Genomic DNA, 230,686 nt, shown 5'->3' on the forward strand with positions numbered 1-230,686 from the left:
TAGATGGTCTCTCGATGCCGCGGAGCGATATAAATGATGCTACTTTCTTGCGCAACATCAAGGTAATCATTGGTGCGTAAATTGCCAGAGTGATAGGCATGTTGTCGCAAAACCTGAATGCGGTCTAATACCCTGTCTTCATTCACTAACATGTTGTCACCAACTTGCTCCATCCAGTCGATATCTTCTGCCATGGTATGCAAAATATCGGTAAAAGGCGCAATGGCTTTTACACTGGGATCCCAGCTGATAGGGGTGATGACCTGCTCAACTTGTTGCGCAGTAAGGTGCGTGTTACTTTGCCGCCAGCGGTCGGCGGCAATCACATCAAGGGGATACGTGGTAGCAATAAGAATATGCGTTAACAGTGCATCAGGGTATAGCGCAATAGGCGCCAATAGGCTATCTAGTTGTGCATCTGAATAGTCGGCAACCTCTACTTGGGTTTGACTTTGGCTGGAGGCAGACGCAAAGGTAGGCACTAGAACTGCACCACTACCCAGTAGCAAGAGTATTGATAAGGTGACGTTTTTCATACATTCTCCTCACTCTAACCAAGCTGCTTGTGATTAAGCATAGTGGTAGAGATATAAAAGTATGTATACGTTATAAACCTTGGGATATTAACCTAAGCTGAACCAAACTGAACAGGGCTCAGTTTGGTTAAACGAATAGGCAGCGAAAGATAGTTAAGCGGGTAATAGCTTACTTAAATGCGTGGGGGTCGAAGGCGTGCCCTAGCTTTTCAGTTTTTGTTTTGATATAGCCTTTGTTGTCTTCGGTGATGCCATGGTCAATGGGCTTACGTGCGACAACATCAATACCTAACCCTTTAAGAGCAGCCAATTTTTTGGGGTTATTGGTCATCAGTTCAACGCGACTTACTTTCAAGGTGTCGAGCATCACTTTACAAATATCGTAGCTGCGTAAGTCAGCATCAAAGCCCAAATGTTCGTTGGCTTCAACGGTATCCATGCCGCTATCTTGTAGATTATAGGCGCGAATTTTATTCAGTAAGCCAATTCCACGACCTTCTTGGCGCAAATATAAAAGCACGCCACAACCATTATCAACAATATTTTGCATGGCTTTCTCAAGCTGAAAACCACAGTCGCAGCGGGTGCTAAAAAGCGAGTCGCCAGTTAGGCATTCAGAATGAATACGAATAGGCACCACGTCGTTGTCTTTCCAGTCGCCGTAAGATAAAGCCACATGCTCCTGCCCACTGGCTTCAACGAAACCATGGATCTTGAAATTGCCCATGCGGGTAGGCAATTTAGCGGAACTGACATATTCGTATTTTGGCTGTTTGCTGCTCATGTTACTTCTACACCCATCTTCATAAGCGTTATTTGGGGGTGCTTTTTTCCTTTACAAGGGCTAAAGACACACACCTCCCATTAAATTTTGGAGAGGCATGTTACATTATATCAATTTGATTGGGTAGCCTAAGGCGCTTTCAATATAGTCTAGTTTATAACGGGGTAAATGTATTGAGAGGTTTAGGGGCAGACACACTGAAGCCCTGGGCGAAATCAATGCCTATTCTTCCAAGCTGCGCCATGGTGGCATCAGACTCTACAAACTCCGCCACCGTCGTCATGCCCATGGCTTTCGCCACTTCTTTAATTGACGCGACCATGGCCACATCGACAGGATCGTTGAGCATATCCTTTATAAAGGCACCGTCAATTTTAACAATATCCACCGGCAGGCTTTTTAAGTAGTTATATGAAGAGAAGCCACTACCAAAGTCATCAAGGGCGAACGAACATCCCAACTCTTTAAAAGACTGCATGAAACGCAAGGTGTCTTCCATTTTGATAATTGCAACAGATTCGATGACTTCAAAGCAAATTTTGTCATAGGGAATGGCATATTTGTCGAAAGCATTTAAAACAAATAACTTAAAGTCTCTGTCGGCAAGTGAGTGACAATTTAAATTAATGCTGCAGCGTTTTAAGTTAGCTAGATGTTCAGGGTTTGCATGCAAGTACTCAAAGGTATTGGAGATAACCCACTTATCAATCTTTACGTTCATTTCAAACCGCTCTGCGGTAGGGAGAAACGCATTGGGTTCAATGACTGTGCCATCGCGATCTTTTAAACGCAGTAATACTTCATAGTAAAAGCCGTCGTTTGCGCTGGTTAATGGACGCATAAGTTGGTAGTACAATAAGAAACGGTCTTCATCATGGGCGTGGTTAATGGTGGTAACCCAATCTAATTCTTTTTGGTAGCGCTGCATGCTTTTATCGTTTTTATGATAAAGATGTATTTGGTTGCGACCTTGTTCCTTTGCAAAATAGCAGGCGGCGTCTGCCATGCTTAAATATTGCTCACCGGTGGTGTCTGAATTATCGCAGACAACCATGCCAATGCTTACCCCAAGATGAAATATGCGCTTGTCCCACATAAATCGGAATTCTTGCGCGACGTTTAATAAACTCTCTGCTATTTCATGGGCTTGTTCAGGTGATGCCTTCTCAATAATAACGCCAAACTCATCTCCCCCTAAGCGAGCAAGCATCGCGCTTTCCGGTAAGGCTTTTTCTAGCAGTTGGGCAATATCTTTAATTAATGTGTCACCTGCTTTGTGACCGCAGGTGTCATTCACCACCTTAAAGCGGTCTAAATCGAGGTAAAGAATGGCTATCTCGTCAGTGCTTTTGGCCGCTAATTTGGCTTTCAGCGTATTTTCAAATTGACGTCGGTTAAATACACCGGTTAATGAGTCGTGAGTAGCCAGATATTGCAAGCTTAAATCAGACTGTTTTTTCTCGGTGACATCAATAATAGAGCCATAGAGAAAATTGCCTTCTTCAGCGGCGCGTATTTGGCAAGAAATGGAAAACCAAAATTCGCTGCCATCGGCCTTAACCCCTTTAATTTCACGCCCCATGACAATACCACTTTCTAGCAATTCGCCTACCAGCACATCTCGGTCTTCAGTATTGGCGTAAAACTGCTTGGTATTTTTTATGGTTTCTAGCATTTGCGTTTCGTCTTCAAAACCAAAGAGGGCGCACATGGCGGGGTTAACGGTTTTGATGTCACCTTCTAACGTTGAGGTATACAAGCCTTCTGCAGAATTGCGAAACAAATCGTAAAAACGATTTAAACTTGTAATGGTGGCTTCTCGCTCTAACAGCTTTTGAACATTAAAGCTGCGCTCTTTTAGCTCTACGCTAAACCCTAAACAGAGCAAGCCGATAGACAATAACGCAAGAATAAAAAAGACCAAGGGAGTGGTATAAATGAGCGTTCCCAGCAGGGTTTTTACAAATATGGCGTACAACACAGTAAAGAACAGCCACGCCATGCAAAAAATATAGCTAAGCGCTTGATTTCGCCTGTCCTTGAAGATCATCGCCAAAAGCACATGATACACCCCAATTATGGGGCACATTGCCATCAATATTAGTGAGGCGTTATAGGGGGTGCTGACCAGCGCCCAAATGGTCATTGCTAGGGGGAGTGAAAACGAGACAATGCGCAAAAAGAACGGGACTCGCACAAATAAGTTGTGGGTTACCTTCGCCAAGTTTAGGAATGTTGCGCCCAGTAAAATAGCGAATAGCGGTTCGCTGGCGTTGGTGAGCGCAGGCCAAGTAGCCAACCCTCCTTGCGCCACAAAAAAGAGCGCGAACAAAATGGCGTTATTCGTGGCTAACCAAAACCGCGCGGGTGTTCGCTGAAACAAATAAGAGAGTAAAAAATACCCCACCATAATGCCTAAAATGCCCAGTAATACACCGAGCATGACCATCATGTTTCTATCGTATTGCTGCAAGCTTTGCTTATGCCAAAGGGAAATAGGAAATTGCCTAAGCCCTTCATCTTTGACACCAATTAATAGCCTAGAGTGTTCTTGCGCGTTAAGTGAAAACGCCAACCTAATCGCAGGCAGGGGCTTATTCAGTGAATAGTCCCCTTTTCCAGCTTGATAACGATAGGACTTAATAATACGCGCATTATCGTCTAGCAAGTATATCTGTAAGTCATCAATATTTAGCCTGTCTATATTCAACACCAGTGGCACAGTGCTAAACCCGGTATTGCGTAATTCAGCAGATAACCACAAGCGGCTATTTTCAAGGGTTAACGGCAGGGTGGTAGAAAGCGCTTGGGTAGAATGAAGCACATCAAGATACGAGGCTGATTGGTGTGCCACAAAGGAGGTGCTGCTATGATTAATAACAGCAATATCGAAGCGCTCGTCGATATGAAGTTCACTGGCATGAACACGCCAAGCAGCCACACTTATTACCAAAAGAGATAATAAGAGAAACACGTTGAAAAATGCCAAAATTCCTTTTTTTATGAATGGCATAACAGCGTTCGAGGCTCCAAATAATATTAATTGCATATCGCTATACTAGCTTAACTTTAGCCCATTGTAGAAAAAACTTCTGTACCACTAGGCGTTTTCTGTTTTTAACCTATCTATGAGGTAACGATGCAGTTGCTGTGGGCTTTGACTTGCTCCTAAAGGCTCAAGCCAAATAGCTTCGCACAGCCACTCGATACACAGCAGGCAGCTGACTACTTCGTTAGACAGTGCTATTTGATACCTGTCGGCGCCCCAATCTGGCTCACCTAGGTTTAGCGCAAAACGCGCACCAAACTGTGCCACCCATTGTTGAGTTTTAAGGGGTGTTTGTGGCAAGGGCAGTGCGAGGGTTACGCCGTGTTCTGTTAATTGAATGGCGTGGGTAAGGTTGGCTGCATGTAGCGGCATGAATGTGAAACCTCGTCGGAGCTAGGGGGTAATGGGTCATTGTGAGTAAATTACATGGCAAATTTGTCGTGAAGTAAACTACCCCAAGCGAATTTGTGTATATAGTAGAAGGCGGAATAATAACACCTACAAAAAACAGCTTAGGGAGAGGTATGCTCACTTTACATCATTTAAATAATTCGCGCTCACAACGTATATTATGGCTACTGGAAGAACTTGGGGTAAGTTACCAGCTTGAACATTATCAACGAGACAGCACAACCAATTTGGCTCCAGACTCGCTTAGAGCGGTGCATCCCCTTGGCCGTTCACCTGTGCTAAGTACGCCCGACGGCGCCATTGCCGAATCGGGTGCCATTGTTGAGTACCTCGTACGTCATTATGCGTCAGAGAGCTTTTGTTCACCGACTGAAGGCGAGGCACTGCAGCAGTATCTGTTCTGGTTGCATTTTGCCGAAGGCTCATTAATGCCGCCACTGGTGGCCAATCTGGTGTTGGAAAAAGCCAGGCAAAAAGGCGCAAAACCGTTTTTCATTAAACCAATTACGAACAAGCTGGTGGATGGAATTTTAAATGCCTATTACGGGCCAAATTTGGCACAAAGCTTACGCTATGTAGAGTCGTATCTTGCCAGTCACACATGGTTTGCTGGGGACGAGCCCACGGGGGCAGATGTGCAAATGATATTCCCGCTTGAATCACTCGTGGCCAGTGGAAAGGCAAAAGATTTCGCCGCCATACAAGGTTATGTGAAGCGAGTTCATGCCCGTCCCGCTTACCAACAAGCCTTAGCAAAAGGCGGTGAATACGCCTACGCCTAGTTTTCGGCGCGCTTGTTGCAATTCTCTCGCACTAGGCTTCGCGATTAACGTAGTCGCCAATAAGCTGCATAAAGGCGTCGCCATAGCGGGTGAGTTTAGTTTGCCCAACACCACTGACATCTAGCATGGTGTCTTTGGTGGTGGGAAGCTTAGAGGCCATGTCCACTAACGTGGCATCACTAAACACCACGTAAGGGGGGACTTCATTTTCTTCCGCCAGTACTTTGCGCAAATGCTTGAGCCTCATAAAGAGGGTGCGATCATAATTACTCGGCGCTTGTTTGGCTTTTTTATCAGGCTTGAATTCTAACCTTGGCGTAGCAAGCTGAATGGCAATTTCGCCCTTCAATACAGGCCGAGCTGCTTCGGTTAACCGTAGTGCCGCGTTGGCGGTAATATCCACCCGGATAAGGCCTTTGTGAATAAGTTGATTAATGATGTTATGCCAATAACTGTCGGACTTGTCTTTGCCTATACCATACGTGGAGAGCTGATGATGTCCCGCCTCTTGCAGACGTTTAAGCTGCTTTCCTCGCAATACATCAATAACATACTGAGTAGCCGCTTGCTGTTGTAAGCGCAGTACACAGGACAACACTTTTTGACTTATCACAGTGCCATCTATCATTTTAGGTGGGTCAAGACAGATATCGCAGTTGCCACAGGCGCTATCACTGAATTGTGAAAAATAGTTCAGCAGTACTTGGCGGCGACAGGTTTGTGCTTCAGAAAAGGCTTCCATGGCAGCAAATTTTTGCAACTCAATTTGGTTTCTGTCTTCCAGTTCACCTTGGCTTATCCACTGCTTGACCCGCGCAGCGTCTTTCTCATCAAATAAGAGTAAGGCTTCCGATTCGAGGCCGTCACGCCCCGCGCGACCGGTTTCTTGATAATAGCTTTCTATACTTCGGGGAACATCATGATGCACGACGTAGCGCACGTTGGATTTGTTGATGCCCATGCCAAAGGCAACAGTTGCCACCACAATATCAATTTTGTCGGTAAGGAATTGACGCTGAACAAACTCTCGTTCATCGGTATCTAGCCCAGCATGATAGGCAGCGCACCGGAAGCCCTGACGAAATAGCTTTGCATGTAAATCGTCAACTTTCGCCCGGCTATTACAGTAGATAATTCCACTGCCATCTTGTTGTTTTACATAAGCAACGACTTGCTCGAACGCCTTATATTTCGACATGACGCGATAGCGGATATTGGGCCTGTCAAAGCTGCCCTTGTACACCAAAGGCGCGTCTAACTGAAGTTGGGTTAGAATATCTTGTTGTGTGGCTGCATCAGCAGTGGCTGTTAAGCCAATAACAGGAATATCTTTAAACCGTGACTTTATCTGCCCAAGCGCGCGATAGTCTTGTCTGAAATCGTGCCCCCAGTGCGACACACAATGTGCTTCATCTATCGCAAACAGAGAAATATCAGCGTGTTTTAAGGTTTGCTGGAAACCAAACTGAAGTAAACGTTCTGGCGATACGTAGAGCAAATCTAATTTGCCGTTAATGAGTTTATCTGCAATGTCCGATTGGGTGTCGGTCGATAGCGTTGAATTTAGGTATGCGGCGCTTACCCCAAGCGCGAGTAGTTGTTCCACCTGATCTTGCATTAATGAAATTAACGGTGACACCACGATGGTAGTGCCCTGCATCACTAACGCTGGAATTTGGTAACACAACGACTTACCACCGCCAGTGGGTAGCAATACTAAGGCATCCCCCCCGTTACAAACGTGGTGGATAACATCACCCTGTCCCTCGCGAAAAGCGTCATAACCAAACACGTCTTTTAGCACGGTTTCAGGCGTAGCGGCGGGAGGTAACGGTGAGTCTTGTGTGGTGTTGGGGATTGCAGTTGTCATAACGGGGGATTTTACGCCTTTTTCATCCAATCTTCACGGGAGAAACGTAAAAACTGGACTAAAATTCAGGATTAAAATATTCAAGTATCAATAGATAAAACAATTGGCTTGTGTGTATTGGGCTAATCTCGCTTGAGAGACGACATTAAGAAGAGGCGATTTATATGTCTGAGACACACACCCAATTAAACCCTTTGCGAGAGAAAATGATTACGCATGTAATCAGTTTGTTCCGTGATACAATGCCATTTAACCAATTGTTGGGTTTAGACTTTATCCCACGAGGTCAGGGCGTAGAGTTACATCTAGCATGGCGTGAAGCATTAACTGGAAACCCCTTGCAAAAAATCCTTCACGGCGGTGTGACAGCAAGTTTATTAGATACCGTAGGCGGCATTACTGCCATTATTGAAACTATTCATCAAACGCAAGATAGCGAGTTACTCAGCTTGCAAAAGCGGCTCGCAACAATGGGTACGGTAGATATGCGCGTGGACTACTTACGACCCGGAAGAGGCACGCATTTTATTGCCACGGCGGCGGTTATTCGAAAAGGGAGTAAATTAGCCGTGTGCAGAATGGAGCTACACAACGAAGCGGGTGATCATATCGCATTTGGTACGGGCACTTATATGTTGGGGTAGTCATCTAAATTTTTTGGAGGTGCAGTGTGGCAGAACCCTTGCCAGATTTGATTGAAGAATTTGTCACCGACAGCATGGGCGACGACCCAGCGGTTATTTTAACTGCACTAAGTAGCCAAGACACGGTTTATATTGCCTCACTTCTAGAGTCATTGCCGGTTGAGCGACGCCTCATTATTTGGGAAGGCGTGCCACGGGATAAAAAGCTTTCCGTGCTGGTGGAGATGCGTAGTGACCCCCGAGAAATTCTGATTGATGCCACGGCGCATCACGAATGGGCCTCTATTTTCTCCGACATTGACGCCGAAGACTTGCTTGAGCTTCTCGACTCATTACCCACAAAGCTGGTGGATTTAGCCTACCAAACGCTAGATAGCCAAGAAAGAAAGTACTTTCGCGAAGCTACTCAGTTCCCTGATTCGCAAGTGGGTCACTGGGTAAACCACGAACTACTGGTATTGCCAGCGAATGCAAAAGTGCGAGAGGGGTTAAGGCTTTTGCGTCGTGAATTGCCGCAACACTGTGACAGCATCTATTTGGTCAATCGCTCGGGCCAGTTTTCTGCGTTGGTCAAAGTGAACAAGCTGTTTGCAGCACAAGAACATACATCACTCGTTCAGTTAGCAGAAGAAAGCGCTGCAATATTAGATGCTACAGAAGAGGTTTCTACCGCGTCTTTGCAAGTACAGCGCTCCGGTTTGTCTGCCCTTCCTGTTGTGGATGAGAACAGCAAGCTTATAGGGCGCTTGGATATTACCTCTGCCAGTGAATTGATTAATGAGTTTTATGAGCGCCAAGTGATGGCCTCGGCAGGTATGGATGAAGATGAAGATTTATTCTCGCCGGTGGCAAAAAGTGCTCGTAATCGTGCGCTTTGGTTGGGTATTAATTTGCTAACAGCATTTTTAGCTTCTTGGTTTATCGGCCTTTTCGAAGCCACGCTGCAACAGGTTGTGGCGTTAGCGGTGTTGATGCCAGTGGTGGCCAGCATGGGTGGTATTGCAGGTAGCCAAACCCTTACGCTGATTGTGCGAGGGCTGGCCTTAGGGCAAGTTACCAGTGCCAATATACGCGCGCTTATGGTGAAAGAGTTAAAAGTGGGTGGAGTAAACGGCGTTATTTGGGCCCTTGTTATTGGGGTGGTGGCGTATTTTTGGTTTACCGATGTCTTGCTTGGTGTTGTGATTTGTCTAGCCATTTTATTCAATATAGTGGCGGCGGCACTGGCGGGGGTATTTGTGCCTGTGATTTTGGATAAGCTGAAAATAGACCCCGCCTTGTCAGGTTCAGTTATATTAACCACAGTCACAGACATCGTTGGCTTCGTGGCATTTCTCGGCTTAGGTTCACTCTTTTTACTGTAAGTGTCTTATTGCTGCTTTTATGGTGTCTTCGTTTTATTACTCGCTGGAGTTAGGCTTGTCTCAATCTGTTACTGCTACCTCTGCCGCTAAAGTCGGTGTTTTGTGTGCCATTGCTGCGTATTCTATGTGGGGTGTGGCGCCCTTGTATTTTAAACAGCTAGCGATGATCCCTGCGGCTGAAATATTGATGCACAGGGTAATTTGGTCGGCGTTACTGTTGTTCGTTTTAATTTTTGGATTAAAGCAATGGCCAAAGGTCTTTGCGGCCGTTAAAAATCGCAAAGTCATGCAGGTATTATTTGTAGCAGGCTTATTATTAGGGGCAAATTGGTTGCTGTTTATCTGGGCTATTAATAACGACCATATCCTGGATGCCAGCTTAGGTTACTACATTAATCCCTTATTAAATGTGTTCTTGGGCCGCGTATTTTTAGGAGAACGCCTTAGGCGCTATCAAAAGCTGGCAGTAGGGCTTGCGGTTATTGGCGTTGCAGTACTGGTATTTTCCTATGGGTATTTGCCTTGGATTGCACTTGTGCTGGCGTTCAGTTTTAGTATTTATGGCTTATTACGAAAAAAGGTAGCGGTAGATTCATTACCCGGTTTGTTTATTGAAACGTTAATGCTCTCGCCTTTTGCCCTCATTTATTGGCTTATGTTTGGCTCTGCATACAGTGACTTATTGAGTAATAGCATGTCATTAAATGTATTACTGCTAGCCGCGGGTGTGGTTACCACGGCGCCCCTATTATGCTTTACGGCCGCGGCGCGCCGTATCATGTATTCAACACTGGGCTTTTTTCAATACATAGGACCTACGCTTATGTTTGTTCTAGCGGTAAGCTTGTATGAGGAACCTTTGGAAGAGTCGAGGCTAGTGACATTCGGCTTTGTCTGGTTGGCGTTAGCGGTGTTCAGTGTGGACTCTTTGATGGCTTATTCTCAGCAAAGAAAGGCCAGAAAATCCCTAGAAAGGTCAACCGGCTAACGGTGTGGTGTTATAGCTTATTTGATTTCTGCCGTTATTTTTCGCGCAATACAGTTGTCTGTCGGCGGCACTAAGAAGCTCTTCAATACTTTGTGTGGTATGATCAGCAATACCGATGCTACAGGTAACATTAACCGTAGCGTCGGTAACCAAAATGGCCTGCTTTTCTAATGTAACGCGAAAAGCATCGAGTTGATCTTTGGCGTAACGACCATCATGGTAAGGGAAGTACACACAAAATTCTTCGCCGCCAAAGCGCGCAACGATGTGTTCGCTAAAGGCATCTTCTAATAGCCGCCCCACTGTCTTTAATACACTGTCTCCTGCATCATGACCATAAGTGTCGTTGATACGCTTAAAGTGATCTAAGTCGATAAGCGCAAGGGCGTGACTATTAGACAATGTTTGATGTTTGACGGTGACTGTGTAAAAAAAGTGCCGCCTGTTCGGTAGCCCAGTGAGGTAATCTGTGTTCGCCGCCCGTCGAATGGCTTCTACGCTTTCAATGTATTCCACATTTTGCATCACACGACACAAAAACTCTTCATGACAAAAAGGCAGACGTAAAAAATCGTTCGCGCCACTTTTTATAAAATGCGCCGACATGAGCATTCCCTGTCCTCCGGCAATCCCCATAATTGCCAGTTGCTCTTTTGAAAACGCCTTGCGTAGGCTGGAAACAAAATACGTGCCCGACATATCGGGTAATTGATTATCTGTAATCACAAGACGAATATGTTGATGTTGCGACAACAAGCGCATGGCGTCATGGGCAGTGAGGCAATCATATACTACAAAGTTATGACGAATAAGTAGTGAGATCATGTGCTTACGTTGCACACGATGGGTGCTGACAACGATGACGCCGGTAGATTTGTTTTTTTCTAACCGTGCCAGCAAACGGTTAAGATAGTCGTAGTTTTGCGCATTTTCTTTGGGAATGTAGTCTACAACATCTTTGGACAGCACCTTGTCGCGGGTACAGGCGTCGAGGTTTTCAGTGGTCACGATAGTCGGAATGTAAGCTTCAATGGTGAAATCTATGGCTTCACCTTGCTTGGCATCGGGCAGCACATAAGCCACAACAGCGCACAAAAATTGCTCTGGCACCCTATTGGCAAAGCGTACTTTCGCTTCGGTTAGTGAACTTGCACCCACCGGAATGAGGCCAGCCTTGCGAACAAGTTTTGAAACGATGTCTACGTTGGTGTGATTATTCTCTATCACCAGCACATGTTGCTGCATATCACTCTACTTAATCGTAGGCTGCCTTGCCAAAGGGTTACGCTTGCTCCAACTTAGCGTATGCTAGCACCAACCATTTGGTACCAAATTCATCAAAATTTACTTGTACGCGTGCGTGCTCGCCGCTGCCTTCGTAATTTAATACAATACCTTCGCCAAACTTCCTATGCACAACCCGCTGACCCAGTTGAAACCCGGTATCTTCAAAGGAGGCATGTGACGTTGCTTGGCTAAATCGACTGTGAACGGGCCGCGAAATAGTGGTGCGTAAGCGAACTTCTTCTACACAGTCTGCAGGTATTTCCTTAATAAAGCGAGACGCCGTATGATATTTATCTTGGCCATACAAGCGGCGACTTTCTGCATAGGTAATATATAACTTTTGCATAGCCCGTGTCATGCCCACATAACAGAGGCGACGCTCTTCTTCCATTCTGCCGGGTTCGTCGTTGGTCATTTGGCTGGGAAACATCCCTTCTTCTACACCGGCCATGAAAACAAGAGGAAACTCTAAGCCCTTTGCAGTATGTATCGTCATCATTTGGACTGCGTCTTGATCTTTATCGGCTTGTTGTTCGCCGGCTTCAAGTGACGCGTGGGCGAGAAAGGCGGAAAGGGGCGTCATTTCTTCCGCTTCTTCGGGCACAATAAACTGCTTACACGCCGTGACTAATTCTTCTAAGTTTTCTAATCTGGCTTGCGCTTTCTCGCCTCGCTCCGCTTGGTACATGGCATACAAGCCAGATTGACGTATAGCAACATCAGCTTGCTCTTCGAGAGGCGCTTCAGTGGTGGCCTGTTCTAGCTCGCTTATTAAGAGCGCAAAGCTTTGCATGGCATTTAACGCCCGCCCTTTTAACGCTTTTTCATTGATCAGCAATTGGCTGGCTTGCCACATAGAGCAGTTGTGCGCACGAGCCGTTTCTCGCACTTGAGACAAGGTTTTTTCGCCAATACCACGACTTGGTGTATTCACAACACGCTCAAAGGCCGCGTCATCATGCGGGTGGTTGATCATACGTAAATAACCAAGCGCGTCTTTAATTTCTTGGCGTTCGAAGAATCGTAATCCCCCATAAATACGGTAAGCGATGCCTTCGTGCAAGAGGGCTTCTTCGAGTACCCGCGACTGGGCGTTGTTACGGTATAAAATAGCGGTATCTTTTAATGCATTGCCTTGATGTAGCCAGTCTTTAATTTTAGAGACAATAAAGCGCGCTTCATCTAATTCATTAAAGCCGGCGTATACCGAGATAAGCTCGCCTTGACCGTCTTCAGTCCAAAGCTCTTTGCCCAACCGGCCGGTATTGTTATCAATGACTGTGTTAGCCGCTTTTAAGATATTGCCGGTGGAGCGGTAATTTTGCTCAAGACGAACCGTGGTTGGGTTGTCGAAATCTTTAAGGAAATGCTGAATATTGTCTACGTTAGCACCACGCCAGCCATAGATAGACTGGTCATCATCCCCCACAATCATAATATTGTTGGTGTCGCCGCTGCACAACATGCGAAGCCATGCATATTGAATGTTATTGGTATCTTGAAATTCGTCTACTAAGACTGCACGAAAACGGCGCTGATAGTGGGCTAAAACGTCTGGGTTCTTGGCCCAGAGCTCGTGCGCTCTTAATAATAATTCGGCAAAGTCGACAAGGCCTGAGCGGTCACAAGCATCTTGATATGCGGCGTATATTTCGCGCATCTTCTTTTGAATGTGATCGCCATGGGTTTCAATATGTTGCGGACGTAAACCTTCGTCTTTATTGCCGTTGATGTACCATTGCACTTGGCGAGGCGCCCAGTGTTTTTCGTCTAAATTCATGGCTTTTAAAATACGTTTAATAAGCCGATATTGATCGTCAGAATCAAGAATCTGGAAGTTTTCCGGCAAGCCTGCTTCTGCGTGGTGGGCACGAAGCAGCCGGTGGGCAAGGCCATGGAATGTGCCAATCCACATGTTGTGTAAGCTTCTACCCATTAACGATTCAATACGACCACGCATTTCTCTGGCCGCTTTATTGGTGAAGGTTACGGCTAATATGGAGAAGGGCGTGATGTTTTCGACTTCCATTAACCAGGCTATACGATGCACCAAAACACGGGTTTTACCACTACCGGCGCCTGCCAGTACAAGGGCATTTGATAAGGGCGCAGCTACCGCTTCACGTTGTTTGTCGTTGAGCTCGTCAAGCAGTCTGGATACATCCATAGTGTGATTTACCTAATTCGTTGCAATGAATAACCGCGGTATTATGCCAGCTGACTGTTAATTTATACAGTCCAGTTTTTCAACTCTCCCTTTTTCAATGCATAGTGAAAAGGCGCGGATGGCACTCGTTAGTTGTGTGTGGAATAACCTATAGCAAAGTTATTCGACAAATTGATCGAATAATACGCTTGCTGGGTAACACTTGTGTACAGCTAGCCAGTAAACTCAGGTAAAATAACGATGAATACGGGTTACGTGTTTGCGTACCGCGGTATTAGGTTAGACACTTCTTATAGGAAACGCCAATGAATGCCATGTCTGCGCCCATCGATTTTTGGACGTCGCTGAAACAAGAAGCACATAAAGTTGCAGAGAGTGAGCCGTTACTATCGAGCTATGTGCATGCCAGTGTGTTGGCACATCATAATTTTGAGTCGTCTCTGAGCTTTATTTTATCTAATAAAATGGCCGATGACGTTATGCCTGCTTTGGCCATTCGAGAGGTGTTTGACGAAGCTTATTTGCTTGAACCCGGTATCAGCGAAGCGGCCATTGCTGACATTCAAGCCATTAAGGCGCGAGATGCCGCAGTGGGTGATTACCTAACTCCTCTACTGCATTTCAAGGGTTTTCATGCGGTGCAAGTGCATCGAATGGCACACTATTTATGGCTGCATGGACGACACCAGCTTGCCTTATTTTTGCAAAGCCGTAACTCGTCGAGTTTTGGTGTAGACATTCACCCAGCCGCCCGTATCGGTAAAGGTGTTATGTTTGACCACGCCACCGGTATTGTAGTGGGTGAAACTGCAGTCATAGAAGACAATGTTTCTATTTTACAAAGTGTCACCCTTGGTGGTACCGGCAACGAATCTGGCGACCGCCATCCAAAAATTCGTCAGGGTGTCTTAGTGGGGGCAGGGGCCAAAATTCTTGGTAATATTGAAGTGGGTGAAGGTGCGAAAGTTGGCGCAGGTAGCGTGGTACTTAATCATGTGCCTCCCCATGTTACCGTTGTAGGTGTGCCAGCTAAGGTAGTGGGCAGGCCAGTATGCAAAAATCCTTGCGAGTCTATGCGGCAAAACGTGCTAGAAGACAACGTTTAAGTATTTTACCTGTGCGGCTTGACCAGTAAGTTAGGGCAAGCCTCGCGGCTAAAACGCCAGTAGTTCAGACAAATTGTCCAACACGACATGGGGCAGCACTGACACTTTCTCTAGCTGTAACGCCATGGGGCGATTACAGGCATACCAAGCCGATTGAAAGCCAGCGTTAATTGATGCATACACATCTTTTTGTAAATTATCTCCCACATGCAGAATATGCTGAGGCGCAATGCCTAGTTTGTCTGCCGCTTGTTCAAACATGACTGGTGAAGGTTTCATAGGGCGAGATAGATTGGCGTGATAAATGTCGTCAAAATAAGCGTCTATGCCTATCGCCTTAGCATTGACGTTGCCATTGGTAATAGCAACGAGAGGCATACGTTCACTTAAGGTTTTTAATGTTGTATGTATTTCTTCCGCTAACGTGAACTGGCTACGCGCGTTGTAAAAGCAGTGAAAACAGGCCATAACTGCGTCGTCTAATTTGCCTTCATCCCATGTTTGTTCCTGAGCATCGTCTGTTAACGCTTGTCGTAACACGGTGAGGCGAAGCTGCCCCATATCTGAGGCTAATTCCGGTCGCGTGGCAATAGCGCTGTTCTTAAGATGAAGCCATTGCTGTGCGGTTAGTGCTGCCGCGCGTGGGTGGTGGGTTCGAATATGTTGCTGAAGTGCCCGTTCCGCGCGTTGAATAATGGGCTCATTATTGTAAAGGGTGTCATCGAGATCAAAGGTCATGGCCTTTACGGCGTGAAGAGATCGAAAAAACTGCATAAATTACGCTGCCTTCATTATTTTTTATGTGCTCTAGGGTGCGCGGCATCATACACTTTGGCGAGGTGTTGAAAATCGAGGTGTGTATACACTTGGGTTGTTGATAAATTGGCGTGACCCAACAACTCTTGTACTGCTCGTAAATCGCCGCTAGATTCCAATACGTGTGTGGCGAAGGAATGGCGCAGTTTGTGCGGGCTGACGGTTTGTGAAAGATGTTGTTGTTGGGCGAGATGATTTAGCCGGTTTGCCACCTGTCGATTTGATATGCGGGTTTTACGTTTACTTACGAAGACAGCATTTTCATAGGGTGTTGTGTATGCAGGTCGAACTTTTAGCCACGCGTTTAACGCCCGTTGTGCTTGACGACCCAAAGGAAGAATGCGCTGTTTACTGCCTTTTCCCATTACCCTAATGGTGCCATCTTTTTGATAATCACTTAGGTTTAGACCCGTGAGTTCACTTAACCGCAAGCCACAGCCGTATAGCAACTCGAACATAGCCGCATCGCGACACGCAATGCCTTCATCGCCGCTACTTTGTGCGTCATTGCTTAACAGTTGCTGCATTTCATCAACGCTGAGTTGTTTGGGCAATGGCTTGCCTTGTTTGGGCGCTGAAACTCCTTCCACAGGGTTACTGAACAGTTGTTTTTGCTCTATAAGGTATTGGCAAAAGGTACGCAGTGCAGACAAACGAAGGGCAATACTGCGCGGCTTATGCCCAGCCAACTTGGCATTAGCCATGACACGTTTTACATCTACAGGGGTAATGCTAGACCACTCCTGAAGATGAAGTGTCTTTGCGATGTCTTGGAGTTGGCGCTGATAATTACTGAGTGTGTGAGCTGATAGGCCACGTTCCACTTGTAAGTGTAAAATAAATTTATCAAGCCAGTGTTGGCAGTTGGGACTAAGCAATGTTTCCGTTTCCACGAAAACTAATACCCCATCATCTCAGGTAAGATAATGTTTAGCACTTGCTGAAGTTGTTGCAATAACAAGGTGTCCATGTCTGGAGTAAAATGGCTGGCATCGCTACTGCTTATCCCTAAGATGCCCAAATCTTCTTGGTCACCAAGCAGAATAAGGGCAACAGATTCGGCACTGCTTTCCGCAAATAATAATTGGCGCTCATGTTGCGATAAGCGACCGAAAAAGAACGACGACGATTTAAATCGCTTCTCAGTAAACAGCCGCTTTTGTAATTCAGGAATAGCGTGAGGGCCTTTAAAACTCTTAATAACCGCTGAGGACAATTGCAACCGCTCTTGCAATACATCTTCCAGCGTAAACTGCACCTCGGCAACGCTTTCGCAGCGTAGAAGCTGAACGTTGAGGTCGGTGTAAACGCGATAAATCTTTTCGTTTTGCTTGGCAATGCTAACTAACTGCGACAGCTTAAGGTTGAGTTGGCGTACTTTCTTTCGAAGCTGTTCGCTTTGAATTTCGACTAAAGAAATACTGCCTTTCTGCGCATGGGGAATTTTAATTTTTTCGAGTAACTCAGGATAGCGTATAAAAAAATCAGGGTTTTGTGCTAAGAAGGTGTACACATCTTGCGGCGATAACGTACTGTCACCAGAAAATACCTCCACCAATGCAGAAGCGCTCGTTTGCCCTGAAATTTCACTCATAGGTTTATTTGTCCGTCGTAGACGTGTTCAGCTGGGCCTGTCATTTTTAGCACACTATCTGGGCCAGGCCAGCGGATCCTCAGTGTTCCTCCGGGTAAGTCTACCCGAACATCCTTACTTAATTTACCTTGTATTTGACCAATTGCAACTGCTGCGCACGCACCGCTTCCACATGCGAGTGTTTCACCGGAGCCCCGCTCAAATACACGTAGCCGAATATGCGACTCATTAATGATTTGCATAAAGCCAACATTCACCCTTTCAGGGAAGCGTTCATGGCTTTCAACCAATGGCCCAATATCCAGCACGTCGGCAGTATCTACGTTCTCAACTTCAATGACGCAGTGAGGGTTGCCCATGGACACCGCACCACAAAATAAGGTTTTATCATCAAGACGCAAGATATAGGTGTTTTCTTGTTTATTCGCTTTCAGTGGAATATTAGCGGGTACAAAGTCTGGTTTGCCCATATTAACGGTAACTTGCCCGTCTTTTTCTAGGTACAACACCATTTTTCCCGCTTTCGTACTCACCACAATTTTGTTGCGATTAATTAAGCCTTTTTGTTTAACAAATCGGGCAAAGCAACGTGCGCCGTTACCGCACTGTTCCACCTCAGAGCCATCTGCGTTAAAGATACGATAATGGAAATCTTGTTCAGGATCGTAGGGAGGTTCAACCATGAGAAGTTGATCAAACCCGATACCAAAATTTCGATTTGCTAACTGCTGAATTTTCTCTTTTGAGAAAAAGACGTTCTGGGTGACGTTATCAATCACCATAAAGTCATTACCCAGACCGTGCATTTTTGAAAACTGAACCTGCATTAACCGCGCATCTTTATTTTAAATTTGACCCTAGTTTACGTAAGTTTATGCTCACCTTTCCAGAGATCTTTTTGAATTTCTCGTTCTCGCACAACAATTGACTCGTCACCATCCACCATTATTTCAGCTGGGCGGCAGCGGCTGTTGTAGTTTGATGCCATCACAAAACCATAGGCACCCGCGCTTCTTACGGCTAGTAAGTCACCTGGGGCAATGGCCAGTTCGCGGTCTTTACCAATGAAATCACCGGTTTCGCATACCGGCCCTACCACGTCATAAAGACAAGGCGTAGAGGAGGTTTGTTGATTTACAGGAATAATATTTTGCCATGCTGAGTAAAGGGCTGGGCGCAGTAAATCGTTCATGGCAGCATCAACAATGGCGAAACTTTTCTCTTCCCCTTGCTTGATAAACTCAACTTCGGTAACCAAGATACCAGCGTTGGCGGCAATGGCTCGGCCTGGTTCTAAAATGAGCTTGAGCTGTTCACGGCCCGTCATTTTTTCAGCCATGGCAGCTGCGTATTCTTTTGGATGTGGAGGAGCTTCATCATTGTAGGTAACCCCTAATCCACCCCCTACATCGAGGTGGGAAATGACAATGCCTTTTTCAGCTAATTCATCAATGAGAATAAGCAAACGCTCTAGTGCATCAACAAAGGGGCCAATTTCCGTAAGCTGAGAACCAATGTGGCAGTCCATACCCACTACATTGAGATGAGGGAGTGAAGCGGCTAACTCGTAGGTTTGAATGGCGCGTTCACGGGCAATACCAAACTTATTGGCTTTCAGCCCAGTAGAAATATAAGGGTGGGTTTTGGCATCAACATCTGGATTAATACGCAAAGAAATGGGAGCGGTTTTGCCCAGTTTGCCAGCGACTTCATTAATACGATGTAATTCAGGTTCAGACTCTACGTTAAAGCACATGATGCCTTGATTTAGCGCGTAAGCAATTTCATCGGCCTTCTTACCTACCCCTGAAAATACAACTTTGCTGGCATCTCCGCCTGCTTCAATCACCCGTGCGAGTTCACCGCCAGAGACAATGTCGAAGCCAGAGCCTAGTTTTGCCAAGGCACTTAAAACACCAAGGTTTGAGTTGGCTTTCACTGCGTAGCAAATAAGGTGAGGGTGTTCGCCTATAGCGTCGTTAAACGCATGCCAATGGCGCTCTAATGTTGCACGCGAGTAGACGTATAAAGGGGTGCCATGAGATTTAACGATGTCACTGACGGCAACATCTTCGGCAAAAAGTTGGTTGTTTTTATAAGCAAAAAAATCCATTAATTAGATTCTCCCGAGGTGGAGGTGGGGGAGCGTGGCAAGGTGCTTGAAGGCACTGCATTATTCGACTCATCGTCAGGTGCATTTTGCTCAGGCGCTTGAGGAATATATAGCGCCCCTTTGTAACCACAGCCTGTTAATGCCATGGTGATAAAAACTAGTACAACCCACTTTTTAAGCACGAAATTTCCCGCAAAAGCTACATCAAATGCCGCTATCATCGCATTGCGGGATTAAAATGCAAGAGCCAATAAGCGTTCTTGGGTTTTATCGCCATAATGCACGTTTTGCCAAAGTTCGTTGCATAAAGTTTGTGTGTCTTTCCAATCCCCTTTTTTGAGCCAATCGATAAGAACGTCAGGATTGTCTGGAAAGGCAATGGCTTCGATGTCTGGTGCTTCTAGCCATTCTTCAACAATATCAGTATCTAATTGAAATAAGGTTTGGCAAAGGTCGAGTTTATTCAACGTCAGCACGTTTGATAATTGCTCAAATTGCCCATGTAGTGGCTTGATAAGTAACTTTTTACCTAGTTGCAATGCTTCGCTTGAAAGTTCGAAGCCCCCGTTTGCGATGACACCACTACAATGCTGCAATGCCCGCTGAAAATGCTGCTTAGACGTGGGATTCCATTGGATATGTCCTGCTTCTTTGATTTCACTGATATTGGGGTGAAAACACTGAAAAACTTGATCGCTAATAGGCTCTAACATTTGTTGTATATCAGCCACATCCTCAAAGGGCAAATACACAAGAATATGACCTTTTCCGGGCATAGAAGCGGGTTTGTCTGCCACAAATGGCGGAATAATGGGTTGATTAAAATGATACCAGTGCACACCCAACTGAATGTCGGTAGGGGCGAAGTTTTTCATGAGAACTTTGTCAATAAGGGTATCACCAGATTTTGGTACATCGTAGGCAAACGCCGCTTGGTGACTAATTGATATGGAGGGAATATTTTGACGTTTAGCCGCCCATGCTGTTACCGGCTCAAAGTCGTTAACTAATAAGTCGTAACCTGAGGCATCAAAATGCCTCACATCTTTGATGAACTGGCTGACGTTCGCTTGGCGTAATGTCGCCCAGCGATCCACGCGCCCTCGTTTTGTAACAAAGCTTAGCCCTGTAAGCGTTTGGTACTGTCCAAACACATCCATATCAAAGTATTTATCGGGCGCGCGGCCGGTAAAAACAAAATCAACGTCAATATCTGAACGCTGCGAAAGGGCAGCCGCCATAATTCGTGCTCGTGCAATATGCCCGTTGCCGGTACCTTGCACGCCATACAATAATTTCATGTTACCCCAGAATGGAAATACTCAACGACGCAATAGTGATACCAAGTAAGGTTCCCGCTACGACATCAGAAGGATAGTGAACACCAAGCAGTACTCTTGATAGCCCTATCAGTAAGGCCCAGCAATAGGCCAATACGGCAAAGGGCGGATAATAGTGCGCCACTATACTGGCCATAAGCCATGCGGCTGCCGTGTGTCCTGACGGCAAAGAGAACTTATCTGAGGGAGTGACATGTGCTGTTAAATTCATTAGAAAATCACAGGGGCGTGGTCGCTTGAACATTTTCTTAAGCAGCACATAGATAGGAAGTTCCAACGCATATGCCATCAGCGCGGTATAGAGGAATAGCTCGCCATGCTCGGGTTCAAAGGCCCAAAGTAGCATGCCGATCACAAAATAAAGGTATCCGTCGCCGGTTTTGGATAACCAGATAATGCTGCGACAGTCTCTTTTCACCGTTAGCCGGTAAATGAAATAAAAAAGATCTGTATCGTATTTGGTCAAGGATTTTAAGTTCATCACCTTGCACCCCATTGCGATTAATTAATGCACAGATTAAAAATTAACTGTGACCAATCGGTGACAAAAAAAAGAAACCTTTATTACATACTGCGTGATAAGGGAAGCTGTATTGGACACCCACAGGTTTCATGCGTGGGACACACACATCATCACGGAAATCATGGACAGTCACAACATTCAAACGTCGTAGTGGACAGCCACCAATACAATAATGCTAGCAATTTATGTGCTAATTATCCGATTACGGCACTAAATTAAAGGGAAGGTGAGGTCGATGTGAAAAATACCTTCGAATTTTATCAAGATGCGTAATCTAACGTTTTCAAGCGTTAAATTAATGCTATGCTAAACCCATCAAGTTATTCACTTCACTTAATTAAAGTAAGGCAGAGCAATGGATTACAACACTTCTGAATTATGCGATTTATTTGCCGATAGTGTCGATGTTGTCGACCCCATATTTGTAAGCTATGGCGGCCGCTACTCTTTCGGTGGTGAAGTAACCACGATTAAGTGCTTTGAAGACAGAGGGTTAATTGATAGGGTGCTGGCCCAGCCTGGAGCAGGAAAAGTATTACTGATTGACGGAGGAGGCTCGGTTCGTCGCGCGCTTATTGATGCAACGTCTGCGCAAATTGCCATAGATAACGACTGGGAAGGGATAGTGTGTTACGGCAGTGTGCGTGAAGTTGATACCTTAGCTGATTTAGACATTGGTGTTTTCGCAGTAGCGGCCATTCCGGTTAATGCTGAAAGTGAAAGTATTGGTGATGTTGATGTACCCGTGAACTTTGGCGGGGTAACTTTTTTACCAGAAGATCACCTGTACGCCGATAGTACTGGTGTCATTTTATCGCCAGAACCGCTTGATTTAGAATGAAATAGTATCCTGATATGAAGAAAGGAGGCCAAGGCCTCCTTTTTTATGATGCGTTATTGTGTTCGCTATCAAATATATGATTTAAATACATGGCAATACGAATCCCCGCCATTTGCAAACGTTCGGTGGCAATAGGCAAATGATTGTAAAGATAATCGTAGGATAGTTCGGCCCCCTCTTCAGGGTATATGGTGTCGCGAATTTCAATGCTTTCTTGAATCCATACGAATGGGTCGACAGACGCCCACTGACGAATATTTTGTGGTGTAATTTGACGATTCAGTTGCTCTGTCCACTCTGTATAAGACATTTTGCGCTGATCTAGCATTTCGGAGTCCCAAACGCGGTGCAAGTTGGAATCGTGCCAGAAGAATTGCAATTTTTCATCGTTGCCGCCTCTGTCAGTACCATTCCCCGCATGTAAAGGTTGGTGCAAATCACCAATAATGTGCACGATAAAACGCAATGCCAAACGCTTTTCCTCTGCGGTAGAGGCATCATTCAAAAGCACACTTTTAAAATGTGAGAGCGCTGTAACCGCATCGCCTTCATCTGGGGCACCTACGTTAACGTAGTTTTGACCCTCAGGTACGGTGACATAATGCCATGGAGAAGCCGTTTTGCGCCAAAACGTACTTGGGTCTGAACGCATTTCATCGGCATACGTTGACGCTTGAGCTAAAGAACCACGAGGGAGCAGGTCTTTTAGGGCGGCTTGAGAGAGCGGGCTTAAATATTTTTCCGCAATAGCGCCTGTCACACGGTGACCGGTTTGACCCCAGCCCAGTGCGGGTGAACTTGAAAGTAGAGTGGTAGACACGAAAAGCGTCACAGCGAAAAAAGTTCTTTCGAACGTTGACATAAATGTTCCTATTGATGGTGTTTAGATTGGTAGCCCCAGCGTGCAACGAGGGATTGCTCAATACCGAGGTGGTCGAGAATTCTTGCCACAACAAAGTCGACCAAATCATCTATGGTCTTTGGGTTGTGGTAAAACCCGGGTGCCGCAGGCATTATTGTGGCACCCATTTGTGACAGTTTTAACATATTTTCCAGATGGATAGAGGACAGTGGCATTTCTCTTGGCACCAAAATAAGTTGCCCGCGTTCTTTTAACACTACATCTGCGGCACGCTCAATAAGATTGTCACTGGCACCGATGGCAATGGATGAAAGGGTACCTGTTGAGCATGGACACACAACCATTTTGCGTGGTGCTGCTGAGCCAGAGGCCACTGGCGAAAACCATTCCTCTTTTCCAAAAACCTGAATCTGCCCTTCTTTTGCACCGCATTGCTCACTAAAAAACGCAGCAGCATCGCTGGGGCGCGAGGGGATTTTTACGTTTTCTTCTGTGGCAAACACCACTTTGGCTGCAGACGATATCAGTACAAATACCTCATAGTCGGCTTTTACCAAAGATTGCAACAAGGTGAGTGCATAGGGTGCACCGGAGGCGCCTGTTATCGCAAGTGTCACTTGCTTATCGTGCTTCATTGTTATGCCTTTTGTTCCCGCGCGCTCAAGGCGCTTAAAATTTGACTGTGAATGCCACCAAATCCGCCATTGCTCATGACCAGAATATGGTCACCATCTTGCGCGGTATCCACGAGCGCTTGCACAATATTTTCGATGTTATTGAAGCAATGTGTGGGTGTCTCGCTATGGGCGACCGCTAACGATAAAGACCAATCCATATCGCTAGGTTCAAATAGGAAAACCTCATCAGCTTGGTGCCATGCGCCAGCAAGCGTATCTTTATGGACACCCATCTTCATTGTATTGGAGCGAGGTTCTAATACGGCCAAAATACGTGCGTGTCCCACTTTTTTTCGCAAGCCATCTAATGTGGTCGCAATGGCGGTAGGGTGGTGAGCAAAATCGTCGTATACGGTAATTCCGTCCACATTCCCTTTAATTTCCATTCTGCGTTTTACGTTTTTAAAATGGGACAGCGCGTCAATGGCATCAGGCAAGGTGACCCCCGCATGATGTGCACTTGCAATCGCCATGAGTGCATTATCTACATTATGTTGACCTAATAGCGACCATTTCACTGAACCAACCTGACACCCATTATGTACAACGTAAAACTCACTTCCGTCTTGGTTAATCAGCTCTGCAGCCCACTCTTTACCCAGTGCTTGTCTTGATGACCAGCACCCCTTTTTCAAGGTGTCTTCTATTGATGGGGTATGATTAGGAGTAAGAATTAGGCCGTTTTCTGGCACCATTCTCACTAAGTGATGAAACTGAGTTTGAATAGCAGAAAGGTCGGCAAAAATGTCAGCATGGTCAAATTCTAAATTATTAATTACTAACGTTTTGGGGCGATAGTGCACAAATTTAGAGCGTTTGTCGAAAAACGCACTGTCGTATTCATCTGCCTCAATGACAAAAAATGGACAGTCTCCAACCCGAGCAGATACGCCAAAGTTTTCTGGCACCCCCCCGATTAAATAGCCGGGCTTCAAACCAGCGTGCTCGAGGATCCACGCTACCATGCTGCTGGTGGTGGTTTTGCCATGTGTGCCTGCAATACCGATTACCCATCTGTCTTTTAATAAATTGTCTAATAACCACTGCGGGCCACTTGTGTAGGGTAGATTGCGGTTAAGGACGTACTCTACGGCAGGGTTACCTCGTGACATAGCATTCCCAATAACCACAATATCTGGAGCTGGCGAAAATTGCGCTTCATCGTAGCCCTCGGTAAGCATGATACCCAGCGCTTCCAATTGTGTGCTCATGGGAGGGTAAACATTAGCATCAGACCCTGTTACCTTGTGGCCAAGGGATTTTGCTATAGCAGCAATACCGCCCATAAAGCTGCCACAAATGCCTAAAATATGTACATGCATCGCGCATTCTCATTCATTTTCATGTTATTAGGTGTACTCTATCAGAACCCGAAAGCGAATAGATAATTCAATTTACCGGTTCCCCCTTGGTAAAGTATTAAACTGGTATGCTGTGTAAATGGCGTTGATTTAGCGTGTTCTAATTCAGTAAGAACATGGTTACAATCGGTTTAGCATTGATTTTACTGTACTGTAATTATGAATGTGCCCTTAACAGGCGGGTTTTAGCTTGTTGGTGTTACGAGAGAAAAGCCAGAATGGAAAACTGCGCACCTCGTATCATTACACCCTACACACGAAAAAAAGGCTTACATTTAATGAAACGTTTAAATTCCCAATTGCAAAAAGACGGTGCACCCCTTGAGTTGATTCTGCTCATTCGTACCTTATTAGCTGGTTGTAAAGAGATATCTTTCCGCGTAAGCCAGGGCGCACTGGCTGGCGTGCTTGGCTCTACACTATCTGAAAATGTACAGGGCGAAACACAAAAGAAGCTCGACGTAATCTCAAACCATATTTTAAAAGATACACTTCGAGAATCTGGGTATGTAAAAGCCATTTCATCAGAAGAAGAGGACGATGTAGTACCTTGTAATCCAGAAGGTAAATACCTCGTTAGTTTCGACCCTTTAGATGGCTCATCGAATACCGAAATTAACAGCTTAATCGGTACTATATTTTCAATTACCCATGCACCGCAATGGATGGAGCCTGAAGACCCATCAGCGTTTTTACAGCCGGGAACGCAAATAGTTGCAGCAGGGTATGTGCTTTATGGCCCATCAACAATGTTGGCGCTAACTACAGGCAGAGGCACACATATTTACACCTTGGATAAAACTCACGGTGGCTTTTTATTAACTCACCCTAATATTCAAGTGCCCGAGCAAACGACTGAGTTTTCAATTAATGCCTCTAATCAACGCCATTGGGAACCATCAATGCAAGCGTATATTGCCGACCTGCTAGCGGGCAAAGACGGGCCAAGGGGCAAAAACTTCAATATGCGTTGGGTCGCCGCGATGGTAGGAGATATTCATCGTTTATTGTGTCGCGGCGGTATCTTCATGTACCCCTTCGACAACCGCGACCCATCCAAACCGGGTAAATTACGCTTGCTGTATGAAGCAAACCCAATGGCCTTTCTCATGGAGCAGGCCGGCGGTAAAGCGGAAACGGGAGAGGGCCGTATTCTAGAGGTTATGCCTGAAGAAATTCATCAACGTGTGCCTTGCATTATTGGCTCTAAAGATGAAGTAGAAACGTGCTTGAGCTACGCAACAAAGAGCGAGTAAACCTTAAAAAGCGGTAAAATTAGGGCTGATCAGTAAGACAAGCGTCTTAAATCGTTTTTATTTTGCCGCTGTCACCGTATACTTACGGGCAAAATTTCTAATCTATTATTGTAAGGACAATAGAATGAGCTTAAGTGCTGTTTCTGCTGGCAAGAACTTGCCTGATGAAGTGAATGTAATCATTGAGATCCCAGCTCACGCTGATCCAGTGAAATACGAAGTAGATAAAGACACGGGCGCGATGTTTGTAGACCGCTTTATGGCCACGTGCATGCACTACCCAACTAACTACGGTTATGTGAACAACACATTGTCAGAAGATGGTGATCCGGTTGACGTGCTTGTTATGACGCCATTCCCTCTACTAGCTGGCTCTGTGATTAAGTGCCGCCCTGTAGGCGTACTGAACATGACGGATGAGTCTGGTAAAGACGCAAAAATACTTGCAGTACCGGTGGATAAGCTTTCTACAATTTACCGTGATGTCCATGAAATTGCAGATGTACCTCCACTACTTCTTAAGCAAATCGAGCACTTCTTTGAGCACTATAAAGATTTAGAGCCTGGAAAGTGGGTTAAAATTGATGGCTGGGAAGATGCGGCCGCTGCAAAAGCTGAAATTGTCTCAAGTGTTGAGCGATTCGAAGCAGAATAATTCACGCTGACTGTAAAAAGTGTTAAAAAGGGCTGGTAATAACCAGCCCTTTTTTATTTTAAACGAGAGAGTTATGCGAAACCTTAGGGTAAAATTTATTGTTGTGCTTAGCACCCTATTGCTGGCCTTAGCGTGCAAAGGAGCGGCGGCTGAAACTGTATTAGAAGTATATTGGGAAGACTTGGTCCCCGAAGGCTTCAATGAGTTAGCGCCACCTTCTGTCCAACACAACGGGGAAATGAGCCAACTGCAACCAGATGCGCCAGTGGTCGATGCTTATGATGGTAAGCGAGTGAAAATCCCAGGCTTCGTCGTGCCACTTGAGGGGACTGAGACACTCACTACCGAGTTTTTACTAGTGCCTTACTTTGGTGCCTGCATACATGTACCACCCCCGCCTTCGAATCAAATTGTTTACGTAAAATTTGAAAAGGGTATACCTATCGATAATATTTATGACGCTATTTGGGTGACAGGCACACTATCAACGGATGGTTGGCAAGGTGATATTGCCTCTGTCGGCTATCGTCTATCGGGTGAATCGATACAAATGTTTTAAATATCTTAACGAGATTGTGCATGGGGAGTCCCCCCATGCAAGGCATTAATGTGCTCTAACAGTATTATTTGGTATCTTTGAAATGCACCATTAATGCTTGTTTAATATCGGGAGAGATAGGGGCTGAACGTTGATTTGCATAATCAAAATGCACCATGGTTGTTACGCCCTTAGCGCATAACTTTTCGTCTTGCCATAATTCTTGAAACACATCGAATGAACTCGTACCCAGGCGACTAATAAAGGTCTTTACGGTAACGGGCTTACCGTAAAAAATTTGCCCTAAAAAATCGACTTTATAACTTGCAAGTATTAACGGCCAGTTCTTTAAATCGAGGGAGGGGGTGAATATACGGAAAATAGGTTCTCTTGCGGCTTCAAACCACGCGACTAAAGCGGTATTACTGACATGTTGCAAGGCGTCTGTTTCACAAAAACGAACGTCAAAAGACGTCAGCAATGGTGTTTCATCATTCATAATAGTGTTTTACATTGTGGCTGCATTTTTCCTCACTCTAGCATTAACCAAAGTCGAATTCAGCATACTTGCTTTTAGGCGCTCGCGGAAACCGCCATAAAACAAAACTTATGGACACTCACTAATTATTGACATCCACAGACCTGAATTTGGACAGCCAATTGAAGGCGTGTTGAAAAGTGAGTGTCTTTGTTTCGCATAATTGAAGGCGTGTTGAAAAGTGAGTGTCTTTGTTTCGCATAGTTTCGTTTTTTTACTTATTTCGGGATTCCTGTCCCAAGATACAGTTTTAACCTACTGTTTTTTGCTGCAACATAATTGTCATGCCCTTTTTCTTGGATTTCACGTATGCCAAGGCCTCGTAAGTCGTTAATTTGCTTGGATAGTACGCCGTATTATCACTGCGTATCACGCTGTGTTCGTAGGGCGTATTTGTGTGGCGTGGACGAGTTGACGGGTAAAAATTATAACCATCGACGGCAAGTTATTGAAAATAGGGCTTTAAAACTGGCTAGTATTTTTGCAATCGACATATGTGCCTTTGCAGTAATGAGCAATCATACACATTTAGTCCTGCACGTTGATAAAACCAAGGCATGTGCGATGAGCAGCGATGAAGTGTTAAAACGATGGCATATGCTTCACAAAGGCACAGTGCTCACCCGTAGATACATGGATAAAAAGCAGCGGAATTCACTTTCTGAGCCTGAGTTATTAAGTGTAATCGCGTCTATAAAGGTTTATCGGCAACGCCTTTACGATATCAGCTGGTTTATGCGCTTGTTGAATGAATACATTGCCAGAATGGCAAATAAAGAAGACGCGTGTACAGGGCGCTTTTGGGAGGGCCGCTTTAAATCTCAAGCTTTACTTGATGAGGGAGCATTGCTTGCCTGCATGGCCTATGTAGACTTGAATCCCGTTCGCGCGGGGAAAGCGGACACTCCCGAGCATTCCCCCCACACTAGTGTAAAGCGAAGAGTTAGGGCTGCAAAAAATAACACGCAACCCAAAAAGCTCATGCCCTTTGTCAACAATAGTACTCATGTTCGAAAGGGACTGCCTTTTGACTTGAAAGATTACTTACTCTTGGTTGACGAAACAGGTCGCCAATTACGTGCAGATAAACCTGGCGCTATTCCCTTAGATTGTGAGCCAATTCTCACTCGGGTAGGTTTAGCGCAAGCTAAATGGTCATTAATGGTAACCAATATTGAAACACAGTTTTCGACTTGTATCAGCCTAGCGCACGCCGAACGCAAACTCGTAATTTAAGAAAATATTGCAGCAAAGATGATTTTTCCAACAGCATGAGTGCTGTTGGGAATGTTTTTCTTTGGGTGTGCTAGTTTTTTCATTTACAATCCACAAAAAGCGCTAATTTATGAACGGTTATGACTGCGATTGGGATTGATTACGGCACATCAAATTCTGAAGTTGTGTATTTTGATGGTGCTACCCATCAGCATATAAAACTTGACCCACAAGACAAGAAGGGCAACAAAATACGCTCTTCAGTATTCATCTATTTCGATGATGAACTCCCCCCGCCGCCTGACGCTATGGTTGAAGCAAAAGTGGCTCAGCTCAAACGTGCGCTGAACGAAAAAATTGATAAGGCGAAGCAAGGGTATTATTCGGCGAGCGATCCTAAAGAGCAGTCATTATACAGCGATAGAATAGACTCCCTGCGGGCCGAATTTCACAACAAGCCTTCATTGCAGCGCAAAGCCATTCAACAACTAATGCATGCCATGTCGTTAGACGAAATTCCACTATTGCGGTTAGTAGAATATGGTAAGTTTGCGTTTGGTGAAGAAGGCTTTCGTCGCTTTTTAAAAACGCCCAATAAAGGTCGTCTTATCTATTCACCAAAAAACTTTCTAGGGGCGTCGCTAGACGGCGATCAAAAACACGCTTTTATTGGCATTATTGCGAAGCAACTTGCCTATTTTAAACGTTGTGCAGAAGAGCAGCTTAATCGCCATGTTTCTACAGCAGTGATAGGTAGACCCGTTAAGTTTCATGGTACACGGGGAGAAGAAGGCAACGCTCAGGCCATTCAGATAATGACAGAAGCAGCTAGGTTAGCAGGTTTTTCGGGAGTTAATTTTCTCGATGAGCCAATAGCTGCTGCGTACAAAATAGAGCGTACACTTCCAAAAGACACGACTACGCTTATTGTAGATATTGGCGGCGGTACAACAGATATTTGTTGTATTAAATTATCTCCCAAGCGAACAAATCAGCTAGATCGTAGCCAAGACTTATTGTCTGTTACTGGCCGTAGACTAGGTGGAATGGATTGCGACAAGGGCTTACTGCTAAAAGCGGTAGCCCCTGATATGGGCATGGGGCTTAAAATGATAAACGGCTTACCTGTTCCCCCGACGTATTTTTCTGATATGTGCGCGGTTGATAACATACCGGCGCTTACACGATTCTTCTCAGACGACTATGGGCTGGATATTTCACAGACCATGTCTGTTACAAGAGAGACTGCTCAGCTTGAGCGTCTCTTGACTGTTCAAGAAGAAAAACTATCTGCTCGCGTAGTCAACTCTGTGCGTATGGCGAAGGAATTGCTATCGTCAAAGTCAACGATCACCCTGCCATTACACTACATAGAAGAAGGTTTTGATGTCAATATTAGCCAGGAGATGCTGAAAATAGCGCTAAAACCTTGGTTAGACAAAGTTAAAAAACTTGTGGTTGAGTGTTTAGATAAAAGCCCTGAAAAGCCAGAGATGGTTATGATTACAGGTGGGATGAGCTTGTCACCAATTGTTGTGGATGCGTTATACGAAGCATTATTAACGGGCCTGCCTAGGCTAGAGAATGACGCCTTTAACTCTGTTTGTGAAGGGTTAGCGATACAAGCTGCAAAGCACGAATTTGACAGCCACACTGGCTAATAGTACCTGCAGATAAAAAGACACCCACTGTAAAAGTGTGGGTGTCCATGTTTCGGGGGGCTATGTGTCGTTGTATTAGCTTGGTGCTAGCGCTGTTTCTCAAGCATTGGTTTTAGGAATCGACCGGTATGAGAGACCTCTTGTTCAGCTACGTGCTCAGGCGTGCCCTCTGCGATTATTTGGCCACCACCTGAACCACCTTCAGGGCCCAAGTCTACAATCCAGTCTGCAGTTTTTATTACATCCAGGTTGTGCTCAATAACCACCACAGTATTGCCATGGTCACGTAGTCTATGCAATACCGCAAGTAACTGTTTAATATCGTGAAAGTGTAGGCCAGTGGTGGGCTCATCTAGAATGTATAAAGTTTGCCCAGTATCTCGCTTTGACAGCTCTTTTGCTAATTTAACCCGCTGTGCTTCGCCGCCTGATAGGGTGGTAGCAGCCTGCCCTAAACGTATATAAGACAATCCTACATCAATGAGTGTCTGCAACTTACGTGAAATTGCCGGGATAGCGTCAAAAAAGTTACGCGCATCTTCAACCGTCATTTCTAACACTTCATGGATGTTTTTGTCTTTATATTTAACTTCAAGCGTTTCTCTGTTATAGCGTTTCCCTTTACATACATCGCAAGGTACATAAACATCTGGAAGAAAGTGCATCTCTACCTTTATGACCCCATCGCCCTGACACGCTTCACATCGTCCGCCTTTAACATTAAAGCTGAACCGGCCCGGTTTGTAGCCACGAGAGCGAGCTTCTTGCGTTCCGGCAAACATTTCCCTAATTGGGGTAAATATACCCGCATAGGTGGCAGGGTTTGAACGTGGAGTTCGCCCAATAGGGCTTTGGTCAATATCCACAACCTTATCGAGGTTTTCCAAACCATGCATAGATTTATGAGGGGCAGGCTCGGAGGCTGTCGCTTTGTTCAATTCTCGTTGTGCTATCTTGTAAAACGTGTCGTTAATAAGGGTAGATTTACCCGATCCAGACACGCCTGTGACGCAGGTCATCACCCCAGTAGGAATTTTCAAGTCTACCGACTTAAGGTTATTCCCCGTTGCGCCCTCTAACGTTAACCATTGGTCATTCTTAACCGCGTTTCGCGCTGTAGGTATTTCTATTTTTTCTCTACCAGAAAGGTACTTTCCAGTAAGTGATTGTTCACTTTTTAAAATGTCATCCAACTGACCTTCTGCGATAATTTGGCCACCATGCACACCTGCACCCGGGCCAATATCCACCACGTAGTCTGCTTCTCGAATGGCGTCTTCATCGTGCTCTACTACTAACACGGTGTTACCGAGGTCACGTAAATGCGTTAGGGTTTTAAGCAGGCGTTCGTTGTCTCTTTGATGCAACCCGATAGAAGGTTCATCCAACACATACATAACACCCACTAATCCCGCGCCTATTTGACTGGCAAGGCGAATACGCTGTGCTTCACCCCCTGAAAGGGTGTCGGCACTTCGTGACATCGACAAATAATTAAGACCAACGTTAACCAAAAAACGTAAGCGGTCGAGGATTTCTTTTAATATCTTCTCTGCAATTTGTGCTTTTTGACCGGCTAAATCTAAGTTCTCGAAGAATTCATAAGCACCCGCAATCGACATCTCTGCGATGGCCGGTAGCGTTGTATCCTGAATAAACACATTTCGGGCTTCCACCCTCAAGCGGGTTCCATTGCAGCTACTGCAATGTTGCTGACTTAAATATTTAGCTAATTCCTCACGCACCGAATTCGATTCAGTCTCTCGGTAGCGGCGTTCCATGTTTGGAATAATGCCTTCAAACGGATGCTTACGCTCCATAATGTCACCACGTTCATTGATGTACTTGAACGTAAGTGATTTACCTTTAGAACCGTAAAGCACAATTTCTTTGTGTTTATCATCTAAGGATTCAAACGGTACGGATAAGTCGAAGCTGTAGTGATCAGCTACCGCTTGTAGCATTTGAAAATAATAGTAGCTACGTTTATCCCAGCCGCGTATGGCACCGCCGGCTAGGCTTAATTCTGCGTTCCCGACTACCCGTGCTGGATCGAAGAACTGGCGAGTGCCTAGGCCATCACATGTTGGACACGCACCAGCGGGGTTATTAAAAGAAAACAGGCGGGGTTCGAGTTCGCTTAAGCTGTAACCGCAATGCGGGCAGGCGAAATTGGCAGAAAAAATGATTTCTTCTGCGTCTTTGTCGTCCATATCAGCCACAACGGCGTTTCCGTTAGCCAGACTTAAGGCGGTTTCAAACGACTCTGAAAGCCTTAGGGCCATGTCTTCACGCACCTTAAAGCGGTCTACAACCACTTCAATCGTGTGTTTTTTATGAAGGTCGAGTTCTGGTGGATCTGAAAGGTCGCACACTTCGCCATCAATTCGACAACGAATAAAACCTTGTGCCGACAGGTTTTGTAGCGTTTTAACGTGCTCGCCTTTGCGCTCTTTAACAATAGGCGCGAGAAGCATGAGCTTACTGCCTTCGGGCATCGCCAACACTTTATCAACCATTTGGCTGACGGTTTGTGCGTCCAACGGTACATCGTGGTCGGGGCATCGTGGTGTACCCACTCGTGCAAACATCAACCTTAAGTAATCGTATATCTCTGTGATAGTGCCTACCGTCGAGCGGGGGTTATGTGATGTCGATTTTTGCTCAATGGATATAGCAGGTGAAAGCCCCTCAATGTGGTCGACATCGGGTTTTTCCATCATGGAAAGGAATTGACGCGCATAGGCAGACAACGATTCTACATATCGTCGTTGGCCTTCCGCATAAAGGGTATCGAAAGCAAGGGATGATTTCCCCGAGCCAGAAAGTCCGGTTATCACCACCAGTTTGTCTCTTGGCAGTGTTAAATCGATGTTTTTTAAATTGTGGGTGCGGGCACCGCGAATTTCGATTTTATCCATTGAAGCCTAAGTGAGAGAAAAAAGAATCAGTATGCCATAGGTGTCAAGCAAAGTGATATGGCAACGTACCTTGAAATTATACTCGCTGAGTATTGAAGGGATCACCTTAAGATTAGATTAATCGGTTTTTAGAAACGTGGGAAGGCGCTTATATTATGCTACACTTCGCGCCCATCATGAATTAGAGGACTTTAACGGTTTGAACGCTCTGGAATTGCGCGCCTCACTGGCGCTTGCCTTGGTGTACGTTTTACGTATGTTGGGTTTGTTTATGGTGATGCCTGTATTGGCCGTTGCAGCCATGGACTATCCTGATTATTCCCCGTTAATGGTGGGCCTTGCTGTTGGTGGTTATGGCCTCACGCAAGCCGCGTTACAAATTCCCATGGGTATGATGTCTGATAAATGGGGTAGAAAACCGGTTATTTTGTTGGGCTTAGCAGTGTTTGCTTTGGGCAGCTTTATTGCCTCCCAAGCTGATACTATGGCGTGGATGATAGTGGGTCGCATACTGCAAGGCGCCGGTGCAATTGCCGGAGCCATTATGGCATTGGCCACTGATGTTAGTCGAGAGAGCCAGCGGGCCAAAGTGCTCGCTATTATCGGGATTGCCATCGGATTTTCTTTTTACCTTGCGGTTATCATTGGGCCTCTTATTGCTAAAAGTTGGGGGCTAGCCGGTATTTTTTCGGTGACTGGGGTGCTCGCTGTACTTTGTATGCCTCTCGTTAAATGGGTTGTTCCCAATGGCGTTAAGGTGAGCAGCGGTGATACCCTCCCGCAAAAAGGTCAACTTGCCGAGCTCGTCTTCTCTTCTCAACTATGGCGTTTAAATGTAAGCGTTATGGTGTTGCACATGCTAATAACACTACTTTTCGTACAGCTGCCCGTGACACTTTTGCATTTTGACATGACTTTGGACAGTCACTGGACACTGTATTTACCCGTACTGGGCGTGTCTGTCCTGGGGCTCATCATTATGATGGGGATGGCACGAGGAAGAACGCCTAAATCATATCTTTTTGTGGGTGTCTCACTGATGGGCGCTGCGTTCTTAGGACTCGCACTCAAAGACAATAGTTGGTGGGTTACGTCGGCTGCTGTGGTGTTGTTTTTTACCGGCTTTAACTATTTAGAAGCAAACTTTCCCGCTTTAGTTTCAAGTATTGCCCCTGCCGGACAAAAGGGCACTGCAATGGGGATTTACGCCAGCTTCCAGTTTTTCGGCGCGTTTTTAGGTGGTATGCTTTCAGGTATTGTCACCAATATTTTCTCACCAGAAGCGGCTTATCTAGTGGGGGCCATAAGTACCCTCATTTGGGTCGTGGTGTTGGGTGGGTTAAAAGAAGTGAGCCGAGTAAAGCGTATCACCATGAGTTTGGACAATACTGTGGCACCTAATCACCATTTATCCGCAAAGCTAATGCAGGTGTCAGGAGTATTAGAAGTGACGTTAAACAGTAATAGTAATGCGGCATATTTAAAAGTGAATCGAGACTTCAATGCGGTAGAAGCGCGTAAAGTGTTGGAAAGTGGCTAAGCGCTATACTCCCAAAACAAGATAACGTAAAAAAGAGTATTGGCTGAGCAAGGAGGAGACACCAATGATAGATTTATCACGCTACCAAGGTATCATTTTTGATATGGATGGTACCTTAGTGGATTCTATGGGCGTTCACGTTGAAGCTTGGCAAGTAACTTGTCGTGAGTTTGGTTACCCATTTGATAGAGAATACCATCATAGCCTTGGTGGTGTCCCTACTGCTGAAACGGCTGTTTTATTAAATAAAAGGTACGGCTGTGAGCATGACCCATATGCCGTCGCGGCATTTAAAAAGAAGGTATTCGATGAGCTTGAAGACCTTCCAGCGCTTATTGAAGACACCCTCATTATTTTCCAACGATACATAGGCAGTAAGCCTATTTCAGTAGGGACTGGCTCTGACAGAGCACATGCCACCTGGTTGTTATCTCAGCACAATTTACTTAACCCATTACACGCGTTGGTGACATCTGATGATGTCGCTAAAGGGAAGCCTCACCCGGATACCTTTTTGCTAGCAGCTAAAAAAATGGGTATTGCGCCGGAAAACTGTGTTGTATTTGAAGATACAGAAATGGGTAGGCAGGCCGCAGTGAATGCCGGTATGGCCTGTATTATGGTCATCAACGGCCAAGTGCAAACTGGACTGTAATATATTGCTAAACGCATAAGTGAAGTAAGCCGGTCTTAACTCTTTGACTTGCTTGACTTATCGCTTTCTTTACCGCAAGAGAATAGACGCGATTTTTGCTCTCCTTTTCATCAGATCTCTCAGTTTCAGCCAGTATGAAGCTTTGCCCTCGATACACTTGAGATGATGAGAACTCGGTATCAACATTGGTTTTATGCGCAACGTTTAACACAACGGTGGCTGATATCTTGTCATTGAGGGTTTTTAAAAAGGCGCGTTCAAGTGAGACGTTAACGCTAACCTTGTTATCTGTATCTGATAAAACGTTCATTTCGGTCAAACTTTCGCTCAGCCATTGGAAAACAGGGTCCGATAGACTTTCATTATTTGTTTCATGTAAGACAAGCGTTTTGCTGGTTCGGTTGTCTGTTAATGACGATAGTGTTAAAGCGCAACGCTTTGCATTGGCTAACGTTTTTTGGTGGGCCTTTTTATTAGCTTCAGGAATGAGTGTGGTTTCTAAATCTTGGGTAGATTCACACGCATATAACGTAAAGGTGGCCAGTAAAAGCAGCTGAAATTTTAATGGTACTTTCATTTTCATTGATAATAAATTCCAATCTATGTGTGTGGTTAACGGTGTATCTTAATCGCCAATCATTCTGAGTATATCGCTAGCTAATAGGTTTAAGAATGGAACATGTGTGTCAACTTGTTTCAAACGGCATGACTGAGACACACATGTAAAAAGATGAGTAACATGGACATTCACTTTTAAAGTGGGTGTCCATGTTGCTCAGTGTGTGTCTAAATAAAAGTGGGTGTCCAATAAAGAGGGGATTGATGAGCTGAGCTTGTTTCGCACCCATGAGTTTGCTTTAATGAACGCTTATTCATCAAGGATTGAATGTGAAAATGACGAGAGGATTGATAGTTTTCTTTATTGCTATTGGGTTAAGTGCGTGCGCAATAAATGTAACGCCAAGTGCTTTCTTCTACCAAGACAACCAAAACAAACCATTAAATACCACCAAACTTCATGCAGCCATTCAGCAGGACAAAACATCTGCAGGTATCACCCGAGTTGAAATAACCAATGCGCAGGGCCTTGTGTTAAGAGGCGTCGCGGCGTCATACCCAAAACCGAAAGTAAATATTATTTTCTACCCCGATAACCGAATGCCGCTAAGCGAAAACAACAGCATTTTACATCGCCTAGGTACACTACCAGCTAATATCTTATGGATGGATTACCAAGGTGTTGGTGCCAGTGAAAAGTCGGGTAAACTTAGTATTAATGCGATTAAAGACGATGCATTGACCATTTTTGATTATGCAGAAGGTATTTTTGATGAAGCGTTGCCCACCATAGTACACGGGCGAGGCGTGGGAAGTTATTTTGCAAGCTACGTGGCTGCCAATAAGCCTATCGACGGTTTAGTACTTGATGGTGCATTTAACAATATCTCTGATCTCATTGCCAACATGGTTCCTTCGTTTTCAAATTCAATCACTTCAATGAAGCTGCATCCTGAAGTTCACTTGATGCAGATAGCACCGATTTTACGGCATTACGAAGGGCCATTGTGGATGCTTGTAGGCGCAGACGACAGTGTTACCCCGCCAGCGATTAGTCAGTCACTAATGAATAATGCTGCGAGTACTCAAAAACGTCTTTATATTATTCCCAAGGCTACGCACAATGCCACACTGAAAAGCGACCGTGCTATGGCAGACTATCGCGTTTTTATCGCAAGTTTGTCAGATATTTAGCAGTGTGGGCTAACGATTTGTCCTGTGGATAAAGTGTGGATCAACTTGTTATTAACTCACAAATTGCCGTAGGGTGGGGTCTGATCGAGATCCCACCAATGAAGCTGGTCGGATCACGTTAGCGCAATAATATCAAGGGTTGTGGCGTATTTATTCAAGATCACTGCGTAGATTGATCGTCATCTGAGTAAGGATCACGCAAACTGGTCTCTTGGGGATAAAGATTTTTCTTTACCGATCACTATCAAAGCGTTGTCAATACCACGCATCCATGAAATTTTTTATATGGAAGTGGCGTTAAACGCGGGTCAATGAGTCACGTTTAACAATGGTAGGGGTATATTTAAAGGTTAAGCCTTCCTCTGGCTGAATCCCACTTGCATATTTAAGGGCAAGCTCAGCGGCCTTTGCTGCCATCATTTCAATAGGATAGCGCAGCGTCGTCAATTTAGGTCGGCAGTATTTCGCAAGTAACACATCATCGTACCCAACTACCGAAACGTCGTCTGGTACGCTTATACCGTGATCTTGTAGCATTGTCATTGCGCCTGACGCCATTGCATCGTTATAGGCCAACACAGAGGTAAATTTAGCCCCAGTCGCCAATAAGTTCTGCATAGCAAGTTCGCCGCCTTCTTGGTCTGGAGACGCGTATTCAATCATGCTTTCAGGCAAATCGATGCCAGCGGCTTTCATTGCTTCTCGTATACCCTGTAATCTGTGATTAGGGTCGTCAATCCTGTATTGGCTGCTAATTACGGCCAAGCTTTTGTGGCCTTGGCCGATAGCGTACTCTGCCATCAATCGCCCACCCGTCACGTTATCAAGCCACACGCATCGATTAGCAATTTCGGGGATATAGCGGTTAATCAGTACAAACCCGGGAATTTGTTTGGCAAAGTCAATAAGAGTTTGGTCATCAAGGGCTTTGCTATGAACCACCATCGCTTCTACTCTGTGCTCAAGTAAAATTTCTATGGCGCGGCGTTCGGTGTCTTGTTCAATGGAGCCAGCACTAAGCAGTATTTGAACATTATTCTTACGAGTAACGGTTTCTACGCCGTGGGCTAACATGGCAAAGAAGGGGTCGTGCAATTCGGCTAATACCACACCTAAAGAAGCACTACGTTTGGTTACCAGCGCCCGGGCATTTGCATTGGGACGGTAACCCATTTCTTCCATTATACGTTTTACCCGTTTGCGAGTTTCCTTCCCAACCTTGGGGCCATCGTTAATGACGCGAGATACGGTTGCTAGGGATACACCAGCTGCTTGTGCAATATCTTTTATTGTAGCCATGAGAACAAATATGCAGTCTTTTTAATTAGTTAAATAAGGGCAAATCGACACTAGTGCCTAAAATAAAGGCATAGAATTGCCGATGATAATGGGTGTCTCTGTATTCGTTTTAGGGGTACAGCGTACAGGAATTTTACAAAAAATCATAAACATGTTGTTTTATTAGGTGATGTAAATTTTCAAGAAAACGTATACCCTCCTTAACATCTATTGAGCAGACACTGCTAATGCAGTGCCAATCATCAATTGTGAAAGGTTAATATATTGTTATGAAAGTTCAAAGCACTGAGTTTGGTGTTTACCAAGGAAAGGTGGTTAATGCCTTTACGCTGATTAACGACAATGGCATGAAAGTCACGCTACTTAGTTTAGGTGGGATTATTCATGATATTCAAGTGCCTGACCGAGCAGGGCAGCTACATGCTTGTGTTCAATCACTTCCCGATTTACACGCCTATATTGACGACCCTAGTTACAATGGGGCTATTGTGGGTCGGTTTGCAAACCGCATAGGTAATGCAACTTTTACCCTTGATAACGCAGTGTACAAGTTGGATAAGAATGGCGGCGAACATAATCTGCATGGCGGCATTGCTGGCTTTCATAAAAAGGTATGGCAGTCGAAAGTCTGCAAATCTGACAGTGAGGTCTCTGTCCATTTTTCACTTAGTAGTGAAGACGGTGAAGGGGGATTCCCTGGAAACGTTGAGGTTACAGCGGTGTATACACTTGGCAATGACAACGCCTTAATGCTGGAGCTTCATGCCACCACCGATAAAGCTACCCCGCTAAGCTTAACCCAACATGCCTATTTTACTCTCAGTAAGCAGGCCACAGTGGGCACTACAGAAGTTCAAATACATAGCCAAAAAATAACCGATGTGGATAGCACTCTATTACCCACGGGGCGCTATGTGGATGTCGCCAATACCCCGTTTGATTTTAGTCAGCAAAAGGCCATTGAGACGCAAAGCAATAAGTCTCATCCACTCTATGAGCTGGTGGGTGGCTACGACCACAACTACGTGCTTTTACCCAGTGTAGAGGGGCAGCCTCAGGCGAAAGTGGCGAGCTCAGACACGGGGATTTGTATGTCGCTCTATACTGATTTGCCCGGTTTGCAGTTTTACACGGGAAGCTTGCAATCAACTTCTCAATTAGGCGCACTCTGTTTAGAGCCGCAGTATTTTCCTGACTCGCCGAATCGCCCAGAGTTTCCTGATTGTATTGCGACCCCCGAGGCTCCTTACAAGGCGTACATTCGCTACACATTCGAGCACATTTAACGAGAGACAAATAGGTAAGTGGCAATAAACGTAAACAAAACGTGTAATTTATTTAACAAATAGTTTTCTTTCTCGTTTGAAATTAAACTAGGCTTCGTTTACTATTTAGGGTAAACGTTTAACCCGTAATTCAGACAGGTGGTCAGGCATCGCATTTTGGCATGTCTGGCCTTCTAATATGGTGAGAGTATTTATGGCAACCCCGTTCGACCCCACAAACGATCCCCATCGTCGTTATAACCCGCTACTTGGCGAGTGGGTGTTGGTATCGCCACATCGCGCAAAACGTCCTTGGCAGGGGCAATCTGAAGAGCCTTCAAACGAGCAAAAACCAAGTTACGATCCTAACTGTTATTTATGTGCAGGTAATACCCGTATTAATGGTGAAATTAACCCTGACTATACGGGTACTTTCGTATTTGAGAACGACTTTGCAGCACTGAAAAAAGACACGGAAGACGCCAGTGAATCAGAGGGGCTTTTTCAATTTCAAACAGAGCAGGGATGTAGCCGAGTTATTTGTTTTTCGCCGGATCACAGTAAAACATTGCCTGAACTGACCAACGACCAGCGTATGCAAGTTGTTGATTGCTGGAAGAAGCAAACCGCGGACTTAGGTCAACAATACCAATGGGTCCAGGTGTTTGAAAATAAAGGCGCTATGATGGGGTGTTCAAACCCTCACCCCCATGGGCAGGTATGGGCGCAGCAGCATTTGCCATCCGACCCAGCGAAAAAGTTAACCCAATTGGGCGAGTATTACAGCACGTACTCTCGTCCGTTATTGCTCGACTATGCTCGCCAGGAAGTAGAAAAACAAGAACGTGTGGTTTGTCAAAATAACCATTGGGTTGTGGTTGTACCTTATTGGGCGGCTTGGCCATTCGAAACCTTGTTGTTACCTCTGTTTGATGTGCAGTCGTTAGATAGCATTAGTGACCAACAAACCGAGTCGCTAGCAGAAATTATTGGCGAAATTACTACTCGCTACGACAATTTATTTGAAACTTCCTTCCCGTATTCAATGGGATGGCACAGTGCGCCTTTTGACAATCAGGCACACCCTGAGTGGACGCTTCATGCGCATTTCTTTCCGCCACTTCTTCGCTCCGCAAGTGTTAGAAAGTTCATGGTGGGTTACGAAATGATGGCTGAAGCACAACGGGATTTAACCCCTGAGCAGGCAGCCGACCGTTTAAAGGCATTGCCCGTTCAGCACTATAAGAAACGTGAGAATAACAATGGATAAGCAATTGCTGTCTGCAGAATTTGAACAACATTTTGCCCACGCACCAGCCCTCGTTGCCCATGCTCCTGGGCGCGTAAACCTCATTGGCGAGCATACAGATTATAATCAGGGTTTCGTCTTTCCCGCCGCCATCAATTTCGGCACCTGGGTGGCAGCGTCAGCCCGCGATGACAATAAGATTGTGGTGACAGCGAGGGACTATAGCAATGCAACTAACGCCTTTGCCATCGACAATATTGAATATGATGAAGAGCAGGGATGGGCAAACTATGTACGTGGTGTCGTTAAGGTTCTGCACGAAGACGTTGCCGGGCTTAAAGGGGCAAACCTCTTTGTGACTGGTAACGTGCCACAAGGGGCAGGCCTAAGTTCTTCAGCTTCCTTTGAGGTTGCTATTATTAAAGCCTTGAGTGCGTTGTATGAATTACCCGTAGATGGCGTGAAAGCCGCCCTCCTGGGGCAAAAAGCGGAAAATACCTTCGTTGGCTGTTCGTGCGGTATCATGGATCAGCTGATTTCAGCGATGGGTAAAGAAGGTAATGCGATGTTGTTGGATTGCCAGTCGCTAAACATTGCTCATTCGCCTTTACCCGCATCTCACCAAATTGTCATCATTAATTCCAATGTGAAACGTGGTTTGGTGGACAGTGAATATAATTTGCGACGTGAACAATGCGAACAAGGCGCATCTTTATTAGGTGTATCTTCATTGCGTGAAGCATCTATCGACATGCTTGAAAAAGCGAAGCCTCATATGCCTGACGTGGTGTATCGCAGAGCCAAGCACATCATTACCGAGAATGCGCGTACCCTAAGTGCCAGTACCGCTTTGAAAAATGGCGATATCGTCACTGTTAGTGAGGCAATGGCAGCGTCTCATGCGTCAATGCGAGATGACTTTGAAATTACCGTTCCGCCCATTGACTACCTCGTTAAAATTATTCATTCACTTATCGGCAACACTGGTGGTGTACGAATGACGGGGGGCGGTTTTGGCGGTTGTGTTGTCGCGCTAGTACCCACAGACCGTGTCAACGATGTTAAGCAATGTGTCGCAGATAACTATTTTAATGAAACCGGATATCATGCCGACATTTACGTGTGTACTGCTACGCAAGGAGCCTTTGCGTAATTTAACATTTTCTTTTTTCTTTTCCCTAATAACACCGTTATTTTTATAGCGGAGTGTCCCTTACGCCGCATTGCATACGTATGCGGCGTTTTTTTATCTAAAAATCACCTCCCTCGGTGAAAAAAGTTAAATAAATGTGATATTAATGGCGAACTTTCCTCTTTTATGAGGCAGTCGTGTAGCGGCAACACATAACAACGATAGAGCGTGCGATTTTAATTGGGCGCTATTACTCGTCGCATCTAATTTTACTGTGGGAAGAGATATGAAGTTAGCATCAATAGATATTACGGTTTTCGTGATATATGTGGTTGCACTTGTGGGGATTGCGTGGTGGGTGTCACGTGAAAAACAAGGGCATAACAAAGACACCAATGATTACTTTTTAGCAGGTTCTAGTTTGCCTTGGTGGGCCATTGGAGCATCATTAATTGCCGCCAATATTTCTGCCGAACAAATTATTGGCATGTCGGGTTCTGGGTATCAAATAGGGCTGGCTATCGCTTCTTATGAATGGATGGCAGCCATAACACTTATTATTGTAGGGAAATACTTTCTCCCCATTTTCCTGAAACACAAAATTTACACCATGCCGCAATTTCTAGAGCAGCGATATGATCACCGCGTGCGCAAGGTTATGGCTATTTTTTGGTTAGGTGTGTATGTCTTCGTAAATTTAACGGCTGTGCTTTGGTTAGGTGCATTGGCTATTAATACCATTGCCGGTGTAGATATGATTTACGGCATGATGTTTTTAGGCATATTTTCACTGGCCTATTCACTGTATGGTGGTTTAAAAGCTGTCGCCATGACTGACATCATTCAAGTGGTCTTATTGGTGGCGGGGGGGTTATTTCTGTCCTATACGGCGCTCAACCTTATTAGCGATGGCAAGGGTGCTATACAAGGCTTTATTCATTTAACGGAAGCCTTACCAGAAAAATTCGATATGATCCTTGCCAAAGACAATCCTCATTATATGGATTTACCTGGTTTGTCAGTACTTATCGGCGGCATGTGGATCATGAATTTATCGTACTGGGGCTTTAACCAATACATTATTCAGCGCACATTAGCCGCAAAAAGTGTGCAAGAGGCACAAAAAGGTATTGTGTTTGCAGCATTCTTAAAGCTACTAATGCCGCTTATTGTGGTGCTACCGGGCATTGCCGCTGTCCTTATCGTGCCGGATTTAGGCAAAGCTGATCAAGCCTACCCAAGCCTTATGACGCTAATGCCTGTAGGGTTGAAAGGCGTTATTTTTGCCGCGTTAGTCGCCGCCATTGTTTCGTCATTAGCCTCAATGACAAACAGTGTATCCACCATTTTTACTATGGACTTATATAAAGATAAGCGGCCTGACGAATCACAACAGCATTATGTCACGGTAGGGCGTATCGTGAGCTTCGTTGCACTTGCTATTGCGATGGTTGTGGCTAAGCCATTGCTTGGAAATTTTGATCAAGCTTTTCAATATATACAAGAGTTTACGGGCTTCTTTACACCCGGAATCTGTGCACTATTCGTGTTGGGTATGTTTTGGAAGAAAACCACAGCGAATGGCGGGTTATCAGCAGCATTGGGCTCGTTCATTTTAAGTTTGGTCTTTTGGCAGTTTTGGCCTGCTCTACCCTTTATCGATCGCGTCGGTATCGTCTTTCTTCTTTGTACAGCACTGGTCATTGTGGTGTCTCTAGTGGAGAAAAAAGGCGAGAGTGATAGTGCAGTGCAGCTGCATGATGTTGAATTTAAAACGACCTCAAGTTTTAACGTTGCGTCTGCAGCTGTAATTATCCTAACAGCCGCATTTTATATTGCTTGGTGGTAAGCAAAAACTAGGCTGAAGGTCAGCTGATACTTACGTTAAATGTTGTTAGCTTTATGGGTAAAGTTAAGGTACGCGAAAAACTCTCTTTTTCGCGTACAAAATACGATATACTAATCGGCTATTATCGATGAACTTTAGTGCTTGTTGCTGTCATAGCTTTTAGAAGCTGACGGCTGCAAGCCAACAATTACGTTACAGGAGACATCAATGGCAACGAAAGGCGTTAATAAGGTTATTCTTGTCGGAAACCTTGGCAATGATCCTGAAGTAAGATACATGCCAAACGGAAACGCCGTTGCGAACTTAAGCCTTGCCACCAGTGAAAGCTGGAAGGACCAACAGGGTCAGGTTCAAGAACGCACTGAGTGGCACCGTCTTACCATGTACCGTCGCTTAGCAGAAATTGCCGGAGAGTACCTGAAAAAGGGCTCGCAAATTTACGTTGAAGGTAAACTTCAAACCCGTAAATGGCAAGATCAACAAGGGCAAGATCGCTATACTACAGAAATTATTGTCGACCAAATGCAAATGCTTGGCGGCCGTGGTGGAGAAGCTGGCGGCGGCAGCGGTGGTTATCAGCGTCAGCAGAGCAGTCAAGGTGGTGGTTACAACCAAAACCAAGGCGGTGGATATAATCAGCCTGCTCCACAAGGCGCTCCGCAAGGTGGTCAACAAGGCGGATATAATCAAGCTCCACAAGGTGGCGGTCAGTCGCAGCCTAAAACACCGCCAATGGCAGAGCCAGACTTTGATTTTGACGATGACATTCCGTTCTAGACAAAGACAAAACACCAAATGTTGAAAAATAATCTTAAAAGCCGCTTTTTAGCGGCTTTTTTATTGTCTTTTTATAGCTAAGTCATCGCTAAGTCTGTTATCAAGAAGAGCGATGAATACGTTTTCCCTGTAAATGTTAAATTTAACGCGCTTTCTGTTCGTTTAATTACTTAAGCTTATTTATTAAAATTCATTTAAATAATGGGCTTGTGCTTGTATGTTGTGGGATGCAGGGTAATATAAAAGCATCTAATAATTCACAAAGTATTAGCATTAAAATGAAAACGTTATCCCTGCTACTTGTTGCCACCACAATAGTCAGTGGCGCCACCTTTGCTGCCCAAACTCTATATAAAGATTATCCCGCAGATGTTATGCCTGAACTGAGTGAATCCGGTGAATTCCCAGTTGGCGTTACCACAATGGAAGTGACCTACCCTGAGGCCGCGATGACCATGGAAGGTAAAATGGAAACCCGGGGACTTACGTTAGAAGTCTGGTATCCCGCGCAGAAAGCTACCGAGAACACGTTGTATTCTGATGAAACACGCAGTGGCCAAGTATTTGAAATTCAGGCTGATGCTTCTCGTGATGTTGCAATAGCGGAGTCTGAGAGTAAGTTCCCTATTGTGGTTGTGTCTCATGGTTACACAGGATACCGCACATTAATGTACTACTTAGGTGAGCACCTTGCTTCCCATGGGTATGTTGTGGCGGCCATCGACCACACTGACTCTACTAATAAAGATGTTAATTTTGCAGAAAACCCTTATTCAGGTTTTCCTAGCACCTTACTCAACCGTTCAAGAGACCAAGTGTTTACCTTAAATGCTGTTACCGATAGTGAATTCTTCAACGCTAGCGTGGATGCGACTAAAGCCGGCGTGATCGGCTATTCAATGGGGGGCTTTGGCGCTGTAAGTACCGTTGGGGGGTGCTATGCTTTTAACGACGAGGCGGCGGCTACTTTTACGGGTACTAAAGATCCTGCGGTTATCGCGTTAGTCAAACAAGCGTTAAATACCTGCGCGGGTGGAAAGGCTAGCAGTGACGATACATTAAGTGCCTGGAAGGCCGCATTAGCCCTTGCACCGTGGGGCGGTCAGCACCAAATATTTGACGTGGATTCCCTTAATAATATAAACGTACCTGTTTTATACGTAGCAGGGGACAACGATGATATTTCAGGCTACGACGGAATTCGTTGGTTGTTCGAAAATACGGGAAGCAAAGACAGCAAGCTACTCACCATTAAAAACGCACGTCATAATGTGGCTCCCCATCCGGCACCTAAGGAAGCATTTGGCAACGAATTTGATATTGGTTCTTACCTCGAGCCCGCTTGGGATACACAAAAGCTAAATGCTATTAACGAGCACTTTGCGTTGGCATTAATGAATTGTCATGTAAAGGATATGGCTGAGTTTTGTGATTACCTCAATGTAAAGGGCAGTAGCGACCAAGTACTTGTTGAAGGGAAAAAGCCTGCTCCTTGGAAAGGCTTCGACGACCGTTGGGCACTTGGGCTCATCGTTGAAGGTAAATAGAACACATGTGCTAATGGCGACATAAAGCAAACCATAGGAAGGGCGTTAAGCGCCCTTTTTCATTTTTATTCATCGACCTTCCTTCCTATTTCCTCATTCCTTTGTCGCGTGTTCCGACGTGTTTGCGCAACGCTAGCATTTTGTTACAGAAAGCATTTTAATTTATAGACGGGCTAACGTAGATTAGAAAAAGCGCGAATGTGCAACCTATGAAGATGTCTCACGCCATGGTGTGAACAGTTGCTCGACTATACTTAATCAAAGGATGTGATATGAACCTAAAGAAGTTAGCGATACCGCTTTTGTGTGTCACTACATTGTCTGCTTCATCTATGACTGTGGTTGCTTCGACCGCCGAGACTAACCAGCAAAGCCAGCAAACGGTAGATTTCGAATGGCTTTTTCAGCAAGGTGCTTTCGAAAAAATTATTGAGGCACTTAGCGAAATAAAAAATAAAACACCCGAACAACACAACATGCTTGTTTCTGCACTTATGAACACGGATTTAGATGATGCAGAAGAGGCATCAGAGCGCTTTATAAGAGCCTACTCTAATGACTATAGGGCGTATCATACCCATGCAAGCGTCATGGGGGCGCAAGCTTCAAGCAGTATTTTTTCTGCTTTAGGTTATGCAAAAAAAGCCAAGCAGAGCCTAGAACAAGCGGTTGAAATAGCCCCCGATGAAATTGCTGTTTATCAAGCACTAATGCAATTACATCTTATGGCGCCTTCTATCGCCGGTGGCGACATTGATGAGGCAAAAAAACTCGCGCAACATATTGCAACACTGGACGACATTGAAGGGCAATTTGCTTTAGCAAAAGTGTACTTAGAAGATGACCAAGAAGGTGAAGCGAAAACACTCTACGCCCCTTTATTGGAAAGGGACGATACGCAAATACGCGCCCGTTTTGAACTTGGGAATTACTACTTAACTGACGAGCAGTTTCAGGCGTCCTATGACATTCTGCTCCCCCTTTCTGCTATGCAGGTGCCTGTCGTTGATAAAGCGGATAACGAGCAGTGGGATAAGTACGAAGAAAGCATGAGCCGGCTGCTGTATGGCAAATACCGACTAGGCCAAGTTGCGGTTAAAAGTGGTCAATATACGCAAGAGGGTATTCAGGCCCTTAAACGTTATCTGCAAGAGTATGACGATACCACCATCGACACCCAAAGCCTTCCCACACCGAGTTGGGCTAAGTTACGTTTAGCTGAATTACTGCTTAACGCCAACGCGCTAAGTGAGGCCGAAGACCTCATAAAGCAAATTGGCGAAGATGACGACAAGAACTTTTCGAAAATTCTTAAACAACTCAAAAAAGAGTTAAAAAAACGAGCGGCGGTGTAATACCGCACAGCTCGCTTACTCGCATTTTCCTTAGGCAGCGCTTAGAAAGCCATAGCGTTTAGAAAACTACAGGGCTTTAACAGTATAAATCAGGGCTGTCTGTGGGAAGAGTACCGGCAGCTGCATACCGTATTGCATCAATACTTCGCCAGAGAATACGTGCCCTTCGGTTTGTTGCAAAATAGACGGTGTGTATTCTTTTAGCTTCTCAGGCCATACACGCTCAATGGTGTATTGCTTATTAGCATCGAGACCTGCGAAGTAGAAACGGTTCGGCGTAGTGCGTACGGTTTCTGTAACACTATTATAAGCAAAAATGCCTTCCTGTTTGTCTTTAGACACATAACCAAATTTCACATTCATGCCGTCATCGTCCATGCGGAATAGGTCGCCGCCGTGGGTAATATGACGATATTTCTTATAAAGCGAAATGGCATCGGTTAACACTTTTTGTTCGTGCTCTGTTAGTTCACGTGGGTCCATTTCTATACCCATATGCCCAAACAACGCTACTGCTGAACGAATTTCAATAGGTAGGTTTCGCCCGGTAATGTGACAGTCACGTGGGCCCACATGCGCGCCCATCACTTCAGATGGGAAGAAATAAGAACAACCCCGCTGAATGTAAAGGCGATCGAGTGCGTCGTTTGAATCAGACGTCCAGAATCGGTCTGTGTGAGGTAATATCCCTAGATCTACGCGACCACCACCAGAGCAGCAACTTTCAATTTCAACACCAGAATGCGCGGCTTTTACACGGTCAATCAGGCCATACAGCGCAGCCATTTGACCATGCATTGCGGGTTTCCCTTGTAGGTTGCCCGGGTGGTTTACGTCGCGGTTCATGTCCCATTTGATGTAGCTGATTTTTGGGTACGCTTTTAGTACGTCGGTAATAACCTTATACAGGTATTCCACGACCTCAGGGTTGGTTAAATCTAAAACGTATTGATTTCGGAAGGGAACATGGGGGTTGTTCTCAGTTTGTAGCGCCCATTCAGGATGCGCGCGATACAAGTCGCTATCAGGGTTAACCATTTCTGGCTCAAACCAAATGCCGAATTCCATGCCAAGGCCAGTAACATGGTCGATTAGCCCATCTAAGCCTTGAGGATAAATGGTTTCGTCAACAAACCAATCACCTAAGCCTGCTTTGTCGTGTCGACGGCCTTTGAACCAACCATCGTCCAACACAAAGCGCTCAATGCCTAGCGGCGCTACTTTATTAGCAAGTGCCTTTAATGTGTCTTCGTCATGGTCAAAGTAGATGCCTTCCCAGGTATTGTAGTGCACAGGACGGGGTTTAGACTCTGCGCTATGGCTCAGTACTTTGCTGCGAATAAAGTTGTGGAATTGCTGAGATAGAGACGAGAAGCCTTGGTCCCCGTAGCCTACATATAATACCGGAGAGGTATAACTGTCTCCCGATTGCAATACCACTTCACCTGGAAACAGGAGTTCACCAAACTGCACGTAGCTTCTTCCATCAGCCATCAACTCTGCGCGCAATTTGTGGTTGGCTGACGCGCCTAGGTGAAAACCAAAACATTCACCTAGAAGTTCACCTGTATGTTGTGGGAATGCAATTAAACCGGGAAAGGTGTCGTGGGAGGTTTTACCTCGACGGTTTTCTCGTACATAGCTTCCGAAGAATAAGTCATGATCTTTGGTTTGGAATTCAGCAGACCAACGACCTTCGAAAGTTTTAATTTTACTAACCGTAGTGGGAAGTGGAAGGCTTGCTGCATTCAGGTAGTTGAGGTTTAGCGCGCTGCTGCCAGTGTTTTCAACACGAGATACATATTTAACCACACTGGTATCTGTATCGAGTTCCGCCGTTGTAATAAGGCGCATACCGCGGTGCGCATCTTCAGCAATGAAGGACACCGATTGACCGTCTTGGTTTATGTTCACCAAACTAAAGCCTGCTGACCATTGATCTGCATCGCCAGATATTTCTAGCCCGGGCTGACCGGTCCACCCTTCACCATGGGTAGGAACCAGCGTGACGGGCGGCTCGATAACGGGGGCGCATTTTGCTTCTTGGCGAGTATTTAAAACGCTAAGCATTTCTGGCGTGGTGGCCTCACTTAGGGTCGCCCCATAATAAATCACCTTTGGCATTCTGCCTGTGCAATCGAAGGTAAGTGAAACCTGTGAATTCTTTAAACTAACAAACTGGGGTAATGAAGACATATGCTCCTCGCGTTAATTGCGCCGCCTATAAGTGTGGCGGTCATGTATAACATAGATAATACGGTTAATTAAGATTTGCGCTAGTTCGCTTACATGCTTTGGGTTAAACGTTTACATTTTTGAGATTAGTCACTGCTTAAATTTAATCTTTCGCCAGTTTTAAACTCACTTTCACTGCGCTGTTCTCGTGGTGTTGGCTCAGTTGTACTAGGCGATTGTATTGCCTTAACGACAGCATCATTGCGTGAATGGCAATCAGCACGCCTTGTTCGTGTAATTCCATGACGGTATCTTTTTCCAATTCGGCTAGACGGGTTTCATCTATGGTAAGCAGGTCATTTGAGACGACTTCTTGCCCATCTTGTAAGGTGAGTGTGGTTGAAAGGGGCGTGAGTAAATTCAGATTTGCGATTATCTCTATAAACGCCTTCGCCTGTTGTTGGCCAGATACTAAGTTTGACAGAATACTTTGATAGTGTTTCAGCAAGCTGGTTGGCTGACCATCGGAAGAAAATAGGCGGGTGGAAGGCGTCGCTTGCTGGCTCACTCTCTCATCGGCGTCATTGATGAGTACCCTTAATGATTGGTTGTCTAGGGCGTAATTAAAAGGATGCGATTGAATACTTAAAGGAATCGCATGGCCTAGCCACTGCGCTTTCCCACAAAATAAATTATCAAAAGGCGCCATGCCCACCACAGCAGCTAAAGTGTACTCTGGCTTTGTGTCATTCACGATGACAATAGGCATGCAGCCGCTTAAACTGGCTATTTCGTTAAAGCCTATAGTAACCAAGTTAAATGCACGGGCATGAGAAAAACCAGGGTCCTGTGTAATGCCCGTATCTTTATGCTGTTGCGTATCTAGAGTGACGTAAGAAGGTCGTGTCATAACTGCTCACTAAGATTGGAAAAAGCTTTCAACTAACCCTCGATGGGAAGGAAGACGCTCTTTTAGTTGGCCAATGAGTGTTTGGTTTAATTGCCCTTGTTTCGTGGCAAAGTTGTGGTGCTTTAGCGAGCGTTCTGTGGTGCTCATATCCCAATTGAAATCGGTTTTAGGCCCCATACCATACAATATGTAGCGGTAACTCTGTGCACTAAACGCTTCGTTTGCTTGAGGAAAATCACTGTCGAGTATAGGCCGATAGCGCCATTCTTCAAGCAAGTCTGCCAATCGTTCGGGAATACTTCCTCGCTGTTTATTGTCTTGCCAAAATGCTTCGGGCCGGTTGCTCAAAACGTAATGGAGTTTTAAAAATTCGATGGTGCGTTCCCACAAATAAGTCAACCGGCTATTAAAACGCTGGCTGACCTTCGACATTATTGTCGTATTGGCCGGTAGCTGCTCGGCCAGTAGCATTGCACTTTGCTCAATTAGCATTAGTGACGAGGCTTCAAGGGGTTCTAAAAATCCGCTAGACAGGCCAATGGCTACACAGTTGTTGTGCCAAAACGTTTCTCGATAGCCTGTTTTGAATTGAATTTCCCTAAATGCATCCGGGGTAGCCATAGAAGGGGCTACTTGAGACAAATAGCGAGAGAGCGTGTCCGCTGCGCGATCTACATCTTGGTGCTCTCGAGAAAATACATAACCTGTGCCCCGCCGGTGTTGTAAGCCAATATCCCAAATCCAGCCTGCTTCTTGCGCCGTTGAAAGAGTATGACACGGGATAGGGGCGGTCTCGTTTTCAAAAGGGGCCTGACACACTAAAGCGCTGTTGGCAAATAGGTGATGGCTGGCGTCTTTTAGTTTAACGCCTAATGCTTTGTTAATGAGCAGCCCAGAAAAACCAGAGCAATCAACAAATAGGTCACCCTCTATCTTTCCCGATTGCTGGGTCTGTAAACTTACAATTCCCGCTTCAGGTGAATCTGCTTGGGTATTAACCTGTGTCACTTTATCAACAAGGTGGGTCACACCCAGTCGATTTACACAATGGCGTCGTAGTAACGAAATAAACTGCCCAGCATCTAGATGATACCCATAGTTGGCAGTAAAACTTTGTTTACCATTTGCCGTTAACTTAGGCGCAAGCCCTGCGTCACACAATGCGGGCTGAAAACATACATCTTGCGCATAGTGGCTGTGTGTTTGTGCCGTGGTTAACCAGTACGGGGTGATATCTAACGTAGCAGAACCTTGCGGTGCGCTAAAAGGGTGATAATAACTGTTGTCTTGATTGCGCCCGTTATCGCTATACCAATTCACAAACTTACTGGCCTGCTTAAACGTGGCGCTGGCTTGGGTAACGAGTTCAGCCTCTGAAATACCTATGGTCGCCAGCGTGCGGCGCATAGTAGGCCAAGTGCCTTCCCCCACCCCAATAGGCGGAACAGCATCAGATTCAATAACGGTAACGGATAAGCGTTGCCCGTTATTGTCCGCACCACTGTGAGTAGCGGCAAGCAGACCGGCAGTTAACCAACCCGCTGTGCCACCACCCACAATGACAATGCGATTAACCTCACTCATTATGTATTAGCCTATGTCAAAACCTGTGAATGCCCGCTTATTGGGCGGCGGAGTCTTCATCAATAAGTCGACCTCGCCATTGCGCACTTTGTTTGAAGACGACCTTGTTCAATATAAGTGCAAGCGCTATACAGCAAACAAGGGTGACTAGCATTAAATGAATATAGTGCAGGCCAAATGGTGCGTGTACAAAGCTAAAGTAAGCGTAAAGGAGCACACCGAAAATCACCGAGGCAATCCCCGCATTTGCATTCACGTTGTTAAACAGCAGCCCAACGATAAAGATAGACAATATAGGCATGCTTAATAAACCGAACAACTGTTGCAGTAGGTTAATGATGCTCTCTGCTTGCGCATAAACTGGCACCATAAGTAACGACACCACAGTAAGAAGAGCGGTAACGATGCCGCTCAATCTGGCAACGTTAGGCTTTTTGTCAACGTATGCTTCATGAATATCACACACATAAAGGGCCGTCGCTGAGTTTAAGTTACTGTTATAGGTTGTTAGTACAGCGGCGGCTAAGGCCGCGGCGAACACGCCAGATAACCAGTCTGGCAGTACATCGCCCACTAGCGTACCGTAAGCCGCATCGTTGATATCACCATACAGTTTAAAAGAGATAATTCCCGGCACCACAATAATGGTAGGGACGATGATAAAACGGATAATGGCTGCGGCGTAAACCCCTTTTTGAGCCTCTTTTAAGTTAGGTGCTGCCATAGCACGCTGTGTAATAACTTGGTTAGTACTCCAGTAAAAGGTTTGGATGAAAATCATACCGGTCAACAGCGTGTGCCATGGAAGGGGGGAGTCGTTATCGCCAATTAACGTAAGACGTTCAGCTGGTATGCCTGAAAAGTCAAAATCAATGGCAAACAGTGCAAGTACCACAACAACAATGGCCATGGTCAGCAATAAAATGCCGGAATAGGTATCTGACACGGCTACCGCACGTAAGCCACCGAATATGGCGTAAAATGCGCCAATAAGGGCAAATGCGGTGGCGACGTACATAAGAGGGATATCAACATTAAACATGTTGATCATGAACAGCGAACCTGAATAGATAACCGCTGGCATAAAAATGAAGCTGCTCCCTAGGAAGAAAAGCAAGCCAATTAAGGCGCGGATGTGCTTATTGTTATAGCGCATCTCTAGTAATTCTGTGGTGGTAGTACACTGATAATGGTAATACACGGGTAAAAACACCCGAGCCAAGATGATAAGACCTGCCACCGCGGCAAATTCCCACCATGCGAGTAATGCCATCTGATTACCATTCATGCCCACGAGTTGGTCGGTACTTAAGTTCGTTAATGTAATGGAGCCAGCAACAAATATCCAAGTAAGCCCACCGCCCGCGAGAAAATATTCTTTGTTTTCGCTCGCTTTACTATGGCCATGGCCACGACATTTCAGGTAGGTAAGCAAGCCGATGAGTGCGGTAATGAAAATAAAAACTAAAAGTTGGGTTAAGCTGCCAGACACGTAAAACTCCTCAGCAGTAAAAGACAAAAAGGGGGCAAGAGAGCCCCCTTTACTTTCTTCGTTTAATTAGAAGCTAGCACGCACACCTACAGCGTAACGTGAGCCATCAGCAACTTGCTGAACAAAATGTTCAGATAGACGGCCGCGACGGGTAAGCTCTTCATCAGTGATGTTAATACCTTCAAAGAACGCGGTGAAGGTTTCATTTACGTCGTAGCTTACACTCATGTCTACTTGGGTGTAAGTTTCCGTGAAGCGAGGTTCTGTGCCACCTAGCGAACTTACCGCTTCTTGCATAAAGGTTTCACGGTTGTTAAGCGCTACACGGGCTTGGAAAGCATCTTTTTCGTAGAACACCGTAATGTTCTGCGAGTTACCTAAGCCAGGTAGGCTAAACTCTGAATCTGAATCCACAATGGTGGCGTTGGCTTGAATACCAAAACCGTTTTCAAGTGTATGTAACCAAGCTAGCTCTAAACCATCAACCTCAAGGGTTTCACCATTACGTGGGCGAAGTACGCTAAATACATATTCACCGCTGTCGAGGAACAATGACTCATCAGCCGTATCCGACGAGATGAAATCTTCTACTTCCTTGTTGAACGCCGCGGCAGAGAAGTAGCTAGTGTCATCGTAGTACCATTCTAATGATACATCCCAGCTCGTTGCTTTATAAGGTTCAAGTTCCGTATTACCGGCTTGAGCTTGCAAGTTGCCTGGACGGGACACCGTCACGTTAAACACAGGTACTAAGTCGTCCATCATTGGGCGAGTCAGTGTTTGTGAGTACGCATAACGCAAGTACACATCGTCAGTCAGTTGTAGTTTAACGTTTACATTAGGCAGTAACGACGAATAGCTATTCGTTTCGTTAACCGGCTCACCTACTAATGTTTCATATACCACGTTCAAATCAGACGGATCGTTTGGAATTGGCTCAAGATCTTTCACCACTTGGCTGGTTCCGTCCACTGAGGTATCGGTTTGGCTGTAACGGAAGCCAAAGTTGATATCTAGCGGCATTTCAGACACTTCGGTAGAGAAATAGAATTGTGCATACGCACTAAGAATTTCTTCACTCACCACATAAGAATCATTGCTCGGCTGAGGATCGGCGATGTTAGTTGCATCTATAGCTTGGCGGACAGTTTCAAATTCTAGCCCTGTTGCATCAGCAATTTGCTGTACCGCTTCATCAGAGGTAGCGTAATCGAAAAAGGCTTCTGGGTCGTAAGTTAACCACTGATTTGGTACGCCACTGAAATAGTTTTCAGCAGTAAATACAGACAGTAACTCATCGGGGAAATCAAAGGTGTAACCACAGTAAATCTCACATCCAGAAGCAAATCGGCGTGTATTTGTTTTCTCGCGATCTTGGTAATAAATACCGAAGTCAGCTTTATAAAAAGCGTTGTCTGAATCAGGCACCCACGTGAAATCTGCGCGGTACTCTGAAATGGTATCTTCAGTGTCAAACCCATTTCTTTCGTTGTAGTGCATGCGACCTAACGATGGGTCTTGAAGGGCTGCGTCGCCGCCAGCAACCGTTAAGGTAGGTGTGGTACCTGAATAATCAACACTGTACTCGTTGTTATAACCGATAACCGTGAAGAAGTTGTCACCACCACTATTGTCTTCTGCTGTCGAGGTTGATACATCAATGGTGGCCGTTAAGTTATCATTAACTAGCCACTCGAAATTGGCACCAAACGCTTGAATTTCAACGTCACGGCCGTAACGACGACGGATAAAGTCAGTGGCGCCACCCACGCCGTCAACCACGGTACTTGTCACGCCAGTTAAGCTACCGTTGTCATTGAAAGTCATATCATCAAGGTTACTATCAGAGAACCAGTGCCCCACACTATGAGCATCCGAATCCACTTCAAACTTTGAATAGAGACCGTCTAGGGTTAGGGTCATGTCGTCATTCGGCGCATATTGAACAACCAAGTTACCCGACGTTCTTTCACGGTCCACAAGGTCAACAATTTGGTCGAAGTTTTGCGGAACATACACGCCGTTGTACTGGGCATTGTCCGCGTAATCTGGGTTATCTAACTGAGAACGATCAGTAATGCTCACTTCAGGACGCCAGTAACGAGTTTCTAGCATGTTCGTTTGTAGCTTACGTTGCTGGAACGACGCAGCGGCTAGCACACCTAACTTGCCGTCTAAGAAGGTATTCGTTACCAACCCTGATAGTTGCGGGGTGGTTTCTTCAGAAATATCTTCGTACATACCTTTAACGCTAGCTACAGCTTTAAAGCCGTCAAAGGCAAATGGGCGAGCGGTAGTCACTTCAACCGTAGAGCCGATACCGCCTTCTTGCATAGAAGCCAATGGGCTTTTATATACTTTCGCGCCGCTAATTAATTCTGCGGGTAATGTGTCGAAGCTAAATGCGCGACCTTGGTTTTCAGTCGCAATTTGGCGACCGTTAACGAGTACCGTGTTAAAATCGGGGCCGAATCCACGGACAGTGATATATTGACCCTCACCACCTGAACGGTCAATGGCAACACCTGTAATACGTTGAAGTGACTCTGCAACGTTTTGATCAGGGAACTTACCTAAGTCTTCAGCAGTAATACCATCATAAACCACATCGGATGCTTTTTTATCTAGCATCGAAGCTTTAAGTGAGCTGGTAAAACCTTTTACTTCGATGACTTCAACTTGGTCATCGGCAGTATTTGCTTCTTGAGCAAATGCCACAGGTGCGTGTAGAGCAGAGGCGATAGCCACTCCTAAAAGTGAGCGTCTCGCGATGGGGCCTAACTGTGATGTGTTAATTTTATGTGTCACTGTGTTTTCTCCGTGAGTAGGCTACGTTTTAACGTACTTTGCGTCAAAATTACGTTCTAAGTATGTGCGGATCAAGCCTTATTAACATTACTTTTACACATTTATTGCAGAATTTTTTAATTTATTATTCGTATCTATATGAAAATTAAGCAATTTACGTTTTAAGGTAAAAGGTGAAACGTTTACCTTAATTTTGATACTAACATAAAATTACATTGTAATGACAATGTTATAAAAAATATTTTCTTATAAAAAAAGCGTAGTCGATAACTACGCTTTATTAACAAATATGCTTAATTTAGCGGTTAACTGCAACGAATCCGCGCTACAGCGGCTTTCCAACCGTCGTAGGCAACATCTCTTTGCGCTTTGGAGAGGCGAGGGGTGAAAACGCTATCACTACGCCAACATCGGGTAAGATCGTCCACCGAATTAAAGATACCGGCTTGCAGGCCAGCTAAGAAGGCGGCACCTAACGCGGTGGTTTCGGTAATCTCCGGGCGTTCGACTTCGGCCCCTAGAATGTCAGATAAAAAGCCCATCACCCAATCGTTACGTGACATACCACCATCTACCCGAATTGTGGTGGGCCTTGCGCCATCGCTTTCCATGGCTTTTTGGAGATCTTTTGTTTGATAACAAACAGACTGAAGGCCAGCGGCAACAATTTCACTGATGCCTGTGTCGCGGGTTAACCCTAAAATGGCACCACGGGCGTCAGGATCCCAATAAGGGGCACCAAGGCCTGTGAACGCAGGCACTAAAAACACCCCATTATCTTGCCTGGCACGTTGAGCCAGTGCTTCTGATTCTGCGGCATCGTCAATCAGTTTGAGTCCATCTCTTAGCCATTGCACTGTGGCACCGGCCATAAAGATGCTGCCCTCTAGAGCGTAGGTGGTTTTCCCATTGAGTCGATAGCCGACGGTGGTAAGCAAGCGATTTTTCGACTGCAGCGGTTTATCACCGGTGTTTAAGATCATAAAGCAACCTGTGCCGTAGGTGCTTTTTGCCATGCCTTTTCCAAAACATGCCTGCCCGACTAAAGCCGATTGCTGATCGCCAGCCACGCCCTGTATTGGTATCGCTTTACCGAGTAAGGTTTCATCTACCGTACCGAAATCGGCGGCACAGTCCATAACGTCCGGCAACATAGCTTTGGGAATATTAAAAGCCGCAAGCAGTTTATCGTCCCAGCATTGCTGGTTTATATTAAACAACATGGTGCGAGAGGCATTAGTGGCATCGGTTTTATGAGCTTGACCATTGGTAAGACGCCATATTAAGAAGGTGTCAACGGTGCCGAATAAAAGCTCGCCGTTGTCGGCTTGTGCTCTCGCGCCTTCTACATTATCCAGTATCCAGGCAATTTTGGTGGCAGAAAAATAAGGGTCAAGTAACAAGCCTGTCGACTCAGTAATATGCTCGACCAAGCTTTCATCTTCGCTAAGTTGTCGGCATTGCTCTGCTGTTCGTCTGTCTTGCCATACAATGGCGGGGTAAATGGGCTTGCCGGTGGACTTATTCCAAACTAACGTGGTTTCTCTTTGATTCGTTATCCCTATAGAAGCAATATCTGCCGGTGACAAGGCACATTTGTCAAATACGGTGTTTAATGTGGTTTTCACGCTTTCCCATATTTCTTCAGGATCATGTTCTACCCATCCATCTTTCGGGTATTTTTGCGAAAACTCTTGTTGCGCAATAGCAACAATAGCGCCCTTAGGCGAAAAAATAATACTGCGTGAGCTGGTTGTGCCTTGGTCAATGGCAAGAATATGTTGTCCCATGAGGTCACTCCAAGAGAAAATTTTCATAGAGTTTGCATCATTTACACCCGTTTAACAATGCTATGTTTTCGAAAACGAACATTTTCATGTTCGATTTTACATGGGAACTTCATAAATAACGCCGTATACTACGCGTAAATTCGAATGAAAAAGTAAAAGGCAAACAGAATGAACCAAACGCAAAGACACGAAAAAATCGTAAATTTAGTGAAGCAGCACGGTTTTATGTCTATTGATGATTTGGTCTCTGCGTGTGATGTCACGCCGCAAACCATTCGAAGAGATTTAAATCAATTGGCTGACAATGGCGTGATAAGTCGGTTTCATGGCGGTGCGGGATTAAACAAAAGCTGGGAAAACACCCCCTATCAGGAACGTAAAACCCAAAATAGCGCGGTAAAAGAACGTATTGCCGAAGCGGTGGCTGCCATGATCCCCGATGGGGCATCTTTGTTCATTAATATTGGTACGACAACAGAACTTATCGCTAAAAAGCTCCTCAATCATAAGAATCTTCATGTTGTGACTAATAATATCCACGTAGCCACCATCCTATCTGCGAAAGAAGACTTCTCAGTCATTATCGCGGCTGGAGAAGTACGCTATAGAGATGGGGGCATTATAGGTGAAGCCACCTGCGACTTTATCAGTCAGTTTAGAATGGACTACGGCATTATAGGTATCAGTGGCATTAGCGCGGATGGCGCACTCCTTGATTTCGACTTTCGTGAGGTGAAAGTTTCACAAGCAATTCTAGAGCACACACAACACGTTATTCTTGCCGCAGACTACAGTAAGTTTGAGCGCCGCGCCATGGTTGAACAAGGTCACATTTCACAAGTTGATTGTCTTGTTTGTGACAAAACTCCCCCGCAAAGTATTAATAAAATCATCAAAGAAAACAATATTACCTTTGTCAAAGCCTAAGCTAATTTTGACACCTTGCTGGTGGCAAATCTTGTTCTTGTGACGATAAAGGCACAGTACATTGTAAAGGGTTAATAAATTTTCATTAATGTTCGCTTGTGTTCGTTTTATGTTGACATATGTTCTTTTTGGCGGTCAAATAGCCAGCATATCCAGTGAGCCACAAGAGCATGAAGATGACACAAGAAAATAACAATCCCCCCCAAGCCGTTGACGTACTCGTTATTGGCGGCGGCGTAAACGGCGTGGGTGTAGCGTTAGACGCAGCTGGGCGAGGGCTAACCGTTGCCTTGTGCGAAAAGGGTGATTTAGGTGGCGCAACCTCATCATCTAGCAGCAAGTTAATTCATGGTGGCTTGCGGTATCTGGAGCATTATGAGTTTCGCCTTGTCAAAGAAGCGTTGGCAGAGCGGGAAGTATTATTGAAAAAAGCCCCTCATATTATGTGGCCGTTACGTTTCAGATTGCCTCATCAAAAACACCTAAGACCCGCTTGGATGATTCGTATTGGCCTGTTCTTGTACGACTCGCTAGCAAAGCGAAATATGCTGCCACGATCGAAGAAGCTTTCTACCACGCCCGATGGCCCCCTAGATGAATCTATCTCAACGTGTTTTGAGTACTCAGACGGCTGGGTCGATGACGCTCGGTTGGTGGTATTAAATGCGTTGGCCGCGCAAGATCAAGGGGCTAAGATTTTCGCCAGAACAGAATGTTTGCATGCGCAAAAGCATGAGAATCATTGGCTAGTCACTTTACGTAACTGTGAAGGGAAAACGTTTACAGTTCAGGCTCGTTCGCTGGTGAATGCAGCGGGGCCGTGGGCGGTTTCATTGTTAGATAGACTTTCTGACATTAAAAATCCTAATGCCATGCGCATGGTAAAAGGCAGTCATTTTATCGTGCCAAGGCTTTATGAGTCAGAAGAAGCTTATATTCTGCAAAATAAAGACGGCAGAATAGTGTTCGTTATTCCCTATGAAGACGATTTTTCATTAGTGGGCACCACGGACGAAAACTACACGGGTGACCCGTCAGCGGCGTCAATTTCTGATGCCGAAACTAAATACCTCATCGACGTGGTGAACACCTATTTTAAAACCAAAATCGGTGAAAAAGACATTGTGCATAGCTACAGCGGTGTCAGGCCTTTGTTAGAAGAAGCAAATGCCTCGGCACAGGAGCTTACCCGAGATTACAAAGTTGAGCTGATTGGCGAAAAGGACGCTCCCATACTACTGAATATTTTCGGTGGCAAAATCACAACCTATCGTAAACTTGCTGAGCACGCGGTAGATAAGCTGTGTACATTGTTTCCCAGAGCAGGGAAAGCATGGACAAAAGAGGTGCCGCTGCCCGGTGGCGCGTTTGAGAACCAGGAAACACTTTGCGCAAACCTTGAAGCACAATACCCGTGGTTACCTGAAGCCGCTAGAGTGCGATATGTTCGTCAGTACGGGCTATTGTGTAGCAAGTTTTTGAAAGGCAAACAAACATTGAGCGATTTGGGTGAAGACTTCGGTGCACATCTTTATCAAGCCGAAGTCGATTACCTAATTCAATACGAATGGGCCTATACCCTCGATGACATTATTTGGCGTAGGACTAAACAAGGGTTAAGGCTAACTGAAGCGCAAAAGCAAAGATTACAGACTTATGTGTCTGAAAAAGTGAGCTCAAACCTAGTGCAAGATACGTTTAAAGTATCAGCATAAATAGTGTGTAAGGAGCAAAACCCTAAACAGGAAAACAAGGATGCACAGTGAAAGAGATAATACTGGTGAGGCATGGAAAGCCCGCCTCGGCCCACAATCAAAAAGTTAATGCTGTTGATTACGCTAAATGGGTTAGAAATTACAATAAATCTGAACTAGACCCGAATAGCCAACCACGTAAAAAAGTGTGCCTGGAAAATAGCTACATAGGCGTGAGTCCGCTGCATCGTGCAAAATGCTCTGCTGCGCATTATGGCGCATCTCACATACATGAAGAGCTTGCTGATTTACGTGAAATGGATATTCCCTATTACCATTTACCTTTCACGCTAAAAGCGTGGCATTGGGTGGTGATTTCACGCGCCTTGTGGTTTCTGGGCAGAAAAGGGCGGTTTGAGCGTTTTACCGACGCCAAACAACGGGTTGAAAGGTTAGCTGTGTACCTAGACACATTGTCGAAGCAAGAACCTCGCATTGTCCTCTTTGGCCACGGTATGGCCCATTATTTTCTACGTAAATCCCTTGTAAAGCAGAAATGGCGTATAACAGAAAAAGACGGGGAATTCTGGGGCGTCACGCGTTTAGAGAAAATGTAACAGCCTAAAAACCCGTCTTGTAAAATCTCTTGAACGGCTTCTTTAAAGCCTTTGAAGGATTTCGCTATAATTTTTTTCATTTAGCAGTAATATGAGGCATGAAAACAAGGATAACAATCATGCGTCGTGCCAAGTCAAAGAAAACGCCCGCCAGTTTCTGGGGCACACTGTTAAAAGTATTGGTTATTGTCATTTTTGCGGCGTCACTTTTGCTGGCAATCAAAACACTGAATACCGCGGATGAAGACACGAGTCATGGGGCCTTTATTCAGTATCAACAGCGCTTTGAAGAGCACGTGACAGCGGCCCACTGGAAATGGCGAGCGGTGCAACCTGCCACAATGATTATGCTGGTGCATTACGATAGTAACGGCCAAGAAACAAACAGAAGCCCAGTAAAAATGAGTGCCAAGGGGTGGCCGGCGGCAGAGCAATCAAGCTTAGGTTGTAAGAAGATTTGGGCTGCATTAGTCGCACTTCCCTTACAGGTTGACGGTTTTAATATTCGTGCCGACTACTTTGCACCTGATGGGAACGATGAGGAAAGGTACTGGTGTCGCTATAGCTTAACGTCTGGCCCATACTTCGACTATTTCCCAGAGCGGGGCGATGTTGTCGCTTCTGAAAAATAAATACAGTAAGTTGAACTTTTAAAAGAGATAATTGTCTTCCTTCGGTTGGGTGATAGAAGACCTTATAAGTGCAACTAAGCACGGATAACTTGCATATGCGAACGGGGAAGCGGCACAAGGTAATTTATTTTGCACTAAGCCGATGCATCACTTGCCCAAATATGCCCCCATTGTTAAAGTGTGCGGATAAATATCGACTTCACGTTAAAGCGTCGTCATCTCACCTTTGCTAACACGCGTTAACACAGTAACAGGAATACACTTTTCATGTTTAAAAAGCTTCGAGGCATGTTCTCTAATGATCTGTCCATCGACCTCGGAACAGCTAACACGCTGATTTACGTCAAAGACCAGGGCATTGTACTAAACGAACCATCTGTTGTGGCTATTCGCCAAGAGCGCGCTGCAGGGCCCAAAAGTGTGGCTGCTGTGGGTGCTGAAGCGAAACGGATGCTGGGTAGAACACCCGGAAATATCCGCGCCATTCGACCAATGAAAGATGGCGTCATCGCTGACTTTTATGTTACAGAGAAAATGCTTCAGCATTTTATTAAACAGGTTCACGATAACAATTTTCTACGTCCAAGCCCTCGCGTGCTTGTGTGCGTGCCATGTGGTTCAACACAGGTAGAACGTCGTGCCATTAAAGAGTCAGCACTGGGTGCTGGCGCGCGCGAAGTGTACTTGATTGACGAACCTATGGCGGCGGCTATTGGTGCTGGGTTGCCTGTTTCAGAAGCTACAGGTTCCATGGTTGTTGATATCGGTGGTGGTACCACTGAAGTGGCTATCATTTCACTTAATGGCGTGGTTTACTCGTCTTCCGTACGTATTGGCGGCGACAAATTTGACGAAGCCATTATTAACTATATTCGTCGTAACTTTGGCTCACTAATTGGTGAAGCTACTGCCGAACGTATCAAGCATGAAATTGGCGCCGCTTATCCCGGTGAAGAAGTGCGTGAAATAGAAGTCCGTGGACGAAACCTTGCGGAAGGTGTACCCCGTGGTTTCACACTCAATTCCAATGAAATTCTTGAGGCGTTGCAAGAGCCGCTAACAGGTATTGTGTCAGCGGTAATGGTGGCACTAGAGCAATCTCCTCCAGAACTTGCGTCTGATATTTCAGAGCGCGGCATGGTGCTCACGGGTGGTGGTGCTTTACTGAAAGATCTCGATAGACTCTTGATGGAAGAAACCGGGATCCCTGTTGTGATTGCCGACGATCCTTTAACTTGTGTAGCACGTGGCGGTGGTAAGGCTTTCGATATGATTGACCTGCACGGTGGCGACCTGTTTAGTTACGAGTAAGCAGGAAAGGCAACCTTCAAGGTTGCCTTATTTGTATCATGGATACTATATTCACACGCGGCCCTTCATTAAATAACCGATTAGCACTGGCACTGGTTTTGTCTGTGCTACTTATTTTCGTGGATCATAAGCTTGATGGCTTTAAATCCAGTCGTGTTTATCTCAATTCCCTCATGAGCCCCATTCAGTACTTAGCCAACTTACCAGGGCTAATGTTGAGCGAGAGTGCTCAGCGCCTTACTTCTCAAGAAGACCTGCTAGAAGAAAACGACCAATTGACCAACCAATTGCTGTTAATGAGTGAAAAGTTACAGCAATACGAGGTGTTGGAGCAAGAAAACAAACAATTGCGTGAGCTTCTATCTGCACCCGTTAGAACCGATGCTCGAAAAATGGTCGCTGAACTCATGGCGGTAGATAAAAACCCCTACAGTCAACAAGTGGTCATCAACAAAGGCGCCATTGATGGGGTGTATTTGTCACAACCGGTGATTGATGACAGAGGCATTATTGGCCAAGTTACGGAAGTGGGTTCTACCAACAGTCGGGTGTTGCTTATCGCTGATGTAACGCACGCTATACCTGTGCGCTCATTAAGAAATAATATTCGCTTTATTGCGACGGGTAGCGGTGTGTTGTCAGAACTGTATTTAGAACACGTCCCGCATAGTGTAGATGTTCAAGAAGGCGATGTGCTGGTGTCGTCAGGGTTAGGCAAAGTTTTTCCTGAAGGCTATCCCGTTGCCCGTGTAACCGCTGTGGTTCGAGACGAAAGCCGACCATTTGCCCGCGTAACCGCTGAGCCTTTAGCCCGCTTGGACCGTCTCAAATACTTACTTTTATTGTGGGCTGATAATCTTACACCTAGCAATGCAGAAGTGAATGAGGAATTCGCCAATGATTCGTAAACGTCATTCTGTCATCGTTAGCAGCTTAATTATCGCCTTAGTGCTGCAAATTGTGCCACTGCCTATACAAGTTGACCTGTACCGCCCAGATTGGGTATTGGTGGTGTTATCTTACTGGTGTATGGCGTTGCCTCACCGAGTGAATGTTGGCATTGCATTTGTGACAGGTATTGCTGTGGACATTCTCGTTGGCACAACCTTGGGTATTCATAGCCTTGGGCTATCTATCTGTGTGTACATTTTAGCGGCCAATTATCAACGGCTTAGAAACTATTCTGTGTGGCAACAAGCCATTGTTATTGGCTTACTGTCGTCTCTTTATCACTTGCTCACGTTTTGGGTGCAACATCTTCTTACTGACATTTACTTTCAAGTCGATTACCTGTGGCCTGTGCTTACATCAATGGTGATATGGCCGTGGGTGTTTTGGTTGTTGCGTAAGACCCGCCGACAATTGTCTATTACCTAGAAGAGGATAACCTGTGAGTGCATCTCTCGTACTTGCTTCTGCGTCGCCAAGACGCACGGCATTGCTCAATCAACTAGGGATAGAACATCAGATTTACCCGGTTGATATTGATGAGTCTGCAAAGCCAGAGGAAACACCTGAAGCTCAGGTCGCGCGCTTGGCTTATGAGAAAGCGAGTACTGCATTAGCCCGACTGGCATCTTCTCAAACGTTAACCCAGTCGACGGTAGTGCTTGCCTCAGATACTTTGATTGCCTTCGCAGGTAAAAGCGTGGGGAAACCCAAGAATTTAGAGGACTCTAGACGCATTTTAAGTATGCTATCTGGCCAACAGCACAGCGTACTGACCGCCATTTGTGTCGCCAATGAATCTCGACAGGTAACACAAACTATCACCACAAAGGTGACATTTGGTGCATTGACGAACGCCCAAATTGACGCATACTGGGAAACAGGAGAACCTGCGGATAAAGCGGGAAGTTATGCCATTCAGGGCATTGGCGGACAATTTGTTATCGCAATAGAAGGCAGCGCAAGTGCTGTAGTGGGCCTGCCTTTGTACGAAACAAAACAGCTACTCAGTGAATTTGGAGTCGTAGAGTGAGTGCAGAGCTACTAATCAATGTTACACCATCAGAATCCCGTGTTGCCCTAATTGAAAACGGCATTTTGCAAGAAATTCACGTTGAGCGGCACACAAAACGAGGCTTGGTAGGCAATATTTACCGCGGTAAAGTAAGTCGTGTTTTGCCTGGTATGCAAGCTGCGTTTGTGGATATAGGCTTGGAAAAAGCCGCCTTTTTGCATGCGTCAGATATTGTTATTCACAACGAAATTGCAGAAGAAGTCTCTGCCAGTCATATCCAAAAGCAGGATATTCGCGAACTCGTGAGAGATGGACAAGACATTGTGGTTCAGGTGGTTAAAGACCCCATTGGCACCAAAGGTGCGCGACTAACCACGGACATTACTATCCCCAGCCGTTATCTCGTCTTTATGCCCAGTGTTACCCATGTAGGCGTATCGCAGCGTATTGAAGAAGAAGCCGAGCGTGAACGGTTAAAAGACTTGGTGCAAGAATTCTGCGATGAAAACGGGGGCTTTATATTACGCACCGCCGCAGAGGGGGTAGGCAAAAACGAATTACAGCAAGACGCCGCCTTTTTACGCCGCCTTTGGGACAAAATTCAGTCACGCATGAAAAAGCGCAAATCGAATGTGCTTTATGAAGATCTTCCTTTGGCCCGAAGGGTGTTAAGAGATTTTGTGGGGACAGAATTAGACCGCATCCGTATAGACTCGAAATTGTCCTTCCAAGAACTGTTTCAGTTTACCAAAGAATATGTGCCAGAAATGAATGGCAAACTGGAGTACTACACCGGCGATCGGCCGATATTCGATTTATACGATGTGGAAAACGAGGCGCAGCGGGCCCTTGAGCGACGGGTCGATTTAAAATCTGGTGGTTATTTGATCATCGATCAAACCGAAGCCATGACCACCATTGATATCAATACAGGTGCGTTCGTTGGCCATCGAAACTTAGAAGAAACAATTTTCAATACCAATACAGAAGCCACGCAAGCCATTGCGCGTCAACTTAGGCTTAGAAACCTAGGCGGTATGATCCTGATAGATTTTATCGATATGATTGAACCCGATCACAAACGCCGTGTCTTACATAGTCTAGAGGTGGCGACGAGCAAGGACAGAGCGAAGATTAATATTCACGGGTTTACGTCGCTAGGGTTGATTGAAATGACCCGTAAGCGAACTCGGGAAAGTATTGAACATATATTGTGCGGTGAGTGCCCGGTTTGTAAAGGGCGGGGCACCGTGAAAACCATTGAAACAATCTGCTTTGAGATTATGCGGGAGATTGTGCGAGTAAACCGTGCCTACGATGCCGACAAATTTGTGGTTTACGCATCCCCTAAAGTGGTTGATGCCCTTATGGGTGAAGAGTCTCACATGTTGGCCGAGTTAGAAGTGTTCGTGTCAAAACAGATAAAAGTTCAAACGGAAACCTTGTACAATCAGGATAAGTACGACGTCGTCATGATGTAACGTTAACGATTTATAAGGCCCAGTGTGACAAAAATTACGTCGATAGCCGCCTATTTAGTTAGAAAGCTTTGGCTGCTACTCGCTATTTTGCTTGTTGTGTTTGCGCTTATTTTAAGCGCCGCACGCTATGCGATTCCGCATGTCGAACATAAGAAGCATTTGATAGAAGATTACATTAACGAACGTTATGGCGTTAGTCTTAGCATAGGCAGCGTACATGCTGTATGGCAAAGTACAGGCCCCAGCATTGTACTTAACTCGGTGTCACTTCAACAAGACGAGGCCTCTCCCGTTGCCTTAGACATTCGACAAATCTACGTCGAACTGGATTTTTGGCAATCGTTAGCGCAGCAACTTATTTCTTCCCCTCGCTTTGAATTACGAGGCCTAAAGCTTCATATTGACGCTGACAGGTTAGGCGGCAAAGGGAAAAATAACTTCCCCGTGGTATCTGCATTAGAAAGCCTTTTTCTTGAACAACTTCAAAGCTTTTCATTAGAGGATGGCATTGTCAGTGTGACGCAAAATCAGGACGTTAACTCCTTTGATGTCGCCCGCTTAACCTGGAATAACCGAGAAAATCGTCACCAAGGCTTAGGAGAAATAAGGGTAGCCGAGTTAGCGTCTAACTCGGCTTCGTTTATTATCGATATTCAGGGTAGTAAAGAAGATTTCGACGGCGTTTTTTATGCCAAAGCGGACGATTTAGACATCTCGCCCTGGGTGAGTGATTTAATCAAAACCAAGCGCCCACTGACGAAAAGCCGTGCAAACTTTGAGATATGGGCAAACCTAGATAGCGACGCGATTCAAAGCATTCAGGTAGAGCTGGATAATAGCTTGTTAGAGTGGGGGGGAGACAATTACTCTCCCTTAGTGACAGGGGTGACTGGCGGCAGCATTCAGGCCCTGCCACATGAAAATGGTTGGAACCTGCGAGTGGATCAGCTTAAGGTGAACTCCAGCGATGAAACCTTAGTGACTGATTTGATTGGGCGTGTGGAACAAGGAGGCGATCTCTTGTTAAACACGGTGAAGCCGGTTCAAATCAACCCTTTCCTTATGCTTGCACCGCTGTTCATGGACGACACCAGTGATGAAGAAATACGCACCCTCGATCCAAAAGGCCAGATAGCGACCTTACAACTTCTCGTGCGTAACCGTGGGCTCGAACTGGCTGCTAAAGTGTTGGATTTGTCATGGTCCCAGTCTAGCCGTGTGCCGGGTTTAAGTGGAATCGACGCGGATATTTATTGGTATAAAAATGCGGGGGCATTCTACTTTGAAAGCAAAGATACCACCCTCTTTACCGATAACCTCATTCAACAGAACCTGGCAATTAACCAATTCAATGCCGATGTTTTTGTCTATAAAGCACAAGTTGACGAGAGTGAACATTGGCTATTAAGTGCCTCTGATATTGTCTTTGATACCGATAAGGTGGTGCTGAACCCTTCATTTAGTGTGGATTTAACTTCAACGATGGTGGAAGCCTACGTCAATGTGTCACCACGAAAACTTGATGGTATAAATGCGCTATTCCCCACCGGCGGGAAAGTGAAAAACACCTTCAAATATCTTGATAGAGCGTTTACCGGAGTTGGCAATGTGACCAACGCACAATTACTTTGGCGTGGGAAGCCGCAGGATTACCCATTCACCGACAATTCGGGCATCTTTCAAGCCTACGTGGATATTACCGCTAGTGAGTTTGCTTTTTCGACAGCGTGGCCATCACTGACAGATTTAGATTTATCGTTGTATTTCGTGAACGATGCATTAGTCATGGAGAGCCCTAAGGGGAAGCTCGGCGGGCTGAATATCAGCGAAATGTCAGCGGCTATTCCCCGTCTACATCCTTCTTCTTCACTGACTATTTACGCCCAAGGGGAAGGCAGTGGTGAGTCGCTAACGTCCATTATGACCCAGTCGAGTCTGTCGGCGTCATTAGGAAAGCTATTAGATAAAGACGTTAAGGTGTCTGGACCTTTAACGGCAAAGCTTAAATTAGATATTCCATTAACTAAGGGTAAGCAGGTGCGTGCCAAAGGCGAAGCCACCTTATCTGACAATGATGTTTATATCACCAGTACAAAGATACGCTTTAAAGAAGCGTCGGGCGCAGTGGCTTTCGATAACGCCAGCATTGATGCCACCAATCTAACTGCCCGTGTGCTTTCGCAGCCGGTTAGTCTTTCGTTTACCGGGCGGCAAAAAGAACACTACGAACTTGATGTTAACATGCAAGGGATGTGGCATGTGCACCCCCTGGTGAAGACGGTAAACGAACGTTTTGTGGATTACCTCGATGGTGAATCGAAGTGGAATCTGGATGTGTCTTTGGCTTTTTCAAAAAGTGACTTTTCCTACCAAGCACAATTAGATGCTGACTTAGCGGCCACCCACAGCTTAATGCCTGCACCTTTTAATACCTCAGAAGGCAGCCCGTTACCTTTATCCATCAATAGTAAAGGCAACTTAAATGCCTCTACTATTGATGCCACCTTGGGCGATCAAATACGCTTTGACGGTGTGCTGCCGCACAAGGAAATGCAGTTTTCTCGTGCGCATCTAGCCCTAGGCAATCCCGAGCCTATCACCGTAGGTACGGGCTTTAGTATTGCCGCGCAGCTACCTGATGCCGATGGCATTAGTTGGTTCAATACGCTGCATACTTTGCTCTCTCCCCAAGACAAAGATAAAGGGCGTACACAAAATTCAAATGCAACGGAAGCCGCGCCCAAACGGGTGTTGTTTCCTTCACCGTCGCGAATTTTTGTGACGGCAGAGACCTTCACGCTGGCTGGGCATAGCTTCGACAATGTGGTGATGACAGCCAAACAACAAAGTAATGATTGGCTAATGAATATTGATGCCAGTGACATGCGCGGCACCCTGCGTATTCATTCCGACGTGATGGAGCAAGGCATCGATATACATGCTGATTATTTGCGGGTCACTAAACCGCCTACTGCTGAAAGCCATGACACTGAAGGCCTTGTCACCACCAATACACCGAAACAGGGGATTGATCCTCTTGATATACCGCCTCTCTATTTTTCATGCCAACGATGTGATGTTTATGGCGTTGACCTAGGCGAAGTGATTCTTGATACCGCTAAAACAGCGCACGGTCTGAGGGTACGTCAATTGGTTACCCGTTCTGATGATGCGCAGCTAAACGCGACAGGAATGTGGGCGCGAGACAGTAACAATACAATTACCACGCAATTGACAGGTAAAATAACGTCTCCAGATGTTGGCGCTATGCTAAAACAATTTGATGTGTCATCTGGTATTAAAGACTCAGGTGCCGACATTGATTTTGATTTGGCGTGGCCTAACTCACCGTTTGACTTTAGTTTGGTTGATGTGAATGGCGATATTGCTTGGTCATTATCCGACGGCTACCTAACGGAGTTGAGCGATAAAGGTTCCCGCATACTGACGTTATTTAGTTTAAATTCCTTAGTTCGAAAGCTAAGCTTAGATTTTAGAGACGTGTTTGCGAAAGGCTTCTTCTATGATGATATGAGTGGCACAGTGCAAATTGCAGACGGGCGCGCCTTTACCCAAGATACAGAAATAGACGGTGGCGCTGGTGAAATTGAAATTAATGGCTACACCGAGCTTGATACAGGAAAGCTAAATTACAATGTGTCTTTTGCGCCTAACGTGACAGGGAATTTACCTTTTTTAGTGTATTTTTTGGCCACGCCGCCTACTGCGCTGGCCGCCCTTGCTCTGGATCAGGTGCTGACATCGGCAAAAGTGATTTCTAATGTCAATTATAAGGTGACAGGCACCATTAGCGAGCCACAATTTGATGAAGTTGAACGCAACAGCAAAGATATCAGTTTGCCGGCAAATAATGTTCCAGCGACTGAACCGTTAGAGGATAGGCCGCTTACAAAAGAGGATGTTCAGCGACTAAAAATGGAGGTTATCGATGGTTAATCTAGTAGCGCTTCAAATGACGTCTACGCCTGACGTAGACGAAAACCTAGATACGGTTGCACAGGCATTAGCACATGCAGATATTGCCAACGACAGTGTGGTTGTTTTGCCGGAATGCTTTGCGTGTTTTGGTACCAAAGATGGTGAGCTACTTAGCGTGGCTGAACCCAAAGATAGCGGTAAAATTCAAAAGCATTTAAGCGCCTTAGCGAAGCAGCATCAGTGCTATATTGTGTCCGGTACCTTTCCCATGCAAACCAATGACGATAGTAAGTTTTCTGCCGCGTGTTTGCTCTTTGGTCCAAACGGTGAAACCCTCGCAGACTATCGCAAAATTCATTTGTTTGATGTGTCGGTGAATGACAATACAGGCAGTTATAAAGAGTCGCGCTTTACACAGCCGGGGGAGCAGGTTGTTGTGGCGCAAACACCTATAGGCAACATTGGCCTTGCGGTATGTTATGATGTGCGCTTTCCAGGCTTGTTTACGGCCATGGGGGATATCGACATTCTCGTGCTGCCAGCGGCATTTACCCAAAAAACCGGTGAAGCGCATTGGCATACCCTGGTTAAAGCTAGGGCAATTGAAAAACAATGCTACGTGGTGGCGGCGAACCAAACCGGCGTTCACCAGAACGGTCGAGAAACCTTTGGTCACAGTTTAATCGTTTCTCCATGGGGAGAAACTTTGGCAGAATTACCCACAGATAAAGGCGTAATTCAGGCCCGCGTGGACACGAGCAGGCGGCAAGCCATTCAACAGAATATGCCGGTTGCCGAACACAATCGATTCAGGAGTCACTTTGTCTAAATCTGTAGAACGCCACTTATTATCTGACGCTGGTCTAGATGTTTCTGCGTTAGAAAAGGCTTTAGCACACATACATCGGCATGACACGGATTATGCCGATTTGTATTTTCAGTCTAGTCAGCACGAAAGCTGGGTACTAGAAGATGGCATTATCAAAGAAGGGAGTTACAACATTGAACGCGGCGTTGGTGTGCGTGCCATCAGTGGTGAGAAAACCGGCTTTGCGTACTCAGACGATATTAGTGAAGATGCCCTCACCAAAGCGTGTGGCGCTGCCAGAAGTATCGCGCCATCCGGTGGGACTCAGCAGGTGTCTTCATTAGGAAAGGGCGAGTTTACCCCAAGATATCAAGCTGATAACCCTATTTTGGCAATGCAAGATGCTGAAAAAATTAGTCTCTTAAAAACCGTAGATGCCTACATTCGCCAGCAAGAGCCGTCTGCTAACCAGGTGGTGGTAAGCTTAAGTGGTGTATACGAGGAAGTGTTAGTGGCGGCTAGCGATGGTACCTTCGCTACCGATATTCGCCCCCTCGTTCGCTTAAATTGTTCTGTATTAATAGAGCAAGGCGAGCGCAGAGAGCGAGGTAGCGCTGGCGCTGGAGGCCGTTATGCTTATTCATTTTTTACCCGTGACGAAGACGGCAAACCGTTTTACGAACAATTAGCCGACGACGCATTGCATATGGCAAGAGTTAATATGCAGTCAGTTGCCTCGCCTGCAGGGGCTATGCCCGTAGTATTAGGTAATGGTTGGCCTGGCGTGCTTTTACATGAAGCTGTAGGCCATGGCCTAGAAGGTGATTTTAATCGCAAAGGTGCCTCTACCTTTAGCGGAAAAATAGGCCAGCGCGTGGCTGCAAAGGGTGTCACTGTGGTTGATGATGGGACGTTAGCTGATCGTCGAGGCTCTTTATCTGTCGATGATGAAGGCACACCTAGTCAGCACAACGTGCTGATTGAGGACGGCATCTTAAAAGGTTATATGCAGGACAAGCACAATGCGCGCTTAATGCGCGTCGCCCCAACAGGGAATGGTCGTCGTGAATCTTACGCGCACCTGCCGATGCCTCGTATGACCAATACCTATATGCTTGAAGGTCAGCATGATCCGAAAGAAATCATCAGCACCATTAAAAAAGGCATTTATGCCCCAAATTTTGCTGGTGGCCAAGTGGACATCACCTCGGGCAAGTTCGTCTTTTCCAGTGCAGAAGCCTATCTGATTGAAGAGGGTAAAATTACTGCACCGGTGAAAGGCGCAACATTAATTGGAAACGGCCCTGAAGTTATGCAGAAGATTTCTATGATTGGAAACGATGTGGCGCTTGATAAAGGCGTAGGGGTCTGCGGAAAAGATGGTCAAAGTGTACCTGTAGGTGTTGGACAACCTACCCTTAAGATTGACGAGCTTACGGTGGGTGGAACCGCGTAGTACGTTAGTGCTAGCGGCAACCCTAAAAAAAGCACCTCGGGTGCTTTTTTTAGGTGGCTATATCAAGACTAGTCTTCGTGAATAACTTCTTTTAGGTATTGGAAAAGCTCACGAAATGCCCGTGGGGGCGCATTTTTTTCTTGCTCTTTTTTCACTTGGCGGTGAAATTGACGCAGCTTTTGACGATCAAGGCTTGGGTACTCTTCAATAAGTGCCTGAATGGCAGAGTCACCTTGTTCAATTACCGCCTCGCGGGCTTTTTCTAGCTTGTGAAACGCGACGTTGCTAGCTTGATGCTGGTGAGCCAGCTTTGCCATCGCTTCTTCTATTGCGGTGGTATCTCGTTGACGCAACAGCTTTCCGATAAACTGTAATTGCCGACGAAAGCCTTCTTTTTTTCTGCTCACGTTGCGGGCAACGTTAACCGCATCTGCCAATTCTTCATCTAGAGGCACAGTGTCTAGGTGTGCAGGTGTTAGATTGACTATACTCTCTCCAAGCTTTTGATGCTCTTTGGCTTGCCGCTTTAACTCGGTTTTACTAATGAAGTTTTCGTCTTCCAATTCATCATTAAATTGGGGATCTTGCTGTGAATTAGGGTTTCTGTCGCTCATTGCCATCTCATAAGTGTTACACTTTAGCTAAATTGTAACTATCACAGTCGGATTTAGACAGCGAAACTTACTATGCAAATTGATCAGCAGTTAGTAGACATTCAAAATGTCGTTGATGATGTACTGAAATTAGCCCTAAAAAAGGGGGCTACACAAGCTGAAGCCAGTATGTCGAAAGTACAAGGTATTGCGGTTTCTTCGCGTATGCAAGAAGTCGAAAATGTTGAATTTACTAATGATGGCGGCTTAGGTATAAGCGTGTACGTGGGTAAATGCAAAGGCAGTGCATCCACGGCAGACCTCAGTAAAGAGGCGCTAACCCTCGCGGTAGAAAAAGCGGTAGATATTGCGCGCTACACCAGTGAAGACCCGTGCACGGGGCTGGCGGATGCTGAACTTATCGCCACAGAATTTCCAGATTTAGACTTATATCACCCACAGGTGTTGGACACTGAGAAAGCCATTAAAACGGCTATCGAAACGGAAGCGGCGGCTATGTCCTATGATAATAGGATCACCAATTCTGATGGGGCTTCATACAATGCAAACTTAGGCATGCGAGTGTACGGAAACACGCATGGCATTAACGCCGGCTATCCAAGTAGTCGCTACAGCTTAAGTTGTATGGTGATTGGTGCTGAAGGTGATGATATGCAGCGTGATTATGCCTATACGGTTAACCGCAAAGCGAATTTACTGAACACTGCCCAAGCTGTGGGTGAAGAGGCGGCTCGCGCCACGGTAGAGCGCCTAGGCGCGCGAAAAATCAATACGGCCAATGTGCCTATTATTTTGCACAAAGATATAGCATCAAGTTTGTTTGGGCATTATGTAGGGGCAATTAGTGGCGGAAGCTTGTATCGTCGGTCTTCTTTCTTACTCGACAGTTTAGGGCAACAAATCTTCCCTGAGTGGCTAAACATTGAAGAACGTCCGTTTATAAAAAATGGCTTAGCCAGTTCTAGTTTCGACAACGAGGGTGTTGCGACTAGGGATATGACGATTGTGGAGGGGGGCAAACTTTCCACTTATTTGTACACCACCTATTCGGCGAGAAAACTTAATACGAAAAGTAATGGCCACGCAGGCGGCATTCACAATTGGATTGTGGGTGACACAGGGCATAGTGACGCCGAGTTATTGAAGGAAATGGGCACAGGTTTATTCGTGACCGAATTGATGGGGCAGGGCGTTAACATTGTTACCGGAGATTATTCCCGCGGCGCTGCTGGCTTCTGGGTAGAAAACGGCGAAATTCAATATCCTGTTCACGAGGTGACTATTGCGGGCAACCTTAGAGATATGTTTGCTGGGGTCACTGCAATTGGGCGTGACAAAGACGTCCGTGGCAGCGTACAAACAGGTTCTATTCTCATTGATAATATGAAGATTGCGGGAAGCTAACCTTGCTGGGTGTGTTGCTCTCTATAATGACTGGGCGGCACACCTTCCGATTTCTTAAAGCGCTTTGAAAAAGTAAAGACATTGCTGTATCCCACATAATTGGCAATGTAAGCGATGGGCCACTGGGTATTTAACAGCAGATTTTTCGCTCTCGCCATACGCAAATAAATCACTTGTTGCATTGGGCTTCTATTGAAATGGCTTAGGCACAATCTATGAAGGTGTGGGGCCGAATAGTGGGCGCGCTCGCTTAGTAATTTCACGTTCCAATTTAGTTGCAGTTGCTTTTCCACATGCTCAAATAAAGCGATTAATCTAGACGGTAAGGGCTGATCCTTTGGCTTCGCTACCGACGATAGATAGTCTTTAATAAGCGGAATGAGGGCATGGCGGTGCTCACTGCTTTTACTCAAATACAATAATTCCATGGCATGATGTAACCCTTCAAGCGGCAAGCGCTCTAGCAGAGGTGCGTCTATCTCATATAAATAATGCCATTGTGCTGTGTCGGCCAGATTCACCCAAATGATGTCCCAGCGTTCACTTTCTATGCTTACCTCAAAACTTTGCCTTGCTGGCAATATGGCTAATTGCCCCGGTGTTACTGTTAAGCCCCCTTTTGGGGTGCGTATTTTCCCCATGCCATTTAACGAATAAAACAAGGTGTGGTTAGGCGGGTTAACGCGCCCTACTTGATAAGGGGCTGATAAATTCGAACAACCGGCAAGCTCAATGTCTAAAGCTTTAATTTCAGGCGTGTTAGTGCTGTCTATAAAGCGCTCTACACAGTGTTGGCCGATATTAACAATGTCATAGAACTCTGTGGCTGACATGAACTTTGATAGTTTTGGATAAATGAAAGAGAGGTTTAAGCATAAAGGATTACGCCGTAATTCGCTATATTTCATTCTATTCTACGTTATTGATGAAAGGATGTTGTAATGCATACTGTGGCTGAGGTGGTTGCTCAACAAGATTGGCAAAACCCCGTGGTATATCAGCGTAATCGAGTAAATGGTCATGCGCCGCTCAATGGCTATACATGCCTTGACGATGCATTGAACAAAAGCGGCGCTCAGAAACGCAAGCTCAATGGTGATTGGCAGTTTAGGTTGTTCAACTCACCTTTCGACGTGCCAGATAATGCCATTGCTGCACACTTACCCACCGAAGAAGAAGCTCGTTGGCAACCTATCTCCGTGCCATCAAATTGGCAGATGCAAGGGTTCGATAAGCCCATTTATTGCAACGTAAAGTATCCTTTTGAGGTTAACCCACCGCAGGTGCCACAAGACAATCCCACAGGGGTTTACCGCACTGAATTTGAAATGACTAAAGCCATGCTTTTGCAACGCAATCATATTGTGTTTGACGGCGTAAATAGCGCGTTTCACTTGTGGTGTAACCAATCATACGTGGGATATTCGCAAGACAGCCGTTTGCCCGCTGAGTTTGACTTATGCCCCTTCTTAAAAGAGGGAAAAAACCAGATTACAGCCATGGTTATCCGTTGGTCTGATGGTAGCTACCTTGAAGATCAGGACATGTGGTGGTTAAGCGGTATTTTCCGTGATGTTTATTTGGCAAGTAAGCCGCAGCATTACATTCAAGACGTATTTGCCACCCCTTCATTAGATGCTTGTTACCGCGATGGTCGCCTCGATATTAGAACCTCCATTGTCGCCCCTAAGGATTTCAAAGTGGCCGTGCAGCTTTTTGATGGCACGACTGCCGTTACTCAGCCGCAGGTGGCAAACACCAATAATCGCCGTATTGATGAAAAAGGCGGATGGGATGATGTGGTTTTCCAATCACTACACCTAAATAGCCCCAAAAAATGGACAGCAGAAACGCCGAATTTGTACAGGCTGGTGGTAAGCCTATTAGACAGAAGCGACAGCCTTGTGGATATGGAAGCCTATGATGTTGGCTTTAGACACATTGAGATGATTAAAGGCCAGCTTTGCGTTAACGGTGAGCCCGTATTAATTCGTGGCGTTAACCGTCATGAACACCATGAAAGTCGAGGGCATGCAGTCAATGAAGCTGACATGCTAGAAGACATCAAGCTGCTTAAACAGAATAACTTCAACGCAGTGCGCACCGCCCATTACCCTAATCATCCTCGGTGGTATGAACTGTGTGATGAATACGGCTTATATGTGGTTGATGAGGCGAATATAGAGACCCACGGCATGTATCCCATGGGGCGATTGTCGAGGGATCCGCTTTGGGCCGGCGCGTATTTAGCCCGTTATACGCAAATGGTTGAAAGAGATAAAAATCACCCTTGTATTATTATTTGGTCACTCGGCAATGAGTGTGGTCATGGCCCCACCCATGATGCCATGTATGGGTGGTCGAAAGCGTTCGACCCCTCAAGGCCGGTTCAATATGAAGGGGGCGGCTCTGATACTACGGCCACAGATATTATTGCGCCTATGTATGCCAGAGTAGACAGCGACGTTCAAGATGATGCGGTGCCCAAATGGGCCATCAAGAAATGGTTGTCGCTCCCCGGAGAACATAGGCCTGTTATTTTGTGTGAATACGCCCATGCCATGGGCAACAGCCTGGGCAGCTTTTCAGATTATTGGGACGCATTTAAAGACTACCCAAGGTTACAAGGCGGTTTTATTTGGGATTGGGTTGACCAAGGGCTAGCGAAATACACAGACAGTGGCGAAAAGTATTGGGCTTACGGCGGTGATTTTGGTGATACCGACAATGATAGACAGTTTTGTATCAACGGGTTGCTATTCCCGGATAGAAGCGCTCACCCAGCCCTCTATGAAGCAAAACACTGCCAACAGCACCTTCAGTTTTCGTTAACGGAAGATAACGGTACATTCGAACTGACAGTGGCCAGCGATTACCTGTTTAGAACCACGGATAATGAAACGTTAGTGTGGCAACTTTTGGAAGACGGTTGTTGCGTTGCACAGGGGAGCTTCGTTATTGAGGTTAAGCCACAGCAGACAGCGAACTATACCATTACACCCGCCTACACGTATAAAGCGGGCGCACAGTATCACCTCAATGTTGATACGCAAACGACTAAAGCCTGCGCGTGGGCAGCCGCAGGTCACGTTATCGATACGGCTCAGTTTAGGCTTAAAAATACTGCGGGGTTAGGGGCAGCACCCCGGCCACTCTGTACCGCTACTAAAGCGAACGACAAGGGGACGTCTGCTGTCGTACCATTAGCGGCAAAGATTGATGAACAAACGCTCACCGTTAATGCACACACTAGTGTGTTTAGTCTTCATCTTGAATCGGGTCAGTTGATTTCATGGTTAGTTGCAGAGGAAGAGCAACTGAGCGCACCGATTGAAGATAACTTTTTTAGGGCGCCACTGGATAACGACATCGGCGTGAGTGAAGTGGATAACCCCGATCCCAATGCGTGGGAATCAAGATGGCGCAGAGTGGGTATAGGAGAATGGCAACGTGTGTGTACGTCGGTTGATGTCAACGAAAGCGCATTAGCGGTTACCGTTCACACACAATTCGATTATTGCCATCAAGGTGAAGTTTTAGCGAAAAGCGTCTGGCGCTATCAATTCTTGCCGTCAGGCGAGCTTGATGTAGACATTCAAGTATCGTTGGCTGATACATTACCCCCTATGCCGAGGATCGGCGTGCAATTTGCGGTACCAAAGCACGAGACTGGCACTGTTGTATGGAAAGGGTTGGGGCCATTTGAAAACTACCCTGACAGACACGTAGCGGCGCGCTATGGGCAATATAAGCAAGATATTAATGCCATGCATACACCTTATATTTTCCCCACCGATAATGGATTAAGGAGTCACAGTGATACCCTTGAATTAAATCAGTGCCAGGTACAAGGAAGATTCCATTTTGCGGTTAGTCCTTACAGCCAAGTGCAACTTGATAAGGCGAAACATACTTGCGACCTAGCAGCGGGAGATTGTACGTATGTGTATGTAGATCACGCGCACATGGGCGTAGGGGGGGATGACTCTTGGAGCCCTAGTACGCATAAACCCTACTTGCTAGAAGATAAGTACTATCGCTATCATCTGCGTTTTTGCCCTGTAGCCTAGTAGGGCTTTATATCACTGGGGTTCATAGCGAATAAAAAGGCCGCTGTTATCACAACAGCGGCCTTTTTGAATTTACACTGGCTTTCGGTTTGTTTGCTTCTGCCCCCGCGACAAGCGTTGTGCAGAAGGCTAGCTTTAATTAGCCGTCTACCGAGCCACAGAAACGGTAGCCTTCACCGTGAATGGTCACAATCAACTCTTCATCTGAAGGGGCAGACTCAAAGTGCTTACGAATTCGACGAATGGTGACGTCAACAGTACGGTCATTCGGGCGTAATTCACGGCCTGTCATTTCCATAATAAGCTGCTCACGGGTAAGAATTTTACCTGGGTTACTTAGGAAAAGGTGTAAGGCACGGAACTCACTGCGAGGTAAGCGGAACTCTTTACCGGTCGGCGAAATAAGAGAACGACTGTCGCCGTCTAGTGTCCAACCGTTGAAGCTTACGCGGCTTGGTAAATCGTCATCCTCTGCAGAGCTTGTGGTACGAGAAAGCAGGTTTCTTGCTCGTATCGTCAGTTCGCGAGGGTTGAAGGGTTTTGTTAGGTAGTCATCGGCACCAATTTCAAGCCCCAAAATACGATCAACATCGTTATCACGACCGGTAAGGAAAATAAGACCTACGTTTTTACGATCTCTCACCTCTCGAGCTAATATAAGCCCGTTCTTACCTGGAAGGTTAATATCCATGATAACTAAGTTAATGGCGTGATTTTCGAAGAAATCATGCATTTGATCACCATTCTCAGCCTCAAATACATTGTATCCTTCTGCTTCGAACAAACTCTTTAGTGTGGTTCGTGTTACCACTTCATCTTCTACAATTAACACATTTGGCGTCTGCATGGTGCTCTACACTCTTTCTCTAAAATCGGTTTTAGCAATTACTGGTTAAATTTTAATATCCACAAGCGCGTTTGCAAGCAAATACTTAATATTCATAATTTTAAGGTATTGGGGTTAGCCAACAAAATTCAAGAAAAGTTCAAAAGTTATACACGTTTTATACACTTTTCGCACTCGCAATTGGAAAAATAATCACAAACTCCACACCTTGACCCTCTTCACTGGTTAACGTAATAGAACCATTTAAAGCTTGGGTTACAAGATTATAGACCAAATGCATGCCTAGACCCGATCCGCCTTGACCCCGTTTAGTGGTAACAAAAGGGTCGAAAATACGCTTTCGAATGTCGTCGGGAATGCCTTTTCCATTGTCGCGATATACTAACTTGAATTTTTCCGGCGTAGCCAATTCGGCGATGATATCAATTTCGCCTTTTTCTATGTTTTCAAATCCATGAATAACCGAGTTCATAATCAGGTTAATCAGAATTTGATTTATCGGGCCAGCTTTCGTTTCAACGCATAAGGTAGGGTCGCAATTTACGTTGATGTTGTGCTTTAATTTTTTTAAACGAGGCTGTAAAGACAATAGTATCTCATTAACTAGCTGTGCAAAGCAAAAAGTTCGGTTACTTTCGCTTGATTGATCCACAGCCACCTGTTTAAAACTGGAAATTAACTCTGCTGCGCGGTTTAGATTGCGATAAATAATGTTGAGGTTTTCATTACTTTCTTCTAAAAAGCGCTTCATCGCACTGGCTTTCAATGTCTTATTTTCGAAATCTTTTTCAATGACCGCTATTCTATCAAGCATCATGGTGGAGGCAGTTACCCCTAAACCTATTGGGGTATTTACCTCATGCGCTACGCCGGCCACCATATCGCCAAGAGACGCCATTTTTTCGTTTTGTACAATTTGACGCTGAAACTGGTGCAGCTTTTCCAAGGTTTGAATTAACTCTTGGTTAGCACTCTTTAATGCCATGGTTCGCTGATTAACCATTTCTTCTAGTGACGCGTTTAACCTGCGGTGTTGTTCTTCCGCTTGACGTTGCTTTTGCATGTACTCTTGAATGCGTACCAGCATAACGTTTACCGAGTCTGATAAAATATCCAACTCACGAATACTAGAGTTTTCAATACGTGCAGAGTAATCACGCTGACGAGAGGTACGCTGTAAAAAGTCGGCCAGTCGTTCAATAGGCGAAGTCACCATCCGCTGAAACCGCACTGCCAATAAAAAGCTGAGTAACAGCAATACACACATTGCAGAGAGGGTCAGTAAAAACGATTCTCCTACTAACTTATTAAAGCTATCTGCCGACATGCGTATGTATATCCACCCTAACACGCCCCCAGTCTTTTGATCGTAAATGCGTTCGGACACTTCGAGAAAGTCATTTTCAGAGATAAATTGAGGCGATGACGCTAAGTCAGCCAGTTGATTTTCTTTACTGGCAATGAGGTATTCACCGGCTTTGTTGTAAGAGGCAAAACTCACGACTTTAGTGTCTAAGGCTTGATAGCTCTCAAGACTTTTATAAATATGGACATTGAGGATTTGGTCGGCGAAGGCTAAGTTGTTGAGTTGTTCTTCGAGGTATATCGCATTGTTTTCAATCAGAGAGTTTGCTGAGCTTTGACCAATAAGTTTAGCCAGTGTAACAATACTTAATTCTATCTCTTGGCGGTAGCTTTTAACCTGGGTATACATTGACAAGCCGGCTGATATTACCAACGACACTGTCGCAATAGACATTACAGCCCATAAAAATAAGCTTCGAATTGAAAGCTTGACTACCCGATCCGTCATTTTTAAGTTTTCTACATCCTCTTTACATCAATAGTGGCGCATAATTGTATAAAAAGAAAGCGAGACTATTGAAAATCCCCACCCAGGTGGGGCGAAGCCAATGTCTACGCTTGAAACATCGCAAGATATAAACGTAAATAGTCTTTTGCGGCCGCTTCCCAGGTGAATCGGGTTCTCATGCCCCTTTCCTGCATGTCTTTAAATTGTGTTGGCCACTCGTAGTAAAACAGCAGGGCGCGACGAATACAGGCTAACAATGCCCGTGGGGTAGGTTCATCGAACACAAAGCCCGTGGCACCGTGACCGGTATCAAGGTCTACAACCGTATCTTTTAACCCGCCCACAGCGCGCACAATAGGCACAGTTCCATAGGCTAAACTGTACATTTGATTCAACCCACAGGGTTCAAACTGAGAGGGCATCAAAAAGAAATCTGCACCCGCTTCCACTAAATGAGCATGCTCTGAACTAAACCCATTAATAAAAGCAAACTGGGTGGGGTGTTGCTGGGCAAATTCGCCTAAGTCCATGCACACTTTAGGATTGCCAGTGCCCACAATCACTATTTGTAGGTTGTGCTGCACAAGATCATCTAAGATAGGAAGAATATAACCAAAGCCTTTTTGTTCAGTAAGGCGGCAAACCATGCCGATTAGCGGCACACCCGCATTTTCTGGTAAACCCGAACGCGTCTGGAGGGTGGTTTTACATACCCGCTTGGGTTGCAAATTATCAACACTGTAATTTTCAGGGAGGTAGGCGTCTGTTGCTGGGTTCCATTGACTATAGTCACAGCCATTTAATATGCCCGATAAATCGGCCTTTCGTTTAACTAAGCGTTCGTGAAGGCCATGGCTGCCTAAGTCGGTGAGCAACTCATCTGCATAGTTTGGGCTAACGGTTGTCACCTTGCTGGCACACTCAATGCCGGTTTGCAGCATATTGATATAGCCGCCATGCACTTGGGAGAAAATATGGGGGTGGTGACGCAAAAATGGAATCTTCTCAAGGGAATGTACTCCCTGAAACGCCGCATTATGAATAGTGAAGACAGTCTTGGTTTGCTCAAAAAAGCCTGAGCGCTCATGATTCAATAAATAGGGAAGCATGGCCGTGTGCCAATCATGGCAATGGATAACGTCAGGGGTAAACGAAAGTGCCTGCAAGGTTTGAAGCACGGCACCACTGAAAAAGCTGAAACGTTCACCATTGTCTTCATAGGCGTCGTAAGCATTCGAGTATAGGCCGTCACGCATGAAGTATTCGGGGTAGTCGACGAAATAGACGGTAATGCCGTGCCACGCTAACGCCCTGACATCAAAATGATACACCTTTCCTTCGGTGAACAGGGTTTGGGTGTCGCAAATGGTATCTAAATGAAAGGTGTCGGCAATAGATTTGTAATAAGGCATGACAATGGCCACATCTTCACCCTCACTATGCAAGGCAAGGGGTAATGCCTTTCCTACATCGGCTAAGCCGCCGGTTTTAACCAATTCTTCTACTTCAGATATTGCAAAAACAATTTTCACGGCGACCTCTCATTTCTTGTTGCTATGAGCTACCTGCACACACATTTTATAGTGTGTATGAATAGATAACAGAAACGGGTAAGAAGGTTTACCCGTTCTCGGTTTAAACATGATTAAGCTACGTTAGCACTTTTTTAGATAAAAGGGCTATGACAAAGCGGCTTGATAGAGCGAAAACTGCGTAGTTTGTGCTGTTGTTAGCACATGTGAAAAGTGTGCAGACAGCAACCCTGGGTAGGGAAGGAATCGATTTGCAACCATTTGCAACGTACCGCGTTGGGTGAGCAACTTAGTGGCATCTTCGATAAACCGCTTGGTGACGGTGTAGTCTGTTTTTACGCCCGTGTGAAATGGCGGGTTGGTCACAATATGCTGCACCCTTGCCTCAATGCCTTGTAATCCATTTGCAGCAAACAAGGTGGCTGATTGTGCATTTTTAGCAAGGGTGAGCGCGGTACAGTAAATGGCCAACGCACTCACATCTGAAAAATGAAAGTTAACGTGGGGGTAGCGCTTTTTGAGATAGCTTCCTATCACGCCAGCACCACAGGCGAAATCTAATACGGTACCGCTTAAATGAGTGTCGTGTTTGTCTAGCAGAAGCGCAGTGCCCTTATCTAATTCACCGTGACTGAATACACCAGGCATAGACACAACAGGCCATTCAATATCCTGTAAACAATACGTGTCTTCTTGTAGCCATGCTTCGGGCTCAAAAGCTAAATGCGCGTGCTCAACTTGGGTAGTAATAAGGCTACAATGTCTGGCGGAATCGACCTTTTGAGTAGCACCAAATTGCTGCATAAGCTTGGCTGCACTTTTGATACCACCCTTATTTTCTCCTACCACATGTATTTGACCGCCTAGGCCCACTAAGCCGGCAGCCATTCGCAGTAACATAGAAAAATGGGATTTCGCCTTAGGTAAAAAAATCAGTGCGTGATTGTGTGTTTTTTCTCCGCGCAGGAAAGGGGTGAATATATGTTCATGGGACCCTATTTTTTGCGATACCTCAAAGCCTTGCTTGGCAATATCTCGGCTATCAAAAGTCAGCGAAGGTACTACGCGTACACTTTCTGAAAAGATATCAAAATATTGATGCATCACCGTTATGTTCAGGTGCTTTAACTGGTCGAGAAAATACGCATCAGAGGGATTGATTATCACCCACTTCCCTTGCTCAAACATGCCGATATTGCGCTCTAATAGCTGGCTTTGAGGAGTAAGAATCATTACTTAGTACGCTCGTATATTAAGTCCCACACACCGTGACCTAACTTTTGGCCTCGTGTTTCAAACTTAGTGATAGGACGATAATCAGGACGCGGGACATAATCCCCCTGCGCTGCGGTATTAGTGTAGCCGTCAATATTATTCATTACATTTGCCATATGCTCTGCATAGGGTTCCCAATCCGTCGCCATATGAAAGCATCCGCCCACGGCCAGTTTACTGCGAACCAACTCTGCAAATTCTGTTTGCACAATGCGGCGTTTGTGGTGACGTTTTTTATGCCAAGGATCAGGGAAGAACAGTTGCAAACGGCTGAGACTGCCATCGGGGATCATATTCTTTAGCACTTCAACGGCATCGTGCTCCATAAGCCTAAGGTTTGTTAGTGATTGCTCACCTGCTTCGGCCAGACATGCTCCCACGCCGGGGCGATGAACCTCTATGCCAAAATAGTTTTTCTCGGGAGAAGCTGCCGCCATCTCCACTAGCGACTTACCCATACCGAAGCCAATTTCTAGTACTACAGGAGCATCCCGGCCGAAAGTGTCGGTGAGATCAATGGGGGTAGCTTGATAATCTACGCCCATGGTAGGCCAGTATGTTTCTATTGCACGGGTTTGGGCCTTGGTAAGTCGCCCTTCGCGCTTGACGAAACTCTTTACCTTACTGATGTATACTCCAGCGGCTTCTGCTTCCGCCTGACTTTTGAATTGCCTCATTTGCAATGCCTTTCTAACCCAAATTTAATGGTGGCGCATTATCCACTTAGTGGCTATTTATGCAACGGTAACGTGAATAATTCCGGTGTTTTTTTAAGCGCTGATGAATGACGTGACGAGTTCCGCCAACTGGGCGGGTTGTTCCAGCGGTAGCATATGGCCACTATTATTAACCGTGTAGCGGGTTGCCGTTGGAATATTATCGGCCATTTTCATCAATTGATTATACATGGCGATACTGTCATCTTTAGCGGCAATAATGCCCGTAGGCAAGGCCAATTGCGCCAATGTGTTAACCATGTTCTCTCGTGGTGTAGTGGCTTGTGTATGCGCTAACAACGTATTCTTTCCTAGGTCTTCGCCCATCCCCTGAACCACACCCACCACGTCTTCGTTTTGTTGTTGAGTAGGATGAACAAACCGAGAAAGGTATTGCGGATTATCCAAGCGAAACGTCCCGTTTTTCAGCAAGGAGACCATTTGTTTTCTGCGCGCAATTTCGTCGGCAGATAAACCATAGCCATCGTAACCAATCAAGGTTAACGACGCCACGTGTTCGGCGTGTAAACTGGCCCATTTGGCGGCAATAAAGCCGCCCATTGAATACCCAACCACGTGGACTTTTTCATCGCTGAGTACTCTGTCTGAGGTAAGTGCAAGCATGTCTTCTAAACTACTGGCCCATTGCAACGGAACAAACCGGCGTTGGTTTATGTTCATGTGTTTCCACATAGGCATAAAAATTCGCTCATCACATAAGGTGCCAGGCAAAAATAAAACGGGGCGGCCAATACTCACACATTATCCTAAAATATCTACTTTGTACGCCATGATACCATAGCGAGCCAGATAAATTTAAACGGCCATTGAGCCAAATCGTGTAAGGCGCTGGTATACTATAACCCTATGATAAAAATGTGCAGTTAACATGACAACATTGGCAACTCCCTCTACTTTCGCATCACGGGTTTTAGCGTGGTTTGATGAACACGGACGTAAACATTTACCCTGGCAGCAAGACATTACAGCGTACAAAGTGTGGGTGTCTGAAATTATGTTGCAGCAAACCCAAGTGAGTACGGTTATTCCTTACTTCGAACGGTTTATGCAGTCGTTTCCTACCGTTTCGCACTTAGCCCACGCTGAGCAGGATGATGTTCTTCATCATTGGACGGGCCTAGGGTATTACGCAAGAGCGAGAAATTTACACAAAGCGGCCAAGCAAATAGTGGAAAAGCATGGTGGGATTTTTCCTACTCGGTTTGACGATGTGGTGGCGCTACCCGGAATAGGGCGTTCTACCGCAGGGGCGGTGTTATCGTTAGCGTGCCACCAAAAGCACGCGATATTAGACGGCAACGTAAAACGGGTATTAGCACGCTACTACGCTATTGATGGATGGCCCGGTAAAAAAAATGTAGAAAACGCCCTGTGGGAAGTGGCAGAAAAAAATACACCAGAGCGTCGCTGTCACCACTATACCCAGGTGATGATGGACTTGGGCGCGATGGTTTGCACACGGAGCAAACCGAAATGTGATAGTTGCCCCCTTCAGTCAGACTGTATTGCTTATGCCCAGGGTAAACAATCCCAGTACCCAGGTAAAAAACCTAAAAAAGCGATACCTGAACGACAAACCCTATTAGTGGTGCCTGTATTCAACACGCAAGTCTTTTTAGAGCAGCGCCCACAAAGTGGCTTATGGGGCGGGTTATATGGCTTCATTGAGGCGCAAGATATAAATAACGCGGAACAAGCATTATTCAAACGCGGTATGCAGGACGTGACATTGACTGCTCATACGGCCTTTCGTCACACCTTCAGCCACTTTCATTTAGATATAACCCCGGTGGTTGCCGTGCTAAACTCACCTCCACAAAAACAGGTGCAAGAGGCGCAAGAAGGGCACTGGTTTGATTTTTTCCAGCCTATTGAGGTTGGTTTGGCCGCGCCGACTAAAAAGATTATTCAGCAGTTAGAACATATGCTTTAGTGCTGTGATTTTTTATGGCCTTTAGGTAGTTAAGAAAGAAGAGCAGGTTAAGGATTTTAAAATGAGCAGAACAGTATTTTGTCAACGCCTTCAAAAAGAGGCGGACGGATTAGATTTTCAACTTTACCCAGGTGACATTGGTAAGCGCATTTACGACAACATTTCAAAAGAAGCATGGGGTGAATGGCAGAAAAAGCAGACCATGCTGATTAACGAGCATAAGCTAAACATGATGGATCCGAATGCAAGGTCGTTTTTAGAAGAAAAAATGACGGCCTATTTGTTTGATGGCATTGAGCCCACCATTGACGGCTACGTGCCGCCTGAAAAGTAGGCAAAAAAGGCTTTTTTGGGTAAACAATGTGCAAACAGTCACAAAAGCGAAAAAAAACCGACAAAAACGGTTGACTTGTTAGCGCGAAATCCGTTTAATACGCACCCACAGCGAGACAGGCAGTAAACGCCAAATCGCAAACGAGTTTCGCCTCGATAGCTCAGTTGGTAGAGCAGCGGATTGAAAAGTGCGAGCACTTCCAATCAGATTTGCCAAAAAAGCTTTTGAAGCAGTAGTTTTAAAGTTAGTAAGCACTTCGATAAAGCTTGCAAAGTTTTGCAAAGTTTTTTATAAAGCTTACATAGCACAGTTTATGTGCCTCGATAGCTCAGTTGGTAGAGCAGCGGATTGAAAATCCGCGTGTCCCTGGTTCGATCCCGGGTCGAGGCACCATTATTAAGAAGCCCTGATCAGAAATGGTCGGGGCTTTTTTGTTTTTTAAAGAGGCTCTAATTGCGCTGTTATAGATTGAATTACAATAGATAGTTGCTAGACTGACTCAAAGCGATTTCAATATAAGGATATAAGATGGCTTCAATTGAAGTAATTGCCGGTATTAGCGTTCCGTATAAACAAGATGAAGAAACCAAGAAATGGAGTGGTACCGTTGGTCATTCATGGACTGTAGACAACTCTTATGTAATTGAGTTTGCAAAAGAGGCCGACCGTAAAATACGACGTCGCTCCAAGAATCATGGAAAAATTACCTACCCGCCTAAGCCTAGATCATTGGCTGATTCTCTACAAGATCATTTAAATGTTACAAAGAAGATAGACTTTAATAATTTTGTTAATAATGTTCAGAAAACAAATAGCATAATATTGAAAACATCTAGAGTTAGAACTCAGTTGGTACTAATTTTTCTAAAGTATAGAAAAGAGCACGAAAATTCGACCAATGATAGTCCTAGTTTTTTCGAAAATTTGTTGGTTGTTCTGCTAAAAGATAAGTCAGCTTTGAGATTTGGTGATGATGGTGAGCCTCTGGGAACTGACATTATTGATTTTGATGATGTAATGCAGGCGGCAATTATCAATATTGATGAATTCCAGCAATCTATAGAAAAAAATGATGACCTAGATGTTTCCTTTATTAATGGAGTTGGTGGTACTACAGATTATTTTATTGAATTTTTTGATGCGGAAGGAGTTATTAAAAATAAAGAAAGTGTATCGAATGTACTTAAAGCTTTGGAAGATTTTGCAATAGATAAAAAGCTTTCTAGGGCGCAGAGAGAGCTTTGCGCATCTAAAGTTAAAGCAAAAATTGACTTTAATGAAAGAAATAAGCTTGCTACTAAGCTCCAGGATATTAGTTCAGTTGTTTATGATGCTTTGAAGGTTGATCCTAAACTCGAAATGAAAAGGGAGTCTTTTGAAGGTTTTATTCAAGAGTATAACTATAAAGTAAACGAAGAATTTACGGTTAGCAAAAAGGAAAGAGATGCTCTTGAATTTATTTCTTTAGAGACTGAAGTTGGTAATTTGAAATTAAAGAAATCTGTTTTTTCATCGAAAGGTAAACAAGGGAATATCATTTTCAATGATAATACGGAAGAGTTGACAATAAAAACAAAAATAAAGGATAAAGCTATTGTTGAAATGCTGAAGAAACTGCAAAATGATTAGCCATGTTAAGAAACTAATTTCCGAAGGAAATTTATATTTTGAGGATGGATATCTTACTTCTAAGGGAATAGATGACTCTCAATTTTTTAATATCTTTCCAATTGAAAATTATAGCTCATCAGAATTTCAATCTTCGTCAAATACTGGAACCTGTAGAGTTGATGAGTTAGGATTTTATTTTGAGAACTACCATGATTTATTCAAAGAGGTAGAAAACTGCCTTGATGAGTTCCCATTTAAAGAAGTTTATATTGCAGGTGTTGGCTTCAAAAATGTAACGAACTTCGTACGTTTTTATGCAGGTTGGTTGGAGTTACTTTTATTAATATCTGATCATCAATATCCAATCGACCATTTCAGCTCTAGCAAAGCTTATATATTTGTCGAGAAAAACGGAAAAAGAACGTCAACCGTATTTACCGTATCTCCTGATCAAATCCCTCATGAAGAACTTGAGATTTTTTTGGATAAAATAAGTAACCCAAATAGGTTACTAAAATCTTGTTTAGCGGATGATGCTCATCAAGGTGAACGTCTTTCTACTATGAAGTCCTCATTAGCCGAGCTACTAGGAGTAGATAGTTGGACGTTTATTGATTTAATGACCTCTGCTGACTCGTTGTTAAGTTTGTTTCATACTAATTATGAGACTTACTTAAGGAGCTTTTCTTTTGACGAATTCATTAAAAATTTAGAAGACGATGTCGGTGAATTTATAAAGAAAGTTGAAGAACAGATTCAAAGCTTTTATGTGCAGGCTCTAGCTGTACCAGGCGCTGTAATTTTAGCTTCAGCTTTGAGGGGGGCTGAAGGTAGTATCAGTCTTGCGCTTGTTTTTAGCGCCGGGTTAGCATTGATATTGGTCTTTATGTCACTGAAAAGTAAAAAGTCCTTTATTGATAGAGTAAAAGAAAATACTCTTACCAAGCTTTCTATTTATAAAGATAGGACTGCGGACATAGATAATAGTTATGTAAAGGAAACAATAGCGGAAAAAGTAACTTCCGCTATTGGTTCAGTTGAACAAACTAGCAGGGATAGTAAGGATGAAATTGATAAAATTAGGGACGTGATTATAGCCTTAATTTTTATATATTGTATTTGCGCTATTGTTTTTGGAAGACTGTAAATATTTCCTCCGTCGCCAACAACTTTTAATAACTTAATCGTAAGTTATTTGAACCGTAAAAGCGTTCAATTCCTGCCAGTAATGCAGAAAGTTACCTTCCCATATTTGGTAAATATCCAGAGCAATTTCAATCGAAAACAGGCCAAGCAGGTTTTGAAAAACACCTGCATCGAAATCAAAGTCGAGGTCTTTGGCAAGCTCAGCATGTACCGTTTTTAGGGGTAAAGAAACCTGCCCTGAACGCTCATAAATTATACTTCAATGACAATATTGAGTGGGCTTGTTCGTTATTAAAGTAAATTGAATAACGGCTTGTATCTCTGCCACCAGCTCGTGAAGCTCTTTCTTTTTGGCGTTTCTCGCGGATCTTCACTTGGTAGTCTTCAATCTCAGGAATGGGTATTACGAACTGAACATCTAGTAAGATTTTACCTTCACTTTCATATGGGTGCATTCGAACACAACGAATAGATAAACCATAATCATTTAGCCACATTACCGTAGTCGTCAATTCGCGTGAGAACTCGGCAGAAGCAAGTACAATTTTTACTTCTTGAGCAAATTCGTCTTCTTCTTTTTCATCCCAACCTAAGAATTCAAGGATTGATGCTTCGGCATCTAGTTCGAGGTCATTGGCTTTGATGTAGTCGGCATAAATATCAACCAAGCGATCAAACGTAAGCGTTGACACCATTGCAGCATATCGAACCGATTGTAGCTCCATATGCCCACCATCTTCAGTGCGTTTCAGCTCAATAACAACGATGTTGGCTTGCTTATCAATTCCTAATAAATCAATACGTCTGCGACTCTCATCCCATTCACCAAACTCTTCAGCAATAACTAAAGTGTCTGGAGAAATAATCTCGATTTGGTGCTTGAGAAGACGCTGTAAATCTTCACGCTCTTTTAATCCAGACTCCGAAAAGGTTGTTCGAGAGATCGTTTTTATTTCGTTGTCTGTCACTTGATAAATGGCCATCTAAGTCCCTTACGCTGCTTGTGTATCATTTACAGACGTACATTTTTGCTTTATCAACTCAAACATTGGCCTAAATACTTCAAATGAATCTGCCTCTAAGTTTGGTATGAATTTTTCAGCAAATTCTACCTTCTTACCAGTAAACTCAAGCCTTTCACCACCACCTGGAAGTTCTGTCTTCGCAAAATACTTACCAAGCAACTCTTCCTTGTAAAACAGCAACTCAATCGACAAATGCGAATCACGCCCTTTTGCCCACAATTCATTTTTACTGTTGCAAACAAGCTTAATGACATCAGGATGGTTTAGAACAGGCAAAAGCATCACGAAATGTTCTTTACATTCAAGCTGCGTGGTTAAACCCGTCATAAAGTCGGCATTAATTAACGTTGTAGTACTTCCTCTAGTCAGCTCATTGTAATCGTCAAAAGCGTCATCAAAATCAAACAGCCCAAAGAAGTAACGCCCTTTATGATTATCTTTTAAATCTTGTCTTTTAAATAAGTTCTTTAGAAACCGCCTGTCAAAAGCATTATTGATACAGAAAAGCCGCGACTCGCCCGGATATAATTTCTCCCAAGCAACATCCAAAATATATTCGTCGGTGATCCCTTCCGTAAATAGCACGGGATTATTGGAGTCTCGTAAAAAGTTCGTGATGTTCATTACAATATCTTTTTCATTCAACGAAATACGATTGCCAGAAAGTTGTTTTAGAGCTACGTCCTTTGCGATGGGATTAACAACTGTTTTTTTCTTTTCTTTTTCAAATGAATTCAGCTCTGATGATTTCGTTGCTGTCAATGTAGCTGCACTATGGCTAGTCATTAAAACATGATTTGTCGCTGCCGCATCAGAGGAAATATCCGCAATCTGATCTAAAAATTCAAACTGCCATTCAGGATGTAAAAAAGAATCAGGCTCGTCTAATAATGTTATACAGTTTTTGTTTTTAAAAATTTCTGCGACGGAGTAAATATAAACAGATTGGAACTGACCATCACTAAAATGTTCGATACTACATTTGGTCTCATCTTGTAAAGTGACCTTAGCGTCTATACTGCTCAACATATCAACTATATTTAGGTTATCCAACAACCTAAATAAAGTGGAAGCGTCAATAGCTGGTCGAGCGTCTAAAGCTTCCTCAATATCATCGGCCTCAACAGCTTCTCTCTTTCCAAATTCTTTTTTGAAGATATCTATCGATATCTCTAACGTGTATACGTCTTCTTCAGAATCGTAGATATTTTGATGGTTAAATTCGCCATCAACACACTGTTCAATCCGTTTAAAAAAGTCCAGGAGGATACCTTTAGAACCCCAATAATGAGTTCCCGGGTCAAAGTGTTCAACCTTAATACTTCTAGCCGAAAAGAAAGACGGACGCTTTAGCTTTAAAGTTACCTTACCTTCACTTTCTTTGATGCCTAATTTAGAAAATATATATGACTTTGATTTAGTTTCTTCAGGAAGTAGAAGGTAAATAGCCAGAAACAATTCTTTATATGAAGGACCTATGCCAATAAAAGCCGGGTTGTCATCACCTGTCGAGCTTTTTAGATTAGATTTGAAGTTTTTTTTGTATTTTTCAATTAATGAACTGACGGTGTTATTTTGCCCTGAATAGTACATCAAAATATTGTCTGGCAAAGGAATTCCTTTAGTTGTTTTTCGCTTTTTACCATTAATACTGAATTCAAAACTGGCATAACTTATTTCAAATAACTCACCATTTATTTCGTATTTAACATTATAGTCAAACGCGATGTCATCCTGCTTTTGCTGTGATTCTAATAAATGTCTGAATATTTCTATTAATGCTTCAAAAAAATTCGACTTTCCCGAACCGTTTGTACCTACGAACAAGCTTAAATCAGTTGCGTTATCTAGGTTGACCTTGAAGTTCTGTAAATTTTTATATTTCTTTATAAAAACTGATTTCAATCTCATTAGTTACTCCTTTAACCGGCGTTAACTTAGCGCAGACCCGACAATGGAACTTGCCAGTTTTACTTTTATATCTCCAGCGTTGTTTAATCCATGCTTTATTCCTTCGCAAAGAGCAATTAGGTCATTAGTTTTTGATATGATTCTGGTTTGTTCAGCCAAAGGAGCTACTGGAACAAGCAATTCTTCCCATTTTGACCTGTTAATAATTGGGGTTGCAGATCCTGATGCCTTGCTAATAACAGACGAATAAAAGCTATCAGTACTTACTGCTATATGTAAATAATGAGGATCAATACGTAAAGGGGATACCGCGTTTATTTGCTGGTTAAATCCTATAGCCTTATTAGCCAAAGTACTCTTGCCTATTGAGCCACCAATACAAACCATAAGTAGATCATTTGCATTAGCTGTAACACTCTGGGTCAAACCTTCTTCAGTAAGTGTTTTATCCTCCTGCAAAAGCTGTCCAGATGGTGATATTTGACCTGGTCCAATAAATGGAATATCACCACCAAAATATTCTGGAACCTTTGTACTAGGTGTCTTGCCCGTTGAGGTAATCCCAATTTCGCCGAGTCTTGCCCACTTCCAACTTTTTGGTAAATCAAAAGGCATTTCTTCATTTGAAATTACTGGCAATGTTTTTTGCTTTTTGATCACCTTATCTTTAATCAATTGCTCTTTTTCTTGTGCTATTTTTTTGAGCAAATCTGACGCAGGCTCGTCGGTTGGGTCTTGTGGTACAAGTTTGCCCATAACTGCGAGCTGTAGGATGGTTTTTTTTAATTGTTCGATGCTGTGTTCGGTGGTGAATAGCAGGTCAAAGTGCTCAGCTATGCGTGTCCAGTTTTGTTGGAAGTCTTGTGCATTTTGGCTGTTTGTCAGAGTTGTTAGTAGCTCTTCCACCAAGACCTGGTGTGCATCAATACTGGCTTCAGTTTGTTGCTCCAGTTGGTCGCACAGGGACATCAACTCACTCACTTTAGCAACAATCCTCGATTGCTCCTCTTCTGGCGCCAGTGGTAACGAAAATGTAGAAAAAAAATCTTTAGGAACACGCTTCTGGCCAGCAGAACCTGTCATCTTCGATTCTCCAACTCTCAAAAATAACGGGGATTTTAAAAACAACAAAAGATATCTTGGATTGATTTCTTTAATTAAAGGCCTAGCAACATGAAGTTCAGTAGTCCCGCTTCCTACGCCATTTTTTAACCCGCTAAAAACGGCTGCCTTACTATTTTCAAAACATGGGGTTATTTTTGCGAGCCCTATGTCTCCATCGGCAAACTGAGTAAAGCCCTTTCTCACTTCAGCCCACTTCTTAAGCTCATGACCATGCGAACCTGAATAACTAGTTGATATGAGGGGCATGGGGATAAACGATACTTCACACTCATCTGCTAGTTCATTCTTAGGTGCTAATTCACATAACTCACCTATTGACGACCAACACCAGTTTGATGGAATGCTATAAGGCTTCGTTGTAGGTTCGAAGCTAACTTTGCTCTTCTGCTTTTTGAGAAGCTTATTTTTAATGAGTTGTGCTCTTTTAGCATTTACCTTTTCAACCAATTGCTTTGACGGCGTATCGCTTGTTTCTTGATGCGTCAATTTGCCTTGTAATGCCAGTTCTACAATAAGGTTTCTCAGGCTCTCTATTCCGACAAACCGAATCTTTTTGCTAGTACCTCTTCCCGTTGCTCTTTTAGCTTGAACTGCACTTGACCAGACTGCGATATTATTAGTGATAAGTTTATTAATCTCCGTCATGAGGCATTGCTCGCCAATGCATCAGATAGGATCGTCCTTAACTGGTCACGCAGCTTTTGGATGTCTTCTTGTTGTTTGTTGTAGTTTGCTAGCAACTCTTCGGGATCATGGGAAATGACTTCTTCCTGGTGTGGGTTCTTTATATCCAAATTAAAGTTTTGGTCTTTAATATCAGAGAATGGGACTTTCCAAGCCAAATGTTGAAATTGCTTAGTTTCTCTGTCTTTCCACCACTCTTTGCAAGTCTTGAACTCTTCTGGCTTCATAGGCTTGGTTTTGTTATACGCTTTTACGCCCTCAGGCAGCTTCTGCTCGAAGTACCAAACGTTTTCAGTTTGTCTACCTTTTTCAAAAAATAAGATGTTAGTTTTGATGCTGGTGTAAGGTGCAAATACTGAGTTAGGTAAGCGCACAATAGTATGGAGGTTACAGTCAGTTAGAAGCTTTTCTTTAATCTTAGTTTTTACGCCTTCACCAAATAATGTGCCGTCTGGCAATACAATGGCCGCTCTACCATTTTCTTTGAGTAAGTGAATAATTAGCTGCAAGAATAAATCTGCCGTTTCACGGGTACGATATGCGGCTGGAAAGTTAAGCTCTATTCCATCTTCTTCCATGCCGCCAAAAGGTGGATTAGCAACGATGACATCAACACGGTCTTTGTTTGTATAGTCACGCAGTGGGCGCGCCAATGTATTGTCATGGGTAATTTGGCTTGGTACTTCTATGCCATGAAGAAGCATGTTGGTGGTGCATAACAAATGTGGAAGCTGCTTTTTCTCCACACCATAGATTTGGCTTTGAACCTGTTTATTAACCGTTTCATCATTAATTTCATTGTTAGCTTTTAGGTGGTCGATGGAACAGGCCAAAAATCCACCTGTACCGCAAGCTGGATCTAAGATTTTTTCACCCAACTGTGGGTTAATCATCTCAACCATAAATTTGGTTACAGCTCGGGGCGTATAGAACTCGCCAGCATTGCCAGAAGACTGTAAGTCTTTGAGGATTTGTTCATACAAATCACCAAACATATGGCGCTCTGTCGACGAATGAAAGTCGATTTCGTCTACTTTATTGACTACCTGACGCAGTAGTGTGCCGTTCTTCATGTAGTTAAAAGCATCGCTAAATGCTTCCTTGGCTACAAACCCTCTTGGATTATTGCTAGGGCTGGCATGCAAGCCCTTTAGTTGTGGAAACAACTTGTTATTCACAAAATCCAATAATCTATCACCTGTGATCCCTTCCTTGTCACTGGCCCAGTTTCGCCAGAGTAGTTCTTCAGGTATGGGGGACTCGTAGTCATCATCCATAAGTTCAAGTTCTTCTTCTTGCGCATCAAATATCTTCAAAAACAGTAACCATGCCATTTGACCGATACGCTGGGCATCACCATCAACCCCTGCGTCTTTTCGCATGATATCTTGGATAGATTTCACAATACTTGTTATTGACATACTTCCCTCTAAATTCGTTTGTGTGCCGCCTTTTATAAAAAGAGTGGCGGCTTCAATTTTTTACTTAGTTATTTGCAGCATCGCCATACAAAAGCTGCTCCAGCTCTTGCACCGCCTTTTGGTATTTGGGTTTTCCGCCAAACTCTCTAATTAACTCCACTGGTCGGCCAAGTTGGTCAAAAGGTGCATGCTTTAATACCGACACTTCTTCAATGGTGCCGATGTCTTTGTCTGCATACTTATCCAATAGTGCATTTAATACTTTTCGGGCTTGCTCTCCGTATTTGGTAAATACATCGCGTTTACGCACATTGTCGGCGCGTTCTTTACGAGTGAGTGGTGGCTGGCCATAAACCACATGGCATATCAGGTCGAAAGCCCCATATTCATTGCCCACTTCTTGCTCAAGTGCTTCCCAAATAACGCCATGATCTTTTAGCTCTTCTATAACGGCCTGCTTTTGTTCAGCACTGTTCCATTTGCGAATAAAGTCATTCAAAGTGGCATATTCTTGTTTGACCGTTTTGACTGTATAGTCCTTTAACGATTCCGTTATCAGCTTGCCGTCAGGACCTATGTATTGAACTCGCTCTGCAAGCACACTTACTTTAATACCCTTTACAACATATTTGACGCGTGGTTCACCTACCCCTTCGGAACCGCCATCACCGCCTGTGTATGGCTCATCATTACATGACGAGCTTGAGTCTTCTTCATCTTCAAACGAGCTATCTAAACCACCAGATTGCTCATCATCTCCGCCTAAGCCTGTCGAGTTGTCCTCAGGAGGGACAGTCGAATCTCCACCGTTAGGCTTAAAGATTACTTCCGCCTCACCATCAAAATCTGGATCAGCAAATCTATCAGTTGCCTTTTTGAAATCCAGAATTGTGAACCATAGTTTGCCGTACTCTTCGTCGATGCGAGTACCACGGCCAATAACCTGCTTAAACTTAGTCATGGATTGAATGCGTTGGTCTAATACAACTAACTTACAGGTTTTGGCATCAACTCCTGTGCTCATTAACTCAGATGTGGTGGCAATAACCGGGTAAGGTGATTCAGGATCGATAAAGTTATCCAACTCAGCTTTACCTTCTGCATCGTCGCCCGTTATCTTCATGACATATTTGCGGTTTTTGGCAACTTGCTCTGGGTTCTCATTCACTAATGCTTGGCGCATGCGGTTTGCATGGTCGATGTCCTGACAAAACACGATGGTTTTTGCCATGGGATCTGTCGCTTTTAAGTGGTCACTAACGATCCTCGCGACTAGCTGGGTGCGCTCTTCGATCACCAATGTGCGATCAAAGTCTTGCTGGTTGTAGATCCTGTCTTCGATCAACTCGCCATTTTTATCGTATTGATTTTTTGTAGGTCGCCAACCTTGTAGGTCTTTGTCGAGGTCAACTCTGACAACCTTGTAAGGCGCAAGAAAACCATCATCGATCCCTTGCTTAAGAGAATATGTATAGACAGGATCGCCAAAGTAAGTGGAGTTAGAAACTTCTTCCGTTTCCTTCGGTGTTGCAGTTAAGCCAACGTGTGAAGCACCGCCGAAGTAATCCAGTATCTCACGCCATGCAGAGTCTTCCGCAGCACTTCCCCTATGGCACTCGTCTATAACAATGAGGTCGAAGAAGTCTGGCGAAAATTGCTTATAGGCTTTTTGATGTTCCTCTGGTCCTGTTATCGCCTGATACAAAGATAGAAATATTTCATAGGAGGTATCGACCTTTTTGCCTGTGATTTTGGTCATTGCACTGCCAAACGGCTTAAAGTCATTCGTCTTGGTTTGGTCAACAAGGATATTCCGGTCTGCCAAGAATAAAATGCGCTTTTTGATGCCAGCCTTCCACAAACGCCAAATGATCTGAAATGCGGTATAGGTTTTCCCTGTTCCTGTTGCCATCACCAATAATGCTCGGTCTCGGCCTTTAGCAATGGCCTCAACAGTTTTATTAATGGCATGCATTTGATAGTAGCGAGGCGACTTTCCACTGCCGTCTTCGAAGTAGTCTTGGGTAACAACAGCAAGCTCTTCCGTTTTATAGCCCTTCCACTGTTGATACTTCTCCCATAATTCATCGTGAGTCGGAAACTCTTCTAATGTTAAATCTTGCTCTGTTTGTTGATACAAGCCGGTCTTATCGTGAAATACAAATCCATCGCCGTTTGAACTGAACACAAACGGCACTTCTAAAATATCAGAGTAACTTAGGCCTTGTTGCATACCAGCCGCCATAGGCAGCGTGTTCTTTTTGGCCTCAATAATCGCCAGCGGCTGGTTTGGTTTATGATAAAGCACAAAATCAGCTCGTTTACCTTTGGTGCGCGCGCCCATTTGCCCCCGAACCACAATACGGCCAGCCGTGAGCGATACCTCTTCGCGAATTTGCTTATGTATATCCCAACCCGACTTTTTGAGGGCAGGTAAAATGAATTTTGTGCAAATATCACGTTCCGTCAGTTTCTTCTTATCCATGATTAAACTCCCTGATATCCCGGTGCAATCGCCAAATTTTTCACGTTGTTTAGCGTAAACCGGTTTTGCAACCAAAGTTGGTACTCTGCACCTTTTAGTGTGCCTCGCTCGGTACAGTCCACATTCCATCGTCTTAACAGATAACCAGCCATCGCCGCTCTTACGTTGATAAGCAGCTGCTCGTTTTGCATACCATAATCCATTTCTATGGCGGTAGGATGCTCAACGTTCTTTGGATGTGGCACGAGTTGAGTTGGATAAGGCGCTGCCATTCAGTATCGGCTTGGGCGTTTTCATCTTCATTAGGCGTGTCTTTTAGTGTTACTTTGCTAATGCGCGTTAACACAAAGTCTCGGAAGCTTTGACTCTTTCGGTCAAAGGCCCGAACGTGCCAGCGTAGGCCGTTGTCGACGATGGAGTGAGGTACAAGCTCTCTGGCATTCGAACCGCTAGAAAGTGACGTGTAGATGACGCTAACCGCTTTGTTATTGAGAATGGCCTGCACCAGACGCGCAACAATAAAGATGTCGGGTACATTCAGACTGGACGGAGCTTCTACTGGGAAATGGATATCACCTATTGCATCAAACCCATCGGAGATATCGTTTGCGAGCTTGGTTAAGGTACGCCTTGCGTCGTGTTCGAAGACAGGCTTGAACTGGGGAGTCTGGAAGTACCGTTTCTCTCGCGAATCGTAAGACAGGTTATCCGGCGCAAGCTCTTTGTAAATACTGAAATCGCGCGAGCCTGCCGACAATCCCACCTGAAAACGATTAATTAAGTCCTGACGATAAATCGCACCTTTGAACAACAGGCAAAAGTCGATATAAGCAAGGCGTTGTTTTTGAGCAAAGCTGATGGAGTCGAGCATCGTCCCTGTGTACTTTTCTATACTTTAGTCCAGTGTGGTTTATTTTGAGACGGTTGTAAAGAAGGTATATCGTTAACCGCTCATAAATCGGCGCTTAAATTCCTTCTTTCTTGCTTCAGGTTCGCCTTCTATTAATCCTGTGTATTTATGTGCAGCATGCGCATCCCATCCAAAAGGCCAGCGTTTAAATAGATGTTGATTACAGGCAGGGCAAACGCGTTGATGTGCAGTACTGGAAACAGTCTGTTTTGTCTTTGTTATAGGTTTAGACTTTGTCGGTTAATTGGCAGCTGCTCTGCTTAACGGCTTAACCTTTGGTATCCATATAGCATCGCCCTTCTCTGGGTCACCAAAACAGATGCGCTCCTGCTCAGGCAAGCTTGCTACCCATGCGGCACTGTAGGCATCCACTCTATCGTGCATTGGTCCAAGGCACATATTATCTGCTTGCGACCAATCGTCGTCGGTTTTAGGCCAACCAGTGTAATGCGACATGGCAGACAGCTGTAACTCAGCCTGATTCCCTTTGCTTTTATGGATATCAGCGACACCTAACTGTTTCACTGTCGCGTGTGGATAGACCTCTATACATTCGGCAACTTTACTCAGTCGCTCGTTCAAGGCGAAACCTAACAGCATAAAGATTTGGTGGGCATGAGGCAGGTTTTGTATCGGCTTACCCGCCTCAAGATGTGCAATACCTTTTGCTTTAATCATCCTAAAATCATCGGCAGAGAGCGTTGTGTAACAACTAATACCTGCTCTATCGAGGGCCTGTTCTGCAAATCTGCGATTAAGATGGTTATCCCGTGGCCGAAGCGGTGAGTCGATACCTATTCGGATTGGGCTTAAATGGAATGCGTCGCATACCGTTTCTATGTAACTGGCTAACGGAAACGGCAATAATCGCCTATTTTCTAGAGTACAAATCACCAGTGGCAGGTATTTACCTTTCGCACAAGCGACATCAATACCGATAAACACGTCCATGTTTGCCTCTCCTATCTGTCAGGAATGAACCTTTTTCTATTAAACGATACTACACGATTGGAATTAATACCCAATCAAGACATTGCCTGAGTTAATATATTTTCGATATTTAACAAGGATGTTCAATTATGCCAAGAAAAAATACATCTTTTGCGGACCTTCTTTTCCAAGCGCCGTGGTGGGTTTCGGTTATAACAGCGGCAATTACCTATTTTTTAATGGGTCACTTACTGCCTTCTCTCGAAACTGATAACCAGCTTATCGACATGATATTTAAGGCACTCGCTATTCCTGCGCCTTATTTTGCAATTTTCATATTATTCATCGCACCTTTTTCGTTTTTTAATGGGCGTCGGAGAGCCAAACAATTAGATGCGCAAAAGAGTATTGAGACCATTAGACAGCTGCATTGGCGCAATTTTGAGGAGCTAGTCGCAGAAGCCTATCGTAGACAAGGGTATCGAGTTACAGAAGGTGGATTTGGTGCTGACGGTGGAATTGACCTAGAGCTTAGGAAAGGCGATGAACGAGTCATTGTTCAATGCAAACAATGGAAAGCGCAAAAAGTTGGTGTCAGTGTGGTACGCGAGATGTTTGGCGTGCTCACTGCCAGCAACGCAGCCAAGGTTGTTGTAATTTGTTCGGGTAAATTCACCCAGCAAGCTATAGATTTTGCCTCTGATAAGCCCGTTGTACTCATTGACGGAGACGAGCTGCTTTCACTTATCCATGATGTGCAAGCGGAGCCAAAAGTAGAGAAGATAAAAAAGACCGCTTGCCCTAGGTGCGGAAGTGAGCTTTTGGAGCGGCAAGCAAAGCGAGGAGCTCATGCAGGCAATACCTTTCTAGGTTGTTCTGCCTTTCCTAAATGTCGTTACACAGAATAAGTATTTTTAAGGAAAAAATAGATGAAAGACTTGGATGTTCATAAAAAAGTAGCGGTACTAATTGATGCTGATAACGCTCAGCTGTCGAAACTTTCTGCCATTTTGGATGAGATATCAGCACACGGCCATGTACTCATCAAGCGTGCCTACGGAGATTGGTCTATTGATGCGTTGAAGAACTGGAAGACGCCTCTTAATGAATTAGCCATACAGCCGATTCAGCAATTTGCTTATACAACGGGTAAAAACGCAACAGATGCGTCCATGATTATTGATGCGATGGATTTACTCTATTCTGAAAAAATAGACGCATTTGCTTTAGTATCCAGTGATAGCGACTTTACTAAGCTAGCGTCACGTTTGAGAGAGTCAGAGAAATTTGTATTTGGCGTAGGTGAGAAGAAAACGCCAGTGTCATTTCGCAACGCCTGTGATGACTTTATATTCACCGAAAACCTAGAGGCTGGTCAGGTTTCTAAATCAGGTAAACCTAAACAGGAGCAAAGTAGCGCTGGTAATGGTGCAGAAGAGCTAATACCAGCAATGCTTAAAGCTTGGGAGTTATATCAGAATGATGATGGTTGGGTGAATGTTAGTCCAGTTGGTAATTTTCTAAAGCGTGCTAAACCTGATTTTGACCCAAGAACTTATGGTGCAGCAAAAGTGACCGATATTGTTTCCAGTCTGCCTACCGTCTTTGAAATGACGAGACAGAAAGGAAAAGGGACGACACAAATTATCTTGTACCGTCCTATCTTCGCGACCACTTAGCCTAATCTAATTCCCAAGGAGGAAGATCAACGTTTTCCATATTCGACTTTAAAGGTTTCTTTTGCTTGGTTTTGCGTTTTGCCTTGAGCACTATTTTGCTGTCGTCCAGAAAGCGTCTGTAGGCGCGTTTTGCTTCTTCGATAGACGCGAAACCTTGGTAACGGCTTCCTGAAAAGCCATTCACTAGGGCTTCAGTTTCTTTCCACGTTTTGTAAACTCCCGACTTTCGGCCTTTAAATACTACGTAAGCGGCATATCTGCTGGTGAAGTTGTAGTTGGAAAAGCATCTCGACATGATTACCTCCTTTGGTTTGTCAGCTTTCCCAATGTGTTTACACTTTTATGTTTTGTAGCTACTCGGATACCGATATCGAGAAGACATCTAATTCCAGCCAGTAATGCAAGAAGTTACCTTCCCATATTTGGTACATATCAGTTGCCTGCTCAATAGGAAACACACCGAACAGGTTTTGAAAAACACCTGCACCTAAATCAAAGTCGAGGTCTTTTACTAGCTCTGCATAGGGGCCGCTTCCTAGATAGGCGAAGTCGGTGACGTAGCAAAAGTGCCATGCGTTATTGCGTTTCTCCAAACGAATCTCTACAGGGTGAAAACCACCATTTTCAGCTGAATAACTAGGATCTCTGAAGTTAATCGTCACGCTTGTTTGTGACACGCTATGCTGCACCAGTAAATCGACGAGTGCTTGTACAAATCGCTTTGAGACAGGCAGAGCGAGTCCTTCATAATGAATATGCATAATAAAAAATCTTCTAATTGGAATCTATGAATGTGAGTGCTGCCTAGCGCGTCTGTACGACGCTTTCAAGCAGCCAAGTAACGTACCTGACTAACAGTTTGCGGTGTCTGCTACGTCGCTTTCAGTAGCGTTATTCGTTATGCTTCTGAAATGCTAGTGCGACTTACTTTTATAAAATAGACAGCACTCGATTCTTGGTTCGCTATCGTTGTTCGCGCAATCAAGCGCTAAGGACGATAATTGATGAGTAGAGCAGGGGGCTAACTACGATTTTGCCAACTTTGCGTTGGCCGGAGTTTTCCCCTTGGTTTCAGTCTTTGGCGGCGATATTAAGAACTCATCAAGCTCTCCTTTTTCTACCGCGCTTAGCAAAATGTCGATGACCTCGGGAAGCTTTTCTTTATCGCCAACATCTATGGCTGGTTTCCCCTTTTGTAACTCGATTGCTCTTATGCCCACTTTAACCTCTAGGAAATAGTGGTTATCGGTATCGTAGTACCAAGGACGAACGGTGGCCTGCCAACGCTTTTTAATTCGCTCTCCTGTTTCTGGATCTTTGACTGTTTTTTCTTTGTATGCCACGAATGGTGTGCCTTCAAGCATACAAGTGGCGAGCTTTTTTTGCTGTTCAAGTCGGTTGATTAGCTTCATACGCTTGTTCAATACCGGTGGCTTTTGCTTGATTTCAGGACGAGCGATAACCTTGAGCGAACTCAATACAGATGTAGTCATAATGTTTACCTTTGAATGTTAAGGGCGAATAAAGCCCATTGAGGTGTGTTTCTGCTTGCGCAGGTTTTCGTCTGCCAACAGGTTGATGGCAAAGTCACGAATTTGAATTTTGGGTTGAAACTTCTTTCGACGAGCCAATAGAGCGAAATCACCGGGTGTAAGGTTGCGCAGTGAAGATAGCCTTTGTGTTTCAACTTCCTTGAGCGTTCTTACTCTAGTGAGCTTTTTGTACAACTCTATTACTTGAGTCGATGTAAGATATTGGCAGTCTAGTTTGAAATCGAACCGACGTAAAACGGCTTTATCAAGCTTGTCGGAAAAGTTAGTAGCAGCGAATAAAGGTTGTGTAAAACACTCTATTTGCGTTAAGAACTCATTAACCAGCTGATGTTCGTGATGAGCAGTGAGCGCTTCGCGTGAGCTTAGTAAGCTATCCACTTCATCAAGCAAGATGACTTGCTCTTCATCATGAGCGCTTTGAAATAGTTCAGCCACCTTTTGCTCACTTTCACCCACCCATTTACTTAAAATATCAGAGCATTTAACACGCAGCAGTTTCCTACCATGTAGCTCTGTCAAATAGTGCGCGAAAGCAGTTTTGCCTGTTCCTGGAGGGCCTGAGATTAATGTCCTCGCTGGCTGGTTGTGCTTAAGTGCAAACGCTATGTCGTTGAGATACTCCTTCGACTGCTTAATGTTTAAGTAGCTCGTATCGAAAGGTAGCTCACTTTTGTACTCAAGTTTATTTTGCCATTGCTCCGTTGCTCTAAGTGACGCTTCGACAACTTGACCGATTACAGCTTCTGCGCGAGCACGTTTAGCGTTTACAGCGTGAGCGACATGTGTTGCGTTAGCAACAATTGCTGGCGTAATGTTCTCTGTTTGACTAATTATTTTTCGTGCTGACGAAGAAACGCTTAAGCCGTGATAGTAAGGTCGCGTTATCTGTTCGATTTCTTTTGGTCTTAACGTAGGAACGTCTAATACGAGCTTGAATCGCCTGATAAAGCTTGGCTCAAGATATTGGATATGATTTGTAATCCAAATACAGGGAATTTCGTTTTGCTCAATGAATCGTTGTAGATGTTCTTTACTGTATTGGCTGTCAGCACAATCGAATAAACTCTCGCATTCATCTACCAGCAACATAGCGTCTGACTTATGCGTCAGCAATGATTGAAGTAACGCTAAATAACGAAGCCTTTCTTTGTTTGGAAAGCGGCTATTGAACTCATCTTCAGAGAAATTGCTAGCAAGTGCAGTAGAACGAATTTCGTAAAGTGTTCTATCGCAGTATTTGGCAAGTGTCCTCGATAACTCTGTTTTACCTGTTCCTGAAGCTCCATAGAGCAAAATGCTTGCTCCAGACTGTCTAGACTTACTAGCAGCAGTGAGATATTGCGACAAAAGCGCAGTATTCACGTGAGGAAAATCATCTAATGTGAAGCTTGCGTCGGGCGAAGGATGCAGCAACGGTGCTATAAGTGTTTCCCTTGAGGTAATTGTTTCACTTAACAGCGTTCGAACAAGTGCTTTTGGCATTGCACCATACTCGAAGGACAAAAAGTCTGTATCAGGCAGAAAACCATAATGATTGAGCTGCGCAGTTGCGTGAGAAAATAGTTCGTCACTGATGCCTGAAATGTCTTTGAGGATTTCGTTTAACGAAAGGTGGCTTGTTTGCATGTGCACCTCAGAAGAAAGCGCTCTAATCCACTTGTTAACCTGTGAGAGCAAGGCGAACTGAATCAGTAACTCGGTTTGCTTAGGCAAGTCCATCACGGTTCTGATATAGCGACAATTAGCTAAAAAGGTTTTCGTTACTTGAGGTTGGGTATCAGTAATAGTGAGGCAAGCTTTGTAGTTGACGTTTTTGCTTCTACCTATGAAAAACGATTGGGCAGATACCTTGCTACCACGCAAATTACTGGCAAGACTTTTACTGAGTATATCGGTATCGACTGAAGGCAGATAGTTGAGCAATCGCTTGCCCCATTCACATGCAAGGTAATTAAGCTCACTCGACTTATTGAGTACTTTATAAGACATGCTAGCGCCCCATTATTGATAGGAAAGTAGAGATGCAGCTTCTTGCATCACTTTTTCATTTCGCTTGTCGTACATGATGGTTGTACTGATATCCTCATGTCCTGCCATTTGGCGCACAGTGTTTATATCTACATTTTGTTCAAGTAATCGTGTAATAAACGTTCGTCGAAGGTCATGCGGCGAGACTCCTTCTACGCCAATTGATGCTAGCGACTTTTTAGTGAGTGAATAGATAGAGCACGATGACAACGCGGTGTTGTGTTTAATATTTCCACCTTTTGCGACTCGAACAAACAAGTGGCCGTTGCTTTTACTTCGAAGTGCTAGCCATTGATTCAGCGCAAGTTGCGTCCATGCTGGCAGATGAACAGTTCGGCTCTTGTTACCTTTTCCTTTTCTGACGATCAGAGTAGTACCTTCGATAAAGTCTTCTACCAAGAGTGCTACTAGTTCACTTCGTCGTAACCCTGTGCCTAAAAGTGTTGAAATTAATGCGTAGTTTCGAATGCCGAGAATAGATGTATCGCGTTGTAACTTTATCAGCAGCTTATTGACCTGCGCAGTTGAGAGAGGCTTTCCATCATGTTTTCCGTGATTCACTTTGCTGATAGCCCGAAGCTGAATTGACTGCATTTCTGGAACGAGCCCAGAGAGTACAGCTATTTTTACGATACTTCTGATCGCTATCATTGCTCTGTTGATAGATCTAGCTGACCAACCCTGAGTGATAAGCTTCGTTTTGATATAGGTAGCTTGTTGAAAGTCGATATGATGATATTTATCTGTTCGCTCTTCATCAGTCCAACCCATCATGTCTGCGATGCTATTTAGTTGTGAAGCAATAGAGCGCTGACTATTAGGCGCAAGTCGACCTAAATACAGCGCATAGGGGCAAGCTGCATTCATAAAATGCTCCGAAGTTGTAGTTAAAAGTATTGAATTTGAATGGAAGTGCTTAGAAAGCGAAAAAGATAATATCAGGCGATATTAGTGATTTATATGGCTGTTTTGTCCCAGTAAAAAATAGTTATTTTGTTGATTTCCCCCAGCGCTTAGTGAGATCTATTTTGTTGAACCGCTCATTGAGACGGATGTGAACAATTTTGGCATCTTTAGATAACAAAACTTCTTCCTTCGTGTACTTGAAGCCTATCCTATTTACAGCGAGGTTTTCTTCACATAACTCTGTACAAGTTATGTAAAAGAAACTGTGTAGTCTATTGAGCAAACTAATAAGATGTGATGTATCCAAGTCCAGCCGACATTTATTAGCAATGTCTAACAGACTTTGCTTTTCCAAAAAGTCATATCCAAACTCACAGTTGCGAGTGCCGTGAAAGTAGAGCACCCCATTTTCTCCAATTTGTGACATATGGAAGTCAGACATTGGTATGAGAAGAAAGCTTTGGCTTCCTAAGTTGTGCTCAAGTAAGTCAAAGAGTAAAAAGCCGAGTCGAATATCGTCAGCATCAAGCCTCGGATTTCGGACCAAATTTTTTAAATACAGGTCGAAAGCTTGCTGCGGCGGTTTCATGCGACTTAATTCAATATTTACATCGCCACTACGACCTAGCCCTGTCGCTTGTTCTAACGCCTCACGTTTAGCGTTGTCTGGCACCAGTCTGATTCGGCTTTCTTCCGTTCCTAATTTCACAATTACTCAACTCCGAACTATTGGAAAGTTTTTTATTTTAGCTTTCTCAGCCTATCAGTTTTTTTTGTCAATAAGAACAATAGCTTAAATAGATAAATTTTCCCTAGTATAAAGATTGACTAGCACACTTTTAAACGTGTCAGAAGAAAATAGAAAAAAGGCACGGTCTGTTATTTTTAAGTGTTTGATATTATTTAACTTTTTTCTTTTTTTTATTGGCTTCTTAATAGGCTTTTTTCACTGAGGACAACACTGCTACACATCCGGAAAATAGGTTTTGATTTTACACACCGTATGGTCATCGAGTTAATTTTTTGGAGCAAAAATGATGAAGAAAGTAACAAATATTTCTACATTAAAAAGAATGGGGTTTAAGAGCATCAAAGACCTTTACGAGCTAATTGAAATAACTGAAATGGATTCAGCAGAATTAATTTACTGCGTGCCTGATGGAAGTACTAGAAATGTCAGGCAAAAGCTAAGAGTAGCTGAGGGCTTAAAATGGTTAAAAGATGAAAATAATGAAGGGAGAAAAGCCTTTGTTAAAAACAATAAGTGGCTGGAACGAAGAAGAGTAATAGGGATTCAAGGCTCATTCAATCTCGATAACATTGAAGAAATACAATTTTTGAGAAAAGTGTCTTATGCCTCTGTCATCAAAAAAGTTGGGTTAACGAAGTACAGCGTTATTTGGTTCGTCTTTCACGAAGATGAGGAGCTGCATGAAAAGTTAACCAATGCCTTAATAGCAGAAAATGAAGGCTGTAAACATGCGAAGGTTATAACCTATTTTCCGATTCAAATTTCGGGCTCGAAGAACTGGGATAGAGGCGAATTTGCGTATGAGCAATGGTATAAGTATCAGCCACTCACGCTAGTAGAATTCGTTCTTAAGAACAGTTTAAACGTGTGGGTGCCGCCAGCTGAATTAAACCTATATGAGGGTAGTAGCGAGGCATTGCCTATTGATGCATTACCTAAATTAATGCAAGAGACTGTAAAAAACTTTAGCAAAGCCTATTGTTGCCCCCCTGAGTTTGCTTTCGTTCCACTTGTAACGATGATTGGTTCAGTCATCGGTCATAAAATTCACGTTAAACCAAGAAAAAATAGTGACTTGGTGATTGCGCCAAATTTCTGGGCTATATCAATAGGAGACTCAGGAGCTGGTAAATTTCCTGTTCATTTGCGGATGCGGGAATTTTTTGGCCCACTCAATGATAAAGCTTCGATGGACTACGAAGATGCCAATAAGCGGTATGGAGCGCAGCAAAAAATAGAGAAAATACGTGAAAGGATAAGTTCACAGCATATCAAACAGCGCATTATTGCTATCGATAAAATCTTAGACCCTATAGAAAAAAGAAAGATGGAGGAATTACTAGCATCTGAAGTAACTGAAAACTCAAGACAGCCTCAAAAACCGTCGTTAGTACGTTATACAACCAACAAGGCAACATATGCCGACTTGCAACGCACACTAGGTGAAAATCACAATGGGATTTTGATGGACCTAGAGGATCTAAAAGGATTTATTCATCAGCTTCGAGGCTCCAAGGGATTTGAATATCGTTCATTCCTATTGGAGTGTAATTCGGGGTTTGGTCAGCATGATATTGATAGGTTAAACACGGGCACTACGTATGCCAGTAACATGCTCTTGTCGATTTTTGCAACCACCAAACCATCTGTTGTTTATCCACATATTCGAAACACTTTAAAGGGAAGTGAGGAAAATGATGGACTGTGGCAGCGCTTTAACATTCTTGTTCATCCGAAAAATACTGACAAAGTTTCATCTGCTTCCGGAGAAGTGGAAGTATCATTAATTTCGAAAGTACAGAGTCTCTTTTGTTCAATCAATCAATGCGATTTCGGCTTCCAGCCAAATCTTGGCCTGAAAGAACGCAGCGTTTGCTTGTCAGAGCAAGCATTGGGTGTTTATAAACAGTGGTACAGAGAGATTACTTCCTTCAAAAGTAAGAAAGACGTCAATGATGTGTACCAAAACTACCTATTAAAATATAAAACGCTAGTGCCTAAACTTGCACTGCTTTTTGAAGTGGTTGAAAGTTTTGACGATGCCAATCAAGTTATCGGCCCTATAAAAAGCGTTTCCGAAACCTCAGCTAAAAAAGCCGTCAGAATTGCAAAATTTTTGGAATCTCATGCTCGCCACGTTTTTGACGTTAGAACAAATGTTGATACCGCTAATGCGATACTGATTTTAAAACGGATAGATCGACTCCCGCCCAAATTCTCGGCTCGTGACATAGCGCAAAAGAATTGGAGTGGGCTAAACACAAACACCGATGAAGTGAACCGAGCCATTATGGTTTTAGAGTCTGTGTTAGTGGTTCGAAAGGCTACAAATTGTAGACAGAAACCATTGTGGGAAGTGAATCCTTATATCACTGAAGCTGGTTCTCAATGATATAAACCTTAGTAGTTGTTAGAGGTGCATTTTTAGTTCAACAAAATGCACACTCAACACCTTCACTTTTAGTTGTTAATCTCTGTAATACCACTGTAACTATCTATTAATACACACTATTAATATAGGGTATAGGCAGACACTTCTACGTATTAAAAGAGTGTTTTTATGGCAGATCGCAAAAATACACAGTCATGGATTCGTAGCACTTTTGATAAGTCTCGCTATGAACTTATTAACGACAAATACAATTCGCAGCTGTTGGCACTGCTTGATTTGGCTAATACCGAACCAAGTTTTAAGCAAATTAATAACGTTACAGCAAAGCTTCAAGACAAAGCATTATGTCGATACCAGGCCATGTTACTGCAAATATATTGTAATGAACCGCAGCGATATCTGAGATTAGATTGCGACCAAATCACACTGACAGTGAGGTGTTCAATAAAGGATATCGATTCACTACTCAAACCTATTGGTGCTAAAAATAAGTCTCGCATTTATAAAGCAGGGACAGCGGCAAAGCCAGCAGACTTCACAGTTTTTCCTACCTCGACCTACGAACTCAATGGTGGAGGCTCTGGGCTTATTTACGGCAAACCATTTTATTCACACGGATTCGAGTTTCGGTTCAACGGTGATAGTTATAAGTCCCTGTTCTTATATTTAGAAGGGAACGAAAAGGAGTCCGGTAAGTATTCTCTACGATTATCGTTTAATCCAAATAAGCTAACACGGGATGAAATAAAGCAGGCGTTAATTCATGTTCAAAAACGTATTGGCGGTGAATACCGGTATACGCAATTATTCAGTAAGGCAAAGGTGACAAGAATCGACTTCGGCATTCTATTACCTGGTGTTTCATCAGCGTTTGTACAAGCGTTCAGAGACAACGCAAAATCTATAAAGTCACATTGTATACCGTTCAATGGACAACAAGTTGTCGAAACTACTTATCTAGGTAGCAAGTCTAACGCTAGTCACTGCATCGTGTATGAAAAACTACTCAAAGAAAGTAAGTGTTATCCAGAAGTTAAAACAGTAATCGATAGTTTAGCTGTCACTACGCGTATTGAGGTGCGTCACCTTTTATATAAAGAGAGGCACGAACTAGATGTAAAACAAATGCCAGAGTTTCCTTCAAGGTTGAAGCAAGTCAGGATTATATCGCCTAGACATTTTCACTTACTGAATAACGAGATGTTACAAGAATTGCTTACTGACAAGCGACAGGAAAGTGTAAAAATTATGCGGAAAAGTATTCGTAGCGAGCTTATAAAAAGCAGAAAAAGATTGAGAGTGCATAAGATTGATCAGAGGTGGTTGGAAGAAGAACAAACAATAGTAGCGAATTCCTTGATGAGTTTAATAATAAACCCAAATAGCTGAACGCTAATTTTCCAAGACTTACTTACTCTTGATTTAGCTTTTAAATACTAATTTATCAATATCGAGTAATCTCCAATATTTACTAGTGAATTGATATTAAGTAACACTGATAAAAAGCATCGCAAAAAGTTAGCTTTTTGACTTGCCTAAGATAGGTAGCGTAGAGCTTATTAACGCTACCTTTACCTACTATAACCTAAAGAACTAAATGATTAGAAATATAGCTACGATACTGCGAAACTCGCTTTTAGCTAATGCTATTCAACCATAGCGTCTAGCTCTGCGTGTGTTGTATACAAGCCTTTATGAGTACCATCCAAAATATCGTTTAACGAATTACGTAAGGCCGTATATTTCGCATCGGTTTCAAACTTTGCAGATGTGAGGTGAGTAAACAAATTGTAAGGCTTATCTTTTTCCGGTGCTTCATTGAGATAGAACCCTTCAAAATCAGGGTTGTGTACCACTGTTTGCACACGGCCATTTACTTCATCTGCTAGAGTCCTAATGTAAGCGATCAATTTAGACCGTCTTTTCCTCATTGAACTACCCCGTAAAATAGTCCCCGTAGAATTTACTCACGGAGACTTAATCGATGGCAACAAAAAGACGTACACGCGAGCAATGGCAGGAATTGGTTGATAAGCAAGCAGCAAGCGAACTGTCGGTCAGTGAATTTTGTGCACAGCATGCGCTAACAGTATCAAACTTCTATCTGTGGCGTAAAAAACTGAGCGATGATAGTCAATCGCTTGCGCCGCAGGATAACTGGCTTGCTTTTGATATGCCCGCGAGTGGGAACCAGAGTGCAGGCTCTACCTGGGAGATTGAATTAGCCTTGCCCGGTGGTGTGGTGCTGCGGATGAACCGGGCCGCCTGATGTTACCCTTATCCAATGGGCGTATTTGGCTGTATACCGGTAATACGGATATGCGCAAACAGTTTGATGGGCTGGCAGCACTGGTGCAGGGCAAGTTGGGCATGCAGGCGCATTGTGGTGACTGGTTTGTGTTTATCAATAAACGCCGCACGCAGCTCAAGGTGTTGTATTACTACCAGGGCGGTTATTGTTTGTGGAGCAAACGGTTAGAAAGAGGTACCTTCGCCAAAGTCACTGATGGCACAGCAAAAACACCATTAAACAGTGCCCAGTTACAGTGTTTGATTGATGGGATTTACTGGCAAAAAGGCAAACAAAACAGACGATTTAATTAACTGATTTTGTTATAATTTACGCCATGAAAACGCCCTCAGACAATCCCTCAAAAGATGCACAAATTGCGGCTTTATCCGATGAAGTTGCACAATTAAAGCATCAACTCGACTGGCTTAAACGCCAGTTGTTCGGGCGTAAGTCTGAAAAGGTGTTAGTGGATAATCCGGCGCAGAGCAGTTTGTTTGACGAGGGAGAGTCGCACGCCTTACCGGCAGACACCAAACCGGTGAAGGCCCATACCCGCTCATCCCAAAAACAACGCCGCGACTCGGATGTGAATGATGACGGCCTGCGCTTTGATGAGACGGTGCCGCAACAGGTGATTGACCTGCCTGCGCCGGAATTACAAGGAACGAATGCCGACCAGTATGAAGTTGTTGATATCAAAGAAACCCGTCGCTTAGCACAACAGCCCGGCAGTTATGTGGTACTGGTGTATCGTCGTCAGGTCGTGCGTCATAAAACCACGCAAACCCTTAAGGATACCCCGGCTCCTACCAATGTACTGGAAGGCTGTTACTGCGATGTCTCACTACTCGCTGGGCTGATGGTGGATAAAGCGGTATATCACTTACCGCTTCACCGCCAACATCAACGCATGCTTGATAGCGGTATCACCCTTAGCCGGGCTACCTTAATCAACTGGATACAACAAGGCATTGAGCTGCTTCGGCCCATCGCCAAGGCCCAGTGGCAGCACATTCTGCAAAGCAAAATCCTGATGATGGATGAAGTGCCCATTAAAGCCGGGCGTACCAAAGGGGCTGGCCGAAAACCGGGGCAAATGAAACAAACCTACTTCTGGCCGATGTACGGTGACAGTGATGAGGTGGCGTTTACCTGGAGTCACAGCCGGGGCATGTTGCACGCCAAAGCACAGTTACAGGACTTTACCGGTACCTTGCTCACAGATGGCTATGCCGCTTACACCAAAACGGTTGAACAATTAAATCAACACGAACGGCAGATTGTGCACGCTGCCTGTTGGGTACACATGCGCAGAGGCTTTGAAAAAGCCCTCGACAGTGAGCCTCACACCGCACAACAGGCATTGGATATTATCGCCACACTCTACCGGCATGAAAAACACATCCGGGATAAGCAATCAGACCTGGCCGATATCCATACCTACCGCCAACAACACAGCGAACCACTCGTGACTGACTTCTTCCGGTGGGTCTACCAACAACGACAGCGCACTGATTTACTACCCAAATCCCCCTTCGCCAAGGCGCTTCATTACACCGCTGAGCGAGAGAGCCAACTCAAGGTGTTCCTGAGTAACCCCGCGTTACCCATGGACACCAATCATCTTGAGCGGGCACTGCGGGTAATCCCCATGGGCAGAAAAAACTATTTGTTCTGTTGGTCCGAACTCGGGGCTGAACAACTGGGCATATTACAAAGCCTGATGGTGACTTGCCGCCTGCAAGGCGTCAATCCCTACCATTATCTGGTGGATGTATTGCAGCGTGTAGCACTGCACCCGGCCAAAGATGTACTCGACCTGACGCCAAGAGTCTGGAAAGAGAAATTCGCGGACAAAAAATTGACGAGCGATTTAGATAAAATGGGGTGATCCGGGTCTATATTGATCGCTTACGTCCTAATCTTCAGGTTTATTGACCACATTGCGTTTGCCTTTCCAACCTTATTCAATTTCGTGTCGAGGTCATGCACAGCGATTGCGTTTGCGTTGAATTGATCAAATATTTTAATAAAGGTTGGAATATTAGCTTTACCTCTACAATTTATAACGCAGTATTGAGCCTCTAAACCACTTTTCTCAATAATATACTGATATGCAAGGTATTCCGTGTCACCTTCAACAAGTATCGAATTTGGGTAGAAGAAAAATTCATTCACTGTAGGGCAGCAACGGTTTAGCATCTTTAAATTGTCTTTTTCGTCATCACTGAATTTTGCTCGATCTGTCTGGAAGTAAAATACGTTTTCTTGGTTGTTTGAAACCTTGATCAGAGTGGTGTGATCTTGAGTCAAGTCGATAAAGATAGGCGAATGGGTAGTGCAAATAATTTGCCAGCCTTCTATGTCAGCCAATGCGTAGATTGCTTTGCGTGCAGCTTTAATTATCGAAGGGTGTAAATTGATTTCGGGCTCGTCTATCAAAAGAATTTTTGGGTTTTCATCGTGAATTTTCTTTGTCCCTTTCTTTAAGAGGCCTTCACTGCATAGAGCGTTAACTGCTGACCATAAGAAAGCTCTTTTGATGCCTGTTCCTTGATGTTCTAATGATGATTGATGGTTACTTGTCTTTATAAAAAACTTACTTCCATCTTTGATAGCATCTTCGACTTTAAACTTACCTACGCCAGTTTCGAAGATTACAGATGAACCAGAAAATAGCTTATTAATTTCGAGTTCAATTTTCGAGCTAAGTTTACCAATGCTACCTGATAACTCTTTATCTACCTCTTTGGCAAGCTTTTCAATTTCGGCTACTATACCCGCAACTTTTGTTCTATCGTCCTTAACCTTTTTAGCTGCATTTTTGGACGCTAGGTCTTTTACTATCTTTTCTAAGGCTTCAACTCCGTCATTTGGATTTAATCTAATAGGGGTAGGTAATCTACTTTGCAATAAAGCGTCCCAGCCACCAGCACCACCTTTTTTCCAATGGTTGGTTATGGAACTAAAACTATATTTAACACCTTTTTCATCAGGGTTTTCCCACCTGATCTGAAACTTTGCACAAGAACCAAAATCTGGGTCGTTCAGTAGGAGCCACTCTCGACCAAAAGTGTCAATATCTTCTTGAGTTAAATCTGTAAAAACACCTGTGATAGATATTGGCTTTTTAGCATCTCTGCAATGAAAGTAGTCGATACTCAGCGGACTACCCAAGGAAACATAAGACTCGTATGCATCAAGAATTGTAGATTTACAGCTATTGTTTGGACCTACCAAAACAACGATGTTGTCTATTAAAATTGTAATTTCGTTACTAATGCCTTTGAAATTCGAAATAAGGATTGCTGAAAGTTTCATAAACGTCCTTGTTGTCTTAAATATTCTGACTACTGTTTTCGAAGACCGTAATTAAAGATTCATCCAAATAGGGACCGATCTCGCTAAAATCGTAAATGCTATTTATGTTCTTATTGCTAATGATCCTTCTGCATTTTAATTTAGTTAAAAATGAATCACTACTAGCAACGGTGAGAATATCTTGTTCAAGATCTCCAGCTAGTTTTTCAACCAATTTAGATTCTAACCTTCGCGAAATACTCTCAAAAGAAGGCAAATTTTCTTCGTTAGTGTTATCGACCCAATCTTTGGTCCTTGTTAGATGATTCTCTATTACCTCGAAAGTTTTTTCAATTTTTATGTTTTTCTGCAATCGGTAAGCAAGTATTGGGTCATGTTTTGAAAGCTCTAAAATAGCGCTGTCAAACTGAGAGGAGAAATCTACTCGCAGTTCTTCCTTCATATCAATGATTAACGAATTAAATGCTTTCTCAAGGGCAATTCGTAGCTCTGCTTCGAATGCTGATTTATCTTTAGGCGAGAATGCTTGGTCATTCAATTTCTCTAAATACAGCTTCAAGTAACCGTCAATCGCGCGATCTGTATTAATTACTGAATTGATAAATACATTGCGTAACTCAAGGAGTAAATAAATTATTGTTCGATTACTTTCTTTTTTTTCTCTCTGAATTTTCCATATATATGTTGCTAAGGCTACTAAAATAGTTGCACTAGCGGTAATAAAGGATCCTAAAATCTTAAGTTCTATCATGTAACTCTCGTGCGATAAACTCATCAACTAAAGATGCTAACAAATGCAAAATTAGTTTTTGTTTATGAAGTAGATTAATAAGTATCAGCAATTTTGTAATACTGTGAAGATAGCGTTTTGCGCAGACTCTCTAAATTCACGACCAATTCTTGGTGTGTATGAAGGGTGGGGGGCTGATATTACAGTTGTTTTAAAATCGCCTTTTTGCAGGCTACCTACTGAAAACTTGAACGTTACTTTACCTCTAACTTCGTGATGCTGTATGTCTGTTAAGTTTGAAGAGTGTAGTAGCCAATTCTTTGATGATGGGCTATTAGAGCTCTTGGGAACAAGAACAACTTTTGGCTTGAAGTACTCGATTATCTGATTGTTCAGCTCGTGAGAAAACTGAATAGCTCTCTCTAAAAGCGCTTTATCGTATTTAGCCAACTGAGAAGTGAAGCTTTTAAAATCCTTACTTCCCCACAGCACTATGTTAGCCATGAGCGTTTTGTGTTCACCAAACCGCTTGTTGAATATCTCTGAGTAGAATTGCCACTTGTTGTTTGGCTTGTTAATAGGATCCCACAATGGGAAATTCGCACCTTCGCTATTTTTGTACGCTTCGCTGAAATTGTCGTTCATGGCTTGTTGCACAAAACCCTCGTAGTGGGAAGGGGAGGAAGGAGACAAAATAGCGTCGAGAGATTCAGGAACATTAGGATTTGAGCCTAACCAAATTACATCAACTGATTCGGCATTGAGCTTACTTAATACTTTTGCTGTCTCGATTTCCCCGAAGATAGAGCCTCTAAACGGTATCGAATAAGAGCCTGTACCTCTCTTGAGCGCTTTATTTTCTTGGTTTTCTACAAAGTCAGAAATACTATTGTTTATTACTTCAAATATATTCAACGTCATGTCCTTATGATTTGCTTGCGTATTCTTTACAAAGCGACTTTTTAACTTTTTCGTAAGCTTTTTATGAACTAAAGATACGGTAATGCTTGTCTAGCTTCCAAGTGCATTGACTCGGTATTAGATTAAATTTATCACATACCAAGGTTTGAAGCTCAACGCTCTGTACCACTTTTCTGTCTGCATATATTTTAAAGAACTTTGAGTTTCCAGAGTAGATTACTCTACCCCTGCTGACTTCTTGATATTCAACAGCAATGAGCTCAGGAAAACACGGAAGGTATATTCTATGCTCTTCCCACTCTACTAAATGGCTAAAGTCACTGTCATAGAGTGAAAGGCTATCAGGCTCTGTACTATTCAAAGGCATTGCTTTAGCAAGTACAGTCGACTTGTAGACCCAAAAAATACCAATATGAGGCAGCTTAGTTTTCATCTTGTATATCTCCAACATGTTGACGTCACCCAACTGTCTTGACAGAGATTTACAACCCTTTAATTATTTTAAATTTGCTGCTGAAGTGAGCGCTATTCGCTTGCATGATATATCGTAGTCAAAAGAGGAAAGCTAACTTCTTATCTCTACTCGAATAGGTAACGTTAATGTGCATTAACATGAACTATTTAACATGAAAGTAACTCTGCTACGGTTCTAGATCAGAAAGAGAATTATCACAATTATTATAGTGCCCCTTCATAGATTTCAGTCATCTGTGGAGCCTCTTCAGATTTTTAGGAAACCTCCCCTAAAGAAGCTTGCTATGCCAGGAATGAGTGGTTGTTAACAAACAAAGTATACTTCAGAATTCATACTCGAAGCGGTATTACTCTGCTAGAAACCTGATATTATTGGTCGTCAGATTGCTTTAGATATTAGTATTTTTCTTAGTCTACCTAACTGCTGAAAACATCATGCTGCGCAATCTAAAGATAAAACACATAAGAGCAGTGATCCCCGTTGTGACGCGGGGATAGCAGATTAAAACATGAACTTGCCAAGGTCAAAAAATGACCGGTATTTTTACGCGAAGCGACAACGTTTTTAGCCAAAAAGTTACAGTAAGGTATCTAGCGATATCGAGTTTCCGATATGCCTTTCTACTAGTCTATTGTACCGTTTATTCGAAAATGGAGCCTTAGATGATTTGGTGAACTCAAAGAAGCGATGCGAACCAACTTCATGCTCATAAGCATAGCATCACGGTTATGGCATGAGCCAGATAATATTTACTTTGTTGTTCATTGATGCGCTCACTGTAAGGAGATCAGATAGCAATTGGAAAAGCTACCTCTTGGGTCAACGGTGATTTTATCTTTCAGTATTGGACTTGCTTTTACACTTGTTGTAGGGGGTATTACAGGTTTTGGTACGAGCGAGACGCAATAATTGTGACAGGCTTATTGAAATTGCATGTTGTATTCTTCTATTCCTTCGGTGTACTTATTTTACATTGCCGGATTATGTATGAGCAGGCTTTGCAGTAGATTTCTGTTTTTCTGACAAGATTTAGCAACTTAATTGAAATACATGGCTTTTTAATACAGAGTTCCTCTTGTGAATCAGAAAGCTGACCATTTAGGCATTGACTACAATCATATTTTAAGAGAACATGAATTGCCAATAGAGGAATCTTGTGTTGAAAACGAATTACCGCATTAGCAAAAATCTAAAAGTGGTCTTAGCCGCTTTTTTGTTGTGCGCACAATTTTTGTTGATTGTGACTGACGCGTTTTCTATTGAACAAGACCACTTGTTTAGCAATGAATTATGTACTGAAAATACATTAATCGAACTGTCCGATGCTTACGATTTAGATACGGGAAGTGATTGTGACCATTGTTGTTCTTGTCATGGCCATTTTACACACATAGCTTTTTACTTTGATATTGAAAGCTCGTTTCTAAAAAAATCTCCCAATTTAGTCTCAGTTTATAGTGAAGCTACACCTAATCGTTTCATTAACCAAATAGAGCGTCCTCCAAGAATTTAATCCCTGTCGTTTTTCGTTTTTTCAACTGACTAGGATTATATATCATGAAAATTTCACAGTTTCCTGTGCGCAAATTTACGCGCGCCGGAATATTGACTAGTGCATTGATGCTATCTCAAGCCAATGCATTGGCAGAACAAGTAACTTTAGATGATGCAGTTCAACTTACTCTCAACCGTCATCCAAGCTTGTTGAAATTCAGACCTCTTACTAGAGCTCTTGAGGGAGATCGCCAACAAGCTTTGCTTTCTCCAGCTTACACCGTAGGTGCTAATCTAGAAAATGTGATGGGCACAAGTTCTACTTCGGGAGTTCAAGCAGCAGAAGCAACCATCTCTCTATCTTCAGTGTATGAACTTGGTGGAAAGAAGAGTGCAAGAACACTGGTTGTGGATGCCAGAGCTGCCCTTTTAGATTCAGAGCAGTATTCAATGTCTCTCTCACTACTTGGTGGGCTCACTCAGCAGTATATTCGCGTTCTGGCACAACAGGAGCGTCTGCAAATAGCTGAGCGAAGTGTGAGCTTAGCTGAAGATGCTCTTACTGTGATCACTAATAGAATAAAAAGTGGTGCAACGAATGATGCTGAATTGTTCAGAGCTAAATCGGCTTTAAATCAAGCGAAATTAGAACTTGCGACAGCAAAGGTGAATAAAGAGATAGCCCTGCAATCTCTCACACTATTCTGGCAGGGCAATTATGAAGATATCACGCTTACTGGTTCTTTAAATTCACCCGCTAAAAATTATTCCTACGAAACACTTTTTAACCAATTCTTATCATCATCGAATGCGGATTTACTAATTAAGTCACTTGACCTGAAGGACGCTGAAATTCAGTTGGCTAAGTCTGATAATACCGCAGACCTATCTTGGTCTGTTGGTGTTAGAAGGAATCAGGGAGCTCAAGATACATCGTTAGTTTTTGGTGCCTCAATTCCACTATTTGCTGAGAAGAGGAATTCGGGTGCAGTCAAATCTGCAATTGCTAGTAAGGAGGCGGAGTTATTAGAGCGAGACACCAAGTATCTCGATGTAAAAGCGATTCTATTTAAAGCAACGAAAAGCATAAATTTTAGTTCACAGGCAGCATTGCACCTGGAAAAAGAAGTAATGCCAGATTTGAAAAGAGCATTGGAGCTGACCAAGGAGGGCTATCAAAAGGGAATTTACACTTATCAAGAATGGTTTGCTTCACGTGATGCACTTCTCCAATCTCAACGGAGTCTCATCAACTATCGCGAAGCCACCCTGCTCAATGAAGCACTTATCGAACAATGGACAGGGCAATCTCTGAAATCATTCACTTTCAATCTCCAGGATTAATTATGCTAAAGCAAATTTTATTTTTATTTCTTATCGGCACTGTGACATCTATCGCGACCGCAAGTGAAGATGTCACCAATTCAAATGACAACCAAAATATATTCCAGAAAGGTAACATCAAAATAGAAGTAAGTATCGATGAAAGCCCCGAGGGCTCTGTAATTATTGCCTCGACTTTTGAAGATGGGAAGCCATTTATCCCTGATTCCTTTTCTATAGAGCTACAGAAGTTAGGTTCAAGCTCAGAAAAATTTGAGTTTCAAACTTCAGAGGGGGTTTTGCGGTCAATAAAAGCTCTGTCTGAACCTCATTCTTTTAGGGCTACTATTTATCTGACTGACAAAAGACGAAAGTATTCCTGGGAGTGGGAAAACTTCGAGGGAAGAACACAGATCTCAAGAGCATTAACTGAAAAGTTTCAATTAGCAACCTCCGAAGTTCAGAGTGGGACCATTGAAAGACATATCGAATTGTTGGGTACTCTTGTAATTCCACCCAAGAACAAGGCTGAAGTTAATGCGCGGTTCTCGGGAGTTGTAGAAACTCTCGCTTCGGATGTTGGTGACAGCGTGAAGGCTGGCGATGTAATTGCAAAAATTCAATCAAATGACAGCTTACAAACCTACATCGTGAAAGCGCCAATTTCGGGTACGGTAGTAAGTCGAAATGTTAATGTTGGGCAGTTGGTTACCAGTGAAACGCTTTATAAAATAGTCGACGCTGAAACGCTTTGGGCAGAATTGAAAGTATTTCCATCCAAGCGGGATACAATAAAGCAGGGCTCTTATATCCACATAAAAAAAGGTTCCCGACAGCAAGATGCAAAGGTCAAATTTCTCATTCCGTCAGGTTCACTTGAACCTTATCAGATCGCAATTGTTGAAATCACTAATACCGAAGGAGAATTCTCCCCCGGCGATATGGTTACAGGTGTAGTTGATGCTCAGAAAGTCGATGTTTCGCTTCGCGTTGAGAATGAAGCTATCCAATCAATGGATGGTAACTCAGTTGTATTTTTAAACGATGGTAACACGTTTCAAGCTGTCCCTGTCGAGCTGGGTATAAAAGATGACAACTTCACTGAAGTAAAGCGTGGCTTAATCGCTGGTCAAATTTACGTATCAAAAAATAGCTTTCTGATAAAAGCGGATCTTGAAAAATCCGGTGCCTCTCACGCTCACTAATCCTGGAGACGATAAATGATTGATAATATTATTCGTCTTTCAGTAGAAAGACGCTTTTTGTTTCTTGTTCTTGCACTAATCTTAATTGGGATCGGCGTTTGGAGCTACCAGCGATTACCTATTGATGCTGTACCAGATATTACAAATGTACAGGTTCAGATTAACACCAAAGCTCCGGGGTACTCACCATTAGAAGCTGAACAACGAATAACATTTCCTGTCGAAACAGCACTATATGGCTTGCCTAACTTATCCTATACACGTTCTATATCGAGGTATGGTCTTTCACAGATTACAGTTATTTTCGAAGAAGGAACGGATATCTTTTTTGCCCGAAATTTAATCGACGAAAGACTTGCTAACCTTAAAAGTGTTTTACCTGATGGCCTTGAGCCAGAAATGGGGCCAATCGCAACAGGGCTTGGCGAAATTTTCGTATATACACTGGAAGGGAAAGATGGAGCAACGTTACCCGATGGCTCGCCGGTCACACCTATGGCTTTAAGAGAGGTACAAGATTGGATCATTCGACCACAGTTAGCCCAGGTTCCGGGAGTAGTAGAAGTAAACACTATTGGAGGTTATGACAAGCAATATCACGTCAATCCCGACCCTGTAAAAATGCTGGAGATGGGAGTCTCGCTTAAAGACATTTCTGAAGCACTATATTTAAACAATGATAATGCTGGAGCAGGCTATATTGAGAAAAATGGCGAGCAACTTCTTGTTCGCTCTCCAGGTCAATTGACAGGGATAAAGGATATCGAAAATGTCGTAGTAGGAAAAAAAGGATCTGTTCCTGTTCTAATAAAAGATATTGGAACTGTAGGCTTGGGTAAGCAGCTGAGGACCGGTGCCGCTACAAGAAATGGTAAAGAGACAGTGATGGGAACGGTCATGATGTTGCTGGGAGAAAACTCAAGGGAAGTTGCAGCTTTAACTGCCAGTAAATTAACTGAAATTCAAAGATCGTTACCAAGCTGGGTAGTTACTGAACCCGCCTATGATCGAACTACACTGGTCGACAAAGCGATAAACACTGTGCAGAAGAACCTGCTGGAAGGAGCATTACTCGTAATTGTCATATTATTTTTACTACTAGGCAATATTCGAGCGGCTCTTATTACGGCTGCGATCATACCTATTGCTATGATGATGACAATCACTGGAATGGTCCAGAGAGGTGTTTCGGCAAATCTGATGAGTTTGGGGGCTTTAGATTTTGGTCTGATTGTCGATGGCGCTGTCATCATTGTTGAAAACTGTATTAGGCGCTTATCTGAAGCGCAACAGCATCACGGCAGACTTCTTCAACTCAAGGAACGTCTAGAAGAAGTGAAAATAGCAACGATTGAAGTAATCAGGCCCAGCTTATTTGGAGTCGGGATCATAACCGCTGTTTATCTGCCTATTTTTACTTTAACAGGCGTAGAGGGAAAGATGTTTCATCCCATGGCAATAACTGTTGTTATCGCTCTTATTGCGGCAATGATTTTGTCACTGACGGTAGTGCCTGCAGCGATCGCAATTTTCATGGGGGGAAAAATCAGTGAAAAGGAGAGTTTTTTAATACGTTGGGTGAAACTGGCTTACGAACCAGCACTTAGGGCTATTCTTAAATTTAAAGCTGCTGCTCTTGGGGCTGCACTAGCGTTTGTTGTCTTCTGCGGATGGTTGGCAACAACACTTGGGTCTGAATTTATTCCTCAACTGGATGAAGGTGATGTCGCTTTACAGGCTTTACGCATAACGGGTACCGGTCTAAACCAATCAATTCAAATGCAAGAATTACTTGAAGGTGCGCTGTTAGAAATTCCAGAGGTAGCGGTAGTCTTTGCGAAAATAGGTACACCAGAAGTCGCTACAGACCCAATGCCTCCTAATGTAGCCGATAGTTTTGTAATACTTAAACCTCGCTCAGAATGGCCTGATCCAGCTAAATCTAAATCGGATCTAGTGGCTGAAATTGAATCAGTCGCCTCAAAGCTTCCCGGTAATAACTATGAATTTACCCAACCAATTCAAATGAGATTTAATGAATTGATTTCCGGCGTAAGGGCTGATGTTGCAGTCAAGGTTTTCGGTGATGACTTAGAGCAATTGTTGGATTCTGCAAATAAGGTTGCTGAGATCGCTGAGTCGATACAAGGTGCCTCAGACACCCGAGTTGAGCAAGTTGCCGGCCTTCCTATGTTGTCCATATTACCAAAACGAGATGCTCTCGCAAGGTACGGTCTTAACGTAGCAGACATTCAAGCACTCGTTTCAACCAGCATAGGGGGTAAGGAATCAGGCATAATCTATGAAGGCGATCGTCGGTTTAAAATTGTAATCAGATTATCTGAAGAGTTGCGTACAAATATTGACAAATTAGAGAGCTTACCTGTTCGTGTCGGCAATAGTTTTGTACCGCTTGAAGAGGTAGCCACTCTCGAGTTAAAGCCGGCGCCTGCACAGATCAGCCGAGAGAATGGAAAGCGCAGAGTTGTCGTAACGACTAACGTACGAGGAACCGACCTAGGAGGATTTGTCGTTGATTTACAAAAAAGACTTAAATCCGATTTAAAAATGAAGGAAGGATATTGGTTAGAGTTTGGTGGTACCTTTGAACAACTGGAATCCGCCAGCAAACGGCTGACTTTAGTCGTTCCGGTTACGCTTGCGTTGATAGTTGGCATACTCATTATGGCGTTTGGGTCTGTTAAAGACGCATTGATAATTTTCACTGGTGTACCACTAGCCTTGACTGGAGGAGTACTGGCACTCTGGATTAGAGATATGCCTCTTTCAATTTCTGCGGGAGTAGGCTTTATCGCTTTGTCCGGGGTCGCGGTTTTGAATGGACTAGTGATGGTCGCATTCATCAGACAACTCTGGCAGGAAAATGGTGATATTTATACTTCAGTAATTCGAGGGGCCATAATCCGGCTTCGACCTGTTTTGATGACTGCGTTAGTGGCCAGCTTAGGCTTTGTTCCCATGGCACTTAATACAGGAACAGGTGCTGAAGTACAAAGACCGCTCGCCACTGTAGTCATTGGGGGAATTATATCATCAACTTTATTGACATTATTTATTTTACCTGCGCTTTATCAGCTCGCACATAACAAACGCAACTCTTAATCAAATTTTACGCCCGGTATGTTCCGGGCGCACCGGAGCCTCTATGACTCATAATCATTCAAATAGCTCAAACAAAATTGGGTGGGCTTTTCTATTAAATTTCAGCTTCACAATTATTGAATTTATTGGCGGCTGGCTAACGAACAGCACTGCTATAATGGCAGATGCTGTTCATGATCTCGGCGATTCAGTTTCTATTGGAAGCGCCTGGTGTCTCAATAAGTTAGGAGAGAGAGAGGCCGATGAAAATTTCACATATGGGTACAAGCGACTCAGCCTGTTAGGGGCATTTATTAACGGAGCCGTACTTATCCTTGGCTCAATCTGGGTATTATCAGAAGCCATTCCTCGAGTATTAGACCCGGTCGTTCCAAATACAGAAGGCATGATATTACTTGCGATTCTAGGTGTCGCTGTAAACGGCTTTGCTGTGTATAAACTCCAGGGAGGAAATACCCTAAACGAGAGAGTGTTGAACTGGCATTTATTGGAGGACGTTTTAGGCTGGGTTGCTGTATTAATTATTGCCATAGTAATGCAATTTGTCGACTGGCCAATTTTAGACCCCCTACTTTCGATTGGCTTTACGCTTTTTATATTGTTTAATGTAATTCGAAACTTATTAGCAACCTTAAAATTATTTTTGCAAGGTGTTCCAGAGAAAAACTTATACAAACAAGTGTTAGATGAACTCCGGAGTGTTGATAGAGTTGAATATATCCATGACTTAAAAATTTGGTCACTTGACGGAGAACACAATGTTATTACTATACGCGTTGGCAGTGCCTTAAAGACAGTTGAAGAATACAAGTTATTGAAGCTTGATATTTATGATAGCTTGGCCATGTTTGACTTCAGTTACAGCACAGTTGAAATAGAGTTTACTGACGAGCATTCTGCAGTTAATGAGGAGGTGAGATGAAATTCCATCACTCATTAACAATGATAGTCGACAGTAATTCAAGTTTTAATTCTAAGCTAAAATTTTATTTGTGACACATTGTCTACAATCATGACTATAGATTTTCATTGAACTTTTTAGTTTGTTCCCCTCATGATTAAATTTTTTGTTAAACTGTAAGGAGAGTGTGATAGATAATAATGCGTAACTAAAGTGGTAAGAGGCAAGATTGAACACGTACCTTCGACATCAACGTTTCCTTCGTGCTCTTACGAGATGTTGAAAATAAAATATAGAGACATTAATGAAATTTATAAGTAACTATAAGATGAGCTTCTTATTTTTTATTAGTGGTATTTTGTGTTTAATCGCTTATAACATAAAAGGCTCGAGTATAGATGAAAATGGTTTTTTGGTTGAATCGTTTGGCTTCATTCCTATATTTTGGCTGTTTGAGCTGATGGCATCGCTGACTTTTGCTTTCACTTTCATTAAACTTAAAAAAATCAGCGAAAGTAAAAGCACGCGAAGAACTTTTTCTAACTGACAATTTTGCTTTGCGATTTGCTATGCAACTCCTGGCTAGTAATTGAAAACTGAACCTAAAGGTTGTTGGGTATTGCCTTTTAGTTATATCAGACTTTAACTTCTTATATTAAAGCTCGCTAATTATTGGCTTTCTATTCTTTTATACACATTGATGAATTTGCATAGTTGGACCCATGTCAGTGCGGTACCTCATCGGTGAGTCAACAGTCTCAAATCAAAAATATCTACACAATGTGTGTCCGTCCGGTAATCCCCACATTCAATTCATAAGTTAGCTCCGGCATGGTGCTCTCTTTGCAAAGGAGAATGACCATGCAGCAACATCAACGAAGAGACGTGCAAGACTGGCTCAATTTATTTGACCAACAAAAACAAAGCGGACTCACTGCGGTGGCGTTTTGTCGCCAGCAACAGATTAATGTTCAAACATACTACACTAGGCGTCGTGATATCAGGCTACAGCGAACAAATAGTAAGTTCGTTCAGGTTAAGCGTGAAGTCACTAAAGTTGAGTCATACACTGAGGAAATGGGTGGCGACCTCCTCCTGAAATTGGGAAACGCAGAACTTACCGTGCCAACCACTACTAACCCTCATTGGGTTGCCGCCGTGATGAAGGTATTGGCCGAATGAAGATGTTCGTTGAGCCTGCCGACATTTATTTATACATGGAAATCGTCGACTTCCGTAAATCAATTAACGGCTTACTTGTCGTGGTTGAGCAGGATATGAATCTCAACCCGTTCCGTGATGCATTGTTCGTCTTCTGCAATAAAAAGCGCGATAAGCTAAAAATACTCTATTGGGATAAAACGGGGTTCGCACTCTGGTACAAACGACTTGAGAAGCATCGGTTTAAATGGCCTGTCGATGAGAATTTACAGCAGATGCATGTGAGTGAGCAGCAGTTGCAATGGTTATTATCCGGCTTTGATGTGATTGGCCATCAGCCCTTAAATTACACTGCATCCGGCTTATAACCTGTGATCATAAGTAGCGATTAACGATCGCAAAATTGTCTTAATAATGTCGGGTAATCAGTATCTTATTGCATGATAATAAGGTCATGAATATTGATATCGAAAACTTACCCGACGACCCCGCGACACTGAAAAAGATGTTGTCGCAGGTTATGTCTCGCTATCTATATCTCGAAGAACAGTTTCGTATTGCCCAGCACAAGCAGTTCGGTAAAAGTACTGAAGGCCACCCTGGGCAAGGTGAGTTGTTTAATGAAGCGGAAGAACTGGTCGTTGAATCTGAAACCGCCGAAGAAACGATGAGCTACACCCGCAAAAAGGCGACACGTAAACCGCTGCCTAAAGACCTGCCTCGTGAAGTTATCGTTCACGATATTAGCGACGAAGAAAAAATCTGTGGCTGTTGTGCGGGCGAATTACATCGCATTGGTGAAGATAAGTCAGAGAAGCTTCAGTTTATCCCCGCTCAGGTAAAAGTGATTGAGCATGTTCGTCCTAAATATGCGTGCCGTACTTGTGAAAAAGACGGCATCAGCAATAAGGTGAAGCAAGCGCCAGTGCCTCACAGTGTTATCCCCAAAGGATATGCAACGCCAAGCTTGTTAAGTCAAATCATTACCAGCAAATATCAGTATGGGCTACCGCTTTATCGACAAGAAGCAATGTTTAAACAGCATGGTATCGAGCTAAGCCGTAAAACCATGGCTGATTGGATAATCCGCTGCGCTGAGTTATTTAAACCGCTTTATGAGCAGCTTCATCAACACCTGTTAAAGCAACCTGTTATCGCGGCGGATGAAACCACGCTAAAAGTGGTTGAGTCTGAAAAAGCGAACAGCTATATGTGGTTGTACGCCAGTGGCGCTGATTCACCTAGCGGTAATATCCCCGATACAGCGACATCCAATATCGTGTTGTACGATTATCACAATAGTCGCGCTGGGCAATGCGCAGTAGACTTCCTTGATGGCTATAACGGCTACCTGCAAGTAGATGGCTATCAAGGCTATGAGCAAACGCAAGCCACACTCATTGGTTGTTGGGCACATGCACGCCGTAAGTTTATGGAAGCCAAAAAAGGTGCAGGAAAGAAAGGCAGTGGCAAAGCAGATTGGGCGCTCAATCACATCCAAAAGCTCTACCGCATAGAAACCCAGCTAAAAGATAAAGCGGTAGAAGTGCGCTACAGCACAAGACAAGAAAAAAGCCTGCCGTTACTCAATCAGTTTTACACATGGCTAACGAAATCAGTCCAGCAAGTACTACCTAAAACCAAATTAGGTGAAGCGATACAATACTGCTTGAACCAATGGGAAAAGCTCGAGCGTTATACACTAGACGGCCAACTAAGTATCGATAATAATCGCGCTGAGCGCGCGATTAAACCGTTCGTCATAGGCAGAAAAAACTGGCTATTTAGTCAAACCGCCACGGGCGCAAACGCCAGCGCAGTGCTCTACAGCATCATCGAAACCGCTAAAGCTAACGACCTCAATGTGTTCGAGTATGTGATGACTTGCCTTGATGAACTCAGCAAGCCCGACGTCGATATCGAGCAACTTCTACCATGGCAATTTGCTAAGCGTTAGGTGGGATTACCGGACGCGCACCACAATGTAGCTAACCACAACAGTGATGAAATTGCGATCGTCACTAAAACAGCCGCTGAGCCTAAATCTTTAGCTAAGCCTGACAGTGGGTGAATCTCTTTTCCAATACGGTCAATAGTTACTTCAATTGCAGTATTTATAATTTCAGCGAACAAAACGAAGAGTATGGAGGAAAGTAAAATCGCCTTTTCCATATAAGGAATTGACCAAAATGCAAGCACTCCCGCCGCTAAGATAAGTAAGATAAGTTCTTGCCGGAACGCTGACTCGTTTTTAACAAGCCATGATATAGCTCGAACTGAGTTTTTCATTGCTAATACAATACGCAACATGCCCTTTGGTTTGGCTTTAGGGTCGAAATGCATTTTTGATGTGGTTTCGTCTATGACTCGCATTTTCGTAAAATATCCTGAGTGGGTTGGTAGGTGCTGCTTTGCACATTAGTAAGACCAAGTAATGTGTCAAAAAGGTTGTCATGCGAATAAGGATGACTGGACAACGACCTTACGCAATCACTGTATTCAGGTTGGCTAAACTTGGAGGCCCAATAAACCATTGGTACATGAGTTTGCTCAACAGGCGCTAAATTATAAGGGAAACCGTGTAAATAAAGCCCTTTTTCTCCCAATGACTCACCATGATCCGATAGATAAAGCATCGACGAATTAGGAATAGTGGAAAGCTGTTCAATAATCTGGCCTAGCACGTAGTCTGTGTATGCAATAGTATTATCGTACGTATTTGTCAGCTCTGCCTCTTCACAATTTTGAATATCACTTCTGGGACAGTCTGGCACGAACTTAGCAAATTTCTCTGGGTATCTCCGGTAATAGGTAGGCCCGTGTGAGCCAATCATATGTAAGACTATAACTCTATGTTCTTTAGATGGTCTTGAAAGAGTTTCTCTTAAAAGGTCAATAAGTACCTCATCATAACAATAATCTCCATCGCACAACTTGGGAACTCTTGACGGGTTGAAGTCTATAGTCTCTACCCTCTTGCATACTCCTTTACAGCTACTGTTATTGTCAATCCATGTGACGTCAACACCTGCACGATGAATGATGTCTAAAACATTGTCCTGACTGTCTGCGATACGCGAATCATAATTTTCTCGTGAAAGTCTTGAGAACATACATGGCACAGAGACTGCGGTAGCAGTGCCGCAAGATGTCACCTTGCTAAAACTGATTGCACCTGCGTTCTGGATATTAGGCGTAGTACGCCTCGAATAGCCGTTGCTTGAAAACTTGTCAGCTCTGGCCGTTTCGCCAACCACAAACACTGTAGTAGACGGATGTATATCAGCATTCCCTTTTATGTAGGGACGCTTGTCTAATACTTTGTAGGGTAAAGGCGGATAGAAGTAAGTGTCCCGAAGGTACTTGTACCCTGAATCATAAAAGGCGTAGGGAATAATATACTTCGTTAGGTCTTTGTTATTTCTGCCGACAGCTGCATAGCTCTTAAAAAGGAACGTGGCTATAATTGCAATACCCAATAAAGCTAATAAGTTCAGCACTAGAAGGTGCTTGATTCGAGCCTTGAGCTTCCTGTCAACGGTAATCTAATTTTGACCCACTTAGCGGTAAAGTAAAATTGACCCACCTTTAGCGTTTAAACTTCATTGTGTTTATTGTTGACTGGGGCTATTCCAGCTGTTTTCTTGCCTCTAAGCCGGTAACTGTTTCCTGCAATTTGAACGATATGAGCATGATGTAATAGTCTATCTAACAAGGCAGCAGTCAGCGTTTGATCGTCAGCGAAGGCCGTTGACCATTGTGAGAACGGTAAGTTACTCGTGACGATTACACTGCCATGCTCGTAACGTTTAGCAATTACATTAAAGAACAGATTGGCTTCTTCTCTACCGAACGGTAAATAGCCTATCTCGTCTATCACTAGTAGCTTGGGGGCGAGTACGCTACGTTTAATATACCCTTCCAGCCTGTCTTGTTTTTTGGCTGTTCCTAGTTGCAACATTAAATCGGCGGCGGTAATAAAACGCACTTTGATGCTTTTTTGAATGGCCTGATAGGCGTAGCTTAGTGCCAAGTGGCTTTTCCCCACACCACTAGGGCCAAGTAATACGATGTTCTCAGCTCGCTCGATAAATGCGAGGCTGGTAAGTTCTTGAAGCTGTTTTTTAGGTGCACCGGTAGCGAACTTGAAGTCGTAATCTGCGAACGACTTAATCGCCGGTAGACCCGCGAACTTAAGCAGTGTTTCCCTCGTTCGTTGCTGTCTTGCTTCTACTTCAACATTCAGCAGTGATTCTAGGAAGTCAGCCAATGAGCTTTCTTTCCCAGCGGCGTTGTCAGCAATGGCAGACCACTCGGTTGCTAAGGTGCATAACTTTAGGCTGTCACAAGCTTGTTGTATTCGTTCCATTTGCAAGTTCATGGCTGCGCCCTCAACAATTGGTCATAAACACTCAGCGGGTGCTGGAAGCTTTCAACGGGGACGGCCCTTCGTGATGGTATGCGTGGTGACTTACCAGACAGAGATTTTAACGGCAAGGTCGCTAATGCCAGTTGCTCTTTAATTAACAAGGCCGCTGGCGTTTGCTTTGTCGTCCCATGTACTCTTTGATTGGCAACATCTTCGAGCCATGGCCCGATTTGTGCGTTGGCCGTATCAACATCTAGGGTAAGTCCGGCTTGTTTCAATGTTGCAGCAAGCGGCGTAATAAAACTGTGCTTTAGGTAACCATTAAACCGCTCCACTTTACCTTTGGTTTTGGCTCGATAGGGACGGCATGCCCTTAACCTGAACCCATAATCAGACGCTAGTTCAAGAAGATGCTTATTGACGTGGTCAACCAAATTCACACAACTCAGTTAAGCCGCTTTTCCTAAGTTAGCCATGTCAGCTTCATATTGGTTTGGACTTTTGTAATCCAGATATGAGTGCATTCTTTGGCTGTTATAAAACATAGTAATATATTGCAGGATATCCTGCTGAGCAGCATGACGGCTCTGGTAATGACGCCATTGCACTCGCTCTTGTTTTAATGTGCCGAAGAAGCTCTCTACAACGGCATTGTCCCAACAATCACCTTTCCTACTCATGCTACCTGTTACCTTGTACTGCGCCAGTAGCTGTCTAAATTGTCGGCTGGCATATTGCGAACCACGATCCGAATGATGTATCAGGCCAGCCTTGGGCTTACGTTGCCATAAAGCCATTGTTAAGGCATCACACACAAGCTGGGCACTCATCCGAGAAGACATACTCCAACCCACGACTTTGCGTGAGAACAGATCGATGACAACGGCCAGATACAGCCAGCCTTCCTGCGTCCAGATATAGGTAATGTCAGAGACATACGCCTGGTCTGGTTTTTGCGCATCAAAGTCGCGTGATAGCACGTTATCAAATACAGGTTGCTGATGGTCGCTGTTGGTCGTTACTTTGTATTTTCTACGTCGTCTGACGCTCACGTCGGCTTCTTTCATCAAGGCTCTCGTTCGCTGTTTTCCAACCGGATAACCGAGCGAATTCAGCGCGCGTTTCATTCGCCTTACGCCATAGGTAAAGTCACTGGCATCTGCTATCTTCTGTACCCATTCAATTAGCTCATCATGTTGAGGGTCTGGTTCGAGTTGCTCGTTTCGTCGCACTGCACTGTAGTAATTACGGCGACTGACTCCCAGAACCTGACACATCAGACTAATCGGCCAGGTCTTCTTATGTTGGGTAATGAAACCGTATTTCACTTGGTTTCTTTGGCAAAGAAGACCGTCGCCTTTTTTAGGATCTCTTTCTCCATTTTCAGGCGTTTATTCTCTGCTCGCAACTGACGAATTTCTTCCTGTTCCGGTGTCAACTTACCGTTGCCTCGAAATGCGTGAGCGCCTTCTGATTCTTGCTCTTTAAGCCAGCGGCCTAACATATTCGCGCTAATACCAAGACTACGAGCAGCCTCAGCAATCTTATAATTTTGTTCTGTAACCAGACTAACAGCGTCCAGTTTGAATTCTTTTGAATAGCTTTTTCGCGTTTTCATATACACTCCAGTTGAGATAATTATCCCTTAACTGGCTGCGTGAATCTATTGGAGCACGTCATATTCCATCGATGGCGACCATCGCCATAGGCATCTCGCTCAATCATCAAGCATTTGGCGTTATCAAACAGGATTTCCTTCGGGACACCACCGAAGTAATGAAGCGCCTCGCGGATCCCGTTTATCCAATCATCCTGCTTCTCATGTGTGCTGAAACACACGTAAGTACCACGGCTATAGCCCATTGTAGCCACAAACGCTTTAAGCTTAGCGTGACCACGCTTAATAGTAGTGAAGTCTACTTGCATCTGTTGTCCTGGTGCCGTTTCGAAGCGCACGATATCTTCTTCTGCTTTGGGCTTAAATTGCCGAATGTAGATTTTTAAAATCCCTTCTTTGCCGTCGTATCCCTGCGTTTGAATCTCGCGTAACAAGACCGTCGCGGGGATCCAATAGGGCTTAGCAGCCTCAATGCGTTCTCGAACGTAGGGTTTAAAAGGGTCTAACTTTGAAGGTCTTTCTGGCCTTGGCCCATAATTAGGTGTGCGGGCGATGTCTCGCAAATAACAACGAACGGTGTTTCGAGCGATACCGAGTTGACGGCTAATAGCTCGGATACTGTGACCTTGTTGATGTAGCACGTGAATATCCACTAGTGACTCCTGATTTAGCATTGCATCTCAACCACCGTTTTTTTCATAACCGGTGGTCATTGTGCCTCAGGTGGGTCAATTTTAAATTGTCGTTAGTGGGTCAGTTTTACATTGCCGGTGACATCCCATTTAATTCCAGGTTAAAAATCGCAAATACAGGGATTAATCCCAATATAGAGAAGAATAAAACAAGTGTCGAATTTAGATAGGAAAAAGCTTCACCAGAATTTGTTTCCATTACATTCTGTATCATGCTCTTATCGAAAATGACACCATAGGCCAAGGTGCCGTAAAGTAGTAGAGAACTTACAACGAAAGCAATTGCAACGGTGGTGCGCGGCAAAAATAGGGCACCAAAAAGACTTAGAAAAATAACATTAAAAAAGGTTAGCAAGAGCGGTACAGAGAGAAAAAATACCCACTCATTCAATGTTACAGGGGCTACAACTTCATAAACAGCAGACAGAAATGGTGCGTTGAATATTGCTGCGATAAATAGTGAAGAAACTAAAATGAACTGAGCTGATGTAGGATTAAAGTTTAGTGTTATTGGGAATTTCACAATAAGGCTCTCGTGTACTTCTTAGCACACAAGTTACCTGTCAAAACTTAAATGACGCTTAAGGAAAACTGTGGAATGAAAATTTTCGCACTATTTTTTCATTTTATGAAGATATGTATTTCTCACGTAACGGGCCTGTCTGGGATATAACTAAAGATCTCAGTCGTCGTTCTCGTAAGCGGACATTTTTCGGTTAATGCCTCGTGCGATAATAGAACCCAGTGGACGCGATGTGCATATCCTACAGACGTTGCCATTTCTTTTTTAAAACAATCATTACGTACGTGTTTTTCATCTACGAGGATATATCTTCCCTTGTCAGTCTTCTCCATCCACTGGTAGGCGGCAGATAATTGCTCATCAGTAGGGGTATGATAGCCAAAGTGGACGATGGGATAAGGCGAGAAGAGAATAAACTGTTCAGAAAAATCAACAAGTGCAATAGTTGCATCATGTTTGCCAATTTCTTTTTCAATATTTCCAAATACGCTTTTAGGGGTTTTTACATCTTCAAGTAAAGTGTAACCCCATGTAGCGTACATGCCCCAAAGAGTACACAAGAAATAAGGCCAGGCTTTCCAGTGCTTCCCTCTAGAAGTAATCACCGTAACCAGACACGTCAGTCCCCCCGTTACTAAAAAAAACATCCACGGAGAAAGCCCGAACTTTTCTTCTAATTTTAGGGCGAATGATGCTTCTACTATGCCGGAAAAACCAAACCCCAATAAGCCTACTGATAGTAAAAATACAACACCCCACAAAAGCCAGGAGAATACTTTTTTATTAACAACTGAATCAAAGTAAGGCGCAGAGATCAGTGCCAGCATCGGCAATGCGGGTAAGATGTACACCCCCCGTTTGCCAGGACTTACGCTGAAGAAAAGCAGGACAAGTACAATCCAACCCAACGGTAAGAGTATGCGGGCATCACCTTTTTTAATTGCGCTATACCAAAATGGGATGAGCCATGGAAGAGCGATGCTAATTGGCAGCCAAAATAATGGAATAACCTCAACGAGGTAATACCAGAATGGCTTTATGTGATGCCAGGAATCAGCATATCGAGTGACCGTTTGCCTAAAAAGAATGTTATCTCTATATAGAGCAAGTGATGGATCGTGGCTATTTTCGACTAATATCAACATAGGTATAAACCATAGTGATATAGCCAGTAACATCACCACTGCACCCATTATCCACGGTAATACGGAGTTTTTAGTTTGCTTCTTAGCTATGTCCCGCTGAGGCCAAACGCGTCGATGTATCAAGTATGGTATCAGCATTAAGACTGGTAAAAATCCGACCCCTTTTGTGATGACGCCAATTCCCATGAAGAAAAAGGCGAGGTAATACCAACGCCATCGCCTTTCAACTAAGAAAAAGCGCAGAAGACCATAGCATCCTATTGTTATCCAGCAGCAGACCATTGCGTCTATTTGTGCAGACTTGGCCTGAAGCAAAAATTGAAAACTCAATAAAAGAAGTGACGTTGCGATCAGCGCTTCTTTTGTGCTCCACAGTCGTTTTGAGATGTCATACACCAAAAAAAGTGTGAGTAGGCTGCATAAAGCAGATGGGAGCAGAAAGGCAATCTTAATTGACCCGAATAGCGCAAAGAAAAAAGCGATAGACCACATAAACACAGGTGGTTTATCAGGATAAAACTCTTCCGCTCTGGCTGGAAAGAACCACTGACCTGTTTCAACCATTTCTTTTGCAACTTGTGCAAAACGAGGTTCGTCAGCAGGCCAGGGATCTCTTAACCCAATCCCGATAAATATCAACACGCTAGCCAGTACAAAAAGCCAGAAAGTATAATTTGGGTGCTTGTTCTTATGTTTAATGGCTAAGCTCGTCTGATTCATTGCTACATTTGCTGCTTTTTGTGAGTGAACGAAGAGTTTTATCGTCATTATGTTGACGACGATAAACCTTAAAAAGATATGCGCTTAGCAAGCTGGAAATCCCGAATAATAGGGCGCTTATGATTATTTTAAGTTCAGAGTTGACTAATACACCCTTACCCATCAATGCAAAAACCGCCATTTGAGGGATGTAGCCAATAGTAGACCCAAGAATAAAAGAGCGTCGTGGAATCTTTGAAACGCCAGCAAAAATGTTTGTGAGTAGATTATTTCCTACTGGCAACAGTCTAATGATAACGGACTTAAGAAAGGGAGAGCGAACTAGAAAATGGTCTAACTTGCGCACCCGCATTTCAAAGTGTTGAATAATAATCGGTCTAGCGAAAGATCGGGACACTGCCATAACTGTTGCACAGCTGAGGATAGCTGCTAATGTTGAATAGATGATACCTGCAGCAAATCCAAAGGCATACCCCCCCATAAATGCGACTAACTGGCGTGGAAGTCCGATAGAAAGTAAAAATACTGAGACGGCTAAAAATTTGGCTATCCCTGTCACTCCATTATTACGGGTATGCTTGTCTATCCATTCCTGATTAAATGCGTCAAATGAGGGAGAGACCGGAATCAAATGACTAAAAAACAGAATGGTAAGTACCAAAATGAAGAAACGAAGGAGACTGGAATTCAATTAGATACTCTCTTCATTTTCTAAGATGACATCATTAAGTTTATTACGTTTCTGAAGCCAATAAACTCCTGCCATATCAGTTAGTCCGACCCCAAGCCGCCCTAACATATTATATTTTGATTTTCCAAATTGCCTGTCTCTGTGATTCACCTCAACAACTTTAATGATCCCACCTTGTCGCCGGATCAGTGCTGGCAGAAAACGATGCATATGATCAAAATAGGGTAAATCGAGGAATGTTTGTTTTGGAAAGACCTTTAACCCACATCCGGTGTCAGGTGTATCATCATTAAGAAGTTTACTTCTTACAGAATTTGCTAGTTTTGACTGAAATCTTTTCCAAGCTGTATCCTTTCTGTTTTTACGGTGACCAGCAATGCAAAAGTGACTCCCTAACGGAAATTGAGAGGCCATAGTCAGGAGGTTTGGTATATCAGAGGGATCATTCTGCCCATCCGCATCAAGTGTTACTACAAGTTCTCCATCAGCATGGCTCACCCCTGTCCAAATAGCTGTACTTTGTCCCACCGAGTGCTTATGCCGTAGTACGTTAACTTTGTCAAAGCCACTCGCTTTCAGGTAAAGCAAATTCTCAAATGTCTTATCCGTACTTCCATCATCAACATAGATGACTTCGAAGTTTGCTACACCTGTTAACGCTCTATAAATTTCCTCAATTAAGGGTTTTAAATTTTCTTCTTCGTTTTTTGCTGGTATTACAACTGAAATTCGCACGTAGCCCTCTGTCAAAGCCCCAAGATCAAGCAAATTCTATTTTCGACAGGAAAACTCTAACAAACGAAACTTAAGATACGCTTATGAAGAGTCATTTAATTGAGGTAATAATGTTCTAATCGCTCAGGAAGGAAGAAAGAGGCTGGTTAAGGAGGGAACGCTATAGGAGTGTGTTTCGACCAGCTATCGTAGTACTTTCGCCACGGCCTTGGCTTGCACTTACAATCACCTTGTCATGTTATTGCAAATATTTTGTCCTGAGGAACGCTTGCGGCCAAATAAGCCACAAAGTCAGTGCTTGAATCGGCATAAGCAGCGAAAAGTTTCCAGCCAGACTCCTTGTAAGGCTTTAGAATATTTAGTTTAAACGTTTTAAAAGCTTTTTCGCTAAGCCATCGAATTAGCTACCTGAATATCTCTATCTGGGAGATGGTAACGGGATAAAAAAGTGGAATGTTGAACTGGAAGTATACATTTCGCGCAGTCAGATAGATAATTTTGAAGCCTTTATCAGCGTATGCTTGAACACGTTCAGACGCATTTTCTCTTTCAGAAAAAATGCAGGCGTTACAGGGGATCAATGTTCCATCGATGTCAAAAATGACAGCTTTGTCACTTTTACCATTGGGGGGAGAAATTTCTGTAGAGGTTATTGAGCACCCACAAAGTAGCAGCGCTGATATAAAATAAGCCTTCATCGTTAGTCACAAGACTGTTATTAATATGAACAAAATATCGAGATAAACTTAAGAGCTATTGAAGTAAATCAATCGATTTATGCTAAAAGAACCACGTATACGTAGGTTAACTATAAGCACCTTTTCAATAGCTTCTTCAGCAAATCCTAAGGTTGAGAAGGTATACTCAAATAACTTTAAAATTGACATTCAAATTATGAGAATACTTCTGATAGAAGACTCTTTATCATTGAGAAACAGTTTGAGCTTAGGCTTGGAAAAATTGGGCTATTCAGTCGATACTGCTGGCACTGGCTCTGAGGGATTGAGTATGGCGTTGCTTGGTAGCTACGAAATAATCATCCTTGATATGATGCTACCTGAGTTGGACGGTATGACTATTCTTAAAACGTTACGAAAAAGACATTTAGAAACAAAGGTTATCATCTTATCTGCGCGATCTGAGTCTGAAGACAAGGTAGCGGGGCTATTGGCAGGTGCTGACGACTACCTTTCTAAGCCGTTCTCGTTTGACGAATTGACTGCTAGACTACTTAGCTTGATGAGGAGAGGTGCGGTAAATTGTCTCAATGACCAAGTTACTATCAACAGTTTGACACTCAATATCCAGTTTAAAACGCTTTCATACAATAATGGCATTATCAACCTGACCCCGAATGAGTACAAAATTGTTGAATGTATTTTTCTCAATAGACACAAGATAGTTACCTCAGAAATGCTGAGTGAATTTATTTCTGGAAGCTATGACCATATCTCAAAAAATGCTATTGAAGCTCACCTTTCCTCAGCAAGGAAAAAAGTAAGAAAAAGCGGCGCGTCTCTACCCATTACAAGTAAACGTGGTTTTGGTTACAGAGTTATAGAAGCTAATGAAATCAATACGTAAAACATTAACACGAAGACTTTCTATTATTATTTCACTGTTAGTCATTGCCGTTTTACTTGCAGCAGATATTGGCGTTGATTCCTGGGTCGAACAAGAATTCAACCAGGCTATGAAGGCAAAGGTAGGTGTGCTTCAGAGCTTGGTAAATGAAGATGTCGAGGGTGTGGAATTCGAATTTGCAGGTGAGTATTTGCCTGAGTTTGAAGGGACATCTTCCCCCGAGTATTTTCAACTTTGGTACAAAGATTCAACGTTTGAAAAATCAGATACTCTGGCGCTTTATACCATCAATGAATTGCCTTTCAGCAGCATTGGCCTGGATGAATATTCTTTCCAGGATATTACTCTGCCCGATGGCCGTACGGGTCGGGTAATTTACACTCGATATATACCTCAGATTGATTCTGAAGACAGAGCTGGATTTTATCGCGTCATGGGCAAGGGTAACGATACTCGCCCGTCAATGGTTATCGCGTACGCAACATCTACAGAATTGTTAAATTTCACGTTGTGGTTTATCGATGGTGCTTTTCTATTTGCATTAATTATCGTGCCGTTAGTTGTTCGATTTACAGTGCGTAACACTGTGGCTTATGCTCTGGCACCCTTGGATGCCTTAAATGCCAAGATAAAAGGACTACGATTTACCACTAGACAAAAACACGAAGCTTTTCAAAATAATGTCGAGGAATTGGAACCCATTACCCAAAGTTTGAATCACTTTTTTGAAGATAATTATTCGCTTTACCTGCGTGAGAAGAGGTTGACTTCGGATATCGCACACGAGCTAAAAACACCAGTCTCTGAATTAATAAATATGACTGAAGTAGCAATTAAGTTTCCAGGAGAAATAAGATTAGAAAAAGATTTTAAGCCACGTGTTTTGCAAATAGGCACAAGAATGAAAAATATTATTTCTGGCCTTATGTTAATCCAAAAATATAGTTTTAAGACCCTAGAGCTAACTGATGAGATAGATATCCACAAATTAGTATCTCAACTTATTCAGATCAAAGAAGCAAGAAATGTTAAGGTAGAGATTAGCTCCAATTTTCAGTTAAGCGTCAAGAGCAATCGCGTTGGAGTAGAATCGATAATAAGTAATCTGATAGATAACGCTATCGAACACGGAAAAACTGATACAGAAATACTTGTGAACTTAGGTGTAAATAGTTCTAGTAATGTTTACCTCAGAGTGACAAATAAGGTGGGGACAGAGGTTAATGAGGATGATCTAAAGCATATGTTTGAACCGCTTTGGCAAAAAGATGCTTCTAGAACATCTGAAGATAACTTTGGGCTAGGTCTTTCTATAGTAAATGCATTGTGCGACGCTGTATGTGCAGAAGTTTCTGTAACCAAAACCACCGAAGAAGACATATCGTTTTTGTTGACTTTTAAAAATGAAACTATTGGTCCGTAATCTTAGGCAGGCTTAAGTTACTGTAACCTTAGCCTTAATAACACTCCTGAAAAGAGAGACTGCGACTTAGCAAGAGAATAAAAATAGGGTAATGAAACTTAACCTAGCTTTCGAATTTGGTATGTGGTGGAGATCAAAAAAGTTTTCGGCCACCTGTTCCTTGTCACGGATAATTGCTGCTGGAACAAGTCAATGCTTCCATTCAACTCATTGGGCGTACAACGATAAAATGACTTTACGATTTTTTTGCAGAGTTCTACCAAGAAACTGTTGAAAAACACTTGCTGACAATAGGTTATCTTAATATAGATTAACGTTACCTGACGTGGTCAACCAAATTCACACAACTCAGTTAAGCCGCTTTTCCTAAGTTAGCCATGTCAGCTTCATATTGGTTTGGACTTTTGTAATCCAGATATGAGTGCATTCTTTGGCTGTTATAAAACATAGTAATATATTGCAGGATATCCTGCTGAGCAGCATGACGGCTCTGGTAATGACGCCATTGCACTCGCTCTTGTTTTAATGTGCCGAAGAAGCTCTCTACAACGGCATTGTCCCAACAATCACCTTTCCTACTCATGCTACCTGTTACCTTGTACTGCGCCAGTAGCTGTCTAAATTGTCGGCTGGCATATTGCGAACCACGATCCGAATGATGTATCAGGCCAGCCTTGGGCTTACGTTGCCATAAAGCCATTGTTAAGGCATCACACACAAGCTGGGCACTCATCCGAGAAGACATACTCCAACCCACGACTTTGCGTGAGAACAGATCGATGACAACGGCCAGATACAGCCAGCCTTCCTGCGTCCAGATATAGGTAATGTCAGAGACATACGCCTGGTCTGGTTTTTGCGCATCAAAGTCGCGTGATAGCACGTTATCAAATACAGGTTGCTGATGGTCGCTGTTGGTCGTTACTTTGTATTTTCTACGTCGTCTGACGCTCACGTCGGCTTCTTTCATCAAGGCTCTCGTTCGCTGTTTTCCAACCGGATAACCGAGCGAATTCAGCGCGCGTTTCATTCGCCTTACGCCATAGGTAAAGTCACTGGCATCTGCTATCTTCTGTACCCATTCAATTAGCTCATCATGTTGAGGGTCTGGTTCGAGTTGCTCGTTTCGTCGCACTGCACTGTAGTAATTACGGCGACTGACTCCCAGAACCTGACACATCAGACTAATCGGCCAGGTCTTCTTATGTTGGGTAATGAAACCGTATTTCACTTGGTTTCTTTGGCAAAGAAGACCGTCGCCTTTTTTAGGATCTCTTTCTCCATTTTCAGGCGTTTATTCTCTGCTCGCAACTGACGAATTTCTTCCTGTTCCGGTGTCAACTTACCGTTGCCTCGAAATGCGTGAGCGCCTTCTGATTCTTGCTCTTTAAGCCAGCGGCCTAACATATTCGCGCTAATACCAAGACTACGAGCAGCCTCAGCAATCTTATAATTTTGTTCTGTAACCAGACTAACAGCGTCCAGTTTGAATTCTTTTGAATAGCTTTTTCGCGTTTTCATATACACTCCAGTTGAGATAATTATCCCTTAACTGGCTGCGTGAATCTATTGGAGCACGTCAACCTGTCTCAATCAATGTTCCGAGATCGATGAAATAATTAGAACCAGCATAAAAGTGTTATTCAATTGATACTAGGGAAGATGCAAATAAGTTCCTAACGTGAGATCATGACTGCATGTTAAGTTACATTCTCTACTGCTCGTGAGCCAACAGTTAATTATTGCCAGTAGTCAGCTAAAGCAAGCGCTGATAGCCCTATAAAGAGGTTTTCCTATCACGGATAGACAACTTATTACCGTGCTCACAATTGATAGAAGTGATTGAACTTTTGTATCCTAAAGCTGATATTAATCGCCTTATTCATATGCAGAAAAATAAGTGAAGCAGAGAGTATCTATAACCGCGGGGCGAGAGTCACTTATCGACCAGCGCTTGAGTGGCGCTTAAGTTGAAATCGCTGAAGTTAGTTTGTGCCTCAACGATTTAAACAGAATATCTGATTTCTCTTTCAAGTTACCGATGAATTTATATTTATCGGGTGTGTTTATTTATATAGCTCCTCAAGCCTCCTCAATTTTTTGTATTTCTGGTTAGCCCCCGTTATAACGTTAATGGAACTGGACAAAAGGGAAGTATTGTGGCGGCTACTTAAAGCGTTCAAGTTCTACCGCAGTATCTGAATTATGGAGTTAGAGACGCGCCCAAAAATTTGCATGGTTGTAGGCAATCTCCCTCATCATGACTATTTCCTAAATTCTGCCGATGAACGGGCTATTCTAATCACAAATCAGCCTCAACTGTTTACCAATTCGCGAAAATCCATTATTCTCCATATTGGTTATGTTTAATGCTTAAGAAATGTTTAAATTCATATCAAAACTAATATTAGTGTTTACAGTGCTATCTGCCCTCGTCGGGCAAGCGATGGCTGTAGATACTATGAGTTTTGAAATGGATATTGATAACAAACATTACAATAGTAATTCTGAATCGAATTGCTCTACGAACATGAGCCATGGTATGAGAGTAGATTCTATAAGTTCCGAAAACGCTAGTATTAAAGATTGTTGCAACACTTCGGAATGCACATGCCCACCAGGTGGTTGTACTCATGCTCCCGTCCTTATAGCTTCCATGATGATTGTTCAACACCCAGTGGTGCCGGACGCTTCATTTGGCTTGTTCTTCCAACAGCCAGTTTCAGTAACTTCCTCACTTTTTCGCCCACCGATATTTGCCTAACACAGGGTCAGTGCGTCCAAATTTCACGCACAATTTGTTTTAGTTCCTGTTTATTATCTAGGTGCTAGCGTACCTATATGTGCCAGCTTTGTCTGGAGGCAAAAATGTTAAAAAAAATCACCTATCAAGCTGCGGTATTACTGCTAATTCTACCTAGCGTTGCCATGGCAAATATCCACCATGGCGCAAACGACGCCTTTGAATTATTGGTCTATAAATCACCATCGTGTGGATGCTGTAAAAAGTGGATAACTCATCTAGAAAGCCAAGGGTTTCAACTACGTACAAAGGACTTTCATAACTTGAGCGACATCAAGAACGAATACGGAATTTCGCCAAATCTTCGCTCTTGCCATACCGCTGTTACAGAAAGTGGCTTTGTATTTGAAGGCCATGTCCCTTCTAAGTTTATAAAACGATTCTTGTTAGAAGAACATCCAAAGGCTATCGGGTTATCTGTTCCAGCTATGCCAGTAGGTTCACCCGGAATGGAAGTAGCAGAGCAGTTTATGCCTTATACCGTTTTCATTATATATCAAGATGGGAGCTACGAACCTTACGCGAAAGTAGAAAGCTACGAAAGTCAATTCGATTGAAGTCAAAGTTAAACAAATAAATGCGCACTTTTGACAATCAAAGCAATTTTAATTTTTAAAAACCAAAGATAGAGGTAATCATGAAAGCACTTGTTAAATCATTTGCAATATTTAGTGTACTGCTAAGCAGCGTGGCATTAGCACATGAGGCTATAGAAATTAAATCTAGCACACCAAGCAAAAATGCAATGCTGATGGAGGCCCCAATGGAACTATCAGTCAGCTTTACCAAGGGAGTTAGATTAATAAAAGTAGTTTTAAAAGATAGTGAAGGTGCAAAAGTTGATTTTGGCTTTGAACCTCCGAAAGAGGTTGCAACGGATTATTCTTGGACCTTACCTAAATTACGTCCAGGTTCATACAATGTTGAGTTCATCATGCTTGGCTCCGATGGGCACAAGATGAAAGATAGTTTTGGATTTATGGTGCACTAAAAAGGGGATTCAGCTGTGGAAATGTATATCTGGAACACTGTAATTGTAGTGACAAAGCTAATGTTTTATTTAGGTTTCGCGGCCACAGCTGGATATACATTTTTCTGGCGAGATATTAACGACAGTAGGACAAGTTATACAACGCCATCTTATAGCGCTGTATGGGTAAAGGTTTGTGTCTTTGTTGCGTTTATTTCTAATGCAGTGTGGTTTATCGCGAACACTGGAGCGATGGTAGAAGAGGGAATTCAAGGCGCACTTGACCCCTTTATGCTTAAGATAATGTTGAGTTCTCCTATCGGTGAAGTCACCTTGTATCGTGCGGGGGGGTTAGCCGTAGCTTTAATAACTATCTACTTATTGAAATTTAAACCTCTTAAACCTTTCCTAAGGTTAAAGTCTTGCTTACTTGTGCTGTGTCTATTCACTCTCTCGTACACATTTACTTTAACCGGCCACGTTTCTGAATTAGGAAGTATTGCTCGAATACTACTTATGGTTCACGTATTTGTTATGGCTTGGTGGTTTGGTGCATTGATTCCGTTAAAGCTCTCCTGCCATTACCAGAGCTACGAAAAGCTTTATAAATTAATGGATAGGTTTGGTACGCAGGCGGCCGTATTGGTTACCTTATTATTATCTGCAGGCATTTGGCTAGCTATTCAATTGGTAGGTAGTTTTGAAGGGTTATTTAGCTCCATATATGGGCAAACTCTTCTTGTTAAAATGTTCCTTGTAACTAGCATTCTAGCTATTGCTATACGGCACAAACTGAAATTAGTCCCAAAACTTAAAAGTGGCTCGGGAAGCGAAGCACTCTCAAAATCCATTTCATTAGAGTTAACAATAGCAGTTGCTATTTTAATCATTACTTCTGGGCTTACGAGCATTGTAGGTCCCGAGAGATAAAACTTAGAAGAGAAATTCAAATGAAAATTAAATTATTAGTCTTACTATTTATCATGCCCGTAATCATGAGTTTTGCTGCTAGTGCCCATGAAAAAGAACAACATGAGAAAGGTATGTTTAGTGGGTTAGATACGCCTGCAGCTAAAATAGTTATTGCATTCCATCACGCGCTTAATACGGGAGACAATATCACTGCGAAGAGCCTACTGGCGGATGATGTGACTATTTATGAAGGAGGCGGAGTTGAGAGGAGCGCAGATGAATATGCTCAACATCATATGAATTCAGATATGGAATATCTATCGTCAGTGACAAATAAAGCGTTGGAACATCAAGTCAAAGTTCTGGGCAATACAGCAATCTCCGCATCGCGGTTTCTGGTCAATGGGATGTTTAAGGGGGAAGAGAGAGATTACCAAAGTATGGAAACAATTGTCTTAATCAACACCGAAGGAGAGTGGAAAATCAAACATATTCATTGGTCAAATTGATTCGATTAACTACCCGAGAGAGCTCGTATGAAAAAATTTTTAATCATAATCATTTCGTCTCTGTTATCTTTCTTCACTTTCGCTCATGATAACAATGCAACTGATAAAGATCAGATAAAAGACATTATAAAGCAAATTGAATATGGCTGGGAGAATGGAGACGGTGCCCCCTTTAAAAAGCACTTTTTCGACTTTAAAGGCGCAAGATACTTTGAATCTGGCGGACAGAATGTAGGGTTAAGTGACTTGATAGAGCATCATGTTGAACCAGAAAAGGATGCCTTAGTTTTCTTAAGTTTAGATTTTTCTAACATTCAAACTCATGTAGAAGATGATTTTGCTTGGACACTCGTTGATACAACCGTTCAAGGAAAGGTTAGGAAGTCTGGAGAAACTTTCAACAAAACGGGGTTTCAAACCTTTCTTTTTAAAAAAGTTAACGGTGAGTGGCTGATAGTTCACACGCATTCCTCTAGTAGAAATCGTGCAAAAGACTAGCGAAATAAATGTATTGAAAGCTACTTTGGTAATATCAACGGTAGCTTTCCAGTTTGCTCAATATCAGAACCATCTCGGCTATCCTATTGCCAAAATGCCTTACACTTCATATTGGCACGAACTAAGCTTCCCGCCAGCCAATGAACCCTTATTATTCGTTTTTGCACAGATTTTTAATCAACATCGAATCCTTAAACACTTGTCCTCCCAACCTACATTTTGTTCCACATACGCTATTCTCAAAAGGTGCAGAGAAATATGAAAATCGTTTATTTTGGAAACGACTTATTCTCGAATTGTTTGTCACTTCTAATTAAAAATAGATTGAACATTGAACGCGTTTTTATAAACGATGTTCAGGAAAATGCGAGCTTCATCAAACGAATTTGTCGTAAATACAATATTGTTTATTCCACTGAAAAACCAAGTATCGTGACTCTTAAAGGATATTTAAATGACGAACAGACAGTCTTTGTTGTAGCCGATTACGGATACAAAGTACCCACAAACGAAATAAAATATGCGATTAATATCCACCCATCTTTACTACCCAAAAGTAGAGGCCCAACCCCACTCACCTACATTATCGACAACCCTGAGAACGCGGGTGTTAGCATTCATAAACTCACTGAGAAACTTGATGCAGGTAGCATCCTAATCCAAGAGAAATTTGAGGTCGAAAACAATGAAACGATTTCATCATTGATGGTCAAGTCTCAGTTACTCGCAGAAACTCTGTTAGAAGAATTACTTAATAACTTTAATGAGCTTTATAATAACGCCACACCTCAATTGGAAAAGCTAGCGTCATTCCAAAGTCTACCTCCAGTAAAAAGAAGGTTTGTAAATTGGGATCAAAACACCGCTCAATTTAGTCATGCCCTTCGACAGTATGGGCACTTTGGGATTCTTATTTCGTTAGATAACGCGTTATATATCGCAAATGATGTCGAAGTCACAACTTTCAGTCACGATTTCACGTGCGGTAGCATAATCTTTGAGGATGCACTGATTAAAAGCATTGCTATAAATGATGGCTATGTTGTACTTTCTAAGCGTAGTTTAAGGCTATATGAATCAAGAGTACTAAACTAGTTGATTACGGCTTTAATGTTTAAAGGTGCTAAGCACTTTTTTGTGTTGTGTTGATCTACGTCAAAGTAAGAATAACGGAATACCGCTACTATTCCCTTACTCACTGATGGAGTTTATTGTGTCAGGCATTTATAAGTGGTTTAAATTAGTACTAATAGCTGCGCTGCTTTCACAGCACGGCTTTGCTATGACGAACCCAATTAAATGTGATGGTCACGACACATCAGAATCTCATATGTCCTCAAATGATTCCTTATCAAGCGTAGAACATACTACTTTAAATAATCACACACTTCATTCAGAAAAGAACCAGGATGTACAGCACTGCGAAGGAAATGATCAATCGATATGCGCGTGCTGTATAGGTGCTTACTGTGCAACTTCTTTAAGTAAGCGATCAATATAGACCCGGATCACCCCATTTTATCTAAATCGCTCGTCAATTTTTTGTCCGCGAATTTCTCTTTCCAGACTCTTGGCGTCAGGTCGAGTACATCTTTGGCCGGGTGCAGTGCTACACGCTGCAATACATCCACCAGATAATGGTAGGGATTGACGCCTTGCAGGCGGCAAGTCACCATCAGGCTTTGTAATATGCCCAGTTGTTCAGCCCCGAGTTCGGACCAACAGAACAAATAGTTTTTTCTGCCCATGGGGATTACCCGCAGTGCCCGCTCAAGATGATTGGTGTCCATGGGTAACGCGGGGTTACTCAGGAACACCTTGAGTTGGCTCTCTCGCTCAGCGGTGTAATGAAGCGCCTTGGCGAAGGGGGATTTGGGTAGTAAATCAGTGCGCTGTCGTTGTTGGTAGACCCACCGGAAGAAGTCAGTCACGAGTGGTTCGCTGTGTTGTTGGCGGTAGGTATGGATATCGGCCAGGTCTGATTGCTTATCCCGGATGTGTTTTTCATGCCGGTAGAGTGTGGCGATAATATCCAATGCCTGTTGTGCGGTGTGAGGCTCACTGTCGAGGGCTTTTTCAAAGCCTCTGCGCATGTGTACCCAACAGGCAGCGTGCACAATCTGCCGTTCGTGTTGATTTAATTGTTCAACCGTTTTGGTGTAAGCGGCATAGCCATCTGTGAGCAAGGTACCGGTAAAGTCCTGTAACTGTGCTTTGGCGTGCAACATGCCCCGGCTGTGACTCCAGGTAAACGCCACCTCATCACTGTCACCGTACATCGGCCAGAAGTAGGTTTGTTTCATTTGCCCCGGTTTTCGGCCAGCCCCTTTGGTACGCCCGGCTTTAATGGGCACTTCATCCATCATCAGGATTTTGCTTTGCAGAATGTGCTGCCACTGGGCCTTGGCGATGGGCCGAAGCAGCTCAATGCCTTGTTGTATCCAGTTGATTAAGGTAGCCCGGCTAAGGGTGATACCGCTATCAAGCATGCGTTGATGTTGGCGGTGAAGCGGTAAGTGATATACCGCTTTATCCACCATCAGCCCAGCGAGTAGTGAGACATCGCAGTAACAGCCTTCCAGTACATTGGTAGGAGCCGGGGTATCCTTAAGGGTTTGCGTGGTTTTATGACGCACGACCTGACGACGATACACCAGTACCACATAACTGCCGGGCTGTTGTGCTAAGCGACGGGTTTCTTTGATATCAACAACTTCATACTGGTCGGCATTCGTTCCTTGTAATTCCGGCGCAGGCAGGTCAATCACCTGTTGCGGCACCGTCTCATCAAAGCGCAGGCCGTCATCATTCACATCCGAGTCGCGGCGTTGTTTTTGGGATGAGCGGGTATGGGCCTTCACCGGTTTGGTGTCTGCCGGTAAGGCGTGCGACTCTCCCTCGTCAAACAAACTGCTCTGCGCCGGATTATCCACTAACACCTTTTCAGACTTACGCCCGAACAACTGGCGTTTAAGCCAGTCGAGTTGATGCTTTAATTGTGCAACTTCATCGGATAAAGCCGCAATTTGTGCATCTTTTGAGGGATTGTCTGAGGGCGTTTTCATGGCGTAAATTATAACAAAATCAGTTAATTAAATCGTCTGTTTTGTTTGCCTTTTTGCCAGTAAATCCCATCAATCAAACACTGTAACTGGGCACTGTTTAATGGTGTTTTTGCTGTGCCATCAGTGACTTTGGCGAAGGTACCTCTTTCTAACCGTTTGCTCCACAAACAATAACCGCCCTGGTAGTAATACAACACCTTGAGCTGCGTGCGGCGTTTATTGATAAACACAAACCAGTCACCACAATGCGCCTGCATGCCCAACTTGCCCTGCACCAGTGCTGCCAGCCCATCAAACTGTTTGCGCATATCCGTATTACCGGTATACAGCCAAATACGCCCATTGGATAAGGGTAACATCAGGCGGCCCGGTTCATCCGCAGCACCACACCACCGGGCAAGGCTAATTCAATCTCCCAGGTAGAGCCTGCACTCTGGTTCCCACTCGCGGGCATATCAAAAGCAAGCCAGTTATCCTGCGGCGCAAGCGATTGACTATCATCGCTCAGTTTTTTACGCCACAGATAGAAGTTTGATACTGTTAGCGCATGCTGTGCACAAAATTCACTGACCGACAGTTCGCTTGCTGCTTGCTTATCAACCAATTCCTGCCATTGCTCGCGTGTACGTCTTTTTGTTGCCATCGATTAAGTCTCCGTGAGTAAAATCTACGGGGACTATTTTACGGGGTAGTTCAATGAGGAAAAGACGGTCTAAATTGATCGCTTACTTCTTTAACCCAATTTTGTATACTTTCAAATATTGAAATTCTGATAAGTGAAAACATTAAGCAAAGCTCATTTTCAGATATAAATATTACCCCTTTAATTGGTATACACTCTCCTCCCTTCCACCCTCCGATTAAGAGCTACACATAAACTCAGTGAGGCTTTTCTCTAAGTTTTCTTTACTAATCAATTGCAATCAAAGAATGTCTTAGACGATCAACTGCTTAATTAATATACATTAAGACACTGTTTGCTATCAGTAAACGAACAGCAAGTATTATCCGCCTCACTTACAAACGCATTACATCTTAGAACCGAAAGTTTCACGAGTTACATGCCTATTGACTCGCGTCCCACAAACAGGTTTAGCCTTTAGGTATAAGTAAAATTTTAGGTTAAAGACATCGGAACAACTATGAAAGTAAGAGAGATCGCAAGCGCCTTGGCTACAACGCCAGATACTGTTCGCTATTACACGCGCTTGCAGTTAATAACGCCGGCAAAATCTGACAATGGTTATAAATTCTATTCAACGAAAGATGCTTCCAGGTTGCGGTTTATATTAAGTGCAAGGCATTTAGGTTTTTCAGTTGAAGATATCAAGCAAATTCTCAGAGAAGCAGATAATGGAAAGACCGCTTGTCCCCTAGTTAGAACCTTAATTGCAAGAAGGCTAGCAGAAACAGAAAGACAATTTAAGGCAATGTTGTTACTCAGGCAAAATATGATGCTGGCAGTAAGGAAATGGGGAGCAATGGGTGACAAAGCCCCATCCTCACACGTGGTCTGTCATTTAATAGAAGAGTTTGAACACACCGTCCTGGAGGAAAACATAAATGACAGAACTTAATGCAGGTGTTTCTTCAGAAAAATTGTTGTCCGTCAAAAAACAAGTCTTCTAAAAATAGGAAAAAAGGAGAGCACTATGAGTGCAGAAGTAACACAGCGACAATTAGTGATAGAAGGCGCCGGATGTGCCAGTTGCGTTGGAAAAATAGAAGCTGCCTTGAAGCAGACGCCGGGAGTGCAGAATGCCGAAATGAACTTTGCAGACAGAACAGTACTTGTATCGGGTACAGCGGATTCTCAATTATTGGTTCAAGCAGTAGAGTCCGTTGGTTACAACGCAAAGCCTTTCGAAGATAAGCCTGACACTGATGTAGTCGATGAAAAAGAAGCAGCGGATAGGACCTATTACAAAAAGCTGATGCGAGATACTTTCATTGCGCTTTCGCTAGGTATCCCTCTAATGACTTATAGCATTGTTGTCGACGAAATGACGGTCGAGACTAATGTCGAGAGGTTGTTGTGGCTAGCAGTTGGCCTACTGACGCTGGGTGTAATGTTCTTTTCCGGCCGGCATTTTTACATCGGTGCGTGGAAGAGCTTTAAAAATCATTCTGCCAATATGGATACACTCATTGCACTTGGTACAGGCACAGCATGGTTCTATTCGATGTTGGTAGTGTTGGTACCTGAAGCAGTGCCGTTAATGGCAAGGCACGTTTATTTTGAAGCTACAGCTATGATCATTGGTCTAATTGATCTGGGGCTTGCCTTAGAACTAAAAGCCCGCGGAAAAACCTCAGAAGCAATCAAACGTTTAATTGGATTACAAGCGAAAACAGCCACGGTTATTCGCGACAATAAAGAGGTCCAGGTCGCTATCGAGCAAGTGCTTTTTAACGATGTCATCAAAGTCAGGCCTGGAGAAAAAGTGCCTGTTGATGGTGTGGTTGTTGAAGGCCATACGTCAATCGACGAGTCCATGCTAACCGGGGAACCGATGCCAGTTGAAAAATCACATGACGATGAAGTCGTTGCTGGAACTCTCAACAAGTCAGGAATGTTTCTATTTAAAGCAACTCGAGTAGGTAAAGACACGGCACTGGCGCAAATCATTGCAATGGTTAAACGCGCACAAAATTCAAAGCCGCCTATTGGGCGCTTGGCCGACGTGATATCCGCTTACTTTGTTCCTGTGGTCATGATTATATCTGTGCTCAGTGCGCTAGCATGGCTGAACTTTGGGCCTGAGCCCGCACTGGCATTTGCCATAGTTTCGGCCACCACTGTATTGATCATTGCTTGTCCATGTGCATTGGGCCTAGCCACGCCGATGTCAGTTATGGTGGGGGTTGGAAAGGCTGCTGAAGCCGGCGTGCTAATTCGCAACGGCGAAGCGCTACAAACGGCATCAAAAATCAGTGTGATGATACTGGATAAAACCGGAACGATTACGGAAGGTACACCCAAGGTCACTGACATAATTTTAGCCAATTTCAGTGATGAAAAGACAGTGCTGCAATTGGCAGCTAGTCTGGAAAATGGTTCAGAGCACCCATTAGCAATGGCGATAGTAGAAAGTGCCCACGACCAGGGCATTGAGCTGCTGAAAACCGAAGAGTTTAATGCGATTACCGGTATGGGGGTTGAAGGCCGTTGTGAAGGAAAGGCCTTATTGTTTGGTAACAGCAAGCTTATGGCTTCAAAAGGGGTGGGCATAGGTAATTATTCAGAGAAAGCACAAACACTGGCCAAAGACGCCAAAACTCCCATGTATTTCGCTGTAGATGGACAACTTGCTGCCATCATAGCGGTTGCCGACCCGATAAAACCTGACTCTGTTTCTGCCATCAAGCGTCTTCAGGCTAATGATATCCGGGTCATCATGTTAACGGGGGACAACAAAGAAACTGCTGCTGCAGTGGCAAAGAAAGCGGCAATAAGCGAGTTTTTTGCTGAAGTATTGCCCGAAGATAAGGCCAACAAAGTACATGAATTACAGCAGCAGAGAGAAGTAGTGGGTATGACTGGTGATGGAATTAACGATGCTCCGGCTCTTGCCTTGGCTGATGTTGGCTTTGCCATTGGTACAGGAACGGACGTTGCCATTGAAAGCGCCGATATCACCCTGATGCGCGGCTCGTTGCATGGTCTGGCCGATGCTATAGCGGTTAGTAAAGCCACCTTGCGCAACATTAAGCAAAACTTGTTTGGAGCCTTTATCTACAACGTAGCAGGTATACCTTTTGCGGCGGGCGTGCTCTATCCATTTTTCGGAGTATTGCTAAGCCCAGTTATCGCCGGAGCCGCCATGGCATTTTCTTCGTTAACAGTGGTATCAAATGCGAACCGGCTTCGCCTATTCAAGGCAAAGGACCACTAAGGAGTTTTCTTATGATGATAATTAATATTGTAGGACTTACGGGTATTGCACTGATTATTTGGTGGTTTTGGTTATACAAGCCTGATCAGACAGTTACTGAAAGTAACGAAATACTCATAGAAGTAAAAAATGGCGTGTACTCACCAGCGTCTATTCAGGTAAACGCAAACCAATCTGTTACGTTGAAGTTTTTGCGCAAAGATGAGTCTCCCTGTTCCGAAGTACTGCTAATTCCTTCATTAGATATCAGTGAGCAGCTAACGCTTAATGAGGTAACACCAATTCACCTCGAAAACGTCCCACAGGGCGAACATACTTTTCACTGCCAGATGCAGATGTATCGTGGTGTTCTTACGGTGGTATAGGAGGAGTCATGAAAAACAGTCACCCCAGATTTTGGTCAACACCTACAGGGTGGGCAGCATTAGCGATGATCGCTGCCGTTACTTATTTTTTAATTTTCGAACATGGTCATCATGTCCTTCAGTTTCTTCCCTATTTGATTTTATTGCTGTGCCCATTCATGCATATATTCATGCACAGTAGCCACGGTAAACACGGACACGCCCACGAACATTCTCGCGACAGTGACAATAAGCAGAAAAGTTTTCAGGAATTGAGTGATAACAACGCGGCTTATCGTGATGGATACATTCAGGGGTTGGAGGAAGGCCGAAAGGAGTCACTTAAAAAGGACAACCAAGATGAATGATACATATGATTATGGCTTATGGTCAATGGTGATACTGAACTCAGCTATTTTTATCTTTTTTGCATTCAGTTTTGTAAAGCCAAAATCTTCCACCGACTGGCGAAGTTTGGGGGTATTTTCTGCGTTTATTGTAGCCCTGTTTACCGAAATGTATGGCTTCCCACTGACTATTTATTTCTTGTCAGGATGGCTTGCTGAAACCTATCCGGAAGTAAACTTTTTTGCGCACGAAAACGGACATCTGTTGCATACTTTCTTTGGTTTTAAAGGCGACGCCCACTGGGACCCATTTCATATCGCCAGTATGGTATTTATTGTTGCAGGATTCTTTATCTTGTCCTCAGCATGGAATGTGCTGCACCACGCTCAGAAGAACCATCACTTAGCTAAGACTGGATGGTATGCGCGGTGTCGCCACCCTCAATATTTAGCCTTCATACTGATCATGTTCGGTTTTTTGTTGCAATGGCCGACCATTCCCACACTGGTCATGTTTCCAGTTTTAGTTGTTGTGTATGTGAAACTGGCAAAGCGTGAAGAAGCTCTGGCTATTGCTGAATTTGGCGATGAGTATGTGAGCTATATCAACACGACACCTGGCTGGATCCCAAACCTCAACTTTAAATTAAAAGGTGAAAACCATGAAAAAATTCACTAAATCAATCATTTTTTCAACCACATTAGTAATGGCTGCAACATCGCAAGCTCAACAAATGGAAGAGCATGAGCATAAGGGCTCAGACAAGCCAGAGATTCAAACGGGAATGCCTATGCGTGGCCAAGATATGCATATGATGAATGCAAAAATAAAGTCGATGAAGGAAGAAGTTAACGCTATCAAAGAAGAAAAGAATCCCAGCAAGCAGCGTGAAATGATGAAAAAACACATGCAATCCATGATGGGAATGATGCATATAATGCACGAAAAAATGGAAGGGCAACCCATGCAAAACCAAGTTGATATGGCAGAAAGGCATCTTAAGATGATGGAAGTAATGATGTCGAAAATGGATGGAAGCCATTCACCCGAATCTCAGAAACATTCAAATTAACACCCGAGGAGAAAGATATGAGTGATTTAGACCACAGAGTCGGTGTCAGAGAAGCAAATTTAGTCGTTCGGAATTTACGGCTCAGCAATGTCTATGAGGCAAATTGCGAGCCCCTAATTGAAGAGATTGACAAGCTCTTTGGCATTGATGAGGTGAGCTACAACATCAAAGAAGGGGCTATTCACCTGGCATATGATGCGACACATATCGATTTAGACGGTATTGAAGCGATCATTCGAAAACACGGCGCAGATCTTCACAATGACTGGTGGACACACACAAAAGAAGGTTATTACCAGTTTGTAGATCAAAATATAAAAGACAATGCGACGCACAAACCGTGGAGTTGCCACCACTTGCCGCAGGGCGCTCACAGGAAGCGTACATAACCTTAATGTGCTCTACGTTCTCACTCAACAACAATGCTGAGCGATGTCGTTACATTATGATGCTGGCTTTAAGGAGGCGTAAGATGAAAATTCGAGAAAATGTATTTGCGTTCGCGTGCGCCGCATCGTTCAGCTTCGAGAGTGTTGTTAGTTGTTAGTTCTTTGTTCATTATTACAATGCCCGACATGATGTCACCCATGGCTGGTAATATAATGTTTTCAGACTGGCAAGGGATGATATGGAACGTGCCTTTATTGGGTGTAGTGATAGGCGGAGCTTTATGGGCTTTGTTCGCAGGTGTACTGGGTTGGCTTATTGCCAGTATTTACAATAGGCAGCTGTAGTAGTGAGGGCTAAATAAATAGTCAGTATTTGTCCTTTTAGCACAGGTACGATATTTGCTGATATCTACTGCCACATAAATTTAAACTAACGGTGAGATATTATGATAACCAATAATTCAGAATTAGCCTTACAGCAAGCCATGCAACTACCCAGTCAAACCAATACAGAGAAGCAGGGTTGTAGCCAGCCACCTGAGTCAAAAGGACAGGAGTTTGCTGAAATAATGGATACACTGAAGCAGCAAAAAAGCGGTTAAAGTGTGCCACGAGTAAAAATAACCGGCACGCTAATGCCGGTTAATTCCTTTCCTATTCATAACAACTGCGCTTACCTTTTAGGCTGCTACTCTGCCTACGCTGAATATTGTCTTACTCCGTCGATGTAGTTCATGAACAGCTTCAATGATTTGCATCAGTTATAATTTTTATCATCATCATCATACGCATGGAGCTTTAGAAACCATTTCTCAGCCGCGAATACGATAAGAAGTCCAGCCACAGAAATCCCAACAATGAAGATATCTGATTTTGCTTTCACCCACATAAAAGATAGAAGAACAATGATATCGAGAATAATTGCACTGACTAGTACCCAAGCTTTAGCTTGCACATCATCTCGTAAATGCTTGAACACTCCCCAGTGGATGAAGATATCCATTACGATATAAAAAACTACACCGATGGAGGCTATGCGGCTCAAATCGAAGAATATGGTAAGAATTATTGCGATGACTAACGTATAAATTAAGGAATGTCTTCTTATATCTCCCGGTAATGAAAAATGACGGTGAGGCACAAGTTGCATTGATGTAAGCATCGATAGCATTCTTGAAACAGCGAAGATGCTGGCAACGACACCGGAAGACGTGGCAATAATCGCGAAAGCTATAGTAAACCAAGCACCATACTGGCCGAATGCGGGTCGAGATGCTTCAGCAAGCGAATAATCTTTTGCCTGTATTATTTCGCCAATTGATAAATTTGCTCCAACTGCAACTGCGACAAAAACATAAAGTACCACACAAATGGATATAGAAATGACTATGGCCCTTCCTACATTTTTTTCTGGTTGTTTGAGCTCGCCTCCGCTGTTTGTGATTGTAGTGAATCCTTTGTATCCCAAAATACCAAGTGCCACGGCTCCGAGAAAACCGGTTGCGCTGGTATCTTGCGGTTGAGCTGAAACGCTCTCAAACGACAAACCGGTTGCCCACAGCCCACCAATTGCCAAAACTGCAAGTCCTGCTATTTTGATAAAAGCCATAATAAATGAGAGGGTCTGTATGAATTGATTACTCAAAATATTAACAATGAATGCCACAATAAGAAGACTCACGCCAAGCGCTGGTATAAGCCACTCAGCGCCCTGAGAGTCAAACAATTGTAGGACATAAGTGCCAAAAGTGCGGGCTACCAAACTTTCATTGATAACCATGGAAAAAAACATTAGCAATGCACAGGCACCAGTCAGCAGACCTCTACCATAGGCTTTTTTCAGAAACATGGCGATACCACCTGCAGAGGGGTATTTCTGTGCCATTTTGATGTAACTGTATGAGCTAAACCCTGCAATTATCGCTGCAACTAAAAACGCAAAAGGAAACCATGTGCCTGCCAGCTCTGCTATTTGCCCGGTTAAAGCAAATATACCAGCACCTATCATTACACCAGTTCCCATCGATACCGCGCCCCAGAGGCTTAACGAATCTTTCCTGTTTGAATGCTCGTGTTCATTCATATTGGTTACTCCTTTATGTCATGTGAGCCTGAGTAACAACAAAAGCAACCTGCAGCAAATATAAGGACACAGGCCCATTACAAAACAAATTCGAAGACGTGTAGAAAGAAATAACTGGCAATGGCATACCAGTTATTTCATTTTTAGCGTAGGGCGTTTAAAACCAAATCCTTGCACCTAACACTACACCAGTTTCACTGGTTGATTTGCCTTCAGCCTTTAATGCATCAGCTGTATTTCCCAAAGCTTTGCTGTAATAAACACCGACATAAGGTGCTACCTCCCTCACTATTTCATGCCGATATCGCAAACCAATACGAATATTACTCAACCCGCTTTGACGGTCATACTTTTCAGAATCGGTGAGGTTGGCAACAACTTCCAGTCGCGGTTGCAGATAGGAAACTTGACTTAGTTGCCAGTCATATTCGGTTTCATTGATGAACTGCATGTCACCGTCTTCGTTAATACGCAGTGAATTTTCCATTTCAAACCAGTAAGGAGCTAGACCTTGATAACTGACCACCGCATAGTTCTCCATATCCGCATCTGATGACAGCTCTCCCTTTGTGCCCACACCAAATTGTATAGACCAAAAAGAAGAAACTAGATAACCGTACAACAGTTCTGCTCGTTCCAGATCAGTAGGCATTCCATCGTTTTGTGTATTTTCGCCTTCGCTTTTAAAAACAAGACGATGGTAATCTCCGCCATACCACGCTTGCATGTCCCAGACCCCTATATTTTGCTGCTCATCAGTGCGAGTATATTCAAGTCGGTCAAATAGAACTTGGCCAAAATATTCATTAGGAATAGGAGATGGCCAGTCATCTCTTGATTGAGCCAAAGCATTGTCAACGCTCAAAGTTAATGTTATTAGGCCTGCTATTAATATCTGTTTCATTTTAATCTCCTATGCGACCTGTACAACACGAAACATACCTGCTTCCATGTGGTATAGCAGGTGACAATGAAACGCCCACTCACCGGGGGCATCTGCGCTGATTTGTAACGAGACCTTCTCTCCAGGCTTGAGGCTGATCGTGTGTTTACGAGGTCTTGGATATTGGCCGTTTTCAAGTTCCATCCACATACCATGTAAATGAATAGGGTGATCCATCATAGTGTCATTAACCAAGATCAGACGTAGTCTCTCGCCATAATTGAAACGTACATATCCGTCTACTTCACTAAACTTTTTGCCATCGAACGACCACATGTACCTTTCCATATTGCCCGTTAAGTGAAGCTCAATTTGACGTTCCGGCTCTCTTTCGTCAGGCCAAGGACTTTCACCGACTAAATCTGTATAAACAAGGACACGATGTGGGCTGTCTTCCAAACCGATCCCAGGTTCATCCAACCTAGAACTTGGATTTTTAGCAATCATCGCTGCACCAGCGCCGTGCCCGTCTTCGCTGTGGACAATGTCTATGCTTTCTACTGGGAGCTTTTTGGAGGGGGTCATTTCTCCTTCCATTTGGGTGCCATGCATTGTATGGGCGCTATGCTGCCCCATTCCTTTCATTTCACCTTTTGGAGCAGCCATGCCCGAGCTGTCGACCTTGGACTTATCCATATTCATGCCTTTCATACCAGACATGTCCATCCCCATCGCCGCCATGCCACGCTCTGTGATAACTCGCTGTGGGGGAACCTCTGCAGTAAGGCCAATTGACGGGGTTAGGGTGCCACGCGCATATCCACTTCTATCAAAACTTTCCGCAAAAAAGGTATAAGCTTTTCGCTCTTTTGGCTGAACGATTACGTCATAAGTTTCCGCTACTGCAATTCGAAATTCATCCACATTTACTGGTTTAACAGGCTGACCATCTGCAGCTACAACCGTCATTTCAAGCCCTGGGATGCGAAAGTCGAAATAAGTCATCGCAGAACCATTTATAATCCTCAACCGGATTTTTTCGCCTACTTTAAACAGGGCCTGCCAGTTGTCCTGTGGTGTCCGGCCATTCATTAAGTATGTATATGTACTGCCTGTAACGTCAGCTATATCGCGAGGGCTCATACGCATTGCACCCCACATAGCACGCTCTTCCCATGTATCGGCAAACCCTTTTTTCTTTACGTCTTCTAACGTGTCGAAAATAGTTCGCTTTTGATAATTGTAATAACCTTCCGCTACCTTCAGTTTTCGCATAACGTCATGGGGGTCTGAAAACGTCCAATCGCTTAAAATAATTGTATGTTCCCTATCAGCCCCAATGTCTCCATTTGCAGGGTCGATCACAAGAGGTCCTAAATGGCCCAACTGTTCTTGGAGGCCTGAATGACTGTGGTACCAGTAGGTGCCGTTTTGCTCGACATCGAATGCATATTTAAATGTTTCGCCAGGTTTTATTCCGGCAAAGGAAACTCCCGGAACGCCATCCATATCTGGTGGTAAAATAATCCCGTGCCAGTGTATTGAAGTATCTTGGTTAAGGTGGTTAGTTACATTGAGGTGCGCTCGCTGTCCTTCTTTCAATCTAATCAACGGGCCCGGCATTTGACCGTTGATCGTTATAGGTGAGCCCATATTTGAGCCTATTGGCAATTGCGCTTTTGACACATTGAGATTTTTAATATCACCTGTCAAAACTTGATCTTTAAAATGGCGACCAACAGGTGCTGCCCATAGAGGACTAACGTTGGTTAACGCAGCCGCAGCGCTCGAGGTTAGGGCACCGAGCACAAATCTTCTGCGACCGTTGTCGATAGAATTTTTCATAGTTTTTAGCCTTTGAATTGATACTAACTGGACGAAGGAAGTTCATCCATTTAAAAAGTATTACTAACTAAGTCAGTGCCTTAGGCTATCGGTGGACGAAAAGGTGGAGTGAAAATTTTGAAGGGAACAGCTAGAGCGATAATGTCATACTGCTCAGCAAACGTTGTTTCAAATTGACGAATGGGAACGTAAAAAAGACTTGTAAAGTGGTAGCAATTGGTAGCTATACACATACATCCATCATTGCAGCAACCTGATTTACCCGAATGCGAGGGGTGTCCATCAGTGTGAGCGCTTTGATGCTTAGAACTAGGTGAACTGCTACGTTTCTCCTCATGAGCGTCTGCGAATTTGTGAGAAACCTTAGTTAATGAGCTATGTTCATCCATTTTCATTTCACACGCATCAACTGGCACGGTAAACAGTACCAATAAATATCCAATGCATAGTGTGAAAATAATAGATCTCATAACTTTGTATTTGCTCTCAACCTTTACGCGACGTTATTCCCTTAGACAAGATAAGTCTTAAGGACACTTTAATCAATGACATTTGCTTGTAACTAAGATAAACAACTTCCTATGTAGTTAAACAAGCAGTCTTTTCAATCTTAAAAGCTGATAGAGTTACTTTTATTAAGTTTAGTCGATAAGCAACTCTTGTAACTAAAAAGATAACATGAGAAATGCGCCTGCTATCATAAAAATGTTTTCTGATAGTGAAACAAAACCTAACGGCACGTTACTGTCCCCACCGACACAAGCACATTTGAGCTCCCGTTTATCCACATATACTGCTTTAAAGACAGAAATTGCCCCAACGGTTCCTATAAATAGTGAAAATGGCGCAACAGCTATGGCAGGCAGTTGAGCTACCATTCCTATCCCCGCGTAGGCTTCAAGAAATGGGTAGATGTAACCATATCGAAGCCACCTCATTGCCAACAAATCGTAGGTTATGAACGAATTTGTAAAACTATACAAATCCTTCAATTTTTGAACTGCAAGTAGTGTCATTGAGAAAGCAATAAAGAGAACCAGTGTTCTTATAGAGATGAAGTCTTCAGAAACAAAGAACTGGAATGCTAACGATAGCAGAGCTGCCACAGAAAAAATCGCAATAACAGGTGCATAAGTAGTTCCGTTCTGCCCCGCTTCTCCTTTCCCGAAGTATTTACGAAGCTCATCATATCCACCAATTCGCTTTTCTTCGATGAAGGTTTGAGGCGTCGTTTCTACACCATGCTTTTGCTTGAAATCATCGGTGTCATTACGTGAAGTAAGATGATTGTCTTCTACTGAATAGCCTTCTCGCTCTAGTAAGTCTTTTGACCTTAAACCGTAAGGGCAAATGTGCTCTTTAGTAACCATTCTATATAGGATAGCTTTCTTACTCATTTTCTTCTCCTTTATTCAATTTACCTTTAAATTGCGGAATAGGCCGCAGTTGTGCCTGCTCCTGAGTTGTTACCTTGCCATTCTTATTTATATCCTCTATCAACCACTCCATCTCTTTTATTTCCTTTCGCTGAGCTTTGATAATGCCGTTAGCTAACTCTCGCACACGAACGTCTTCAAGGTTCGAACGTTCACTAGTCAAAATGGCTATTGAGTGATGGGGAATCATTGCTTTCATGTAGGCAGTATCTGAAATGGTACTTTGTGAACGAACAAGATAGATACACAAGGCGAAAGTAAGTGCCGCTATTATAAAAATGGCTGTATTGAGTTTCTTGTTGCTATACATACCTAACATGAAAGCTAACATTATAATCGCCATGCCTGCCCCCATATAGAGTGCCATATAAGTCCTTGTCTCACTGAACCAGACATGCGAGATAGCGTAGGTATTTAAGTACATCATTAAAAACATCGCTACAGTTGAAGTTATTATCATTGCAGCGAACTTAGAGTATTTCATATGTAATCCTTACTTAAGAAATAGTTAATATTTGTAAATCTTTCTAACAAAAGAAAGCTTGAGAGAGGTTACAAACCAATCAATCTTAACTAGTCAAGTTTTGTACCAACAAGGAAATATTATGTTTTTGTCTATATTAATAGTTTTAGCTGCACTGTTGATCTGCGTAGGGCTGCATCTTTTTAATATTTCAGTAGTCGCGGACAATATCAGCGAGAGATTGAAGGGAGCTTGGATAAAAACACTGTCGGTAGTCGTTATTGCCATTTCGAGCCAACTTTTACTAGCAGTCATTTTTACTCTGGCGTATGAAATTGGACTTTATTTCGAGCTCGGCGATTTTAAGCAACCTGCCACTTCCATGGATATTTTTTACTTTTCACTAACTACGATTACTACATTGGGTCTTGGAAGTATCGAGCCGGATGGACATCTACGAATGATAGCAGGAGTTGAATCGGCTACAGGATTTCTACTAATAAGCTGTTCAGCATCGAAAGTGTTCAAGCATATGTAAAAACTGTAACCTGAGAAGATGTAAACCTCTCCCATTAGGACTAGTTTTTAATGAAACAATGTTTCGAAAATTATTGTCTTTTTAGATACCAGAAAGCGCTCTTTGCTTCTCTCTTAAAGAAGATTGAGGGTATGGCTAAGCAAGCGTTTCAGAACCAAAAGCACGGTTGGGGCTGACTTTATGATTCTGAAAATCTCTTGTTCGAAACTTAAATTCTCATTAACTTCGATTAATGAGAATGGCCATGACCTTTGTCAAATGAGGTTGCCTTTTCAACATTGAGGACTTTTCCTTTTTTGCTAATGCTAAAGAAAAGAGTTTCACCGTTCTCAGAGTTTGTCGCTTTAACTATATATTCTCTCTCTGTCGCTTCAACTAATTCGAAATCTCCCTGTGCGACCTTATTCCATGATGTGTCCAGCTTCCCTACAGACATTCCATTATTTTTAAAAGTAAGTGTTTTAGCCGTTGTCTGGGCAGCTTGGATGACCTCCATAACACTTACCTCGCCATGCGCTCCTCCATGTGCGAAAGCATTAGAAGAAGCTAAAAGCGCAGATGCAATTGTTAATACTTTTATGTGTTTCATTCTGTGATTCCTCATTTTTACTTTAAACCTTCAACGATGTATTCACCGCTGAAAATTAGTTGAACATCAATATCTTTGTCTGTGTTGTTTTTCCAATACCAGCCATGTGACCCGTTAAAAGGAACAACAAAACTCCCTTTCATACTTTCAACAGTAGCGACAGTGTATGACTTAAAATAGCCAGTATTATCACCATCTGGTTCACCATGAAGATCGACATATAGCTCGCCATTACTTGTTTGCCATTCATAAGTGACCTGCTGGCTCTCCATCATGCTGAGCTTATACTCGATACCTTTACCTGCTGGAACAGTAACGACCACTGTATCTTGGTCACCGTCTGTACTTGTCTTAGCAGAAGGAGATTCTCCGTCCTGATTAAATACTGTTAGACCGAGCTTCTTTCCGACACCAGTAGGGTCAATGTCATACTCAGCAGGTAAAATAAATAACACTAGAGACACTACTGCTACTGACAATGCAATTACAGTCGCTTTTATCAGTGCACGATTTGTTTGATTAGATTCCATAAATATATTTCTCATAAAATTTAGCTAACAAAATACCCTGTTAGTTGCATCCCAACTAACATAAAACCACCACTCATCAAGGCTGTGTTCGTTGCCGCAGAAAAACGGTCGAAACTCTCGAATTGACGCCAAAAATTAATTAACAGAAGAATAAAAATAAGAGCCATAAACTGACCAATTTCTACTCCAATGTTAAAGGAGAGTAGATTTAGCGCTAGCCCATCTTCAGGTAAGTGAAACTCTTGGATCTTTGTTGCCAATCCGAAGCCATGAAACAAGCCAAAAATAAGTACAGCTTTCTTAGGGGCGGGTTGTTTACCAAAGAAGTGGGTGAATCCTCCGAGGTTATCAAACCCTTTATAAACCACTGATAAACCGATAATTGCATCAATCAGGTATGCATTAACTTGGATATTAGCTAGGACTCCAGTCATTAGAGTTAAACTGTGACCTATCGTGAACATACTTACGTAGAGCAAGACGTCTTTACTATTTCTCAGAAAAAACAGCACTCCCACTAGAAACAGCAAATGGTCATAACCCGTAACCATATGTTTAGCTCCGATATACAGAAAGGGAATTATCTGGATACCAGTGTTGTTTTCTAAGAAGTTACGTGTACTGTCGTCTACACCGTGTGCAAAGGCTTCAAACGAAGCCATTGCACACAGAGATAGAAGAAGGTACACCAAATGCGTTAGCTTTAATTTACCTAACATTTATTTACCCTTCGCTTTTCATTAATGAATTCCCAGAATTGTGCTCTTCAGACTTGTCGTTCGAATGTAAAATTCGAAATAGTGCGGGTAAGACGAAAAGCGTTAAGATTGTTGAAGAAATTACACCTCCTATTACAACGGTTGCCAATGGTCTTTGAACTTCAGAGCCGATTCCTGTGTTTAATGCCATTGGAATAAAACCTAGCGAAGCTACGAGAGCTGTAGTGATAACAGGTCTTAATCTCGTTACTGCTCCTTCAATAATTGCACTTTCGAGCAATTGGTTCCTCGAAATTAAATCCCGAATAAACGAAACAAGCACTAATCCGTTCAGAATTGCTATACCAGATAACGCTATAAAGCCGACTGCCGCAGATATTGAAAAAGGGATGCCTCGAAGGTACAGAGCAAAGATCCCCCCTGTAAGTGCCAACGGAACCCCTGAAAAAATAATGAGCGAGTCTTTTATCGAACCTAGTGCCAAGAATAAAAGTAAAACAATAAGAACAAGTGTGACTGGCACCACAATGCTTAAACGCTCAGACGCAGACTGTAGCTTTTGATAAGTACCACCATATTCAATCCAGTAACTGGCAGGTAATTTAACTTTAGATTTAATCGCTACCTGTATATCTTGAACAAAGCTACCTAAATCTCGACCACGCACGTTGGCAGTAACAACGACTCTGCGCTTTCCGTTTTCGCGGTTGACTTGATTAGCTCCTAAAATAACTTCCATATCAGCAAGCTCTTTTAGAGGTATATGCTCACCATTTGGTAAGGAGATAGGCAAATTAGACAGCGAATTTACATCTTGGCGCTTTTCCTCAGGAAGACGCGCTACAATATCGAAACGTTTATCGCCTTCGTAAAATTTTCCTGCGACTTGCCCCCCCATAGACACAGCTACTTGTGTTTGAAAGTCTTCAAGGCTAAGCCCGTATAATGCGAGCTTTTCTCTGTGCGGTAGAAAAGTGAGTACTGGAAGACCTTTAGTTTGCTCTACCTGCACATCACGTATACCTTCAACATCCTGAATTGCCGTTTCGATTTCTTTCCCGAGTTCAGCCAAAGTATCAAAATCATCACCAAATACTTTTATTGCAAGCTCTGCTCTAACTCCAGCAAGCAACTCATTAAATCGCATCTGTATTGGTTGGAGAAATTCATACCTATTGCCTGGCACAGGTGTAACTAGTTCTTCTAATTCAGCAACTAGCTGTTCTTTAGTCTTATTAGGGTTAGGCCATTCGCTTCTAGGCTTAATAATTATAAAATTATCAGCAACGCTAGGAGGAACTGCATCTGTAGCTACATTCGCGGTACCTATTTTTGCAAATACGCGCTCTACTTCGGGTAACGCTTTTATTCTCTCTTCAAGTACTTTCTGCATCGCAATAGATTGCGATAGTGAAGTACCAGGAATTCTCAGCGCATGCATCGCGATGTCGCCCTCATCAAGGTTTGGCACAAACTCACTGCCGAGCCGCATCCCCATAAATGAAGCCAGCACAACTAATGAAAATGCAACTGTAATGACCAGCCATCTCGCCTTTAAAATAACCTTCAGAGCAGGCCTATAAAGTGATACTGAGGTATTGATAATGATGTTTTCTTTCTCAGTTACCTTGCCTTTGAAAGTTAGCGCAATAGCAGCAGGGATAAATGTAATTGAAAGTACCATCGCGCTAACAAGAGCTATTACTACCGTTATTGCCATTGGGTGAAACATCTTTCCCTCAACACCTGATAGCGCAAATATAGGTAAGTAGACTGCGGTGATTATGAAAACCCCGAATAAAGCAGGTCGAATGACCTCTCGTGTCGCATCGTAAACTAAGGATAAACGTTGTTTGGCGTTAAGCTCGCCTTTTTGAGTGGCATGAGAAAGTCTCCTCAAACAATTCTCAACGATAATGATAGCCCCGTCGACTAACAATCCAAAATCGAGTGCACCTAAGCTCATCAGATTCGCTGTTGTTCGTGTTTGAATCATTCCCGTTACAGTCATAAGCATGGCGAAAGGAATAACTAAAGCTGTCAAAAATGCGGCTCTTATGTTGCCTAATAGTAAGAACAGAACAACAATGACCAAAATAGCCCCTTCAGTAAGGTTCATTTTGACCGTATCTAATGTTGTATTGACTAGTTTTGTTCGATCGTAGACAGCGTTTACGACTATTCCTTCGGGAAGTGACGCGCTAATTTCTTTTATTCGTTCACCAACACCTCTCGCGACCTTTTGGCTGTTCTCGCCTATCAACATAAAGACTGTACTCAGCACGACCTCTCGACCATTCTGTGTTGCAGCCCCAGATCTTAGCTCCTTACCTTCTTTTACTTCCGCGACGTCTTTTACTCGAACAATCTTGCCAAGGTCTGTAGGCAAAGGAATCTCAGAAATTTGTTTAAGCGTTTCCACTTGTCCAGGCAGTCGAATTAACCATTGAGCACCATTTTTCTCAATAAAACCTGCACCTTTATTTGAATTATGCTTTCCTACTGCATTTATGACATCTTGCTGAGTTAAACCGAATAACAATAATTTATCGGGGTTCAGTGCAATAAGGATCTCGCGCTCAAATCCTCCAATTGGGTTGACTTCAACAACGCCTTCTACTTGCATCAATTGTGGGCGAATTACCCAATCATGAACTGTTCTTAAGTCTGTCGGGGAAATTGGACGACCATCTTCATTGGTTGCCCCTTCCTTAGCGTCAACCGTGAACATGAATATTTCACCAAGTCCCGTAGAAATTGGCCCCAACTCAGGCTCCAGTCCTGAGGGAAGTTCAGATTTTGCAGCGTTAATACGTTCATTGACTAATTGCCTAGCAAAATAGATATCAGTGTCATCATTAAAGATTGCAACTACTTGTGATAATCCATAGCGAGATACAGAACGCGTATAAGACAGGTTTGGAACTCCTGACAATGCGGTTTCAAGAGGAAACGTGATACGTTGCTCTACCTCCAGTGGGGTATACCCAAGTGCCTCTGTATTTATTACAACCTGCACATTGGTAATGTCTGGTACAGCATCAATTGGCAGCTTTTGGAAGTTCCAAAGGCCAAGCATCGCTACCGCGAAAACAAAAACGAGAATTAGCTTACTTCTCTCGATTGAAAATTTTAAAATAGCATCTAACATTCAAGGAGTTCCTTAGTGGTCGTGAGACGCGCCCGACTTCTCAATATCAGCCTTTATTATGTAGCTGTTGAGAGTGACATATTCTGTTCCAGAGGGAATGCCGTTTAGTACTTCAACCCATCCCTCTGCTTTTCGGCCGAGCTCAAGCATCCGAACTTCGTATTGATCACCAAACTTTCCATAGACCACCGTGAAATCTCTGAAAGCCTGAAGGGATTCCTCTTTCACAGCTCTTTCAACGGTGAATGAGTCAAAGAGAATTTGGGCAGTTATAAACTGTCCTGGTGAGTAAAAGCCGTCATTATTATTGACAATGGCGCGATAGACTTTTGCTTGCGAGCCGTTAACGGCATAAAGGCTGTCAAAAATTTTAGTGCTTATCGTCTTATCGTGACCCGGAACTTGTATATCGACGGGAGCATCTAACAATTTCTTGTTTTGGTCTTCTGGATATACGTTCAGCTCTGCTATTAATTGCGAGGTATCAGTAATAGCGACTAGTTTCTTGTCTCTCGATTGTTCGCCTACCCCAATATCCTGAAATGTAATTAGGCCATCAATCGGCGATTTAACTTGATAACTTTGCAAGCTTTCGCTTGATTGGATAGTGAAAAGAGTCTGCCCTTTCTTTACTGCTTGACCTAAAATGACATCAACAGAAGTTACTTCGCCTGGATAACGCGTAGATATATTCCTCACTGCATTGGGAGGTAAAACTAACTGGCCATATACTTTCAACCGCTCATTAAGTTTTTTACTCGATACGAAATCGGTTTTAATGTCCATAGCCTTTGCTAGTGAATCATCTATTTTTGTCCTTCCTTCATAGTTATCGTAAGACCATTCGTATGTTTTGCCTTGGTAATTGGCGGTAAGTGAAACTAAAAAAGAGTGAGGTTCATAGATAACCATGTCACCGCGCAGATAATTGCCCTCAACATAAAAATCTATGTCATCGATGCCATCTCCCAAACGCGTGAGTTTTACGTGCACTTCAATGTCTTCAGCTGATATTCGCTGTCCTGCATAACTAGCGTATACACGAAATTCGGGAGGGGTGCCGGTTTCATAAATCGCCAGCTCGATAGCAAGGTCACCCTGTCTCAATACTCGACCATTATTAGGGCCTTTCTCTACTTCTTCTTGAGCAATTTCTTTAGCTGACTCAGCAACAGCTAGGTTACTGATTGCGGATAAGCTAATGCCAATATGGGCAAATGCTATTAAGGTAAATAATTTGCGAAGTTTCATAGTGCTCTCTCATTCTTGGATACCGAAGTACCCGTTAATCTCTCTAATTCAATGTTAAATAGTTGAATGTTGGTATAGGCATCGATTAGGCTCTTCTGCGCATTTAACAGTTCTTTCTGGACTGCAAAGAGGTCCGTATATGAGTAACTTCCGATGTTGTATGCTCGACTAGCTTGCTCATTTGCTTGCTCTAACATCGGAATGGAACTGTTTGATAATTTTTGGATTACATGGAGGCTGTGCTTTAATTTGTGAGTCAACAATAGAGCATCAGTGGAAATACTTTGAAGTAAGGCATCAGATTCAGCAGCACTTTGGCTCTGCTTTGCTCGCAAAGACGTGATTAATCCTTTATTACGACCTTCGCCTCCAATAGGTATTGATATCCCAGCTACAAATGCAAAGTCGTCAATTACTTCGTTTCGTCTAATGCCTGTCGACACTTCCCAAGCGGGTGACTCCTCTACTACTGCCAAATCAATTTCAGATTCAATTTCTTGTTGCTGTAATATGTAGCGTTGGATTTTCGGGTTTTCCTTCAATCTTTTCAAAACTTCATCTAACTCAGAAATTGAAGGAATATTTGTAAGCGTTCCAGTTACTGAAAAGTTTGTAGTGCCCTTCCACTGCGCCGCTAATGCAGATTTTGTTGCTGCAATCTCATGAACAAGATCTTCTACTTCTAGCTCGTACAAAGATAGCGAAGCGCGAGCGCGGAGTTCATCGATAGCGTTAGCTCTTGCTGCTTTTACACGACCTTCTACATTGTCCAAGAGATCTTTCGCTTGGTCTTCTGCAATCTTCGCTAACTTTAAGTTCTCTTTTTGAGCCAATAAGGTTATATACAATCGTGCTGTATTTGCTGCGATATCAACGGCTCTAACCTCTTGATCAATTGTAGTTGCATCAGCTTTCGATGAAGCCAGATTGACCCTAGACTCGATAATGTCATTTTCAAGTAACCATGAAATGCTCAATGTTGCTTGCAATCCAGATACCCCTGAGTTGTTGCCAGAGCCCAAGAAATCCTCGAGTTGCGCATTAACTACTTTAGGCGTGCCAACCTCAGCTTGAGTAATAAGAGCTTTTGCAGCCTCTGATTTATGTGTGAATACATGTAATTCAGGATGTTGTTGCAGAGATAGACTAATTGCATCATTCAATGTGAGTATTTCTTGTGCATTAACACCAACAGACATCCCACTGATGGACATGCTTATAAGCATACCACTCACAAAAAACCGATTGATGATCGGTTTTTTGCTTAATTTTTTTCCAAAAAACATAAATAAATTCCTTATGAAAGCTTTTTAAAAGCCTTCGACTAGGTTTGAAAATAAAAACCGTTCACCGGTCGGTTTTCAGAATTAATTTTAATGGCTAAACACCGTTTCAATAAGATGATGAACACCGTCTAAAGAAGTCATACATAGAAAAAATAATGCAATGGCAAAAGAGAACGCTACAGTCTTATTGATAGGTGACAACTGCAACCTACCCAAGAGGAAATAGATGCGTTGCTCAAGAACATCTGCGCCGAAATTTACAACTAAAGCGCTTGACTTAAGTATGTGCTCTTGCGCATTCAGCTTTGCAACTTTAACTAAAGTGCTTGCAACAAATATCCGGTCAATTCCTTCTTCTAATACAGCATTGTCTGCATCTTGTTCCATAGCCAACACCATCTGTAGAGTTAGTAATCTTGCTATTGGTGCGAAATAAAACGAGACCAAAATACTAAACAGCCACTTTTTCAGGGGATCATTATTTACAACATGCGCTCTTTCGTGCTTTAAAATGACATCAAGTTCTTCGGGAGTAACCTCATTCAAAAGCCCTGTAGTTATGAAGCATTTCTTGCTCCGTATTCCAGAGGTAAACGCTGCAAATTTAGGTATCTCAACTTCATATACCCCCCGGCTTAAGTTTTTTGAGAGGCAAGTTAGCAAGCTCACCTCCTGTCTATGAAGCCATAGCTGTCTCGTCTTTGAAGTCAATACAAACATCATGTAAGAGAGCAGGAGTATTATTGTAACTGCATGCCAACTAAACCAGTTGAAATCTGATATATGATGCCAATGAGCATATTGTTTAGTTTCAAATATGCTTGAGTAGACATATATATCAAGTAAGTAAAGACAGACTAAAATGCTCATTATCCATGGCATTGAAACACAAAACCAAAGCAGAGCTTTCCTTGGTTTTAACTGAACAGATGTTAACTTTTGTCCTAGTAAAGATACGCCAATAGACACAACCAAATTAGTTATTGCGAATGCAATAGTAAAAATTGCTAGCAGGTTGAAGAATATTGTCATTATTTTACTTAATCCTTGTTCACTGACTTGAGCTTTTTTTGCTCTTCTATAAGTTGCTCTAGTTTAGTTAGTTGGTCGACACTAAATTCACTTGAGATGGAAGAAAAAGCTGCGATAAGGCTGCTATCGTCGCCAGCAATAAAGTCACTAGCAACTGACTTTATAAGCTGTCCGATCAACTCGTATCTCTCGACTTTTGTGTTATAGATATATGCATGCCCCTCTTTTTTTCTGGCTAGAAGTCCCTTTTTGAAAAGGCGATCAAGTGTACTCTGGTAGGTATTTAAGCTTCCTCCCCTCACATTTATGAAATGCGAATAAAGTTGCTTTACATCAACATCTTTGTGCTTCCATAAATAATGTAGAACTAGCTTTTCAAGTTCACCAAGATTCATATTCGCCGCACCCTTTTAAAAAACCGATTAACGATAGGTATTATACATAGAGAGTACCGACCGGCAATCGGTTTTTATCTCAGTTTTTTTTCACTTCATCGTTAGGCGGAACTTATTAATAATATTATCTCACTATATTTTGCACTAAATACACCCACGCTTTCTCAACTCCTCAGCCCATTCTTTAAAGCGTTTTTCGTCGCGCTCTGCGGTCTTTGCACGTCTGTTCAATGTTTTCTTAGACAATGCTTTGGGCTCTTCTTTGTCAAATGTTACTCCAGACAAAGCATCGGCAAACATTTCCGGCTTTACGTGACTATAGTGCTGCTCGATCATTGCTGTACTGGTTCCACATTGGCGCGCAATTACGTCCATGCTGGTTCCGTTGAGAAGCTGCCACGTAATGTAGGTATGTCGAAGAGAGTATAGCGTTCGCGGTCCTCTGGGTGACTCTTTTAATCCCGAACTTTGGAGAGCTTTCTCAAATGCCTTACCTAATTGCTTTGTGGGTTCACCATTTGCTAGCAAAAATAGTTTTTGGTTAGGTGTACGCAGTGGAAAACGTTCTCTGAGTCTAGTTAAAGCACCAATCACATCACGTTTACAAACTACTTTACGAGGGCCTGTATATTTTGTTGTTTTACCTTTGGTGATGTGAATGAAGAATTGAGCTTTAGACCCTTGCGTTTTTATTTCGATGTCCTTCCACGTTAAGGCGTCCATTTCCGTTCCGTGCCTAATACCAGTATTTATTGTTATTTCACAATAATCATAAAGTAACTCACAGATCTGACGAGTTTTTTCACTATGGGCATTAAATTCTCTTTCTAGTATTGCGTCCAATACAGCTTCGTATTCCTCTTCCGAAAATGCAGAGCGGCGTTTGCCTGCTTCACCTTTAGATGAAAGAACAGGTACTTGAGCGGCGATCATCCATTTTTGCTCAATAGCTTCTTTAAAAACGAGCTGAAGAGCAGCATTGTGAGTTAATAATGTAGAGGAGGCTGGAGACTTCTTCATCCGCCCTTTACGCCACTCATCAAATTTAGATATTTCTTCTTGGTCAATTGAAGTAATAAATGTCCGTGAAAAGTAAGGTATGTGGTAGTTTTCTAAAGCTCGAATATAGTCTTTATAGGTGCGTTTACCGCCCCCGTGTTCTAGTTGCTCTTCAAGCTTTTCGATGACGCGGTCAGCTACGTCTTTGAATCGCTTACTTTGGACTAGTGTGTTATTTTCGTGTCTAATTTGGTGGTCTAAGAAGATTCGATGTGCCATGGCGATAGCTTCGTCTTTATCTTTCTTCTTAGTTGATTTACAGAGCCATTTTTTGTGGTTGGTTAGTATAAATCGCGCGTACCAGCGTTCACTGTTATCTTGTTTAAAGATATACAGCTCATCGTTTATGTCGTGTCTTTCAGTCTGTTTTGCCATAGCGCCAGTAAAACAGAAAAGAGTTCTTTTTGCAAAGAATTTGCAAAGAAATTAAAAGTAACTTATTTTCAAAGACTTAAATTAGTGATTTACATTGAAAATCCGCGTGTCCCTGGTTCGATCCCGGGTCGAGGCACCATTCTTAAAAGCCCTTGCAGAAATGCGAGGGCTTTTTTGATCTGGCGTGTTCTTGCGGCTGTACCGCGTTACAACATGTAAGTTTATTTTAAATTTACTTAGTTAAACCACTATTCGCCGCCGTTAACATCCTATCAGTTGCAGAAATTATGGAGCCAGAGATATTAATCTCAGCGTGTTCCCAGGCTTTTTCAAATCGGCGCTGTACTATTTTTGCCTCGTCAGTTTTACCTTGCAACCTTAGCGCTTCAGCCAGTCCGCGTAAGGCCCAGCCATTATCGACCATAATCTCGAGGTCGCGTTGGTAGGTTGCTTCGGCAGCAGCAAATTCACCGGCTGAAATTTGTACGGCGCCTAGCGCATGGCGTACCGGGAAGTACCATTCTGGTGGTTCTGTATAGGGCAGAGAGTCTTCCATTATCACGGCAGCCTTTAATAGTGATATCGCGTTTTGTAACTCGCCTGCATTTGTTGCAATGGAGCTTCTCATTACTGTCTCTGCGATTTCTAGTAAGACCGGGGCACCTTCGCGGTTAAAAAACATGAGAGATTGTACTTCGGGCATGCTGCGTAGTGCGGCCAATTGCGCTAATTCTTGCTGGGCTTTCACTGGCGCATCAAGGCCAATATATGCCTGTCCTCTGGCGTAGTGCCAGATTCCCCGCGCATAAAGAAGATCGTGCGCTGGCTGTGGGGTATTTAGAATGCCTTGCCAATCGGCAAACCTCACTTTTGCGTAAAGTGGCTGGGAATAATAATGTTGTGCAACGGCCATACCTGGCGCTCGAAGCAATTCTTCACTTAATGACGCTGCGGTACCTTCTGCTAACTCGTAGGCTTTGCTTTTCCAGCCACTAATCGCCGCGGTTACCCAACCAAAATGCCAATTGTGAGGAATGTATCCGGCAAGATAAATTGGACTATTCGAGCGACAAGCTTGGATAAATTCACTATCTGCCGCCGCGGCTTGCATATTGATTAGCGTGGCGTCGTGGTAACGGCCCACACGCATATAAATATGCGCTGGCATATGCACCAGATGTCCGGCCGCTGGAGCAAGGTCGGCCAGCGTGTCTGCGTAGTGTTCAGCCCGTTCTGGGTTTGTTGATTGCTCTACCGCATGAATATAAAGGTGTATCGCGCCAATATGCTGTTTATCAAGGGCTAAAGCGGTTTCGATAGTGTCGGTAATTTCTTTTGTCCAAGGGCGCGTAACGCCTTCTGCGTCCCAAAAATCCCAAGGATGGACATCCATCATCGACTCGGCAGTAAGTGCGATAATATCCGCATCTTCAGGAAAGGTGTTCATTACATCGCGCATGCTATCGGCGTAAGCTTCGTTAAGTGAGCTTCTGTCTGCTGGCTCTGTGGCTAAATATCGCTGTTGCAACGCATTGATGAGCATGCGCTCCTTAGTGCTAACGTTCTCGCTCAGATCTTTTGCCAATGTGGCCAAACTAAAGGCGCGATTGGCATTGTCAGGAAACATGGGGGCGTTCACATTAGGGCCTAGTACTAGTGCGCTGCCCCAATAGCACATAGCGCAGTCAGGATCATAAATGGTGGCTTCGTTAAATGCGAAATCTGCTGCCGCATGATTAAACGCATACGACAATGCAAGCCCTTGATTAAAGTACTGCTGTGCAATTTCTGAGTTGGTGGTGATAGGAAAGTTTACCGCCCCTAATCCACTAAATAGCGGTTGCCGCCAGTTGCTTTCAGCGAGGGCTAATTCTGTGGGCTGTTCAGCCATAATACCAGTGCTGCTATCGCTACTGCCGCCACAACCGCCCAGTATTATTAATGTAGCTAACGTCATGGTTATCTTTAGCTTAAGGCGGCTATTTAATCGCCATTGGGTAAGGTTGCTGCTACGACTAAAACGTAAAAAATTCATCACTCTGTATTCCTTTGGTTTATGTTGTTTCATCAATGTCCCCGCCAACATTCGATCGTGATTAACCCAATTAGTGGTTTGGAATACTGTCAATAGCGTCAAATTATTGTTTAACGTCGCAGTGCAATAGCGCCAGGTGAGCTGTTTATGCTGGTCATAGAGATAACCAGTGGTGGCGTTTAAAATACTTTTATACGAGGGATGTATTGGCTACTTAATCACTGTGGGCCAGAAAACCGATTTGGTCAATGTTACAAGTGAGATAACTTAAAATGATGATGGTTTCCTTTCATTTTCATGAGACGGGTTGACGGCCATTCGCTAAAAGGTCAGCTTTGAGATAAGAGTATTGTGCAGAATAAAAACATAGTGCAGACCAAACCTATGGATACCCTGCGCTCGATAAAGGCACCAAGAATAAAAAAGCCCCATACTCAATACGGGGCTTTTCGGTTGCGGCTATATCTGGGTATTTTTAGTCGTGAGTAACCTCTAGTGCATAAAATGTGGCTTGCACATAATCGTCGCCATCACCAGTATTGTTCTGATTGTACACACCGGCTTTGAAGTACATGTACTCGTCGGCAACATCGTAACCGCTGTTACTCATGTCTACGGTTTCGGTTACAGTGGCTTTGCCTTCGCGAAGAATCTTCACGGTGAGCGTATCGCCTTGAACGTCAATTTCGTAGCTAAATACTTCATTTAGCGCAATGCCGTCAGAGGGTTCAGAGGCCGAGCTTGAGCGAGATCCAATCATCTCATACCATTGTTCTGCATTTCCATTACCCGGCTCGTGAGCAAAGTAAATAGAGCCTTTGTCATGACCAGGGAGCAAACGGTAATACAAGCGCACTGGCTCATCGCTAGAAGCATGAATTTGACCAATAATGACGCGGCCAACTTGTCCACTGTCACCCGTAGACGTCACGTGATTTACCGCCACAGTGGCTTTCATATTTCCGTCTACTCCACCCGCTGCATTTTGTGCAGCGCTAGGCGCGGAACTGAATACCCAGTTATTTTCATTCACGCCAGAGGTATCAATTGAGGTATCGCCTGCTCTTAACATTTCACGTAATTCAGAGCGTGTATAACTCGTGTTGGTAGACGTTTTATAACCATCAATTTCACTTTTAAACGTCATGCCACCATCATTTGCCGTATAAAAGAATCGGCTATCTTCAAAGCCAGCATTAAGTTCATCTTCTTTAATTGAGTCAGCTTTACCATCACCATTGTCATCAGTTTGAATACTTAAATACCAGCGAGATAAATCAAAGTTATCAGACGGTGGGGCACTCGGGTCTAACGTGGGGTTAGTGGTAGGTGGTGTAACACTTCCGTCACCGTATACCTCTACTTCAGTAATGTTCGTCCAGGTGGTATTTGCCGTGTTGGAAAAGGTTTTTATTCTTATTTGTTGAGCTGCAATATCATCAATATCAAATACTTCAATGTCTGCTGTCGTGCCTGAGCTCACGTCGTCATACACTTTGGTCCAACTGCCGCTGGTGCCCGGGCGGGCATATATTTCAAAAGTATAGGCGCGGCTATCGCCTCTACCCCATGCCACACCTACACTTGAAATGTCGGTGGTTTCATTAAGTTGAACCGTTAAATTAACGGGGGAGCCACTGCCTGCCCATCGCGAAGCAAAATCTGTGTTGCCATCAATGACGTTCGTGGCAGGGTAGCTCCCATGGCCACTCCCATCATCAAAGGCGGTGTTGATAGAAAGGGCGTTACCTGCATTGTTATTCGATGAATCGCTGTTATCGTCAGTGCGCGTTAAGTCCCACTGTTGATTAACATTGCTATCACTCGATGACCACAGGTAAATAGACTGACGTTGCGCTGCTCCGCCGTTTCCATCAATGGAGTAGCCAGAAGCATTGCGTTTTTGAAAGCGGTAAATTTCAGTGCCGCTAAGCACTTTTATTTTTTCCCAATGCTGATCGTAGTTGCCAGCATCACAGATTTCTAAGGTGACGGGCTGGCCATTTGTACCGCCAGAACCGCCGTCCCAACACAAGTTGGTATCTTGCTTTTTATAGGAGTAATAGCCATCTCCGTGACTAATCTGTACCCATTGTTGGTTTACGTTGCTGGTGTTTGTGTTCCATAAATAAAGCTGTTGACCTTCGATGGCACCGCCATTTCCGTCTATTGAAAATGCAGTATTGTTTTTTTCCATCACAAATGTTGCGGCCTGAGAGGCTGGGGCTGCAATAACAAGCGCAGCGCAAGATAAAGCGTAGGCAATTTTCATGTTGTTTTTCCAAGTGGATTGAAAGACCTCTATTACCAATTTGGTAATAGCTCTCATGCTCATTTGTAAAACAACTAGTTTACAAATGGTTTACATACCGTATCATTTTGGTCTTAAAGTTGAACAGATCTGAATGGTATTGATAATGATTATTGGTTATAGAAAGTCGTCTTGAATTATTTCGAATTAGTGTCTAAAGCGCGGTATCGCCTTTTGCGGTGTGGGTTGTTCATCGCGAGGGTAAAGGGGTTTATGTGAGTGCAGGGGCTTTATTGGTAAGGCCAATTTTAGGGGCGGCAACTGAATGATGCTGCCTAGCCCCTTAAAGCACGTATCTAGGTTGTTAGCGTGTTTCTTACTCTACCATGCAGAAGGCATTCAACTTATTGCCGTCTAAATCTCTGAAATAGCCTGCGTAAAAACCAGAGGTAGCATCTTGGGGGCGAAACCCAGGTTGACCTTCACAAGTGGCGCCAAGTTCAATGGCTTTGTCGTAAAAGGCGTTCACCTGCTCTGGTGTCTCAAAGTACATCGCCACCATTACGCCGTTACCTACCGTGGCAGGTTTTTGATCAAAGGGCTTGGTGACAGATAGCGCGGCTTGGTCTTCATCTTTAGACCACGCAATAAAGTAATCCGGTTCTTCCATAAAGCGGGTAGCGCCAATAGTACCGAGCAGGGCGTCGTAAAATGCTGCTGCTTTTTCTAAATCTGCCGTTCCAAGGGTTATATAGCCAATCATGGGTTTCTCCTTTCTTTCCGTTTGGGAATGTTTGTTGGTGCAAATTCATACTAGTCGTTGACTACTGACAGTTAATGTCAGTAGTGTTTACCCACAATGAAAAAAATGACTGGCTAGCGGACAAACCACCATGCGTAGAGCTGAAAGGTTGAATGATATTGTTCATCATTTACGAAGAATGCACCATGCGATAACGGCACAAACGCTAGCAGACGCATTTGAGGTAAGCCTTCGTACCATCTATCGAGACATTCAAGATCTCATCGATTCTGGCGTGCCCATATTGGGTGAGGCTGGCGTCGGCTACATCATTGATAAAAAATATCACCTGCCGCCTATTATGTTTGATGCTGATGAATTAGAGGCGATTGCGTTAGGGATTGGTATGGTTAGCAATTGGACAGACGATAAGTTCGCGGCAAAAGCGAAAAGTGCCTACCTTAAAATTCAGGCGACCTTGCCAGCGACACTGTTAAACGAATTGCATCAGATCAGTACTTTTTCTGCGCCAAGCCACTACAAAATTCCTTGGCAGGTAGAGTTTACCGAAGTGAGGGAATGTATTCGCCGTAAACAGAGAGTGGGTTTTACCTATCTTGATTTAAATAACAAGAAAACGCAGAGAAGTATTCGCCCCATCGCACTGATTTCTTTTAGCCCTATTTGGTTGTTGGCAGGCTGGTGTGAATTGCGGCAGGAATTCAGAAACTTTCGGTTAGATAGAATATCTAATTTCAACGCCCTACCCAGCCACTTCACTGATGAAAAAGATAAGAGCCTAACTACCTATTTGAAATTAGTGGAACAGGAGCAACTTTGATACAGCTGGTTAATGGCAAATGTTTTGCTTACCGCTGTATATGGCTGTGCAGCGCTAGGTGCAAAGGCTAAAGGCTAAGCGGTGAGTTAGAAAGCATAACAATAGGGAGTGGTAAGAGTGAATGACAGTGAAGCGCGTCGAGATTTTTTAAAACGCATGGGGGTGGGCGGTTTGGCGGCGAGCGTTGCAGGTTGCGCGCTACCTAGTGAGAAAGTAGGGTTTACTCGTCCATTTTCACGCCGGCCGTTACTGGCCCCCAGAATCGACAAAAACAATATCATTACCGAAGTGGTTGGGCATCGCCCGTACCGCGCTAAGGGCTTCGTGGTTCGTCGGGAAGCCATGGGGCAGAAAACCTTGGTGCACAATTATGGGCATGGCGGCGGGGGAATTTCACTATGTTGGGGCTCCTCTACACTTGCAGTTGAAGAAGTTGCTGATGCCAGTACAAAACACGCTGCCATTATTGGCAGTGGGGTAATGGGGTTAACTACCGCGCGTTTGCTTCAAGAAGCTGGGTGGAAGGTGACCCTGTATACTAAAGCTATGCCGCGCCATACTACGTCACATGTCGCCGGCGGTGAGTGGGGACCTTACAGCGTTCACGACCCAGACGTTTCAAGCCCTGAGTTTAAACAACAATTACAAAGGGCGGCAGAAATATCGCATTCCACCTTTGCCAAAATGGTAGGGAAAGATTATGGCATTGAATGGAAAGAGCTCTATTCCCTAAGCAAGACTCCAAGAGACGACAATGCCGAATTTCGTCAGTTTTACCCGTTTACGCAGCAATATGGGCCAAACCAGCACCCTTTTCCTGCCAACTATTGTACGGTGTCTGCCACTATGCTGGTGGAAACAAGCACGTTTTTGCGCCGCCTCACTCAAGATATCCAATTAGCGGGTGGACAGTTCGTCATTCGTAACATAGAAAATAAAAAGGCGTTACTCACCTTAAATGAGCCTGTTATTTTTAATTGCACTGGATTAGGCTCGAATGCCTTATTCGACGACAAAGCCATTATTCCAGCCAAAGGCCAGCTTATATTACTGCCTCCTGATGCGGGTATTGATTATTTAACCGTAGGCGGAGGTAATACATCAGCTCCCTTGTATATGTTCTCGCGTAATGACTATATGATCCTTGGTGGCAGCTTCGTCCCAGGGGATTGGAGTACAACCCCCGACCCCAAAGAAACGTCAAGAATATTAAAAGAAAGCCAGGCTTTGTTTTCCCGTATGACGTAACACGCCCATAAGCGTTGGTGACATTCATCCTTGAGGCGCAGTGGCTAAATGTAACAATTGTAAAATAACTATTCTTTTGTCTAAAACTTAATGAGAATGTTTCGCGTTTAGAGTCACAACACTCAATGGGAGCATTTTTTGAAGAAGTCAGTATTTATTGGCGCGGTTTGCGCGTTATCTAGCACCGCAGTACATGCACAAGCAACAAATGTAGAAGACACACAGGATATTGAACGGGTTTCAATTGTGGGGGCTTCTACCAACTTAAGTGTTACCGCTGAAGATATTGAGCAGTTTCAGGCCAATGATTTGGCTGATATTTTTCGTGAGTCACCGTCGGTAAGTGTGGGTGGCTCGGTAGGCGTTGCGCAGAAAATTTTCGTGCGCGGCTTAGAAGATGCTTATCTAAACATTACGGTTGATGGCGCTCAGCAAACCTCAACCCTATTTCACCATATTGGTCGTGTAACCTTAGATCCTGACTTGTTAAAGCAAATTGATGTGCAAGCTGGAGCCGGTGAAGCAACCAGTGGCCCTGGTGCTATTGGCGGTGCTATTCGTTTTAAAACGAAAGATGCGAGCGATCTTCTGCGCGACGATGAACGTTTTGGCGGCCGTGTAAAAGCCAGTTACTTCAGTAACGACGGCACCCGATACAGTGGCAGTGTTTATGGCAAGCTAAATGAAGATTGGGGCGTGCTAGGTTATTACAGCACCTCAGATAGAGACAACATGGAAGACGGCGACGGCAATGAAATTTATGGTACCGCTGCCGACCAAGACTTGTTATTCGTAAAAGCCAGCGGCAACCTCTCTGAAAACCAATATGCGTCATTAAGCTATGAAAAGCGTGATGAAGAAGGTGAATTTTCGGCAAGGCCCAATTGGGTTGTGCTAGAAGGCGCAGCGCTGTATCCCAGTGAAGCTGAGCGTGACACTTTAGTAGCAAATTACCGTTTAGACTATAGCGCTATGGTGTACTTAGAAGCCACAGCGTACAACACCTCTTCGTCATTTAGAGGAGGTCGCTTTGATTGGTTGGCAAACATCGACACCTATGGTTTTGATATTCGCAACACCAGTGAAACGACAAACCATGTATTTACCTACGGCGTAGATTACCGCAACGACGAAGTGGAAAGCGGCCCGGCTGAGGGGGCTGTAGAAAATGCAGAAGAGGGCAGTGTGCTAGGAGTCTATGCCCAAGCCCATAGCGCGATAAACCCAGAACTCACATTAAGCTATGGTGTGCGCTTCGATGACTATGACTTCCAGCAAGACATATTACTTGATGAATATTACGGCGACCCGGTCACCGATGAGCCTTCAGGGCTAAACGACAGCGAAGTAAGCATGAATGTTGGGCTTACCTATCAACTGTCAAAGGCCTGGAAATTAGCCCTTGGTTATGCTGAAGCAGCCCGAGGAAAGGAAATTGGCGACGGGTTTACCATTGACGAATACTTGTATGACGGTAGCGATGTTCCGGTTGTGGGTAATAATGTGGTGCCGGAAACCGTGGCCAATATTGAAGGGGCAATTGAATATCAAGCTGATGACTTGCACGCGAGATTCACGGTATTTGAAAGCACAATCGATGATGTGATTTTTAGCGGCTTTGAAGGCGACTCGGTTTACAATAATATCGGCGACCTAGAATCAAGTGGTTTTGAATTTGATATTGCCTACGCATTGGGTGATGCAAACATATTCTTTGGTTACTCTAGCGTGGATACCGAGCTATCACCGCGCGCTGATTTGTACAATGTTGAATACGATACCATCGACCTTAACGGCTATGAATTTGTTGGCCTAGGGAATAGTCGCGGCGATACATGGGTGTTGGGTGTTGACTATGATATTAACACCGACCTCAACGTAGGTATCAATATTACACGGGTCAATTCACTTACCATAGAAACCCTGCATCAGGCTTTGCAGAACGGTTGGACCGATTCTTTGTACGACCTAAATAAACCTAGCTACACCACGGTTGATGTGTATGGGCAATGGTTTGTCAGTAATAACTTCAAGGTCAACCTCGCGGTGACGAATCTGTTTGATGAAGCCTATATCGATCATTCAAGTGTCGGTGATTACAGTGAGGTGTTCGGGAGCGTCATTGGGCCAAAAGAAGCGGGTAGAGATATTCGAGTATCAGTAAGCTACGACTTCTAAACACTCTTATGGCAATAGCAAAAACAGTGAAAAGGTGGGTCTTCTGGACTCACCTTATTTTGGGTTTAGTGGCGGGGATTTTTATATTTCTTATGTCACTAACTGGGTTTCTATTAACTTACGAACGTCAGTTTATCGAACTTGACGAAATGCGATACCGTGTGGATGTACCCCAGAACCAGCAAAGGCTCTCCACCGATGATATTGTCGATAAGCTTCAAGCACTACACCCTGAAACCCCCCATATTTACGTACGTTGGGTAAACAGGGAAGGTGCGGCCGTGCCTGCCTGGGCAGGGCGTAACAGCTACTTATTCCACCCCTATACCGGTGAGATTTTAAGAGAAGGGGAGGGCAATGTGGCGCTGGTGTTTCATTGGCTTACCAACCTTCATCGATACTTACTGTTAGAAGGTGAGCTTAAAGGCATAGGGAAAACGGTGAATGGCTACGCTAATTTAGTGTTTATTTTCCTTATTGTCAGTGGTGCGTATCTTTGGTTGCCCAATAAATTGCGCCTTGCATCATTTAAGCAGCATCTTTGGTTTCGTCACCATTACACCAATCGCCATCATCGCCGCCGACAGTGGCATTTGGTGCTGGGCGTGTGGAGCATTCCTGTTCTTTTCATTATTGCCATTACCGCCACTTTGTTTCATTTCTCTTGGGCAAATACCGCGTTATATGGTTTCTTTGGTGAGCAGGTGCCGCCACGTGAACAGCATGAAGAAGTAACCTCGTTGTCCTTAGATGTGGTTGACTACGAAACTCTTTTTCTTGCCGCTCAAAATCATGCAAACAGCAACGATTACGACGATTGGTATTCAATGTGGATGGAAATAGGAGAGCACGAATACGAAGCACGCTTTTTTATTGATAAAAGCATAGGACATAGGCAGTCAATGTCGTACTCGCTTTACTTCGATACCCGCAGCGGCGAGGTCACAAAGGTGTTAAGGAAAGAAGATTGGAGCCGAGGTGGGCAAGCATGGGGCACGGCGCGTTTTCTGCATACCGGAGAACATTTTGGTTTCATTGGTCAAACTATCGCAGGGTTGTTTTCATTGCTGGCGTGTTACCTTGTGTACACCGGCTTTATGTTAGGCGTTAAACGCCTAACATAAAGCCTCTAAGTAGAGGCCATTAAACAGCCCGTTATACTGACGCTAGTGTAGTTGACGTAGCGTTAATAGGAAGGGCAATGGCTATGGTAAGGCCGGCGGTGTCATCGATACGATTATGCGCACTAATTTCCCCGCCAACGGCATGCACCTGACGTTGTGCGAGTGCTAGCCCCATACCATGGCCGTGGTTCTTCTGCGAATGTGCCGCCGCCTCAGCTTCGCCTCGCATTTTGGTGGCTGTTCTAGACTTTTCAACACGGAAGAAAGGTTTGAATATATCGTCGCATAGGGCATCTGGCACGCCTGGCCCGTTATCAGAGATGGTTAACGTATAGGTGTTGTGCAATTTCTTCAGATGCACACTCACTGCTTTTTCCGGTGGTGTATAGCGAAGGGCGTTGCGAATAACGTTTTCTATAGCTTGGCCTAACGCTACTTGGCTACTGTTTTCTATCATGGCCTGCTCGGGCAATTCACAATGCAGCATATTGTGAGGGTATTCAAATTTTGCGTCGTCGCAAATAACATTGATAAGCTCGACTAAATCGAAGGTCTCAGTGTTAAGGCTAGGAAGCTCCGTTGACAGCCACGAAAAAGTTAAGGTGTCCTCCACTAAACTTCGCATAGTACTGGCTTCATAACGCAGCCGTTCTAATGCTTGGGCCTGATTAAGGTTTTGCTCTACGAAGTCTACCGCCATATCAATACGCGCCAAGGGGGTGCGTAATTCGTGGGAAAGGTCGGCTAAAAGTTGACGTTGATTTTGAATCAGGTTGCTGGTGCGATCAGCCATTTTATCAAAGGTAGCGGCGATATCCGTGAGTTCATCATGACGTTTAGGTAAAAGCGGTGTCACCCTAGCATCCAACTTCCCATCGCTGAATTCCTGTGTCGCTTTTTCAAGCCGTTTCAGGGGGCGCATCACATGTTGATACACCACATACGTAAGCAAACAAAGAAGAATAAGTGGCAGGGCTATTTGCAGTAACAGTCGAAACATCATTAAAAAGGCACCAGGGCGCATACGTTGGGGAAGCTGTATCAATAAGTGGGTGGCATCATCCACAAAGGGCACTTCCATAATGGGGTTTTGGGCAAAATAGAGGTGAATTTTCCATTCCACCCCACGGCCTAATTGAAAGTAATCAGTGAACAAGGGCACTAATTCACTGTCAGCAAAAGGGGTTATCTTAGAGGTGACGACGCCAGCCCACGTCTGTTCCTGTAGTTGGATGTGCTTGATATATTCGGCTAAGGCGTCTTCACCTTGGGTAAGGTAAATATGCTCAGCCTGTTTGCCATAATTAAGCAGTGTTTGCTGATGGGTATCGGCAATAAAGCTCATGCTGGTTTCGGTATGATTTGTTAACCAATCTATGGCTAAAAACAGCACTACTGTGCCCAACCCAATGATGGCCCATAACCGCCATAAGAGTTTGTTTTTCATGAAAATCGATAACCTTTTCCGTGTACCGTCGCTAAACAATCGCAGGGCATACCGGCTTCTATCAGTTTTTTCCGCACACGGCTAAGGTGCATATCTAGGCTTCGGTCATATCGACTGAAAGGCCGGTCTAACACACATTGATAGAGAAACGCTTTGCTAAGGATCTCGCCTTGGTTTTCCGCAAGTGTCCATAGTAGCTTAAACTGTATTGGCGTGAGTTCGAGGGTGAGTTGCCCAATGTTCACGCCTTGATTTACTCTATTTAGCCGTAAATCACCAATCTGTAATTTACTGGGCTGTGAATGCGCCGCCACGTCTCGGCTGCTACGGCGCAATAATGCCTCTATGCGAAGCAACATTTCAGTGAAATTGAACGGTTTAGGAAGGTAGTCGTCTGCCCCTGTTCGATAGCCTTCTATCCTCTCTTGCTCGGCCCCTGAAGCAGTGATCATCATAACCGGGGTTTGCTTTGTCTTTCTGAGTTGATTAAGCACCGATAAGCCATCTAATGAGGGAATAAGAATATCGAGCAAAATGAGATCGAAACTTTGCTGCAGCGCGGCAAATAATCCCTTTTGTCCGTCCTGACATTGACGGGTGGTAAAACCGCTATCTTCTAGCAAATGAGCAATCTGGTCACTCAAAGTAACGTCATCTTCTATGATCAGTATTCGTGCGGCTGACATGTGAGGGTCATAAATGAAAGAGATATAACACCAATGTTATTGATAATCATTCCTATTTTCAAGGTTAAATGTGAAATAGCGACTATTGTTTCACCAGACTCTAGTGTCTAACCTCGGCGCTGGCGTTCATACCCGTTGCCCATTGGCAGCTATTCTTGGTGTGTGGTGTCCTCGCATTTACGTGCGCAATCGCGACTAAATTAAGTAGCTTCGGCACAAATTAGCGTTAAAAAGAGTTTTTTTTAAAAAAATCGTTGCGCTTCTTGCCTACTTTTGAAATTGGGTACTACGCTTACTCTCATATATTCACAGATGAACTTATCGCTTTACTACTTCGCTTTGAGTTGTGACTTTGGGCGGAATTGGTTCAACTAATACCTTCAATGTGGTTGCAGACTAACCGTGTTTTACCTTTCGGTTACCTAAAAAAGTAGTAAAGCTTGGGAGCGCGTTTTGCAACGGAGCAATGAGGTATTTTCCACGGGGGCGAGTTCGAAGGCTGGCCTCCTCATCACAGTTGTGGTTCTAGGGTTAGTTGCTGCTTGGGCAGTGTACTTTTTGGCTCAGCCAGTCATTGCCATGGCGGTGTTATCCGTGGCACTCATTGGTGTATGCGCAGTGTCGTTAAAGGCAGCCGTCATACCTGTTGAGGAAGCCTCTGTCGATATTACGGAAAACCTGTCTGCGTCTCGTGAAGATGTTGTTATGACAGGAAATAAAGTGGCTGATTCTCTGTTAGTGTGTGATGAAAACTTATCTTCCATCCGTTCTACGCAAGACGATGCGGTATCTACGCTCAGTGATGCATTTACCCATTTAACTCAGCTGGTTAACCAACAAATAGCATGTATTGGCTCATTGTTAAGCGTAGGCGAAACGGAAAATATCTCCTATCCAGAAAAAATGCGTTCCTTTGCAAAAGACACCGATAATACGCTAACGAGTTTTATCAGTTCCACCGAGCAAATGTCGTCATCAACCCAGCACTTAATGGAACAAGTGCAAACCATACAGCAAGCCATGCCTACTGTTATAGATGCCCTTAGCGGTATTGATGATATTTCTGCGCAAACAAATTTATTAGCATTGAATGCTGCCATAGAAGCGGCGAGAGCCGGAGAGGCAGGCCGAGGCTTTGCGGTGGTGGCAGACGAAGTTAGAGCACTCTCTACTCGCTCAACACAGTTTAGCGACGTGATTAAAAAGCAAGTGGAAAACATACGAACCTTGGTGGATAAATTAACTGAAACCGCTGAATTTGTGGCATCGCAAGATATTTCTCACGTGGTTGAAGCAAAAGCGCATATTAGCGAGCAACTGGCATTTATTATTCATAAAGCAGAGTCGGACGATTCAACCACTAAGCAAATAGAGGAAATTGGACAGTCACTTGATGTTGCCATAAGCACGGCCATTCGCGGAATGCAATTTGGTGATATTAACGGGCAACACCTTGCCTACACCCAAGACATTGTTCGCTTTATTATTGAGCAATTACAGCAGCTTAACGCCGACAATTTAGAACAATTTGTCGCAGACCTAGACGCCTATCAACAAGCACTAGCACAACGAGGTAAAACCGATCACAACCCTGTGTCTGCAACATCTATGAGCGCAGGTGACGTAGAGCTGTTTTAGCATCGTCTAAATGGAAAACGGAATTAAATAGTATCAACACACTATTGAGGAAATGTGAATCATGAGTAAGCAAGTTTTAGTGGTAGACGACTCTGTCTCTATCCGTCAAATGGTTGAAATGACGTTGAAAGGGGCGGGTTATGGCGTGACCACGGCACAAGATGGCCAAGATGCGCTAGATAAATGCAAATCGTCGAGCTTCGATTTTGTGTTAACCGACCAAAATATGCCTCGCATGGACGGGCTAACATTAATTGCCAAATTGCGAGGGCTGGGCAGTTATTCACGAACCCCTATTGTTATGTTAACTACCGAAGCGGGTGGAGACATGAAGGCGAAAGGGAAAGCGGCGGGCGCCACCGGTTGGATGGTTAAACCCTTTGACCCCAATAAGCTGCTTGATGTGACTAAGCGCGTTCTAGGTTAACCTGCCAACCGGTCTGGATGGATTCAGCATGAGCATTGATATAGAGCAGTTCCATGGGGTGTTTTTCGATGAAAGTGATGAACACCTTGATGCGATGGAACAATTACTTATGGCGTTGGATGTGGACGCTCCCGATGCTGAAGAGCTCAACAGTATATTTCGTGCTGCTCATTCTATAAAAGGGGGCAGTGGGATATTTGGGTTTGATGCGCTTATGAATCTTACCCATGTGATGGAAAACCTGCTAGACAAAGCACGTAACCACGAGTTGGTCGTGACTACGCGCATTGTGAATGTTCTGCTTGAAACCCTCGATGTGTTAAAAGCCACCCTTTATGCGTATCGCAATGACACCCCCGTACCCGAACAAGACATTTCCACCCGTATTGCACTGCTTAACGGCGTCATTAACGGTAAGTCAGCTCAACCGCAAGCCCTAAAGAGCCCTACTGACACGCAGATAGATGACGGTTTTGGCTTCTTTGACGATGACATCCTCTCGCCAGGTGAGGCCAATGCTGAGGATACTACCGATGAGGCATTCGGCTTTTTTGATGATGAGCCCAGTGATCTCACTACGGATGATGAGGACCAAGGTTTTGGCTTTTTTGATGATTCGCCAGCCTCCTCAGCGCCTACTGAAGAACATGATGATTTCGGTTTTTTTGAAGATATAGCGGCCCCTAAGCCGACAGCGCCTCTTCATACTGAGACGCTGAGTGCAGAAAGTGATCTTGCCGAAATAGCTAAGCTGTCTGGAGTGGGTCAAAGGCCGAAGGTCGACAGTCAACACAACGCCACCAGTGCAGCACCTAAAAAAGCAGCGAAAAAACAGGCGAAAAAGAGCAACTTGAAAGAGGCTTCTTCTATACGAGTAGATACCACCAAAATTGATTCTATGGTGAATTTAGTTGGGGAGTTGGTGATTACACAGTCGATGCTATCAATGATAGGACAAGAGGTAGAAGGGCAAGTCGGTGAACGCTTGCAATTGGCTATTGATGAACTTCAGCGCAATACCCGTGAAATTCAAGAGTCTGTGATGTCTATGCGCATGCTTCCCCTCACGGCGACCTTTAACCGCTTTCCACGGCTAGTGCGAGATCTCGCTGGCAAGCTGGGTAAAAAAGTAGAGTTAGTTCTGCAAGGTGGCACTACAGAAATAGATAAAAGCCTAATTGAAAAAATCGTCGACCCTTTAACCCATTTAGTTCGAAACAGCATTGACCATGGCATTGAACTCCCCGAGAAACGCGTTGCCGCAGGCAAGCCAGAACAGGGCACGGTGATCCTAAGCGCCGAGCAAAAAGGCGGCAGTATCATTATTAGTATTATTGATGATGGCGGCGGTTTACACCGCGACAAAATAATGGAAAAAGCACGTTCAAATGGGTGGGTGGTTACCGATGACATGCCCGATGCACAAGTCTGGCAGTTAATTTTTCAAGCTGGCTTTTCTACCGCCGAGGCTATTACCGATGTGTCTGGCCGTGGTGTTGGCATGGATGTGGTTCGCCGAAATATTGAATCTATTGGTGGCCGTATTGACATAGAGTCTAGTGCGGGAGAAGGCTCAGGGTTCTTTATCCATTTACCCCTAACGTTAGCCATTGTTGACGGCATGTGTGTGTCGGTAGGCAATCAAATTTTTGTTATCCCCTTACTCAATATTATTGAATCCTTTCAACCGACAAAACAACAGTTAAAAACCTTAGGAAATGACACGGTTCTATATATTCGCGACCAGTATTGGCCCTTAGTTCCACTGTGCAACTTCATGGATGTTGAAAGTGGCACAAGCAACCCAACGGAGGGCGTAGTGGTACTTTTAGAAAGCAGTAAAAAGCGATTCGGCATCTTGGTAGACGCCTTAGTAGGGCAACAACAAGTGGTGATTAAAAGCCTTGAGGAACACTACCGAAAAGTCGCGGGAATTGCCGGGGCAACCATAATGGGCGATGGAAGAGTGGCACTCATTATTGATGCCGATTCTATCGCGACAACTTATACCTCAAGCCAATTAGAGGAATTGCTCTCATGACAGAGACAGCCTTACATCAAACGGTTGCAGGGGGCGATGGCCACGAATACCTCAGCTTTGTCTTAGGTGATGAGCACTACGCATTAGACATCACTATGGTGAAAGAAATTCGTGGTTACGAACCTGTGACCAAGATAGCGAACGCACCTAGCTTTATAAAAGGCGTGATCAATTTGCGCGGCGACATTGTCCCCATTGTTGATTTAAGAATTAAATTTAACGTGGGGGAGGCAACTTACAACGACTTTACCATTGTGATTATGCTGAATATTCAATCGCGCATTGTTGGCATCGTTGTGGATGGCGTATCGGATGTTATTCGTTTATCTGATGACCAAATTTTATCACCGCCAGAGTTTGGCGTTGCTTTTGATAGCCGGTATTTACAGGGGCTCGCTGACGTTGACGACAACATGGTGATTCTTGTCAATATTGAAAGTTTAATGACTAGCGAAGAGCTAGGTTTAGTTGCACCTGAAGGCGTTGGAGATGACGCGTAGTTTTGCGGGCTATTGCTAAATGGAACACTTTACTTAGGATAAAGAGTTATGGGCGTATTTAATTTTTTAAGCGGCGATGAACTCAAAGCTGCAAAACAGGATGCGAGTTTTAAGGACGGCATTCTTAGTGCGTGTACTTCAAATATTGCGGTGGTCGACAGTGGGGGAGAAATCCACTACCACACTCCGGCTTTTCTCAACATGATTCAACAATATGATGATGACTTTCATTGCCATTTGATGGGAAGTTCATTGGTTGGGCAACGCATAGACAGTTTGGTTAAAACCCGTGATGGCAGCGCCTTTTCACTGGTTCCTGCTCAACCTAGCCAAGAAGTGATCACAAAAGGGCATACCTTTAAAGTGTTGTGTTCTCCATGCGCGAATACCACTCATGCTCTCTACGTGACGGAATGGCAGGACTACACGAAAGTGGTGAAACATGAAGGTATGGCCAATGCCATCATGCGTAGTCAGGCCGTTATCTCCTTCACCACTGACGGCGAAATACTCGAGGCAAATGATAACTTTCTATCTGCAATGGGGTATCAAGCCAGCGAAGTAGTAGGGAAGCACCACAGGATATTTGTAGACAGTGAATATGCGTCTAGCGACGAATATGTTCAGTTTTGGCAAAAGCTAAAAAGTGGAGACGTTCACAGCGGTGAATTCAGGCGCATCAGTAAAGAAGGGAAAGAAGTTTGGATACAAGCTAGCTATAACCCAGTATTTGATGCACAAGGAAAGGTGAAGTACATCATTAAGTTTGCATCAGATATTACGGCGCAAAAACAAAAAAATGCAGATTACGAAAGCCAAATTACCGCCATCAACAAGTCTCAAGCTGTTATCGAATTTGATCTTAAAGGCACGATACTCAATGCAAATAAAAACTTTTTAACCACCATGGGATACACCCTTGATGAGGTAAAAGGTCACCATCACAGCATGTTTGTTGAACCCAGCTTTAAATTAAGCCCAGACTATTCAGCATTTTGGCAACAGCTTCGCTCCGGGGAGCATAGTGAAGGCGAGTTTAAGCGTATTGGTAAGGAGGGGAAAGAAGTATGGATACGAGCGTCGTATAACCCCATTATGGACAGTACAGGTAAGCCCTTTAAAGTGGTTAAATATGCAACGGATGTTACGGGGCGAACATTGGCGATTGAACGTATTAAAAACGTGATTGCCAAGCTAACCGAAGGGGATTTATTACATACCATCGACGAACCTTTAGATGGTGATTTTCAGGTGCTAGGCGATTCTATTAATCACTTTATTGAAGAGCTTAAAGATACCATAGTGAAAATTCACACCGCCGTGGAAACGATTGATACGGCATCGAATGAAATTGCCACCGGTAATGCCGACCTTTCCAGTAGAACTGAACAGCAAGCCTCAAGTTTAGAAGAAACGGCGTCGGCCATGGAAGAACTAACCGGCACAGTTAAATTGAATGCAGAAAACGCCGAGCAGGCAAAAGGCTTAGCAAGCCAGGCTTCCGATGTTGCCTCTGAAGGCGGCAAAGTGATTGAGCAGGTGGTGCATACCATGGGTGAAATAAATGATTCAGCCCAGCGTATCTCAGACATTATTGGCGTTATTGATGGTATTGCATTTCAAACAAATATTCTTGCTCTCAACGCGGCGGTTGAAGCAGCGCGAGCCGGTGAACAAGGGCGCGGTTTTGCCGTTGTCGCGTCGGAAGTTAGAACACTCGCTCAGCGTTCTGCAGAGGCTGCCAAAGACATAAAGGCATTAATTTCAGCGTCGGTGGATAAAATAGGCAATGGTAATTTACTTGCCAATAAGTCTGGCGAAACCATGGCCAATATAGTGACGGCAATTAAGCGAGTGAATGACATTATGTCTGAAATTGCCGCGGCGTCCTCTGAGCAGGCGACAGGTATTCAGGAAGTCAGTAATGCGGTAGTGCAAATGGATGAAATGACACAGCAAAATGCCGCCTTGGTAGAAGAAGCCGCCGCTGCATCTGACAGTATGCGTCAGCAGTCAGGTCAGTTAGCGCAACGGGTTTCGGTATTTAAAGTGGGAAATCAACAAGTCGGCAACGGTAGCCGTTCACCCCAATCGTCGACGCCGTTGGTATCCCCAAATGATGGAAAGCTACCAAAAGACAGAGACGTGCCCTCGCAATACACAAAGGCGTTAAGCCCTGCCGCGCCCGACGATTCTGAGTGGGAGGCGTTCTAATTCATGACGGCAGTCTTGCAAGCTTCACCGGTTCAACGCGAGTTTGCCTATAGTCGGCGGGATTTTGAACGTGTTAAAAAGCTTCTGTTTTCCCAGGCGGGAATAAACCTTGCTGATTCCAAAGATGCCATGGTTTACAGCCGTTTGGCGCGTCGCCTAAGGGTATTGAACATTTCAAGCTTCAAGGCGTATTTAACATTCGTGGCACAGAACGAAGAGGAAATGGAGCATTTTATTAATGCGCTCACCACGAATCTAACGGCGTTTTTCCGAGAGCCACATCATTTTGATGCGCTTTCAACCTATTTGCAGGCGAATCCGAGCGTGAAGCGCATTTGGTGCGCGGCAAGCAGTACCGGTGAAGAACCCTATAGTATTGCAATGACAGTCGCATCCGTATTCGGTAGTTTTTCACCAAAGATCTCTATATTAGCCACAGATATCGACAGCAAAGTGCTTCATATTGCAAGGGAGGGGGTGTATTCCCAGTCGAGTATTGCGCAGCTTTCTTTGCAACATCGTCAGCAATTTTTCTACAAAGGAAAGGGCAAGTATAGAGGCAAAGTGAAAATTGCTAACGAGCTTAGGCAAATGGTTCGCTTTGAACCTTTAAACCTTATGTCACCAAGTTGGTGTGTTGAAGGGCCAGTCGATATCATATTTTGCCGCAATGTGATGATTTACTTTGACCGACAGACCCAACAAAAAATTCTCTCACGTATGGTGACATTAATGGCGCCCAACGGCATGTATGTCGCAGGGCACTCAGAAAACTTCACCATGTATCCAAATCTTGTGACGCCTATGGGTAAAACCATTTACCGACCAGTGACCTAATTGGAATTCGCCGTATGAGTCAGGATGACAAGCCCATTAGCTATTTTGATAATCGCTTACAAAAAGAGGCGGTAAAACTATTGCCCGGTCAATATTATGCCACCTCCAATGATAAAGCATTGGTGACGATTCTGGGCTCATGTGTGGCAGCTTGTGTTTATGATGAAGAGATGAAAATAGGTGGTATGAACCACTTTATGTTGCCCGACATTCATTTAACGAGTGAGTCTGAACATTGTTTGGCCACTAAGTACGGCGTACATGCCATGGACACGCTTATTCAAAAGTTAGTAAGTAAAGGGGCAAGACAAAGTAAATTGGTGGCAAAGGCTTTCGGCGGTGGAAAAGTACTTCCAGGATTTGTACAACAAGACATTGGAAGAATTAACGCCGAATTTGTTATTGAATATTTAAACAACGCTAATATCCCGCTTATTAATAGCGACCTCATGTCTACGTATGCGCGCAAAATTTACTTTTTTCCTCATGAAGGAAAGGTCTATATGAAGCGTATTCGCGACTTTAATAATGCGACCCTCTATGAGCGCGAGTCTACGCACCGTGTATTGTTAGCACAACAAGCGAAAGAGGGTGTTACTTCATTTGCGGAACATATTCATGCCTATAAAAGTTCTCGTAGTTGATGATTCAGCTTTAATAAGAAAGGTACTTTCTGAGATTATCCAAAGCGACAGTAGTCTGCTGTTAGTGGGAGCTGCACCGGATGCTTACGTCGCCAAACGCATGGTGCAGGAATTCAGACCAGACGTGATTACGTTAGATATTGAAATGCCAAAAGTCGATGGTTTACGCTTTTTGGAAGTCATGATGAAGGCCGTTCCAACACCGGTAGTGATGATTTCCACGTTAACGGAAAGCGGCGCAAATGCGACCTTGAGAGCTTTGGAACTTGGCGCCGTAGATTTTATGGCGAAGCCGAAATTGGGGGTTGCCCAAGGCATGAACGACTATGCTCATACCATTATTCAGAAAGTCAAAGCCGCCGCCAAATCGAAATTGAGCCACCCTACTGAAACGCGCTGTTCAAAACATGCCGCCATGCGTTATACCGGTACAGAGAAGCTTATTGGTATTGGGGCTTCAACGGGGGGAACCGAAGCCATCAAAGACGTCATTATGCATTTTCCAAAAAATGCGCCTGCTACCGTTATTTCGCAGCATATGCCACCAGGTTTTACGACGACTTACGCTAAACGTCTCGATAGTTTGTGTGAAGTCACCGTTAGAGAAGCGAAAGGGGGAGAGCGGCTACTACCAGGTTATGCCTACTTAGCGCCCGGCCATCGGCATTTAAAAGTTGAACGCAGTGGCGCGGACTATAGGCTAGCCTTAGACGATGGGCCTAAAGTGTCGGGTCATAAGCCTTCGGTCGATGTCATGTTTAATTCGCTAGCAGAGCACGCGGGCGAAAATGCCGTAGGCGTGTTGCTAACAGGAATGGGAAGAGATGGCGCGATGGGTTTAAAAGCGATGAAAGAGAAAGGTGCCATAACCTTTTGCCAAGACGAAGAGAGTTGCCTTATATACGGCATGCCCAAGGCCGCTGTGGAAATAGACGCCGCCAGCTATGTATTATCACTGGCCGATATCTCGGATGCCATTTTAGATACGTTAGAGCGATTGGGGGCGGGAAGCCGCCTATAGCGATGATTTTCAAAAGGGGGTAGTGGTTTGAGCTCATTCTACTTTTGGGTATTTATAGCCCGTTTCCTTGAGCGGCGAATTATTAAGTGTTTTAATACCCGCGGTTAAGAAAGTATGTTGTTGCAGAAAGCTGTTACTGCAACCAATACGAAGGACAGATGCTTTTGAAACCCCCCATTGTTATAAATGGGAATACGCGATAACTATAAAGCATGTTGGTGACACTTTCCGTAGATGAAAGGTTACACAAGCGCCGTAGGCCAATGTAGTCAAATAATTAAGAATGCACCAAAGCATCACTACGTATAATTTTTGCTACCTGATAACAATAATTTAATTGCTATAGTTCTCGTACTGACTGAAGGCTCGCAGAAGCCCTAATCTTTAATCAGAATAAAAACGCTGTGTATGACACAGTCGTTGGGGACCACCATGAAACAGCAATTATTGTTAGCCGTATCGGCCGTCTTTTTTTCAACCTCTGCCTTTGCTAACGGAGGCTTCGAACCTAACCCTAAAGCCTGCGTCAACGTAGGAAAAGAAATTAACCGAGTCAGCACCGAAATGAAGGTGGCAAAATCGGGCATTCAAAAGTCTTGGTTAAAACGCCAACTTGGTGCGTTAGAATCAAAACGTTCTCACTGTTCAACCAAAGGTTTTAGCACTCGCTAGTGAGTGTATTGGCTAATTCGGTTAGCGTACTTAACACGTAGTCGGGTGTCAGCCCTAATGGGTACATGGTTTTACCTGGACGCTCGATAAACGTCGTTTGCAAACCTGCCGCCTTCGCGCCGCTCACATCCCACCCGTGGGCGGCGACCATCATCACCTCGCTTGGCAATGCACTAACGTGTTTACATGCCCAATGATATACGCTGGCATGGGGCTTATAGGTATGAATAGTCTCGGTGCTAAGTATGTGATCAAAACAATCTTTAATGTTGGCAAAACGTAGCTGCTCAGCTAATCCATTAATTGACGAATTGGACAAAGCCACTAGCGTAAAGCCCTTGTCTTTTAGGGCGTTGAGTGCCGGCTTAACGTCGGCATGGGGCGGTAATGCAGTGATATATTTTTTAATGGTTTGTTTTGCCTCTGACTGGCTAATCTCAATGTCTTTACTGTGCGCCACCATGACCAAAGCGGCCGCACCTATATCGATAAAATCATGAAACTGACCCGATGCAATGTCCACGAGAGAATGATGAAGTAAAGTGGCAAACCATAAATCAACCAAGGTTTCATCACCGTTTAACACAGGGGCTAGCCCCTGCTTCATTTCATCCATATCAAGTAATGTTTCGTTAATATCGAAAATAAGTACTTTGGGTAACGTCATATACCGCTCCATGTTTTTATCGGCCAGCTTAAGAGGTTAATACTTCTACCTTATCAATTTAGATGATTTAACATAACCATTTGCACCTAAGTGTAGCCACAGTGCCATGAACCTTTCTTAGGGAGGAAGGCGCCAGCCTAGTGGCCTGCTGGGGCGCCAAAACTGACTAAAACCGCCACACCAATTAATGCCACAATAGACCACAAAATTGTGGCTTTAGTGGCTTTTTCTCCGAGAACCCAGGCCACACCCAATGACATAAGTGCACTAGTGGCAATGAGTGTTTGTACTACGGCTGCCTTGGCATACGCAAAGGCAAACATTTGCAAATAAATGGCGGCGGTGGTGCCTAATAACGTGGCAAGGATGAATGCAGGCCAAATTCTCTGACCTTTGGATATTGCAGGAAGCCAACGAGTTTTACCGCAGGCAATTAAGGGGACAACAAAGAACATGCCGCCGATAAGTCGCAGAAACGCAGCGCTTGCTGCATCGACGTCACCACTACCGAGAATGTCTCGACTAACCACGGCGCCTACTGCTTGGCAAAGCGCCGCCGCAACGCCATATAAGTAGCCACTGGTGGCAAAGACATGCGTGGTACTTCGCTTTCTGGCTTTTATAACCATGTCGACAGAGAGTAACACAATGGCCACGCCCACCCATTGCTGCCAGGTTATCCATTCACCAATAAAGGCCATGGCAAATAAAGCGGTAAATAAAGGTGCGAGTGTCTCTGCCACCAACACGGCTTGGCTATCGCCAATACTTTTTAGCGCTTTAAAAAAACAGGTGTCACCAATGCCGATACCAATAAAGCCACTAATTAGTAGCCAACATATAATGGAAACGTTCAGGCCCATAGGCGGCACAAAAAGTAATACTAGGCCAAGCAAAAGAATGGAAATAAGGCCTTTCCAAAAATTCATCGTGAGGGGTGAAAAGGCATTGCCTGTGCCACTAAATAACCTAGCAGCAATAGCCCAACACAATGCTGTACCTAAGGCAGCAAATACGCCCATGAACTTCTACACTCCAGAAAACACCAAAAAATAAGCGGCTATGCTAATGCAAAAAGAGGGAGGTGTAACTAATAAAGCATGATCGAAAAATAAGAAATGTAGCGTTGGTACATTCCAAGCTTTTTTATAACGGCAACGGGAATATTAGAACTAGCATAAACCCGTTTAACGATAAAGGACAGTTGACGGCTTACGCCGCAAGAGCCGCCACTGTTTCTTTGCCCGCAATGTAGGCTATTTGCCAAAGGTAGTAGACAAGGTTGGGTTTAGATCAGAAAAGCTATAGTGAGGCCCATCGGGTAACGTTGGACTCTCAGGGTTAATCTTATAAATTCGCTTTTCAAATAAAAGTGATGAGCCTGTTCCTGCATATACTTTCGTATAATCTTCAGGCTTTAGTTCTTGCATGTTCGATTTATGTTCGATATTCATGGTATTACTCCTTTAATTAGTTTTTTTAAGTTGTGCTTTCTAGAACGCTTAATAAATAAAACCTTTTGGCGAAAATATGGATATCAAAGGAAGGACAATCAGCGGAAATAGGACAATTTATTCCTCTTTTGTCTCAATTTTTGTGTTTTTGTTATCGATTTATCAGCATCAAGCATATGCCTTGGGCGTCACTCTAGAAGGAAAAAATAGGTTTGATGGTATTCCTTCCGGAGTCATCAGAGATATTGAGGCAGTAGGGAACGCAGTCTATATTGCTTCAGAAAATGGTGTTTTCGAATTAATTGGGGGAAAAGCGGAAAAACTAAATTTCAACGACGACCAACTAAATACTGGAATCATTTCAGACATCGAGTATGACAACGAAGGGAATTTGTGGATTGTTGAATATGGTGTCGGTGTTTTTAAGTTAAATATAGCTACTAGGGCTGTTGAGGAATTTATCAAAAGTGAGGGTTGGAAAAGGTTCGCATGGTCACTGAGTATTGGTGAAACCCACGTTGCCGTGTCTATTATATCCGGTGTTTATTTAGTTGATAAAGATACAGGCAAAACTGAAGACTGGGCGGGCGAGCTAGGGTTAGGGGAAATTGATAAAGCGTATTCAATGACCTATGGCGAATCTCAGTTTTATGTAGCGGTAAATGACGAACTTATAATATTGAAGATGGATAAAAGGCGAATTCAAAGATTACCTCTTCAGGAAAACTTTAAATTATTATCTTCATTGCATCATGTAACCAAAACTAGCGATGCATTGTATTTAGGTGGAAAAGAGGGGATATACGCAGTAACTGATGACAAGCATGCGTTTATCCCATTTGATGTTGAAATCGCGAAAAACATCAATCGCGTATCCGACATTTATGTATCTGCGGGCAATGAAGTTTGGGTGGCGGCAGGTGGCATGTTTCAGGTCTATGGCGATAGACTTCAGAGCCCTAGTTTCATGAATCCTATTCTCAATTCAGATAGTATTCGAAGCATTACAAAAATCTCAGAATCAACAACGGGAGATTTATTGTTTGCCTCTTCTCAGCTCGGTTTGGTGACGTTATCAAATATTCATCGTGGCATTAATCTTCTTCATCATAACGGGCAAGTACTACGAAGTAACGTTTCTGATTCTGGAATCGACTTATCTGGTGAAGCGCTACTGCAAGTAGGATCAAACAATTACGTACTAAATACGGGTAATGGCGCAATAGAAGAAAGAGAAGCTGGAAATGCCTCAGCCTGTTTGGACAATGCTGCGCTGATTTTTGAAAAGGTAATGCGCCGCAGTGAGCCAACGTTTGAGTATTGTAAGAGCCATTCCTTTCACACCTTTTATTCACCGGCAGGTATTTTGTATGCGTACTTATGGAATGGGGACGGCGCAAGTTACTTCTTGCTTGATAACGATAGAGTTGTAGATCAAATAGAAGCGCCTTCTCACCTAGTTTTTGCGACACTTTCAAATGCAGGTGAAATTATTGCGTATGACTCTAAAGGGAATGTTCATATTCAACTTTCAAAAGTGAATTGGAAAATTGTTAATTTTAAAGGTGGGGATTGGTCGCACATCACATGTTTAGTCGAGCTGTCAGATTCATTCCTAGTGTGTACTTCTGGAATGGGTCTTAAGGAAATAAGCAAAACTACAGGTGAGGTGAGCTCTAGCCGCTTTATGTTGGAAGAGCAACTACGATTTATTAGAGGAGGTATTATTAGTAGCAATGGACAGCTATGGATTGCGTCGAATATGGGGTTGTTTGTTCACGATATTGAACATAAATCGACTAACTTTCTTGGGAAACAAAATGGGATTTTAGATACAGATTTTGAATATGGAAGCCTCATTCAGTTTGGTAGCAAAATAGTGGTTTTAGGCGACCGATATTCTTATTTAATTGATGAAAAGAAAGTATTGGCCGCGCTCGAAAACGACCCAGAAAATAAACCTCAAGCTGTTTTTACAAAGCTTTCGTGGGATCGAAGTGATAGTGTAAACGTCTATTACATGCCTCCAAATAGCTCTGGTACCTATGACATATATGACGGATATAGTGATATTTCTATTCACATAGGAACGAACAGCTTTCGTTCTTACGCCGACCAAAATATCGAGTTTCGTATAAAAGGAGTTTTTGATGAGTGGGTTCTTCATCATGACTCATATATGCTGCTTAAAATGTCGGATTTAGGGGCAGGTCAATATGAATTGGAAGCGAGAATACGAGGGAAGTACTCAAAAGGCGAAATATCTCGCTTAAACCTCACTATCCATCCTCCTTTTTATGCGTCGAATATGGCCTTTTCTTTTTATGCCATTGCGCTTGTTTTGTTATTTACGGTAGCCAAATTGGGGTATTTAAAACCAGCTGTTTCTTTCGTTAGAGACACACGAATTTATCAGTTTCTTACGCGCTATGAGTTAACCGACGGCCAGTCAAAATTTGAGAAGATGCTAAGAGCAAAAGAGCAGCATATCGGCGAAATAGCCCATGAATTGAAAACGCCTTTGCAACTCATGTTCAATACTATCGAGAATAAAAAAGGGGTAAATGGGCTAGAAGATGCCACGCTGACCGCTATGCATGAGAATGCTAAACGCATTCAAAACCTAGTGGAGCAAATTAGCTCTACTGCGCCATCTATATCTAGCGGCGTCGCCATTTATAAACTTTATGATGTTGAAAAGGTAAAGTATGTAGTAACCAGCTTAGCGCCTTTGGCGGATGTTAAAAAGCAACAGTTAGACGTAACTGTAAAAGGAAGTTCGGGAATATCACTTATCAACGATAGCCTAGAAAAAATTGTCACCAATTTAGTGGAAAATGCTATCAAATATACCCCTGAACGCGGTCATATAAAGGTGTCGGCGGTGCTTAACCAAGATAGTTTACGCATTGTTGTGAGTGATAATGGCGAGGGTATTGCCGAAAATGATCACGCTAAAGTGTTGAACCGATTTGCCAGAGCGCATAAGGGGAAAGAAAAGGGCGAGGGTGTTGGCTTGGCATTGGTGAACGATTTAGTGAAGCTTAACCAAGGCACGATGGTTTTAGACAGTGCGTTAAGTAAAGGAACAAAGTGGATAATTACGCTTCCCCTCGATGATGTTGATTTCATCAATGAAGAACAATCTAACGGGGCGAAAAGCAAAGCGTGGGGGGAGCGGAAAACTCTACTCTTGATTGATGATAACCGCGTGTTTAGAACCTATCTGTTTAATTATTTTTCAGATACCTACCGTTGCCTAATTGCTAAGAACGGTAAGCAAGCGTTAAGTATTCTGAAAAACTACCCTGTGGATCTTATTATTTCAGACCTGTTGATGGCGCCTACAAATGGTATCGAGTTTGTCCAGAAATTGAGGCACAAGCCAGAATTAGCTAGCGTCCCTGTTATCATTCTTACGGCAAATACCGATGAAGATGCAAAGCGCAAAGCGCTTGAGGCAAAAGTCGACCACTACTTAACTAAGCCGGTCGATAACGACGAACTAAGATTACATGTAGAAAGGCTATTGTCCTTAAGGTCGATACCTCATATGCAGGGTAGAAAGTTACCTCAACTCGGAGAGTCACTGGATATTCCAGAGTTAACGTCAGAAAAGGACATGAACTTTTATTTAAACTTCATCGAAGTTTTAGAAAAAAACTATAAAAATGAATATTTCAGTCGAGATATGGCAGCTAGCATGCTTACCATGAGTTCACGTAGCTTAAATCGGCGTTTATCGGAGCTGTTTGAGTATAACTTCAGTGAATTCCTTACGCGTTTTAGGGTGGATAAGTCTATACCTCTCTTACTTAACGGCACCACAGTAATCGATGCCTGCATGGAAGTAGGTTTTGGTACGCCATCGTACTTTTCAACCAGCTTTAAGCGGGTAAAGGGCTTACCTCCACGTAAATTTGTAGATACGAAAAAGGTAGGGGAAAACGCGCCAAGCGCTTCTTAGCTCTTACATTTTTACGTCAAGATTAGGCGGTCTTAGTTTTCTTGGACAACGGTGAAAGGGCTAAGCCATTACCTATCGCTCCAAACGACTTATCATCCCTGGGTTCATTTCTGAACTTATAAGCACGTTTATTAAACTACAGGGCAAACCACTGCAATAGTTTCTTCCTTGTAAGTAAATCATGCAACAAAATGGCCACTTAACGCTGAGTCTAGCCACAGTAAATAACATAACCCCTTGTATTCATTATTAAACCCACTTTGCTAATACCTCCCGGCATTGCGTTTGCTTTACTTACTACCTTAATTGCTTAAGACGGCGTTTTGGGAGGACACATGGCGGGTGGTTGGGCAAAAGATGGGGCGGTACAGGATCAAATAGACGCAAGTGTTGAAGATGCAGTTGCGCGGGCAAAGAGCAACATGTACCAAGGTGACAGTGCAGAGTTCTGTGTAGAGTGTGACGTGCGTATTCCCGAGCGTAGACGCGTGGCAGTGCCTGGCGTGCAACTATGCATAAACTGCCAAGCCGAGCTGGAAAAAGACGCGAAGGTCGAATCCTCGTTTAACCGCCGAGGTAGTAAAGACAGTCAATTACGGTAATCGCGATGCATTAACTATCGTTTTTAAGCGGTTTAATGAAGTGTGAAAAGCCAGGCAATATTTTGTAGGTTATTGGCCGCCTACCTAAAATAGGTCCGGCCATTCCACATTAAGCATACTCGCGCTAAATATATCGTCGCCTTTCAGCTAAAAAGCCAAGTAACAGAAATGACGCTACAAACCCCACGCCTTGATATTGCCAAGGCAAATAGGCAATCACATGGTTTAAGAAAGGGGCACCGTATAAGGTCAGTGCTCCATAGCCAAAAGCGCACAACACCACGAAAAGACTCACCCGGATAACAAAATGATAAGGGGCTAAAAGCCGTTTAACATGGCCGTTGATAATGTCGCCATACACCACCAATATAGTGGCCATCAGCATAATACTCATTTCTGTATAGTAGGGGCTAAGCGCGCGTGAAACGGCGCTAAATAATTCTGTCATTGTGTTTTTTCTAGTGGGTAAGTCAAAACCTACAACTTAACGGTGCCCTACAGTTTACCGGTTTGTAACCACTTGCAGAAGTGTTTTACTACACTATATCTTCGCTTAGCCTAGGGTGTGATTAAGTGCAGTCACCGCTTTATACCCTTGTTCAATGGTGGCTATTCTGTCATTGGTTTGGTCCCGCTCTACAAATTTATGCTCTATTCCAGCTAGCTTTCCGTGAGCGAAAATGTTTTCAAAATCTATTACCCCTGTGCCTACATCGGTAAAGCTACCATCTTTTGCCATATCTTTAACGTGCCATAACTTAAACCGGCCAGGGTAATTTTTGAAGTAGGCAATAGGGTCTTTATTGGCTTTAACAGCCCAATACAAATCTAATTCAATGGCGAGATTATTTGGGTCGGTGTTTTCGATAAGTACATCTAAAGGAATTTTCCCTTCGCGGTTTTCAAACTCAAAGTCATGGTTGTGATACGCAAGTGTAATCCCTTCTTTTTGGCATGCTTCACCTAGGGTATTTAGTTTTTCTGCAAGCTTTTGGTAGGGAGATATACCCGTGCCACGTTGCGCTTCACTCAGCCAGGGCACGACCAAATATTTATGGCCAACAGTCTGAGCATCATCAAGAATTTTTGTCAGTTGGGTATCAAAATCGGTAAGCTGAATATGAGCAGAAGGCGCGGTTAATCCCTCTTCGTCTAGCATGCGCCTAATGTCTTTAGCGCTGTGCCCAAAGTAGCCCGCAAATTCCATCTCTTTGTAACCAATAGAAGAAACAAGTTTAAGCGTTGCCGGTACGCTCACCTTCATAATGTCACGTAATGTATATAGCTGTAGGCCTATCGGTGCATCTTTCATTGTGTGTGGCTTATGGTTATGCCCCAACACCTGGGACGCAAAGGTTAACCCTGCTGCCGAAGATGCAAGCTTTATAAAATGCCGTCTGCTAAATGCTCTGCTATTGAGCTTTAGATCTCGCTTAAAATGTGATGATGTGGGCAACATAGTTTATCCTTTACATTGTTTTTACGGGGCCTGTGCTTTGTCGAGTAATTAACTCAAAAGGCATAATAACTTTGGGTGCTTTGCGCGTTTTACCATTTAATACATCAACCAAAAGGGTGACTGCCGTTCGGCCAAATTCCTCTGCGGGTTGGGCGATAGTCGTAAGCGGTGGGTCGCAAAAAGCAGAGAAGGCAATATCGTCGAAGCCAGCAACTGAAATATCATCGGGTACACGCATGCCTACTTGTTTGAAGGCTTGTATAGTTCCAATGGCGGTTTCGTCATTTTCACAAAATACTGCGGTAGGGCGCAGCTTTTCATCAATTTTTGCAATGTCCGCACCAGCCTTATAGCCCGCTTGTAGTGTAAAGTCACCGGGGAACAACAAGTTCTCATTAAAAGGCAGGTTAGCTTCGCGTAAGGCATCTTTGTATCCAAGCAACCTGTCTTGCGTTAGCGGGCTAGAATCGGGGCCTTTGATCATGGCAATACGGGTGTGACCAAATTCTATCAAGTGGCGTGTCATTGCTTTTGCGGCTGCGCGATTATCCAGTGTCACAACGGGGTATTTACCGCAATCAATCACTTCACAGGCGTTTACCATTGGCAAAAGCCCGTTGTCATTCATCAAGCTGTCATCGAGCGGTATTTGCGCCCGTAACTGAATAAGACCATCAGCTTGAGAGGTACTTACCATTTTTGCGTATTGGGCTTCAGTGTCTGGATTACCTAGCGTGTTGGCGAGTAAAATGGAATAGCCTAACTCTGCTGCCGCTTCTTGCATGCCGCTAATTACCCGGGCAAAAAACACGTTGGCCACAGTGGGTACAAGCACCACTAAATTGTGAGTTTTTCCAGAGCGAAATTTCACCGCCATTAAATTTGGCTTGTATCCTACCGCGTCTACCGCAGCCATAACTCTATTTCGGGTTTTCAAAGAAACCCGTTCAGGTTGTTGCAATGTGCGTGAAACCGTTGCAACCGACACGCCAGCGCTGTCAGCCACATCTCTTATATTCGCCATATTCCGCTAAATTTCCAGTGTGATACTTATTTGATCTTTATGATTTTCATGGGTTACGAAACAGAAATGTTTAAAAATGTAACCGTTATCATTTTTATAAGAGGATACGATTGTTTTAGAGAAAATCCAATAAATATTGTTGATCAAATGTAAATTATCGCATTAATTACGGTCAGCAATCCTGCCTTTGCTCAATTACCCCCTCTAAAAGCGCGAATTTTTACTAAGGATCAAACTTTAGTTTAATGATAATCGCCAAAACACATTGACATCGTAAAATGTAATCCGTTACATTTTAACGAAAGTTACAATTAAATAACATTGCGTAGCTGTTTGTGTGTGATACTGGCGCCGTTTTTCGGCGCGCCGCAAGCAAATGGGTATTCAACAAACAGCGAATTCAAGTGAAGGCGGGAGTTAAATATGGCGCAGATGCAACCCATTCGTATGGGAATGATTGGTGGTGGGGAAGGTGCGTTCATCGGGGCTGTGCATCGCCATGCGGCGGGATTAGATGGTCACTACACACTCGTGTGTGGTGCGTTTAGCCGCAACGAAGAAAACAACCTTCGCACCGCTGAAACCTTAAATGTTGCCAAAGCCCGTACTTACGATAATTGGCAATTTATGTTGGAAGAAGAGTCTCGTCTTCCTGAAGATGAACGTATGCAAGTGGTGGTTATCGTTACGCCTAATCATTTGCATGTGCCTATATCTATTGCCGCCATTAAGGCCGGTTTTCATGTGTTTTGTGAAAAGCCAGCTGGTGTGAATCTCCATGAAGTTATTACGCTACAAGATACGCTCAATGCGTCTCATTCCTTGTATGGACTGGCGCATACCTATCTAGGCTACCCCATGGTTTGGCAAGCAAAGCATATGGTGGAAAGTGGGCAGCTTGGCACAATCAGAAAAGTATTTGTGGAATACCCTCAAGGGTGGCTTTCAGCGAATGAAGAAAGTCATAACAAGCAAGCTGCATGGCGGACCGACCCAGCGCTTGCAGGGGGCAGCGGCTGTATGGGCGATATAGGCACACATGCTTTCGGCTTAGTTGAATTTGTTTTAAACGATTACGTGAACGCACTGAGTGGCGAATTATATACCCATGTTGAGGGTCGTCGCCTAGATGACGATGGTGCTGCGCTTATTAAAACGCAAAAGGGAGCAACAGGTGTGCTGATTGCTAGCCAGGTCTGTGCGGGAGAGGAAAATGCACTCAAAATTCGCGTTTATGGCGAGAAGGGCGGAATTGAGTGGAAGCAAATGGAGCCCAATTCTCTCGTGTATCGTCCTACTGATGCACCCTATCAAGTGCTACGCGCTGGCCTAGGTCAAGCCGGCTTGTGCGATCAAGCAATCAGCCGGTGCCGTATTCCAGGTGGTCACCCAGAAGGGTATTTAGAGGCCATGGCAAATCTATACACGGGTTTCGCCAACGCCATTAGAGAAGGCCAAACCGGGCAAGCGGATGGGGTGCCTGGTGTGAAGTCTGGTTTGCGAGGCATGGTCTTTATTGATGCCATGTTGGCCAGTGCCCAGAGCGAGCAAAAATGGCAAACCGTCAGCGACGTAGGCACGCAATAAAAAGCCTTTATGGGCTTTAATTCACAATTAATCACCGAATAAAGGTAACTTCCTATGGCGAGCGAAAGCACAACATCTTCTCTTGGCACAATAAAGGGGCCTGCAATCTTCTTAGCCCAATTTATGGGTCAAGAGGCACCTTTCGATACATTAGAAAATATGGCGAAGTGGGCTGCGTCTCAAGGGTATAAGGGTATCCAAGTACCTACCGACCCTAAATTGTTTGATTTAGAAAAAGCGGCAGAGAGCCAACAGTACTGCGACGACATTGCACAGGTGTGTCGTCAGGCCGGGGTAGAGATCACCGAGTTATCAACACATTTGCAAGGGCAGTTGGTGGCCGTTCATCCAGCCTACGACGAGCTATTTGATAACTTTGCGCCACCCCATCTGCATGGAAAACCAAAAGCAAGAACAGAATGGGCCGTCAATCAATTGAAGTGCGCAGCTATCGCCAGCCAGCGTTTAGGGCTTAAGGCACATGCCACTTTTTCTGGCGCGTTAATGTGGCATTTAGTGTATCCATGGCCGCAGCGCCCAGCAGGGCTAGTAGCGCAAGGCTTTGCTGAATTAGCAAAACGGTGGCTACCTATTCTAGATGCGTTTGATGCGGCAGGTGTAGATGTTTGCTACGAAATTCACCCCGGCGAAGATCTGCATGACGGCGCCTCCTTCGAGCAATTTTTAGCTGCGGTTAACGACCACCCCCGTGCGAATATTTTGTTCGACCCAAGCCACTTTGTGCTACAGCAATTGGATTATCTCGATTTCATCGACCGTTACCACGCTCGCATAAAAATGTTTCATGTGAAAGATGCAGAGTTTAACCCCAATGGGCGTAGCGGGGTGTACGGAGGGTATCAAGACTGGCAATCCCGCCCAGGGCGTTTTCGTTCCCTTGGCGATGGTCAAGTCGACTTCAAAGGCATTTTTAGCAAGCTCACGCAATATGGGTTTAACGGCTGGGCAGTACTGGAATGGGAATGCTGTCTGAAGGATTCTGCGCAAGGCGCTGCTGAAGGCGCGCCTTTTATTGCTCAACACATCATTCAGCCTACAGGGTATGCCTTTGATGACTTCGCCGGCGGGGAAGTCAGCACCGAAAAAAATAACCGCATTCTTGGTATTAACGACTAGCTGGCCACTGACAAAGGATAACAATAATCATGATAAACCTACGTCTGAGCATAATGATGTTTTTGCAGTTCTTTATTTGGGGTGGCTGGTTTGTCACTTTAGGGACTTACTTAGCCAATACGCTAGCCGCTAGCGGTGGGCAAATAGGCATGGCATTTTCGACCCAAAGCTGGGGCGCAATTATTGCCCCGTTTGTGGTAGGGCTAATTGCAGATAGGTTCTTTAACGCAGAACGTATTTTGGGTGTGCTTCATATTGTAGGCGCAATACTGATGTACTTTATGTATCAAGCCGACAATTTTGTTGCCTTTTACCCGTATGTGCTGGGCTACATGGTGGTGTATATGCCTACTCTGGCATTGGTGAATGCGGTGGCATTCGGCCAAATGCAAGACCCGTCGAAAGAGTTCGGCAAGGTACGGGTTTGGGGAACCATAGGCTGGATTGTGGCGGGGCTAATGATTAGTTACGTATTTTCCTGGGACTCAGCGGTAGCTATTGCTGATGGGCAACTGCGCTATACCTTCTTATTGTGTGCTGTCGCCTCATTATTACTAGGGGTGTTTAGTTTCAGCCTGCCAAACACGCCGCCCAAAGCCGTAGGGCAAAAAACAGGTATTCGCGAGCTACTCGGGTTAGATGCGCTGGTTTTGCTAAAAGATAAAAACTTCTTAGTGTTTTTTCTGTCCTCGGTTCTTATTTGTATTCCACTGGCCTTTTATTACCAGAACGCTAACCCATTTTTAACGGAAATCGGTGTTGAGAATGCCACTGGGAAAATGACGTTGGGGCAAGTCTCTGAAGTGCTTTTCATGCTTGCCTTGCCTATTTTTCTTAATCGGTTCGGCCTTAAAGTTACCTTACTGATTGGCATGGCGGCATGGGTTCTCAGGTACGTGCTATTTGCCTACGGGAACGCCGATGAAACCTTGTACATGCTGATCGTGGGTATTGCTCTTCACGGTATTTGTTACGATTTCTTTTTTGTGTCAGGGCAAATCTATACAGACGCCAAGGCAGGAGAATCCGCAAAAAGTGCAGCTCAAGGGCTTATCACCTTGGCCACCTATGGCGTAGGCATGCTGGTGGGGTTTGCGGTAGCAGGCATGATCACAGATCGCTACACCACGGAAGCCTCAGTTCACGAATGGCAACAAATTTGGCTATTCCCCGCTGCATTTGCTGCGGTGGTCTTCCTTATTTTTCTTTTCATGTTCAAAAGCGAGAAGGAAAAAATCAATGCTTAATCACAGCAGAAGGCACCTCATTAAAGCCATGACATACACAGGTGCGGGGATACTGGCAGGTTCTTCAGTACTCGCCCATGGGCAACCGCTAAATACCCAAAACGCGGAAGGAACAGGCATGCCAAAGTTAAAGGGAAATATAAATCATTCGGTGAGTCGATGGACGTACGGTAGCCTCACTATTGAAGAGTTATGCCAAACAGTGAAATCCCTCGGCTTTAACGCCATTGATTTAGTCGGGCCAGAAGATTGGCCCGTGCTCAAACAATATGGCATTGATTCGTCAATGTGTAATGGTGCGGAAATTGGGCTAGAAGATGGTTTTATCCACCCTCAGCATCACGATGAATTAGTGGAGCGGTACTTAGCACATATCGACTTAGTCGCGGATGCCGGCTATCGCAACCTCATTTGTTTTAGCGGTAACGCTCGAGGAATGAGTCGGCAGGAAGGGCTCGAAAATGCAGTCAAAGGGCTGCAACGCATATTGCCTCACGCAGAAAAGCGAGGGGTGACTATTTTTATGGAATTGTTTAATAGTAAAGTCGATCACCCCGACTACATGGCCGACAATTCGGCCTGGGGAATTGAGTTATGCCAGGCGCTCAATAGCCGTCATTTTTCTCTGCTGTATGACATTTACCATATGCAAATTAATGAAGGCGACATTATTCATACCATTCAACAGTATCACCACTATTTCGGCCACTATCACACCGCCGGTGTACCAGGGCGTCACGAAATAGATCACACCCAGGAATTAAATTATGCAGCCATAGCTCGGGCCATTAGAGAAACCGGGTTTGATGGCTATTTAGCACAGGAATTTATTCCAACACCGAAGAGTAGAGCAGGCAAGATAGCGTCGCTTCGCCAAGCGATTGAAATCTGCGATATATGATTTTTAATGCACAGCCGCAAGGGTCGGCAACAGTGCAAAAGGGGTAGGAAATGGCAAATAACGACTATGATGCAATTGTGGTTGGCTCAGGTATTAGTGGCGGATGGGCAGCAAAAGAGTTGTCTGAGAAAGGCCTAAAGGTATTAATGCTAGAGCGCGGAAAAAATATAGAGCACATAAAAGACTATAAAAATGCGCATAAAGAGGATTGGGATTTTCCTCATCGGGATTTAGCTACCCAAGCAATGAAAATTGAATATCCGGTACTGAAGCGCGATTACCCACTGAATGAAAAAACCTATGGCATGTGGGCGAATGAAAAAGAAAATCCTTACACAGAAGATAAGCGCTTCGATTGGTATCGCGGTTATCACGTGGGTGGCCGCTCTCTACTTTGGGGAAGACAAAGTTATCGTCTAAATAGAGAAGATTTTGAAGCCAATGGGAAAGAAGGCATTGCTGTTGATTGGCCCATTCGATATGAAGATATCGCCCCATGGTACGACTATGTAGAAAAATTTGCAGGCATCAGTGGAAATCGGGATGGGTTAGATGTACTCCCCGATGGCATCTTTCAGCCAGCCATGGCACTAAATTGCGTAGAAAAAGACGTGGCAGCAAGAGTTAAAAAAGCATTTAAGGGCAGTCGCCATATTATTTCTGGGCGCACCTCTAACATGACAGAGCCTAAGCCGGAACACGGAAGAGTGAATTGTCAGTACCGCAATAAGTGTTGGCTAGGTTGTCCTTTCGGAGGCTATTTCAGTACGCAAAGTTCCACGTTGCCAGCTGCTATGAAAACTGGAAATTTGACGTTACGTCCTTTCTCCATTGTAAAAGAAATTTTATACGATAAAGATAAAAAGCGAGCCACTGGCGTTGAAGTGATCGATGCCGAAACAAACCAAACCTACGTCTTTAAAAGTAAGATAGTGTTTGTAAATGCGTCTGCCTTTAATTCTACCTGGCTACTGATGAACTCTGCCACTGATGTTTGGGATGGCGGACTAGGCAGTAGCAGCGGAGAGCTGGGTCACAACGTTATGGATCATCATTTCAGAGTGGGGGCTTCGGCGCCGGTGGAAGGATTTGAGGACAAATACACCTATGGCCGACGACCCAGTGGCTTTTACGTTCCTAGGTTTAGGAATTGGGGGAACGACAAACGTGATTACCTGCGTGGCTTTGGTTATCAAGGTGGAGCAGGACGTGGTGGTTGGAGTAAAGATGTGGCTGAACTTGGTGTGGGGGCAGGCTTAAAAGAAACGCTGTCAGAGCCAGGTGATTGGACAATTGGAATGACAGGGTTTGGGGAAATGCTTCCTGATCACGAGAACCGCATCTACCTGAATAAAAAGGTCACCGATAAATGGGGGCTTCCGGTACTTGCCATGGATGTAGAAATTAAAGAAAACGAACTCAAAATGCGCAAAGACATGCAGCAAGATGCTATGGAAATGTTTGAAGCGGCGGGGCTTAAAAACGTGCAAGGCTGGGATGCTGAGTATGCCCCGGGGATGGGTATTCATGAAATGGGTACGGCAAGAATGGGTAGAGATCCAAAAACCTCGGTACTCAACGGTCACAACCAAGTATGGGACGCCCCCAATGTGTTTGTCACTGACGGCGCTTGCATGACTTCAGCAAGCTGCGTTAATCCTTCGCTAACTTACATGGCACTTACTGCCAGAGCGGCCAGCTTTGCCGTAGAGGAACTCAAAAGAGGTAACCTTTAATGCAACGACGCGACTTACTAAAACTGATAGCCACTGCTACCGGAACTATGATGGTAGGCGGGCAGGCTTTGGCCTATGACTTAGTGCAACCTGTACCCTTGAGTGATACCGGGTTTAGCAAAGACGAGGTTGCTTTGCTTAACGAAATGGGGGAGGTCATTCTACCTAAAACGGATACGCCAGGGGCAAAAGAGGCCAATGTGGGGGCGACAATGGCGGTGTTGGTTGCCGATTGCTACACGCCTGTCTTACAGAAAACCTTTAAGCAGGGGTTACTCGATATCAACAAGCGCTGTAAAGAAGCGTATGGCAACGATTTTTTATTATTGTCTGCTGAACAACGAACTGCCCTTTTCAATACGCTAGACACAGAAGCGAAAGCTGCCAATCTTGCGAAAGGGTTGTCTGCAAATCTTGAAATGAGCCGCCCAAATCATTGGGAACCGGGTGATGCCGCCCCTGCGCCACATTACTTTACGTTACTAAAGCAATTAACCCTGTATTGCTTTTTTACCTCGAAAGTGGGAGCCACCAAGGTGCTTAGATACGTGGCAATTCCGGGGTACTACGATGGCGACTTCCCTTATAAAAAAGGCGACAAAGCATGGGCAACATAACGTCTGAACCAAATCGCTTTCAGACAAAATAGCCATCGTTCTTAAAGACACTATGAGATAGGAAATACCATGACCTTAAGAAAACAATGCCTAATCGCACTTTTACTGACGTGTGCTATGTCGGGCAGTGCAATAAGCCAAGAAGATAACGGGCTTACCCGGGCTCAGCAGGCCGCGAAAACAGAAGTATGGGAACCGGTTCCGGCAGTCGTCACGGCCAATAAAGGAGAGGTGCCTTCAGACGCTATTGCGCTATTTGGCGAGGGGCTTAATGCATGGACTGCCATGGACGAAACGCCAGCAGACTGGACGGTTAAGGGTAATGTGGTGACGGTGAAACCAGGGGCCGGGGACATTAAAACAAAACAAGCGTTTTGCGACATTCAGTTGCACCTAGAATGGAAAGTGCCAGCACCTGACGCCACCATGAAAGGTCAACAACGTAATAACAGCGGTCTATTCCTACAGCAACGTTATGAAATTCAAGTACTTGATTCATATAACAACCAAACCTACCCGAACGGACAAGCGGGAAGCGTCTACAAGCAGACTATTCCGCTGGTCAATGCCATGAGACCGCCTGAGACATGGCAGGAATACGATATTATCTATTCTGCCCCTGTGTTTGATGGCGAGCAGCTTGTGAAACCCGGATTTGTGACGGTGTTACATAACGGGGTTTTAGTACAAAACCATACTGAAATTCAGGGAACGACCGAGTGGATAGGCGCGCCTAAATACCGAGCTCACGGTTGCGCACCTCTGCAATTACAAGATCATGGCAATAAGGTTAGCTTTCGCAATATGTGGGTAAGAGAGCTGTAAATTGGCCACCTAGGTATCACTGCTCGTAGAGTTCTAGTGGCAAACCGTCTGGGTCTTGAAAAAACGTAAACCGCCTGTGTGTATAAGGGTCAATACGAATAGGCTCGCAGGCTACGCCATGATGGGCTAAATGTGAGATAACCTGTTCTATTTGGTCCACTTTAAAGGCTAAATGGCGTAGCCCTTGCGCTTCAGGACGAGAAGGGCGCGCTGGCGCGCCCGGAAACGAAAACAGTTCTAACTGACTGCCATCGGCCAGTGCAATATCACATTTATAAGAATCCCGTTCCTCACGGTAATTTTCGTCAATCACGGCAAACCCTAATATCTCTGTGTAAAATGCTTTCGACTTTGCATAGTCACTACAGATAACCGCCACATGATGGAAGCCTTTAAGTTGCGCCTTTTTCGTTTCCACTTTGATTTTCTCCTAACGGGTTATTGGCTGAGTTTGCCCTAAGGCATTTCTGTGCCTCGCGCGGTTTCCCATAACTTGTACCAATGTTCACGAGATAAGTGTGTACGATTGGCTTGTTCGCACGCGGTTAACCGCGATAAATTGGTGGTACCTAAAACAGGTTGAATATTGGCGGGGTGGCGCATTAGCCAGGCCAGTACAATGGCTTCAGGACTTGTCGTATATTCTGCGGCCAATTGGTTAACGAGTGCCGCCGTGGCAGCCTCCATCTCATTCTGTGTTGCGGCACCAGTGTATTTGCCTTGTGCCAAACTCCCCCATGCTTGCAATTGCACGTTATTCATCATGCAATACTCTAAGGTGCCAGGGGCATAGCCTGAATGACGATTCGCTGGACTATTGGTGGTCACTCCATCTTCTAACCAGTCTCTAAAGGCTAAACTCATCTCAAGCTGGTTCGCAACAATAGGCGTAGATAAGGCAGATTGTAAATAAGCCATTTGGTGGCTATGCATGTTAGAAACCCCAACATGTTTGATTTTACCTTGCTGCTGAAGCAACGCTAGGGTTTGCGCAACTTCTTCCAGTTCCATCAGTGGATCTGGGCGGTGAAGTAGCAAAATATCAAGTTGTTCAATATGAAGCCGAGACAAAATGCCTTCCACAGAGGAGCTAATCCATTTCGCAGAAAAGTCATATCGTTTGGGACCCATATCGTCCTCAAATCGAATGGCGCACTTCGATTGCAAAACCATCTGCTCTTTGAGCGCTGGTGAATCCCGTAAAACGTTACCAAAGACGGTTTCGGCTTTACCAAAGGTATAGATGTCAGCATGATCGAATACATTAATGTTAAGCTCTAGGGCTTTTTCAATCACACTCTGCGCTTGCTTAACATCATCGTTGGTGGCGGCTATATCGTTCCATCCGCCGCCCAGCCCCATACAGCCGTAAATAAGCCGGCTTGCTTCGGGAAAATAAGTTTGCATTTTGTTACTCCAATATCATTATGCTACCGCTACAGTAGCCTTGCCTGTCTATTATTGTAAGCCCTATATAGATGAAGCAAGTACAATAGTCGACAGGTAAACCTTTGAATACGTATGAAGGTATAAATCAAATATACTGATACAAGCGAACAGAGTTCAAAGGAACAATAATGAAAATAGCACGCAGTGTGAAAGCAGCACTTTTGGTCATCGTGGGTATGGCAATAGCCGGTTGCACAAGTACGCCAGACAATGTCACTCCAGTTAAAGGGTTTGAATTAAACCGGTATCTTGGTACCTGGTATGAAATTGCGCGGTATGATCATAGTTTTGAAGAAGGTTTAAGCCACGTTACTGCCCAATATTCCATGCGTGATGACGGTGGCGTAAAAGTGATTAACCGCGGATACTCAGCGCAGGAAGGAACATGGGACGAAGCCGAAGGGAAAGCCTATTTTGTAGGTGAACCTAGCATCGCTCACTTAAAAGTGTCGTTTTTTGGCCCATTTTACGCCAGCTATGTGGTGATGAAGCTCGATAAAGAAAATTATCAATATGCCTTAGTCACCGGGCCTGATAGAGATTATCTTTGGTTATTAGCCCGTTCTAAAACCATCTCGGATGAGACACGAGACGCACTACTCTCTTTTGCCAACCAAAAAGGTTATGACACAGATAAACTTATATGGGTTGACCACGATCCCGCTAACGCTAACTAGGTTTAACTCATCGAGCATACCGACTATTTAATGCTAAATGTGCTATACTGCGCCGCAAATTAAACTCAGTTAGTTAGCCAGGATAATAGTCGTGCTTCAAGAAGCGGTCATGACGCGGGCGAATAGCGCTTGTGAACTATGTAAAAACACCGAAAACCTAGATGTGTACATGATACCAGAGTCTCCAGATGAGACAGCTGGGTGTGCTATCGCTACCTGTCAAACGTGCCGCGAGCAATTAACGGGCGACGCTGAGTTAACGCCTAACCATTGGCGTTGTCTTAATGACGCTATGTGGTCTACTGAACCTGCCGTTCAAGTGGTGTCATATCGAATGTTAAGCCGCTTAAGCAGCGAAGGCTGGGCGCAAGATTTGCTGGATATGATGTACCTTGAAGACGCCACCAAGCAGTGGGCTGAAGCGGGGTTAATTGAACGTGAGCCAACACTAGATTGCAATGGCACTGTGCTTCAGTCTGGGGATAACGTTCATTTAGTGAAAGACCTGAACGTAAAAGGCGCCGGTTTTACTGCGAAGCGCGGCACCCCGGTGAGAGGCATCAGTTTAAGTGACAACCCTTTGCATATTGAAGGCAGGGTGAATGGTACTCGCATTGTTATCATTGCTTCATACACTAAAAAGTCTTAATTCGTTAGCTATACAGTAGAGATCATACAGGCATGCAAACTTTAACTATTACAACTCCAGACGATTGGCATCTGCATTTTCGTGATAACGAAATGCTGCCTGAAACTGTACCTGCTACGGCACGTTGTTTTCAACGCGCCATTGTTATGCCAAATTTAGTGCCGCCTGTGGTCAATGCTGAGATGGCTGTGGCATATAAGCAACGAATTGAAGCCGCAAGGCCAAAGGGAAGCCACTTTGAACCTTTAATGACCTTGTTCTTAACTAACCAAACCACGCCGCGAGATATTGCAGAGGCAAAGCAAGCAGGGGTTACCGCCTGTAAGCTTTATCCTGCCGGGGCAACTACAAATTCAGATGCGGCAGTTAAGGGCATAGAGGCCCTTTATCCCGTCTTTGAGGCTATGCAAGAACATGGGCTATTGCTCCTTGTTCATGGCGAAGTCACCGAGCACCATATTGATATCTTTGATAGAGAAAAGGCATTTATTGATAAGCACTTGTCGTTAATTGTAAACGCTTTTCCAGCGCTGAAAGTGGTGTTTGAACACATTACCACTGCTGATGCGGCGAGTTTTGTGAAAGACGCCAGTGACTTTGTTGGCGCAACGATTACGCCACAGCACTTACTTTTGAATAGAAACGATCTTCTCGTGGGTGGCGTGCGCCCTCACAACTATTGTTTGCCTGTGCTAAAACGCAATACTCACCAGCAAGCGCTAAGAGAAACCGTGGCCAGTGGCCATAAGCGCTTTTTCCTTGGCACAGATTCTGCGCCACATGCGAAACATAAGAAAGAAAATGCGTGCGGCTGTGCGGGTTGTTATAGCGCATGGTCAGCAATTGAATTGTACGCAGAAGTGTTCGAGCAGCTAGGGGCAATGGATAAATTGGAAGGCTTTGCTAGCCATTTCGGTGCCGATTTCTATGGTCTGCCACGCAATACTACTACAATGACGTTAGTCAAACAGCAATGGCAGGTACCTGAGCAAGTCACCCTTGCCGATGGCACAGACATGGTACCTTTTTACGCAGGCCAAGAATTACAATGGAAATTAGAAAGCGCATTTAACGCAAACTAATTCATTCCTGCTTTATTAATCAAAGGCCAGTGAATCTGGCCTTTGTCATCTTTGGAAAACCGAAATGACAGTAGAAACCATTAAGCACTTAGATATCAACCCAGACATTCAACGTGCTTTGGATGCGCAGGGCATTTATACGCTTTCGCCTATCCAAGCACAATCTTTACCCCATGCCTTGGCAGGTAAAGACGTCATAGGGCAGGCACAAACAGGAAGTGGTAAAACCCTTTGCTTTGTCATACCTGCCTTAGAAAAAATTGACCAGAGCAACTTTTCTGTTCAAGTTGTCATGTTATGTCCAACCCGAGAACTGGCTGATCAAGTGGCGCAGCAGTGCCGCAACGCGGCCAAGCAAATTGGCAATATAAAAGTCCTTACCCTGTGCGGGGGCCAACCTATGGGGCCGCAGATCCAGTCGCTCAAACACGGTGCTCATATTATTGTGGGTACGCCAGGGCGGGTGATGGACCATGTAGAACGTCGCCGATTAGATTTATCCAATGTAACGTTAAGGGTACTAGACGAAGCCGATCGTATGTTGGATATGGGCTTTGAAGAGGCGTTAGACGTCATATTTTCGCCGATGCCAAACACGGTACAAACCTTACTTTTCTCGGCTACCTTTACCGAGCAAATTGAACGCATTGCTGAGCAAAACTTAACTGACCCGGTAACCTGCAAGGTAGAGGCCGCAATCAACAAGCCTGCTATTACGCAACTGGGGTATAAAGTACTTCCTCATACACGAATTCAAACACTAAAAGCCCTGTTGACCCATTACCAGCCTAAGAATGCCATTGTGTTTTGTAACCGAAGGGTGCAAGTCAACGAAGTGGTAGAGGAGCTTACAGAGGAAGGCTTTAGTGCGGCGGGCTTGCAAGGCGACATGGAGCAGATAGCGCGCACTGCCGTGTTAATGCAATTTGCTAGCGATGCATTACAGGTGCTAGTGGCAACCGACGTGGCGGCTAGAGGGCTAGACATTGACGACATAGAATGTGTCATTAATTACACCGTGAGTGAAGAGCCGGAAACCCATATTCATCGAATTGGACGTACTGCCCGTGCGGGCGCGAAAGGCACGGCCATTACCCTTGTAGGTGATGAAGAGGAGCACTTTTTGCGAAAAATCGAAGTGCTTCAGGAAAGCGATATCGAGATGAAAGGCGCACAAGCATTGCGTTTTCACAAAAACCGTATTGTATTACCTGATTTTACCTGTATTTCATTAGGCGCGGGTAAAAAGCAAAAACTACGCCCTGGCGACTTAGTGGGAGCATTAACCAAAGATGCCGGTATTCCAGGCGATGACGTGGGTAAAATTGCGGTGCAAAATAGCATGAGTTTTGTGGCGTTAAAAACACGCAGTGTAAAACGCGCTATGGCCTTGTTTAGAGACGGCAAAATTAAAGGCAAGCGGGTTCGTGCTCGCAAGCTTTAGGTGATGAAACGGTCAATACGTCAAAGGAGTATACATGCTGGGTGAATCCAAGTTGTCAGCATTGCTAAAAAACCTCATGCCTGTGAAAAGGCCAGGGGACTATGTGTTTGTGTGCGTGGCGCCAGACATATTGTCTGTTGATGTGATGTCGCAAGCCCTGGCAACCTTTAAAGAAAAAGAAGGGGTAACGTTGATTTTAGAGGTTGAGGTGGCAAAAACACATGGATTTACTTTTGAAGGTACATTTAGCTGTATTACCTGTGAAGTGCACTCAAGCTTAGATGCGGTAGGTATGACAGCTGCCATGACAACGGCACTCACCGACAAAGGGATTAGTGCAAATGTGGTGGCAGGCTTTTACCACGATCATATTTTTGTGCCTTGCCAGCGTGCTGATGAAGCCGTTATGGTGTTGTCCTCTTTGTCACATTAACCTCAATAACAGAAACAAAAAGGGGCGACACCAAGTGTCGCCCCTTTTTTATTGGTAATAGCGTGTGTTAAACGCTATTACCAAATTTTTACGCGCTCTTCCGGTGGAAGGTACAACGCATCTTCTTCGGTTACATTAAAGGCTTCGTAAAACTCAGGTACGTTGCGAAGCGCACCGTTCGTACGGAATTTCGCTGGGGAGTGCGTGTCGGTCTGAATTTGCGTACGCAAGGCTTCTTCACGATACTTGCTAGCCCACACTTGTCCGTAACCAATAAACACCCGTTGGTCGCCCGAGAAGCCATCTAACACGGGCGCATCTTCACCCTGTAATGAAAGATGGTAGGCTTTAAGCGCAATACTAATGCCACCTAAATCACCAATATTTTCCCCTAACGTGTATTCGCCGTTCACATACAAATCAGGCAGCACTTCAAATTCATTGTACTGATTGACTAAGGTCGAGGTACGCGCTTTAAACTCGCTTAAGTCTGAATCTGTCCACCAGTTACGAAGCACACCGTCGCCGTCGAAGGTCGAGCCAGAATCGTCAAACCCATGTCCAATTTCGTGGCCAATAACGGCCCCAATACCACCGTAGTTTACCGCATCTTCCGCATTCATATCGAAAAATGGCGGCTGCAAAATAGCAGCTGGGAATACAATCTCATTCGCCGTTGGGTTGTAGTACGCGTTCACCGTTTGCGGTGTCATCGACCACTCATGTTTCCACACTGGACCGCCTTGCTTTTTAAGCATAACGTCATACTGCACGTCAGCCGAGCGCTTAAGGTTGCCGAACAAGTCTTCCGCTTTCACCGTCAACTGTGAATAATCTTTCCATTGCTCTGGATAGCCAATTTTTACGGTGAATTTAGACAGTTTGTCTAACGCTTGTTGGCGGGTTTCTTCCGTCATCCAGTCTAATTTCTCAATACTGTCTTTATAGGCAAGCAGTAGGTTGTTCACCATTTCTGTCATGCGATCTTTCGCCGCGGGTGGGAAGTACTTTTTCACATACACCTTACCAATAACTTCGCCCACGTGGGCGTTGGTGAGCCCCACGGCTCTGCGCCATAATGGGCGCTGTTCTTCTACGCCGCTAAGTTTTTTGCTGTAAAAGTCGAAATCAGCCTGGTCAAAGTCTTCACTTAAACGGCTAGCGGAGGCGTTAAGAAGACCCCATTTCAAAAATACCTTCCAATCTTCAAGGGAAGTTTCAGCAATGAAGCTGTCCATATTCTTCATGAAGTCACTTTGAAGAAAAACCACATTATCTAAGTCTTCAAGCTGCATTTCTTTTAGGAATAACGTCCACGGGAAATTTGGCATGTAGGTGCTGAGTTCATCTACCGGTACTTTCGTGTAGTTTGCTGCCCAGTTACGTACTTGTTCTTTCTTCATATGAAGTTTGGCAATGGCCATTTCCATATTGAAAAGCATTTGAGCATTGTCTGCAGGTGCGTCGAATTTAGCTAACGTAAACATACGCTCAATATGCTTAATATAGGCATCGCGAATGTCTTTTGAGGCTTCGTCATCCTTAAAGTAATACTCACGATCAGGTAAGCCTAAGCCAGACTGCCACGTATAAATCATGTAGCTTTCTGGCGATTTGAAGTCTGCATTTTGGCCGATACTGAAGGGTTTGGCATAGCCATAACGGTTAGCGTAAGCAAAATACGCCGCTAGGTCGTCGTAGCTCTCAATGGTGTCAATTTTTTCTAGTTCAGGAACAATAGGGGTCATACCTAATGCGTTACGGGTATCTATATCCATGTACGCACGATAAAAATCACCTACTTTTTGTTCGTCGGAACCCGCTGCAAAATCTCCTTCAGAAGAGCTTTTAATAATGTCCATGACATTTTCTTGAGACTCGTCACTTAAAATCATGCCCGCACCATAGCTAGATTTATCTGCTGGGATCTCAAGGTTATCTACCCATTTACCATTAACATAGCTAAAGAAGTCGTTACCTGGATCTACCGATAAATCCATGTTCTCTTTAATTACGCCAGATTGTAAGGCTTGTTGTTGTTCTGCTTGAGCTTGAGATGGGGTTTCGCTGGTGGTGTTTTGAGGACTACATGCCGTTAGTGCGAGTGCGACACTTAGGCTTACTACAGTTCGTAACATGACTTCTTCCTGGTTTATTTTTGTTAGTACGCCTTTTATAGGCGTTTACGACCGGATATTTCTATCACGCAGTGACGAATAGAAAAAGCGTTTATAGTGAAAATACATAGCTTGTAACAACTTTAGGGAGGGAAGTTGGTTATAGTGAATATCATCTATTCTTTGCGCTTCTGTGCACAGCACTCTTGATAAGGAACCCGTATGTTGCCCTTCGATTCAATATCACCCTGTGAATATGCCGATGCCTTGCCTCGCCATCAATTTATGCATTACAGCATTAAGCCGCTTTGGTCAGGAATGCCACGTATTGCAGGTCCTGCTTTTACAGTAAAATGCGAACCGGGCGATCATTTGATGCTTCATGCGGCCATCTATCGCGCGCGGCCGGGCGACATCCTTGTGGTGGAAGCCGACGACAAGTTTGCCGTGGCTGGTGGTAATGTTTGCGCTATTGCGCAAGCAAGAGGCATCAAAGGGTTTGTGATTGATGGTGTTATTCGTGACATTGCTGAAACCAGAGAAAATCAGTTTCCAGTGTTTGCAAAAGGGGTGATACCCAAACCAGGCGCTAAAAAATGTGTGTCGCCTCTCAATCAACCCGTGCATTGTGGCTCTGTACTAGTGCACCCCGGCGACATCATCGTTGCCGATGAAGAAGGCATTGCTGTGATTCCAAAAGCCGCAGCTGAACAGGCTTATGACGTCGCCCGTGCGCGGGCTCAAAAAGACGCCGCAATGTCGTTAGCACAGTGGGAAGCACAACATGTCGAAAAAGTGGAAGGAATATTAAAAGAGTTAGGCTTTCAATAGGCTAGCGGGCACCTCGGTTAGTACCTTTTGTGCCCGCAAAAGTGAGCCCCAGCAGAGGGCTCATCCTGTGGGTCAATCAAAGTGCCACTATTCTGAAATAACGCCACATGCTACACGAGGACCGCCACCGCCAAGTTTTTTCGGCTCATCTGAATAGTTATCGCCACCTGCGTGAATCATGATGGCTTTGCCGCGAATGTCTTCAAGTTCTAACTCTGGGGCGAAAACAGGTTGCGTGGCATTGCCGCTTTCATCCACGTATAGAGTGGGTAGATCGCCTTCATGACCCGCTTCCGACCAAGGGGCTTTATGCTGGCCGGTTGCTTCGGGGTCGAAATGACCACCCGCAGCGCCTCCAAGTACCGTTTTACCATTTTTCATGGTGGCTGAGCAGTCGCCATTTTCGTGGATGTGAAAGCCATGAATACCGGGGGTTAACCCTTTAAGATTAGGGGTGAAAACCACGCCATCGTCATCATAGTCACTCACTTTAACTGTGCCCATGCTGCTCTCGGTTTTTAAATCTTTCATTACCACACTGATATGATCGTCATCATGGTGAGCCGCGAAACTTGCTGAACTGAGTGCTAACGATACTGCGCCTACCATTGCGGTTATTTTGCGTTTATTCATCATGCTCTCCTTATTTGTGAGTCAAGGGTAATTCAATGACATCAGTGAATACACTCACTGGCTTACTAATAGGAAAAGCAGGAACCACACCAGTTAAATAGTTAGGGTTAAACGCCCACTATGCGTGGGCTGGCAATGGATAGCGGCATTATGCCAGCGGGGTGCTCGTAAAAGGAATGTATCGTATTAACACAGGGCATGAAAATGTTACCGAGTACGGCAACGAATAACGTTAGCGTAGAAAATAACGGCAAAGCTATCGGTAATTCCTGTGACCTAATGGGTTAACTGATGGTCTCGTAGGTTTCAGACCACAAGGTTGCATTGCGGTGCATATCGGGCAAATCATCTTGGGGAATATTAATCAGTTCCGCTTTTTTCGTGATGGCCCACCAACTGCCAGCCTCGTAGGCTTTGACCAATTCTAAGGTATTCAGTAACAAACTCTTTTCCCCCAGTAGCGCCGTTTTAATATCTTCACTGAGCGGTAACTTAGCAAGTAACGACGCCATGGGCGTATCAAGTAAGGCATCTATCATGGAAAACAGGCCCACCATGAAGGCGCTATCAGAAGCGCCCGGGGCAACGTGTTTGGCGATTTGTTCACAAAAGCGAGCACGAATAATCGACATTCTAATAATTTCTACGGGTTTATTTTTGCGTAGGTGGGCGGTGGCAATTAAGCAAATGAATTTCCTTGCTTGCTCTTCTCCCAAATAGACTAGGGCTTGCTTTATAGATTCAATGGGCTCTTTTAATACAAATAGACCTGAATTCGTAAAGCGCAAAAGCTTGTAACTCAGGCTAACATCTTGCTCGAAATAACTCGCAAGTTTTGTGTAGTTTAAAAACGGCTTTAACGCTTCATGATAGATAATCAGCGTCATGGCATGCTGCGCTTCAATATCCTTGTTTTCAATCATTTCAGGTTTACAGAAAAAGTAACCTTGGAAGAAATCAAAGCCCATTTTTTTTGCCAGCATAAACTCTTCTTGTGTTTCTACTTTTTCCGCAAGCAGTTTAAGGCCTTTGCGTTTTTTAAACTTTTCTACAAGCGGTGCGATTTCTTCTAACGGGGTGTTTTGAATATCAAACTTTAATAATCGGGTGAAGTTTAAGAACCGCTCCCAATCCTTGTGATACAAAAAATCGTCCAAGGCCATTCGATAGCCTTTGTGAAAAAGCTCTCGACACGCTTCATACACTTCGTCAGTGGGCTCCACATCTTCAAGCACCTCTATAACGATATCATTAGGCGGCATCAGAGAAGGGATGCGGTCAATCAGGCCTTGCTGAGAAAAGTTAACGAGGGCGCGTTTACCGTTGGTAATAGCGGTAATACCCACGTTTAAATGTTGATTTACAATAAGCCGAGAGGTTGCCACGGTAGGGTCAACACCCTTTGGGAAGACGTTTTCAATACCGTCGCGAAAGAAGACCTCGTAGGCAACAGTATGTTGGCGACGGTTAAAAATAGCTTGGCGCGCGGTAAAAACTTTCATCAATAAATGAAAACGCTAAATGTAGACATAGGGTGGAGTCTAGCTGAAAAACGGCATTCGGTGTACTGAAAGGCTAAAATCACTGTTATTTCTTTATGTTAATACCCATAGAACTGTCAGCATTACATCAATATGTGATGGGCGCGAGATAATTCCAAACTATCGACAAAGGTTAGACCACTTTCAGTCTTTTCTACCTTAGCGTAAGGCGTGAACGTTCAGAGTGAGGAAAATGTGAAAGGTTTTACCGATAGCACCGAATAGATGGTGTAGAATCCTGTAGATAATTTGCAGTTGATGTATAACCACGTGAGTCATACCCATGTTTTCATTTTTCGAGCGCTTAACTAAGCCCTTTCCCGACACGCCACCCGCTCAACCTCCTAAAGGTATTGTCGCTTTTTGCAAATACTACACCCAGGGCATGTGGGGGGTTATCGCTATTGTTTCCTTATTAAGTGCAATCGTCGCTGTGCTGGAAGTCGCGCTGTTTGGGTTTCTTGGCCAAATGGTGGACTGGTTTTCCGAGCAAAACAGAGACACCTTTCTTGATGAGCAAAAATGGACATTGGTGGGGATGGGAACCACGGTATTGGTACTTATTCCCGGTTTTATTTTGCTGCGCTCATTGTTTTCTAGGCAGTCGTTAATGGGGAACTATCCCATGCGAATTCGCTGGCAGGCTCACCGCTATTTACTAGGGCAAAGCCTCACCTTTTTTCATAACGAATTTGCTGGTAGGGTAGCAACAAAGGTGATGCAAACTGCGTTATCAGTGCGTGAAACGGTAACCAAAGTGCTCGATTTAATGGTGTACATTTGTGTGTACTTCATTTCAATGGTGGTGCTAATTTTCAGCACGGATTGGCGATTAGCGGTACCGCTTATTGTTTGGTTTTTTGTCTATATATGTATTCTTCGTGTATTGGTGCCTAAGCTGAAAGTTGTTTCTCAGCGGCAGGCTGACGCCCGTTCACTAATGACTGGGCGTATTGTTGATAGTTACACCAATATCACCACGGTAAAACTGTTTTCCCATAGCCGACGAGAGGCCGATTACGCCAAAGAAAGCATGGACGGCTTTTTAAAAACCGTATACCCGCAAATGCGCCTTGTTACCGTACTCGAATTTTGCGTTGAAATGGCCAATGCCATACTGATTTTTGTTATAGGTGCGTTGTCGATACACCTTTGGTTAGAAAATATTGCCAGTGCTGGCGATATCGCCATTGCGATAAGTTTGTGTTTACGCCTCAACGGTATGTCGCATTGGATCATGTGGGAAGTGTCTGGCTTATTTGAGAATTTAGGCACCGTTCAAGATGGCATGAATACCTTGGCGCAACCCATTGCGGTAAAAGATGCCCCTAAGGCGAATGCTCTGACGGTTAACGGCGGCGCAATAACATTCGACAATATCCACTTCTCTTATACGGGGGCCGGAAACAAGCCTATAGATGTATTCCGACAACTCGACTTAGCCATCAAACCAGGGGAAAAAGTGGGTTTGGTCGGTCGTTCTGGGGCGGGAAAATCTACCCTAGTGAACCTGTTAATGCGTTTTTATGATGCCCAAAGTGGACACATTGCCATTGATGGCCAAGACATTACCCAAGTAGGCCAAGAAACCTTACGCGCGAAAATAAGCATGGTGACTCAAGACACCTCGTTGATGCACCGCTCGGTTCGCGACAATATTTTATATGGCAGAACCGACGCCACAGAAGAGGATATGATTCGTGCAGCCAAACAAGCCGAGGCCCATGAGTTTATCCTTACGCTCACCGATAGTCAGGGGCGCACTGGATACGATGCTCATGTGGGCGAGCGAGGTGTGAAGCTGTCAGGTGGGCAAAGACAACGGGTGGCCATTGCTCGAGTGCTATTGAAAGATGCCCCCGTATTAATTCTTGATGAAGCCACCTCCGCCCTAGATTCAGAAGTGGAAGCGGCGATACAAGCGTGTCTCGATAAAGTTATGGAAGGCAAAACGGTACTGGCCATTGCCCATCGACTTTCAACCATAGCGCAAATGGACAGGCTACTTGTGTTGGATAAAGGCAAAATTGTAGAACAGGGGAGCCACGCACAATTACTTGAACACAATGGCATTTACGCCAAGTTGTGGGCGCATCAAACAGGGGGCTTTATTGGTGTCGAGTGACAGTATGGGTGGAAAAATCCTTGTGCCCATTGCATTCTTGAGTATAATACGCGTCCCTCCCTTGCGATACCGCACTTTCCAACGAAAAGACGCTGAATTCCCAAGGGTAGTGTAAGTAAAATTTGTGAGTTTAACGCCACAGGGGTGTAGTTCGAATTGGTAGAACAGCGGTCTCCAAAACCGATGGTTGGGGGTTCGAGTCCCTCCACCCCTGCCAGATTAAGTGCTTTCGTATTAACGTGAGCTAAACGACGCTGTAGTGCTAGGATCGTGACATGAGCGAAAAAACGGAAAATCAGTCCAATGGCTTGGACATGTTTAAATGGGTAATCGTGTTTGCCCTACTTGCTGGTTTAGTTACGGCTAACACCATGTATGGCGAAATTTCGGTACTTTACCGTGCGGTTGCGGCCGTAGTCGTAGTGGCAATTGCGGGCTTTCTTGCTGCATCTACCACCAAAGGCGGTAATTTCTTAAGTTTTGCAAAAGAATCTCGTACTGAGGTACGCAAGGTGGTATGGCCTACTCGCCAAGAGGCTAATCAAACCACTATCATCGTACTCGCTGCTACCTTGGTAATGTCACTCATTTTGTGGGGCCTAGACGGCATTATTGTTCGTCTTGTGGGCTTTATTACTGGAATAGGAGCATAACGTATGTCTGAAGAAGCAATTAAGAAAAGATGGTACGTAGTACAAGCATATTCGCAGTATGAAGCACGTGTAAAAAAGACTCTGCTTGAGTACATCAAAATGCACAACATGGAAGAGCACTTCGGTCAGGTACTTGTACCGACAGAAGAAGTGGTTGAAATGCGTGCAGGCCAAAAACGTAAATCAGAGCGTAAGTTTTACCCTGGTTATGTATTGGTTGAAATGGCGATGAACGAAGATTCATGGCACTTAGTGAAAAGTGTGCCTCGTGTACTAGGGTTTATCGGTGGTACATCAGATCGCCCAATGCCTATTACGCAAAAAGAAGCAGACGCTATCTTAAACCGTCTTGAAGAGTCGGTTGATAAGCCAAAGCCAAAAACTTTGTTCGAGCCGGGCGAAGTGGTTCGTGTTACCGATGGTCCTTTTGCAGACTTCAACGGTGTGGTAGAAGAAGTCGACTACGAAAAGAGTCGCGTGAAAGTATCGGTGCTTATCTTCGGTCGCTCTACACCAGTAGACCTAGAATTTGGTCAAGTAGAAAAAGGTTAATCGCCCTTTAGCTTTATCGAATAAAAAACCTGCTTCTGGCAGGTTTTTTGTTTTTAATTACGTTTTTGTCGGTATAGCGTTATTCAAGAAACGTTTCCAAAAGGAATAAGCAAGTAAGCAGGGACTAATAGGGCAAGAATGAATATGCCTTGCAGTAGGTGTGCTTGCCAAGACGAAAGTTGTGGTGCGTCGCTTATAGCGCCCCAAAAGCCGACTTTCAATACGCCCTTAAATACGACATTGAGGGCAGCTACCCATGCTAACCACAATAGCGTACCCATCAGGTATTCCATTTCATTTCCTCTTGATAGTCATTGCCAGTGAGTTGGCTTTATAATTATCTGCCGAAGAATTCCATTAAAAAACTGTCCGTGAGATCGTTTTTTAATCACATTAATGCTTGCATAGCAATTAATCACCTTATATAATGCGCGCCCTTTTAAACGGAAACGGGAAGCCGATTGAGCAAATATTCTCTGTATTTGCGAGGCGTTAGACCCAAACAAGAGAGCATGTAAAATGGCTAAAAAAGTAAGCGGTATTATCAAGCTTCAGGTTGCAGCTGGTTCTGCTAACCCAAGTCCACCAGTTGGTCCTGCACTAGGTCAACATGGTGTGAACATCATGGAATTCTGTAAGGCTTTCAATGCGAAAACTGATAGCCTTGAAAAAGGCGCTCCGGTACCAGTAGAAATTACGGTATACGAAGATCGCTCTTTCACATTCGAAACTAAGACTCCTCCTGCGTCTTACCTGCTTAAGAAAGCAGCTGGCATCAAGAGTGGTTCTGGCCGTCCTAATACTGAGAAAGTGGGTAAAGTTACTCGCGCTCAGCTAGAAGAGATTGCTAAAACTAAAGAGCCAGATCTAACTGCAGCTGACTTAGATGCAGCGGTACGCACTATCGCGGGTTCTGCTCGCTCAATGGGCTTGAACGTAGAGGACTAATCGAATGGCTAAATTAACGAAACGCGCTCGTCTTATTCGCGACAAAGTTGAAGCGACTAAAGAGTACGAAATCAATGAAGCGGTAGCGCTTCTTAAAGAACTAGCAACAGCTAAGTTCGCAGAAAGCGTTGACGTAGCAGTTAACCTTGGTATCGATGCGAAAAAATCTGACCAAAACGTTCGTGGCGCAACAGTGCTTCCAAACGGTACTGGTAAAGACGTTCGTGTTGCTGTATTCACTCAAGGTGCAAATGCTGAAGCAGCGAAAGAAGCCGGTGCTGACATTGTTGGTATGGACGACCTAGCTGAGCAAGTTAAAAAAGGCGAAATGAACTTTGACGTTGTAGTGGCTAGCCCAGACGCAATGCGTGTTGTTGGTCAACTAGGTCAAATCTTAGGTCCACGTGGCCTTATGCCTAACCCTAAAACGGGTACAGTAACGCCAGACGTTGCTACTGCTGTTAAGAACGCGAAAGCGGGCCAGGTACGCTACCGTAACGATAAGAACGGTATCATCCACGCTAGCATCGGTAAAATTGCGTTCGAAGCAAACCAAATTCAAGAAAACCTTGAAGCACTACTTGAAGCATTGAAGAAAGCTAAGCCTTCTTCTGCTAAAGGTACTTATATCAAGAAGATCAGCCTAAGCACCACTATGGGCGCTGGCGTATCTCTTGACAAGGCTTCTGTAGGTCTTTAATTCCAAAGGGATTATCTCCCATTGGATCTCTGAAAGGTTATGGGTTGGAGCTGTGTACATAGCAGTGCTAGTAAGCAGCTCCCGTCCAAGACCGCAGGTGCGATGTGGTGAAAGAGGTAAGAGAACTTTCACAGTCAACACATTGCTTAATACAACAACCTGCGCAGACGGTGGTTTGACTCAGACTCTCTGGGGTAACAAACACCGTAGAGCGGTATCAACTGTGTTGGTTGATATCAATCTGTGAACCCTGACGGCGTAAGTAGGAAACTACAAGCAAAGTCAGATACAAAGAGGTGAACTCAGTGGCACTAGGTTTAGCAGCAAAAAAAGAGATCGTAGCAGAAGTTTCTGAAGTTGCGTCTCGCGCTCTATCCGTTGCCGTCGCTGAATACCGTGGGATGGAAGTTGCAGAACTGACTGACCTGCGCGTTAAAGCTCGTGAGCAAGGCGTATACCTAAAGGTTGTACGTAATACTCTAGCTAAGCGTGCATTGGCAGACAGCAAATTTGCAGACATCGATAGCGCTCTTACTGGTCCGCTTATCTATGGTTTCTCAATCGACGCACCAGGCGGTGCGGCACGTCTTTTCAAAGACTTTGCGAAAGGGAACGATAAGCTAAAAGTAACAGCACTATCAATTGGTAGTGGTCTTCTTGGTCCAGAGAAATTGGACGCAGTGGCTTCACTTCCAACTCGCGACGAAGCGCTTGCAAAACTTCTTGCAACCTTCAAAGCACCGGTGGGCAAATTCGTTCAAACAATCAACGAAGTTCCTACCAAGTTTGTGCGCGTATTGGCGGCGATCAAAGACGAGAAGTAATTCCCGTTTTTGGCATATTGATTTTTTTAACATTCAAAACCCAGGAGTTTAGAGAACATGGCTCTAACTAAAGAAGATATCTTAAACGCGATTGCTGAAATGCCAGTTATGGAATTGGTAGAGCTAATCGAAGCAGCTGAAGAAAAGTTCGGTGTTGAAGCAACTGCAGCAGTAGCTGTAGCTGGTCCAGCAGCTGGCGGTGAAGCAGCAGCAGAAGAGAAAACTGAATTTGACGTTGTAATGACTTCATTCGGTGGCAACAAAGTTGCAGTAATCAAAGCAGTTCGCGGCGCGACTGGCCTAGGTCTTAAAGAAGCTAAAGAAGTAGTTGAATCTGCTCCTAAAGCTA

At 44.1% G+C, this 230,686-nt stretch carries 206 protein-coding genes, 2 tRNA genes and 4 pseudogenes (2 of these 212 only partly in view); 111 read left to right on the forward strand and 101 right to left on the reverse strand.

The window, feature by feature from the left end:
* From IUA53_RS00965 to IUA53_RS00980, 4 genes are all read right to left on the reverse strand, one after another.
* Positions 1 to 536, reverse strand: the start of a protein-coding gene (locus tag IUA53_RS00965; protein ID WP_196897980.1) for a DUF3300 domain-containing protein. The gene continues 904 nt to the left of window position 1, outside the view; 536 of the gene's 1,440 nt are visible here — the first part of the coding sequence; its start codon is at positions 534 to 536; its stop codon lies off the left edge, out of view.
* A gap of 169 nt (positions 537 to 705) precedes the next feature.
* A complete protein-coding gene (ribA, locus tag IUA53_RS00970) occupies positions 706 to 1,320 on the reverse strand; it encodes a GTP cyclohydrolase II (protein WP_044055546.1) in 615 nt (204 codons plus the stop codon).
* A gap of 154 nt (positions 1,321 to 1,474) precedes the next feature.
* On the reverse strand, positions 1,475 to 4,261 hold the full coding sequence (locus IUA53_RS00975) for an EAL domain-containing protein (RefSeq protein WP_231401228.1): 2,787 nt from the start codon (positions 4,259 to 4,261) through the stop codon (positions 1,475 to 1,477).
* A 159-nt stretch (positions 4,262 to 4,420) separates the two neighbouring features.
* A complete protein-coding gene (locus tag IUA53_RS00980; protein ID WP_196897984.1) occupies positions 4,421 to 4,741 on the reverse strand; it encodes a hypothetical protein in 321 nt (106 codons plus the stop codon).
* A gap of 152 nt (positions 4,742 to 4,893) precedes the next feature.
* Between IUA53_RS00980 and IUA53_RS00985 the strand changes: the two genes are divergently transcribed.
* Complete coding sequence (locus IUA53_RS00985) at positions 4,894 to 5,562, forward strand: glutathione S-transferase (RefSeq protein WP_044055550.1); 669 nt, start codon at positions 4,894 to 4,896, stop codon at positions 5,560 to 5,562.
* Between the two features lie 31 nt (positions 5,563 to 5,593).
* Here the strand turns inward: IUA53_RS00985 and recQ are convergent, their stop codons facing one another.
* Positions 5,594 to 7,432 carry a DNA helicase RecQ gene (gene recQ / locus IUA53_RS00990; RefSeq protein ID WP_196897986.1) on the reverse strand — a complete coding sequence of 613 codons (1,839 nt, stop codon included), beginning with the start codon at positions 7,430 to 7,432 and terminating at the stop codon, positions 5,594 to 5,596.
* A 164-nt stretch (positions 7,433 to 7,596) separates the two neighbouring features.
* Between recQ and IUA53_RS00995 the strand changes: the two genes are divergently transcribed.
* The 3 genes from IUA53_RS00995 to rarD are packed head-to-tail and all read left to right on the forward strand — an operon-like array spanning position 7,597 to position 10,428.
* Positions 7,597 to 8,076 (forward strand): thioesterase family protein, encoded by a 480-nt coding sequence (locus tag IUA53_RS00995; protein WP_044055552.1) that lies wholly within the window; start codon positions 7,597 to 7,599, stop codon positions 8,074 to 8,076.
* Positions 8,077 to 8,102: 26 nt separating this feature from the next.
* Positions 8,103 to 9,440, forward strand: coding sequence for a magnesium transporter (locus IUA53_RS01000; protein WP_196897988.1), 1,338 nt, complete (start codon positions 8,103 to 8,105; stop codon positions 9,438 to 9,440).
* A gap of 19 nt (positions 9,441 to 9,459) precedes the next feature.
* On the forward strand, positions 9,460 to 10,428 hold the full coding sequence (gene rarD, locus IUA53_RS01005; RefSeq protein ID WP_044445941.1) for an EamA family transporter RarD: 969 nt from the start codon (positions 9,460 to 9,462) through the stop codon (positions 10,426 to 10,428).
* On the opposite strand, the gene IUA53_RS01010 is transcribed toward rarD, so the two are convergent.
* Both IUA53_RS01010 and uvrD read right to left on the reverse strand, forming a co-directional pair.
* Positions 10,417 to 11,673 (reverse strand): GGDEF domain-containing response regulator, encoded by a 1,257-nt coding sequence (locus IUA53_RS01010; RefSeq protein WP_196897990.1) that lies wholly within the window; start codon positions 11,671 to 11,673, stop codon positions 10,417 to 10,419. The genes rarD and IUA53_RS01010 overlap by 12 nt on opposite strands.
* A gap of 37 nt (positions 11,674 to 11,710) precedes the next feature.
* Positions 11,711 to 13,882, reverse strand: a complete 2,172-nt coding sequence (gene uvrD / locus IUA53_RS01015; RefSeq protein ID WP_196897992.1) for a DNA helicase II — start codon at positions 13,880 to 13,882, stop codon at positions 11,711 to 11,713.
* Between the two features lie 305 nt (positions 13,883 to 14,187).
* Between uvrD and cysE the strand changes: the two genes are divergently transcribed.
* A complete protein-coding gene (cysE, locus tag IUA53_RS01020; RefSeq protein ID WP_044055558.1) occupies positions 14,188 to 14,988 on the forward strand; it encodes a serine O-acetyltransferase in 801 nt (266 codons plus the stop codon).
* A gap of 48 nt (positions 14,989 to 15,036) precedes the next feature.
* On the opposite strand, the gene IUA53_RS01025 is transcribed toward cysE, so the two are convergent.
* From IUA53_RS01025 to IUA53_RS01060, 8 genes are read right to left on the reverse strand one after another with little or no spacing between them, the layout of a single operon-like run.
* Positions 15,037 to 15,762: an HAD-IA family hydrolase gene (locus tag IUA53_RS01025; RefSeq protein WP_196897994.1), complete on the reverse strand. Its 726-nt coding sequence runs from the start codon at positions 15,760 to 15,762 to the stop codon at positions 15,037 to 15,039.
* 17 nt (positions 15,763 to 15,779) lie between these two features.
* The gene (xerC, locus tag IUA53_RS01030) at positions 15,780 to 16,697 is read right to left on the reverse strand and encodes a tyrosine recombinase XerC (RefSeq protein WP_196897996.1); all 918 of its coding nucleotides are present in this window, start codon (positions 16,695 to 16,697) and stop codon (positions 15,780 to 15,782) included.
* A gap of 5 nt (positions 16,698 to 16,702) precedes the next feature.
* The gene (locus tag IUA53_RS01035; protein ID WP_196897998.1) at positions 16,703 to 17,398 is read right to left on the reverse strand and encodes a DUF484 family protein; all 696 of its coding nucleotides are present in this window, start codon (positions 17,396 to 17,398) and stop codon (positions 16,703 to 16,705) included.
* Positions 17,395 to 18,225, reverse strand: coding sequence for a diaminopimelate epimerase (gene dapF / locus IUA53_RS01040; RefSeq protein WP_044055562.1), 831 nt, complete (start codon positions 18,223 to 18,225; stop codon positions 17,395 to 17,397). Before dapF ends, IUA53_RS01035 begins: the two co-directional genes overlap by 4 nt.
* 35 nt (positions 18,226 to 18,260) lie before the next feature.
* Complete coding sequence (lysA, locus tag IUA53_RS01045; protein ID WP_044055563.1) at positions 18,261 to 19,511, reverse strand: diaminopimelate decarboxylase; 1,251 nt, start codon at positions 19,509 to 19,511, stop codon at positions 18,261 to 18,263.
* Entirely contained in the window at positions 19,511 to 19,693 is a 183-nt protein-coding gene (lptM, locus tag IUA53_RS01050; RefSeq protein ID WP_231401229.1) for an LPS translocon maturation chaperone LptM, read from the reverse strand. Before lptM ends, lysA begins: the two co-directional genes overlap by 1 nt.
* A gap of 51 nt (positions 19,694 to 19,744) precedes the next feature.
* On the reverse strand, positions 19,745 to 20,812 hold the full coding sequence (locus IUA53_RS01055) for an MJ1255/VC2487 family glycosyltransferase (RefSeq protein ID WP_196898003.1): 1,068 nt from the start codon (positions 20,810 to 20,812) through the stop codon (positions 19,745 to 19,747).
* 1 nt (position 20,813) lies between these two features.
* The gene (locus IUA53_RS01060; RefSeq protein WP_044055566.1) at positions 20,814 to 21,332 is read right to left on the reverse strand and encodes a phosphatase PAP2 family protein; all 519 of its coding nucleotides are present in this window, start codon (positions 21,330 to 21,332) and stop codon (positions 20,814 to 20,816) included.
* 397 nt (positions 21,333 to 21,729) lie between these two features.
* Here IUA53_RS01060 and rraA point away from each other — a divergent pair, with 397 nt between their 5' ends.
* Positions 21,730 to 22,215, forward strand: coding sequence for a ribonuclease E activity regulator RraA (gene rraA, locus IUA53_RS01065; protein ID WP_196898005.1), 486 nt, complete (start codon positions 21,730 to 21,732; stop codon positions 22,213 to 22,215).
* A 43-nt stretch (positions 22,216 to 22,258) separates the two neighbouring features.
* On the opposite strand, the gene IUA53_RS01070 is transcribed toward rraA, so the two are convergent.
* The 3 genes from IUA53_RS01070 to mpl are packed head-to-tail and all read right to left on the reverse strand — an operon-like array spanning position 22,259 to position 25,076.
* Positions 22,259 to 23,077: a S1/P1 nuclease gene (locus IUA53_RS01070; protein ID WP_196898007.1), complete on the reverse strand. Its 819-nt coding sequence runs from the start codon at positions 23,075 to 23,077 to the stop codon at positions 22,259 to 22,261.
* 8 nt (positions 23,078 to 23,085) lie between these two features.
* Positions 23,086 to 23,712, reverse strand: coding sequence for a flavin prenyltransferase UbiX (locus IUA53_RS01075; RefSeq protein WP_044055569.1), 627 nt, complete (start codon positions 23,710 to 23,712; stop codon positions 23,086 to 23,088).
* 2 nt (positions 23,713 to 23,714) lie between these two features.
* Entirely contained in the window at positions 23,715 to 25,076 is a 1,362-nt protein-coding gene (gene mpl, locus IUA53_RS01080; protein ID WP_196898009.1) for a UDP-N-acetylmuramate:L-alanyl-gamma-D-glutamyl-meso-diaminopimelate ligase, read from the reverse strand.
* Between the two features lie 317 nt (positions 25,077 to 25,393).
* Here mpl and IUA53_RS01085 point away from each other — a divergent pair, with 317 nt between their 5' ends.
* From IUA53_RS01085 to IUA53_RS01095, 3 genes are all read left to right on the forward strand, one after another.
* Positions 25,394 to 26,371: a class 1 fructose-bisphosphatase gene (locus tag IUA53_RS01085; RefSeq protein WP_044058648.1), complete on the forward strand. Its 978-nt coding sequence runs from the start codon at positions 25,394 to 25,396 to the stop codon at positions 26,369 to 26,371.
* 124 nt (positions 26,372 to 26,495) lie between these two features.
* Positions 26,496 to 27,026: an inorganic diphosphatase gene (ppa, locus tag IUA53_RS01090; protein ID WP_044055571.1), complete on the forward strand. Its 531-nt coding sequence runs from the start codon at positions 26,496 to 26,498 to the stop codon at positions 27,024 to 27,026.
* Between the two features lie 73 nt (positions 27,027 to 27,099).
* Entirely contained in the window at positions 27,100 to 27,585 is a 486-nt protein-coding gene (locus tag IUA53_RS01095; protein ID WP_196898011.1) for a DUF3299 domain-containing protein, read from the forward strand.
* 64 nt (positions 27,586 to 27,649) lie between these two features.
* Here IUA53_RS01095 and IUA53_RS01100 read toward each other — a convergent pair whose 3' ends face one another.
* Complete coding sequence (locus IUA53_RS01100; protein ID WP_044055573.1) at positions 27,650 to 28,063, reverse strand: acyl-CoA thioesterase; 414 nt, start codon at positions 28,061 to 28,063, stop codon at positions 27,650 to 27,652.
* Positions 28,064 to 28,612: 549 nt separating this feature from the next.
* Between IUA53_RS01100 and IUA53_RS01105 the strand changes: the two genes are divergently transcribed.
* Both IUA53_RS01105 and IUA53_RS01110 read left to right on the forward strand, forming a co-directional pair.
* Entirely contained in the window at positions 28,613 to 29,338 is a 726-nt protein-coding gene (locus IUA53_RS01105; protein WP_414630849.1) for a transposase, read from the forward strand.
* Positions 29,339 to 29,457: 119 nt separating this feature from the next.
* Positions 29,458 to 30,978: an Hsp70 family protein gene (locus tag IUA53_RS01110; RefSeq protein ID WP_196898015.1), complete on the forward strand. Its 1,521-nt coding sequence runs from the start codon at positions 29,458 to 29,460 to the stop codon at positions 30,976 to 30,978.
* An 86-nt stretch (positions 30,979 to 31,064) separates the two neighbouring features.
* Here the strand turns inward: IUA53_RS01110 and uvrA are convergent, their stop codons facing one another.
* Positions 31,065 to 33,899 (reverse strand): excinuclease ABC subunit UvrA, encoded by a 2,835-nt coding sequence (uvrA, locus tag IUA53_RS01115; RefSeq protein ID WP_044055577.1) that lies wholly within the window; start codon positions 33,897 to 33,899, stop codon positions 31,065 to 31,067.
* 199 nt (positions 33,900 to 34,098) lie between these two features.
* Between uvrA and IUA53_RS01120 the strand changes: the two genes are divergently transcribed.
* The gene (locus tag IUA53_RS01120) at positions 34,099 to 35,439 is read left to right on the forward strand and encodes an MFS transporter (RefSeq protein ID WP_044449199.1); all 1,341 of its coding nucleotides are present in this window, start codon (positions 34,099 to 34,101) and stop codon (positions 35,437 to 35,439) included.
* Positions 35,440 to 35,503: 64 nt separating this feature from the next.
* Positions 35,504 to 36,094, forward strand: coding sequence for an HAD family hydrolase (locus IUA53_RS01125; protein ID WP_196898018.1), 591 nt, complete (start codon positions 35,504 to 35,506; stop codon positions 36,092 to 36,094).
* A 7-nt stretch (positions 36,095 to 36,101) separates the two neighbouring features.
* Here the strand turns inward: IUA53_RS01125 and IUA53_RS01130 are convergent, their stop codons facing one another.
* Positions 36,102 to 36,677, reverse strand: a complete 576-nt coding sequence (locus IUA53_RS01130) for a hypothetical protein (RefSeq protein ID WP_052364230.1) — start codon at positions 36,675 to 36,677, stop codon at positions 36,102 to 36,104.
* 311 nt (positions 36,678 to 36,988) lie between these two features.
* Between IUA53_RS01130 and IUA53_RS01135 the strand changes: the two genes are divergently transcribed.
* Complete coding sequence (locus IUA53_RS01135) at positions 36,989 to 37,846, forward strand: alpha/beta hydrolase (protein WP_196899388.1); 858 nt, start codon at positions 36,989 to 36,991, stop codon at positions 37,844 to 37,846.
* 297 nt (positions 37,847 to 38,143) lie between these two features.
* On the opposite strand, the gene IUA53_RS01140 is transcribed toward IUA53_RS01135, so the two are convergent.
* Positions 38,144 to 39,145 (reverse strand): LacI family DNA-binding transcriptional regulator, encoded by a 1,002-nt coding sequence (locus IUA53_RS01140; RefSeq protein WP_044445955.1) that lies wholly within the window; start codon positions 39,143 to 39,145, stop codon positions 38,144 to 38,146.
* 269 nt (positions 39,146 to 39,414) lie between these two features.
* Between IUA53_RS01140 and IUA53_RS01145 the strand changes: the two genes are divergently transcribed.
* From IUA53_RS01145 to IUA53_RS01175, 7 genes are all read left to right on the forward strand, one after another.
* Positions 39,415 to 40,431, forward strand: coding sequence for an aldose epimerase family protein (locus IUA53_RS01145; protein WP_196898020.1), 1,017 nt, complete (start codon positions 39,415 to 39,417; stop codon positions 40,429 to 40,431).
* 193 nt (positions 40,432 to 40,624) lie between these two features.
* Positions 40,625 to 41,680 carry a UDP-glucose--hexose-1-phosphate uridylyltransferase gene (locus IUA53_RS01150; protein ID WP_044445957.1) on the forward strand — a complete coding sequence of 352 codons (1,056 nt, stop codon included), beginning with the start codon at positions 40,625 to 40,627 and terminating at the stop codon, positions 41,678 to 41,680.
* Positions 41,673 to 42,812, forward strand: a complete 1,140-nt coding sequence (gene galK, locus IUA53_RS01155) for a galactokinase (RefSeq protein ID WP_044055584.1) — start codon at positions 41,673 to 41,675, stop codon at positions 42,810 to 42,812. Before IUA53_RS01150 ends, galK begins: the two co-directional genes overlap by 8 nt.
* A 265-nt stretch (positions 42,813 to 43,077) precedes the next feature.
* Positions 43,078 to 44,640 carry a sodium/sugar symporter gene (locus IUA53_RS01160; RefSeq protein WP_196898022.1) on the forward strand — a complete coding sequence of 521 codons (1,563 nt, stop codon included), beginning with the start codon at positions 43,078 to 43,080 and terminating at the stop codon, positions 44,638 to 44,640.
* Positions 44,641 to 44,847: 207 nt separating this feature from the next.
* Entirely contained in the window at positions 44,848 to 45,417 is a 570-nt protein-coding gene (locus IUA53_RS01165) for a single-stranded DNA-binding protein (protein WP_196898024.1), read from the forward strand.
* Between the two features lie 278 nt (positions 45,418 to 45,695).
* On the forward strand, positions 45,696 to 46,964 hold the full coding sequence (locus tag IUA53_RS01170; RefSeq protein ID WP_196898026.1) for an alpha/beta hydrolase family protein: 1,269 nt from the start codon (positions 45,696 to 45,698) through the stop codon (positions 46,962 to 46,964).
* 272 nt (positions 46,965 to 47,236) lie between these two features.
* Positions 47,237 to 48,319, forward strand: a complete 1,083-nt coding sequence (locus IUA53_RS01175) for a tetratricopeptide repeat protein (protein WP_196898028.1) — start codon at positions 47,237 to 47,239, stop codon at positions 48,317 to 48,319.
* 66 nt (positions 48,320 to 48,385) lie between these two features.
* On the opposite strand, the gene IUA53_RS01180 is transcribed toward IUA53_RS01175, so the two are convergent.
* The 6 genes from IUA53_RS01180 to glpK all read right to left on the reverse strand — a co-directional run bounded on the left by IUA53_RS01180 (position 48,386) and on the right by glpK (position 59,078).
* A complete protein-coding gene (locus IUA53_RS01180) occupies positions 48,386 to 50,515 on the reverse strand; it encodes an alpha-galactosidase (protein WP_196898030.1) in 2,130 nt (709 codons plus the stop codon).
* Between the two features lie 142 nt (positions 50,516 to 50,657).
* Positions 50,658 to 51,404, reverse strand: coding sequence for a SapC family protein (locus tag IUA53_RS01185; RefSeq protein ID WP_196898032.1), 747 nt, complete (start codon positions 51,402 to 51,404; stop codon positions 50,658 to 50,660).
* Positions 51,405 to 51,413: 9 nt separating this feature from the next.
* Complete coding sequence (locus IUA53_RS01190) at positions 51,414 to 52,988, reverse strand: tryptophan halogenase family protein (RefSeq protein WP_231401230.1); 1,575 nt, start codon at positions 52,986 to 52,988, stop codon at positions 51,414 to 51,416.
* A 37-nt stretch (positions 52,989 to 53,025) separates the two neighbouring features.
* Entirely contained in the window at positions 53,026 to 54,480 is a 1,455-nt protein-coding gene (locus tag IUA53_RS01195; RefSeq protein ID WP_044055592.1) for an SLC5 family protein, read from the reverse strand.
* Between the two features lie 66 nt (positions 54,481 to 54,546).
* Complete coding sequence (locus IUA53_RS01200) at positions 54,547 to 57,288, reverse strand: TonB-dependent receptor (protein ID WP_196898034.1); 2,742 nt, start codon at positions 57,286 to 57,288, stop codon at positions 54,547 to 54,549.
* A 305-nt stretch (positions 57,289 to 57,593) separates the two neighbouring features.
* Positions 57,594 to 59,078 (reverse strand): glycerol kinase GlpK, encoded by a 1,485-nt coding sequence (gene glpK, locus IUA53_RS01205; protein WP_196898036.1) that lies wholly within the window; start codon positions 59,076 to 59,078, stop codon positions 57,594 to 57,596.
* A 168-nt stretch (positions 59,079 to 59,246) separates the two neighbouring features.
* On the opposite strand from glpK, the gene IUA53_RS01210 reads away from it, so the two are divergent.
* The 12 genes from IUA53_RS01210 to tldD all read left to right on the forward strand — a co-directional run bounded on the left by IUA53_RS01210 (position 59,247) and on the right by tldD (position 73,906).
* The gene (locus IUA53_RS01210) at positions 59,247 to 60,005 is read left to right on the forward strand and encodes a DeoR/GlpR family transcriptional regulator (RefSeq protein ID WP_044055595.1); all 759 of its coding nucleotides are present in this window, start codon (positions 59,247 to 59,249) and stop codon (positions 60,003 to 60,005) included.
* 176 nt (positions 60,006 to 60,181) lie between these two features.
* Positions 60,182 to 61,720 (forward strand): glycerol-3-phosphate dehydrogenase, encoded by a 1,539-nt coding sequence (gene glpD / locus IUA53_RS01215; RefSeq protein WP_196898038.1) that lies wholly within the window; start codon positions 60,182 to 60,184, stop codon positions 61,718 to 61,720.
* Between the two features lie 47 nt (positions 61,721 to 61,767).
* Positions 61,768 to 62,316: a phosphoglycerate mutase family protein gene (locus IUA53_RS01220; protein ID WP_196898040.1), complete on the forward strand. Its 549-nt coding sequence runs from the start codon at positions 61,768 to 61,770 to the stop codon at positions 62,314 to 62,316.
* A gap of 119 nt (positions 62,317 to 62,435) precedes the next feature.
* Positions 62,436 to 62,948 carry a hypothetical protein gene (locus tag IUA53_RS01225; protein ID WP_044055599.1) on the forward strand — a complete coding sequence of 171 codons (513 nt, stop codon included), beginning with the start codon at positions 62,436 to 62,438 and terminating at the stop codon, positions 62,946 to 62,948.
* A 267-nt stretch (positions 62,949 to 63,215) separates the two neighbouring features.
* Positions 63,216 to 64,259 carry a rod shape-determining protein gene (locus tag IUA53_RS01230; protein ID WP_014947909.1) on the forward strand — a complete coding sequence of 348 codons (1,044 nt, stop codon included), beginning with the start codon at positions 63,216 to 63,218 and terminating at the stop codon, positions 64,257 to 64,259.
* Positions 64,260 to 64,297: 38 nt separating this feature from the next.
* A complete protein-coding gene (mreC, locus tag IUA53_RS01235) occupies positions 64,298 to 65,167 on the forward strand; it encodes a rod shape-determining protein MreC (RefSeq protein WP_044055600.1) in 870 nt (289 codons plus the stop codon).
* Positions 65,160 to 65,636, forward strand: a complete 477-nt coding sequence (gene mreD, locus IUA53_RS01240; protein WP_044058653.1) for a rod shape-determining protein MreD — start codon at positions 65,160 to 65,162, stop codon at positions 65,634 to 65,636. Before mreC ends, mreD begins: the two co-directional genes overlap by 8 nt.
* 13 nt (positions 65,637 to 65,649) lie before the next feature.
* Positions 65,650 to 66,240 carry a Maf family protein gene (locus IUA53_RS01245; RefSeq protein WP_044055601.1) on the forward strand — a complete coding sequence of 197 codons (591 nt, stop codon included), beginning with the start codon at positions 65,650 to 65,652 and terminating at the stop codon, positions 66,238 to 66,240.
* On the forward strand, positions 66,237 to 67,703 hold the full coding sequence (gene rng, locus IUA53_RS01250; RefSeq protein ID WP_044055602.1) for a ribonuclease G: 1,467 nt from the start codon (positions 66,237 to 66,239) through the stop codon (positions 67,701 to 67,703). Before IUA53_RS01245 ends, rng begins: the two co-directional genes overlap by 4 nt.
* A gap of 24 nt (positions 67,704 to 67,727) precedes the next feature.
* Positions 67,728 to 71,660 carry a YhdP family protein gene (locus IUA53_RS01255; protein ID WP_196898042.1) on the forward strand — a complete coding sequence of 1,311 codons (3,933 nt, stop codon included), beginning with the start codon at positions 67,728 to 67,730 and terminating at the stop codon, positions 71,658 to 71,660.
* Positions 71,653 to 72,471 carry a carbon-nitrogen hydrolase family protein gene (locus IUA53_RS01260; protein ID WP_196898044.1) on the forward strand — a complete coding sequence of 273 codons (819 nt, stop codon included), beginning with the start codon at positions 71,653 to 71,655 and terminating at the stop codon, positions 72,469 to 72,471. The genes IUA53_RS01255 and IUA53_RS01260 overlap by 8 nt, the downstream gene beginning before the upstream one ends.
* On the forward strand, positions 72,464 to 73,906 hold the full coding sequence (gene tldD / locus IUA53_RS01265; RefSeq protein WP_196898046.1) for a metalloprotease TldD: 1,443 nt from the start codon (positions 72,464 to 72,466) through the stop codon (positions 73,904 to 73,906). The genes IUA53_RS01260 and tldD overlap by 8 nt, the downstream gene beginning before the upstream one ends.
* A 68-nt stretch (positions 73,907 to 73,974) precedes the next feature.
* Here tldD and yjgA read toward each other — a convergent pair whose 3' ends face one another.
* On the reverse strand, positions 73,975 to 74,520 hold the full coding sequence (yjgA, locus tag IUA53_RS01270) for a ribosome biogenesis factor YjgA (protein WP_081869545.1): 546 nt from the start codon (positions 74,518 to 74,520) through the stop codon (positions 73,975 to 73,977).
* 72 nt (positions 74,521 to 74,592) lie between these two features.
* Between yjgA and pmbA the strand changes: the two genes are divergently transcribed.
* A complete protein-coding gene (pmbA, locus tag IUA53_RS01275) occupies positions 74,593 to 75,924 on the forward strand; it encodes a metalloprotease PmbA (protein ID WP_044055610.1) in 1,332 nt (443 codons plus the stop codon).
* On the opposite strand, the gene IUA53_RS01280 is transcribed toward pmbA, so the two are convergent.
* Positions 75,921 to 76,757 (reverse strand): helix-turn-helix transcriptional regulator, encoded by an 837-nt coding sequence (locus IUA53_RS01280; protein WP_196898048.1) that lies wholly within the window; start codon positions 76,755 to 76,757, stop codon positions 75,921 to 75,923. The genes pmbA and IUA53_RS01280 overlap by 4 nt on opposite strands.
* Positions 76,758 to 76,865: 108 nt before the next feature.
* Here IUA53_RS01280 and IUA53_RS01285 point away from each other — a divergent pair, with 108 nt between their 5' ends.
* Positions 76,866 to 79,994: a beta-galactosidase gene (locus IUA53_RS01285; RefSeq protein ID WP_196898050.1), complete on the forward strand. Its 3,129-nt coding sequence runs from the start codon at positions 76,866 to 76,868 to the stop codon at positions 79,992 to 79,994.
* 139 nt (positions 79,995 to 80,133) lie between these two features.
* Here the strand turns inward: IUA53_RS01285 and arcA are convergent, their stop codons facing one another.
* The 6 genes from arcA to IUA53_RS01315 form a co-directional block, all read right to left on the reverse strand.
* Positions 80,134 to 80,841, reverse strand: coding sequence for a two-component system response regulator ArcA (gene arcA / locus IUA53_RS01290; protein ID WP_196898051.1), 708 nt, complete (start codon positions 80,839 to 80,841; stop codon positions 80,134 to 80,136).
* 157 nt (positions 80,842 to 80,998) lie between these two features.
* Complete coding sequence (locus tag IUA53_RS01295; RefSeq protein ID WP_044055613.1) at positions 80,999 to 82,654, reverse strand: sensor histidine kinase; 1,656 nt, start codon at positions 82,652 to 82,654, stop codon at positions 80,999 to 81,001.
* A 104-nt stretch (positions 82,655 to 82,758) separates the two neighbouring features.
* A complete protein-coding gene (gene glgA, locus IUA53_RS01300) occupies positions 82,759 to 84,186 on the reverse strand; it encodes a glycogen synthase GlgA (protein ID WP_196898053.1) in 1,428 nt (475 codons plus the stop codon).
* Positions 84,187 to 84,333: 147 nt separating this feature from the next.
* The gene (locus tag IUA53_RS01305) at positions 84,334 to 85,419 is read right to left on the reverse strand and encodes a methyltransferase (RefSeq protein ID WP_196898055.1); all 1,086 of its coding nucleotides are present in this window, start codon (positions 85,417 to 85,419) and stop codon (positions 84,334 to 84,336) included.
* Positions 85,419 to 86,138 carry a tRNA (guanosine(46)-N7)-methyltransferase TrmB gene (trmB, locus tag IUA53_RS01310; protein ID WP_196898057.1) on the reverse strand — a complete coding sequence of 240 codons (720 nt, stop codon included), beginning with the start codon at positions 86,136 to 86,138 and terminating at the stop codon, positions 85,419 to 85,421. The genes IUA53_RS01305 and trmB overlap by 1 nt, the downstream gene beginning before the upstream one ends.
* A gap of 93 nt (positions 86,139 to 86,231) precedes the next feature.
* A complete protein-coding gene (locus IUA53_RS01315; protein WP_196898059.1) occupies positions 86,232 to 86,936 on the reverse strand; it encodes an alpha/beta fold hydrolase in 705 nt (234 codons plus the stop codon).
* Positions 86,937 to 87,066: 130 nt separating this feature from the next.
* Between IUA53_RS01315 and mutY the strand changes: the two genes are divergently transcribed.
* The 5 genes from mutY to IUA53_RS01340 all read left to right on the forward strand — a co-directional run bounded on the left by mutY (position 87,067) and on the right by IUA53_RS01340 (position 91,223).
* Positions 87,067 to 88,131 (forward strand): A/G-specific adenine glycosylase, encoded by a 1,065-nt coding sequence (gene mutY, locus IUA53_RS01320; protein ID WP_196898061.1) that lies wholly within the window; start codon positions 87,067 to 87,069, stop codon positions 88,129 to 88,131.
* 61 nt (positions 88,132 to 88,192) lie between these two features.
* Complete coding sequence (locus IUA53_RS01325; protein ID WP_044055620.1) at positions 88,193 to 88,465, forward strand: oxidative damage protection protein; 273 nt, start codon at positions 88,193 to 88,195, stop codon at positions 88,463 to 88,465.
* Between the two features lie 317 nt (positions 88,466 to 88,782).
* Positions 88,783 to 88,858, forward strand: a tRNA-Phe gene (locus tag IUA53_RS01330).
* 135 nt (positions 88,859 to 88,993) lie between these two features.
* A complete protein-coding gene (locus tag IUA53_RS01335; protein ID WP_196898063.1) occupies positions 88,994 to 90,094 on the forward strand; it encodes a nucleoid-associated protein in 1,101 nt (366 codons plus the stop codon).
* Positions 90,087 to 91,223: a hypothetical protein gene (locus tag IUA53_RS01340; protein WP_196898065.1), complete on the forward strand. Its 1,137-nt coding sequence runs from the start codon at positions 90,087 to 90,089 to the stop codon at positions 91,221 to 91,223. Before IUA53_RS01335 ends, IUA53_RS01340 begins: the two co-directional genes overlap by 8 nt.
* Before the next feature lie 33 nt (positions 91,224 to 91,256).
* On the opposite strand, the gene IUA53_RS20330 is transcribed toward IUA53_RS01340, so the two are convergent.
* The 8 genes and pseudogenes from IUA53_RS20330 to IUA53_RS01380 form a co-directional block, all read right to left on the reverse strand.
* On the reverse strand, positions 91,257 to 91,478 hold the full coding sequence (locus IUA53_RS20330) for a DUF2787 family protein (protein WP_196899392.1): 222 nt from the start codon (positions 91,476 to 91,478) through the stop codon (positions 91,257 to 91,259).
* The gene (locus IUA53_RS01350; RefSeq protein ID WP_196898067.1) at positions 91,468 to 92,205 is read right to left on the reverse strand and encodes a hypothetical protein; all 738 of its coding nucleotides are present in this window, start codon (positions 92,203 to 92,205) and stop codon (positions 91,468 to 91,470) included. The genes IUA53_RS20330 and IUA53_RS01350 overlap by 11 nt, the downstream gene beginning before the upstream one ends.
* Positions 92,206 to 92,214: 9 nt before the next feature.
* The gene (locus IUA53_RS01355) at positions 92,215 to 94,158 is read right to left on the reverse strand and encodes an AAA family ATPase (RefSeq protein ID WP_196898069.1); all 1,944 of its coding nucleotides are present in this window, start codon (positions 94,156 to 94,158) and stop codon (positions 92,215 to 92,217) included.
* A 21-nt stretch (positions 94,159 to 94,179) separates the two neighbouring features.
* Complete coding sequence (locus tag IUA53_RS01360; protein ID WP_196898071.1) at positions 94,180 to 95,928, reverse strand: restriction endonuclease subunit S; 1,749 nt, start codon at positions 95,926 to 95,928, stop codon at positions 94,180 to 94,182.
* Positions 95,925 to 97,388 (reverse strand): type I restriction-modification system subunit M, encoded by a 1,464-nt coding sequence (locus IUA53_RS01365; RefSeq protein ID WP_196898073.1) that lies wholly within the window; start codon positions 97,386 to 97,388, stop codon positions 95,925 to 95,927. Before IUA53_RS01365 ends, IUA53_RS01360 begins: the two co-directional genes overlap by 4 nt.
* Positions 97,389 to 97,452: 64 nt before the next feature.
* Positions 97,453 to 99,873, reverse strand: a complete 2,421-nt coding sequence (gene hsdR / locus IUA53_RS01370; protein ID WP_196898075.1) for an EcoAI/FtnUII family type I restriction enzme subunit R — start codon at positions 99,871 to 99,873, stop codon at positions 97,453 to 97,455.
* Positions 99,874 to 99,875: 2 nt separating this feature from the next.
* Positions 99,876 to 100,744: pseudogene (locus tag IUA53_RS01375) on the reverse strand (WYL domain-containing protein).
* 279 nt (positions 100,745 to 101,023) lie between these two features.
* The gene (locus IUA53_RS01380; RefSeq protein WP_231401231.1) at positions 101,024 to 101,734 is read right to left on the reverse strand and encodes a DUF429 domain-containing protein; all 711 of its coding nucleotides are present in this window, start codon (positions 101,732 to 101,734) and stop codon (positions 101,024 to 101,026) included.
* 128 nt (positions 101,735 to 101,862) lie between these two features.
* Between IUA53_RS01380 and IUA53_RS01385 the strand changes: the two genes are divergently transcribed.
* Both IUA53_RS01385 and IUA53_RS01390 read left to right on the forward strand, forming a co-directional pair.
* The gene (locus IUA53_RS01385; protein ID WP_196898077.1) at positions 101,863 to 102,621 is read left to right on the forward strand and encodes a DUF2034 domain-containing protein; all 759 of its coding nucleotides are present in this window, start codon (positions 101,863 to 101,865) and stop codon (positions 102,619 to 102,621) included.
* A 21-nt stretch (positions 102,622 to 102,642) separates the two neighbouring features.
* Complete coding sequence (locus IUA53_RS01390; RefSeq protein WP_012516807.1) at positions 102,643 to 103,392, forward strand: NYN domain-containing protein; 750 nt, start codon at positions 102,643 to 102,645, stop codon at positions 103,390 to 103,392.
* A gap of 1 nt (position 103,393) precedes the next feature.
* On the opposite strand, the gene IUA53_RS01395 is transcribed toward IUA53_RS01390, so the two are convergent.
* The 6 genes from IUA53_RS01395 to IUA53_RS01420 all read right to left on the reverse strand — a co-directional run bounded on the left by IUA53_RS01395 (position 103,394) and on the right by IUA53_RS01420 (position 108,588).
* On the reverse strand, positions 103,394 to 103,687 hold the full coding sequence (locus tag IUA53_RS01395) for an RNase H1/viroplasmin domain-containing protein (protein WP_196898079.1): 294 nt from the start codon (positions 103,685 to 103,687) through the stop codon (positions 103,394 to 103,396).
* 58 nt (positions 103,688 to 103,745) lie between these two features.
* Positions 103,746 to 104,153 (reverse strand): DUF2787 family protein, encoded by a 408-nt coding sequence (locus IUA53_RS01400; protein WP_196898081.1) that lies wholly within the window; start codon positions 104,151 to 104,153, stop codon positions 103,746 to 103,748.
* A gap of 264 nt (positions 104,154 to 104,417) precedes the next feature.
* Positions 104,418 to 104,885, reverse strand: a complete 468-nt coding sequence (locus IUA53_RS01405) for a hypothetical protein (protein ID WP_196898083.1) — start codon at positions 104,883 to 104,885, stop codon at positions 104,418 to 104,420.
* An 18-nt stretch (positions 104,886 to 104,903) separates the two neighbouring features.
* Positions 104,904 to 106,934, reverse strand: coding sequence for an AAA family ATPase (locus tag IUA53_RS01410; RefSeq protein ID WP_196898085.1), 2,031 nt, complete (start codon positions 106,932 to 106,934; stop codon positions 104,904 to 104,906).
* A 12-nt stretch (positions 106,935 to 106,946) separates the two neighbouring features.
* Positions 106,947 to 107,840 carry a tyrosine-type recombinase/integrase gene (locus IUA53_RS01415; protein ID WP_196898086.1) on the reverse strand — a complete coding sequence of 298 codons (894 nt, stop codon included), beginning with the start codon at positions 107,838 to 107,840 and terminating at the stop codon, positions 106,947 to 106,949.
* A gap of 121 nt (positions 107,841 to 107,961) precedes the next feature.
* Complete coding sequence (locus tag IUA53_RS01420) at positions 107,962 to 108,588, reverse strand: hypothetical protein (protein WP_196898088.1); 627 nt, start codon at positions 108,586 to 108,588, stop codon at positions 107,962 to 107,964.
* Positions 108,589 to 108,913: 325 nt separating this feature from the next.
* Between IUA53_RS01420 and IUA53_RS01425 the strand changes: the two genes are divergently transcribed.
* Both IUA53_RS01425 and IUA53_RS01430 read left to right on the forward strand, forming a co-directional pair.
* A complete protein-coding gene (locus tag IUA53_RS01425) occupies positions 108,914 to 111,022 on the forward strand; it encodes a DUF3987 domain-containing protein (RefSeq protein ID WP_196898090.1) in 2,109 nt (702 codons plus the stop codon).
* A gap of 168 nt (positions 111,023 to 111,190) precedes the next feature.
* Positions 111,191 to 112,411: a hypothetical protein gene (locus IUA53_RS01430; RefSeq protein ID WP_196898092.1), complete on the forward strand. Its 1,221-nt coding sequence runs from the start codon at positions 111,191 to 111,193 to the stop codon at positions 112,409 to 112,411.
* A gap of 257 nt (positions 112,412 to 112,668) precedes the next feature.
* Here the strand turns inward: IUA53_RS01430 and IUA53_RS01435 are convergent, their stop codons facing one another.
* Positions 112,669 to 112,887: a hypothetical protein gene (locus IUA53_RS01435; protein ID WP_196898094.1), complete on the reverse strand. Its 219-nt coding sequence runs from the start codon at positions 112,885 to 112,887 to the stop codon at positions 112,669 to 112,671.
* 119 nt (positions 112,888 to 113,006) lie between these two features.
* Here IUA53_RS01435 and tnpA (IUA53_RS01440) point away from each other — a divergent pair, with 119 nt between their 5' ends.
* Genes tnpA (IUA53_RS01440) through tnpC (IUA53_RS01450) form a run of 3 tightly spaced genes read left to right on the forward strand, consistent with a single transcriptional unit; the run spans position 113,007 to position 115,206 of the window.
* Positions 113,007 to 113,291 (forward strand): IS66 family insertion sequence element accessory protein TnpA, encoded by a 285-nt coding sequence (gene tnpA, locus IUA53_RS01440; protein ID WP_196897416.1) that lies wholly within the window; start codon positions 113,007 to 113,009, stop codon positions 113,289 to 113,291.
* Entirely contained in the window at positions 113,291 to 113,626 is a 336-nt protein-coding gene (gene tnpB / locus IUA53_RS01445; RefSeq protein WP_196897417.1) for an IS66 family insertion sequence element accessory protein TnpB, read from the forward strand. Before tnpA (IUA53_RS01440) ends, tnpB (IUA53_RS01445) begins: the two co-directional genes overlap by 1 nt.
* A 23-nt stretch (positions 113,627 to 113,649) precedes the next feature.
* On the forward strand, positions 113,650 to 115,206 hold the full coding sequence (gene tnpC, locus IUA53_RS01450; RefSeq protein WP_196897418.1) for an IS66 family transposase: 1,557 nt from the start codon (positions 113,650 to 113,652) through the stop codon (positions 115,204 to 115,206).
* Between the two features lie 20 nt (positions 115,207 to 115,226).
* Here the strand turns inward: tnpC (IUA53_RS01450) and IUA53_RS01455 are convergent, their stop codons facing one another.
* From IUA53_RS01455 to IUA53_RS01470, 4 genes are all read right to left on the reverse strand, one after another.
* Positions 115,227 to 116,636: an ATP-dependent nuclease gene (locus IUA53_RS01455; RefSeq protein WP_231401232.1), complete on the reverse strand. Its 1,410-nt coding sequence runs from the start codon at positions 116,634 to 116,636 to the stop codon at positions 115,227 to 115,229.
* A 16-nt stretch (positions 116,637 to 116,652) separates the two neighbouring features.
* Entirely contained in the window at positions 116,653 to 117,387 is a 735-nt protein-coding gene (locus tag IUA53_RS01460) for a hypothetical protein (RefSeq protein WP_156085793.1), read from the reverse strand.
* An 84-nt stretch (positions 117,388 to 117,471) separates the two neighbouring features.
* Complete coding sequence (locus IUA53_RS01465; RefSeq protein ID WP_196898096.1) at positions 117,472 to 118,287, reverse strand: hypothetical protein; 816 nt, start codon at positions 118,285 to 118,287, stop codon at positions 117,472 to 117,474.
* 61 nt (positions 118,288 to 118,348) lie between these two features.
* Positions 118,349 to 118,738 (reverse strand): hypothetical protein, encoded by a 390-nt coding sequence (locus IUA53_RS01470; RefSeq protein ID WP_014997011.1) that lies wholly within the window; start codon positions 118,736 to 118,738, stop codon positions 118,349 to 118,351.
* A gap of 1,180 nt (positions 118,739 to 119,918) precedes the next feature.
* On the opposite strand from IUA53_RS01470, the gene IUA53_RS01475 reads away from it, so the two are divergent.
* The 9 genes from IUA53_RS01475 to tnpC (IUA53_RS01515) all read left to right on the forward strand — a co-directional run bounded on the left by IUA53_RS01475 (position 119,919) and on the right by tnpC (IUA53_RS01515) (position 129,926).
* Complete coding sequence (locus tag IUA53_RS01475; RefSeq protein ID WP_023559486.1) at positions 119,919 to 120,275, forward strand: hypothetical protein; 357 nt, start codon at positions 119,919 to 119,921, stop codon at positions 120,273 to 120,275.
* A gap of 44 nt (positions 120,276 to 120,319) precedes the next feature.
* Entirely contained in the window at positions 120,320 to 121,600 is a 1,281-nt protein-coding gene (locus IUA53_RS01480) for a TolC family protein (protein ID WP_012516884.1), read from the forward strand.
* A 2-nt stretch (positions 121,601 to 121,602) separates the two neighbouring features.
* A complete protein-coding gene (locus IUA53_RS01485; RefSeq protein WP_012516885.1) occupies positions 121,603 to 122,784 on the forward strand; it encodes an efflux RND transporter periplasmic adaptor subunit in 1,182 nt (393 codons plus the stop codon).
* Between the two features lie 15 nt (positions 122,785 to 122,799).
* The gene (locus IUA53_RS01490) at positions 122,800 to 125,907 is read left to right on the forward strand and encodes an efflux RND transporter permease subunit (protein ID WP_012516886.1); all 3,108 of its coding nucleotides are present in this window, start codon (positions 122,800 to 122,802) and stop codon (positions 125,905 to 125,907) included.
* Positions 125,908 to 125,950: 43 nt separating this feature from the next.
* Positions 125,951 to 126,829 carry a cation diffusion facilitator family transporter gene (locus tag IUA53_RS01495; protein ID WP_020742700.1) on the forward strand — a complete coding sequence of 293 codons (879 nt, stop codon included), beginning with the start codon at positions 125,951 to 125,953 and terminating at the stop codon, positions 126,827 to 126,829.
* A gap of 307 nt (positions 126,830 to 127,136) precedes the next feature.
* Positions 127,137 to 127,355 carry a DUF3955 domain-containing protein gene (locus tag IUA53_RS01500; RefSeq protein WP_226434510.1) on the forward strand — a complete coding sequence of 73 codons (219 nt, stop codon included), beginning with the start codon at positions 127,137 to 127,139 and terminating at the stop codon, positions 127,353 to 127,355.
* 314 nt (positions 127,356 to 127,669) lie between these two features.
* Positions 127,670 to 127,990 (forward strand): IS66 family insertion sequence element accessory protein TnpA, encoded by a 321-nt coding sequence (gene tnpA / locus IUA53_RS01505; RefSeq protein WP_014979025.1) that lies wholly within the window; start codon positions 127,670 to 127,672, stop codon positions 127,988 to 127,990.
* Positions 127,987 to 128,337 carry an IS66 family insertion sequence element accessory protein TnpB gene (tnpB, locus tag IUA53_RS01510; RefSeq protein ID WP_014979024.1) on the forward strand — a complete coding sequence of 117 codons (351 nt, stop codon included), beginning with the start codon at positions 127,987 to 127,989 and terminating at the stop codon, positions 128,335 to 128,337. Before tnpA (IUA53_RS01505) ends, tnpB (IUA53_RS01510) begins: the two co-directional genes overlap by 4 nt.
* Positions 128,338 to 128,423: 86 nt before the next feature.
* A complete protein-coding gene (gene tnpC, locus IUA53_RS01515; protein ID WP_196898098.1) occupies positions 128,424 to 129,926 on the forward strand; it encodes an IS66 family transposase in 1,503 nt (500 codons plus the stop codon).
* Here the strand turns inward: tnpC (IUA53_RS01515) and IUA53_RS01520 are convergent.
* The 11 genes and pseudogenes from IUA53_RS01520 to IUA53_RS20435 all read right to left on the reverse strand — a co-directional run bounded on the left by IUA53_RS01520 (position 129,923) and on the right by IUA53_RS20435 (position 139,160).
* A complete protein-coding gene (locus IUA53_RS01520; protein WP_196898100.1) occupies positions 129,923 to 130,342 on the reverse strand; it encodes a diacylglycerol kinase in 420 nt (139 codons plus the stop codon). The two genes, tnpC (IUA53_RS01515) and IUA53_RS01520, sit on opposite strands and share 4 nt — an antisense overlap.
* Positions 130,330 to 131,514 (reverse strand): phosphoethanolamine transferase, encoded by a 1,185-nt coding sequence (locus IUA53_RS01525; protein WP_269748628.1) that lies wholly within the window; start codon positions 131,512 to 131,514, stop codon positions 130,330 to 130,332. Before IUA53_RS01525 ends, IUA53_RS01520 begins: the two co-directional genes overlap by 13 nt.
* Before the next feature lie 50 nt (positions 131,515 to 131,564).
* Positions 131,565 to 132,350 (reverse strand): IS21-like element helper ATPase IstB, encoded by a 786-nt coding sequence (gene istB, locus IUA53_RS01530; RefSeq protein ID WP_196898101.1) that lies wholly within the window; start codon positions 132,348 to 132,350, stop codon positions 131,565 to 131,567.
* Positions 132,347 to 132,748, reverse strand: a pseudogene (locus tag IUA53_RS01535) (IS21 family transposase); the annotation flags it as partial. The gene istB and the pseudogene IUA53_RS01535, both read right to left, overlap by 4 nt.
* A gap of 39 nt (positions 132,749 to 132,787) precedes the next feature.
* Positions 132,788 to 133,956, reverse strand: a protein-coding gene (locus IUA53_RS01540) for an IS3 family transposase (protein ID WP_196897259.1) whose coding sequence is annotated in 2 segments (ribosomal slippage) — positions 132,788 to 133,704 and positions 133,704 to 133,956 — 1,170 coding nt in all. Because the reading frame shifts where the segments join, the coding sequence is not laid out codon by codon here.
* A 62-nt stretch (positions 133,957 to 134,018) separates the two neighbouring features.
* Positions 134,019 to 134,630, reverse strand: a pseudogene (istA, locus tag IUA53_RS01545) (IS21 family transposase); the annotation flags it as partial.
* A 103-nt stretch (positions 134,631 to 134,733) separates the two neighbouring features.
* A pseudogene (locus IUA53_RS01550) lies at positions 134,734 to 135,171 on the reverse strand (phosphoethanolamine transferase domain-containing protein); the annotation flags it as partial.
* A 122-nt stretch (positions 135,172 to 135,293) separates the two neighbouring features.
* Positions 135,294 to 137,036 carry an ArnT family glycosyltransferase gene (locus IUA53_RS01555; protein WP_020742702.1) on the reverse strand — a complete coding sequence of 581 codons (1,743 nt, stop codon included), beginning with the start codon at positions 137,034 to 137,036 and terminating at the stop codon, positions 135,294 to 135,296.
* On the reverse strand, positions 137,011 to 137,727 hold the full coding sequence (locus IUA53_RS01560) for a TVP38/TMEM64 family protein (protein WP_015066032.1): 717 nt from the start codon (positions 137,725 to 137,727) through the stop codon (positions 137,011 to 137,013). Before IUA53_RS01560 ends, IUA53_RS01555 begins: the two co-directional genes overlap by 26 nt.
* On the reverse strand, positions 137,728 to 138,462 hold the full coding sequence (locus IUA53_RS01565; RefSeq protein WP_015066033.1) for a glycosyltransferase family 2 protein: 735 nt from the start codon (positions 138,460 to 138,462) through the stop codon (positions 137,728 to 137,730).
* Positions 138,463 to 138,866: 404 nt separating this feature from the next.
* A complete protein-coding gene (locus IUA53_RS20435) occupies positions 138,867 to 139,160 on the reverse strand; it encodes an LNS2 domain-containing protein (protein WP_043961311.1) in 294 nt (97 codons plus the stop codon).
* A gap of 196 nt (positions 139,161 to 139,356) precedes the next feature.
* On the opposite strand from IUA53_RS20435, the gene IUA53_RS01570 reads away from it, so the two are divergent.
* Positions 139,357 to 140,046, forward strand: coding sequence for a response regulator transcription factor (locus IUA53_RS01570; protein ID WP_041702971.1), 690 nt, complete (start codon positions 139,357 to 139,359; stop codon positions 140,044 to 140,046).
* Positions 140,030 to 141,469, forward strand: coding sequence for a sensor histidine kinase (locus IUA53_RS01575; protein WP_020742704.1), 1,440 nt, complete (start codon positions 140,030 to 140,032; stop codon positions 141,467 to 141,469). The genes IUA53_RS01570 and IUA53_RS01575 overlap by 17 nt, the downstream gene beginning before the upstream one ends.
* A 352-nt stretch (positions 141,470 to 141,821) precedes the next feature.
* On the opposite strand, the gene IUA53_RS01580 is transcribed toward IUA53_RS01575, so the two are convergent.
* A protein-coding gene (locus IUA53_RS01580) for an IS3 family transposase (RefSeq protein ID WP_196897259.1) occupies positions 141,822 to 142,990 on the reverse strand; the annotation gives its coding sequence in 2 pieces (ribosomal slippage) (positions 141,822 to 142,738 and positions 142,738 to 142,990; 1,170 coding nt in all).
* An 859-nt stretch (positions 142,991 to 143,849) separates the two neighbouring features.
* Between IUA53_RS01580 and IUA53_RS20440 the strand changes: the two genes are divergently transcribed.
* The 7 genes from IUA53_RS20440 (at position 143,850) to IUA53_RS01615 (ending at position 148,256) form a co-directional block, all read left to right on the forward strand.
* Positions 143,850 to 144,233 carry a CopL family metal-binding regulatory protein gene (locus IUA53_RS20440; protein WP_139125468.1) on the forward strand — a complete coding sequence of 128 codons (384 nt, stop codon included), beginning with the start codon at positions 143,850 to 143,852 and terminating at the stop codon, positions 144,231 to 144,233.
* 104 nt (positions 144,234 to 144,337) lie between these two features.
* A complete protein-coding gene (locus IUA53_RS01590) occupies positions 144,338 to 144,829 on the forward strand; it encodes a DUF411 domain-containing protein (RefSeq protein WP_061487085.1) in 492 nt (163 codons plus the stop codon).
* Positions 144,830 to 144,909: 80 nt separating this feature from the next.
* Complete coding sequence (locus IUA53_RS01595; RefSeq protein WP_012516900.1) at positions 144,910 to 145,263, forward strand: copper resistance CopC family protein; 354 nt, start codon at positions 144,910 to 144,912, stop codon at positions 145,261 to 145,263.
* A 21-nt stretch (positions 145,264 to 145,284) separates the two neighbouring features.
* Positions 145,285 to 146,172, forward strand: coding sequence for a copper resistance D family protein (locus IUA53_RS01600; RefSeq protein ID WP_203565510.1), 888 nt, complete (start codon positions 145,285 to 145,287; stop codon positions 146,170 to 146,172).
* 20 nt (positions 146,173 to 146,192) lie between these two features.
* Entirely contained in the window at positions 146,193 to 146,663 is a 471-nt protein-coding gene (locus IUA53_RS01605) for a YybH family protein (RefSeq protein ID WP_126874102.1), read from the forward strand.
* Between the two features lie 27 nt (positions 146,664 to 146,690).
* On the forward strand, positions 146,691 to 147,161 hold the full coding sequence (locus IUA53_RS01610) for a YybH family protein (protein WP_015066037.1): 471 nt from the start codon (positions 146,691 to 146,693) through the stop codon (positions 147,159 to 147,161).
* Between the two features lie 258 nt (positions 147,162 to 147,419).
* Positions 147,420 to 148,256: a formyltransferase family protein gene (locus IUA53_RS01615; protein ID WP_012516904.1), complete on the forward strand. Its 837-nt coding sequence runs from the start codon at positions 147,420 to 147,422 to the stop codon at positions 148,254 to 148,256.
* Positions 148,257 to 148,669: 413 nt separating this feature from the next.
* Here the strand turns inward: IUA53_RS01615 and tnpC (IUA53_RS01620) are convergent, their stop codons facing one another.
* From tnpC (IUA53_RS01620) to tnpA (IUA53_RS01630), 3 genes are read right to left on the reverse strand one after another with little or no spacing between them, the layout of a single operon-like run.
* Positions 148,670 to 150,226, reverse strand: a complete 1,557-nt coding sequence (gene tnpC, locus IUA53_RS01620) for an IS66 family transposase (protein WP_196897418.1) — start codon at positions 150,224 to 150,226, stop codon at positions 148,670 to 148,672.
* A gap of 23 nt (positions 150,227 to 150,249) precedes the next feature.
* Positions 150,250 to 150,585: an IS66 family insertion sequence element accessory protein TnpB gene (gene tnpB, locus IUA53_RS01625; RefSeq protein WP_196897417.1), complete on the reverse strand. Its 336-nt coding sequence runs from the start codon at positions 150,583 to 150,585 to the stop codon at positions 150,250 to 150,252.
* Positions 150,585 to 150,869: an IS66 family insertion sequence element accessory protein TnpA gene (tnpA, locus tag IUA53_RS01630; protein ID WP_196897416.1), complete on the reverse strand. Its 285-nt coding sequence runs from the start codon at positions 150,867 to 150,869 to the stop codon at positions 150,585 to 150,587. Before tnpA (IUA53_RS01630) ends, tnpB (IUA53_RS01625) begins: the two co-directional genes overlap by 1 nt.
* 499 nt (positions 150,870 to 151,368) lie before the next feature.
* On the opposite strand from tnpA (IUA53_RS01630), the gene IUA53_RS01635 reads away from it, so the two are divergent.
* The 9 genes from IUA53_RS01635 to IUA53_RS01675 all read left to right on the forward strand — a co-directional run bounded on the left by IUA53_RS01635 (position 151,369) and on the right by IUA53_RS01675 (position 156,877).
* On the forward strand, positions 151,369 to 151,803 hold the full coding sequence (locus IUA53_RS01635) for a MerR family transcriptional regulator (RefSeq protein WP_012516906.1): 435 nt from the start codon (positions 151,369 to 151,371) through the stop codon (positions 151,801 to 151,803).
* 75 nt (positions 151,804 to 151,878) lie between these two features.
* The gene (locus IUA53_RS01640; RefSeq protein ID WP_012516907.1) at positions 151,879 to 154,122 is read left to right on the forward strand and encodes a heavy metal translocating P-type ATPase; all 2,244 of its coding nucleotides are present in this window, start codon (positions 151,879 to 151,881) and stop codon (positions 154,120 to 154,122) included.
* 11 nt (positions 154,123 to 154,133) lie between these two features.
* Entirely contained in the window at positions 154,134 to 154,487 is a 354-nt protein-coding gene (locus IUA53_RS01645) for a cupredoxin domain-containing protein (RefSeq protein ID WP_012516908.1), read from the forward strand.
* Positions 154,488 to 154,495: 8 nt separating this feature from the next.
* Positions 154,496 to 154,834, forward strand: coding sequence for a DUF2933 domain-containing protein (locus IUA53_RS01650; RefSeq protein WP_012516909.1), 339 nt, complete (start codon positions 154,496 to 154,498; stop codon positions 154,832 to 154,834).
* Positions 154,827 to 155,492 carry a methyltransferase family protein gene (locus IUA53_RS01655; protein ID WP_024015555.1) on the forward strand — a complete coding sequence of 222 codons (666 nt, stop codon included), beginning with the start codon at positions 154,827 to 154,829 and terminating at the stop codon, positions 155,490 to 155,492. Before IUA53_RS01650 ends, IUA53_RS01655 begins: the two co-directional genes overlap by 8 nt.
* Positions 155,476 to 155,886, forward strand: coding sequence for a hypothetical protein (locus IUA53_RS01660; protein ID WP_012516911.1), 411 nt, complete (start codon positions 155,476 to 155,478; stop codon positions 155,884 to 155,886). The genes IUA53_RS01655 and IUA53_RS01660 overlap by 17 nt, the downstream gene beginning before the upstream one ends.
* 17 nt (positions 155,887 to 155,903) lie before the next feature.
* A complete protein-coding gene (locus IUA53_RS01665; RefSeq protein WP_012516912.1) occupies positions 155,904 to 156,275 on the forward strand; it encodes a hypothetical protein in 372 nt (123 codons plus the stop codon).
* Between the two features lie 99 nt (positions 156,276 to 156,374).
* The gene (locus IUA53_RS20335) at positions 156,375 to 156,620 is read left to right on the forward strand and encodes a DUF5676 family membrane protein (protein WP_012516913.1); all 246 of its coding nucleotides are present in this window, start codon (positions 156,375 to 156,377) and stop codon (positions 156,618 to 156,620) included.
* A 101-nt stretch (positions 156,621 to 156,721) separates the two neighbouring features.
* Positions 156,722 to 156,877, forward strand: a complete 156-nt coding sequence (locus IUA53_RS01675) for a hypothetical protein (protein WP_020745207.1) — start codon at positions 156,722 to 156,724, stop codon at positions 156,875 to 156,877.
* Between the two features lie 155 nt (positions 156,878 to 157,032).
* On the opposite strand, the gene IUA53_RS01680 is transcribed toward IUA53_RS01675, so the two are convergent.
* The 5 genes from IUA53_RS01680 to IUA53_RS01700 all read right to left on the reverse strand — a co-directional run bounded on the left by IUA53_RS01680 (position 157,033) and on the right by IUA53_RS01700 (position 163,006).
* Positions 157,033 to 158,358, reverse strand: coding sequence for an APC family permease (locus tag IUA53_RS01680; protein ID WP_168534184.1), 1,326 nt, complete (start codon positions 158,356 to 158,358; stop codon positions 157,033 to 157,035).
* Between the two features lie 157 nt (positions 158,359 to 158,515).
* The gene (locus IUA53_RS01685) at positions 158,516 to 159,262 is read right to left on the reverse strand and encodes a copper resistance protein B (protein WP_012516916.1); all 747 of its coding nucleotides are present in this window, start codon (positions 159,260 to 159,262) and stop codon (positions 158,516 to 158,518) included.
* A gap of 9 nt (positions 159,263 to 159,271) precedes the next feature.
* Positions 159,272 to 161,086, reverse strand: a complete 1,815-nt coding sequence (locus IUA53_RS01690) for a copper resistance system multicopper oxidase (RefSeq protein WP_196898107.1) — start codon at positions 161,084 to 161,086, stop codon at positions 159,272 to 159,274.
* Positions 161,087 to 161,751: 665 nt separating this feature from the next.
* Positions 161,752 to 162,483 carry a MauE/DoxX family redox-associated membrane protein gene (locus tag IUA53_RS01695; protein WP_196898110.1) on the reverse strand — a complete coding sequence of 244 codons (732 nt, stop codon included), beginning with the start codon at positions 162,481 to 162,483 and terminating at the stop codon, positions 161,752 to 161,754.
* Complete coding sequence (locus tag IUA53_RS01700) at positions 162,476 to 163,006, reverse strand: DUF305 domain-containing protein (RefSeq protein WP_196898112.1); 531 nt, start codon at positions 163,004 to 163,006, stop codon at positions 162,476 to 162,478. Before IUA53_RS01700 ends, IUA53_RS01695 begins: the two co-directional genes overlap by 8 nt.
* Positions 163,007 to 163,127: 121 nt before the next feature.
* On the opposite strand from IUA53_RS01700, the gene IUA53_RS01705 reads away from it, so the two are divergent.
* Positions 163,128 to 163,523, forward strand: coding sequence for an ion channel (locus IUA53_RS01705; protein WP_044055684.1), 396 nt, complete (start codon positions 163,128 to 163,130; stop codon positions 163,521 to 163,523).
* 229 nt (positions 163,524 to 163,752) lie between these two features.
* On the opposite strand, the gene IUA53_RS01710 is transcribed toward IUA53_RS01705, so the two are convergent.
* The 12 genes from IUA53_RS01710 to IUA53_RS01765 form a co-directional block, all read right to left on the reverse strand.
* The gene (locus tag IUA53_RS01710; protein ID WP_020742705.1) at positions 163,753 to 164,112 is read right to left on the reverse strand and encodes a DUF6488 family protein; all 360 of its coding nucleotides are present in this window, start codon (positions 164,110 to 164,112) and stop codon (positions 163,753 to 163,755) included.
* 17 nt (positions 164,113 to 164,129) lie between these two features.
* Positions 164,130 to 164,642, reverse strand: coding sequence for a hypothetical protein (locus IUA53_RS01715; RefSeq protein WP_061486897.1), 513 nt, complete (start codon positions 164,640 to 164,642; stop codon positions 164,130 to 164,132).
* Between the two features lie 20 nt (positions 164,643 to 164,662).
* Positions 164,663 to 165,361, reverse strand: a complete 699-nt coding sequence (locus tag IUA53_RS01720; protein WP_196898114.1) for a HupE/UreJ family protein — start codon at positions 165,359 to 165,361, stop codon at positions 164,663 to 164,665.
* A gap of 4 nt (positions 165,362 to 165,365) precedes the next feature.
* A complete protein-coding gene (locus IUA53_RS01725) occupies positions 165,366 to 168,512 on the reverse strand; it encodes an efflux RND transporter permease subunit (RefSeq protein ID WP_196898116.1) in 3,147 nt (1,048 codons plus the stop codon).
* Between the two features lie 12 nt (positions 168,513 to 168,524).
* Entirely contained in the window at positions 168,525 to 169,763 is a 1,239-nt protein-coding gene (locus tag IUA53_RS01730; RefSeq protein ID WP_196898118.1) for an efflux RND transporter periplasmic adaptor subunit, read from the reverse strand.
* Entirely contained in the window at positions 169,760 to 171,049 is a 1,290-nt protein-coding gene (locus IUA53_RS01735) for a TolC family protein (RefSeq protein ID WP_196898120.1), read from the reverse strand. Before IUA53_RS01735 ends, IUA53_RS01730 begins: the two co-directional genes overlap by 4 nt.
* Before the next feature lie 87 nt (positions 171,050 to 171,136).
* Positions 171,137 to 172,081: a M56 family metallopeptidase gene (locus tag IUA53_RS01740; protein ID WP_196898122.1), complete on the reverse strand. Its 945-nt coding sequence runs from the start codon at positions 172,079 to 172,081 to the stop codon at positions 171,137 to 171,139.
* An 8-nt stretch (positions 172,082 to 172,089) separates the two neighbouring features.
* Entirely contained in the window at positions 172,090 to 172,476 is a 387-nt protein-coding gene (locus tag IUA53_RS01745) for a BlaI/MecI/CopY family transcriptional regulator (protein WP_012516825.1), read from the reverse strand.
* 144 nt (positions 172,477 to 172,620) lie between these two features.
* The gene (locus IUA53_RS01750; protein WP_012516826.1) at positions 172,621 to 173,910 is read right to left on the reverse strand and encodes a tyrosine-type recombinase/integrase; all 1,290 of its coding nucleotides are present in this window, start codon (positions 173,908 to 173,910) and stop codon (positions 172,621 to 172,623) included.
* Between the two features lie 232 nt (positions 173,911 to 174,142).
* On the reverse strand, positions 174,143 to 175,978 hold the full coding sequence (locus IUA53_RS01755) for a tetratricopeptide repeat protein (RefSeq protein ID WP_196898124.1): 1,836 nt from the start codon (positions 175,976 to 175,978) through the stop codon (positions 174,143 to 174,145).
* Between the two features lie 442 nt (positions 175,979 to 176,420).
* The gene (locus tag IUA53_RS01760; protein WP_231401235.1) at positions 176,421 to 178,217 is read right to left on the reverse strand and encodes a polysaccharide lyase family 7 protein; all 1,797 of its coding nucleotides are present in this window, start codon (positions 178,215 to 178,217) and stop codon (positions 176,421 to 176,423) included.
* A gap of 355 nt (positions 178,218 to 178,572) precedes the next feature.
* Positions 178,573 to 178,959, reverse strand: coding sequence for a VOC family protein (locus IUA53_RS01765; protein ID WP_044055689.1), 387 nt, complete (start codon positions 178,957 to 178,959; stop codon positions 178,573 to 178,575).
* Positions 178,960 to 179,089: 130 nt separating this feature from the next.
* Here IUA53_RS01765 and IUA53_RS01770 point away from each other — a divergent pair, with 130 nt between their 5' ends.
* The 4 genes from IUA53_RS01770 (at position 179,090) to IUA53_RS01785 (ending at position 184,329) form a co-directional block, all read left to right on the forward strand.
* Entirely contained in the window at positions 179,090 to 179,779 is a 690-nt protein-coding gene (locus IUA53_RS01770) for a helix-turn-helix transcriptional regulator (RefSeq protein WP_196898126.1), read from the forward strand.
* A gap of 117 nt (positions 179,780 to 179,896) precedes the next feature.
* Positions 179,897 to 181,027, forward strand: coding sequence for an FAD-dependent oxidoreductase (locus tag IUA53_RS01775; RefSeq protein WP_231401236.1), 1,131 nt, complete (start codon positions 179,897 to 179,899; stop codon positions 181,025 to 181,027).
* Between the two features lie 138 nt (positions 181,028 to 181,165).
* A complete protein-coding gene (locus tag IUA53_RS01780) occupies positions 181,166 to 183,205 on the forward strand; it encodes a TonB-dependent receptor domain-containing protein (protein ID WP_044055692.1) in 2,040 nt (679 codons plus the stop codon).
* Between the two features lie 8 nt (positions 183,206 to 183,213).
* A complete protein-coding gene (locus tag IUA53_RS01785; protein WP_196898128.1) occupies positions 183,214 to 184,329 on the forward strand; it encodes a PepSY-associated TM helix domain-containing protein in 1,116 nt (371 codons plus the stop codon).
* Positions 184,330 to 184,360: 31 nt separating this feature from the next.
* Here the strand turns inward: IUA53_RS01785 and IUA53_RS01790 are convergent, their stop codons facing one another.
* The gene (locus IUA53_RS01790) at positions 184,361 to 185,776 is read right to left on the reverse strand and encodes a sensor histidine kinase (RefSeq protein ID WP_196898130.1); all 1,416 of its coding nucleotides are present in this window, start codon (positions 185,774 to 185,776) and stop codon (positions 184,361 to 184,363) included.
* On the reverse strand, positions 185,773 to 186,462 hold the full coding sequence (locus tag IUA53_RS01795) for a response regulator transcription factor (protein WP_044446010.1): 690 nt from the start codon (positions 186,460 to 186,462) through the stop codon (positions 185,773 to 185,775). Before IUA53_RS01795 ends, IUA53_RS01790 begins: the two co-directional genes overlap by 4 nt.
* Positions 186,463 to 186,915: 453 nt before the next feature.
* Here IUA53_RS01795 and IUA53_RS01800 point away from each other — a divergent pair, with 453 nt between their 5' ends.
* The 9 genes from IUA53_RS01800 (at position 186,916) to IUA53_RS01840 (ending at position 196,456) form a co-directional block, all read left to right on the forward strand.
* Positions 186,916 to 188,100, forward strand: a complete 1,185-nt coding sequence (locus IUA53_RS01800) for a methyl-accepting chemotaxis protein (protein WP_231401237.1) — start codon at positions 186,916 to 186,918, stop codon at positions 188,098 to 188,100.
* Between the two features lie 61 nt (positions 188,101 to 188,161).
* Positions 188,162 to 188,527, forward strand: a complete 366-nt coding sequence (locus IUA53_RS01805) for a response regulator (protein WP_044055697.1) — start codon at positions 188,162 to 188,164, stop codon at positions 188,525 to 188,527.
* 28 nt (positions 188,528 to 188,555) lie between these two features.
* Positions 188,556 to 190,568, forward strand: coding sequence for a chemotaxis protein CheA (locus IUA53_RS01810; protein WP_196898132.1), 2,013 nt, complete (start codon positions 188,556 to 188,558; stop codon positions 190,566 to 190,568).
* Positions 190,565 to 191,068: a chemotaxis protein CheW gene (locus IUA53_RS01815; protein WP_196898134.1), complete on the forward strand. Its 504-nt coding sequence runs from the start codon at positions 190,565 to 190,567 to the stop codon at positions 191,066 to 191,068. The genes IUA53_RS01810 and IUA53_RS01815 overlap by 4 nt, the downstream gene beginning before the upstream one ends.
* Positions 191,069 to 191,116: 48 nt before the next feature.
* On the forward strand, positions 191,117 to 193,282 hold the full coding sequence (locus IUA53_RS01820) for a methyl-accepting chemotaxis protein (RefSeq protein WP_044446012.1): 2,166 nt from the start codon (positions 191,117 to 191,119) through the stop codon (positions 193,280 to 193,282).
* A gap of 3 nt (positions 193,283 to 193,285) precedes the next feature.
* On the forward strand, positions 193,286 to 194,119 hold the full coding sequence (locus IUA53_RS01825) for a CheR family methyltransferase (RefSeq protein WP_196898136.1): 834 nt from the start codon (positions 193,286 to 193,288) through the stop codon (positions 194,117 to 194,119).
* 14 nt (positions 194,120 to 194,133) lie between these two features.
* Positions 194,134 to 194,763 carry a chemoreceptor glutamine deamidase CheD gene (cheD, locus tag IUA53_RS01830; protein ID WP_196898138.1) on the forward strand — a complete coding sequence of 210 codons (630 nt, stop codon included), beginning with the start codon at positions 194,134 to 194,136 and terminating at the stop codon, positions 194,761 to 194,763.
* The gene (locus IUA53_RS01835; protein ID WP_044055703.1) at positions 194,738 to 195,784 is read left to right on the forward strand and encodes a protein-glutamate methylesterase/protein-glutamine glutaminase; all 1,047 of its coding nucleotides are present in this window, start codon (positions 194,738 to 194,740) and stop codon (positions 195,782 to 195,784) included. Before cheD ends, IUA53_RS01835 begins: the two co-directional genes overlap by 26 nt.
* 432 nt (positions 195,785 to 196,216) lie before the next feature.
* Positions 196,217 to 196,456, forward strand: coding sequence for a hypothetical protein (locus IUA53_RS01840; protein WP_196898140.1), 240 nt, complete (start codon positions 196,217 to 196,219; stop codon positions 196,454 to 196,456).
* Here IUA53_RS01840 and IUA53_RS01845 read toward each other — a convergent pair.
* The 3 genes from IUA53_RS01845 to IUA53_RS01855 all read right to left on the reverse strand — a co-directional run bounded on the left by IUA53_RS01845 (position 196,443) and on the right by IUA53_RS01855 (position 198,577).
* Positions 196,443 to 197,123 (reverse strand): haloacid dehalogenase type II, encoded by a 681-nt coding sequence (locus IUA53_RS01845; protein ID WP_196898142.1) that lies wholly within the window; start codon positions 197,121 to 197,123, stop codon positions 196,443 to 196,445. The genes IUA53_RS01840 and IUA53_RS01845 overlap by 14 nt on opposite strands.
* A 137-nt stretch (positions 197,124 to 197,260) precedes the next feature.
* The gene (locus IUA53_RS01850; RefSeq protein WP_044055706.1) at positions 197,261 to 198,145 is read right to left on the reverse strand and encodes a DMT family transporter; all 885 of its coding nucleotides are present in this window, start codon (positions 198,143 to 198,145) and stop codon (positions 197,261 to 197,263) included.
* A gap of 234 nt (positions 198,146 to 198,379) precedes the next feature.
* A complete protein-coding gene (locus IUA53_RS01855; RefSeq protein WP_044446015.1) occupies positions 198,380 to 198,577 on the reverse strand; it encodes a hypothetical protein in 198 nt (65 codons plus the stop codon).
* Positions 198,578 to 198,653: 76 nt separating this feature from the next.
* Here IUA53_RS01855 and IUA53_RS01860 point away from each other — a divergent pair, with 76 nt between their 5' ends.
* The gene (locus tag IUA53_RS01860) at positions 198,654 to 202,544 is read left to right on the forward strand and encodes an ATP-binding protein (protein WP_196898144.1); all 3,891 of its coding nucleotides are present in this window, start codon (positions 198,654 to 198,656) and stop codon (positions 202,542 to 202,544) included.
* Between the two features lie 335 nt (positions 202,545 to 202,879).
* Entirely contained in the window at positions 202,880 to 203,146 is a 267-nt protein-coding gene (locus tag IUA53_RS01865; RefSeq protein WP_044055708.1) for a DksA/TraR family C4-type zinc finger protein, read from the forward strand.
* A 124-nt stretch (positions 203,147 to 203,270) separates the two neighbouring features.
* On the opposite strand, the gene IUA53_RS01870 is transcribed toward IUA53_RS01865, so the two are convergent.
* The 3 genes from IUA53_RS01870 to IUA53_RS01880 all read right to left on the reverse strand — a co-directional run bounded on the left by IUA53_RS01870 (position 203,271) and on the right by IUA53_RS01880 (position 205,629).
* Complete coding sequence (locus IUA53_RS01870) at positions 203,271 to 203,594, reverse strand: DUF3392 family protein (protein WP_044055709.1); 324 nt, start codon at positions 203,592 to 203,594, stop codon at positions 203,271 to 203,273.
* Positions 203,595 to 203,699: 105 nt separating this feature from the next.
* Complete coding sequence (locus IUA53_RS01875; protein ID WP_196898146.1) at positions 203,700 to 204,605, reverse strand: sugar phosphate isomerase/epimerase family protein; 906 nt, start codon at positions 204,603 to 204,605, stop codon at positions 203,700 to 203,702.
* Between the two features lie 10 nt (positions 204,606 to 204,615).
* On the reverse strand, positions 204,616 to 205,629 hold the full coding sequence (locus tag IUA53_RS01880; protein ID WP_044055712.1) for a LacI family DNA-binding transcriptional regulator: 1,014 nt from the start codon (positions 205,627 to 205,629) through the stop codon (positions 204,616 to 204,618).
* 432 nt (positions 205,630 to 206,061) lie between these two features.
* Here IUA53_RS01880 and IUA53_RS01885 point away from each other — a divergent pair, with 432 nt between their 5' ends.
* From IUA53_RS01885 to IUA53_RS01915, 7 genes are all read left to right on the forward strand, one after another.
* On the forward strand, positions 206,062 to 207,216 hold the full coding sequence (locus tag IUA53_RS01885) for a Gfo/Idh/MocA family protein (protein ID WP_196899400.1): 1,155 nt from the start codon (positions 206,062 to 206,064) through the stop codon (positions 207,214 to 207,216).
* Between the two features lie 54 nt (positions 207,217 to 207,270).
* Entirely contained in the window at positions 207,271 to 208,353 is a 1,083-nt protein-coding gene (locus tag IUA53_RS01890) for a sugar phosphate isomerase/epimerase family protein (protein WP_044446017.1), read from the forward strand.
* 29 nt (positions 208,354 to 208,382) lie between these two features.
* Positions 208,383 to 209,600: a nucleoside permease gene (locus IUA53_RS01895; protein WP_044055715.1), complete on the forward strand. Its 1,218-nt coding sequence runs from the start codon at positions 208,383 to 208,385 to the stop codon at positions 209,598 to 209,600.
* Positions 209,593 to 210,501, forward strand: a complete 909-nt coding sequence (locus tag IUA53_RS01900; protein WP_196898148.1) for a hydroxypyruvate isomerase family protein — start codon at positions 209,593 to 209,595, stop codon at positions 210,499 to 210,501. Before IUA53_RS01895 ends, IUA53_RS01900 begins: the two co-directional genes overlap by 8 nt.
* Before the next feature lie 50 nt (positions 210,502 to 210,551).
* The gene (locus IUA53_RS01905) at positions 210,552 to 212,237 is read left to right on the forward strand and encodes a GMC oxidoreductase (RefSeq protein ID WP_044055717.1); all 1,686 of its coding nucleotides are present in this window, start codon (positions 210,552 to 210,554) and stop codon (positions 212,235 to 212,237) included.
* Positions 212,237 to 212,854 (forward strand): gluconate 2-dehydrogenase subunit 3 family protein, encoded by a 618-nt coding sequence (locus tag IUA53_RS01910; RefSeq protein ID WP_196898149.1) that lies wholly within the window; start codon positions 212,237 to 212,239, stop codon positions 212,852 to 212,854. The genes IUA53_RS01905 and IUA53_RS01910 overlap by 1 nt, the downstream gene beginning before the upstream one ends.
* A gap of 69 nt (positions 212,855 to 212,923) precedes the next feature.
* Positions 212,924 to 213,679, forward strand: coding sequence for a 3-keto-disaccharide hydrolase (locus IUA53_RS01915; protein WP_196898151.1), 756 nt, complete (start codon positions 212,924 to 212,926; stop codon positions 213,677 to 213,679).
* A gap of 16 nt (positions 213,680 to 213,695) precedes the next feature.
* Here the strand turns inward: IUA53_RS01915 and gloA2 are convergent, their stop codons facing one another.
* Positions 213,696 to 214,097, reverse strand: a complete 402-nt coding sequence (gloA2, locus tag IUA53_RS01920) for an SMU1112c/YaeR family gloxylase I-like metalloprotein (RefSeq protein WP_044058313.1) — start codon at positions 214,095 to 214,097, stop codon at positions 213,696 to 213,698.
* Between the two features lie 38 nt (positions 214,098 to 214,135).
* Positions 214,136 to 215,086, reverse strand: coding sequence for an aldo/keto reductase (locus IUA53_RS01925; protein WP_044058312.1), 951 nt, complete (start codon positions 215,084 to 215,086; stop codon positions 214,136 to 214,138).
* A 170-nt stretch (positions 215,087 to 215,256) separates the two neighbouring features.
* On the opposite strand from IUA53_RS01925, the gene IUA53_RS01930 reads away from it, so the two are divergent.
* From IUA53_RS01930 to IUA53_RS01950, 5 genes are all read left to right on the forward strand, one after another.
* Complete coding sequence (locus tag IUA53_RS01930; protein WP_269748612.1) at positions 215,257 to 215,805, forward strand: lipocalin family protein; 549 nt, start codon at positions 215,257 to 215,259, stop codon at positions 215,803 to 215,805.
* 109 nt (positions 215,806 to 215,914) lie between these two features.
* On the forward strand, positions 215,915 to 216,454 hold the full coding sequence (locus IUA53_RS01935; RefSeq protein ID WP_196899404.1) for a PhnA domain-containing protein: 540 nt from the start codon (positions 215,915 to 215,917) through the stop codon (positions 216,452 to 216,454).
* Between the two features lie 32 nt (positions 216,455 to 216,486).
* Positions 216,487 to 217,536 carry a dihydroorotase gene (pyrC, locus tag IUA53_RS01940; protein ID WP_196898153.1) on the forward strand — a complete coding sequence of 350 codons (1,050 nt, stop codon included), beginning with the start codon at positions 216,487 to 216,489 and terminating at the stop codon, positions 217,534 to 217,536.
* A gap of 64 nt (positions 217,537 to 217,600) precedes the next feature.
* Positions 217,601 to 218,980 (forward strand): ATP-dependent RNA helicase DbpA, encoded by a 1,380-nt coding sequence (gene dbpA / locus IUA53_RS01945; protein WP_044058309.1) that lies wholly within the window; start codon positions 217,601 to 217,603, stop codon positions 218,978 to 218,980.
* 34 nt (positions 218,981 to 219,014) lie between these two features.
* On the forward strand, positions 219,015 to 219,413 hold the full coding sequence (locus IUA53_RS01950) for an ACT domain-containing protein (protein ID WP_044058308.1): 399 nt from the start codon (positions 219,015 to 219,017) through the stop codon (positions 219,411 to 219,413).
* A gap of 77 nt (positions 219,414 to 219,490) precedes the next feature.
* On the opposite strand, the gene IUA53_RS01955 is transcribed toward IUA53_RS01950, so the two are convergent.
* Positions 219,491 to 221,551, reverse strand: a complete 2,061-nt coding sequence (locus tag IUA53_RS01955; RefSeq protein WP_196898155.1) for a M13 family metallopeptidase — start codon at positions 221,549 to 221,551, stop codon at positions 219,491 to 219,493.
* 201 nt (positions 221,552 to 221,752) lie between these two features.
* Between IUA53_RS01955 and IUA53_RS01960 the strand changes: the two genes are divergently transcribed.
* Entirely contained in the window at positions 221,753 to 222,361 is a 609-nt protein-coding gene (locus IUA53_RS01960; RefSeq protein ID WP_044058306.1) for an RraA family protein, read from the forward strand.
* 87 nt (positions 222,362 to 222,448) lie between these two features.
* Here the strand turns inward: IUA53_RS01960 and sodC are convergent, their stop codons facing one another.
* Both sodC and IUA53_RS01970 read right to left on the reverse strand, forming a co-directional pair.
* Complete coding sequence (gene sodC / locus IUA53_RS01965) at positions 222,449 to 222,994, reverse strand: superoxide dismutase family protein (RefSeq protein ID WP_196899406.1); 546 nt, start codon at positions 222,992 to 222,994, stop codon at positions 222,449 to 222,451.
* Positions 222,995 to 223,278: 284 nt separating this feature from the next.
* On the reverse strand, positions 223,279 to 224,496 hold the full coding sequence (locus IUA53_RS01970; RefSeq protein ID WP_196898157.1) for an EAL and HDOD domain-containing protein: 1,218 nt from the start codon (positions 224,494 to 224,496) through the stop codon (positions 223,279 to 223,281).
* Positions 224,497 to 224,818: 322 nt separating this feature from the next.
* Here IUA53_RS01970 and IUA53_RS01975 point away from each other — a divergent pair, with 322 nt between their 5' ends.
* The 4 genes from IUA53_RS01975 to nusG all read left to right on the forward strand — a co-directional run bounded on the left by IUA53_RS01975 (position 224,819) and on the right by nusG (position 227,865).
* The gene (locus IUA53_RS01975) at positions 224,819 to 226,660 is read left to right on the forward strand and encodes an ABC transporter ATP-binding protein (protein WP_044058303.1); all 1,842 of its coding nucleotides are present in this window, start codon (positions 224,819 to 224,821) and stop codon (positions 226,658 to 226,660) included.
* Positions 226,661 to 226,800: 140 nt separating this feature from the next.
* Positions 226,801 to 226,877 (forward strand) — tRNA-Trp (locus IUA53_RS01980).
* 58 nt (positions 226,878 to 226,935) lie between these two features.
* Positions 226,936 to 227,313 carry a preprotein translocase subunit SecE gene (secE, locus tag IUA53_RS01985; RefSeq protein ID WP_044058302.1) on the forward strand — a complete coding sequence of 126 codons (378 nt, stop codon included), beginning with the start codon at positions 226,936 to 226,938 and terminating at the stop codon, positions 227,311 to 227,313.
* Between the two features lie 3 nt (positions 227,314 to 227,316).
* Positions 227,317 to 227,865: a transcription termination/antitermination protein NusG gene (nusG, locus tag IUA53_RS01990; RefSeq protein ID WP_044058301.1), complete on the forward strand. Its 549-nt coding sequence runs from the start codon at positions 227,317 to 227,319 to the stop codon at positions 227,863 to 227,865.
* An 83-nt stretch (positions 227,866 to 227,948) separates the two neighbouring features.
* On the opposite strand, the gene IUA53_RS01995 is transcribed toward nusG, so the two are convergent.
* Positions 227,949 to 228,158, reverse strand: a complete 210-nt coding sequence (locus tag IUA53_RS01995) for a hypothetical protein (protein ID WP_196898159.1) — start codon at positions 228,156 to 228,158, stop codon at positions 227,949 to 227,951.
* 226 nt (positions 228,159 to 228,384) lie between these two features.
* Between IUA53_RS01995 and rplK the strand changes: the two genes are divergently transcribed.
* From rplK to rplL, 4 genes are all read left to right on the forward strand, one after another.
* The gene (gene rplK / locus IUA53_RS02000) at positions 228,385 to 228,813 is read left to right on the forward strand and encodes a 50S ribosomal protein L11 (RefSeq protein WP_044058299.1); all 429 of its coding nucleotides are present in this window, start codon (positions 228,385 to 228,387) and stop codon (positions 228,811 to 228,813) included.
* A 4-nt stretch (positions 228,814 to 228,817) separates the two neighbouring features.
* Positions 228,818 to 229,513 carry a 50S ribosomal protein L1 gene (gene rplA / locus IUA53_RS02005; RefSeq protein ID WP_044058298.1) on the forward strand — a complete coding sequence of 232 codons (696 nt, stop codon included), beginning with the start codon at positions 228,818 to 228,820 and terminating at the stop codon, positions 229,511 to 229,513.
* A gap of 305 nt (positions 229,514 to 229,818) precedes the next feature.
* Positions 229,819 to 230,337 (forward strand): 50S ribosomal protein L10, encoded by a 519-nt coding sequence (rplJ, locus tag IUA53_RS02010; RefSeq protein ID WP_044058297.1) that lies wholly within the window; start codon positions 229,819 to 229,821, stop codon positions 230,335 to 230,337.
* Between the two features lie 57 nt (positions 230,338 to 230,394).
* Positions 230,395 to 230,686 carry the 5' portion of a 50S ribosomal protein L7/L12 gene (gene rplL, locus IUA53_RS02015; protein ID WP_044058296.1) on the forward strand. The gene runs 83 nt beyond the window's last position, so only the first 292 of its 375 coding nucleotides appear in the window; it begins with the start codon at positions 230,395 to 230,397; its stop codon lies beyond the right edge, outside the window.

This window comes from Alteromonas sp. B31-7 (assembly GCF_015767655.1).
GTDB classification, from domain to species: domain Bacteria; phylum Pseudomonadota; class Gammaproteobacteria; order Enterobacterales; family Alteromonadaceae; genus Alteromonas; species Alteromonas australica.

Excerpts from the sequence above, each read along its gene's own strand:
- ribA (WP_044055546.1), bottom strand. The coding sequence starts at position 1,320 with ATGAGCAGCAAACAGCCAAAATACGAATATGTCAGTTCCGCTAAATTG.
- IUA53_RS00980 (WP_196897984.1), bottom strand. The coding sequence starts at position 4,741 with ATGCCGCTACATGCAGCCAACCTTACCCACGCCATTCAATTAACAGAA.
- IUA53_RS00985 (WP_044055550.1), top strand. The coding sequence starts at position 4,894 with ATGCTCACTTTACATCATTTAAATAATTCGCGCTCACAACGTATATTA.
- recQ (WP_196897986.1), bottom strand. The coding sequence starts at position 7,432 with ATGACAACTGCAATCCCCAACACCACACAAGACTCACCGTTACCTCCC.
- IUA53_RS00995 (WP_044055552.1), top strand. The coding sequence starts at position 7,597 with ATGTCTGAGACACACACCCAATTAAACCCTTTGCGAGAGAAAATGATT.
- rarD (WP_044445941.1), top strand. The coding sequence starts at position 9,460 with ATGGTGTCTTCGTTTTATTACTCGCTGGAGTTAGGCTTGTCTCAATCT.
- IUA53_RS01010 (WP_196897990.1), bottom strand. The coding sequence starts at position 11,673 with ATGCAGCAACATGTGCTGGTGATAGAGAATAATCACACCAACGTAGAC.
- uvrD (WP_196897992.1), bottom strand. The coding sequence starts at position 13,882 with ATGGATGTATCCAGACTGCTTGACGAGCTCAACGACAAACAACGTGAA.
- cysE (WP_044055558.1), top strand. The coding sequence starts at position 14,188 with ATGAATGCCATGTCTGCGCCCATCGATTTTTGGACGTCGCTGAAACAA.
- IUA53_RS01025 (WP_196897994.1), bottom strand. The coding sequence starts at position 15,762 with ATGCAGTTTTTTCGATCTCTTCACGCCGTAAAGGCCATGACCTTTGAT.
- IUA53_RS01035 (WP_196897998.1), bottom strand. The coding sequence starts at position 17,398 with ATGAGTGAAATTTCAGGGCAAACGAGCGCTTCTGCATTGGTGGAGGTA.
- dapF (WP_044055562.1), bottom strand. The coding sequence starts at position 18,225 with ATGCAGGTTCAGTTTTCAAAAATGCACGGTCTGGGTAATGACTTTATG.
- lysA (WP_044055563.1), bottom strand. The coding sequence starts at position 19,511 with ATGGATTTTTTTGCTTATAAAAACAACCAACTTTTTGCCGAAGATGTT.
- IUA53_RS01055 (WP_196898003.1), bottom strand. The coding sequence starts at position 20,812 with ATGAAATTATTGTATGGCGTGCAAGGTACCGGCAACGGGCATATTGCA.
- IUA53_RS01060 (WP_044055566.1), bottom strand. The coding sequence starts at position 21,332 with ATGAACTTAAAATCCTTGACCAAATACGATACAGATCTTTTTTATTTC.
- rraA (WP_196898005.1), top strand. The coding sequence starts at position 21,730 with ATGGATTACAACACTTCTGAATTATGCGATTTATTTGCCGATAGTGTC.
- IUA53_RS01070 (WP_196898007.1), bottom strand. The coding sequence starts at position 23,077 with ATGTCAACGTTCGAAAGAACTTTTTTCGCTGTGACGCTTTTCGTGTCT.
- IUA53_RS01075 (WP_044055569.1), bottom strand. The coding sequence starts at position 23,712 with ATGAAGCACGATAAGCAAGTGACACTTGCGATAACAGGCGCCTCCGGT.
- mpl (WP_196898009.1), bottom strand. The coding sequence starts at position 25,076 with ATGCATGTACATATTTTAGGCATTTGTGGCAGCTTTATGGGCGGTATT.
- IUA53_RS01085 (WP_044058648.1), top strand. The coding sequence starts at position 25,394 with ATGAAACGTTTAAATTCCCAATTGCAAAAAGACGGTGCACCCCTTGAG.
- ppa (WP_044055571.1), top strand. The coding sequence starts at position 26,496 with ATGAGCTTAAGTGCTGTTTCTGCTGGCAAGAACTTGCCTGATGAAGTG.
- IUA53_RS01095 (WP_196898011.1), top strand. The coding sequence starts at position 27,100 with ATGCGAAACCTTAGGGTAAAATTTATTGTTGTGCTTAGCACCCTATTG.
- IUA53_RS01100 (WP_044055573.1), bottom strand. The coding sequence starts at position 28,063 with ATGAATGATGAAACACCATTGCTGACGTCTTTTGACGTTCGTTTTTGT.
- IUA53_RS01105 (WP_414630849.1), top strand. The coding sequence starts at position 28,613 with ATGAGCAATCATACACATTTAGTCCTGCACGTTGATAAAACCAAGGCA.
- IUA53_RS01110 (WP_196898015.1), top strand. The coding sequence starts at position 29,458 with ATGACTGCGATTGGGATTGATTACGGCACATCAAATTCTGAAGTTGTG.
- uvrA (WP_044055577.1), bottom strand. The coding sequence starts at position 33,899 with ATGGATAAAATCGAAATTCGCGGTGCCCGCACCCACAATTTAAAAAAC.
- IUA53_RS01125 (WP_196898018.1), top strand. The coding sequence starts at position 35,504 with ATGATAGATTTATCACGCTACCAAGGTATCATTTTTGATATGGATGGT.
- IUA53_RS01130 (WP_052364230.1), bottom strand. The coding sequence starts at position 36,677 with ATGAAAATGAAAGTACCATTAAAATTTCAGCTGCTTTTACTGGCCACC.
- IUA53_RS01135 (WP_196899388.1), top strand. The coding sequence starts at position 36,989 with ATGACGAGAGGATTGATAGTTTTCTTTATTGCTATTGGGTTAAGTGCG.
- IUA53_RS01140 (WP_044445955.1), bottom strand. The coding sequence starts at position 39,145 with ATGGCTACAATAAAAGATATTGCACAAGCAGCTGGTGTATCCCTAGCA.
- IUA53_RS01145 (WP_196898020.1), top strand. The coding sequence starts at position 39,415 with ATGAAAGTTCAAAGCACTGAGTTTGGTGTTTACCAAGGAAAGGTGGTT.
- IUA53_RS01150 (WP_044445957.1), top strand. The coding sequence starts at position 40,625 with ATGGCAACCCCGTTCGACCCCACAAACGATCCCCATCGTCGTTATAAC.
- galK (WP_044055584.1), top strand. The coding sequence starts at position 41,673 with ATGGATAAGCAATTGCTGTCTGCAGAATTTGAACAACATTTTGCCCAC.
- IUA53_RS01160 (WP_196898022.1), top strand. The coding sequence starts at position 43,078 with ATGAAGTTAGCATCAATAGATATTACGGTTTTCGTGATATATGTGGTT.
- IUA53_RS01165 (WP_196898024.1), top strand. The coding sequence starts at position 44,848 with ATGGCAACGAAAGGCGTTAATAAGGTTATTCTTGTCGGAAACCTTGGC.
- IUA53_RS01170 (WP_196898026.1), top strand. The coding sequence starts at position 45,696 with ATGAAAACGTTATCCCTGCTACTTGTTGCCACCACAATAGTCAGTGGC.
- IUA53_RS01175 (WP_196898028.1), top strand. The coding sequence starts at position 47,237 with ATGAACCTAAAGAAGTTAGCGATACCGCTTTTGTGTGTCACTACATTG.
- IUA53_RS01180 (WP_196898030.1), bottom strand. The coding sequence starts at position 50,515 with ATGTCTTCATTACCCCAGTTTGTTAGTTTAAAGAATTCACAGGTTTCA.
- IUA53_RS01185 (WP_196898032.1), bottom strand. The coding sequence starts at position 51,404 with ATGACACGACCTTCTTACGTCACTCTAGATACGCAACAGCATAAAGAT.
- IUA53_RS01190 (WP_231401230.1), bottom strand. The coding sequence starts at position 52,988 with ATGAGTGAGGTTAATCGCATTGTCATTGTGGGTGGTGGCACAGCGGGT.
- glpK (WP_196898036.1), bottom strand. The coding sequence starts at position 59,078 with ATGGGACAACATATTCTTGCCATTGACCAAGGCACAACCAGCTCACGC.
- IUA53_RS01210 (WP_044055595.1), top strand. The coding sequence starts at position 59,247 with ATGAACCAAACGCAAAGACACGAAAAAATCGTAAATTTAGTGAAGCAG.
- glpD (WP_196898038.1), top strand. The coding sequence starts at position 60,182 with ATGACACAAGAAAATAACAATCCCCCCCAAGCCGTTGACGTACTCGTT.
- IUA53_RS01225 (WP_044055599.1), top strand. The coding sequence starts at position 62,436 with ATGCGTCGTGCCAAGTCAAAGAAAACGCCCGCCAGTTTCTGGGGCACA.
- IUA53_RS01230 (WP_014947909.1), top strand. The coding sequence starts at position 63,216 with ATGTTTAAAAAGCTTCGAGGCATGTTCTCTAATGATCTGTCCATCGAC.
- mreC (WP_044055600.1), top strand. The coding sequence starts at position 64,298 with ATGGATACTATATTCACACGCGGCCCTTCATTAAATAACCGATTAGCA.
- IUA53_RS01260 (WP_196898044.1), top strand. The coding sequence starts at position 71,653 with ATGGTTAATCTAGTAGCGCTTCAAATGACGTCTACGCCTGACGTAGAC.
- yjgA (WP_081869545.1), bottom strand. The coding sequence starts at position 74,520 with ATGAGCGACAGAAACCCTAATTCACAGCAAGATCCCCAATTTAATGAT.
- pmbA (WP_044055610.1), top strand. The coding sequence starts at position 74,593 with ATGCAAATTGATCAGCAGTTAGTAGACATTCAAAATGTCGTTGATGAT.
- IUA53_RS01280 (WP_196898048.1), bottom strand. The coding sequence starts at position 76,757 with ATGTCAGCCACAGAGTTCTATGACATTGTTAATATCGGCCAACACTGT.
- IUA53_RS01285 (WP_196898050.1), top strand. The coding sequence starts at position 76,866 with ATGCATACTGTGGCTGAGGTGGTTGCTCAACAAGATTGGCAAAACCCC.
- arcA (WP_196898051.1), bottom strand. The coding sequence starts at position 80,841 with ATGCAGACGCCAAATGTGTTAATTGTAGAAGATGAAGTGGTAACACGA.
- IUA53_RS01295 (WP_044055613.1), bottom strand. The coding sequence starts at position 82,654 with ATGACGGATCGGGTAGTCAAGCTTTCAATTCGAAGCTTATTTTTATGG.
- IUA53_RS01305 (WP_196898055.1), bottom strand. The coding sequence starts at position 85,419 with ATGATTCTTACTCCTCAAAGCCAGCTATTAGAGCGCAATATCGGCATG.
- trmB (WP_196898057.1), bottom strand. The coding sequence starts at position 86,138 with ATGAGGCAATTCAAAAGTCAGGCGGAAGCAGAAGCCGCTGGAGTATAC.
- mutY (WP_196898061.1), top strand. The coding sequence starts at position 87,067 with ATGACAACATTGGCAACTCCCTCTACTTTCGCATCACGGGTTTTAGCG.
- IUA53_RS01325 (WP_044055620.1), top strand. The coding sequence starts at position 88,193 with ATGAGCAGAACAGTATTTTGTCAACGCCTTCAAAAAGAGGCGGACGGA.
- IUA53_RS01335 (WP_196898063.1), top strand. The coding sequence starts at position 88,994 with ATGGCTTCAATTGAAGTAATTGCCGGTATTAGCGTTCCGTATAAACAA.
- IUA53_RS01340 (WP_196898065.1), top strand. The coding sequence starts at position 90,087 with ATGATTAGCCATGTTAAGAAACTAATTTCCGAAGGAAATTTATATTTT.
- IUA53_RS01350 (WP_196898067.1), bottom strand. The coding sequence starts at position 92,205 with ATGGCCATTTATCAAGTGACAGACAACGAAATAAAAACGATCTCTCGA.
- IUA53_RS01355 (WP_196898069.1), bottom strand. The coding sequence starts at position 94,158 with ATGAGATTGAAATCAGTTTTTATAAAGAAATATAAAAATTTACAGAAC.
- IUA53_RS01360 (WP_196898071.1), bottom strand. The coding sequence starts at position 95,928 with ATGACGGAGATTAATAAACTTATCACTAATAATATCGCAGTCTGGTCA.
- IUA53_RS01365 (WP_196898073.1), bottom strand. The coding sequence starts at position 97,388 with ATGTCAATAACAAGTATTGTGAAATCTATCCAAGATATCATGCGAAAA.
- hsdR (WP_196898075.1), bottom strand. The coding sequence starts at position 99,873 with ATGGATAAGAAGAAACTGACGGAACGTGATATTTGCACAAAATTCATT.
- IUA53_RS01380 (WP_231401231.1), bottom strand. The coding sequence starts at position 101,734 with ATGGACGTGTTTATCGGTATTGATGTCGCTTGTGCGAAAGGTAAATAC.
- IUA53_RS01385 (WP_196898077.1), top strand. The coding sequence starts at position 101,863 with ATGCCAAGAAAAAATACATCTTTTGCGGACCTTCTTTTCCAAGCGCCG.
- IUA53_RS01390 (WP_012516807.1), top strand. The coding sequence starts at position 102,643 with ATGAAAGACTTGGATGTTCATAAAAAAGTAGCGGTACTAATTGATGCT.
- IUA53_RS01395 (WP_196898079.1), bottom strand. The coding sequence starts at position 103,687 with ATGTCGAGATGCTTTTCCAACTACAACTTCACCAGCAGATATGCCGCT.
- IUA53_RS01400 (WP_196898081.1), bottom strand. The coding sequence starts at position 104,153 with ATGCATATTCATTATGAAGGACTCGCTCTGCCTGTCTCAAAGCGATTT.
- IUA53_RS01405 (WP_196898083.1), bottom strand. The coding sequence starts at position 104,885 with ATGACTACATCTGTATTGAGTTCGCTCAAGGTTATCGCTCGTCCTGAA.
- IUA53_RS01410 (WP_196898085.1), bottom strand. The coding sequence starts at position 106,934 with ATGTCTTATAAAGTACTCAATAAGTCGAGTGAGCTTAATTACCTTGCA.
- IUA53_RS01415 (WP_196898086.1), bottom strand. The coding sequence starts at position 107,840 with ATGAATGCAGCTTGCCCCTATGCGCTGTATTTAGGTCGACTTGCGCCT.
- IUA53_RS01425 (WP_196898090.1), top strand. The coding sequence starts at position 108,914 with ATGATGAAGAAAGTAACAAATATTTCTACATTAAAAAGAATGGGGTTT.
- IUA53_RS01430 (WP_196898092.1), top strand. The coding sequence starts at position 111,191 with ATGGCAGATCGCAAAAATACACAGTCATGGATTCGTAGCACTTTTGAT.
- tnpA (WP_196897416.1), top strand. The coding sequence starts at position 113,007 with ATGGCAACAAAAAGACGTACACGCGAGCAATGGCAGGAATTGGTTGAT.
- tnpB (WP_196897417.1), top strand. The coding sequence starts at position 113,291 with ATGTTACCCTTATCCAATGGGCGTATTTGGCTGTATACCGGTAATACG.
- tnpC (WP_196897418.1), top strand. The coding sequence starts at position 113,650 with ATGAAAACGCCCTCAGACAATCCCTCAAAAGATGCACAAATTGCGGCT.
- IUA53_RS01455 (WP_231401232.1), bottom strand. The coding sequence starts at position 116,636 with ATGAAACTTTCAGCAATCCTTATTTCGAATTTCAAAGGCATTAGTAAC.
- IUA53_RS01460 (WP_156085793.1), bottom strand. The coding sequence starts at position 117,387 with ATGATAGAACTTAAGATTTTAGGATCCTTTATTACCGCTAGTGCAACT.
- IUA53_RS01465 (WP_196898096.1), bottom strand. The coding sequence starts at position 118,287 with ATGACGTTGAATATATTTGAAGTAATAAACAATAGTATTTCTGACTTT.
- IUA53_RS01470 (WP_014997011.1), bottom strand. The coding sequence starts at position 118,738 with ATGTTGGAGATATACAAGATGAAAACTAAGCTGCCTCATATTGGTATT.
- IUA53_RS01480 (WP_012516884.1), top strand. The coding sequence starts at position 120,320 with ATGAAAATTTCACAGTTTCCTGTGCGCAAATTTACGCGCGCCGGAATA.
- IUA53_RS01485 (WP_012516885.1), top strand. The coding sequence starts at position 121,603 with ATGCTAAAGCAAATTTTATTTTTATTTCTTATCGGCACTGTGACATCT.
- IUA53_RS01490 (WP_012516886.1), top strand. The coding sequence starts at position 122,800 with ATGATTGATAATATTATTCGTCTTTCAGTAGAAAGACGCTTTTTGTTT.
- IUA53_RS01495 (WP_020742700.1), top strand. The coding sequence starts at position 125,951 with ATGACTCATAATCATTCAAATAGCTCAAACAAAATTGGGTGGGCTTTT.
- IUA53_RS01500 (WP_226434510.1), top strand. The coding sequence starts at position 127,137 with ATGAGCTTCTTATTTTTTATTAGTGGTATTTTGTGTTTAATCGCTTAT.
- tnpA (WP_014979025.1), top strand. The coding sequence starts at position 127,670 with ATGCAGCAACATCAACGAAGAGACGTGCAAGACTGGCTCAATTTATTT.
- tnpB (WP_014979024.1), top strand. The coding sequence starts at position 127,987 with ATGAAGATGTTCGTTGAGCCTGCCGACATTTATTTATACATGGAAATC.
- tnpC (WP_196898098.1), top strand. The coding sequence starts at position 128,424 with ATGAATATTGATATCGAAAACTTACCCGACGACCCCGCGACACTGAAA.
- IUA53_RS01520 (WP_196898100.1), bottom strand. The coding sequence starts at position 130,342 with ATGCGAGTCATAGACGAAACCACATCAAAAATGCATTTCGACCCTAAA.
- istB (WP_196898101.1), bottom strand. The coding sequence starts at position 132,350 with ATGAACTTGCAAATGGAACGAATACAACAAGCTTGTGACAGCCTAAAG.
- IUA53_RS01555 (WP_020742702.1), bottom strand. The coding sequence starts at position 137,036 with ATGAATCAGACGAGCTTAGCCATTAAACATAAGAACAAGCACCCAAAT.
- IUA53_RS20435 (WP_043961311.1), bottom strand. The coding sequence starts at position 139,160 with ATGAAGGCTTATTTTATATCAGCGCTGCTACTTTGTGGGTGCTCAATA.
- IUA53_RS01570 (WP_041702971.1), top strand. The coding sequence starts at position 139,357 with ATGAGAATACTTCTGATAGAAGACTCTTTATCATTGAGAAACAGTTTG.
- IUA53_RS01575 (WP_020742704.1), top strand. The coding sequence starts at position 140,030 with ATGAAATCAATACGTAAAACATTAACACGAAGACTTTCTATTATTATT.
- IUA53_RS20440 (WP_139125468.1), top strand. The coding sequence starts at position 143,850 with ATGTTTAAATTCATATCAAAACTAATATTAGTGTTTACAGTGCTATCT.
- IUA53_RS01590 (WP_061487085.1), top strand. The coding sequence starts at position 144,338 with ATGTTAAAAAAAATCACCTATCAAGCTGCGGTATTACTGCTAATTCTA.
- IUA53_RS01595 (WP_012516900.1), top strand. The coding sequence starts at position 144,910 with ATGAAAGCACTTGTTAAATCATTTGCAATATTTAGTGTACTGCTAAGC.
- IUA53_RS01600 (WP_203565510.1), top strand. The coding sequence starts at position 145,285 with ATGTATATCTGGAACACTGTAATTGTAGTGACAAAGCTAATGTTTTAT.
- IUA53_RS01605 (WP_126874102.1), top strand. The coding sequence starts at position 146,193 with ATGAAAATTAAATTATTAGTCTTACTATTTATCATGCCCGTAATCATG.
- IUA53_RS01610 (WP_015066037.1), top strand. The coding sequence starts at position 146,691 with ATGAAAAAATTTTTAATCATAATCATTTCGTCTCTGTTATCTTTCTTC.
- IUA53_RS01615 (WP_012516904.1), top strand. The coding sequence starts at position 147,420 with ATGAAAATCGTTTATTTTGGAAACGACTTATTCTCGAATTGTTTGTCA.
- tnpC (WP_196897418.1), bottom strand. The coding sequence starts at position 150,226 with ATGAAAACGCCCTCAGACAATCCCTCAAAAGATGCACAAATTGCGGCT.
- tnpB (WP_196897417.1), bottom strand. The coding sequence starts at position 150,585 with ATGTTACCCTTATCCAATGGGCGTATTTGGCTGTATACCGGTAATACG.
- tnpA (WP_196897416.1), bottom strand. The coding sequence starts at position 150,869 with ATGGCAACAAAAAGACGTACACGCGAGCAATGGCAGGAATTGGTTGAT.
- IUA53_RS01635 (WP_012516906.1), top strand. The coding sequence starts at position 151,369 with ATGAAAGTAAGAGAGATCGCAAGCGCCTTGGCTACAACGCCAGATACT.
- IUA53_RS01640 (WP_012516907.1), top strand. The coding sequence starts at position 151,879 with ATGAGTGCAGAAGTAACACAGCGACAATTAGTGATAGAAGGCGCCGGA.
- IUA53_RS01645 (WP_012516908.1), top strand. The coding sequence starts at position 154,134 with ATGATGATAATTAATATTGTAGGACTTACGGGTATTGCACTGATTATT.
- IUA53_RS01650 (WP_012516909.1), top strand. The coding sequence starts at position 154,496 with ATGAAAAACAGTCACCCCAGATTTTGGTCAACACCTACAGGGTGGGCA.
- IUA53_RS01655 (WP_024015555.1), top strand. The coding sequence starts at position 154,827 with ATGAATGATACATATGATTATGGCTTATGGTCAATGGTGATACTGAAC.
- IUA53_RS01660 (WP_012516911.1), top strand. The coding sequence starts at position 155,476 with ATGAAAAAATTCACTAAATCAATCATTTTTTCAACCACATTAGTAATG.
- IUA53_RS01665 (WP_012516912.1), top strand. The coding sequence starts at position 155,904 with ATGAGTGATTTAGACCACAGAGTCGGTGTCAGAGAAGCAAATTTAGTC.
- IUA53_RS20335 (WP_012516913.1), top strand. The coding sequence starts at position 156,375 with ATGTATTTGCGTTCGCGTGCGCCGCATCGTTCAGCTTCGAGAGTGTTG.
- IUA53_RS01675 (WP_020745207.1), top strand. The coding sequence starts at position 156,722 with ATGATAACCAATAATTCAGAATTAGCCTTACAGCAAGCCATGCAACTA.
- IUA53_RS01680 (WP_168534184.1), bottom strand. The coding sequence starts at position 158,358 with ATGAATGAACACGAGCATTCAAACAGGAAAGATTCGTTAAGCCTCTGG.
- IUA53_RS01685 (WP_012516916.1), bottom strand. The coding sequence starts at position 159,262 with ATGAAACAGATATTAATAGCAGGCCTAATAACATTAACTTTGAGCGTT.
- IUA53_RS01690 (WP_196898107.1), bottom strand. The coding sequence starts at position 161,086 with ATGAAAAATTCTATCGACAACGGTCGCAGAAGATTTGTGCTCGGTGCC.
- IUA53_RS01695 (WP_196898110.1), bottom strand. The coding sequence starts at position 162,483 with ATGAGTAAGAAAGCTATCCTATATAGAATGGTTACTAAAGAGCACATT.
- IUA53_RS01700 (WP_196898112.1), bottom strand. The coding sequence starts at position 163,006 with ATGAAATACTCTAAGTTCGCTGCAATGATAATAACTTCAACTGTAGCG.
- IUA53_RS01705 (WP_044055684.1), top strand. The coding sequence starts at position 163,128 with ATGTTTTTGTCTATATTAATAGTTTTAGCTGCACTGTTGATCTGCGTA.
- IUA53_RS01710 (WP_020742705.1), bottom strand. The coding sequence starts at position 164,112 with ATGAAACACATAAAAGTATTAACAATTGCATCTGCGCTTTTAGCTTCT.
- IUA53_RS01715 (WP_061486897.1), bottom strand. The coding sequence starts at position 164,642 with ATGGAATCTAATCAAACAAATCGTGCACTGATAAAAGCGACTGTAATT.
- IUA53_RS01720 (WP_196898114.1), bottom strand. The coding sequence starts at position 165,361 with ATGTTAGGTAAATTAAAGCTAACGCATTTGGTGTACCTTCTTCTATCT.
- IUA53_RS01725 (WP_196898116.1), bottom strand. The coding sequence starts at position 168,512 with ATGTTAGATGCTATTTTAAAATTTTCAATCGAGAGAAGTAAGCTAATT.
- IUA53_RS01730 (WP_196898118.1), bottom strand. The coding sequence starts at position 169,763 with ATGAAACTTCGCAAATTATTTACCTTAATAGCATTTGCCCATATTGGC.
- IUA53_RS01735 (WP_196898120.1), bottom strand. The coding sequence starts at position 171,049 with ATGTTTTTTGGAAAAAAATTAAGCAAAAAACCGATCATCAATCGGTTT.
- IUA53_RS01740 (WP_196898122.1), bottom strand. The coding sequence starts at position 172,081 with ATGACAATATTCTTCAACCTGCTAGCAATTTTTACTATTGCATTCGCA.
- IUA53_RS01745 (WP_012516825.1), bottom strand. The coding sequence starts at position 172,476 with ATGAATCTTGGTGAACTTGAAAAGCTAGTTCTACATTATTTATGGAAG.
- IUA53_RS01750 (WP_012516826.1), bottom strand. The coding sequence starts at position 173,910 with ATGGCAAAACAGACTGAAAGACACGACATAAACGATGAGCTGTATATC.
- IUA53_RS01755 (WP_196898124.1), bottom strand. The coding sequence starts at position 175,978 with ATGAAACAACATAAACCAAAGGAATACAGAGTGATGAATTTTTTACGT.
- IUA53_RS01760 (WP_231401235.1), bottom strand. The coding sequence starts at position 178,217 with ATGAAAATTGCCTACGCTTTATCTTGCGCTGCGCTTGTTATTGCAGCC.
- IUA53_RS01765 (WP_044055689.1), bottom strand. The coding sequence starts at position 178,959 with ATGATTGGCTATATAACCCTTGGAACGGCAGATTTAGAAAAAGCAGCA.
- IUA53_RS01770 (WP_196898126.1), top strand. The coding sequence starts at position 179,090 with ATGCGTAGAGCTGAAAGGTTGAATGATATTGTTCATCATTTACGAAGA.
- IUA53_RS01785 (WP_196898128.1), top strand. The coding sequence starts at position 183,214 with ATGGCAATAGCAAAAACAGTGAAAAGGTGGGTCTTCTGGACTCACCTT.
- IUA53_RS01790 (WP_196898130.1), bottom strand. The coding sequence starts at position 185,776 with ATGAAAAACAAACTCTTATGGCGGTTATGGGCCATCATTGGGTTGGGC.
- IUA53_RS01795 (WP_044446010.1), bottom strand. The coding sequence starts at position 186,462 with ATGTCAGCCGCACGAATACTGATCATAGAAGATGACGTTACTTTGAGT.
- IUA53_RS01805 (WP_044055697.1), top strand. The coding sequence starts at position 188,162 with ATGAGTAAGCAAGTTTTAGTGGTAGACGACTCTGTCTCTATCCGTCAA.
- IUA53_RS01810 (WP_196898132.1), top strand. The coding sequence starts at position 188,556 with ATGAGCATTGATATAGAGCAGTTCCATGGGGTGTTTTTCGATGAAAGT.
- IUA53_RS01815 (WP_196898134.1), top strand. The coding sequence starts at position 190,565 with ATGACAGAGACAGCCTTACATCAAACGGTTGCAGGGGGCGATGGCCAC.
- IUA53_RS01820 (WP_044446012.1), top strand. The coding sequence starts at position 191,117 with ATGGGCGTATTTAATTTTTTAAGCGGCGATGAACTCAAAGCTGCAAAA.
- IUA53_RS01825 (WP_196898136.1), top strand. The coding sequence starts at position 193,286 with ATGACGGCAGTCTTGCAAGCTTCACCGGTTCAACGCGAGTTTGCCTAT.
- cheD (WP_196898138.1), top strand. The coding sequence starts at position 194,134 with ATGAGTCAGGATGACAAGCCCATTAGCTATTTTGATAATCGCTTACAA.
- IUA53_RS01835 (WP_044055703.1), top strand. The coding sequence starts at position 194,738 with ATGCCTATAAAAGTTCTCGTAGTTGATGATTCAGCTTTAATAAGAAAG.
- IUA53_RS01840 (WP_196898140.1), top strand. The coding sequence starts at position 196,217 with ATGAAACAGCAATTATTGTTAGCCGTATCGGCCGTCTTTTTTTCAACC.
- IUA53_RS01845 (WP_196898142.1), bottom strand. The coding sequence starts at position 197,123 with ATGACGTTACCCAAAGTACTTATTTTCGATATTAACGAAACATTACTT.
- IUA53_RS01850 (WP_044055706.1), bottom strand. The coding sequence starts at position 198,145 with ATGGGCGTATTTGCTGCCTTAGGTACAGCATTGTGTTGGGCTATTGCT.
- IUA53_RS01855 (WP_044446015.1), bottom strand. The coding sequence starts at position 198,577 with ATGAATATCGAACATAAATCGAACATGCAAGAACTAAAGCCTGAAGAT.
- IUA53_RS01860 (WP_196898144.1), top strand. The coding sequence starts at position 198,654 with ATGGATATCAAAGGAAGGACAATCAGCGGAAATAGGACAATTTATTCC.
- IUA53_RS01865 (WP_044055708.1), top strand. The coding sequence starts at position 202,880 with ATGGCGGGTGGTTGGGCAAAAGATGGGGCGGTACAGGATCAAATAGAC.
- IUA53_RS01870 (WP_044055709.1), bottom strand. The coding sequence starts at position 203,594 with ATGACAGAATTATTTAGCGCCGTTTCACGCGCGCTTAGCCCCTACTAT.
- IUA53_RS01875 (WP_196898146.1), bottom strand. The coding sequence starts at position 204,605 with ATGTTGCCCACATCATCACATTTTAAGCGAGATCTAAAGCTCAATAGC.
- IUA53_RS01880 (WP_044055712.1), bottom strand. The coding sequence starts at position 205,629 with ATGGCGAATATAAGAGATGTGGCTGACAGCGCTGGCGTGTCGGTTGCA.
- IUA53_RS01885 (WP_196899400.1), top strand. The coding sequence starts at position 206,062 with ATGCAACCCATTCGTATGGGAATGATTGGTGGTGGGGAAGGTGCGTTC.
- IUA53_RS01890 (WP_044446017.1), top strand. The coding sequence starts at position 207,271 with ATGGCGAGCGAAAGCACAACATCTTCTCTTGGCACAATAAAGGGGCCT.
- IUA53_RS01895 (WP_044055715.1), top strand. The coding sequence starts at position 208,383 with ATGATAAACCTACGTCTGAGCATAATGATGTTTTTGCAGTTCTTTATT.
- IUA53_RS01900 (WP_196898148.1), top strand. The coding sequence starts at position 209,593 with ATGCTTAATCACAGCAGAAGGCACCTCATTAAAGCCATGACATACACA.
- IUA53_RS01905 (WP_044055717.1), top strand. The coding sequence starts at position 210,552 with ATGGCAAATAACGACTATGATGCAATTGTGGTTGGCTCAGGTATTAGT.
- IUA53_RS01910 (WP_196898149.1), top strand. The coding sequence starts at position 212,237 with ATGCAACGACGCGACTTACTAAAACTGATAGCCACTGCTACCGGAACT.
- IUA53_RS01915 (WP_196898151.1), top strand. The coding sequence starts at position 212,924 with ATGACCTTAAGAAAACAATGCCTAATCGCACTTTTACTGACGTGTGCT.
- IUA53_RS01925 (WP_044058312.1), bottom strand. The coding sequence starts at position 215,086 with ATGCAAACTTATTTTCCCGAAGCAAGCCGGCTTATTTACGGCTGTATG.
- IUA53_RS01930 (WP_269748612.1), top strand. The coding sequence starts at position 215,257 with ATGAAAATAGCACGCAGTGTGAAAGCAGCACTTTTGGTCATCGTGGGT.
- IUA53_RS01935 (WP_196899404.1), top strand. The coding sequence starts at position 215,915 with ATGACGCGGGCGAATAGCGCTTGTGAACTATGTAAAAACACCGAAAAC.
- pyrC (WP_196898153.1), top strand. The coding sequence starts at position 216,487 with ATGCAAACTTTAACTATTACAACTCCAGACGATTGGCATCTGCATTTT.
- dbpA (WP_044058309.1), top strand. The coding sequence starts at position 217,601 with ATGACAGTAGAAACCATTAAGCACTTAGATATCAACCCAGACATTCAA.
- IUA53_RS01950 (WP_044058308.1), top strand. The coding sequence starts at position 219,015 with ATGCTGGGTGAATCCAAGTTGTCAGCATTGCTAAAAAACCTCATGCCT.
- IUA53_RS01955 (WP_196898155.1), bottom strand. The coding sequence starts at position 221,551 with ATGTTACGAACTGTAGTAAGCCTAAGTGTCGCACTCGCACTAACGGCA.
- IUA53_RS01960 (WP_044058306.1), top strand. The coding sequence starts at position 221,753 with ATGTTGCCCTTCGATTCAATATCACCCTGTGAATATGCCGATGCCTTG.
- sodC (WP_196899406.1), bottom strand. The coding sequence starts at position 222,994 with ATGAATAAACGCAAAATAACCGCAATGGTAGGCGCAGTATCGTTAGCA.
- IUA53_RS01970 (WP_196898157.1), bottom strand. The coding sequence starts at position 224,496 with ATGAAAGTTTTTACCGCGCGCCAAGCTATTTTTAACCGTCGCCAACAT.
- IUA53_RS01975 (WP_044058303.1), top strand. The coding sequence starts at position 224,819 with ATGTTTTCATTTTTCGAGCGCTTAACTAAGCCCTTTCCCGACACGCCA.
- secE (WP_044058302.1), top strand. The coding sequence starts at position 226,936 with ATGAGCGAAAAAACGGAAAATCAGTCCAATGGCTTGGACATGTTTAAA.
- nusG (WP_044058301.1), top strand. The coding sequence starts at position 227,317 with ATGTCTGAAGAAGCAATTAAGAAAAGATGGTACGTAGTACAAGCATAT.
- IUA53_RS01995 (WP_196898159.1), bottom strand. The coding sequence starts at position 228,158 with ATGGAATACCTGATGGGTACGCTATTGTGGTTAGCATGGGTAGCTGCC.
- rplK (WP_044058299.1), top strand. The coding sequence starts at position 228,385 with ATGGCTAAAAAAGTAAGCGGTATTATCAAGCTTCAGGTTGCAGCTGGT.
- rplA (WP_044058298.1), top strand. The coding sequence starts at position 228,818 with ATGGCTAAATTAACGAAACGCGCTCGTCTTATTCGCGACAAAGTTGAA.